We start from the raw sequence: 230,686 nt of genomic DNA, 5'->3' as shown, positions 1-230,686 counted from the left end.
CATGGCAATGAGTTTCCGTTCGGCCAGGGAGTCAATGGCCTTGGCCGTTGACTCCAGGGTGGCAACGGTGTCCGGATCGCCCAGGCAGATACGCGTCAGCATTTTTCCGCCATCCGCTCCGAGCGCTTCCAAGGCAGCCGCGGTGTGCCCCGTAAAACGGTCATCAAATTCATTGACCAGCCCAGCGAGGCCACCGCGGTTCATGGAACCGAAGACGAGCTTGCCTTCCAGCGCACCCAGCAGCAGCAGGTCATCCATGATGTCCGGCGAGGCCAGGATGCCATCAACGGCCGGGTTCGACAAAGCAATCTGCAAACGATCCAGCAGGTCCCTGCGATCGGCCATGGCCATCGGTTGTGAACCAACGGACAGCGCGCCGCGGGCCGGATGGTCCGCTGCGACAATAAAGTTCTGCGTACCGTGCTTCAGTCCTGGATGCCTGCGCCGGCTGGCGGCTGCCCGGGCTACCGCTTCTGGATCTTCCAGCCGGACACGACTCAAGTGCTCGTACCGGCGAGGGTCATCATTCAGGCTCATCGCGCTGCTCCTTCCGCGAGGGTGGACGCCGTCATTACTGCACCGGGCACGGACCTGCCACGCTCTGCCAGCAGCGAAGTGACCTCATCCGGCGTCGGCATTGCATCGGCACAGGAAAGTCGGGACGCCACGATCGCGCCGGAGGCGTTGGCGTAATCCAGTACTTCGGAGAGCGGCCAGCCCGACAACAGACCGTGACAGAAGGCGCCACCAAAGGAATCGCCGGCACCCAGGCCATTGACGGTTTCCACGGGCACCGGAGCGGACACCACGCGTTCGACACGGGTCTTGGCCATAACACCTTCGGGCCCGAGTTTTACGACGGCAATTTCGACGCCGGCAGCCAGCAGGCGGTCCGCCTGCTCATCAGGGGTCCCCTCCCCCACGGCAACGGCGCATTCCTTGTCGTTGCCGATCGCCACAGTCACGTGCGGGAGAACTTTCGCAACCTCTCTGCGGGCTTCCTCTTCGGAAGCCCAGAACATCGGACGGTAGTCCAGGTCCAGGATGGTGAATTGGCCTTCCTTGAGTCCGGTGCGGGGGCGGGCCTCGTGCGCTTCGATATGGGCGGTACGGCTAGGTTCCTGGCAGAGGCCGGTGACGGTGGACCAAAAGATCCCGGCGTCCCGGATGGCGTCAAGGTCGAGGTCTTCAGCCTTGATCTGCAGGTCTGGTGCGGTGGGAATACGGCCGTAGAAGTACAGAGGGAAGTCTTCCGGCGGCTTGATCGCGCAGAAGGTCACGGCCGTGGGGTACTCCTTAACCGGCGAGACGAAGGAATCGTCCACGTTGAACTTCTGCAGCTCCCGGTGGAGGTAGTTACCGAACGCGTCGTCACCAGTGCGGGTGATGACACCCGTGCGGCGACCATGACGTGCGGCAGCGACGGCCACGTTGGAGGGCGAACCTCCAAGGTATTTGCCGAAGGACGTCACGTCCTCCAGGTCCACCCCAATATCGTTCGGGTAGATATCAACGCTGATGCGCCCGATCGTAAGCAGTTCGTGGGTCACGATGATCGTTGACCTTTCTCTTGTGAACTCTGAACCTTTGAGCGCTGGGCCCCAATGCCTTGCCACCCCTCAGTGAGCGGGGCCACACACCTACTCTGCACCAGATTTAATGTCCTGTCAAAGGTTTGTACTGACATATTTACAACGAAACGTGATTACCCTGAAATACTGCCGAAGGGCACCTTCCGCTGCCCGCCTGCAGCGGCGACGCGGAGTCCTGCAGCGGAGTTTACTTTCGCGGAACCGCCAATTCGCCCGTCACATACTGGGCGCGGCCAAAACCAAAGGACCAGTCGCTTGCGGTGTTTTCGACATACCCAAGGAACACGTCTTCACCTGCGACCCCAACCTCACCCAGTCGGGCGGCAATGGCCGCGAACAAGGACTGCTTGGCGTCCCGGCTCCGCCCCTCCTGGGTGAATATCTGGATCATGACAACGTTCGAAGTCCGCTCAAAACCCAGCCCGGCATCCTGAGCGTAAATTTGGCCCTCGGAATGCTCCGTGACGATATGAAAGTAGTCGCGCTCAGGAATGCCATACTCAGCGAGGATCGCGTCATGGATGCTTCGGCTGATGGCGGCCAGCGCTTCCGGGCTCCTGCCAGCGTTTACGTCAATTCGAACCAGCGGCATCTTGACCCCCTATTAGTTTGTCCTGACATACTAACAAAATATGAATTGGGGATGCAAGGACGGGACGAGGAACGCTGGAATCAGGAGTACTGAAGGATCAAGGGATCCCTACAGGAGCCCGGCCTTGCCCACGCCGAGACTCTTGGCACATCGGTTTGACCCCGCCCGGATGCGGATGAGGTGACTTAACCAGCGAATGCCCCACCCCTAATGAAAGGGCGGGGCATTCTTCATCGGCTGCGGCGCTATTCGGTGGCCCGGTCCCCCTGATGCGCACCGGCGATGTTTACCAGCCACCCAATGCCGAACTTGTCGACGCACATTCCAAAGGTGTCGCCCCAAGGTGCCGTTTCCAGCGGCACGGTCACGGTACCGCCGTCCACCAGCTTGTCCCAGAAACCGCGGAGTTCACCTTCGTCCGTGGCTTCGCCGCTGAGCGAGACGGATATGTTGTCGCCGGGGTTGTACGGCATGCCGTTCGGGGTATCGGCAGCCATAAGGGTCAAACCACCCGGCGCTTCCAACATGGCATGCATGACCTTGCCGGCCTCCGCCGGGTCCTCACTCGCCTGGTAGTCGCCGAAAGTACTGATATTCAACTCGCCGCCGAAAACCGATTGATAGAAGGTGATGGCATCGCGGGCGTTGTCACGGAACGAGATGTAAGGGTTCAGACGGGTTGTCATTGGTCGGTCTCCTTCTGGTTGATTTTTGGTTGGTTACAGAGCAGCGTTCGTTACAGTGCGGCAATGCCGACTGCGCCAGGTGGCGCCCTTTCCGCAAGTCCTCACCCGCCGTCGTACGCCGTTCCCAGTTACGGTCCACCTCCTCCTGGGAATCGCAGTTCACCATCAAGGAGACGGCCTCATTGAATTTGTGGGCCGGTCCACCATTGAGGCCCATGAACTGCCGGCCATCAATCTCGAATTCAACGGTCAGGGCTTGGCCATCGGGCCCGGGCCTGATGCGTCCCATGGAGGATCCATCAAAAATCGATGTGTAGAACTCCGCCGCTTCGGCCGCTTGGCCGTCGAACCATAGGCAGGTGGAAATCTTCTGCATGAAGCACTCCTCAGCGATCCGGGGGAAGCCCTGCTCCCCAGACAGACGCTAGTCCTGTGAGTTGCTCCACACAACGCTCCACTCAAGCAAACGCGACTTCGCGTACGGGTGACACCCCGGATAGTGTCGTGGGCATGACTTCACCATCGCGGCTGTGGATCCCCATAGCCATCGCGGACGTACTGTTGATTCTTGTCTTCGCAGCCATCGGCAGGGACGCGCACGCCCGCGGAGACATAGTTTCCGGCGCCTTCATCACAGCCTGGCCCTTCCTGACCGGAGCAGCCCTTGCCTGGCTGGCTGCGCGCGCCTGGCGCACACCCCTGGCTGTATGGCCAACGGGCGTCCTTGTCTGGATCAGCGCAGTCCTGTTGGGAATGCTGCTCCGCGCTGTTACAGGCCAAACGGTGGTCCTGCCCTTCGTGATCGTCGCGTTCATCACCCTCGGAATTTTCCTGCTCGGCTACCGGGCCGTAACCGCACTCTGGCTGCGCATCTCCCGGAGGCGGCAACGCCGCGCTTGAACAGGACCTGTCCCCTTCCGATGCACTAGGCTGAAACAGTCCGCAATGATGCTTTTCCGGAAAGGCCCCACGTGATCACCGCTTTCGTCCTGATCAAGACAGATGCCTCACGCATCCCGGAGACCGCAGAGCAAATCTCTGCCATCCAGGGCATCAGTGAGGTCTATTCGGTCACGGGTGAATGGGATCTCATAGCGGTAGCCAGGGTGACAAAGCACGAAGAGTTGGCCGACGTCATCGCCGACAAGCTGTCAAAGGTGGGTTCCGTGGTTCATACCACCACCCACATTGCCTTCCGGGCCTATTCGCAGCACGACCTTGATGCGGCGTTCGCGCTCGGCTTCGAGTAATCGAATCCCTGCCCTAAAGATCGCTCCGACTGAGTTCGGTCCACTTCTCCAGGACGTCGGCAGCCTTTCCTGAGTCCACCGACTCGGCCGCGCGGGCGAATGCCGTGCGCATGCGCTCAGTCAGGGTTCCCTCAGCGTCCAGGTCATAGGACACCAGGCCTGCGGCTGCATTGAGGAGGACGGCATCCCGCACCGGGCCTGTCTTTCCGCCGAGGATGTCGCGGACGACTCCCGCGTTGGCTGCAGCGTCACCTCCACGGAGATCCGCCACCGTAGAAGGGCTGATTCCAAGTTCCGCCGGAGAAAATACCTGCTCGGCGACTGTGCCATTCCTGATTTCCCAGACTGTGGAGGGACCCGTAGGCGTGAGCTCGTCGAGCCCGTCGTCCCCACGGAACACCAGCCCACGGCTACCGCGGCGCGCAAGCACGCCGGCCACCAGCGGAGCCATACGGACATTGGCAACGCCCACAGCCGAGGCTTGTACGTGAGCCGGGTTGGTCAGGGGACCCAGGAAATTGAAGGCGGTGGGAACCGCTAATTCGCGGCGTGGCACAGCCGTATGCCGGAATGAAGGGTGGAAAACCTGTGCGAAGCAGAAGGTGATTCCTGCCTCTTCAGCATTCCTTGCCACTTGCTCGATCGATAGGTCCAGTCGAACGCCCAAGGCCTCCAACACGTCCGCCGAACCGGAAGTCGACGAAGCTGCCCTGTTGCCGTGCTTGACCACCTTGGCACCGGCGCCGGCAGCAACGAGCGCCGCCATGGTGGAGATATTCACGGTATTGAGCCGGTCTCCGCCTGTCCCTACGATGTCGAGCTTCTCGCCGGTGATCCCGATCGGGTTGGCGTGCTGGACCATGGCTTGGACCAGACCGGCCAGCTCTTCCACCGTTTCGCCCTTGGCCCGGAGGGCAACAAGGAACCCGGCAATCTGCGCAGGAGTCGCTTCGCCGGACATGATCGTGTTCATGGCCCACTCTGTGTTGCCCACTGCAAGGTCGTCGCCGTTGATCAGTGCTGAGATGAGCCCAGGCCAGGTATTGCTGGCTGAAGGTGCCGATGCCGGAGAAGTCACCCACTGATGCTATCGACCCTGCCACGCCGATGACCAATGTGAACGCGGCCGGGAACTTTTCCGCGCGATTTCGCGTCTTTGTAGAAAAAGTCTCCCGAATCGGTGGTTTGCATTGGGAACTCTGGACTTTTACAGACATAATGTCCTTGTGACATCTGCGACCCATGCCCCCAGTACCCCGGCGCACCCGACGCTGAACCGCCCCAATCTGGTTTCTGTTGGAACCGTTGTTTGGCTGTCCAGTGAGTTGATGTTCTTCGCCGGCCTCTTTGCCATGTACTTCACCCTGCGCTCCACATCCGGACTGATGTGGGCCGAGGAGACGGCCAAGCTCAACTTCCCGTTTGCGCTCGTCAACACGATCGTCCTTGTGGCAAGTTCGTTTACTTGCCAGATGGGCGTTTTTGCCGCCGAGCGGCTCGAACCGCGCCGTACAGGCCGCCCGCTCCAAATCACCCGCTGGGGCATGTCTGAATGGTTTGTCCTCACCTTCGTCATGGGTGCCTTCTTCGTAGCCGGACAGACCACGGAATACGCCATGCTCGTCTCCGAGCACGTGTCCCTGTCCTCCAACGCCTACGGCTCAGCCTTCTATATGACAACGGGCTTCCACGGCCTGCACGTCATTGGCGGCCTGATCGCCTTCCTGTTCATCATCGGCCGCGCTTTCGCAGCCAAGAAGTTCGGGCACTTTGAAGCGACGTCGGCGATCGTCACCTCGTACTACTGGCACTTTGTCGACGTTGTGTGGATCGGCCTCTTCCTGGTCATCTACGTCCTCAAGTAAGCCCGGCTTTGACTCTTTTTCTACAAGAGGCAGAATTTCAAGAAGCGGCTCGCGGAGCCGACGCAGGATCGAATAAAGGAACCACCACGTGAAGGCACTATCGCAGAAGCGACGTCACCCACTGGCAGCCATTGCGCTGCTGTTGATGGGCCTCCTCCTCACTGGTGGGCTGTACGCCGTTGCCACAACTGTCAACCAGGCCAAGGCCGACACCACCAGCTACAGCGCCAGTGACGTAGAAGAAGGCGGCAAGCTCTTTGCTGCCAACTGCGCCACCTGCCACGGCATGGGTGCGTCCGGAACCCAGGACGGCCCCTCGCTGGTCGGCGTGGGTGCTGCAGCTGTTGACTTCCAGGTTGGCACCGGACGTATGCCCATGCAGATGAGCGGACCGCAGGCCCAGCAGAAGCCCGCCCAGTTCAACGCAGAGCAGACCAAGCAGCTGTCCGCTTACGTTGCTTCCCTTGGAGCAGGCCCGGCCATTCCCGAGGAACACCTCCTCGACGGCAAGGGGGATGCCGCCAATGGTGGCGAACTCTTCCGCGTCAACTGCGCCATGTGCCACAACGCAGCCGCTGCCGGCGGTGCCCTGACCCGTGGCAAGTTTGCTCCTGCACTGGCCGGCGTCAGCGCAGAGCACATCTACGAGGCCATGGTGACCGGACCTCAGAACATGCCTGTGTTCAGTGATTCCAATGTCACTCCTGAAGACAAGCGCGACATCATTACCTTCCTGAAGACCATCGAAGCCAACGGTTCACCCGGTGGCGCGGACCTGGGTGCACTTGGCCCGGTGTCTGAAGGCCTCTTCGTCTGGGTTGCTGGTTTGGGTGTCATCATCGCATTCACCATCTGGTTGACGTCCCGCACGTCCTGATCCGGACACGACAAAACTTCTGCTGCACAGTCAGCAGTTTGAAACTGAAAATAACTCGGCCCCGGCCGAGACAACGAGAGAAGGATGAGGCGAATTATGGGCAACCATAGTGACGGCAGTCCGAACCACTCGGGCACCGTAGCTACGGCTGGTCAGAATGAGGTGGAGAAGTTCCAGGATCCTGGACTCCCTCCGCATCGTTTGCGCCTGGCTGACACGGACCCGGTAGCCGCAAAGCGAGCCGAGCGTCAGGTAGCCATTCTGTTTGGCACCTCCGTCATTGGCACGCTGGTCTTCCTGGTGGCGTACTTCGCCATCGACCTGGGCGACGACACCACCATTGCGACCATCCGTAACCAAAACCTCCTTCTGGGGCTAGGCACGGCCTTCGCAATGCTCGGTATCGGCACCGGTATCGTGCACTGGGCCAAGGCCCTGATGCCCGATCACGAAGTGTCTGAAGAGCGCCACGCCATCCGTACCGAAGAGGATCGCCAGGCAGCTGTTCGGATCGTCGACGACATCGTCGAAGAGACTGGCATCAAGCGCCGCCCGCTGATCCGCAACACCCTTCTTGGTGCGGTTGCGCTTGCCCCGCTGCCTGCTCTCGCCATCTTCGGCGACTTGGGCCCGCGTCCTGACGATGCCCTGGCACACACCATGTGGGCTCCTGAAGGCGGCAAGCTCAAGCGCCTGACCCGCGACCCCGATGGCACTCCCATCAAGGCCTCGGACGTCACCATTGGCTCTGCCTTCCACGTCATTCCCGAAGGTCTCAATGAGCTCCACGAGGGCAAGCTGAACGAAAAGGCGAAAGCCGTCGTCCTGCTCATGCGCCTGGACCCGAACTCACTGAACCCCTCAGAGGGCCGTGAAAACTGGAGCTACAACGGAATCGTTGCTTACTCCAAGATCTGCACGCACGTAGGCTGCCCTGTTGCTCTTTACGAGCAGCAGACGCACCACCTTCTGTGCCCGTGCCACCAGTCCACGTTTGACCTCACGCAGGAATGCAAGGTCATCTTTGGACCGGCCAGCCGTCCGCTCCCCCAGCTGCCTATTGCAGTTGACGCAGAGGGCTACCTCGTCGCCACCAGCGACTTCAGAGAACCTGTAGGACCGAGTTACTGGGAGCGTGACGAGCATGAGCGCCTCATCAACAGCTGAAGCCCCCTTCGTTCCGAAGACCAAGGTTGGTAGTTTCACCAACTTCGTTGACGAGCGCGTGGGTGGCTCCGGCATCCTGCGTGAGTTCGGCCGGAAGGTCTTCCCCGACCACTGGTCGTTCATGTTCGGTGAGGTGGCGCTGTACTCCTTCGTCATCCTGCTGATGTCAGGTACCTTCCTGACGTTCTTCTTCGATCCGTCCATGGCGGAGACCCACTACCAGGGTTCGTACACACCGCTGTACAACGTCGAAATGTCCGTGGCCTACAGCTCGTCGCTGAACATCTCCTTTGACGTTCGTGGCGGTCTGTTCATGCGCCAGGTACACCACTGGGCAGCTTTGCTCTTCGTGGCCTCCCTGGGCGTCCACATGCTGCGCGTCTTCTTCACCGGTGCTTTCCGCAAGCCCCGCGAAATGAACTGGGTGGTGGGCGGCGTGCTGCTCATCCTGGCGATGGCAGCCGGCTTCACCGGGTACTCACTCCCCGATGACCTGCTCTCCGGCAACGGCCTGCGCATCATCGATGGTGTTATCAAGTCCATCCCGGTGATCGGAACATACATCTCCTTCTTCCTCTTCGGTGGAGAATTCCCGGGTACGGCCATCATCGGCCGCCTGTATGTCCTGCACATCCTCCTGGTCCCCGCGCTCATCCTGCTGATGATCGTGATCCACCTCTTCATGGTGGTTGTGCACAAGCACACCCAGTACCCCGGCCCGGGCCGTAACGACGGCAACGTCGTCGGCTACCCCCTCGGCCCGGTTTACGCTGCAAAAGCCGGTGGATTCTTCTTCATCGTCTTCGGCGTCCTGGCACTCATGGCCGCAGCCTTCACGATCAACCCGATCTGGAACTATGGCCCGTATGACCCCTCCCCGGTTTCCGCTGGTACACAGCCTGACTGGTACATCGGGTTCGTGGACGGCGCGCTGCGCCTCATGCCGGGTGTCATCAATGACTTCCACTTCGAATGGGTCATCTTCGGACGCACTCTGACTCTGAACGTGCTGCTTCCGGCCTTGGTTCCTGCTGGAATCATCTTCACGGTCCTCTTCATGTACCCGTGGATCGAACGCTGGATCACCAAGGACAACCGCGAACACCACGTTCTCGACCGTCCCCGCAACGTGCCTACCCGCACAGCGATCGGTGTTGCCGGCTTTACCTGGTACTGCGTGATGTGGGCAGCCGCCGGTTCCGACCTCATCGCAACCCACTTCCACGTCTCCCTGAACGACGTGACCTATTGGCTGCGAACACTGTTCTTCATCGGCCCGGTCATCGCCTTCATCGTGACCAAGCGCATCGCACTCGCCCTCCAGCGCAAGGACCGCGAGATTGCCCTGCACGGCCGGGAAACTGGACGTATTGTCCGTCTCCCGCACGGTGAGTTCATCGAGGTCCACGCTCCGCTGGATGAATACAAGCGCTACAAGCTCGTTGGGTTCGAATCACCGGCTCCCCTGCCGGCCGAGCCGAACGAACACGGTGTTGTCACCAGCAAGGAAAAGCGCCGCGCGGCACTATCCAAGTGGTTCTTCGAGGACCGTGTTGCTCCGGCAACACCCGCCGAACTGGAAGCCGCCCACGCACATGGCCACCATGAAGCCATTGAAGCAGGCGAAGACCAGAAGAGCCTGAGCCACTAACGCTTGGAACTCACAAAGAAGTAGGGGCCCGGTCCATTGGACCGGGCCCCTTTTCTGTGCCATTGCTTTACCGGGCTGAACCTCTTCTGCCTGAACGCTCTGCGCCTTGGCTCTGCAACTGAATGCAGCAATACATGGACTCTGCACAGCCGTGCCTCTGCGCTGCCGGATTGCGTATGACATTGCGCCGGTCCCGGCGGGTGCTAGGGCTGAGTGCGGTAACCCGATGAGTAGTTGCGGGTAGGCCTCACACCTGGGCGTTGCAGGGGGACCCAGAGCTTATAGCGGTCAGCCCGGTAGTAAGAAACGGAGTAGTCCACCATCGCGCGTGCTACGAAAGCGTGGCGCTGAATCTTAAGCAAAGGGGCACCGACATCCACGTTGAGAAGCCGGGCTGTGGAGGGCGACGCTGCCGTCGCCTCGATCATGTCCTCGCCCCACTCCATTACCAAGCCAAAGCGTTCGCTCAGCACGTTGTACAGGGACGTGGGCGGCGCTTCATCCAAAAGGCCCGGGACGCGGTGGGCCGGTATGAAGTTCTCATCCACGCTCATGGGCTCATTGTCAGCTAGCAGCAGCCGCCTGAACCGGACTAAAGGTGTGCCTTCCTCGAGTTGGAGCTCCCGGGCCAGGAATGCACTGGCTGAGATCTGTTCGAAGCTGAGTACCTTTGCGGCCGGGACCATACCGCGGCGTTGCATCTCTTCGCTATAGGACGTCAGTTTCACTTGAAGGTCCAGCTTGGGCTTCCTCACGAAAGTCCCCAGACCTACAACACGCTCAATGACCTCCTCACCAACCAAGGCGTCAATGGCCTGACGCACCGTCATCCGGGCCAGACCGAAGCGGTCTGACAGGTCCCGCTCCGAGGGAAGCGCAGAGCCTGGCGGGCAGGATTGGGCAATAAAGGCCCGCAGGATCTCCCGGAGTTGTACGTAAATCGGTGTGCCACTGGTGCGGTCGATCTCGCCCGCGATGCTTGCAGCCTCAGGCACCGCGGCGGTCCAGCAATTGAGTCATGCTTCAAGGATAATTCAGAGGCGCTTCAGGTCTAGACCACTTGCGGTTCATGTGCAGCGTCGGGCCCAGGGAGCTACGCTTGTATGGACAATTTTCCGACGGATGATCCGTCGACTACCAAGGGAGCTGGGTTGCCGGAGCAGAAAGCTATTGTTGCCGCGGAAATCGGGTTGCACGCACGTGCGGCAGCTGTGTTCGTCCGTGCCGTCACTGACACTGGCCTGCCGGTGACCATACGCAAGCAGGACGGTCAACCTGTTGATGCACGCTCACTGCTGGAAGTGATGACGGAGGACTTCGGACACGGCTGCGAAGTACTTCTGGAAGTGGCTCCAGACGCGCTGATGAGCGGACACACCGTTCCCGAAGTTGAGAGTGCCTTGGTCGCTCTTTCGGCCGTCCTTGGGGCCACAGTGGCGCGCTGAGCCCTTACTCAGGAAAAACGAGCGGGCCCCACCTTCCGGTGGGGCCCGCTTTGTGTGCTCGGAACTAGCTGTTAGTGCGCGTGGTCGCCGCGGCTGTATTCAAAGACCCAGCCAACCAGTGCCACGAGGGCGAGGCCGCCGGCGACGTATGTCACCCAGAAGCCAATGGCCAGGCCAAGGAATCCACCTGCACAAGCGAGACCCAGAACCAGCGGCCACCAGCTCCAAGGGCTGAAGTGCCCCTGCTCGCCGGCGCCTTCGTGGATCTCGGCGTCTGGACGGTCCTCGGGACGAAGACCAATCCGCTTACCGGTGAAACCAAGATATGCACCGATCATGCCCGCCAGGCCACCGACAAGGAGGATGCCTAGGACACCAACCCACTCGGACCATTCAGTCAGGAATCCGTAGGCAATGGCCACGGGGACGAAGAAGAAGACTCCGGCTCCAAAGAGCCACGATTCGATTTTCACTTACTGACGTCCTTCTGGTCGGCATTACCCAAAACAGCTGCTGCAGGCGACGGGGCCTCGGCAGTGTGGACCTGTGCCAACTCAGGGTGGTGCAGGTCCAGCGCCGGGCGCTCCGAACGGATACGCGGCAAGGAAGTGAAGTTGTGACGCGGCGGCGGGCAGGACGTTGCCCACTCCAGCGAAGCGCCGAAGCCCCACGGGTCATCCACTTCTACCTTCTTGTTGCTGCGCCACGTGATGTAGACGTTCCAGAAGAACGGCAGGAGCGAAGCGCCCAGGACGAAGGAGGAGATGGTGGAGAACTGGTTCATCCACGTGAAGTTATCCTGCGGCATGTAGTCGGCGTAACGACGCGGCATACCCTCAACACCCAACCAGTGCTGGATCAGGAAGGTGCCGTGGAAGCCGAGGAACAGGAGCCAGAAGTGAATCTTGCCAAGGCGCTCGTTGAGCATCTTGCCTGTCCACTTGGGCCACCAGAAGTAGAACCCAGCGAACATGGCGAACACGACTGTACCGAACACCACATAGTGGAAGTGAGCCACCACGAAGTAGGAGTCGGAAACGTGGAAGTCAAGCGGCGGCGAGGCCAGGATGATGCCGGTGAGACCACCGAAGAGGAAGGTCACCAGGAAGCCGATGCTCCAAAGCATGGGCGTTTCAAACGTAATGGAGCCTTGCCACAAAGTACCGATCCAGTTGAAGAACTTCACGCCGGTGGGCACTGCGATCAACATGGTCATGAAGGCGAAGAACGGCAGCAGCACCGAACCAGTCACGTACATGTGGTGTGCCCACACTGTGACGGACAGCGCCGCAATGGCGATGGTTGCGTAGACAAGACCCTTGTAGCCGAAGATCGGCTTGCGGCTGAAGACCGGGAAGATCTCCGAAACGATGCCGAAGAACGGCAGCGCGATGATGTACACCTCGGGGTGCCCGAAGAACCAGAACAGGTGCTGCCACAGGACCGCACCGCCGTTCTCGGGGTCGAAGATGTGGGCACCAAAGCGTCGGTCGGCGCCAAGGGCGAACAAGGCAGCTGCCAGCGGCGGGAAGGCCATCAGGACCAGGATTGCCGTGACCAGCGTGTTCCAGGTGAAGATCGGCATACGCCACATGGTCATGCCCGGTGCACGCATGCAGATGATGGTGGTGATGAAGTTGACGGCACCAAGGATGGTTCCGAACCCGGAAAGGGCCAGGCCGAAGACCCAGAGGTCCCCACCCACACCGGGGCTGAAGGTGGTATTCGACAGCGGCGCATAAGCGAACCAGCCGAAGGAAGCAGCTCCCTGGGGAGTGATGAAGCCGGAGACGGCGATGGTCGAACCGAAGAGGAAGAACCAGAAAGCCAGGGCATTCAGACGCGGGAACGCGACATCGGGGGCACCGATCTGCAACGGCATGATGACGTTCGCGAAGCCGGCAAACAGCGGCGTTGCAAACATCAGGAGCATCACGGTGCCGTGCATCGTGAACATCTGGTTGTACTGCTCTTTGGTCTGCAGGATCTGCATACCGGGTTCGAACAGTTCAGCGCGGATCAGCAACGCCATGACGCCACCGAGGCAGAAGAACACGAAGGACGCGATCAAGTACATGTACCCGATGGTCTTGTGGTCGGTGGAGGTAATCCAGTTGACGACGATGCGCCCCTTGGACTTAGGAACTACGGGGGCTTCTAGGACCCCCGGTGCGGATTGAGTGTACGTAGCCACGTCGCTCCCCTTACTTGGTTTCGTTCAGGTTCGGGTTGCGGTCGTATTCCGCACCGAGGAGGCCCGTGTTGCCTTCCTGGCGAAGCTTGTCCATGTGGGCCTGGAACTCAGACTCGGAGACAACCTTGACGCGGAAGAGCATTTCGGAGTGGTATTCACCGCAGAGTTCGGCACACTTACCATCGAAGGTGCCCTCCTTTGTGGGGGTGAACCTGATGTAGTTCGTCTTGCCGGGGATCATGTCGCGCTTCTGGAGGAAGGCGGGAACCCAGAATGAGTGGATGACGTCGCGGGAGTTCAGCTCCAGGTCCACGGACTTGCCAACCGGCAAGTACAGGGTGGGGAGCAGCTCCTTGTTGACCTCATTGCCGGTCAGGTGGGCCTGAACGCCGGCTTCGTGGAGGTCTTCATTGATGACCTCACCCTTTTTGTAGTTGAAGTCCCAGGCCCACTGCTTGCCGCGGACGTCAACAACGACGTCGGCCGGCTGCGAGCGGTCATCGATCGCACGCTGGTCCTGGTCGGTGAAGTAGAAGAACACCAGCACCATGAAGAGCGGAATGGTCAAGTAGAAAACCTCAAGCGGCAGGTTGTAGCTGAGCTGCTTGGGGAATCCCGTGGTGCCCTTGCGGCGACGGTAAGCGATGATGCACCAGACCAGCAGGCCCCACGTGATGATACCGACTGCCAAGGCGGCGATCCATGAGTTGACCCAGAGGTCCATGATCCGGTCAGTGTGGTTGGTCGTGCCGCGCTCTGTAGGCAGCCAACCCTTCTCTACCTCTGGTGAACATCCGGTCAAAACCAACGCGCCGGCTAGTGCCAAGCCAGTGATCGATGTGATCTTTTTGCGTCGGCTGCCGGTTCGGTTCTGCGAACTCACAGACGGCCCTTCCTCTTGTTGCTGTCTCCCGGCAGGCCGAAGGCTCACCGGGCACACTAAAAGTTTTACTACCCGATGTAGAGCTTACCGCTATCAAGCGGTTTTCGCGCACATGTCAGCGCCGTGGCTCCGAATGGTTTTAAACCCACCCGAAGTGGCGCCGACATGCGGCGATGGCTCACATCAGTGGAACGAATCGCCGCAGGCGCAAGACCCGCCGGCATTCGGGTTGTCGATGGTGAAGCCCTGCTTCGAAATGGTGTCCTCGAAGTCGATGCTGGCACCGCTGAGGTACGGAACGCTCATCTTGTCGACGACGACTTCAACGCCGTCGTAGTCCCGTACAGCATCCCCATCAAGCAGTCGCTCGTCGAAGTAGAGCTGGTAGATCAGTCCGGAGCAACCTCCAGGCTGGACTGCAACGCGCAGCCGAAGGTCGGTGCGCCCTTCCTGTTCCAGAAGGCTGCGGACCTTGCCTGCGGCGACGTCGGTCAGATTGACCTCGTGCGTGGCCAGCTCGTCGTTGGCGACGAGCTGTTCTCCGGTGCTGTTTTCGTTGGTTGCAGTGCTCATTGGCCTACCTTCTTATGAAGCTCCTGGCGGCGGCGCCGGAACGCTGCCTGCCCTTACCCAAATTACCTACGGGTTATACCTAATGCTACGTCGCGCAGACGCTTAGCTATAACTCCTGACGTAACCACAGACAGCATTTGGTTGTTCCCGGCGCGCCGCCAAGGACTTCACTGTCACTAGCCCTTGAGTCCTTCAGCATTCAGTTTGGTGAGCATCAGGGCCTCAGCCAGCACGGCATGCCGGAAGTCGCCGATGTGCAGGGATTCGTTGGCACTGTGAGCACGGGAATCAGGGTCTTCCACTCCCGTCACAAGGATTTGCACGTCCGGATACACATCCATGAGGTCCGCAATGAAGGGAATGGAACCGCCAATTCCCATTTCAACGGGTTGCACACCCCACGATTCGCCCAGCGCCCAAAGGGCTACCCTTGCAGCTGCTGAGGATGTATCGGTGGAAAAGGCGTTGCCGCGCTCCCCCGGCGTAAACGTCACTTTGGCGCCAAAGGGTGCATGGGATTCGACGTGGGCCTTTAGGGCATCCATCGCGGACCCGGGGTCCTGGCCTGGGGCCAACCGCATGCTGAACTTGGCCCGAGCGGCCGGAATCAGCGTGTTGGAGGCAATATCGACGGATGGGACATCCATACCGATGATGGACAGCGCGGGCTTGGTCCAGAGTCGGGAGGCGATGGTCCCGCTGCCGGCGAGCTTCACGCCGTCGAGCACTGAAGCATCAGTGCGGTAGTCCTCTTCGGCAAGGTCCACGGCCACGTCGTCGCGGGCCACCAGGCCCGCAACCGCGACGTTGCCGTCGTCGTCGTGCAGGGTGGCGATGAGCCGTGAAAGGAGGGTGGGGGCATCCAGCACAGGACCGCCAAACATGCCTGAGTGGACTGCATGGTCAAGGACACGTACCTCGAAGGTCCCGTCCACGAGTCCCCGAAGGCTGGTGGTCAGGGCCGGAACGCCGACTTTCCAGTTGCTGGAATCAGCTACAACAATGACGTCAGCCCGCAGGAGCTCCTGGTGTTCCTCCAGGAAAGTCCGGAACGTGGGCGAGCCTGCCTCTTCCTCCCCTTCGAAGAAGAAAGTCACGCCGAGTCCGAACTCGTCACCCAGAACCTGGGTCACGGCGCTGTAGGCGGCCAGGTGCGCCATGATTCCTGCTTTATCGTCGGCCGCACCGCGGCCGTACAGGCGGCCCTCGCGCTCCTCAGCCACAAAGGGCTCGGAGTTCCAGAGGCTCCGGTCCCCCGGCGGCTGAACATCGTGGTGGGCGTAGAGCAGGATGGTCGGCTTGCCGTCCGCGGCAGGACGGCGCGCGACGACGGCAGGGCCACCGGGGGTACCGTCGGCTTTGTCGCACCGCAATATCCGGACGTCTTCCATGCCCGCGGCCTTGACCAAGGCAGCGACTGCATCGGCGCTGCGGTCCAGTTCGTTGGGGTCGAAACTTGCCCACGCAATGCCCGGAATGCTGACGAGTTCCTTGAGGGAGGCCAGGGTGGTGTCGAAGGAATCGTTGACTGCTCCGGACAGTTCCTCCACTGGAGTAGTGCCGGCGTGTCCTTGCTTGTTCTGCGGGATCTCCGCATGTGCTGAAGTCATGGCCACACTTTACCGCCGGGATTTGGGCGTCCACAGCAGGCGCGGCCACCCGTCGTCGGCCCCAGGCGCCGGTCCACGTAACCTGCGCCACCTCCGCGAGGGGTATTCTGTAGGGGTGTTCGGACGCAAAAAGGAAGAGCCCAGCGCTCAATCAGTAGTAGACCAGGCCTACGCCACCGCCACGGAGCCCGGTGCCGGAAAGGGCACCCCCACTCCCAAGCGGAAAGACCAGGAAGCAGCCCGCAAGCGCCCACTGGTTCCCAATGACCGCAAAGCCTCCAAGGCTGCGGAACGGGTCGCCATCCAGGATCAGCGGCAGAAAATGCGGCAGGCGTTGGATACAGGTGACGAAAGATTCCTGCCCCTTCGCGACAAGGGTCCACAGAAGCGCTACACGCGTGACTACGTGGACGCACGGTTCAGCTTGGGCGAATACCTCATGTTCGGCGCCTTGCTGTTCGTGGTGATCTCCCTGATCATTCCGCCCACCAGCGCCGGCATCAGCTACGTCCTCATTGGATTCTGGGTCATGTTCCTTGCGGTTTTCGTGGATGTCTTTATCCTGTCCCGCAAGCTCAGGAAGCGCCTCACCGAGAAATTCGGCGAAGTGGAACGCGGCTCGATCTGGTACGGCTGCATGCGCGCTCTTCAGTTCCGTAAGCTCCGCCTGCCCAAGCCGCAGGTAAAGCGCGGACAGTACCCGGCCTAAGCGCCCCCGCCCCTTCGCCAACAGGAAGACCCCGGACCATTGGTCCGGGGTCTTCCTTGTAGGCGCCTGGTAGACAGGACGGCGGGGCCTAACGCGCCTTCTTACGGATCTTCACGAGCCCCCTGTTGATACTGGAAGCCCAGAAGGGACCCTCGTAGAGGAACGCTGTATAGCCCTGGACCAGTGTTGCGCCGGCTTCCAGTCGCTCTTGAACGTCCGAGGCAGTCTCCACTCCTCCGACCGCGATGAGCACGAGCTGGTCACCCACGGCGTCCTTAAGCCTCCGCAGTACTTCAAGCGACCGCGGCTTGAGGGGTGCTCCCGACAAACCACCGGCACCCAACGACTCCACCTTGGTGGCGTCCGAAACGAGCCCCTCCCGGGAAATGGTGGTGTTGGTGGCGATGATGCCGTCCAGCTTCAGGTCCAGCGCCAGCCGGGCGACGTCGTCGATGTCGTCGTTGGACAGGTCAGGCGCAATCTTGACCAGCAGCGGAATATGCCGTCCGGCGGCTTCATCGGCGGCGTCGCCTACTGCCCGCAACAGCGGCCTCAGGGTTTCCACGTTCTGCAACAAACGAAGGCCCGGCGTGTTGGGAGAGCTGACATTGACCACCAGGTAGTCTGCCGCAGGGGCCAGGCTGCGTGCACTAACGAGGTAATCCTCAGTGGCATCCTCGAGTTCAACCACTTTGGTCTTGCCGATGTTGACGCCGATGACGGGTCGGACGTCCGGGTGCTTCCTTTGCAGAGCAGCCCGCGCAGATTTGAGCCGTGGCGCAACGGCGGCTGCGCCGTCGTTGTTGAATCCCATCCGGTTAACCACCGCACGGTCCTCAATCAGGCGGAACAACCGGGGCTTCTCATTACCTGGCTGCGCCTGGCCGGTGATGGTACCCACCTCCACATGGCCAAAACCGAGTTCGGCCAGGGCTTCTATGCCGTGGCCTTCCTTGTCGAAGCCTGCCGCCAGGCCGAACGGCGATGGGAAGGTCAGGCCCAACGCTTCAGTCCGGAGCGAAGCGTCAGGGGCTGTCAGCCGGGCCAGGATCCGGCCGGCGCCCGAACGATGTGCCGCCCGGATCCCCTGGAAGCCGATCTTGTGTGCCTTTTCGGCATCCATCCAGGAGAAGGCCAGCTTGAAGAATGTGGGGTAAACACGCATGGTCCTAGTTTTCCGGTTTACGGACGACTCGCCAAACCCGTGACCGCTGATGCCGCTGGCATGTACGCATCCCCCGGACGCACAGTGACGCAGATCATGGAAGTCATTCGATTTTCTTTGCTCACCGGCCGCCGGGCGGGACGCCGCCGCCAGTGTCTAAGCTAAAGCCATGGAGTGGACGGCTGACATCCTGGGTACAGACTTCCAATCCTGTGGCGTTGATGCCACAGGACCTGACGGCGTGACCCGCCACGCCACCCTGATCCGCCATCAGGCAGAGCAAAGCGATACCGGGGGTGCTCCGAGGCGCTACGGCGCTGTCCTGTTTCTGCACGGGTGGAGCGACTACTTCTTCAATACCGAACTTGCCAGGTTCTGGGCCGGGCAGGGCTACGATTTCTACGCCCTGGATATGCACAACCACGGGCGAAGCCTGAAGACGGACATGCCGGGTGGCTACGTGGCAAACCTGATGGACTACGACGCCGAGATTGACCAGGCACTAGGTATCATCCGGGATCACACAGCCTCGTCACCGGAGGGCAGCGTGACTCTGATGGGCCACTCGACCGGCGGGTTGGTGGCCGCATTGTGGGCGAGCCGCCACCCGGAATCAATCCAATTCCTGATTCTCGACAGCCCGTGGTTGGAAATGCACGGCAGTTCATTGGTACGGCGGGCTGCGCATGCCATGGTGGCTCCCATCGCAAAGTTCAGGCCTGAAACCGTCCTGAAGCTGCCGGAGCGCGGTTTCTACTTCCGCAGCATCAGCAGTACCGCGGAGGGTGAATGGGCGCTGGACGAAAATTATCGTCCACCGCTGGCCTTCCCGGTCCGGGCCGGGTGGCTCAGCGCCGTATTTGCCGGGCATTCCCAGGTTGCCCGGGGGTTGAACCTTGATATGCCTGTCCTCGTGCTGACGTCTTCGGCCAGCGCCAATGGCATGGTGTGGCAGGAGTCAATGCGCCGTTCGGATGCCGTGCTGGATGTTGGAGTTATTGCGCTCAGAGCCATGGCACTGGGCCGGAGCGTCACTCTGGAACGCATCGACGGCGGCCTCCACGACGTCTTCCTGTCCGCACCTGCAGTGCGGAAAGATGCCTATGCGCGGCTTGCGCGGTGGATCAGGGGGTTCATGCAGAACGATGTGCCGGCAGAGCGGCAGGAGGGGGACCAATGAACACCACAGAGGCGTCTACAACCAGGTGGCGACGCGACTTCCTGGGCCATGGCTACGAATGCATGGACCTGCCGCTCAAGCCTGACGAGGAAGGTCCTGTCCATGCCACTCTCATCCGGTACGCTCCACCTGCGCCGCAAGCCACCCAGAACGGCATCCTTGACTTCCTGTCGTCCTTCACCAAGAGAAGCCGCCGGGCAGCCCCGGCCGATCCAGGTGGGGCGCCAAGGGTTGTTCTCTACCTGCATGGATGGGCCGACTACTTCCTGCAAACCGAATTGGCTGAGTACCTCACAGCGTCGGGTTTTCACTTCTACGCAGTGGACCTCCGGAAATTCGGCCGCAGCCTGCTGCCTGGACAGACGCCCGGCTACATTACCGACCTTAACGCCTACGACGAGGACCTGGCAGCAGCGCTGGTGGAGATTGAACGGGACGTAGCTGCACGGACTGGAGACACCACCGCGCCAACCATCCACATGCTGGCCCATTCCTTGGGAGGCTTGATCGGGGCCCTCTGGGCCGATCGCAACCCGGGCCGGTTGGGCACCTTGATCCTGAACTCCCCTTGGCTGGAGCTTCAGGGCAGCAGCCTGGTCCGCAGCATCGCCATGCACCTGGTGGAACCCTTTGCGCGTACGGACCCCAAGCGCCCCTTCCGCTTTCCTGAGATGCCCGCCTACTGGGAGAGCGTCAGCAATGAAGCACATGGTGAGTGGATACTGGATCCCCTGTGGCGTCCGCGGACCTCGTTTCCTATCCGCGCAGGGTGGACCAAAGCCGTTCTGGCTGGGCACGCTGCAGTGGAACGAAAGCTCACCATCGATGCACCCGTCCTGGTCCTGCTCTCCGGAAGGACAAGGATCCAAGCGGAGTGGACAGCTGACCTGATGCGGGCCGATGCGGTCATCGACGTAGAGGAAACCTCGCGGAGGGCCCTCGGACTTGCCCGCCGCACCGCCGTCTTCCGGTACCCAGGTGCCCTTCATGACGTTTTTCTCTCACGGCGCACCGTCCGTCAGCAGGCATACCGCGATGTGGCTGTATGGCTCGCCGCGTACCCCTACTAATGTAGCCGGGGTGTGCTATTTTCCGGCGGGCGCCGCGTCCACGGCTCCTCCGTAGCGCCTGTCGCGCTTGGCATAAATCTCGACGGCGTCCCACAGCGTCCGTCTGTCGACATCAGGCCAGAGCGTGTCCATGAAGACGAACTCCGCATATGCAGACTGCCACAGCAGGAAATTGGAGAGCCGCTGCTCCCCCGAACTACGAAGAAAAAGGTCCACATCCGGGAGGTCGGGCTCGTCCAGGTATTTCTGGATGGTCTTTTCGGACACCGATCCGGGCTTCAAACGCCCTTCTGCGACATCGTGGGCAATGGCAGAGACTGCGTCGGCGATCTCGGCGCGGCCGCCGTAGTTAACACACATGGTCAACGTGCACGTGTCGTTGGCCTTCGTGTATTCCTCGGCTTCTTCAAGTTCCTTAATGACAGAGCCCCAAAGCCTCGGGCGCCTTCCTGCCCATCGGATGCGGACGCCCCACTCGTCAAGCTGGTTCCGCTGGCGTCGTAGTACATCCTTGTTAAATCCCATAAGGAAGCGGATTTCTTCGGGCGATCGCCGCCAGTTCTCCGTTGAAAAGGCGTACACGCTGACGTACTTGATTCCCAGTTCGATCGCCCCTGCCATCACATCCAGCAAGGCAGGCTCACCGGCCTTGTGACCCTCAATGCGGGGAAGTCCACGCTGGTTTGCCCAACGCCCGTTGCCGTCCATGACGATTGCCACGTGCTGCGGTATGAGTTCACTGGGAATACCAGGCGGCACTGCGCCGGAGGGGTGCCCGTACGGCGCTATGACCGGTGCCGTCCTGGCCATTGTTGTCTTGCTCTTCTTACCAAGTGCCACTGTCAGCTTCGCTCCACGTGTTTGAGTGATTTCAGCGCCCGTTCCAAATGCCATTGCAGATACGTGGCAACCAGTCCTGCGGCTTCACGCCGATGCCGCGGGTCCGACGCATCCGCCACGCCCCAGTTGCCTGTCAGCAATGCACCGAGCAACACCACTGTCTCTGCGGCCGGAGCCGGTGAACCGGGAGGGCGGCAGTCGCTGCACACCATGCCGCCAACGGGAGCGGCAAAGGCCGTGTGGGGCCCCGGGCGGCCACACCGGGCGCAATCGGTGAAACTCGGCGCCCAACCTCCCGTGGCCAAAGCCCGCAGCAAATAGGAGTCCAGGATAAGTTCGGGTGGATGGTCTGAACGGCTTAAGGCCGCCAAGGCCCCCACCAACAGGTTGTATTGGGCGGTCCCCGACTCGGTATCGGCATCCGTGAGTTTTTCGGCGGTCTCCGTCATGGCGGCAGCCACGGTAAACCTGCCATAGTCTGCGGCGATACTGCTTCCATAGGCGCCCTTGGCCACAGCCTGCGTCACAATGTCCAGCGTCCGTCCGGAGACAAGCTGCAAATCCGCCACCATGAATGGCTCCAGACGAGCGCCGAAACGGCTGCTGGTCCTGCGCACACCTTTGGCGACGGCGCGAACTTGGCCATGATGCTTGGTCAAGAGAGTGATGATGCGATCCGCTTCGCCCAGCTTGTGGGTGCGGAGCACCACGGCATCGTCCCTGTAGGACCGTGCTGCAAACGACGGATTGGCCACAACTAATCTTCGCACTATGACTGGACCGCACGGCGACCGCCGGACCGTGTGGTGACGGTATTTCCCGTCACCACACGATGGATACCTTAGGCCCGGGCGTCCCGCACGGCACGGTTCACGGCCGAAATCAGGGCCTTGAGGGATGACGTTGTGGTGCTGGGGTCAATGCCCACGCCCCACAGGACCCGCTCGCCGACGGCACATTCAACGTAGGCTGCAGCGCTGGCGCTGCCGCCCTCGGACAGGGCATGTTCGCTGTAGTCAAGCACACGGACGTCAACGCCGTCGTGGTGCAGGATGTCCAACAGAGCAGCGATCGGACCGTTGCCGTGCCCGGTTCGCCGAACCTCCACGCCGTCGATCCGCAGGTTGGCGTTCATGGTCATGGCGCCGGACTCGTCGGTCTCCGTGCTTACACTGCCCAGGGCGTAGCGACCCCACTGTGCCTGCTCTTCATCGGACGGCAGATACTCGTCCTGGAAGACCTGCCACAGCTGTGCACCGCTGACCTCGCCGCCCACAGCATCGGTGCGACGCTGGATAACTCCGGAAAACTCAATCTGCGCCCGGCGCGGCAGGTCCAAATTGTGCTCGTTCTTCAGCAGGTAGGCAACCCCACCCTTGCCTGATTGCGAGTTGACCCGGATTACGGCTTCATAGCTGCGGCCGAGGTCCTTTGGATCGACGGGCAGGTATGGAACCTGCCAGGTGAAGTCGTCCACTGAGGTGCCGGCCGCAGCAGCATCCTTCTCCAGGGCTTCGAAACCCTTCTTGATGGCGTCCTGGTGCGAACCGGAAAACGCCGTGAAAACGAGGTCGCCACCGTACGGCGAACGCTCCGGTACCGGCAACTGGTTGCAATACTCCACCGTGCGGCGTACTTCATCGATGTCGGAGAAGTCGATCATGGGGTCCACTCCCTGAACGAACATGTTCAACCCCAGCGTTACGAGGTCCACGTTGCCGGTGCGCTCACCGTTGCCGAACAGGCAGCCTTCAATCCGATCAGCACCGGCCAGATAGCCGAGTTCCGCAGCTGCCACGCCTGTACCGCGGTCGTTGTGTGGGTGCAGGGAAATGATGATGCCCTCACGGGGGTGCAGGTTACGGTGCATCCACTCGATGGAGTCGGCATACACGTTCGGGGTTGCCATCTCCACAGTGGCCGGCAGGTTGATGATGACCTGGTTATCGGCAGATGCCTCGAAGACGTCGGCAATGGCGTTGCAAACGCGGGCAGCGTACTCGAGCTCGGTTCCCGTGAAGGACTCCGGCGAGTACTCGTACGTGATGTGTGTATCTTCGAGTGTCTCTTCGTACTTCTTGCACAAGCGGGCACCCTGCAACGCTATATCCAGGATTCCGTCTTCATCCTGGTTGAAGACAACACGCCTCTGCAGCACAGAGGTGGAGTTATACAGGTGGACGATCGCCTGCTTGGCACCCACCAGGGACTCGTAGGTCCTCTCGATCAGGTGCTCACGTGCCTGGGTCAGGACCTGGATGCTGACGTCATCAGGGATGTGGCCACCCTCAATGAGCTGGCGGACGAAGTCGAAGTCGGTCTGCGACGCCGAAGGGAATCCCACTTCGATTTCCTTGTACCCCATCTTCACGAGCAGCTGGAACATCTTCAGCTTGCGTGCCGGGCTCATGGGGTCGATCAGGGCTTGGTTGCCATCGCGCAGGTCGACCGCGCACCAACGCGGGGCCTTGGTGATGACCTTGTCCGGCCACGTGCGGTCAGGAACCTCTACGGTGATCTGGTCCTGGAACGGCAGGTAGCGGTGAATCGGCATACCGGAGGGCTTTTGTGCATTACGCATGACGTGTGGCCTTTTCTCTAAGAACTAAATGAAAGCTTAGCCGGACACAACGGAACTCCGCGGCGAGGATGGCCCAGCTTCAGATAGCTTTCAGGCCTCGCCGCGGCAGCTAAGAAGAAGCATCGCCGTACGCACAAAATCACAGTAACACGATGCGTATGATGACAGTGCAACACCTCATGCAACGTCCACTATGCAGACGCAGCGACGGTGGCAACGCCGGCTGCTGCGTCCACACAAGGAGCCACAGTGCCACAGTCGGGGATCACTCTTTCGAACATCGATCACAGCGTCCGGCCCCAGGACGACCTCTACCAACACGTCAACGGCGCGTGGCTCAACAGCACAACCATCCCAGATGACAGGCCGCTGGAAGGCACGTTCACCGCTTTGCGGGACGGAGCCGAGTTGGCCGTCAAGGCGATCATCGAAGAAGCTGCAGGCAAAGGCGAGTCGGCAACTGGCGTCGAGCAGCAGGTGGGTGGACTCTACGCGAGCTTCATGGACGAGGCAGCAGCAGAGGCCAAAGGCGCGGACCCCATCCGTAGCCGGCTCGAGAAAGTCCACTCGGTGGGATCAACCCAGCAGCTGGCTGCCCTGATCGGCCGCCTGTTCCGGTCAGACGTCTCCGGGCTCTTCTCCATCTACCCGGCCCCTGATGCCGGCAACCCCGAGCGCATCCTCCTGTACATCGGGCAGGGCGGACTTGGACTACCGGACGAGTCCTACTACCGGGAAGAAAAGTTCGCCGGAATCGTGACGGCTTACAGCGAGTACGTTGCCAAGATGCTCGCCCTCGCCGGCATCCAGGACGCCGAAGCAGCGTCAGCGCGCATCGTTGCCCTCGAGACTGCCTTGGCTGCACACCATTGGGACAACGTCACGCTGCGGAATCCCCAGAAAACCTACAACCTCAAGACGGCAGAAGAAGCATCGGAGCTGTTCCCCCTGCTGGAGACATGGTTCCAGGCCGCCCGTGTCGACGCAGCCAAGCGAAACGAGATCGTTGTCAGCACCCCGGACTTCTTCGCCGGCGCAGCAGGCTTGCTGGAGTCCGAGCCCTTGGAAACGTGGAAGGAATGGCTGACGCTGAGGGTGCTGAGTTCGGCTGCCCCATACCTCTCGTCCGAATTCGTGAACACCAACTTCGAGTTCTATGGCACCACACTCAGCGGCACGCCCCAGAACAAGGAACGCTGGAAGCGTGGAGTTGCCGTTGTCGAAGCTGCGCTTGGCGAAGCCGTCGGGCAGATATATGTGGAGCGGCACTTTCCCGCCGGCCACAAAGCAAGGATGGAGACGCTTGTTGCCAATCTGATCGAGGCTTACCGTGACAGCATCTCCTCCCTGGCATGGATGGGTGAGGAAACCAAGAAGGAGGCCCTCAAGAAGCTGGAGGCCTTCCGCCCGAAGATTGGCTTCCCGGAGAAATGGATCGACTACTCCGCCCTGGTCATCGATCCCTCGGACCTGTTGGGAAACGTGGAGCGCGCACATGACGCTGACGTCGACCGTCACCTGGACGAAATCGGAAAGCCCGTTGACCTCAACAAGTGGCTGATGACACCGCAGACGGTCAATGCCTACTACCACCCCATGCTGAATGAGATCGTCTTCCCGGCCGCAATTCTCCAGCCGCCGTTCTTCACTGCAGATGCTGATGACGCTGTGAATTATGGCGGAATCGGTGCCGTCATTGGCCACGAGATCGGTCACGGCTTCGACGACCAAGGATCGCAGTTCGACGGAAGCGGGGCACTGCGCAACTGGTGGACTGAAGAGGACCGGGCCGCGTTCGAAGCTCTCACGGCCAAATTGGTGGCACAATATGACGCCCTCTCCCCCTACGCTGCGCCAGAGCACAAGGTCAACGGAAAGCTCACCCTCGGCGAGAACATCGGCGACCTCGGCGGCCTGACCATTGCCTACAAGGCCTACCTCCTCAGTCTGGACGGCAAAGAGCCTGAGGAGATCGACGGCTTCACTGGCCAGCAACGCTTCTTTATGTCGTGGGCAGCAGGCTGGCGCCAGGTGATCCGCCGTGAAGAGGCGATCCGAAGGCTGGCCACCGATCCGCACTCCCCCAACGAGTTCCGCACCAACGCCATCGCCCGTAACCTCGATGCGTTCCATGAAGCATTTGGTGTCGTCGCAACAGATGGCATGTGGTTGGAATCCGGAGACCGCGTCAGCATCTGGTAGAACCGGAAAGACGAGGCCGGGTCAGTTCGTGAAGAACTGGCCCGGCCTCTTCTGTGCATGGCTGCCCCGCAGCCCGCTACTGGTCGATGTACTGACTATTGGTCTATGTACAGCGGGTTCACTTGTTGGCAGACGGCATCGCTGGCGGTCTGGTTGACGACATCCGATGGCACAGAGGTTGCTCCGTAGGTAGTGCCGGTGCCGAAGTCAGTACCAACATAGAGCTGAACCCCCGCCACGCCGGGAGCCCCCTGCACTTGGGCCGCCGGAATACCGTAGAGCGCAGCCACGTCTGCAGCGACGTCGGCGAATCCGGCCCCGTAGTAAATCACGGTCTGGTCGACAGGATTCGCCAAGTAGGAAACGGCCTGGGTGAAGCCACCGCTTGTCAGAACCGACATGATCTCCTGGGCACGCACGGCTACTCCGCTGCCGTTGGCCACCGCCACCGGCTGGATCGCTTTGTCATAGGCGGGGACCGCGGGAGTCGATGCTGTGGGCTGGGGTGCTGGAGTTTCCGTGGCAGCGGGCGACGACGTGGCGCCGGGTGTGGTCAGGTCAAGGTCGGCACGCAAAGCTGAAAAGAGTTGGGATGATTGCGGTTCCACAAGCTCCAGCCTGTTCGGATCAACAGCTGCTGCCTGGGTTGGGACGGCCACGAACGCAACCTTGGAAACATCAATGTCCTTCAATCGCCCACCGATGGTCAACAGCGATGGAACGGATGCCAGGCCCTCATCGACGGTGAGGTTCTGGGTGACGACGTCGGCGATCTGCAGGAGCCTCTGCGGGTTACCCAACGTTCCTTCGTCTTTGAGCTTCCTGGTCAAGGAAGAGAGGAAAGCCTGCTGTCCCTTGATGCGACCGAGGTCGCCTCCATCGCCGAAAGCATGGCGGGTCCGCAGGAAGGCCAAAGCTTGTTCGCCTTCGACCAGGGAATCACCCTTGGGCAGGCGCAGGCGGGAGTCCGGGTCAAAGACGGGATCGCTGACACAGACGTTCACGCCGCCAATGGCGTGGGACAACTCCTTGACGGCGTTGAAGTCCGCCATCATGAAGTGGTCGATTTCCAAGCCGGTCAACTTGTTCACTGTGTCAACAGCGCAGCCGATACCCGCCTCAGCCATGGCCTCGTTGATCATCACACCGCTGCGGGCGGGGAACGTCTGGTTGTTGGTCCGATCAGTGCATTGCGGCACGTCCACCAGCAGGTCACGAGGGAAGCTCATGACGCTGACGCGCTTGTTGTCTGCTGAGATATCCAGCAACATCATGACGTCTGAATGACCGTAGCCGGTGGAGTCTTCCGTGCTTCCATACTCTGAGTTTTTCCCGTCACGAGTGTCAGAACCAAGAATAAGGATTTGCAGGCGGTCCGATTTGTCATTGGCCAGGGTTTCACCGCTGTCACGGGTCTCCCCTGCACTCAACGGAGCCTTGGTGATGTTGCTCTGCAGCCGGATGAACCAAAACGCAGCAAAGGCCACGCCTGCTACCAGGGCAACGGAGACCACGCCGGTGACTATCTTCAACCACAGCGGAAGCCCTTTGCGCGCCTTCATATGGCGGGGAGTGCCCTCGGCATCCTCACCGTGGCGGGCCGCAACGGGGTCAGCGGTGCCGGTGCCCTGCGGGCGGGCGTCACGACGTCGCACTATTCGGTTTACCTTTCCTCAAACACGTGGATTCCCGCCATCATAGTTGCCGATTCTGGGAAGTTCCTTATCGAGCCTCTACGATGCCGGGACGTGTCTTGCCCGCTAGAACCCTAGTTTGACCAGTTGCTTGGGATCCCGCTGCCAGTCCTTGGCCACCTTAACATGCAGATCCAGATAGATTCGGGTGCCCAGAAGGGTCTCAATGCCCTTGCGTGCGTTGGTACCGACTTCACGCAGCCGGCTTCCACCCTTGCCGATGATGATGGCCTTCTGTGAGGGTCGCTCGACATAAAGGTTGACCCGAACGTCCAGGAGCGGGTTGTCCTCGGTTCGACCTTCACGGGGAACGATTTCTTCCACCACCACGGCCAGCGAGTGGGGAAGTTCGTCGCGGACACCTTCCAGGGCAGCCTCTCGAATAAGTTCCGCAATCATGACGGCCTCGGGCTCGTCCGTCAGTTCACCGTCGGGGTACAGCGGAGGCGAAGACGGCATGTGGCTGATCAATACATCCGCGACAGTGGAGACCTGGAACCCGTCGGCCGCCGAGACGGGAACGATGTCGGCCCAACCTTGCTCTCCCAGGACATCCCGTCCCAAAGCAGCAACAGCGAGCAATTGTTCGGTCAAGGCCTGGCGGTCAACAAGATCGGTTTTGGTGACGAGGGCAACGATCGGCTTCCTCCCCACGGCCGCCAGCTGAGCTGCGATGTACTTGTCGCCGGGGCCGATCTTCTCGTTCGCCGGCAGACAGAATCCAATGGCATCCACTTCGGCCAAGGTGTCGGCCACGAGATCATTGAGCCGCTTACCCAGCAGCGTGCGCGGCCTGTGCAGGCCAGGGGTGTCTACCAGGATCAGCTGCGCATCCTCGCGGTGGACAATACCGCGGATGGTGTGCCGCGTGGTCTGCGGCTTTGCCGAGGTGATGGCCACCTTCTGGCCAACCAAGGCATTGGTCAGTGTCGATTTGCCGGCGTTGGGCCGGCCCACCAGCACAGAGAAGCCTGCGTGGAAGCCACCGAAGTCATTATCGGCATCGAATTTCTTATTTTGCTTGCTCACGTGGAACTCCCTGTTGCGTTGAGTCGGCGTCATCGAGTAGGTCTTCAAAGTCAGTGTCTTCCTTTGGCATGGCTGCCGCAATGATGTGGCTGACCCTGTTTCGGCGACCCTCAAGCCTATCCGCCCTGAGTGATATTCCATCCACATCAACTGAGCTGCCGACAATCGGGACCTGCCCCAAGGCCTTGGCGAGGAGGCCGCCTACGGTGTCCACTTCGTCGTCCTCGAGGTCAATGTCGAACAGTTCACCGAGGTCGTCGATACTCATGCGGGCGCTGACCCGGAACGTACCGTCGCCGAGGTCCACTGCTTCTTCTGCGGCGGCATCGTATTCATCCACGATTTCGCCCACGATTTCCTCGATGAGATCCTCAAGTGTCACTAGTCCGGCGGTACCGCCGTACTCATCGATCACGATCGCCACGTGGGTGGATTCCTGCTGCAGTTCCCTGAGAAGGTCACTCACGAGCTTGGATTCAGGAACGTAGCGGACATCCCGGGCCAGGGAGTCGACGTCGTGTGCCTGCAGTCCGGGTTCGCCTCGATGCATGGCCGCGGCGACGTCCTTCAAATAGAGGATTCCACGGATCTGGTCAGTATTCTCACCGATGACCGGAATCCTGGAATAGCCTGAGCGCAAGAAGAGGCCCATGGCTGTCTCTAGGTCCGATCCGGTGCCGATGCTGACAATGTCTGTGCGGGGAACCATGACCGAACGGACCAACGTGTCGCCGAAGTCGAAGACCGAATGGATGAGTTCAGCCTCGTTGTCCTCGATCATGTCCGATTCGGCGGCGCGGTCCACGAATTCGCGGAACTCTTCTTCGCTGACGAACGCGTCATCACCGCTGGGGGCGCCAGGAGCCACGGCCTGGCCCAGGGCCACGAGCCACCCGGGAATGGGGCCGAGAATCCAGCAGAGGAAGCGGATCAGCGGAGCCGTGAAGCGAACAACGGGGCCGGAATGCGCCCTCCCGAGCTGCCTCGGCGACACCCCCACCAGCACGAAACCGATGACGGCCATGATGCCTGTAGCAGCAAGCCCGGCAAGCCAGACATTGTCGAGCAAACTGTGCAGCACTACCGCCACAGCCACCGCAGCGGCCATCTCGAACCACACACGCCAGAAACGCAGGGCTCGCATGTGGGCAATGGGAGCTTTGAGGATCCCGCTCAGGGCCTTGCCCTTGCTGCGGACAATTGATTGTTCGGCCTCATGCCGGGGCAGGAAATTGAACGCGGCCTCAGCAGCCGTCAATAAGGCGACAAAGCTGAGGAAAACCAGCGCCATGCCAACCAGGATGATCCAGGTCACTGCATGGTCTCCATGGGGGCATCCTTGCCCAGGAATTCAGACAGCAGTTCGCGCTGCAAACCGAACATCTCTTCTTTTTCCTCGGGATCGGCGTGGTCGAATCCCAGAAGGTGGAGGATGCCATGGGTTGTCAGGAGCAGCATCTCATCCTGGGTGGGGTGACCGGCGTTGCGGGCCTGCACTTCGGCCACCTGGGGGCAGATTGCGATGTCGCCCAGCATTCCCTGCGGGGTTGGCTTATCAGGGGTGCCTGGAGTGAGCTCGTCCATGGGCACAGACAGGACGTCAGTGGCCCCCGGCTCATCCATCAGTTCGATATGGAGCTTCTCCATGGCGGCTTCATCCACCAGGAGAATGGAAAGCTCCGCCTGCGGATGGATGTAGAGCCTTTCGAAAATGAAGCGGGACAACGTCACCAGCTGGGCTTCGTCCACCGTCACGCCGGACTCATTGTTGACTTCAATACTCATTGACGTTCTCCACGTTTGTAATGTGTGCCTGACGCGTCCTTGCGGTGCGCGTCATCCCAGGTGCTGTAGGCGGATACGATGTCGGCCACCAGGCGATGCCTAACGACGTCGGCCGCCTCAAGAATGGAGAAATTGACGTCGTTTATGCCGGTCAGGATCTCCCGGACGATCCGAAGGCCTGACGTTGCGCCCAGCGGAAGGTCGATCTGGGTGACGTCGCCGGTGACCACCATTTTTGAACCGAAGCCGAGGCGGGTCAGGAACATCTTCATCTGTTCCGGTGTGGTGTTCTGCGCTTCATCGAGGATGATGAAGGCGTCATTGAGCGTACGTCCGCGCATGTATGCCAACGGTGCCACCTCAATGGTGCCTGCAGCCATCAGCCGTGGGATGGATTCCGGATCCATCATGTCGTGAAGGGCGTCATACAGCGGGCGAAGGTACGGATCGATCTTGTCGCTCAATGTACCGGGCAGGAAACCGAGCCGCTCCCCGGCCTCCACTGCAGGCCGCGTCAGGATTATTCTGCTGACTTCCTTCATCTGCAGTGCCTGCACGGCCTTGGCCATGGCCAGGTATGTCTTTCCCGTACCAGCTGGTCCGATACCGAAAATCACCGTGTTTGCGTCGATGGCATCCACGTAGTTCTTCTGGTTCAGTGTCTTTGGGCGGATGGTCTTGCCGCGGCTGGAAAGGATGTTGTGGGTCAGCACATCAGCCGGGTTCTGTACCGACTGGGCCCTCAGCAGGGACACCAGCTGCTGAAGGATGTCCGGGCTCACCACAGTCCCTTTCGCCACAAGCCCACGGACTTCCTCCAGGAGGCGCATGACGCGGGGAATGACGGTGGAGGGGCCGGTCATGGAGAGCTCGTTGCCGCGGACATGGAAGCTGACATCCTGGAATTGTTCCTCGATGTACCTTAGGGCTTCGTCATGGCTGCCCAGCGAGTGAACCATCTGGTCGGAATTGTCGAAGGTGACGACTTCCGTGCGCGTGCCCGGTAAAGTGTGCGGGAACTCGTTAGGCGGCTGGTTGCCGTTTCCGGTCCTGAGCCGCCCGTTCAAAGATTCACTCATAGTGCTGGCCCTCAGGCCTTTTCTCCTCCGGTTGGTCTGCAATAACGCCATCGATTCGACATTCGCTGCGGGCTTTCACTGCCCGCGTTGATGCCGGAATGTCTCCAATCCTACGCCAGCCCGGCCCGCGATGAACCTCCCCCGGAAGCCTCATTCGGCACCCCGGGGCTGATGCGGACGTTTTGTCTCAACTCGGCATCAAGCCGGTATCAATCATGTTTCAGTTGGCGGCCTCCTCCGGAAACCCGGCCGACCGCCGTCGACGATGTGCCAAGCTGGCATAGCGGGTGAAAACATAACCCCGCACCCCAGCCGACGAATGGCTGCCGAACCATGCAGGGCAGGACAGGAAACCCATCAGGAAAACAGCCAGCAACGATCATGGCGCGAACAAGCGGACCAAGTCCGCTGTTGCCGTGCCGGCGATGCTCGCTGTCCTCCTCCTGACCGGTTGCATCGCCAACGGCGGCGGCACCCAGGCTGCCTCCACCCCGCCGCCTCTGACCGTCCAGGAAGCCCCGGCCAGCAACGCCCCGCTGGAAACCACCCAGGCCTCCACCAAGATCCCGGTCTACTGGATTGGGCGGAGCAAGGAAGAGATCTACCTCTACCGCGAATTCAGAGACATCTCCGGCGACGGAAATCCCGTGACCACCGCCCTGAGAATCATGATGGCGGAAAAGCCGTTGGATCATGACTTCTTCACGCCCTGGCAGGAACCCGCCAACCTGGCCACGTCCATTTCGGGCAAAAACGTCATTACAGTCGATATTTCCCGCGATGCTTTCAACTCAAACCTGGACGCCGGCATGGCGCAGCGGGCAGTGCAGCAACTCGTCTACACGGCGACGGCCGCAGCCTCGTCTTCAGGGCTCATCAATTCAGGGCAGCAGATTCAAGTGGTCATCCTGGTTGATGGCCATAAGGACTACATGGCGTTCGGACAAGTGCAGCTGGGTGAGCCGATGACGCGCGACGCCTCCTTGGTTGCCCCGCTCTGGATCATCGATCCGCAGGAAGAGACCACCCTGCCCACAGGACTGGTCAAGTTCAACGGGCGGAGCACGGACAGCTCCAAGCCCATCGCCTGGCAGGTACTGCAGGACAACGGCAAGGGCGAAAAGACCAGCCTTCTCACCGGCCAAACGCAAGCCACCGGCGAACCCGGGCAGTATGGGTTGTTCACTTTTGGCGCTACGTTGAAAGCCGGCCAGTACGAGGTACGTGTCTCCCAGGTGGACAGCGCCGGAAATACCATCGCGACGAGCACCGACACGCGGCTGTTCAGGGTCGGGTAGCGGTTCACGGTCGAGTAGCTGCCCCGGGCCGGTTGCGGACTAAGGCCGCCAGGCTACACCGCTACCAGCGGCCCAGGATGTCGCTCGCAAGAACGACGGCGGCCGGTCCCGCCGTCGACGACCTCAAGACATGATGCCCCAAAAGTGCCGTCACGGCGCCGGCATCACTGAGCCGCGTTACCTCGCGGGGGGAGATCCCGCCCTCGGGCCCCACAATCAGCAGCACCTCGCGGGGTGCGGTGGAATTGGTTGCCGCCACCTCTTCAAGGACGGTCCGCAAAGGATACTTGGCGTCTTCATGCAGGATGATGGCAAGGTCAGCCTGGGCAACGGCTTTCGCGAGGGACCCGGTGTCCACCATAGTCCGCACCTCGGGGATCCATGCCCGCCGGGCCTGCTTGGCGGCAGCGGTAACCACTGACTCCCACTTCGCATGGGCCTTTGCGGCGCGATCGCCCTTCCAGCGGACAATCGAACGCTCCGACTGCCACGGAAGCACAGCGTCGATTCCGAGTTCCGTGGCCGTCTCGATGGCAAGTTCGTCGCGATCACCTTTAGCCAAGGCCTGGACCAGCACCAGCCGGACGTCCGGCTGCTCTTCCAAGACCACGTCGGAGGCGATGACGGTGAGGCTGGCGGGCCCGGCTTCTGCGACCGTGCCAGTCAACCGCGCGCCGGCACCATCGGCTATGTCAACGGGCTCTCCCACCTCAAGCCGCTTGACCGTAACCGCGTGCCGCGCTTCTGAACCTTCCAGCACGAACCTGGCGCCGGGGCTGACATCGCTAAGGCTGCCGGTCGAGGTGAAGAAAACGGGGTTGCTCACCGCTACAGGTTACCGAGCTTGTCCCGAAGCTTGGCGAACATTCCGCCGCTGGCCACGAGCTTTCCTTCGGTGAACTGCTCCCCGCGAAGCTTGGCGAGCTGCTGCAGCAATTCCTCCTGCGCAGGATCCAGCTTGCTTGGCGTTTCAACGTGGAGGTGTACCTTGAGGTCCCCACGGCCATAACCACGCAGGTGCGTGACGCCCAGCCCCCGAAGGGTGATGATCTCGCCTGACTGGGTTCCGGCCTTCACATCAATGTCCTGTGCGCCGTCGAAAGTATCCAGCTGCAGCTCCGTACCCAGCGCCGCGGCTGTCATGGGCACGCTGAGGGTGGCGTGGAGGTCGTCGCCTTCGCGCATGAACATGGAATCGTTGTTGACACGGATCTCCACGTAGAGGTCGCCGGACGGGCCTCCTGCTGGGCCTGCTTCGCCCTGACCGGACAACTGGATGCGCGTACCGGTGGCAACACCGGCAGGAACCTTGATGGTCAGGGAACGGCGGCTGCGGATGCGGCCTTGGCCGTTGCACTCATTGCAGGGGTCCTTGATGACCGTGCCGAAGCCCTCACAGGAACCGCAAGGGGCAGCGGTCATGACTTGGCCAAGAATGGACCGTACAGCGCGCTGGACCTGGCCGCTGCCGCCACAGATGTCACAACGTTCCGGGTGGGTGCCCGGGCGGCAGCAGCTGCCGTCACAGGTGGGGCAGGTCACGGCGGTATCCACTTCGAGCTTCTTGTTGACACCGAAAACGGCGTCCTTCAGGTCAATGCGGACACTGATGAGCGCGTCCTGGCCGCGTCGGACACGGGAGGCCGGGCCGCCATGACCACCCCCACCACCAAAGAAGGTGTCGAAGATGTCCTGGAACGCAAAGCCCTGGCCGGAATATCCACCGCCAAACCCGTTGTCCGTTCCATTCTCGTTGCCGGTGGCATCGTAGACGCGGCGCTTCTGGGGATCGGACAGCACCTCATAAGCATGGGTCACGGCTTTAAACTGCTCCGCGACGTCCTCCCCTGGGTTTACGTCCGGGTGGAGTTTCCGCGCCAACTTGCGGTACGCCTTTTTGATCTCTTCCCCGGTGGCTTCCGGCGAGACTCCCAAAACGTCATAGTGGCTGCTCAAAGTCGGTATCTCTTCCTTGTTGTACTGCGGATGTTTCTTCGGGCCGGCGTTCAGCCGCCGAGAATGCGTGAAAGGTAACGGGCCACGGCCCGGACGGCGGCCATGGTAGTTGGATAATCCATGCGGGTTGGCCCCAGGATCCCTACCTTGGCGCCGGAGCCGTAGCCGGTGGCTACGACGGAAGCTTCGGCCAATCCGTCATAGGGATTTTCCCGGCCGATGCTCACGGTGACGCCTCGGGGGTCGTCCCCCATGTCTGACAACAACCGGAGCATGACAACTTGTTCCTCAAGGGCTTCCAGCACCGGACCGATGCTCAAGGGGAAGTCCACGTTGGATCTGGCGAGGTTGGCAGTACCCGCCATCAGGATGCGTTCTTCGCGGCTGTTGTCGCTCAAGGCCTGCAGTCCGTTGGCCAAGGTTTGGGCCAGTCCCCGAAGCTCCGGCGGACACAGGGCAATCACCGACGGAAGCACCTGCGGCAACAGGGCCAGTTGCGTCCCTGCGATGCTGCTCAGGAACCGGGACCTCAATTGCATCAAAGCGTCGTCGCCCACGTTCGAACCAGCGTCGATGACCTTCTGGCCGACGCTGCCGGTATCGGCAATCAGCACCACCAACACCTGTTGAGGCGCCAACAGGACGAACTCAACATGCCGTACCAGGGCGCGGTTGGAGTGCGGATACTGCACGACGGCGACCTGGTTGGTCAGTTGCGACAGGAGCCTTACGGTGCGCTCCAGAATGTCGTCTACCTCATCAGGGCCTTCAAGCAACGAATGGATGGCCCGCCGCTCGGCGGCCGAAAGGGGCTTGACCTGGGAGATGCGGTCGACGAACAGGCGGTAGCCCTTGTCGGTGGGAATGCGGCCGGCACTGGTGTGGGGCGCTGCAATGAGGCCTTCCTCTTCCAGAACGGCCATGTCGTTACGGATGGTGGCGCTTGAAACACCGAGATGGTGCCGTTCAACAAGGGCCTTCGAACCGACAGGCTCGCGTGAATGCACGTAATCTTCAACGATGGCACGCAGCACTTCCAACTTGCGTGGCTCACTCATTGCTCCACCTCCTGACGACTGCCGTGGTCTCCGGGACCGGGTCCGCTTAGCACTCAACATGCCCAAGTGCTAACCAGTCTAGTATGAGCCAACCCGTTGCTAGCATTGAACTTTCCTTTCCCAACCCAGCACAAAAGGTAGGAACTCCTTGGCTTTCGACACGTGGGGTCCGCAGGATCTGTCAGCTCCTGCCAAACGGCAACTACCGGAGGTTGCCGTCCAACGGGGGATGATCCTCGAAGATGTCCAATCTGGCTGGGTGGGCGAAGTCACCCGGGTTGAGAAAACCGGTGGCATGCACATCGTGTCCCTGGAGGACAGGCGGGGGAAGACGAAGTCGTTTCAACTCGGATTTGGCTTCCTGCTCGAGGGGCAGCCCATCCGCTTGATGCCCCCGGCTCCCCGACAATCGACGCCGGCCGTTCAGGCCGGGCGCACAGCGTCGGGTTCGGTGAAGGTTGAAGGACAACGCGCCCAGGTGGCCAAAGCCAGCCGCATTTGGGTGGAAGGAAAACACGACGCCGAACTCGTCGAAAAGGTCTGGGGCGACGATCTCCGCGTCGAGGGCATTGTGGTGGAGCCCCTGCATGGAGTCGATGACCTCAAGTCGGCAATCTCCGCCTTCAACCCCGGTCCCGGCCGGCGCCTCGGCATCCTGGTGGACCACCTCGTGGCCGGCTCCAAAGAGTCGCGCATCGCAGCTGAAGCCATGACTGTGCCTGGCGCCGCGGGAAACGTCCTGATTGTCGGCCACCCCTACATCGATGTCTGGCAGGCCATCAGGCCCAAAGTTCTGGGAATTGAGGCTTGGCCGTCCGTACCCCGCGGCACCGACTGGAAGACCGGGATCCTCACCGCCTTCGGGTGGCCTCACGAGACCGCTGAGGATATAGGACTGGGCTGGCAGCGTCTTCTTGGAGCGGTTCGCAGCTACGCAGACCTCGAGGCCTCGCTGCTGGGCCGCGTGGAGGAAGTCATCGATTTCCTCACAGTTCCCTGACCTTTGGCCCCAAAGCAGCAGCAACTGACGTGTCATCGTGGCGCTTGTCCCGGGAAGCCTGCCGGGGCCGGTATTCTGGGACAGCAACACCGCACCATCTTTACAGCAAAGGGAACACACCGTGGCAGAGAACGCTCCTGAAGAACCGGGCAGCGCCGCAGGCCAGCCCCAGTACCATGGCGCGCCTGCAAATGCGCTGCCACTGACCGCCAGCGAGGACAGGCAGTGGGCTACCTTGGCACACTTTGGCGGCATTCTCGGATGCCTGCCATCTCTCCTGATCTACTTGATCTTCCGTGACCGCGGACCGTTCACGGCACAGGAATCCAAGGAAGCGTTGAACTTCACGCTGCCTCCCACCATCGCTGCCGTTCTGGCCAACATCCTGGTGCTGTTGCCAGTAGTAGGCAACATCTTTGCCGTGATCGCCACTGGCATCTGGGTAGCCCTGACCTGCTTCTCCGTCTCGGCCGGAATCCGTGTCAACCACGGCCAGCCGCACCGCTACAAGCTCAACCTGCGCTGGATCAAGTAACCCTCCCCCAGCCATCAACCGGGCTGGGAATTAGTCGGGAAGAATTTTCCGGACTACGGCGTCAGCCAGCAGCCGGCCCTTCAGCGTAAGGGTCAACCGGCCTTTGAACGCTTGCACAGGATCAACCAGTTCGTCGGCGATCAGCCCTGCCATTGCATGGCGGCCGACCGCGTCCAAGGCATCCACTTCAAGCCCCGTACCGAGTCGTGCTTCCAGCATGATGCGTTCGACTTCCCGGGTTTCGGCGTCGAGGGTTTCCCGGCCTGCCGCCGGTGAGCTTCCCGCACCCAAGCGACCTGCGTATGCTGTGGGGTGCTTAACGTTCCACCACCGGACACCCCCTACGTGGGAGTGCGCACCGGGGCCGATGCCCCACCAGTCGTCGCCGCGCCAGTAGGCCAGATTGTGCCGGCACGCTTGATCGGGTGTGCGGGACCAGTTGCTGACCTCGTACCAGTTCAAACCAGCGGCAGAGATCAACGAATCAGCCAATTCGTATTTGGCCGCATGATCGTCGTCGTCAATTCCGGGCACTTCGCCGCGGCGGATCTGGGCCGCCAACTTTGTGCCATCCTCCACGATCAATGCGTAGGCGCTGATGTGGTCAGGCTCGTAGGACAATGCCGTCTCAAGGGACAACCGCCAGTCCGCCATGGACTCCCCCGGCGTACCGTAAATAAGGTCCAGGCTCACCGCGAGTCCGGCCTCACGGGCCCACTGGACCACGAGCGGCACGCGACTGGGGGTATGGGTCCGGTCAAGGACCTTCAACACGTGGGGCACAGCTGACTGCATGCCAAACGAGACCCTGGTGAATCCGGCATCGGCCAGCACCTTCAGGGACTCAGGGGTTACGGAATCCGGATTGGCTTCGGTGGTTACCTCGGCACCGGGCTCAAGCCCCCAATGGTCGACGGCGGCCCGCAGGATTCGTGCCAGGTCTTCCGCGGGGAGGAGCGTGGGCGTACCGCCTCCAAAGAAGACTGTACTCAGCCGCCGCCGGGGCAGCCCTGAGGCATCCAGTGCCAGAGCCGCGAAGTCGAGTTCGGACACCGCGGTTGTGGCGTAGGCGTCCTGGGAGGCCCCGCCGCCAAGCTCGGTGGCCGTATAGGTATTGAAGTCACAGTAGCCGCAGCGAACGGCGCAAAAAGGGATATGGACGTAGAGCCCGAAGTTGCGGTGCTCCACGCCATCCAGCACCTGCGGGGGAAGTACTCCGTCCGCAGGTGCCGGATCGCCCAAAGGTAGGACGCTGGGCATCTACTTCTTGGCCTTGTCCTTGGACTCGTCGGTGGTCAGGGCTGCGATGAATGCTTCCTGGGGAACCTCCACGCGACCCACCATCTTCATGCGCTTCTTGCCTTCCTTCTGCTTTTCCAGCAGTTTGCGCTTGCGTGTGATGTCACCGCCGTAGCACTTGGCAAGAACGTCCTTGCGGATGGCCCGGATGCTCTCGCGGGCAATGATGCGCGATCCGATGGCTGCCTGGATGGGCACCTCGAACTGCTGCCTCGGGATGAGCTCACGGAGCTTGCCGGTCATCATGACACCGTAGGCATAGGCCTTGTCGCGGTGGGTGATGGCACTGAAGGCATCCACTTGTTCACCCTGCAGCAGGATGTCCACCTTGACGAGGTCCGCAACCTGTTCGCCGTCGGCTTTCCAATCCAGCGACGCGTAGCCACGGGTTTTGGACTTCAGGAGGTCGAAGAAGTCGAACACGATCTCGGCCAGCGGAATCCAGTAGCGGAGTTCCACACGGTCCTCGGAGAGGTAATCCATGCCGCGCATTTGGCCGCGGCGGCTCTGGCAGAGTTCCATGATGGAACCAACAAACTCGTTGGGAGCCAGGATGGTGGCGGAAACCATCGGCTCGCGGACCTCGGAGATCTTGCCCGTGGGGTACTCGCTGGGGTTGGTGACGTGGATGACCTTCTTGTCCTCCAGTGTCACCTCGTATTCCACGTTGGGAGCCGTGGAGATGAGGTCCAGGTTGTACTCACGTTCAAGGCGCTCACGGGTTATTTCCAGGTGCAGCAAACCGAGGAACCCAACGCGGAAACCGAAGCCCAGTGCCGCGGACGTCTCGGGCTCGTAAACCAGTGCGGCGTCGTTAAGCATCAGCTTTTCGAGGGCGTCGCGGAGGACAGGGTAGTCCGTTCCGTCCAGCGGGTAGAGACCAGAGAAGACCATCGGCTTGGCGTCGGCGTAGCCGCTGAGCGACTCCGAGGCAGGCTTGGCCAGGTTGGTGACGGTATCGCCAACCTTCGACTGACGGACGTCCTTCACGCCGGTGATCAGGTATCCCACCTCGCCGACGCCCAGGCCCTTGGATGGCGTGGGCTCCGGCGAGCTGACACCAATCTCCAGGAGCTCGTGCGTAGCCCGCGTGGACATCATCTGAATGCGTTCGCGGGGGTGGAGCATGCCGTCCACCACACGGACGTAAGTAACTACGCCGCGGTACGTGTCATAGACGGAGTCGAAAATCATGGCGCGGGCCGGCGCATTGGGATCGCCAACGGGTGCAGGAAGATCGCGGACAATTTTGTCCAACAGCGCCTCAACACCCACGCCCGTTTTGCCGGAGACCTTGAGGACGTCCTCGGGGTCACCGCCGATGAGGTTGGCAAGCTCTGCCGCGTACTTCTCAGGCTGGGCAGCCGGAAGATCGATCTTGTTCAGCACAGGAATGATGGTGAGGTTGTTCTCCATTGCCAGATACAGGTTGGCAAGGGTTTGGGCCTCGATGCCCTGGGCTGCATCCACCAGCAGTACTGCGCCTTCACAAGCGGCGAGCGAACGGGAAACCTCATAGGTGAAGTCGACGTGGCCGGGAGTATCGATCATGTTCAGTGCGTAGCTGTTGCCATCAAGTTCCCACGGCATGCGCACAGCCTGGGACTTAATGGTGATGCCGCGCTCACGTTCGATATCCATACGGTCCAGATACTGGGCCTTCATGTCGCGTTGCTTAACGACGCCGGTGTACTGCAGCATGCGGTCGGCCAGGGTGGACTTACCGTGGTCAATGTGGGCAATGATGCAGAAGTTCCGGATGATGGCCGGATCTGTTGCGGCGGGCACCGGTGCGGTGCGGGCCATGGGAGACACGCAGGATCCTTACTGTCGACACTCACACGGCAATTCCAGAAACCGGGCATAGCCCAGCCGGAACACGCCGCGCATCTGATCCTCTAGTCTCCCATGAACCTGCGCTTCGCCGTACATTGCCTGCCCAGGCATCAGCTCCACGCAGCTGTAGCGTTGTCACATGGCATTCGACTTGCGCCCCTTGGGCGAACTCATCCTGCGATCATTCAAGGCTCTCGGTGGCAACAGCACTAAAGCAGCCACACCGGCAGGTGCCCGCAGGACGCAAACCCGGCAGTCCGGCGTCGTACGTCAGCCAGGTGCTTACCCGGGCGATTTTCGCGGTTCGATCAAGGTCAGCTACTCCCCCAAGCCCGATGGTCGGCCGGATCCCGGCGAGATTGTCTGGAGCTGGGTGCCCTACGAAGAGGACCACACACAAGGCAAGGACCGGCCCGTGCTTGTGGTGGGTCGGGACCGCGAATGGCTTTTGGGCCTCATGTTGACCTCCAAAGACCATGATTACGGCGCGCGGGCGGACGACTACGTTGACATAGGAACCGGCCCCTGGGATCGGCAAGGCAGGCCCAGCGAAATCAACGTTGGGCGCATTATCCGGCTGGATCCCGACGCGATCCGGCGTGAAGGTGCCATCCTGGGCAAGCCGCAATTCCGGGAGGTAGCCCGGGCCCTCCAAGCACGGCAATAGTCGGAGTGAGCGCCCAGTTCTGTGTGGGCCCCGAGTTTCTGCTATCCTTTATAGCTGTGTGTCCGTGCAGGTCGACGGCCACTCATGGTTGGCTGCCATAGGCATCCCCACGCCGCTCAGTCGATGGCCAACCTGAAAACCCTCTAGACCATTTCCGCATTAAAAAGAGAGTTCATACGTGGCTAATATCAAGTCCCAGAAGAAGCGCATCCTCACCAACGAGAAGGCTCGCCTGCGTAACAACGCAGTCAAGTCCGAGCTGAAGACGGCCATCCGCGCCGTCAACACCGCCGTTGAGTCTGCTGACAAGGATGCTGCTGGAACTGCACTTGTTGCTGCCAGCCGCAAGCTGGACAAGGCTGTCAGCAAGGGCGTTATTCACAAGAACAACGCTGCAAACCGCAAGTCGGCGATCTCCAAGAAGGTCAACGCACTCTAAGGTTTTTCCAGTTCGACTGAGCTGATCAAAAGGCCGGCACCCGTTGGGTGCCGGCCTTTGGGTTTAAGCGGCTGTTGCGGCGCCGATCGGCATCAGCGGCGACTGGCTGACGTGGCAATGACGGTAACGGCATGCTCCACGGCGTAGACCGGGTCCCGCGACTCACCCTTCACTTGGGCGTCGGCCTCTGCGATGACCTGGATGGAGCGGATCAGGCCTTCAGGGGTCCAGCGCCGGACATCCCGCTGGGCCTGCTCAACGAGCCACGGCTGCATTCCCAGGTTCTTGGCAATGGTGGCCGGAGAACCATTGGCTCCGGCAACTTTGGCCAAGGTCCGCAGCTTGGCCGCCAGTGCCGCGACCAGGGGAACAGGATCAACGCCGGTGGCCAGGGCGTGCCTCAGGGTGGACAGGGCCACCGGACCGTTGCCGGCCATTGCAGCATCCGCCACCTTGAAAGCCGTAGCTTCGACCCGGCCCCCGTAGTAGCGCTCCACGGTTTCCGCTGTGACGGCAGTAGTGGCATCAGCGATCAGCTGGTTGCACGCTGCCGCAAGTTCGGAAAGGTTCGCGCCCACCGCGTTCACCAGTGCCTGGACAGCTTCGCCCTCAATGCGGCGACCACTGGCCCTGAACTCGGAGACGACAAACGCGGTCTTGTCGGAGTCCTTCTTCAACGGTTGGCAATCAATGACCGGCCAGCCCGCGGACTTCACGGCATCGAGCAGCTTCTTGCCACGAACTCCCCCGGCATGCCGAAGGACAAGGACAACGTCCTGATCCGGATGCTGGAGGTATGCCAAACCGTCGGCCAGGAAAGCATCATTCATGGCTTCAAGGCCTTCAACTTCAATGAGCTTGCCCTCGCCGAAGAGGGACGGCGTGACGGTCATCGCCAAGGATCCGGCCTCGTAGGCGCCCGCGTTGAGTCGGCTGAGCTCGACATCCGGTGTAGCAGTTCGCACCTGGGTCCGGATGCCGTCCAAGGCCCGGATACCGAGATATTCTTCGGGTCCCATGATGAGGACGACGGCGGCCGGTGCCGCATCCCGCCAACTGACGGTGTTAGCCGCGACGCTCTTGGCCCGGGTGTTTTGGGCAGCAGCCACAGTTGGGTTCCTTCCGGACGTTTCTTTGCAGGACTCAAGTCTGCCATGTCTGCGCGACACACAGCGTTCCAAGAGCACCATCACAACACCGTGCAGTCCCATGATGTGACGCATCACATGCGCAGGATGCAGCGCCATCCAGACGGCCAGCAACGTCACCAAGGATGAGAGCACCATAGCCACTATTCCAACCGGCCCCTCGGCCCACGGCAAAGCAGCTCCTGGCAGGCCGGCAAACAGCCGCGCCACGGCCGCAACCAACCCAGCACAGGTCCCGGAGACAGCGATGGGCACCACCGCGAGCCAGGGAAGAAGCGTGGCCAAAGGTACGGCAATCGTGCCGAAAATCGTCACTGGAGCCACCAACGGGCCTGCTACCACGTTGGCAATGAACGCGAACGATGTGAACTGTGGCTGAAGTGCCACGATCACCGGGCCACACAGCAGTTGGGCAGACAACGGCACCGCAATTCCGGCAGCCAACCACCGTGGCACCCAGGAAGGGATCCACGACGCAATACGGGTGGCAAGCAGCACAATCCCGAGCGTAGCCAGAACCGACAAGAGAAACCCCACGCTGACCGCCATGGCCGGGTCCAGTAAAAGCAGAATCGTCGTGGCGAGGCAAAGAAAAGTCAAGGACCGGCCCCGCAATCCGCCCGTCAGGGCAGCCAAACCCACAGCCCCCATGACCGCAGCCCGCAAGACACTCGGATCCGGCCCAACCATCATGACGAACGACAACAGACCGCACGCAGCGAACGCCCCGGCGGCCGGGCGTACCAGCCGGAAGCAACGCGCCAGCAGAATGAAGCCACCCAGGATCAAGCTGCAGTTGGCTCCCGAAACGGCAGTTAAATGCGTCATGCCCGTGGTCTTCATTGCGGTTTCCAGGCTTTCCGGCAGCGCACTGGTGTCGCCTGTCACCATCCCCGGAAGCAGCCCGGCCGCGTCCGGAGGCAGCCACTCAGCAGCCGACACGAACGTTTTCCGTATGTCGGCCGCAGTTTGTCGGACATCGAACCCGGTCCCCGTAACGATGGGATCAGAGGAGGCGCTCAGAAGCGCAGATTCAGATTGCCCATCCCGTACCTGTTTCAGCGTTCCGGTTGTTCTAACGCTCTGCCCCGCACGCACCTTCTGCCAACCAGCGCCACCCGTCACCACGATGTCAGCAATTCCACGCACCTCGCTTCCCTTGGACGTGAGGTCAATCAGGCTCGCATCAACAATCCATCTCTCGTCACCTAAATGCCCCGGTGAACGCGCGGGCGTCGGACTGCCCGTGACGAGGATATGGATGACAACTCCCTCATCAGCGGCAAGCGCTTGGGCCAGGGGCCCATTCTCACGGTTTCCGGCAGTGACAGCGCAGTGAACCGCAACAACGGCCCCCAGGACACAAGCGAGGGCGAGGGTCGCGAACAGTGTCCTGGCCCTCACTCCGGAGGGCCTCTGGCTCCGCCCCACAACAAGGAACACCGTGCCCACCAAGCCCAGCGCGCCCGCCAACAGAGCAGACCAGACCGCGTCAATGAAGCCACCCACCAACGCTGCGGACCACGTCACCATCACAACAGGAACGAGCCTCAGGTCCAGGCGCTTTGCCGTTTCCGGACCGCCCAGGGACTCAGCCATCCTGCACCGTCACCAGGTCCTTCAGGGACTCCATGAGCTTGGGTCCGATTCCGTCAATGGCGTCCAGTTCATCCACCGACGCGAAGGGTCCATGCTCTTTCCTCCAGTCGAGAATGCGCTGGGCAGTTACGGGCCCCACACGAGGCAAAGTCCCTAGCTCTTCCAAAGAAGCTGTGTTGATATTGACCTTCGTTGCACCTCCACGCGAGTTGCCGGCAGCACCACTGCCGGCAAGCGCGGACGGGGCGGGCTGCGCTGCCTGTCCCACGACCGGAACGAGGATTTTGACGCCGTCACTGAGCACCTCGGCAAGGTTCAGCCCACCGAGTTCAGCATTCGGCGCTGCACCCCCGGCCGCATCAATGGCCTGAAAGACGCGGCTGCCAAGCGGCAGTGAAACGACACCGGGCTTCTGTACAGCCCCCGCTACATGGACAAGCAGGCTCCCTTCAACCTGGGTGCCCGCCGGAGCCGGCGGGCTTGGCGAATCCGAAACAACGGGACCACCCGATGCCGCAGGATCCAACGGTTCCGACGTTGGCTGGTCCAGTGACGACTGCACCAAGTGCCAGGCAATAAGAGCTGCCGCTACGACGGCGATGAGTACTGCTACCCGCCAAGGAGTCCGCCACCGAAGCCGGGCACTGCGAACGCAGGCGCCGGCCATTTCGCCGCCGGCTGCATCAGGAGTGTCTTGCGCTGGCAACTCCAACAGCGGAGAAGCCAGGGTTTCTCCGGCCAATCGGGCGGCAAAGCGGTCCCGGACTGCCTGCGCTGCGGCATCAGGGGACGCATCCCGGCTCAGGCGTGGCATACACCGAGCCTAGGGCTGCCGGCACGGAAACGACGGAGACAGGGCACCCTATGTGGATAAGACGACCAGGGTCAGTCCGTTGGCGTGCTGCTCTCCCCCACAATGACAGCCAGAACCCCCAGGCCGGCATGAGCCGCCAGAACGGCAGGCAAGGCACTGATTTGGGGCGGCGGGCAGTCGGGGCATTTCTCGTTCAGCCGGGCGGCCAGTGCTTCGGCCTCCATCTGGTTGCCAAAGTGGTGAACTGCCAAGCGTTGCTGTCCGGCCGGGCGGGAAGCAACATCCGCTGCAACGATCTCCTCCAAGCGAGCCACGGCGCGCACGGCGGACCTGACCTTTTCCAGCGGAACGATCTTGCCGCCGTCGACGGCCAGGATGGGCTTGATGGCGAGGACTGTACCCAGCAGGGACGCTGCGGCGCCGATTCGCCCACCACGGCGCAACTGTTCCAGGCTGGGCACGTAGAAGTAGACCTTGGTGCGCTCCATGCGCCGCTCGGCGAAACCACGGACTTCTGCAGCCTCTTGCCCATCGGCAGCGGCAACCACCGCACTTTGGACCCCCATGCCCTGCGCCATGCCCACCGTACGTGAGTCCACCACTTCCACGGGAATGCTGACGCGGGCTGCAGCCAGCCGGGCAGCATCGGCGGTTCCGGAGAGCTCGGATGAAATGTGGATGGACACCACTGACTCGAAACCGCGACGCTGGGCAGCGAGGTAGGCCTGCTCAAATTGCCCAGGCGACGGCCGGGACGTTTTCACCGAGGCACCCGAGGCGAGGGCCAGCGACAACGTTTGGGTGATGTCGTCTTCGCCTTCGCCGTAAATTTCGTTCCCCACCATGACAGGCATGGGGACAACAGCAAGACGTCCGTCGGCGGTAAAGGCCGAGACCCAGTCCGTGGGAAGTGCGGCCGCCGAGTCAGTGACGACGGCTGTCTTGACGACGGCGGCCAACGGTACGTCATCTGCTGGGACCGGCGCAGTGGGCTGCCTAAGGCGCGCCACTCTTTCCTTGAGCCATATCCATGCGGGTGGTTCTCGCTCAGGCACGCAACCTCCAAAGATGATGGCCGGCCGCCGGCAGACTGCCGGCGGCCGCATTGTCCCTGCTAGGCGGGAACGATGTTCACCAGTTTAGGTGCCCGGACGATCACGGTCCGGATGCCGCGACCGTCCATGGCACGCTGGACGTTTTCCGAAGCCAGGGCAAGTTCCCGCAAGGCGTCCTCAGTGATGTTCGGCGACACTTCCAAACGATCGCGAACCTTGCCCTGCACCTGAACCACTGCGGTGACAGTGTCCTGCACCAGCAATGCTTCGTCATGCTTCGGCCAGCCTGCATTAGCTACGGAGGCAGGGTGGCCCAGCGTGTTCCACAGGTCCTCGGCTGTGTACGGAGCAAACAGGCTCAGGATGACAGCAACGGCTTCCACCGCTTCGCGTACGGCGGGATCCGCGGCACCTGCGCCGGAATCAATGGTCTTGCGGGTCGCGTTGACCAACTCCATCAGGCGGGCCACCACGACGTTGAACTTGTTATTGTCCAACAGTTCCGCGGCGTCGGCGATGGTCTTGTGCGTGACAGTGCGCAGGGCGCGGTCGCCAGCAGCCGGATCCACGCCCGGCTCGCTGCTGACGTCCTGGCCAAGCCGCCAGGCCCGGGCCAGGAACTTGGCAGAACCCGACGGCGAAACGTCCGCCCAGTCGACGTCGTCTTCCGGTGGGGAGGCAAAAACCATGGTGAGTCGCACGGCGTCGACGCCAAACTTGTCCAACTGCTCGCCGAGGTCCACACCGTTGCCGAGGGACTTGCTCATGGCCTTGCCGCCGTTGAGCACTTGGCCTTGGTTAAGAAGCGCTGAGAACGGTTCGTTGGCTTCGATCAGTCCAATGTCCTTGATGACCTTGGTGAAGAAGCGCGCGTACAGCAGGTGCAGGATGGCGTGCTCAACGCCACCTACGTACTGTCCAACTGGCATCCAGTTGTTGATCTTCTCAGGATCGAACGGGCCCTCGGTGTAGTCCGGCGACACGAAGCGAAGGAAGTACCAGGACGAGTCCACGAACGTGTCCATGGTGTCGGTATCCCGCTGTGCGGCCCGTCCACAGTTGGGGCACTCAACATTGACCCACTCAACAGCGGCGGCCAACGGGGATGTCCCCTTCGGCGACAATGCCTCACCACGCAGGTTATCGGGCAACCTGACCGGCAACTGGTCATCGGGAACGGGCACTTCTCCACATTCACCGCAGTGGATGATGGGGATGGGGGTACCCCAGAAACGCTGGCGGCTCAGCAGCCAGTCACGCAGCCGGAAGTTGACGAATTTCTCGCCGGTTCCCAGCTTCTCGAGGATCTCGATCGCGGCCGGAATTCCCTCGGACTTGGACAAACCGTCCAAGTCGCCGGAGTTCTTCAGTGTGCCTTCGCCGGCAGTGGCTACACCAGTCTCTGCGGGGTCTTCGGCGCCTGTTTCCAACACTGCCCGCACGGGCAGGTTGAAGGCCTTGGCGAAGTCGAGGTCGCGCTGGTCATGCGCAGGCACGGCCATGATGGCACCCGTGCCGTAGTCGGCCAGCACGTAGTCAGCGGCCCACACCGGGAGTTTCTCGCCGTTGAGCGGGTTGATGGCGTAACGGCCGGTGAAGACGCCGGTCTTCTCGCGTTCGGTGGACTGGCGCTCAATTTCGGAGAGCGCCTTGACCTTCTCGCGGTACGCCATGAGTTCGTCATGCTGTTCCGGAGTCACCAGGTCCAGCGCCAGATGCGCATCTGCTGCAACAACGAAGAACGTTGCGCCGTAAAGAGTGTCAGGACGGGTGGTGAACACTGTGACTTCGCGCTCGGCACGCTCTTCCGTGGCTTCGATGACGAACCGCACGTGCGCGCCTTCAGAGCGGCCGATCCAGTTGCGTTGCATGGCCAGAACACGCTCGGGCCAGTGGCCTTGCAGCTGCTCCATGTCCTCCAGCAAGCGGTCTGCGTAGTCGGTGATCTTGAAGTACCACTGATTCAGCGACTTCTTGGTGACGGGCGTGCCGCAGCGTTCACAGGCGCCGTTGACAACCTGTTCGTTCGCCAGGACTGTGAGGTCCTTGGGGCACCAGTTGACCGGCGAATCCTTGCGGTAGGCCAGGCCGCGCTCGTAGAAGCGCTTGAACAGCCACTGGGTCCACCGGTAATACTCGGGATCCGAGGTGTGGATGCGCCGGGACCAGTCGGCGGAGATGGCGTATCGCTTGAACGACGCCGCCTGGGTGTCAATGTTCGCGTAGGTCCACTCGCTGGGGTGCGCGTTGCGCTTGATTGCAGCGTTCTCAGCGGGGAGGCCAAAAGAGTCCCAACCGATGGGGTGCAGGACGTCGAAGCCCTTCTGGCGCAGGTAGCGCGCCACCACGTCGCCCATCGCAAATGCTTCAGCGTGGCCCATGTGAAGGTCGCCGGAAGGGTAGGGGAACATGTCCAGCACGTAGCGGCGTTCCCGCGAACCGTCGTCGGCAGGTGTGAAGACTTTGAGGTCTTCCCAGACTTGCGGCCACTTGGCTTCCATCGCAGCGAAGCTGTAGACGCCCTCTTCAGGCGCTTCAGCTGCGGCTGTCTGTGCTGTTCCGGTCTCTGTCTCCGGCTGAACGCTCACTGCTGCCCTCTTCTGTTCTTCGATGGCGGTTTTGCCTCCTGCTGCGGTCCCGGATAACCCCGGACACACAAAAGCCCCTCAACAATGGAGGGGCGGCCGCACGGCTAATATAAGCCGGGCGGCTAGCTAAGCAGAAGGATCGCACGCATACCAATACCTTACCCCACCAAACCCGTGGGCTGGGTGCATGACGTCGGTACGCCGAAGAGGTTCCGGGGACTCCGCGCCATGGTGTGGTGGGCACCGCGAAGCGGGCGGGCGGGAGTCCCCGGAACCTCTGTCGAGGTCAGACTACTTAACGTCCTCGTCGACCCAGTCCATGGACTTTGTTACAGCCTTCTTCCAGAGCCGCAGCTGACGCTCCTGCTCTTCTGCCGGCAACTGCGGTTCCCAGCGCTTGTCTTCGTTCCAGTTGGCGCTGAGCTCGCCCAGGTCCTTCCAGAATCCGACAGCCAGGCCCGCCGCGTAGGCAGCGCCGAGGGCCGTGGTTTCCACCACCTTGGGACGGACCACCGGTACGCCCAGGATGTCTGCCTGGAACTGCATGAGTGCCTCGTTGGCGACCATTCCGCCGTCGACCTTCAGCTCGGTGAGGGGAACACCCGAGTCCGCGTTGACGGCGTCCAGTACCTCGCGTGTCTGGAAGGCAGTTGCTTCCAGCGCGGCGCGGGCAATGTGGCCCTTGTTGGCGAAACGTGTCAGGCCGACGATGGCGCCGCGGGCGTCCGCACGCCAGTACGGTGCGAACAGTCCGGAGAAGGCGGGGACGATGTAGACGCCACCGTTGTCCTTAACTCCCGCAGCCAGCTCCTCAACTTCCGGAGCGGAACTGATCATGCCCAGGTTGTCGCGGAGCCACTGGATCAAGGAACCGGTGACCGCGATGGAACCTTCCAGGGCGTAGTGCGGCTTGGCATCGCCCAGCTTGTATCCCAGCGTGGTGAGGAGGCCGTTCTTGGAGTGAACAATTTCCTCGCCGGTGTTGAAGATCAGGAAGCAGCCTGTGCCGTAGGTGTTTTTCGCTTCGCCGGCCTGGAAGGCTGCCTGGCCGAAAGTGGCTGCCTGCTGGTCGCCCAGGATGCCTGCCACCGGAGTTTCGCGAAGGAGCTGCGAGGTGTGGACCTGGCCGTAGACCTCGGAGGAGGACTTGATGGCCGGCATCATGGAGGCCGGAACGCCAAAGATGTCCAGGATTTCCTGGTCCCATTGGAGCGTCTCAAGGTCCATGAACAGGGTGCGTGAGGCGTTGGTAACGTCAGTAACGTGCACTCCCCCGTCCACGCCGCCGGTCAGGTTCCACAGAACCCAGGCGTCGGTGTTGCCGAACAGGAGGTCGCCGGCTTCCGCACGTTCGCGGGCGCCGTCGACGTTGTCCAGGATCCATTTGATCTTGGTGCCGGAGAAGTAGGTGGCCAGTGGCAGGCCCACCTTCTGCTTGAAGCGTTCGAGCCCGCCGTCCTGGGCCAACTGGTCCACGATCGGCTGGGTACGGGTGTCCTGCCAGACAATGGCGTTGTAAACCGCTTCGCCCGTGTTCTTGTCCCAGACGACCGCAGTTTCACGCTGGTTGGTGATTCCGACGGCGGCGATGTCGTGCCGTGTCAGGTTCGCCTTGGACAGGGCAGAGGCAATGACTTCCCGGGTGTTGTTCCAGATTTCGGCGGGGTTGTGCTCAACCCAGCCAGCCTGCGGGAAAATCTGCTCGTGTTCCATCTGGCCGGTGGAAACGATGTTGCCGGAGTGGTCGAACACGATGGCGCGGGAGCTTGTGGTGCCCTGGTCAATGGCGATGACGTATTGATTCATGGTGACGTCCTTGTCTTAGTGTTGGTCGTTGCTTGTTACTCAGAAGTGATTGAGAGTGTGTGCGGTTGAGTACGGGCAGGATCAGCCAGCGATCGCAGGCATGATGTCGGGAACCCACAGGGCTACGACGCCTGCAAGCGCGCCGCCGACCAGCGGTCCAACAATGGGGATCCAGGAATAGGCCCAGTCGCTGCTGCCCTTGCCCTTGATGGGAAGGAGAGCGTGCGCGATGCGGGGGCCGAGGTCACGTGCAGGGTTGATGGCGTAGCCGGTGGGGCCACCCAGGGAAACGCCGATACCAACAACGAGCAGTGCCACGGCCAGCGGGCCGAGTCCTGAGGGGGTGCCGCCGAAGGTCAGGATGACGAAGACCAGGACGAACGTGCCGATGATCTCGGTGACGAGGTTCCACGGGGTGGAACGGATGGCGGGACCGGTGGAGAAAGTACCCAGCTTGTTGGCTGCCAGGGGTTCTTCATCGAAGTGCTGCTTGTACGCGAGCCAGCAGACAACCGCACCCAGGAAGGCGCCCAGCAGTTCACCGCCGAAGTAGGTCAGGGTGGACGCGAAGGTGACGGCTACGTCCGGGGCATACTCTGCCTTGCCGTTGACCAGCAGGCCCAACGTCACGGCCGGGTTCAGGTGCGCACCGGACTTTGCAGCCACGAAAACGCCCGCGAAGACCGCAATACCCCAGCCCCACGTCACCATCAAGAATCCAGCGTTGTTGCCCTTGGTGCCCTTGAGCGCAACGTTTGCCACGACGCCGCAACCCAACAGGGTCAGCATCATGGTTCCGAATACTTCGGAAAGGAAAACAATTCCAAGAGACATCTTTGACTCCTCATTTTTCTGTTATCAGCCCCCTCGCGGGTGAAGAGGCCGTTTGGGACGGTTCCGCTCTCCGGAACCGTCCCGGTGTGGTGGTCCCCTGTCGGGCCCACCTACCCCATTCCGCCCCTGCCGCACGTTGGGACGGTCAAGCTGTTTTCCGCTGCTTGGGCTCAGGCTACGAGACTGTGCACGTCAACCTTGTGGAACCGCTGCAGTACTTCCTGGGCGTGGCGGATTTCTGCTTCGCGGGCAGCAGCATCCCACCCGAGCGGCCCTGCCAATGCAGCGGCGATCTCATTGAGCAACTCACCGGTCACCAGGCCGCGGAACGCCAGGGATGTCCTGCGGATGAGGACATCCACCAGGTGCCCGATCTGCTCGTGCTCGGCCATGAATGCCAACTCACGGACGCTGAGTTCACGCGTGGACCGCAGCGGCTGGTCATGCCCCGCATTGAGATACGCGATCACCGCGTCGGCCCGCGTACCGTACCGGGTCAGCAGCCCGGCAACCCGATCAGCGTCCAGGCCCGGACCCATGTGCTTCTTGATCCATTCCTGTTCGCCCTGTTCAGTGGCAGGGAAGCCGGCACCGCCGCCGATGGCGAGCTTCGCCGTCGAGACTTTGCGTTCCATGCCGAGTTCACGCAGGACGTCGTTGGTCATGTGCTCGGCCAAGGCGCGGAACGTTGTCCACTTGCCGCCTACCAAGCTGAGTACGACGGCGGCCTTACCGCCTGGCGTGGCTACCGCATCATCGCCTGTGCGGACGCTGCGCTCGATCCGGTAGTCCCTGGAGACGAAGCCCGGCTGGGTTTCATCGTGGCGGGGCAACGGACGGACGCCGGCGAAGCTGTAGACGATCTGGTCCCGCTCCACCTTGATGGTGGGGAACACGTGACCTACCAGGTCGAAGAAGTAGTCGATCTCCTCTTCTGTGCACACTGCGTCTTCGGACATGTCCGCGTCGACGTCGGTGGTACCCACCAGGACACGGTCACCCATCGGGTAGATGAGGACGATGCGGCCGTCGGTGTGTTCGAAGAAGATCTCCCTGCCATTGCAGGCGGCAAGAAGTTCCGGGTGGTCAAGGACAATGTGGGAGCCCTTGGTTCCGCCCATGAACTTGCTGACAGCACCCATGGCCTGGTTGGTGAGATCCACCCACGCGCCAGTGGTGTTGACGATGACGTCTGCCTGGAATTCGAATTCCTTGCCGGTCAGTTCATCGCGGAGGAGAACCCCGTCCGCGCCCATGGAAACGAGTGAGACGTAGTTGCTGGCACGGGCGCTTCCACCGGGAAGTCCGCCGCCAAAGCCTGCCTTCTCGCCATCCTGGAGGACATCGAGGGTCAGGCGCTCGGGGTTGTGCACCGAGGCATCAAAGTAGGTTGCCGCGTACTTGATCCCCGAGTGCAGCTTGGGAAGCTCGGCCAGGGCCCTGGTCCTTCCACGGAACTGGTGGCGGGGCACGCTTCCGCCGTCACGGGAGAAGAAGTCGTACATGCTCAGGCCAACCTTGATGAGGAATGCGCCGCGTTCCTTTGGCTTGCCCTGCTTGTGCGTGAGGAAACGCATGGGTGCGGAGAGGATCCCGGAGAAGGTGCTGAAGATGGGAATGGTGGTCTGCAGCGGCTTGACGTAGTGCGGTGCGATGCGCAGGAGCCGGTTACGCTCAACCACGGATTCCTGGACGAGGCGGAACTCGCCGTTTTCGAGGTAGCGAATGCCTCCGTGGATCATGTGCGAGGAAGCACCACTGGCACCTTGGCAGTAGTCGCCGCGCTCAACAAGTGCCACATCCACACCCTGCAGGGCCAGGTCGCGGAACGTTCCTACGCCGTTGATGCCGCCACCGATGATAAGTACCTTGGCCGAGGGCCGCTCCTGCAGTGCAACGACGGAGTCGCGCTGTGTGTGCTGTGAGGTACCGGAAATCCTGTTGTGTCCCAAAACTGCTCCCTTGGGCTTGGTTCGTGCGCCGCGCCACTCGCTGCTGCACCGTTCACCACTAATCTTGCGAAGGTGGAAAATGGAGTCAAGCTATATGCACAAACGTGCAGGAAGGAAATGAGATGGCACGATCACGTCACTCGGATGCGCTCCGGGCTGCACAGATGTATTACCTCCAGGACCTGACCATGGACGCAATCGCCCGGGAGCTGAGAACGTCCCGATCCACGGTGTCCCGGCTGCTGTCCTCCGCACGCGAAACCGGCCTGGTACAGGTCCAGATCAGAAGCCCGTTTGATACCGGCCCCGAACTGGAAAGCCAGATCCGGAACCAATATGGGGTGGACGTCCACGTCGTTCCCGTGTTGGACACGCTCAACGAGGCAGAGACCCTGGACCGCGTAGCCATGCAGGCTGCCCGCACCATTGGGCCGCTGGTCGATTCGAACGCCATCATCGGAGTTGCCTGGGGCGCTACCCTCAGCGCCGTCAGCCGTCACCTCACCCGCAAGGTCACCCATGACAGCATCGTGGTCCAGCTGAACGGTGCCGGAAACATGCAAACCACCGGCATAACCTACGCCAGCGACATCATGCGCCGCTTCGGCAGCGCCTACGGTGCAAGGGTTGAACAGTTCCCTGTTCCGGCCTTCTTTGATCATGCATCCACCAAGACGGCCATGTGGAATGAGCGCAGCGTTCAACGCATCCTTGATCTGCAGGCACGCATGAGTATCGCCATCTTCGGCGTCGGCTCGGTGGATTCTGACTATCCCAGCCACGTCTATGCCGGCGGTTACCTCGATGAACACGACCTCACCATGCTGGCCGCCGATGACGTGGTGGGCGACGTCGCCACCGTCTTCTTCAGGAGTGACGGGTCCTCGGACGGCATCACCCTCAATGCAAGGTCCACGGGACCCAGCCATGAGCAACTGCGGCAGGTACGGCGCCGGATTTGCGTGGTCTCAGGCGCATCTAAAATCAACGGGCTCCAAGGGGCCCTGGCCGCCGGATTGGCCACGGACCTGATTTTGGACGAAGCATCGGCGCGGAGACTTGTCAGTTTCAATGGCCACTCCTGAAGCATTCGTGCAAGGAATGGGTAGAGTCTTTGCTATGAGATCCCCTGCCCGGCAGACATTGAACAATGGCGTACAAATGGAACGCCTGGGCTTTGGACTCTACAAAGTTCCCCCGCAAGACGCTGAAGCCTTGGTGTCCACGGCGTTGGGTGAAGGCTACCGCCGTTTTGATACAGCCGCGATGTATGGAAACGAGCTAGGTCTTGGCCGTGCGTTGGGTGGCGCCGTAGGGGATGCCGCGGAAGCCAACAGGGCTACAGGCGGATCGGGCGAGTCGGTCCATGCTTTGGCGCGCGAGGACCTGTTTGTGACCACGAAGGTCTGGAACGATGACCATGGATACGATGCCACGCTCCGCGCTTTCGACACCTCCATGGCAAACCTTGGCCTCGACTACGTGGATCTCTACCTTATCCACTGGCCCTGTCCCGGACGGGGACTGTTGGTGGAGACGTGGAAAGCCATGGAGACCTTGTACAGGGAAGGCAAAGTCCGGGCTATTGGTGTTTCCAACTTCCAGCCCGGCCACCTTGACGATCTGATGCAGAAGGCGGAAGTAGTCCCGGCCGTCAACCAAATCGAACTGCACCCCTGGTTGCAGCAGACCAGGCTGCGCACCTTGCACGAACAACTTGATATACGCACTGAGGCGTGGAGCCCCCTGGGCAGAGGGCAGGTGCTGGCAGATCCTGCCATCGTCCGGCTGGCCGGGAAATACGGCAGGACTCCTGCACAGGTTATTCTCCGCTGGCATCTTCAGCTGGGGAACCTGGTCATTCCGAAAGCAAGCTCTGCAGGCCGTATCAAAGAGAACTTCGCCGTTTTCGATTTCGACCTCGACGCCGCGGACATGGACGGCATCGCAGGACTTGAGCGGCACCATCGAACCGGGTCGCACCCGGATAACGTGAATTAGGAACAGCTGCATGGAAAAAGTGGACACCGCGAACTCTCCCGAAGGAACGCAGGCTCCCGGCAAGTTCTTCAGTGGAGCCCTTCCAGGGCGGACTGTAGCTTCGGACATTGATATTGACGGAAGCAACGTAGCGTATTGGACGTACGAGCCGGTCACCGTCACCCCCAAAACCCGTACCATCCTGGTAATCCACGGATTCCGGGGAGACCACCACGGGTTGCTCCGGGTGGCCGACCAACTCCCGGAAATGCGGATCATCATGCCGGACCTGCCGGCGTTCGGAAGCTCAGAGCCGTTCGTCGATGGTGAACACAGCGTTGAACGCTACGGAAAGTTCATCTCCAGCTTCATGTCCGCGCTGGACCTTGGGCCCAGGACCGTGCTGCTGGGCCATTCCTTCGGATCAATTGTCGCCAGCCACTTTGCCGCTGCGAATCCGGGAGCCGTCTACCCTCTGATCCTGATTAACCCGATCGCTGCGCCGGCTTTGGAGGGCCCCAAGGGCATCATGACAAAGCTCGCGGTGCTGTATTACCAGGTGTCCGCCACACTTCCCCGGCCGCTCGGGCTGGCGGTCCTTCGCAATCGGATGATCGTCCGCATCATGAGCATCACCATGGCCAAAACCAAGGACAAGGAATTGCGCCGCTTCATCCACGGCCAGCACGACGCCTACTTCAGCGCCTTCGCCAACAGGAAAAGCCTGCTGGAATCCTTCAAGGCGTCGGTTTCCGGAAACGTCTCCGACGTCGCAGAAAAGCTCCGTCTCCCCGTCCTCCTGGTGGCGGGGGAAAAAGACGAGATCGCTACACTCCCCAACCAGCACAAACTCATGGAGCGCCTTCCTGACGCAACGCTGGAAGTCATTCCCGGCGTCGGGCACTTAATCCACTATGAGACGCCGGTCCCGGCGGCAGAAGCCATCCGCACCTTCCTGGAGGAACATCCCGCGTGAAAATTGTCATCGATGCCCGCTTTACCAGAACGGACCACCACGATGGCATCAGCCGCTATGGTTCAAGCCTCATAGCAGCCACATCCAAGATCGCGGATGTCACCATGCTGATCTGCGACAAGCGCCAACTGGCGCTGTTACCGGATGTTCCCTACGTCATGGTCAACAGTCCCCTGTCGCCGCTGGAGCTGTTCGTGGCCCGCAAGGTCAACCCCCTGAATGCTGATGTTGTGGTGTGTCCCATGCAAACCATGGGAACCTTGGGGCGGCGGTACGGACTGGTGCTCACCCTCCATGACCTCATCTACTACGAGCACCCGACTCCCCCGGGCTTCCTCCCACCACCGGTCCGGGTGCTCTGGAGGCTCTACCATAAGGCCTTCTGGCCCCAGCGGCTCCTACTGAACCGGGCGGACATTGTTGCCACGATCAGCCGTACCACGGAGGCACTCATGGCCAAGTACGCGCTCACCAAACGGCCGGTGCGGATTGTGGGAAATGCCCCCCAACCCGGGCAAATACCCCGGGACCCCGCAACCGGCGCGGACAGGACGCTGCTCTATATGGGTTCTTTCATGCCCTACAAGAACGTGGAAACCATGATCCGCGGAATGGCCGGATTACCCGACTACACCCTGCACCTACTCAGCCGGATCACACCGCAGCGCAAGTCTGAACTCGAAGCTTTGATCCCCCAGGGCGCCAGGGTGGAGTTCCATAACGGTGTCACCGACGCCGAGTACGACGAACTCCTGCTGCGGGCAACTGCGCTGATCAGCCTTTCCCGCGCTGAGGGATACGGGTTGCCGCTGGTTGAGGCCATGGCCCTTGGCACGCCGGTGATCGCCAGCGACATCCCTATCTTCCGTGAAGTGGGTGGCGACGCTGTAAGCTACGTCAACCCGGAGTCGCCTTCGGAGTTCGCACATGCTGTGACCGGCCTGGGCAACGACGAGCTGTGGCAGCAGCGCTCCCGGAGGTCCGTAGAGCGGGCATCGGAATTCAACTGGGACGAATCGGCACGGCAACTGCTGGCCGCAGCTGAGGAAGTGGTTGCCCTGCGGAAGCGCGGGTCCTAGTCTCCTGCCTTAGAGGACGTCCACACCATCCAGGCGAAGCTGTACCGGACCTGACGTGCGCTTGGCGGCGCTGGCCGCCTTGACGGCCCGGAGAGCACGGGTGACTTCCGCGGCCTCGCCATAGGGAATGAAATACAGGGTCCGGACGTCACCGTCTGCCTCATTTTCAGCGCGTGGGGAGGCCCCTGAATTGAGCTGCACAGGGGCAGGACCGGCCTTGCGGAGTCTGGTGCCCGAGGCAGACGTGGCGGTGGCTTCAAATGCATCCGCGAAATGACCGACGTCGGCCCTTGTCCCGGTCACCGAGGCCACCCTGACAGCCGGGGGTAACTGAAGTTCCTTCCGCAGTGCCAGTTCGCGTGACGCGTATCCCGACGCGTCCCACCGCAACAGTGCCCCTGTCGCCGCAGTATCGTCCGCGGTAATTACCACGAGCCCACCTTGGCTGGCCGGCTTCACGAGGGAGGCAGCATTGAACCATCGGCGAACGGTATCCTCCGCCGCCCGCAGGTTCTCCCGCCGGAGCAGCGAGTTGCCATCCAGCAGCAGGGCTGCAGCATAGCCGTTGTGCGCTACCGGCTCCGCTCCCACAGTGGCCACGACCAGGGCAGGTGAGTCCGGCACTGTTGCCTTGATGTGCTCGCCGGAGGACGTCACCACGGCTTTGCCCGGGAAGGCCCGCCCCAGTTCCTCGGCTGTCCGCATCACACCCGCAGCTCCCCTGCGCAGCCGGGTTCCGTTGCAGTGCGTGCAACGCCACTGGGGAGCCGGCGTGGAGCACCACCTGCATGCAGGTGTGGCAGTGCCGCTGGATACCGCCAACGGGCCTTGACAGGCATTGCAGCGAGCCAGTTCCCTGCAGGTCTCACAGACCAGGGAGGGAGCATATCCGGCACGTGCAACCTGGACCAGGACCGGGCCACGTTCCAGTCCATCCTTGGCCGCGCGCCAGGCCGCACCGGGCAAACGGGCGATCCGCGCCAACGGATCCCGTTCCTGCTCGAAGCTGTCAGCGGTGTTCAGGACCCGCGGGACCGTGGAGCGGACGACGGTTCGGGGCGCTTCAATCGCTACCGCCCACTGCATCTCAACGAGGCGCTGGAGTTCTGTGCTGCGGCTGTGGGAGGCCATTAAGCACGCCGCGTTCTCCTGCTCAGCCCGGAGCAGCAGGACCTCCCGGGTGTGCGCGTATGGAGCCCGTTGTTCAATGTGGAGATCGTCACCGTCATCCCAGCACACCACCAGGCCCAGATCCCGAACGGGTGCATAGGCCGCTGACCGTGTGCCGATAGCAACCCCGGCGGAGCCGCTGAGCAAGCGTAGGAAACTCCTATAGCGGGGTGTCTGTCCGTCATCTGCGGTCAGCCGCGCAATGTCAGTAGATGGCAGGACCTTAGCCAGCGCTTCCTCGAGTTGTTCAAGATCGCGGTAGTCCGGCACCACAACCACGGCGCCGCGTCCCGAGGACCTGACCGTGGCAACAGCTGAAGCAACCAGGGCGGGCCACCCGCTGGGACCGAACCCCTGAAGGGCCGTAAGGACAGCCTTGGGAGAACCGCCGCTGGCAAGATGCTGTAGATACGCTGCCCCGTTGGAGTACAAACCCCAGGCGTGGGCGTCCGTCAACGGTTTGAGCTCTTCGACGCCGGAGTCCAGTTCTCCCGCCAGCAGTTCCTTCTCCACCTTGGCAACCCTTGGCGGGACGGCGGTCCTCAGGACGTCACTCAACGTTCCGGCGTATCTGGCTGCGACGATGCCGGCCAGTTCAGTGACCGCCGGGGTCAGGACAGCAACAGGTGATACCACTTTGTGCAGGGTGCTGAGCGGCGCCGCAGCATCGGAGTCTGCGCGCCGTTCAATGACGTAGCCGTTGAGTTCCTGACCATTGAACTTGACCTTCACCCGGACGCCGGGCACAGCGACCTCGGCGAGCCCGGCTGGAACACTGTAATCGAAGGGCCGGTCCAGGTGGGGCAGGGAGGACTCCAGAACCACGCGGGCAACGGGGTCCGTTTCTGCCAGCGGCGGGCCGTTGATGGGCAGGCGCTCCGGAAACCCCTGCAGCAGCGAGGGTTGAAGCAGCGACGGCTGGGCCTCGTGTCCTGCCATGCACTTTCACCTCCAACTCTCAGCGGAAAACAACCACGCATTCTTAACCCGGAATGCCCGCAGCAGGATTGACCCGCTGCGGGCATCTCACTGGCACCAGCCAATCACGGGCCACCGACAAAGTAGTAACCCCGGATGGCACCGGCAAAATCGACAAAGCGATCAGGCGTTGAAATATTCCTTCAGGTCAGCCACCCGGTCCAGACGCTCCCACGTGAAGTCCGGTTCGTCGCGGCCGAAGTGGCCGTGGGCTGCCGTCTTGGCGTAGATGGGCCGCTTGAGGTCCAGTGCATCGATGATGGCCCGTGGGCGCAGGTCAAAGAGTTCGTCGATGGCTTCGCTGATGCGGGCCGGGTCCACGGTCTCCGTGCCGAAGGTTTCAACATAGGTCCCGACAGGGCGGGCCTGCCCAATGGCGTAAGCAATCTGGATTTCGGCCCGCTTGGCGAGTCCGGCGGCCACCACGTTCTTGGCAACCCACCGCATGGCGTAAGCAGCAGAACGGTCAACCTTGGACGGGTCCTTGCCGGAGAAAGCGCCACCGCCGTGTCGGGAGAACCCACCGTAGGTGTCCACAATGATCTTGCGTCCGGTGAGGCCTGCATCGCCTACCGGGCCGCCGATGACGAAGGCACCGGCAGGGTTCAGGATATTCGCCGTGCGCGAGAGGTCCAGGCTTGACGCCGCAAGGACGGGGTCGATGACGTAGCTGGCGAGATCAGCCCGGAGCTGCTCGAGGCTTGCTTCCTCGGCGTGCTGGCTGGAGATCACCACGGTTTCAACGGAAACCGGGCGATCGCCGTCGTACCCTACGGTGACCTGCGTCTTGCCGTCCGGGCGGAGATAAGCCAATTCGCCGTTCTTGCGGACTTCAGTGAGCCGTTCGGACAAGCGGTGGGCGAGCCAGATGGGCGTGGGCATGTAGGAGGCTGTTTCATCACTGGCGTAGCCGAACATGATGCCTTGGTCGCCAGCGCCCTGGAGATCGTAGTCGTCCTCCTGGCGGCCTTCGCGGGCCTCAAGGGAGTTGAACACCCCGCCGGCAATGTCGTTGGACTGCTGGCCGATGGACACGGAGACACCACAACGGGCGCCGTCGAAGCCGTTGGCGGAAGAGTCGTATCCAATGCCGAGGATGGTCTCACGGACTATCTGCGGGATCTCTACGTAAGCGTCAGTAGTGACCTCACCAGCCACGTGCACCAGGCCGGTGGTGGCCATGGTTTCAACGGCCACGCGGGACTCAGGATCAGCGGCCAGGAGCGCATCAAGGATGGCATCGCTGATTTGGTCGCAGATTTTGTCCGGGTGCCCTTCGGTGACCGACTCGGAAGTGAAGAGCCGGAGCTTGGACGGGGTGCCATGGTGTTCATGGTGCAGCGGTAAAGTCACTCGACCACCTTACTGGGTTGCGGGACGGCGGCATCGGCCGTGTGTCCCTATGCTAAGAATTCGGGTGTGGGCTCAGTTACAACGCCGGGAAGACCCGTGTGAGCTCAGCGCCCACCCGATCAACCACTGCAGCGGCGACATCGACCTTGGAACCGGCGGCCGACTGCGGTTCGGCTCCGTGACCGGAGAGAATCACCACGGAATTGTCATCCTGGCCGAACACTCGCCCAATGCCCACCTGATTAACTACCAGGAGGTCGCAGCCCTTGCGCTTGAGCTTGGCCGTTGCGTGTTCCAGGACGTCACCCTGGGCGTCGCCTGTTTCGGCTGCGAAACCGACAATCAGTTGCCGGCCGCCCTCGGCGTTACGGCGTTCCACGAGTTCATGCAGGATGTCAGGGTTGCGGATCAACCGCACCACGGGCGCATCCTCGCCGTCGACCTTTTTGATCTTTGTGTCCGAGACATCGGCCGGGCGGAAATCCGCCACAGCGGCGGCCATGATGACGACGTCGGAATCCACTGCCGCTTTCAGCGCGGCCTCGCGCAGTTCCAATGCCGACTCAACGCGGACGAGCTCGACGCCGGCAGGCGGCTCGACGTCCATATGCGCGGCAACGAATCGTACAGTTGCCCCGCTGGCCAAGGCTGCGGCAGCCAGGGCGGCACCCTGCTTGCCGGACGAGCGGTTGCCCAGGAAGCGGACCGGGTCCAGCGCCTCCCTGGTGCCTCCGGCTGAGATCGTTACGATCCGGCCTGCCAACGGCTGCTCCGCGGCGGGCGAAGCCTTGGCGCCGTCTGCCACCTCAGTCAAAGCCATCGCCGCCGTAAAGATCGCTTCCGGCTCAGGCAGGCGACCAGGGCCCGAGTCGGACCCGGTGAGCCGACCAGAGGCTGGCTCGAGCACTGTCACACCGCGGCTGCGCAACGTCTCTACGTTCGCCTGGGTTGCGGCGTGCTGCCACATCTCCGTGTGCATGGCCGGAGCGAAGAGCACCGGACCGTGGGCCATGAGCAGCGTATTGGTCAGGAGGTCGCCCGCTTGTCCTGTTGCAGCCTTGGCAAGAAGGTCCGCAGTTGCGGGCGCAACCACGATCAGGTCGGCTTCATGGCCCAAGCGCACATGGTTGACCTTCTCGACGTCGTCGAAGACACTGTTGCTCACGGGGTTGCCCGAGAGGGCCTCCCACGTAGCGACGCCAACAAATCGCGTGGCTGCTTCCGTAGGAATGACCGTGACCTTGTGGCCGGCTTCAGTAAAAAGCCGGAGGAGCGATGCAACCTTGTAGGCTGCAATCCCTCCCCCGACTCCGAGGACTATGCGCACGTGACCTCCGTCAACAGGCAGTCTGTACTTATTCTGCGGGCTCGATCGGCGTAGAAACCAAAAGGCCTTCGTTGATCTCGCGCAGGGCGATGGACAGCGACTTCTCGTTCAGCTTGGTATCAACCAGCGGGCCAACGTACTCAAACAGGCCCTCGTGGAGCTGGGCGTAGTAGGCGTTGATCTGGCGCGCACGCTTGGCGCCGAAGATGACCAGGCCGTACTTGGAATCAGCAGCCTCAAGCAGCGAATCGATCGGCGGGTTGATGATGCCTTCAAGGTTCGTGGACACGAATTCTCCAAATTTTAGCGGGCCAACAAATGCAAGCGCTTAGCGCTGGTGCGGGGTAAGCCCCATGAGTGAAACAAGCTCGTCCGCTGCCCGGCGAACGTCGTCATTGATGACGGTGTGGTCAAACTCCGGTTCAGCAGCAAGTTCCAGTTTAGCGGTTTCCAGCCTGCGCTGCTGTTCCTCGGGAGTTTCCGTGCCGCGGCCCACCAGGCGGCGGACCATTTCGTCCCACGTGGGTGGCGCCAGGAACACAAAATTCGCGTCCGGAACAGCCTCCTTGACCTGGCGTGCACCCTGGAGGTCAATCTCCAGAAGGACGGACTTACCTTCGGCGATGGCAGCGTTGACAGTGCTGCGGAGCGTCCCGTAGCGGTTCTGTCCATGCACCACAGCCCACTCCAGCAATTCACCGTCCGCCACCAGGGAGTCAAACTCCTCGGCGGACTTGAAGAAGTAGTGAACGCCATCCTGTTCACCCGGACGCGCGGCCCGGGTGGTTGCCGAGACCGAGAGCCAGACCTCCGGATAGTTGTCCCTGATGTAGGTGGATACGGTTCCCTTGCCAACGGCAGTGGGGCCTGCAAGGACAGTCAGTCCGGGTTTCTTGCTCACGGATTCCTTCGGGGAGATGCGTCAAACGCTTTGCTGGGTATCCATAAAATCTACCAGCGCCCGGGCCTGGTGAATTCCCAAGCCCCTGATGCGCCGGGATCCGGCGATGCCGATCTCCGCCATAATCCCGGCCGCCCTGACCGGGCCAATGCCCGGCAGGGCCTCCAGGAGTTCCACCACACGCATGCGCGCAATCGCCTCGTCCGTTGCCCCGGAAGAGATCAGCTCCGCAACACTGACCTCGCCGCGCTTGAGCCGTTCCTTGGCGGCGGCACGGACTGCCCTCGCTTTGGCGGCCTTCTCCAGCGCATCGGAACGCTCCTGTGGTGTCAGCTCTTTAAGGCCCACTGCCAAACCCCTATCAGATCGCGATTGTGACCCAGATCACGCGGACTGATCCTGAACCTACCGGCAGGGGCGCTGTTGCGCAATGCGGCCAGGCAACTTACTCCGACCGAAGCCCGCCCAACGTCTCTTCGGTTGCGGCACGAAGGCCCGCCACGGAGGGACCTGCGGCCAGGATGCCCCGGCTGGAGGTAGCCAGGACCGAAGGATAGGCAGCACCGAACGTCGCACGAAGGTCAGCAGGGGTTGCACCCTGGGCGCCGAGCCCCGGTGCGAGGATCGCGCCGCGGACCTGGCCCAGATCGATGTCCAGGTCCTCGAGCGCCGACCCAATGGTGGCGCCCACCACCAAACCAACGGAACCAAGGGTCCCCTCGTACCGCTGGTTCTCGGCTGCAGCAGCGGCCACGATCCTGCGCGCCACCGAATCGTCGCCACCAACGTGCTGGACCGACTTCCCTTCCGGGTTCGATGTCAGTGCAAGCACGAACACTCCCCTGCCATACTGTGCAGCCAGGTCCAGCGCCGGACGCAGTGATTCAAAGCCAAGGTACGGACTCAGGGTCACGGAGTCAGCGGCCAAGGACGAACCATCACGCAACCATGCGTCGGCATACGCCGCCATGGTGGACCCGATGTCGCCACGCTTGGCGTCGGCGATGCTGAGCACGCCCGCTTCCGAGGAAGCGGCAAGCGTGCGCTCCAGGACGGCCATGCCGGCGGAGCCGTGACGCTCGTAGAGTGCCACCTGCGGCTTGACCGCGGCAGCGAGGGAAGCGACCGCCTCCACCACTGTCAGCGAGAAGCGTTCCAGGCCGGCGGCGTCGTCGTTCAATCCCCATTCAGCCAAAAGCTGCGGGTGAGGATCGATCCCTACACAGAGCGGACCGCGCGCGGCCATGGCCGCAGCCAGCCGGGAGCCAAAGGACTCCCGGGCCAGCTGCTGCCCTTGCTGTGGTGCAGCAGCCTCAGGCATTGGCTGCTTCCACCGCTGCTGCCAGGTTGGCCGCGTGCTCCTGCAAGCTGGTCACGGACCACTCGTAGGTACGCAGGGCCTCGATGGCCTGCACAGCCGCGTTGAATTCGGCGACGGTGGTGATGCAGGGAATACCGATGGACGTTGCTGCGGCGCGGAGTTCGTAGCCGTCGCTGCGGGCTTCGCCACCGGACGGGGTGTTGAAGACCATATCGATCTCGCCAGCGATGACGAGGTCAGCAATGGTTCCTTCACCTTCAGCGCTGCTGCCCTCGGCCACCTTGCGGACCGGAGTCGCCTGGATGCCGTTACGGCGCAGGACGTCCGCCGTGCCACCGGTGGAGACGATCTCGAAGCCGAGGTCCGAGAGGCGCTTGACGCCCATGATGACCGAGCGCTTATCGCGGTTGGCCACGGAAACGAAGATCTTACCCTCGGTGGGCAGTGCGTTGTTGGCAGCGGCCTGGCTCTTGGCGAAAGCGGTGTCGAAGTGTTTGTCGATACCCATGACTTCACCCGTGGAGCGCATTTCCGGGCCCAGCAGGGAGTCAACTACCTTGCCTTCAGGGGTGCGGAACCGGCTGAACGGAAGCACGGCTTCCTTGACGGCAACCGGAGCGTCCAGAGGCAGCGTGGAACCATCACCGGTTTCCGGCAGCATCTTGTAGGCGCCGCGGAGCTGGTTGATGGTGACACCGGTGCCAATGAGGGCTGCTGCCTTGGCCATCTGCACGCCCGTTGCCTTGGAGACAAACGGAACCGTGCGCGAGGCGCGCGGGTTGGCTTCAAGGACGTACAGGACGTCCGAGGCCAGGGCGAACTGGATGTTGATGAGGCCACGAACGCCCACGCCCTCCGCGATGGCACGGGTAGCAGTGCGTACACGCTCGATCACGTTGTTGCCCAGGGTGATCGGAGGAAGCACGCAGGCGGAGTCACCGGAGTGGATACCGGCTTCTTCGATGTGTTCCATGATGCCGCCGAGGTACATGTCGGTGCCGTCGAAGAGAGCATCGACGTCGATTTCGACGGCGTCCTCGAGGAAGCGGTCGATCAGCACCGGATGGTCCGGGGTGATCTCCGTAGCGTTGGCAATGTAGCGCGAGAGGTTGGCTTCGTCATAGACGATTTCCATGCCGCGGCCGCCAAGGACGTACGACGGACGGACCAGCACCGGGTAGCCGATTTCGTCGGCGATCTTCTTGGCGTCCTCGAAGGACACCGCGGTGCCGTTCTTCGGGGAGGTCAGGCCTGCTTCGTCCAGCACGCGGGCGAAAGCACCACGGTGTTCGGCGAGGTCGATCGCTTCCGGCGAGGTACCGAGGATGGGCACGCCGGCGTCGGCGAGCTGCTGTGCCAGCTTCAGAGGGGTTTGTCCACCGAGCTGCACGAAGACGCCCATAACGCCGCCAGTGCGTTCCTCGGCCGCGATGACCTCCAGGACGTCTTCAAGGGTCAGCGGTTCAAAGTAGAGGCGCGTGGAGACGTCGTAGTCCGTGGACACAGTCTCAGGGTTGCAGTTGACCATCACGGTCTCATAGCCGGCCTTGCGCAGCGCCATGGAGGCGTGGACGCAGGAGTAGTCGAACTCGATGCCCTGCCCGATGCGGTTAGGGCCGGAGCCAAGGATGATGACGGAAGGCTTGGCGTGCAGGCCTACCTCGTCCTCTTCGTCATAAGAGGAGTAGTGGTACGGGGTGTAGGCAGCGAACTCAGCGGCACAAGTATCCACCGTCTTGTACACCGGACGAATGCCCAGGGCCTGGCGGACTCCGCGGACCACGGCCTCATTGTTGTGCGTCAGGGCACCGATTTGCTCGTCGGAGAAACCGTGGCGCTTGGCATTGCGCAGCATTTCCTCCGTGAGCACGCCGGCCTTGCGGATCTCCTGGGCTGTCTCGTTGAGCAGCTGCAGCTGGTCAAGGAACCAGGGGTCGATCTTGGTTGCTTCGAAGACGTCCTCGACGCTGGCCCCGCCCAGGAGAGCGCGCTGCACCTGGTGCAGGCGGTCCGTGGTGGGACGCTTGGCCTTCTCGATCAGCTCAGCGACCTCGTATTCCGGCACGGAGCTGAAGTCCAGCTGGGAACCCTTCTGCTCAAGCGAGCGGAGGGCCTTTTGCAGGGCTTCGGTGAAGTTGCGGCCCATGGCCATGGCTTCACCGACGGACTTCATGGTGGTGGTCAGCGTGTTGTCGGCTGCCGGGAATTTCTCGAAAGCGAAACGCGGGACCTTGACCACTACGTAGTCCAGGGTCGGCTCGAAGGAGGCCGGGGTCTTCTGGGTGATGTCGTTGGGGATCTCATCCAGTGTGTATCCGAGGGACAGCTTGGTGGCGATCTTGGCGATGGCGAAGCCAGTGGCCTTGGACGCCAGCGCGGACGAACGGGAGACGCGCGGGTTCATCTCGATAACCACTACACGGCCCGTAGCGGGGTCGATGGCGAACTGGATGTTGCAGCCACCGGTGTCCACGCCAACCTCGCGGATGACGGCGATGGAAACGTCGCGCAGCTTCTGGTACTCGCGGTCCGTGAGGGTCAGCGCCGGCGCAACAGTGATGGAGTCACCGGTGTGGACGCCTACGGGATCGAAGTTCTCGATGGAGCACACAACAACGACGTTGTCGTTCTTGTCGCGCATCATCTCGAGCTCGTATTCCTTCCAGCCGAGGATGCTCTCTTCGAGCAGGACCTCGGTGGTGGGGCTGTACTGAAGGCCTTGGCCCACGATGCGGCGAAGGTCGTCTTCGTTGTACGCCAGGCCCGATCCCAGTCCACCCATGGTGAAGGACGGACGAACCACCATCGGGTAGCCAAGGTCTTCGGCAGCGGCGAAAGCCTCTTCCATGGTGTGGATAATGTGGCTGCGTGCGGATTCTGCACCGCAGCGCTCCACGACTCCCTTGAATTTCTCGCGGTCTTCGCCAAGCTCGATGGCGGCAATGTTCGCGCCAATGAGTTCCACGTTGTACTTCTCCAGCACACCGTTCTTGTCCAGGGCGATGGCCGTATTCAAAGCCGTCTGGCCACCCAGGGTGGGCAGGATGGCGTCCGGGCGCTCCTTGGCGATGATCTTCTCCACCACCTCAGGGGTGATGGGCTCAACGTAGGTGGCATCGGCGAACTCGGGGTCCGTCATGATGGTGGCCGGGTTGGAGTTCACGAGGATGACCCGCAGGCCCTCCTCTTTGAGGACGCGCAGGGCCTGGGTGCCGGAGTAGTCGAACTCGGCCGCCTGGCCGATGACGATCGGGCCCGAACCAATGACAAGGACGCTCTTGAGATCTGTACGTTTGGGCATTACTTCTTGTCCTCAGTCTTGGATTCGGTGGAGTTTTCGTCGGTGACCTTGGACTTGGTGTCGGCCATGAGGTCGATGAAGCGGTCGAAGAGGTAGGCGGCATCGTGCGGACCTGCGGCGGCCTCGGGGTGGTACTGGACCGAGAACGCAGGGATGTCGAGGCAGGCGAGTCCCTCTACGACGTCGTCGTTCAACGAGACGTGGCTGACTTCCACGCGTCCGTAGCGCTCTTCCGGAGCCACGGTGGAACCGTTCAGCGGGGCGTCAACGGCAAAGCCGTGGTTCTGCGAGGTGATTTCCACCTTGCCTGTGCGGCGGTCCATGACGGGCTGGTTGATGCCGCGGTGGCCATAGCGGAGCTTGTAGGTGCCGAACCCAAGGGCGCGGCCCAGGATCTGGTTGCCGAAGCAGATGCCGAAGTACGGCAGTTTCTCGTCCAGTACCGAACGCAGCAGCGAAACCTGGTGCTCAGCAGTGGCGGGGTCGCCGGGTCCGTTGGACATGAAGAAGCCATCCGGATTGACAGCGTTGACGTCCTCGAGCGTGGACGTGGCAGGCAGGACGTGCACGCGGACGCCGCGCTCTGCGAAGCGCACCGGAGTCATTGCCTTGATGCCGAGGTCAACGGCCGCGATGGAGAAGCGCGGTTCGCCTTCCCAACCGTGGTCCTTGGGTTCCACCACATAGGCTTCGTCGATGGAGACTTCCTCAGCCAGCGCTGCGCCTTCCATGGGCGCACTGGCCAGGACTGCGTCCAGCAGTTCCTTGTCGGTGGCCTTTGCGGCTTCGCCCGAGAAGATGCCTGCACGCATGGTTTTGTGCTCCCGGAGGTGTCGGGTGATGGCACGGGTGTCTACGCCTTGGATGCCAACGACGCCTTGTTCCACCAGTTCGTCATCGAGGCTTCGTTCCGAACGCCAGTTAGAGGGGCGCCGTGCGGCGTCGCGTACGACGTACCCTGCCACCCAGATTCGGCGGGACTCAGCGTCTTCGCTGTTGACGCCGGTGTTACCGATGTGCGGCGCAGTCTGCACTACCAGCTGGCGCGCGTAGGAGGGGTCCGTGATGGTCTCCTGGTAACCGGTCATGCCGGTGGCGAACACCGCTTCACCGAGCGCAGTTCCCTGCGCGCCGTAGCTGCGGCCGCGGAACATGCGGCCGTCTTCGAGCACCAGCACTGCTGCTGAGGGGGTGGGTGTGGTGGCTGCTTTACTATCCGTCACTTTATTACTTTCCACTATCGGCATCTGCCTGAGGGGCTGCGGAGATCAATTCCTGGAGGGCTTCGAGGAGGAGCTGCTTATCTGCTGCGTGCCTGGACCGGAATCCGGTATCCAGTTCCCGGCCACCGAGTTTCCAGCTGATGACCAGGAGCCCGTCTTTCTCGACGAACTTTCCTGCCATACCACTGGACTCACGGCTGTCGGCCAGCGAGGAGCGGGGGATGAAGACCGGAGCGGCACCGGAGCGGTCGAACAGCACCCCTTCGGCGTGAATGCTCAGCTCCGCGTTGGTCCGGATACCCAGGCCCTGAACCGCAATCCGGTCCAGCCAGTCGCCCGCCGTGGTGGTGGCAACGTACTGGCCATCTGCGACGACGGTGGCCGGCGTCAGCTGCTCCGGCACCGCGGGAAGGCGTTCGACGTCGGCTTGTCGCCTCAGCCTGTTACGCCACCCCAGCCAGATCAGCGCCAGGACGACGACGATCAACGGCACCGTGATGAGCACGGTCAGTGTCTGGTTATCCATTAATTGCTGCTGACTTCCGGGTACCGGTACGGCGTGTTGAGCTGGCCGTCGAGGACCGTGGGATGGCCTTTGAAGAAGGTTGCCACCACGGAACCGGGCAGCTCCTTGCCCTTGAACGGTGAGTTGCGGCCCATGGTTGCCATTTTATGGGGGTCAACGGTCCATCGCGCAGCCGGGTCCACCAGGATGACGTTGGCCGGCTCGCCAACCTCCAGCGGACGGCCCTGGTCAGCGACACGGCCGATGACCGCCGGAGTGAAGGACGTCACCCTGGCGAAGTCGGCCCAGGACATCAGGCCGGTCTCGATCATGGTCTCCTGAACCACCGACAATGCTGTCTCCAGTCCGGTCATGCCCATTGCAGCCTGGGCCCACTCACATTCCTTATGTTCGCTGGGATGCGGGGCGTGGTCGGTGCCCACGACGTCGATGGTGCCGTCTGCCAAGCCTTCACGCAAGGCTTGCACATCAGCATCGGTACGCAGCGGCGGGTTGACCTTGTAGACGGGGTCATAGCTGCGAACCAGTTCATCGGTCAGGAGCAGGTGGTGGGGCGTGACCTCGGCCGTGACATTGATTCCCCGAGCCTTTGCCCAGCGTACGATTTCCACAGATCCCGCGGTGGAGACGTGGCAGACGTGGAGGCGGGACCCAACATGCTGGGCCAGCAGGACATCGCGGGCGATGATGCTCTCTTCGGCGACGGCCGGCCAGCCGGTCAGCCCAAGGACCGCTGAGACGGCGCCTTCGTTCATCTGTGCCCCGGCTGTAAGGCGCGGTTCCTGCGCGTGCTGGGCCACCACGCCGTCGAACGCTTTCACGTACTCCAGGGCGCGGCGCATCAGGACAGGATCGTGGACGCAGATGCCGTCGTCGGAGAACATGCGGACCTGGGCGCGGGAATCGGCCATAGCCCCAAGCTCGGCGAGCCGCTCGCCGGCCAGACCCACGGTGACTGCTCCTACGGGACGAACGTCCACCCAACCCGAGGCGCGGCCCAGGCTGTGGACCTGCTCCACGACGCCCGCAGTGTCAGCCACCGGGTTGCTGTTGGCCATCGCGTGTACGGCGGTGAAACCGCCCAAGGCTGCGGCACGGGTACCGGTTTCCACCGTTTCGGCGTCTTCGCGCCCGGGTTCGCGCAGGTGGGTGTGCACGTCAACCATGCCGGGCAGGGCGATGAGGCCCGCAGCGTCAATCACCGTAGCGCCGTCAGCGGCAAGTTCCTTGCCACGTGCTTCGATCATGCCATCGCGGATCAGCAGGTCTTCAGCTTCGCCACCGAGGATGGCGGCCCCACGAATCAGGTAGGTGTTCTCGGCCATCAGTTGGTCTCCTTGCTGGGCTGGCTTAAGGTGTGGGCGGCTTCGCGGGAGTCTCCGGAGAGCAGCAGGTAGAGGGCGGCCATGCGGACCGACACACCGTTGCGCACCTGGGCAAGCACGGTGGAACGCGGCGAATCCGCGGCAGCGGAGGATATTTCCAAGCCCCGGTTCATGGGACCGGGGTGCATGATGATGGTGTCCTTCATGCCAAGGTCATCGAGCGCACGGAGCCTTGCGTCGTCGAAACCCCAGCGACGCGAGTACTCCCGGGTAGAAGGGAAGAACGACGCGTTCATGCGCTCACCCTGGACGCGCAACATCATCATGGCGTCGATGCCGGCTTCCAGCGTCTCGTCCAGGTTGTAACTGACTTTGCAAGGCCAGTGCTCGACGCCGATGGGCAGCAGCGTGGGCGGCGCCACCAGCGTGACTTCGGCGCCGAGGGTCTTCAACAACCAGACGTTGGACCGGGCAACGCGCGAGTGCAGGACATCGCCGGCGATCGCTACCCGCATGCCTTTAAGGTCAGCGCCGGTGGATTCGCTGCCGTTGACCTTGGACCAGTGCCGCCGCATGGTGAACGCATCCAGGAGCGCCTGCGTCGGATGTTCGTGGGTGCCGTCACCAGCGTTGATAACGGCGGCGTCGATCCAGTCCGTCGCAGCGAGGCGATGGGGTGCCCCGGAGGCCCAGTGGCGGATGACCACCGCGTCAGCGCCCATGGCGGCCAGCGTCTGCGCGGTGTCCTTGAGCGACTCGCCCTTGGACACCGAGGAACCCTTGGCGGCGAAGTTGATGACGTCAGCGGACAGGCGTTTGGCTGCGGCCTCGAAGGAGATGCGGGTGCGGGTGGAGTCTTCGAAGAAGAGGTTCACCACTGTCCGGCCGCGCAACGCCGGTAATTTCTTCACTTCACGCTCACCAACGGCGGACATCTCTTCTGCCGTGTCAAGGATTCGGATGGCGTTGAAAGCACTCAGGTTCTCGGTGGAAAGGAGGTGCCTCACTTGCCGGCCTCGATAACTACCTCGTTGACGGGCACACCGTCAACGGAGTCGGTTTCCTCGAGGTGGACACGGACCTTTTCAGTAGAGGAGGTAGGCAGGTTCTTGCCCACGTGGTCCGCGCGGATGGGGAGCTCCCGGTGGCCCCTGTCCACCAGAACGGCCAAGCGGACAATGCGAGGACGGCCAAGGTCCACCAGCGCGTCCAGTGCGGCACGGATGGTACGGCCCGAGTACAGGACGTCGTCGATCAGGACAACCACCTTGTTGTCGATCCCTGACAACGGCAGGCGTGTGTGGCGCGGGGGGCGGGTGGGCTGGTGGGAGAGATCGTCACGGAACATGGTGACATCCAATTGGCCGACAATCGTTTCGGCGTTCACCGAGGGGTCGGCAGCTGCGATCTTTTGGGCGAGTCGTACGGCCAAGGGATAGCCACGGCTGGGAATGCCTAACAGGACCAGGTCCTGGGAGCCCTTATTGGCTTCGAGGATCTCGTGGGCGATACGAGTGAGCGCACGATCAATGTCAGCCTGGTTGAGAACAACCCGCGACGGCACGTGCGCTGAAGTGACTTCAGTCATCGCTCGTCTCCCCTTTCCCCGCCTCACGGGACGGAATTAAAAAAGGAATATTTGCTTTTCAAAACTACCACAGCGACCCTTTGCCGCCTCACCCCCTGACGAACCCAGGGGTGAGTTTAAGCTCACACTACGTGCTGTGGAATAGGCTCTTGCCCATGACCATGAACCACCACGGCCAACCCGGCGGGCAGCCATATCCGCGACCCTACCTGGAACCCGGCGCCAACCCCACGTGGATCGGGCGGGTGCAGCCGGGAAACTACCAACCGGCTCCAGGGAATCCTGCCTCGCTGCCCCGGCAAACATGGGCCACACCACAGGCACCTCGCAGCCGCCGGTCGTTGGGCACGCTCCCCCTGGTCATTGTTGGTGGGGTCCTTGCCCTTGCCAGCTTGATGTTGGTGCTGCCGTTCCTGCTGGGCAATACCGGGGTGACAGGCTTCGTGATCGGCTTCATTGCTTCGTTGATTCCGCTGTCCGTGGTGCTGCTGACCGTACGCCTCATCGATCGCTGGGAGCCGGAACCAAAGAGGCTGCTGTGGTTTGCCTTCACTTGGGGTGCTGCGGTGTCCATTGCCGGGACGCTGCTCATCCAGCCCCTTTTTGCCCTGGCCGCACCCACCAGCAGCGAAGAAGCTTTCACATACTTCATGGCAACAGTCCAGGCACCCATCGTCGAGGAATTCACCAAGTCGCTTGGGTTGCTGGTCTTGATCCTGGCCGCACGGAAGTACTTTGACGGACCAGTGGACGGAGTCGTCTTCGCCTTCACCATTGCCGCCGGCTTCGCGTTCACGGAGAACATCCTCTACTTTGGCCGCGAAATTGCCTCCTCTACCGATCCCGGGACGGACTTGGTCCGTATATTCATCCTCCGCGGCGTCATGTCACCCTTCGCCCACGCCGTGTTCACCGGCACCACCGGCCTGATCATGGGCTTTGCTGCGCGGAGGTGGCACAGCGGCTATGCCATCCTGGGATTCTTTATAGGTTTGCTGCCCGCGATGTTCCTGCACAACCGCTGGAACAGCATGGGCCAGAACTTCCTGGTGGAGTACTTCGTGGTCCAGGTGCCCATCTTCCTGGTGGCAGCAGTGGGCATCATCCTGCTTAGGGTCGCTGAAGGAAAACTCACGCGCCAACGCCTCCTTGAGTACGCCCGTGCCGGCTGGTTCACCCCGGCCGAGGTGGAAATGCTTGCCACTTCACGCGGCAGGCGGCAAGCAATGCGCTGGGCATCCTCACGCGGCCGTGGGAACCAGATGAAATCCTTCATCAAGGGAGCCACGGCCTTGGCGTTCACCAGGCAACGGATACTCAGCGGGCGGGACGTCCACGTTCATCAGCAGGACGAGTTGGAGCATCTCCGCAGCATCCCCGCCCTGCGGGCCGCAGTTCTCCAATAGCGGCAAAAAGGACCCGCTCCCACAGTTTCCTGTGAAGCGGGTCCTTTGAATTCAGACCTGGCGGGTACCTAAGCGAGAAGTGACGGCTTCAGCTTCTGGAGCCGGCCGAGGAGTCCATTGATAAACGCCGGGGACTCGTCCGTGGACATCGTCTTGGCGAGGGCCACGGCTTCGCTGACAGCCACGCCATCCGGAACCTCGTCATTGTAGAGAAGTTCCCACGCGCCGATCCGCAGAATGATACGGTCCACGGACGGCATCCGCTCCAGCGTCCAGCCCTGGGCGTACGTCGCCAGGAACTCGTCGATGGTTGCCTGCATGGAGACAACGCCCTCGACGATTTCCACCGTGTAGGGGTTGATGACCAAGTCAGTCTTCTCCCGGCGCGCCGTCATGGCGTCGAAAGCCGAGACGGAGCGCTGCTCCGCCTCGAAAAGTACTTCAAGAGCCCTGCTACGGGCTTTACCGCGTGCGCTCACTAGTCGTTGACCCGGCCCAAGTAGCTACCATCGCGGGTGTCGACCTTGACTTTGGTGCCCTGCTCGACGAACAGCGGAACCTGGATCTCGTAGCCGGTTTCAACGGTGGCCGGCTTGGTGCCTGCCGAGGAGCGGTCGCCCTGGAGGCCCGGCTCCGTGTAGGTGATTTCGAGGACAACGCTCGGGGGCAGTTCAATGTACAGCGGGGTGCCCTCATGAATGGCAATGTTGACCATCTGGTTTTCGAGCATGAAGTTGGTGGCGTCACCAACCGTTGCACCGGAGACGGTGATCTGGTCGTAGTCCTGGGTGTCCATGAAAACGAAGTCTTCGCCATCCTGGTACAGGTACTGGTAGTCCCGGCGGTCAACCGTAGCGGTTTCGATCTTCAGACCGGCGTTGAAGGTCTTGTCGACCACCTTGCCGGACATGACGTTGCGCATCTTGGTGCGGACAAAAGCGCCGCCCTTGCCCGGCTTGACGTGCTGGAACTCGATAATGTTCCAGAGCTGGCCCTCGAGCTTCAGTACGGTCCCGTTCTTGATGTCGTTTGTGGTTGCCACTCGTATCCTCTGGTTATCGCACTGGTTCTAGCTGCCAGCTATCTATGCCAAGCAGGCGTACCAATCGGCCCGCCAGCGCGTATTTATCAAAAATCCAAGAACCATTCTACCGGCAAATACGCCGGGGGCTTGCGGGGCATGTTCCCACGTGCGTCAGGAAGCCAGTTCCAGCACATTCCGGGCCCTCTGGAGGGCGACGGCGGAGGAATAGATCAGCGCGGCATCAGCAGCCATGGCGACGCGAAGGTCCAAGGCTTTGGCGAACTCCTCGGATGCAGCCAAGGCGTTCCCGCTGACGAAGTATGCCCGTCCCAGGTACTGGTGGACGATCGCTTCCTTCGAGCTGCCCTGGACGTCCTGCAGGAGGTGGCGGAATAACTGTATGGCACGGTCCAACCGGTTGGTGGCGCGGTGGACTTCCGCTTCGAAGATCCTGAGTCTGAACGACTCCGGATCCTTGTAGCGGGCTTCGGCCAAAAGTTCGGCTGCCTCATTGGGCTGGTTTTCCAACAGCAAGGCCATGATGCGGTCAGCGGGATCATCGGAGGCGGCAAGAGCCGTCTCCATGACTTCTTCGTTGACAATCACGGGCAGGAGGGTATCGGGGTTCGTTCTAACGCCCGGGAAGCCGGCTGTTGGCCAGTCGCTGACGCCTTCCCGCACGGCGACACTCATGATGCGATTTCCTGGTAGGCAGCAAACAGGAGGGAGGTATCGGGAACGTCCAGGATGCCAGGCTTGGCAACGCCGTCAAGGACGACAAACCGCAGAAGGTCGCCACGTGACTTCTTGTCCCTGCGCATGCCATCCAGCAAACCCTGCCAGCGGTCACGCCGGTAGGTAATGGGCAATCCCAGGCTTTCCAGGATGGTGCGGTGACGGTCTGCATCGGCATCCGACAACCGCCCCACGCTGCGCGACAACTCGGCAGCGAACATCATGCCCACTGAGACAGCTGCACCGTGGCGCCAGGAGTAGCGCTCCACGAGTTCAATGGCGTGTCCCAGCGTGTGTCCATAGTTCAGGATTTCGCGCAGGCCGGATTCCTTGAGGTCTTGTGAAACGACATCTGCCTTAACCGTGATGGCCCGCTCGATGAGTTCGCGGACTACGTCCGAGGACGGGTCCATCACTGCGCCCGTGTTCTTCTCGATCAGGTCCAGGATGGCGGGGTCAGCAATGAACCCACACTTGATGACCTCGGCCATGCCGGAGATGAGCTCGTTTTTGGGCAGCGTCTGAAGCGTGTCGAGGTCTGCCAGGACGGCAGCCGGCGGGTGGAAGGATCCCACAAGGTTCTTGCCCTCGGCGGTGTTGATGCCGGTCTTACCGCCCACTGAAGCATCTACCATGCCCAGCAGACTGGTGGGCATATGGATGACCTTGACGCCACGAAGCCATGTGGCTGCCACGAAGCCGGCCAGGTCCGTCACAGCGCCACCGCCGACCGCCACGATGGCGTCAGAGCGGGTGAAGTCGTTTTGGCCCAGCACCTGCCAACAGAAAGCAGCAACCTGGATGTGCTTTCCTTCTTCAGCGTCAGGGATCTCGGCAGTCAGCGCAGTGAAACCGGCTGATTCCAGCTCGTCGCGGACCGTGTCCCCCGTCAAGCGGAGGGCCCGGGGATGAATGACCAGGACACGCCGGACACGCTCCCCCAGCTTTTCCGGAAGGGTCCCCAAGAGTCCGCGCCCCACTACGACCTCGTAGTTTTCATTGGCGGACTGGCCAGTCACCTTGATGACAGTTGCTTCGTTACTCACTTTTCAACTTCCTCTTTCAAGGCTGCATACTGGCGCAGCCGCTCCTCCAACAGGAGGCCGATTTCCGTCACGGATCCTGAACGGACGTCCATGACGATGTCCGCGAGACGCTCGTAGACAGGACGCCTCGTAGCGAACAATGCTTCCCACCGGGTCATCGCATCACCTTTCAGCAATGGCCTGCCCGTGTTGCGCGCGATCCGATCGGCAACGGTCGCCGCGTCACATTCGAGGTATACCACCGTGCACTCTCCCAGCAGTTGCTGGGTTCCGGAGTCCAGGACCGCTCCCCCGCCCAAGGAAATGATGGCAGGTTGAACCTTGGCATTCTCGATGGACTTCGCCACTGCCCGGGCTTCAATTTCCCGGAAGGCGTGCTCTCCGCGCCCCGCGAAAATATCCGCGATACTGCCGTGGGCAGACACCACCACAGCGTCGGTGTCCACGAACGGGAGCCCCAACTGCTGGGCCAACTGCTGGCCAATGGCCGACTTTCCAACAGCCATGGGGCCCACCAGCACAACGGGACGACCGGTGCAGCCGTCCAGGATCGGGCGAACCACTACCGGCCGACCGAGTCCAGGGTGGCCGGGATGCTGTCGAGGTAGCTCTGCAGGTTGCGCTGTGTTTCGGCCACTGAGTCGCCGCCGAATTTCTCTGCGACGGCCTCGGCCAGGACCAGTGCAACCATTGCTTCGGCGACAACACCGGCCGCGGGCACCGCACAGACGTCTGAACGCTGGTGATGGGCTTTGGCGGGTTCGCCTGTGCTGACATCGATGGTGCGCAGGGCACGGGGAACGGTAGCAATCGGCTTCATGGCCGCACGCACACGCAAGACCTCGCCAATGCTCATGCCGCCCTCAATACCGCCAGCGCGGTTCGTCTGCCGAACAATTCTTCCGTCAGCGTCCTTCAGGATTTCATCGTGCGCAGCGGAACCACGGCGCGCAGCAGTAAGGAAGCCGTCACCGACCTCCACTCCCTTGATGGCCTGAATGCCCATCAGCGCAGCAGCCAGGCGGGAATCAAGGCGGCGGTCCCAGTGCACGTAGCTGCCCAGTCCCGGCGGGACTCCGTACGCCAGGACCTCAACAACGCCGCCAAGGGTTTCGCCTTCCTTGTGGGCAGCATCCACTTCAGCGACCATGGCGTCGGAGGTCTGACGGTCAAAGCAGCGCAGGGGGTCGGCGTCGAGCGCCAGGACATCCTTGGGCAGCGGCAGAGGGCGGCCCTCTGGAACAGTCACGCTGGCAATGGAAACAGTGTGGCTCACCAATTCAACGCCCAGCTGCTTGAGGAACTGCGCGGCAACGGTGCCAAGGGCCACGCGGGTGGCGGTTTCCCGGGCACTGGCACGTTCAAGCACAGGACGGGCTTCGTCGAAGCCGTATTTCTGCATGCCTGTGAAATCTGCATGTCCCGGACGCGGCCGCGTCAGGGGTGCGTTGCGGGCTTGATCAGCCAGGACCTCGGGATCCACGGGGTCAGCAGACATAATCTGCTCCCACTTGGGCCACTCGGTGTTGCCCACCTGGATGGCTACGGGGCCGCCCTGCGTCAAGCCATGACGAACGCCACCCATGATGGTGACCTCGTCTTGCTCGAACTTCATGCGGGCACCACGTCCATAGCCGAGGCGGCGACGCGCCAGGGCGTCACGGATCTGCGCGCTGGTGAGTTCAACACCGGCGGGCACGCCTTCAACAATTCCGATCAGGGCCGGACCATGGGATTCACCGGCAGTCAACCAACGCAACATATAACCAATCCTGCCATGTAAGGCTTCTAGAACACTCGCCGGGGAAGCCCGACTGAGTCGCACATCACATCTATGACGGCGGCATCCACGTCACAGCCGCTGAAGCGCCTGATCTGCTCGGCCGCCTGGTACATCAGCATCTCAAGGCCCGGGACTACGGCGCCTCCGTGACCATGCCACGCCTCAGCAAGGCGGCTGGGCCAGGGATCGTAGGCAACATCTAGCAGCACACCGGCCCCTGTTCCCGGCAACGCCGCCAACTCATCCGCCAAGGAATCGGCGGCACGCGGCGGGAATGTGGAGATCACCAGGTCGGTGCCCGCCACAGCGGTGGCTGCTTCAGTCAACGGTCTGACACGGAGGGAAATTCCGACGGCGGCTGCAGCGGCTTCCGCCTCACCGGCACGCCCTGCATCACGGACGAAGACATCCACGTGGCTGCCACCAAGTTCCTTGACAGCCGCAACGGCCGCAGCGGAGGTACCGCCGCCACCCAGGATGGCCGCGTGGGGCGTGGAAGCAACCCCGGCATACCGGACCGCCTCAACTATCCCGGCGACATCGGTGTTGTATCCAACGCGTCGCACCGCCCCGCCGTCGTGTTCAAAGACCACGGTGTTGATGACTCCCAACTGGGCGCCCGCGCCCCGGACCTCGTCAACCTCCTTGACCATGGCCGACTTCAACGGCATGGTCACTGAGAGCCCGCACCAGGAGTCATCGCCGAAGAGTGAGCCCATGAACGCTGGAAGGCCGTCCACGGTGACATCGATTGCGGAGTATTCGATGTCAACGCCCAGTTTGGCGTAGGCAGCAGTATGCAGGGCCGGTGACTTCGAATGCGAGATCGGATGCCCCAGGACTGCGGCACGACGACTCACACACACCGTCCCGGATTGGCCTGGCACCACGCGTTGTACTGCTCAACGTAGACGTTGTGCTCAGCCAGCGTCTTGGAGAACTTGGTTTCTTTGCTGTCCAGGTTGATGGTGACCCAGTACATGTAGTCGTTCTGGGTGGGTTTGGCCGCAGCATCAATGGCAGTCTTGCCCGGTGAGCCGATGGGTCCAGCCGGCAACCCAACATTGGCGTACGTGTTGTACGTATTGGACTTATCGGCCTTTTCTTCCTCCGTGAGATGGAAGGATTTCTTGCCGAGTCCGTAGGTCACCGTGGCGTCAGACTGGATCAGGCCGCTGGTTTCCACATTGTTTGGCTTGAGCCTGTTGTAGATGGCGCCGGCCACGTTTCCATAGTCCGCTTGACCGCCTTCTGCCTGCACAATACTGGCGATGGTCACGGTGTCGTACTGCTTGCCCGGTTCCGTGATTCCCTGGGACTTGAGCTCATCCAGCGTGGTAGTGGCCAACTTTTGGATGATGTCCTTGGCCGGCGTGCCGAGCGGAAAGCGGTACTCCCCCGGGGCCAGGAAGCCTTCGAGGCTCTTGGCCTTGGCCGGAATGCCGAACTGTGCCGGGGCCTGGTTGAGCGCGTTGAGTTCCTGCATGGAGATACCCGAGCCCTTGGAAATGGCTTCCAGCGACTCATTGATGCGAAGGCCCGCACTGAGGGCGAAGTACATCACCTTGGATGCGTCCTTGTTGACCAGGACATCCACGGCGTCGGAATTCTTCATCTCGGTACGGAAGGTGAACTCGCCCGGGGACAATTCACCGCCGTCATTGAGGAATTCCTTAACGAAGGCATCGGCGTCAGCCACCACTTTGTTCTCGACGAGTGCTACGGCCACAGCTTTCGGTCCGGAACCTTCGGGCACGGTGATATTGACCGAGCCTGTACCTGGGCCCGGATAGTCAGTGACCTTGTCCATGCCCAGCAAGGGCTTGAGGAACTGGGCCCCGATGGCTATGGCGGCAACGAAGACACCCAGCGTGATCATCAGGGCAAGGACACGACGACGGCGGCGGGCCTTCTTGACCGCTGCCTTGGCGGAAGCCGTCTGCTCCACAGGCGCGATGAGGTCGTGGTGGTGCTCTTCATGGTGAAGACCATCGACGAAGTGTTCACCATGGTGAAGCCCATCCGCGTGGTGCTCTTCATGGTGAAGACCATCCGCGTGGTGCTCTTCATGTAGATCGGCGTGGGGCCCATGCCCGGCCACGTCGTGCGTGTTGTCAAAATCCGCATGCCCGGGGTGGTGATGTCCTTCCACCTCGTGGGCTTCTGCGCCGTCCAGGTGATTCCCGCCATGATCCGGTTCAGCTGAGTGTGCGTCCCCCGGAGTCTCAACGGACGGCAATTCGTCATTGGACGTCTGGGGTGGCTCGTCAACATGAACCGGCGCTGAAGACACCGGTTGCGCGGCGGGAATGGGAGGAGTAGCAGGTTTTGACACGGGAACGGGTGGAGCAGCCGGCACAGGCGGCGCAACCGGCGCGTGGGGCACTGCGGGAACAGGACTGGGCAGTTCAGGCTCACGGTCTGCGGAAGCAGCGGCTTCCCCGGGGGTCGCTTCGGGAACGGGTACGACGTTTTGGTTCTGCGTGGCGAGGAATCGTTCCCGCGCCCGCAGCTCTTTGCGGGTCAGCGGCATACCGCCGCCGGCGGTACCGCTGGAGGGGTCGTTGTTGACCGGGCTCACAGTTGCAGTCCCCTCGTAGAAGAATCGGGTTCACTGCCGGAGGCAGCCCGCAGCGTTGGGGCACTGCTGGACTTATCGGATTGCGCCGGTGCCTGCACTCGGCGGCCAACGTCCGTTCCTCTGGCTTTTTGCATGTCAATTGCGTGCTGCAGTATTCCAGCAGCGGCAACCTGATCAACCACTTTACGGTGGTTCCTGCTGCTCATGCCAGCTTGGTGCAGGTTGCGGTGTGCCGTCACGGTCGAAAGCCGCTCGTCAACAAGGCTCACGGGGATATCCAAACCGGCCCGCACCAGCTCGTTGGCGACGAGCTCGGCGTACGCGGTGGCCATGTCTGCAGAGGCACGTTCCTCACCCTTCATGGTGCGCGGAAGGCCCACAAAGATCTGCACTGCAGGCAGTTCAGCCGCGTGCTTGACCAGCAAGCGGACGTCGGAGTTCTTCTTGGTGTCGCGTGCAAGAGTTTTGAAGGGTGTGGCCAGAATTCCGTCGGGATCGCAGATGGACACGCCCACCCGGACGGTGCCGACGTCTACCCCCAGCTTGATGCCCCGGGGGTAGACGTTGTCGTTAGTACTTGCAGCCACCGTCAGCGCTTGGCTATCGCATCCACCACCGCTGTGAGGGCCTCAGAGACCTTCCCAGCGTCGGCGCCGCCGCCTTGGGCGACGTCGTCCTTGCCGCCACCGCCACCGCCCAGGATGCCGGCAGCCAGGCGAACCAGCGCACCGGCCTTCACGCCGGCTTCGCGGGCGGCCTCGTTGGTGGCAATGAGGATCACCGGGCGGTCATTGCTGACGCCGGCAACAGCTACCGTGGCAGCCTCCGAGCCGAGGCGGCTTCGGAGGTCCAAGGCGAGGTTACGGAGATCGTCGGCTCCGCCGACCTGACCGGCGTCGTGGGCTACTACGCGCACACCCGCAGCGTCCCTTGCAGTGCCCACCAGGTTTGCGGCAGCAGCGGCCAGCTGCTCCTTGCGGAGGCGGTCGAGTTCCTTCTCCGTTGCCTTCAGCTTGCTCAGCGTGCTGGAAATGCGGTCGGCAAGTTGCCCGGAGGGAACCTTCAGGAGTTCTGTGAGCTCATTCACCAAGGCCCGCTCGGCGGCCAGGTGACGGAATGCGTCCAGGCCGACGAAGGCTTCCACGCGGCGGTTTCCGGAGCCAACGGACTGCTCTCCCAGCAGCGAAAGGCTACCGATGAGGGAGGTGTTGGACACGTGCGTGCCACCACACAGTTCGCGGGACCACGCGCCGTCGATCTCCACGACCCGCACTTCGCTGCCGTAGTTTTCGCCGAACAGTGCCATGGCACCAAGCGCTTTGGCTTCAGCAAGCCCCATCACCTTGGTGTCTACCCGGAAATTGTTCCGAATGGCGATGTTGGAGACCTCTTCGATTTCGGACCGCGTCGCGGTGCTCAGACCCTCACCCCAGGCGAAGTCGAAACGCAGGTAGCCCGCTTTGTTGTAGGAACCGCGCTGGGTAGCTTCAGGGCCCAGGATTTGATGCAGGGCGGCGTGCACGATGTGCGTGCCGGTGTGGGCTTGCTCGGCTGCGTGGCGACGTTCGCGGTCGACGGCGGCGCGCACCAACGCATCGGAGGCAATCTCGCCTTCGCGGACAATCGCCTTGTGCACGCTCAAGCCCTTGATGGGCCGCTGAACGTCCAGGACCTCCACCACGAAGCCATCGCCGGTGATGAGGCCGGTGTCAGCGGACTGGCCACCGGCTTCGGCGTAGAACGGGGTTTCGTTGAGGACCAGCTCAATCTCGTCGCCGGTGGAGGCATGCCCCACAGCACGGCCACCGCTGACAATGCCGCGGACCGTGGATTCGCCCTCAAGTTCGTCATAGCCCGTGAAGACGGTCTCGCCCTTGCCCAGGAGTTCCTGGTAGGCGCTGAGGTCCGCGTGGCCACCCTTCTTACCCTTGGCATCAGCCTGCGCACGTTGGCGCTGCTCGAGCATGAGTGAGCGGAAACCTGCTTCGTCCACCTTGAGGCCGGCCTCTTCTGCCATTTCCAGCGTCAGGTCGATCGGGAAGCCATAGGTGTCGTGCAGGGCAAAGGCGTCGGCACCCGAAAGGGGAATACCGGCGGCCTTGGACTCAGCTACTGCATCTTCCAGGCGGGCCGTGCCGGAAGCAATAGTGCGCAGGAACGCCTTTTCTTCGGCGTAGGCAATACGGCTGATTCGGGCAAAGTCGGTTTCCACCACGGGGTAGACGCCCTTCATGGCGTCACGGGAAGCGGGAAGAAGGTCCGGCAGGCAGGCCCTTTCGACGCCGAGCAGCCGCATGGCGCGGACTGCGCGTCGAATGAGGCGCCGCAGCACATAGCCACGGCCTTCGTTTGACGGCGAAACACCATCAGCAATCAGCATCAGGGCGGAACGAATGTGGTCGCCCACGACGCGCATGCGGACATCGTCCGTGTGGTGCGGGTCCTCCGGGGACTCCGCCGAGGTGTATTCACGGCCGGACAGTTCGGCTGCCTTGTCGATGACCGGGCGGACCTGGTCGGTTTCGTACATGTTCTCGACGCCCTGGAGGATCATCGCGAGACGCTCCATGCCCAGGCCGGTGTCGATGTTCTTCTGCGGGAGCTCTCCCACGATGTCGAAGTCAACCTTGGAACGGACATTCTCGATCTGGTACTGCATGAACACGAGGTTCCAGATCTCGATGTACCGGGTCTCATCGGCCAGCGGGCCGCCTTCGATGCCGTAGGCGGGGCCGCGATCGTAGTAGATCTCCGAGCAGGGACCGGCAGGGCCCGGCTGGCCGGTGGACCAGTAGTTGTCGGCTTTGCCCATGCGCTGGATGCGTTCAGCGGGGATACCGGTGTTCTTGAGCCAGAGTTCCTTGGCTTCGTCGTCTTCTTCGTAGACGGTCACCCAGAGGCGCTCGGCGGGAAGCCCGTAGCCGCCGTCGTCAACGCTTGTGGTGAGCAGCTCGAAAGCGAACTTGATGGCGTCTTCCTTGAAGTAGTCGCCAAAGGAGAAGTTGCCGCACATTTGGAAGAACGTCCCGTGGCGGGCCGTCTTTCCCACTTCCTCGATGTCTCCGGTGCGGATGCATTTCTGGACGCTCGTGGCACGGCTGTACGGGGGTTCTTCGCGCGCAGTCAGGTACGGAATGAACGGCACCATTCCGGCGACGGTGAAGAGAAGGGACGGGTCGCTGGAAACGAGCGACGCGGAGGGAACGGCGGTGTGGCCCTTGCTGACAAAAAAGTCCACCCAGCGTTTGGTGATCTCCTGCGACTTCATTAGCTGATTACTTACCCTTCTCAAATCCACTGCACGTCATGTGCGCGGTACCGGCTGGTGCCGTTCCGCAGTTTTCCATTCTGCCCTGTTGCGGGCGTGGGAGCGAACCGCTCCGCTATCGGCGGCCGGCTCCGGCGTCGTCAATACCCAACGCCGCCCTAAGGTCCTCTTCCCGTTGGTGCATGCCTGTCCGGACCGCGTCGGCGAAATCGAACAAGCCGTCAGCCATCCGGCCCACGGCACGGTTCAAGCCATCAGGACCGATGTTCGCCTGGGCCTCAGTGATCTTTCGGAAGGCAATGACGCCGATGGCGACGCCGATGCCCATCCACACAATTCTTTTCATGGGTTTCTCTTTTCCCTATATCTACGACCGCGGAGGTCAGCGGCTGCGGCGGCCGGAGGAAGGGCCGCGACGTCCGGCGAAAGCCGAGCGCACGCCATAGCTGAACGCAGCCACCTTGATCAAGGGAGAGCCCACCGTGGCCGCCACCAGCGAGGACAACGCGGAGATGTTGGCCGAGGCGTCGGAGACGTTGGAGGCGATCCCGTCAACCTTCTTCAGCTGCTGGTTGGTGGTGGAAACCGTAGCGGTCACTTCATCCATCAAGGGCGTTGCGCCGTCACTGATGGACCGGATGGAGGTCCGGACCTCGTCGAACACGCCACCCAGCTTCAAGATTGGCACAGCCAACAACAACACAAGGAGCGCGAAGACTCCTGCTGCGATGAGGCCGGCGATGTCGCCACCAGACATAGAACTCTTCTCCTAGGGTTGTTGCATTGCCCTGCACCAGCCGTCGAACGGCTTTGGACAAGGCCTCCCCAGTACCTTACCCACTTTGGACCGGTACCTTACATACAAAGAAGCCCGCGGCATGTGCCACGGGCTTCTTTGTATGCGCTGCTTGAATTTAGCGAGCGTAGAATTCGACGACGAGCTGCTCTTCGCAGATCACGGGGACCTCAGAGCGCTTGGGGCGACGAACCAGGCGTGCCTGCAGGGCGTCGATCTTGACGTCCAGGTATGCCGGCACGTTGTTCAGAACGTGTGCGCCTGCAGCTGCCACCTGGAACGGGGGCATGACCTCGGAGCGGCTGTGAACGTGGATGAGCTGGCCTTCACCAACGCGGAAGGACGGGCGGTCCACGCGGATGCCGTCAACCATGATGTGGCGGTGCACAACCAGCTGGCGGGCCTGTGCGATGGTGCGGGCGAAGCCTGCACGGAGCACGAGGGCGTCCAGACGCATTTCGAGCAGCTCAACCAGGTTTTCACCGGTCAGGCCCTTGGTGCGGCGTGCTTCTTCGAAGGCACGGGTCATCTGGGCTTCGCGGATGCCGTACTGGGCGCGCAGACGCTGCTTTTCGCGCAGACGTACGGCGTAGTCGGAGTCCTGCTTCTTGCGGGCACGGCCATGCTCACCGGGGCCGTACGGGCGGCGCTCCATGTACTTGGCGGCCTTGGGGGTCAGAGCGATGCCGAGTGCACGCGAAAGGCGTGCGGTACGGCGAGCACGAGTGTTGTTAGCCACTTGTGTCCTTCCAATTACTGCGGTGTGTCAGTGTTACTGGCCTCCATCAGGGAGAGCATCGGCCAACCGCTGCCTCTTGCTACTAGCCCGGGCGCACAGCACTGTTGAAGGAATCTTCAGTGGGATTGTGCGTCGGGCCATGCCAGACAAGGATCAATCGTACCATGCACAACGTGGTTGACGCCCTGTGGCCCTTCGAGTGGGACGGGTGCCATTGCCTACTCCCCGCGCACTATCTTGCGGAGCCGTTCCAGCCTGGCGGCAATGTCCCGTTCGGCACCGTTATTGGTGGGCTGGTAGTAGTCCTTCCCCACCAAATCGTCGGGCGGGTATTGCTGGGTTGCCACACCGTGCGGTTCGTCGTGGGCGTACTTGTAGCTCTTGCCATGCCCCAATTGCTTTGCACCGGGGTAGTGCGCATCCCGCAAGTGCATGGGAATGCCGCCGCCAAACCCTGCCCTGACATCGGCCACCGCTTTGTTCAAGCCCATGTACGCGGCATTGGATTTAGGCGCGGTAGCCAAATGGACCACAGCTTCGGCGAGGACGATCCGCCCCTCCGGCATGCCGATCAACTGCACCGCCTGGGCCGCCGCCACTGCCGTCTGCAGCGCCGTGGGATCGGCCATTCCAATGTCTTCAGCGGCGGAAATCACGATGCGTCGTGCAACGAACCGTGGATCTTCGCCCGCTTCAAGCATGCGGGCCAGGTAATGCAGGGCGGCATCGACATCCGAGCCACGGATGGATTTGATGAAAGCACTGGCGACGTCGTAATGCTGGTCCCCGGCACGGTCATAGCGAACCGCCGCGGCGTCCAAGGCACGCTCGGTATGCCGCAGTTCCACCAGCACCGGAGCGTCAGGGGAGCCGTCGTAGGCGAGGCCCGGTTCGCCGTCGTCGTTGGTTGCTTCAGCGTCGACGGATTCTCCAGCGTCGCGGTCATCCCCCGGCACGGCACTGGTACCGTCCGGTTCGGAAGGCCCGACGGCGGTACTGTCACCGAACGCGACCCCGGCAGCGGCTTCCAGCGCGGTCAACGCCCTGCGGGCATCGCCGCCGGAGAGGCGCACCAAGTGGTCCAGCGCCTCCGGGCTGAGCTCCACGCGTCCGGCAAGGCCGCGGGCATCGGCGACGGCCCGTTGCAGCAGTCCCCCAATGTCGTCATCGGTGAGCGGCTTCAGCGTCAGCAGCAGCGACCTCGACAACAGGGGCGACACCACTGAGAATGATGGGTTTTCCGTGGTGGCGGCGACGAGCACCACCCAGCGGTTCTCGACACCCGGTAGCAGGGCGTCCTGCTGGGCTTTGTTAAAGCGATGGATTTCGTCCAGGAAGAGGACGGTGGTTTTCTTATAGAGATCGCGGGCCGTCAAGGCCTCATCCATGACGCGCCGGACATCTTTGACGCCTGCGGTGATCGCAGACAATTCCACGAACTTCCTTCCGGGACCCCGCGCGATCACATGGGCCAGCGTGGTTTTGCCCGTTCCTGGAGGCCCCCAAAGGATCACAGAGCTCGGTCCGGCGGGACCGGCAGCTTCGGCCCCGGCTGCCAACTGCCGCAGCGGTGAACCATGACCCAACAGGTGCTGCTGCCCCACGACGTCGTCCAAAGTGCGGGGGCGCATCCGCACTGCCAAGGGACTACGCTGAGACGCCATCCAGTGTGCGTCGGAAGGCCCCCCGTGGGAATGCGGCGTGGCCGGCAGTTCCTCCGACTCGTCGTCGTTGTCAGCACCGGCACCAAAGAGATCTTCCACATGGATAGGCTACTCATAGTTCCAGCAAAGGAGACATCAGCCATGGACCGCCGAGCATCTGCCCCGCGCCACCAGGCCATCCGGACCGCCCTGGTGTCCGCCACCAGGTTGCAGGGTTGGGTGGAACGGTTCGCGGCCAGCCACGGTCCCGTGGTGGAAGACCTCGACGACGGCGGCCTCCTCCTGCGCGCAGCCGACGGAGCCACCGCGCTGCTGAGGGCGCCATGGCCGTCGGACGGACGCCCAGGCCGAGGGGGCAGCGAACTCCACCGCCTCGCCTCGCTGGCCGCCCAGGAGCGGGGGCTGGGCCTGGTGCTGGTCCGGCGCGGCGGTTATGCCGTGGCCTCGGCCAGCGGCACCACTATCCTCGCCTCGAAGAGCGGCAACCGCTTCATCGATGCCAGATCCACGGCGGAACATGCGGCCAGGATCTTCACGGGGCACCGGATGGAGTACATCGTTCCCGGCGGAGACAGGGCCTTAGTGGATCAGGTCCTTGCGCAGCCGGTCCTCAAGGCGTACACAAGCCGCGCACGGCTGGCATTCCTGGACATCCAGGAGATCAAATCCGCGGCCCTGCAAAAAGCGGCAGCAGACGCCTGCTCGATCCGGATCACGGTGACCGATCCGGATCCGGCGGGTTAGCAGCCTCCAAGGGCACGTTTCAGGGGCGCCTGCCGGTACTCGTAGCTGCCGTTGTCCATGAATCCAGCCTGTGTGTACAGCGACTGTGCCCCGTGGTTGGCGGCCGTGACCAAAAGCCAGACCCCCTTCAGATCCCGCCCAGCGCCGGCATGCAGCAACGCGGCCAGTACCTGGGCGGCGTATCCGCGCCGGCGGTGCCCGGCAGAGGTCGCCATGCCGTAGATACCGCCCCAGCCATCAACCAGGGCGAGGCGCCCGACGGCGGCGGGGACGCCGTCGTCGTCCCTCACCATGGCGTACAGCGCCGGGCAGGCGGTGAGGATCCTGTGGGCGACGGACACTTCGGCCTCACCGCCGCGGCCATCGACGGACCACCAGAGACGGAGCCATTCCTCAGAAGGCAGTTCGAGCATCTCCACCTTCGGCGGACAGGGCGGCACGTCGTCCAGGCTGCGGAGCATGATCTTCGTTTCGGACTGCCGGGTGAAGCGCCGGCGGTCCAGGACATCGTTGAGGGCCGCGCTGCGGCAGTCATCGAACACTTGGAAAATCAACGGCAGGCGGCGGCGCCTGTACCACTCCGAGGCGGCGTTGACGGATCGCTCAAGGTCAGCGGCAGACTCCAGGCCTGTGGCTACTGCATGACCGTCCGCACTATATGCCGGATTGGCCGGCCACACAGAATTAGCCCGCTGTGTCACCCCGTTCGAAGCACGGAGCACCCACTTCATTGCGCCTTCGCCAACAAGGTCTTCACGCTCAAGGGCCGGCCAGGCCTTGTCCATGAGCGTTTCCAGGAAAGTTTGCTCCAGCATCCAGCAGCACCTTTCGTTGAGGGAGTCTTCGGGTGAAACGCCAAAGGCCCCCCACCGGAGTGGAGAGCCTTTGGTGACCGTTTAGACGGTGGTGGTTTCCGGCTTGGCTGCAGGTTTGGCTTCGGGCTTGAAGTCGACGCCTGCTTCCTTGCGCTGCTGCGGGGTGATCGGTGCAGGAGCGGCCGTCAGGGGATCATAGCCGTTGCCCGACTTCGGGAACGCAATGACGTCGCGGATGGACTCCACACCGGCGAGCAAGGCCACAACGCGGTCCCAGCCGAGGGCCATTCCGCCGTGCGGAGGGGCGCCGTACTTGAAACCTTCCAGCAGGAAGCCGAACTTGGTTTCGGCGTCTTCCTTGTCCAGCCCCATGAGCTGGAAGACCCGTTCCTGTACTTCGCGCTGGTGGATACGGATGGAACCGCCACCGATCTCGTTGCCGTTGCAGACGATGTCATAGGCGTACGACAGTGCGGATTCAGGGTCTTGATCGAAGGTGTCCAGGAACTCCGGCTTGGGCGAGGTGAACGCGTGGTGCACTGCCGTCCACTGTCCTCCACCCACAGCTACGTCACCGGAAGCGACGGCCGCGGCGGCGGGCTCGAACATGGGAGCATCGACGATCCAGACAAACGCCCAGTCGTTGGGGTCGATCAGGCCGGTACGGTGACCGATTTCAACGCGGGCAGCACCCAGCAGGGCGCGTGCCGCCGACTTCTCACCGGCGGCGAAGAAGATGCAGTCACCAGGCTTGGCGCCCACGGCGTCCGCCAGTCCGGCCCGCTCGCCTTCCGTGAGGTTCTTGGCAACGGGGCCAGCGAGCTCGCCGTCCTCCTTGAAGAGCACGTAGGCAAGGCCCTTGTGTCCGCGCTGCTTGGCGAATTCCTGCCAGCCGTCCAGCGTACGGCGGGGCTGCGAAGCTCCGCCGGGCATGACCACTGCGCCGACGTACGGTGCCTTGAACACGCCGAAGTTGGTGTCCTTAAAGAAGTCCGTAAGCTCAGTCAGCTCCACGCCGAAGCGCAGGTCCGGCTTGTCCGAGCCATACTTGGCCATGGCATCCAGGTACGTCATGCGGCGGATCGGGGTGGGGATCTCGACGTCGATGAGCTGCCACAGCGCCTTGACGATTGCCTCGCCCAGCTCAATGACATCGTCCTGGTCCACGAAACTGGCTTCGATGTCGAGCTGGGTGAACTCCGGCTGGCGGTCCGCACGGAAGTCCTCGTCACGGTAGCAGCGGGCAATCTGGTAGTACTTCTCAAAGCCGCCCACCTGGAGCAGCTGCTTGAAAAGCTGCGGCGACTGCGGCAGGGCATACCAGGAACCCGGCGCCAAGCGTGCCGGGACAACGAAGTCGCGGGCGCCTTCCGGCGTCGAACGCGTCAGCGTGGGCGTCTCAATTTCGACGTAGCCGCGCTGGTGCAGCAGCTCGCGGGCCACACGGTTGGCCTCCGAACGCAGGCGCATGTTGCGGGCGGGGCCGGGACGGCGAAGGTCCAGGTAACGGTGCTTAAGGCGTGCTTCCTCGCCAACTTCAACGTGTTCGTCGATCTGGAACGGAAGCGGCTCAGAGGTGTTGAGGATGACCACCTTGTCGGCGATCACCTCGATGTCACCCGTCGCCAGAGCCGGGTTTTCGTTGCCTTCGGGACGCTTGTTGACGGTACCCGTCACCTGCAGGACGTACTCGTTCCGCAGGCCATGGAAGACCTCTTCCTCACGGACTACCACCTGGGCGACACCGGACGCGTCACGCAGGTCAACGAATGCAACGCCACCGTGATCACGGCGGCGGCCCACCCAGCCGGCCAGGGTAACGGTTTGTCCAATGTGCTCGGAGCGAAGTGATCCGAGGTCATGTGTGCGCAGCACAGCATTCCTTTCAGCATGAAATTTATAGGGACCGCTGCAATGGCGGTCCCGTCCGAGTTTACCCGCCCCGGCCGCGGCTCCCGCCAAGTAGCGGAACAAGCGATGCCTGTATCAGGCGGTGGTGACGCGGACGTACAAGTCCTCTTCCGACGGCGTCCATTCTGCGGGGTCGGCGTCAACCTGCTCACCGGTGCGGATGTCCTTGACCTGGTGCTTGCCGTCGTCGTCGGTAAACCACACGAACGGGATTCCGCGCCGGTCGGCGAACTTGATCTGTTTGCCGAACTTCTCGGCCTTCGCAGCAACTTCGGTCGCGATGCCCCTCCCCCGCAGTTGTGCCGCGATATCCTGCGCCGCAGACCAGCTGTCGTCCGTATTCAAGGCAACCAGGACCGCTGTAGGGACCGAGCGCGATGCCGTCGCCAGTTCCTGGCTGAGGATGCGCGATACGAGCCGCGTCACACCGATGGAAAGGCCGACTCCGGGGAACTTGCGGTTGCCCTTGCTGGCCAGGGCGTCATAGCGGCCACCGGAGCAAATGGAACCGAGCTGTTCGTGGCCCACCAACACGGTTTCGACGACAGTTCCGGTGTAGTAATCCAAGCCGCGGGCGATGCTCAAATCGGCAACCACCTTGCCCGGGGCACGCTGCACGGCCGCTTGGATGACCTGCTCCAGCTCGTTGAGCCCTTCCTCCAGGAGCTCATCGGTGACGCCCAAAGCGCGTACCTGCTGGACGAAGGAGGTGTCTTCAGTGCGGATACTTGCCAGTTCCAGGGCCAGTCCGGCTTGCTCGTCCGTGGCACCGAGCTCGCTCTTCAACAGCTCGGCCACCCTCCCAGCGCCGATCTTTTCCAGTTTGTCGATGCTGCGCAGGACCCCGGCAGTGTCCGTCAGGCCGATGCCGCGATAGAAACCCTCGGCCAGCTTCCGGTTGTTGATCCGGAGCCGGAAATCAGGAATCGGCAACGCGCTCAGTGCCTCGGCAATGACCAGGGCAATCTCGACGTCGTAGCGGAACGGAAGCTCGCCGTCGCCCACCACATCGATGTCCGCCTGGGTGAACTCACGGGCGCGGCCTTCCTGCGGCCGCTCGCCACGCCAGACCTTCTGGATCTGGTAGCGGCGGAACGGGAATGCCAGGTACCCGGCGTTCTCCACCACGTAACGGGCGAAGGGAACAGTCAGGTCGAAGTGCAGTGCCAAGGCGTTGGGATCCGCTTTATCTGACTTCGCAGCCTCACCCTCGTCATCCTGGAGCCGGCTCAGCCCGTAAACCTCTTTGTCGATCTCGCCTTTGCGGAGCAGCTGCCCCACAGTTTCCACTGCCCTGGTCTCGATGGACGAAAACCCGTGCAACTCGAACGTCTTGCGGAGCGTATCCAGCACATGGAGCTCCACCAACCGCTCCTGGGGAAGCCACTCGGGGAATCCGGACAGGGAGGCGGTACGTGCCATGGTGGAAATGTCTCCTCGAAGAAAGCTGACGCTGTTACAGGACCCACAGCTTTAAAACGCCCGTACGGCGTTTACAGGGCGGGCGTCCAGCCGGTCATGCATAAACTATGTGCGGCAGCCAGTTTATGCTTTCCGCGCGTGCACATCTAATGCAGCATGCCCGGGTTCCTGTCGGCGGCCCCGGAAGTGGACACAATCAGGAGGACTCTTGGCAACAAGGTCGCGGGATGACCGCGAAGCGAAACGTCGCATCAGGCAGATGGAAGCCAAGCGTGCCCTGCGGCAGGAACAGGGCAAGCGGCGCAAACGCGACAACACCATCGCCATCGGCGCGGGTACAGCGGCAGTGATCCTCGCCGTCGTGCTTCAACTGACCGTCTTCAGCTCCAACCCCACCGAGGCTGAGTTCGCTGCTGCAGAAGCGGGCCTTAGTTCTCCGTCCGCTTCCCCGTCTGCGTCTGCGTCCAACAGTCCGGACGTTCCCAGCCCGGACACGGCCGCTGGAAAAACGTTCACCGGCGAGCTCGCGCTGAACAGCGGAGTGGTGGGCGTTGAGCTGAACGGAACGGCTGCACCCCAGGCCGCGGCAGTGTTAAAGTCGCTCAGCGACTCCAGCTACTACAACGGCAAGTTCTGCCACCGCCTGACGACCTCGGAAACCTTCGGGCTGCTGCAGTGCGGCGCCCCCTCCGAAGACGGCGCGGACGACCCCAACTACCGCTGGGGTCCGTTGGAAAACACGCCCGCAGACAACAAGTACCCCGCGGGGACAATTGCAGTGGCCCGCAGCGGGAACAATGCCTACGGCAACGGACACCAGTTCTTCATCGTCTACAGGGACACCACCATTCCAGCTGACACGGCCGGTGGATACACCGTAGTGGGCAAGGTGACCAGCGGGTTGGACGTGGTCACCAACATCGCCGCCGCAGGACTGAAAACCGGCGAAAGCACCAGTGACGGCGCCCCTGTGGCACCTGTCACGATAGACTCGTTTTCTCTGAAGTAACCAACTCCAGGCCCCGGCCCGGGGTGCATTACCTGAGCAGTCCCTCCAAGCGAAAGACTTTTAGCGGTGACAGACAGTCAGAAATCCGACGAAACAGCAGTAGTGGCCAACGAAGAAGAAGCCGTCGAGGCGACCAGCCCCGACAATGTGGAAACCTCAGTGGCGCCGGCAGCTGCACAAGAACCAGCGCCTGTTGATCAGGCAGCAGCCGGGACCGGGACAGCAGCCGGGGACAACCCGGCACCTGCCGGGACGCCCGAGGCACAAGCAGCCGCAAGTGAGCCGGCCGCACCGCGACCTGCCCCGTCAGCGGCCCCGACCCCTGCAGCTCTTGCGGCCCGCCCCAAGGCTCCTGCCGCCGTCGTTCCCGCTGCCCCGGCCGTGTCCGCCGCATCGCTCGCCGAGGCAGCCAAGTGGGGCCGTGCCGAAGGTGACGGCCACGTGTTCCTGACGCTGGATGGTGAGGAGATCGCCGTCGGCCAGTACCCAGGTGTCAGTCCCGACGAAGCCCTGGGGTACTTCGCCCGGAAGTTCGACGACATTATTGCCCAGGTTGTCCTGCTGGAACACCGTGTCGAATCCAAGGCCCCGGCCACGGACATGCAGAAGACTGTCACTCATCTCCGCGAACAACTTGCAGAGCGCACCATGGTGGGCGATATCCGGTCCGCTGAAGCACGCCTGGATGCCCTTTCCACCCAGATCGTGGAGCTGGAGAAGTCAGAGAAGGCAGCACACGAGGCTGTGCGGGCCGGCGAACTCGCTGCACGTGAAGCGATAGTGTCCGAAGCCGAATCCATTGCCGGGCAGGATCCTGCCCAGATTCAATGGAAGACCTCCAGCGCCCGCATGAACGAATTGTTTGAAACCTGGAAGGCGGCGCAGAAGAGCGGCGTACGTTTGGGTCGAAGCAACGAGGACGCATTGTGGAAGCGGTTCCGTTCGGCGCGCACCGTTTTTGACCGTCACCGCCGCGCCTACTTCTCTCAACTTGACAGCAACAATTCCGCGGCGAAGTCAGCCAAGGAAGCGCTGATCGCCGAGGCCGAGGCCCTCTCCTCTTCCACCGACTGGGGATTCGCCGCAGGTGAATACCGCAGGCTGATGGACCAGTGGAAGGCCACCCCCCGGGCGAGCCGCAAGGATGACGACGCACTGTGGGGCCGGTTCCGCGCCGCCCAGGATGTCTTCTTCAGCAACCGCCAGGCAGCCAACGACCAGATCGACCAGGAGTACACCGCCAACCTGGTGGTTAAGGAGCAGCTCGTAGCCGAAGCGCAGGCCCTGCTTCCCATCAAGGACCTCAACGCGGCCAAGAAGGCCCTCCAGTCCATCAGGGATCGATGGGAAGATGCCGGCAAGGTTCCCCGTGGGGACATGGGACGCATCGAGGCCGGACTCCGCAAGGTTGAAGACGCCGTCAAGGAAGCCGAAGAAGAGAAATGGCGCCGGAGCAACCCGGAGACCAAGGCACGCACCAACAGCGCCCTCTCGCAACTCGAAGCTGCCATCGCCGGCCTCAAGGATGACCTTGAGAAGGCTGAAAAGGCAGGCGACCAGCGCCGTATCAAGACTGCCCGGGAGGCTTTGGAGGCCCGCCAGGCGTGGCTGGACCAGATTCAGCGCTCTGCAAGCGATCTCGCTTAGCGCTCCTGGCTTTGGCAGTACCGCAGGCTCCGTTCCGGTTATCCACATAACCGGAACGGAGCCTGTACTGGTTGCGCGGCCGCGCGGAATGATCAGTGGATGGACCCCGCTGTCGCCGCCCCGCACTTATCGGAGCCGGCCATCCCAGAGCTTTACTCCCCCCACCGGATCTTCACATGGAACGAACTCCAAAGCATGGCCTTCGACGGCATCCTGCTGCCGCTCTACGGGAAGAGTTACGCCTCGCCGGGCACCGCGATCACCCATCGCCTCCGGGCACGCGCAGCAGCCCTCACAGTTCCGGAACGGATCCGGACCAAAGTAGTAGCCGGCCGCCTCACGGCCGCGTGGATCTACGGGTGTGCGAACCCTCCGGAGCGCCTGTCACTCCTGGTTGATGCGAAGCACCGCATTTCAAGTCTCCGCGGAAGCACTGCCTGCAGCCTCCATGAGGTGCGGCTGGGTCAGATGGACGTCGTAAGTCTTGGCGGGATGCTGGTGAGCAGCCCGCTCCGCACCGCAGCGGACATTGCCTTGCACGTGGAAAGTGACCGCGCCTTGCCTGCCTTGAGGCGCCTCCTGGCCAAGGAAGATTTGGGAATCCGCTTGAGACTCCTCACGCTGGCCGTGGAGGCAGCACCGCGCGTTCCCCACAAGCGGCGTGCGCTGGCCACCCTTGCACACCTTGCCGCCGTCTAGCTGCGCCGCCTGTTACCCGTGGTGCGGTAGACATCGAAGACGCCATCAATACGGCGCACGGCATTCAGGACGTGGTGCAAGTATTTGGGGTCGCCCATTTCGAAAGCGAACTTTGAGATGGCAACCCTGTCGCTCGAGGTGTGCACCGAGGCAGCGAGGATATTCACGTGGTTTTCGGACAAAATCCGCGTCACGTCGGACAACAAGGATTTACGGTCCAATGCCTCCACTTGGATTTCCACCAGGAAGACGCTCGACTGTGTGGGGGCCCATTCCACTTCCACGATTCTGTCCGGCTGGTCCCTGAGTCCCGAAACGTTGGTGCAATCGGTCCGGTGGACTGAGACACCCGAGCCGCGGGTGACGAATCCCAGGATGGGGTCCGGCGGAACCGGTGTGCAACAACGGGCCAGTTTGACCCAGACGTCGCCCACACCGCGGACGATGACTCCGGAGTCCGAGAATTTGGATTTTGCAACCTGCGTCGGAATGCTGACTTCGTCGAGGTCTTCATCCGGAGTCTCGTGGCCTCCCAAGTGCTCGACGAGTTTTTCCATCACGGACTGGGCGGAGGTATGTCCATCACCGACGCCTGCGTAGAGACCGGAAATATCCACGTAGTGGAAGTCTTCGGCCACCGCAGACAAGGCATCGTGCGTCATCAGGCGCTGCAACGGCAGGTTCTGCTTCCGCATGGCCCGCGTCAGCATGTCCTTGCCGCGATCGATTGCCTCTTCGCGGCGTTCCTTGGTGAACCACTGACGGATCTTGTTACGTGCACGTGCCGACTTGACGAAGTGTTGCCAGTCTTGGCTGGGACCGGCTCCTTCAGCTTTGGACGTGAAGATCTCCACCCAGTCGCCATGGTTCAGCTCGCTGTTGAGCGGGACCAATTTGCCGTTGACGCGGGCACCGATGGTCCTGTGGCCGACCTCCGTGTGGACGGCGTAGGCAAAATCGACGGGAGTCGATCCCGCGGGCAGAGCCATGACCTCACCCTTTGGGGTGAAGACGAAAACTTCGCGTGCATTTATCTCATAACGCAGGGAGTCCAGGAACTCGCCGGGGTCCGACGTTTCCTGCTGCCAGTCCACCAAGGACCTCAACCAGCCCATGTCCCCATCGCGCGGGCTGCCGGGGCCCTGCGCCGTGCGGTTTGGCTGGTCCTTGTATTTCCAGTGCGCTGCCACACCGTACTCGGCCCGGCGATGCATCTCATGGGTTCGGATTTGGATCTCCACGGGCTTGCCGCCCGGGCCGATGACCGTGGTGTGCAGCGACTGGTACATGTTGAACTTGGGCATGGCGATGTAGTCCTTGAACCGCCCCGGAAGGGGATTCCATCGCGAATGCAAGGTACCCAGGGCTGCGTAACAGTCCCGGACCGAGTCCACCAGGACGCGCACGCCCATGAGGTCGTTGATGTCGTCGAAGTCCTTATCCCGGACGATCATCTTCTGGTAAATGGAATAGTAGTGCTTGGGACGCCCGGTAATGGTCGCCTTGATCCTGGCTGTGCGCAGATCATCTGCTATCTGGTTGCGAATGACACTGAGGCTCTTTTCGCGCTCCGGCGTGCGGTCCCCCACCATGCGCACGATTTCCTCATACACCTTGGGGTACAGGGCAGCGAAGGACAGGTCTTCGAGCTCCCACTTGATGGTGTTCATGCCCAGGCGGTGAGCCAATGGGGCAAAGATCTCCAGCGTTTCGCGAGCCTTGCGGGAGGAGGACTCAGCGGAGACAAAGCGCCACGTTCGGGCGTTATGCAAGCGGTCGGCCAACTTGATCATCAGGACCCTAATGTCCTTGGCCATGGCCACAACCATCTTGCGGACGGTCTCTGATTGCGCGGCTTCGCCAAAGCTGACCTTGTCCAGCTTGGTCACGCCGTCCACCAGCATGGCAACCTCGGGACCAAAATCGCGCGTCAGGTCAGCGAGTGTGTAGGGGGTGTCCTCCACGGTGTCGTGAAGCAACGCCGCTGCCAGAGTGGTGCCTGTCATTCCGAGTTCAGCCAGGATAGTGGCCACGGCCACCGGGTGGGTGATGTAGGGATCACCACTCTTGCGTTTCTGGCCCTGGTGGCTTCGCTCCGCAACGGCGAAGGCCCGCTGGATCAGGTCAAAGTCCTCTTTGGGGTTGTTGGCCCGTACTGTCCGCAGCAAAGGTTCGAGGATCGGAGAGTACGGAGCCACACCACGCCCGGTCAGACGGGCCAGACGGGAACGTGTACGCTCCCGACGCCCCGGGAAGGTTGGACGCGCGCCAGGGGTATCCACCGGAACAGCTCCCGCAGTCCGTCCAGCCATGCTTGTTGCTGGAACCGCCACAGCATTGTGGCCGTCTTCCCCGCCCGCCGGTGGTGCCGACGTCGCACGTTCTTCCACAGAAGTACCCCTCACAACCGAATAATTCTCTAAGTCTATTCCCGTAAGTGAATGCTTCTGCAAATGGGCAGCACATGACGCACGGGACGGGCAAGTCAAAAAGCCGGTCCCCGCGAAAGTGCGGGGGCCGGCTCTTTGGTCAAACAGAGGCGTTGCGACGGGTCTAGACGGTGACGTCGGCCCGGCGGTGGGCTACCTTCTTGGCCTGCTTTACGAGTTCCGGTTCACCTTGGCGCAGCCAGGCGTACAGGGGCGCAGCAATGAAGATGGTGGCTGCCGTACCGATGAGGATGCCGACGAACAACGCCAGCGAGAGGTCACGCAGCGTGCCCGCACCCAGCAGACCGGCTCCGATGAAGAGGATAGCTGCCACCGGGAGCACGGCCACCATCATGGTATTGATGGAGCGGACCAGTGTTTGGTTGACGGCCAGGTTGACCTCTTCGGCGAACGTACGGCGGGTGGAAGTGGAGATATCGGCCGTGTTCTCGCGGATCTTGTCGAAGACCACCACGGTGTCGTAGAGCGAGTAGCTCAGGACCGTCAGGAAGCCGATGATGGCCGACGGCGTCACCTCGAAGTCGCTCAAGGCGTAGACACCCGCTGTGGTGAACATCGTGACAAGCATGCCCACGAGAGCCGACAAAGACATCTTCCAGGTTCTGAAGTACAGCGCCATCAGGACGGCAGCCAAACCTACAAAGACCACCAGGCCGATGAGTGCCTGCCTGGTGACATCCTGTCCCCAGGTGGGGCCAACAAAGTTGGACGTCACTTCATTCTCGGTAACGCCATAGGCGCTGGTAAGGCCATCCTTGATGCGGTTGGTCTCATCATCAGTGAGCTGGTCGGTTTGGATCCGCATGGTGTTGCCCGCGACGTTTGCCACGCGGGGGATGGCGCCGGGTACGACGTCGTGCACAGCCTTTTCGCCGAGGCTGGCGTCCGTGGTGCTCACGTTGGAGACGGTGAACTCCGAGCCGCCCCGGAATTCGATGCCAAGGTTGAAACCACCCTTGGCCACCGGAATGAGGATGGACAGGGCCACCGCGACGGCCGCAATGATGAACCAGATCTTCTTCGAATTGACGAAGTTGTACGAGCGCTTGCCCGTGTACAGCTCATGGCCGAAGGTTGCGAAGCTCGTAGTCATTACTTCTCCTCCTTGGTTGCCTTGGAGGAACCAGTCAACTGGCCCTTCTCGGCAAGGCGCCGTTCGGCGATGGTCATGCGACGTTCAGCTTCGGCCACTGCCCCGGTGTTCCGCGCACGAACAGCCGTGGGCTTCTCATCAGGTGTACGGAGCCGTCCCGCGCCACGGTACAAGGGCACTGCGCCAAGACGGTCCGGGGAAAGGCCTGAGAATCGGTGACCTTCCCCGAAGAACTTGGTGCGTGCCAGAACCTGCAGCATGGGGTGGGTAAACATGAACACCACCAAGAGGTCGGCAAGGGCTGTCAGGCCCAAAGTGAAGGCGAAGCCACGCACGTTGCCGACAGCCACGAAGTAAAGCACCAGGGCAGCAAGGAGGTTGACTGCCTTGGAGGCAAGGACAGTTCGCTTGGCCCGCTTCCATCCGTTTTCGACGGCTGATACCAGTCCGCGGCCTTCGCGCAGTTCATCGCGGATGCGCTCGAAGTAGACGATGAACGAGTCAGCGGTCTGGCCGATAGCCACGATCAAACCAGCCACGCCGGCGAGGGAGAGTCGATAGTTCTCGGTCCACCCGAGGATCGCGATGGCCAGATAGGTCAAGACTCCGGCCACCACCAAGGAGGCGATGGTGACAAGGCCAAGGGCCCTGTATTGGAAGAGGGAATAGACCACCACCAGCAGCAAGCCGATCATGCCGGCCAACAACCCGAGCCGGAGCTGGTCGCCACCCAGGGTGGCCGAAATCTGCTCTTGTGACTGGATCTCGAAGCTGATGGGCAAGGCACCGTAACGGAGCTGATCGGACAGCGCTTTGGCGGTTGCCTGCGTGAAGTCACCTGTGATCTGCGGGCGTCCGTCCGTGATCACTGCCAGGGAACGCGGAGCGGAAATGACTTTGTCATCCAGGACAATGGCGAACTGGGACTTTGGATCGTCAGTTCCTTGCGCCTGGGCCGCCACATAGTACTGGTTGAGCCGCTCGGTGACGGCCTTGAACTTCTCGGTGGCATCCCCGTTGAAGACGATGTTCACGCCCCAGGAGTTGGTGACCGAGCCCTGGGCGCCCTGGACCTGGGAGAAGGTTGAGTCGCTGATGTCCTGGCCCCGGACTTCTACCGGTCCAAGGATGTACTTGAGAGCCGGCGTCGTGGCCGTGGCAGCTTCGCAGGTTACGAGGGGCTTGGCCGGATCGGAGCGTTCACGCCGTTCAGTCGAAGGATTGACGCAGTCAAGTGCTTCGAATTCCTTCTGGACTTCCGGGGTGATCCAGTTGACATCACTCGCGTTGGCCGGGGCCGCCGTCGGCTTGTTCAGCTGGTCATCCGGCGTGCGTGATTCCACAGGAACGGCCGCGGGATCGCCATAGGTAATGACAGGCCGGAAGTTCATGTCGGCCGAAGCCTGGATCAAGTCGCGGGTTTCCTTGGAAGGTGTGCCCGGGAGGCTGACCACCACATTGCGGCCGGACTGGGTGCTGATCTCGGCTTCAGCAACGCCAGAGCCATCAACTCGCTGACGGATGATGGCAACTGCCTGGTTGAGCTGTTCTTCGTTGATCTCGCTGGATCCGTCAACCCTGGGCGCCAGGATCATCTGGGTACCGCCCTCAAGGTCCAAGGCAAGCTTGGGCGCCCAGCTGGCATTACCAGTCAAAACTCCGCCACCCAGGACAGCGGTGAGTACAACGAATATTGCTCCAAGCCAGGTCAGCACCCTGCGGGCTGAATTTTTGGGGCCGGTCCGTGCCATTATCGATCTTCCTGTTATCGCCGGACAGCCGCCGGCCAACGCTTGTGAGCGTCTGCCGGCGGCTCTCAGCTGCCGTAGAAGTTGCCTTGCGCGGGGGTGCCGCGCCTGACGATCCTAGTTGTCCTTCTTGTCCTCTTTGTTGAGGCGCGCGATGGTTTCTTCGGGCGTCTCAACTGCGGCAGGAGCCTCAGCATCTGCGGTAGTCAGGGAAGAAGCGTCGTCCGGCACAACCGGGGCTTCCTCAGCGGGCGCTTCGACTACCTTGGTGACGGCCTGGCGGTGAACCGTGGCCTCGTTACCCGGGGAAAGTTCGATGACAACCTTGTTCTCGGCTTCGTCGATGGAGACGATGCGGCCAAAGAGACCGAAGCTGGTCATGACGTCGACGCCGGGAGCGAACTTGGACTGCATTTCAGCCTGCTGCTGCTGGGTCTTCTTGTTGCGGCGGAACATCATGAAGACAAAGAGTCCAAGCATGACGAACAGCAAAATGGTCATTGGATCCACAGGGAAGTTCCGTTCTGTACTTACGTTTTGGTTCACGGCAACGTCCCTGGCAGATCCGCGAGGCGGCTGCATGGATCAAGGACTCGAACGTGCCGAGCGTCATACCAGTCTAGAGGGAAAAGCTGAACACGGCGTGTTAACCGATGGTATCTACGCTTTCGGCGTGGTTTTCATCCTCACCGAAGAGTGCCAGGGCTTCCTGGCCAAAGACTCCGGCCGGCACGGCGTAACCGAGGTGTGTCCACGCTGAAGCCATGGCGATACGGCCACGCGGCGTGCGGCCGAGCAGTCCTTCACGCACCAAAAACGGCTCGGCAACGGTCTCCACCGTCTCCGGCTCCTCTCCCACGGCAATCGCCAGGGTGGACAATCCCACAGGACCGCCATTGAACTTGGTGATGAGCGCTTCCAGCACGGAGCGGTCCAGCCGATCCAGTCCCCGCGCATCCACTTCATACATGTCCAAAGCCGCTGAAGCCGACCGGGCGTCAATCTGGTCAATGCCGTGGACCAGGGCCCAGTCACGGACCCGGCGGAGGAGACGGTTGGCAATTCGTGGGGTACCACGCGATCGGCCGGCGATCTCCGTAAACCCAGCCGAGTTCACCTTCAGGTCCAGCAGGCCTGCAGATCGACGAAGGACAAGCTCGAGTTCAGCCACCGAGTAAAACTCGAGGTGACCTGTGAAGCCGAAGCGATCACGCAACGGACCCGGCAGGAGGCCGGCACGGGTGGTGGCTCCTACCAGCGTAAACGGGGGCAACTCCAAGGGAATGGCCGTAGCACCGGCTCCCTTGCCCACCACAATGTCCACCCGGAAGTCTTCCATGGCCATATAGAGCATTTCCTCTGCCGGCCTGGACATCCTGTGGATTTCATCCAGGAACAGGACCTCCCCTTCGGACAGGGAGGAGAGGATGGCGGCGAGGTCTCCGGCGTGCTGGATGGCGGGACCACTGCTGATACGCAGTGGCGCGTTCATTTCCGCCGCAATGATCATGGCCAGAGTTGTCTTGCCCAGGCCTGGTGGGCCGGACATCAAAACGTGGTCGGCACTGCGTCCGCGCATCTTTGAGGCCTCAAGGACCAAAGCCAGTTGCTTACGGACGCGATGCTGGCCGACGAAATCATGCAGGTTCTTAGGGCGGAGTGCGGCCTCAATGACCCGCTCTTCCGGCTCCTCTCCCCCATTGACGAGTGACTGCTCAGCCACGGCTGCCTACGCGGTTGCCGGCGCGTGCGCCGTCCTGGCCCAGCCACCGCAGTGTGGCGCGGAGGATCTGGGCCACGTTGCCGGCCTCCACCAGCTCCGGGGAGTCGGCCATGGCTTTGTCGATGCTGCCCGTAGCGTCCTTCTCGGACCACCCCAGGCTGGTCATGGCAGCGACCACCTGAGGTTTCCACTCGGCGCTGGTGGCAGCCTGGGCAGCAGTGGCTGCGGAGCCGGTGCCATGCGGAACCAGTTTTCCCGCGAGTTCCAGGACGATCCGGCCAGCGACCTTGGGCCCAATTCCGGGGACCTTGGTGAAAGCCTTGCCATCACCGGTGTGCGCTGCCACGCGGATTGCTTCAGGCTCGTGCACAGCCAGGACGGCCAGTGCCAGCCTCGGCCCCACTCCGCTGACGCTGAGCAAGACGTCGAAGACTTCACGTTCGTCGTCATCCGCGAAACCAAACAACGTGAGGGAATCTTCACGGACGATCATGGACGTAAAGAGCTTGGCTTCGGTTCCGACTTTGAGGTGGCTCAGGGTTTGGGGGGTGGCGAAGACGCTCATACCCGCCCCGTTGAGGTCAATGACGGCGGTGGACAAACCCACGTGGGCTACGGTTCCACGGAGAAAACTGATCAAGACCCGGCTCCTGAATGATTACGGCCCAAGCGGACTATCCGAACATATCTACGAATACCCTAGCAAGGTCGGTGGGGAATCACCGTGCGCGGCGCGCTTTGGCTTCGGCGTCGGCCCAGGCCTTCTGCGCCGGAGTCAGCGAACCGGCACCGGAAGACGCACCCGTTGTGCCCATTCCGCTGCCCGCCCGCCAGGCATGGGTCAGCGCCAGGGCCAGGGCGTCTGCGGCGTCGGCCGGCTTGGGTGGAGCATCCAGGCGCAGGATCTTGGTCACGAGTTTGGTGACAGCATCTTTGTTGGCCGTGCCGCTTCCGGTCACTGCGGCTTTGACCTCAGAGGGAGTGTGCAGGGCCACCGGAATGCCACGGCGGGCTGCCGCAGCGATCACCACGCCGGAGGCCTGGGCGACACCCATCACCGTGCTGACGTTCAGCTGGGAGAAAACGCGTTCGACGGCGACGACATCCGGCTCGTGCCGGTCCAGCCATTCATCAATCGCCTCAGCGATCACCAGCAGGCGCTTGTCCAAGGTCTGGTCAGCGGAGGTTCCCACCACTCCGACGGCCACCATGGTGGCCCTGCGGTTCCGCTCAATATCCACTACGCCGATGCCGCAACGGGTAAGGCCCGGATCGACTCCCAATACGCGAAGAGTCAACTCCGGGCCTTCCTTGTTGAAATCAACATTGGTTGCTGCCCCGCCTAGTCGGCGTCGAGGGCAGCCTGCACTTCCTCGCTGAAGTCCGCGTTGCTGTAGACGTTTTGGACATCGTCCAGGTCTTCCAGTGCATCGACGAGCTTCATGAACTTCCTGGCACCATCGACATCGAGTTCCACCTGCATGGACGGAACAAATTCGGCCTCATCAGTTTCGTAGTCGATGCCGGCGTCCTTAAGGGCGTCGCGGATGGCCTGGAGGTCAGAGGGTTCGGAATGGATTTCCCAGTTCTCGCCGCTGTCCTTCACTTCCTCAGCTCCAGCTTCCAGGACAGCCATGAGGATGTCGTCTTCGCTGAGGCCGTTCTTCGGCAGGACCACAACACCCTTACGGGCAAAGAGGTAGCTGACCGAACCGGGGTCGGCAATGGTGCCGCCGTTGCGCGAAATGGCGAGGCGGACTTCCGAGGCTGCCCGGTTCTTGTTGTCGGTCAGACATTCGATCAGCAGGGCAGAACCCTGCGGGCCGCGTGCCTCGTACATGATTTCCGTGTAGTCGACTACCTCACCGGTGAGGCCGGCACCACGCTTGATGGCGCGGTCGATGTTGTCGTTGGGTACCGACGTCTTCTTGGCCTTGGTGACAGCCAACTCCAGGCCGGGGTTGCCGGCGAGGTCCGGACCGCCCATACGGGCAGCAACTTCAATGTTCTTGATCAGTTTTGCGAACGACTTTGCACGCCTGCCGTCAATAATGGCTTTCTTGTGCTTGGTGGTCGCCCATTTGGAGTGGCCTGACATGCTTTACGCTTCTCCTCTGATCATTCGAATAAAGAGTTCATGCACGCGCTTCTCCCCAGTCACTTCCGGGTGGAAGGAGGTGGCCAGCAGGTGGCCGGAGCGCACTGCAACAATTCTAGCCACTCCGTGCAAAGTAGCTGTGTGGCTGGCGTGGTCAGGATCCACCTGCGCCAGGATTTCAACGTCCGGTCCTACGCGCTCCACCCAGGGACCGCGAATGAAGACAGCGTGAACGGGGTCCACGCCGGACTCCCCGGCACTGAAGTCCAGGCCCTTGAAATCGAGATCCGTTTCGAAGGATTCACGCTGGCGCCCAAAAGCGTTGCGGCGCACAGTGATGTCCAGGCCGCCGAAAGTCTGCTGGGGGTTCCCATTAAGGTCCTTGGCCGGATCGGCGATCTCATCGGCCAGCAGGATCATTCCGGCGCAGGAGCCGTAGACGGGAAGGCCGTCGGCAATGCGCTTTTGAATCGGATCGCGCAGTTCGAAAATCCGCGACAATTTGTCGATGGTGGTGGATTCGCCGCCGGGGATGATCAGGCCGTCAACATCGTCCAGCTCGGACGGCCGGCGGATGCCCACGCCGGTGGCTCCAGCGGCCTCCACAGCGTGGATATGCTCGCGGAAGTCGCCCTGGAGTGCCAGAACGCCGATCCTGAGTCCTGAACCCACGCGCGATGAAGCGTCGGAAAGGGGGTTGGTCATTGATCCATCATAGTGGGCTGCGCCTGCCGCGGCGTCTTCTGCGACCAGCGGGGACTCCCCTCAGTCCGGGTTCCATGCCCTGACTGGGATATATTACAGAGCATGCTTTCCTTCAGCGTCCCCCTCGGCAAGCTGGTCCGCACACTGTCCCGGCTTCGGGGCGGAGGATCAGCTTTTCCCGGCCTGGTGGTTGAGAAAATCGACCCCGGCTTCATGCAGCGAACGCTGGCCTCACTCCCCCACGGAGTGGCCGTGGTCAGTGGCACCAACGGCAAGACCACCACCACCAAGATGGTGGTGGAACTCCTCGAAAGCCAAGGCCTGAAGGTCTTCACCAACCGCTCCGGCAGCAACTTCACCCGCGGCGTGGCGGCCTCCCTCCTCGGTGAAGTTGACTGGCGCGGACGGCTAGATGCCGACATCGCCATCCTGGAACTCGACGAGGCCCATGCCGTGCACTTCGTCAACAAGGTCGAGCCCCGGTTCAGCCTCCTGCTCAATGTCCTGCGCGACCAATTGGATCGCTTTGGCGAAATCGACAAAACTGCCCGCTTACTGGAGCACATCGCCTCCAGAACCACGGATACCGTGGTCCTGAACCGTGAAGATCCCCGAGTGGCCCGGATCTCTAAGATCCTTCACGACGTTGATGCACTTCACCACCCCACCGTCCGGTACTTCGGCCTCGACGAATCCCTTCGCAGCACTTTCCCGAACGACGACGAAATGCGGACCACCGGCTCCGGGCCGTCGCCGTCCGGAACTCCGGTGGCCGCGGCGGAAGGTGAACATGTAGAACTGCCGGCCGCCGACGTCGTACTTCGCCGGGTAGGCGCGCAGGACGCCGATTTCGAGTTCGACGGCAAAACGGTCAGTACTGCCATGAAGTTGCGTGGGGTCTACAACATCTTCAACGCAGCTGCCGCCTTGTCGCTGGCGCGCGCGGTCCTCGGCACCGGCCCCGTGGACACCCCCAAACTTGTCAAGGCCCTGGGCGAAGTAGCTCCCGCCTTTGGTCGCGGCGAAAGCCTCACCGTGGATGGTCAACCCCTCGAACTTGTCCTGGTGAAAAACCCCAGTGGATTCCGGCTCGGACTCAAGTCCTTCCCTGCCGGTGGGTATGCCACCATGATTGCCATTAATGACAACTACGCAGACGGCAGGGACATGTCCTGGCTCTGGGACGTGGAGTTCGAGTCATTGCGCGAGGATGGCGTGGAAGTCCTCACCGGCGTCCGCGCCTACGACATGGCGCTGCGGCTGCAGTACGACGAAGTGCCCTTCGGCGTGGTGGAACCGGACATCACTGCCGCTCTGCGCGCCTTCATCAACGGCTCCCGCGGCAAACCCAAGCGAATTTTCTGCACGTACACCTCCATGCTCGCGATCCGTCGCGAACTCGCCAAAATCACCATAGTTGAGGTGGTCTCATGACCTCGGAAGTACAGCCAAGCAAGGGGACCCTGCGCGTTCTCCAGCTATATCCCCGCGAGATGAACATTTATGGCGATTGGGGCAACGCCCTGGTCCTCCAGCAGCGCATCAAGTGGCACGGCTACACACCGGAGTTGCTCGAATACAACGTGGGTGACGAGTTCCCCGAGGACATTGACATTGTGGTCGGTGGAGGCGGACAGGACAGCGGACAGGTGGTCATCCAGGACGACCTCCAGGATCGCGCGGAACAGCTCCGGAAACTGGCGGATGGGGGCGCCCCCATGCTGGTGATCTGCGGTCTCTACCAGCTTTTCGGCAAGTTCTTCAAGACCAGCGCTGGACCCATCATTCCCGGAATCGGCATCCTCGACGTCGAAACCCACGGCACGGATGAGCGGCTCATTGGAAACGTGATCATGAAGTCCACCGAGTTCGGGGACATTCTGGGCTACGAGAACCACAGCGGACAGACCACCTTGGGTCCCGGCGTCGAACCTCTTGGTACCGTCACCAAAGGTGCGGGTAACAACAGCAAGGACGGGCACGAAGGTGCGCGCTACAACAATGTGGTGGCCAGTTACCTGCATGGCTCATTGCTGCCGAAGAACCCCGCGATAGCCGATTTCCTCATCCGAACGGCGGCCGAGCGCAAGTACGGCACCTTCGTACCGGGGACGCCCGACGACGACTACGCCCGCCTCGCGCGCGAACACGCCGCGCGCCGGCCGCGGTAGGCGCTACTTCTCCTTGGTGATCAGCAGTTCATGCGCGCCGGCCGTCGCTGCGCCCATGGACTCAACCACTTCTTTGGTTCGTTGGTAAGTGGCAGCGTCGGCTGCCGGTGATGCGCAGACTCCCTGTGGAGCGTCGCTGGCAACCGAGCACCACCGATAGGGATCGCGGACAATCACCGACGGCGCCCAGGCAAGGTCCGAAGCAGTCCAGGCACCCGCGGCGTTCTGGCTGAACTGGGCCCTCACCAGCAGTCCTTCGTTGTTGACTACGTACCAGGGCGACAGCTCCGTGACACCGTTGCCCAGTCCGTACACAATCCACGTGCCCTTGTAATTCTCGATCGGCAGCACAGAGTGGGTGTGGTGCCCGTAGATCATGGTGAACTGGCCGCTGTCCACCAACGCGTGCGCAACATCCTGCTGCTGGGCGTTGGCTTCGCTGGCATATTCGTCGCCTGCGTGCATCACTCCCAGGACGATGTCCGCTCCCAACGCCCTAGCTTGGGTTGCCTTGGCGATCATGGCGGCAGGATCAAGCTCGTCCACCAGCCACGGGTACTCGGGGATCTGGCCGTTGTGGCCGTAGGTACCGATGATGACAGCCACCTTGGCAGCCTCCGTTTGGAGCATCAGGATTTCCTTGGACTCCGCTTCCGTCCGGTAGGAACCTGTGTGCTTGAGTCCGGCTGCGTCCAGGGCATCGAGCGTCCGCAGTAGCCCGTCGGTCCCGCGGTCAATGGTGTGGTTGCTCGCCGTGGTGCAGGCCTGGTAACCAACGTCCTTGGAGGCGGTGATGATCTGCGGCGGAACATTGAAGGACGGATAGGCCGAGAAGGGCCCTTCGGGCGTCGCCACCGGTGTTTCCTGATGACAGATGGCGAGGTCGCTGTTGCGGATATAGCGTCGCTGTCCTTCAAGGAGGGGGACGAACGTGTACCCGGGGAGGCCGGCCGCCGCGGCGTCGGCCCTTGCCTGTTGCCACAACTGGGTGTGGACCAGCATGTCGCCGGTCACGGTGATGGAGGTGCATCGAAGTCCGGGGCAGGCCGGACCTTTGCCGGGAGTGGGGTTCGGCGCCGGGGTGCGGGTTGGCGTTGGTGACTCCGACGCGGGAGCAGAGGCCGCGGCGCTGCGGTTCTGGTTATCAGTTTCGGCAACGACGCCACAGGCGCCCAGTGACAATGCAGCCAACGCAGTGATTGTCACCAGTATGGCCCGCGTATGACGGATCCGTCCTGCTGCAGATGTGATGTTCCCCATGGTTTTCATCCTACGGCGGAAGGGCTGCACGCCCGGGCGCGCCGCCCTTGAGGACACGATTCTTACGTGAAAGAGTCACTTCATGACCAACCCCCTCCTGAGCCCCAGCCCCCTCCCGTATGGACTTCCTGCGTTCGCCGACCTCACCCCTGGGCACTATGCCGAGGCTGTCGATACCGGTTTGGCCGAGCACCTGCAGGACATCCAAGCCATCACGGACAACCCCGAACCGGCAACGTTCCAGAATACGGCCGTAGCCATGGAACGCTCCGGGCGCCTTCTGGACAGGGCGGCTGCAGCGTTCTTCACCGTGGTTTCGGCCGATGCCTCTGATGACATCAAGGCCTTGGAGACAGAATTGTCACCCAGGTTTTCAGCGCACCAGGACGCCGTGTACATGAACCGCGCCCTGTATGAACGGTTTGCCGCGATCGACGTCTCCGAACTTGACCCTGAATCCTCGCGCCTGGTGGAGGAATACCTGAAGGAGTTCCGGCAGTCCGGGATCCAGCTTGATGCCGCTGGACAACAACGCCTGCGGGATGTCAACGCAGAACTCTCGCGGTTGGGAACCGAATTCGGACAGCGGGTCAAGGACGGCATGAAGTCCGCTGCGCTCTTGCTCGACGACGCAGGAGACCTGGCCGGGCTGCCCGCCGAAGACGTCACGGGGGCCAGCGAGGCAGCAAAAGCTGCCGGGCACGAAGGAAAGTACCTGCTGACACTCATTCAGCCCAGCAACCAGCCCGCTATCGCGTCGCTGGAGAACCGGACCATCCGGCGTCGTTTGTATGAAGCGTCCCTGGCACGCGGCATCAGCGGTGGGACCATGGACGTGCGGGACCTCGTGTCAGCTACTGTCCGGTTGCGCGCGGAGAAGGCCCGCCTTCTGGGTTTCGCGAACTATGCCGAGCTTGTGGTGGACCAGCAGACCGCACCAAACTTCGGCGATGTGGAGGCCATGCTTGGCCGACTGGCCCCTGCCGGCGTCCGCAACGCCCAGTCCGAGGCCGAGGCCTTGGCCGCTTCGGCCGGGCATGACCTGGAGCCGTGGGACTGGGCCTACTACTCCTCCAGGGTCCGTAAGGAGAAATACGAGGTGGACGAGCAAGCGCTGCGTCCCTACTTCAGCTTGGACAGCGTCCTCTCAGACGGCGTCTTCCATGCTGCCACCCAGTTATACGGCATCACTTTCCACGAGCGGTCCGACCTTGATGGCTACCACCCGGAGGTACGCATCTGGGAAGTGCGCGACGAGGACGGCCACGGAATCGGACTGTTCCTGGGCGACTACTACACCCGTGCTTCAAAGCGTGGTGGCGCGTGGATGAATTCTCTGGTGGAACAGTCCAGCCTGCTGGGAACAAAGCCCGTGGTGATCAACAACCTCAACATCACCAAACCTGCCCCCGGCGAGCCCACGCTGTTGACCCTCGACGAGGTCCGCACCGTATTCCATGAGTTCGGCCATGCACTGCACGGGCTCTTTTCCGAGGTCACGTACCCGCGCTTCTCCGGCACATCCGTTCCCCGGGACTTTGTGGAGTACCCGTCGCAGGTCAACGAAATGTGGATCATGTGGCCCGAAGTCCTGGCCAACTACGCCCGTCATTACTCCACTGGGGAACCCCTCCCCCAGGCCACCGTGGACAAACTCAATGAATCACTGCTGTGGGGCGAAGGATTCGCCACCACCGAGTACCTTGCAGCTGCCCTGTTGGACCTGGCCTGGCATGTGCTGGGTGAAGCGGACGTTCCAGAGGACGTCATTGCGTTCGAAGCCAAGGCCCTTGCCGGCGCCGGAATTGCCCACCCGCTGATTCCACCGCGGTACCGGACGGGATACTTCCAGCACATCTTTGCCGGCGCGGGCTACGCCGCCGGCTACTACTCCTACATTTGGAGCGAAGTACTGGATGCGGACACCGTGGAATGGTTCAAGGAGAACGGCGGCCTGACAAGGGCCAACGGCGCCCACTTCCGATCCGAGCTCCTCTCACGGGGCAACAGCCGTGATTCTTTGGAGTCCTTCCGGACGTTCCGGGGCCGCGACGCAGAGCTGGAACCGCTGTTGAGGCGCCGCGGACTGGAATAGAAACGACGGCGGCCGGTCACCTCGGAAGGTGACCGGCCGCCGTTCGGTTAACTCTTACCAGCCGCGTTCTGCGAGGCGGTGGGGCTGGGGGATGTCGTCCACGTTGATGCCCACCATGGCTTCGCCCAGGCCGCGGGAGACCTTGGCGATGACATCGGGGTCATCATGGAACGTGGTGGCCTTCACGACGGCGGCGGCGCGCTCTGCCGGGTTGCCGGACTTGAAGATTCCCGAACCGACGAACACGCCGTCAGCGCCGAGCTGCATCATCATCGCAGCATCAGCCGGGGTGGCGATGCCACCGGCGGTGAACAGCACCACGGGGAGCTTGCCGGTCGCGGCGACTTCCTTGACCAGCTCATACGGGGCCTGCAATTCCTTGGCCGCAACGTAGAGCTCGTCCTCGGGAAGGGCGGCGAGCTTGGCGATCTCGGAGCGGATCTTGCGCATGTGGCCGGTGGCGTTGGAGACATCGCCGGTGCCGGCCTCGCCCTTGGAACGGATCATCGCCGCGCCCTCGTTGATGCGGCGCAGCGCCTCACCGAGGTTGGTGGCACCGCACACGAAGGGAACGGTGAAGTTCCACTTATCGATGTGGTTGATGTAGTCGGCCGGGGTCAGGACCTCGGACTCGTCGATGTAGTCCACACCGAGGGACTGCAGGACCTGGGCTTCAACGAAGTGGCCGATGCGGGCCTTGGCCATGACCGGGATGGACACGGCCGCGATGATCGCATCGATCATGTCCGGATCGGACATGCGGGACACGCCACCCTGGGCACGGATGTCGGCCGGGACGCGCTCGAGCGCCATAACGGCGACGGCACCGGCGTCTTCGGCGATGCGGGCCTGCTCGACGTTAACGACGTCCATAATGACGCCGCCCTTGAGCATCTCCGCCATGCCCCGCTTAACGCGGCTGCTGCCCGTGACGCTGTTCGCGGACGAACCGGCTTCGTTGCTTACATCTGGTGTAGACACAAAAACCCCTATGGGTAGATAAACGACCTTTTTGCCGGAGGCACGCGCAGCCACACGACCGCAATCAGCGCACACCGGGTTTTCAGGTCAAGGTGACCAAGTACTAGTAATAGTAGTCGCACGTTCCATGGTGGGAGTACATTCATTACCGCTTCGACGGGCAACAAAGGACGCTGTGGTAGGTCAGGTGCACAACCCGCGGGGGACGACTTTGGTCTTATGCCAGTTCCCTGCGGACAGGCCGCTTGTTAGCCGCTAGCCCGCAGCAGCCCCGTCGGCCTCGGCCATGGCCTGCCGGCGCACTGTGGACATACGCTGGATGATGGTAACCACGCTGGCCAGTGCCAGCAGGATCAAGGTCCCGAACAGCACTACGGGCGGTAGCCCCAATCCGGTCAGGCCGGTGATGAGCAGAACGGACGCCAAACGCTCGGCCCGTTCGGCGATGCCCACGCTGGCCTGGTACCCCAGGGACTCCGCCTTTGCCCTGGCATAGGAGACAACCATGCCCAGGACAAGGCAGACGACGGCGGCAGTTCCGATCGCGGGATCCTCACCATGGGTGAAGAACCAAATGGTGATGCCGGCAAAGATCGCGCCGTCAGCCAAACGGTCCAGGGTGGAATCCAGGAAATTGCCCCAGCCGCCACTCCTGCCTTGGAGCCGTGCCATGATGCCATCAACGACGTCGGAGAAGGCGAAGAATGCCACCACCACAGAGCCCCACCACAGGTGACCGAGCGGATAAAGCACCAAGCCACCCAGGATCACGCCTGCCGTACCTGCCATGGTCACCGCGTCAGGGGAAACCCCGATCTTGAGGAGCCAACGGGCAAGTGGTGTGAAAAGTGATGTGAAAAAGCCGCGCGCATGCCTATTCAGCATTCGACTCCCCCGGCCAGGCTTCGGCCACGAGCTTGCGGACTTCGTCCAATGTCTGCGTGATGGCCTTGGTCTGGGCGATGATCGGGAAGAAGTTGCCATCCCCGCCCCAGCGCGGGACTACGTGCTGGTGAAGATGTGCGGCGATTCCCGCGCCGCCGGTAACGCCTTGGTTCATGCCCAGGTTGAAGCCACTGGGGTTGGATACCTTCCTCAAGACCCGCATGGCGGTCTGTGTGAGTTCGGCGAACTCGGCAGTCTCTTCCACGGTGATGTCCGTGTAATCGGGCACGTGGCGGTAGGGACAAATCAACAGGTGCCCTGGGTTGTACGGGAAAAGATTGAGGACCACATAGCAGGTCCTCCCCCGGTACACGATCAGGGATTCCTCGTCCGATCGCGTGGGTCCCACACAGAACGGGCAGTCGTCCTTGTTCTTGAATTGATCCTGCCCGCCCTTGATGTAGGCCATGCGGTGCGGAGTCCACAGGCGCTGGAATGCGTCCGGCACGCCCGCCAGTCCGAAATCATCGGTTACGTCGGCGTCGCCCGGAATCCCAGCTGCCGCGCCTGTGTTCTCCTGCACCGTCTCTGCGTCCGTTCCGTCAGCTCTCGCGGTTCTTGACGGCGTCCACAATCCTGCGGACCGCCTCGGCCACGGGCACGCCGTTGTCCTGGCTGCCGTCACGGAAGCGGAATGAGACTGCGCCCGCCTCGGCATCCTCACCTCCGGCAATCAGGACGAAGGGAATCTTGTCTTTGCTGGCCGTGCGGATCTTCTTGGGGAAGCGGTCCGAGGAGATGTCCACTTCGGCCCGGATACCGGCTGCCTTGAGCTGGCCCACGACGTCGAACATGTAGTCGTTGAATGTCTCGGCCACCGGGATGCCTACCACCTGGACGGGAGCGAGCCAGGCCGGGAAAGCACCGGCGTAGTGCTCGGTGAGGACGCCCATGAAGCGTTCCACGGATCCGAACAGTGCGCGGTGGATCATGACCGGGCGCTGTCGGGTTCCGTCCGCAGCCTGGTACTCGAGCTCGAAACGCTCGGGCAGGTTGAAGTCCAGCTGGATGGTGGACATCTGCCAGGTCCTGCCGAGGGCATCCTTCGCCTGGACGGAGATCTTGGGACCGTAGAAGGCTGCTCCACCCGGATCCGGCACCAGTTCCAAACCGGAGGCAGCGGCAACCTCGGACAACGTGCGGGTGGCTTCCTCCCAAGCAGCGTCGTCACCAACGAACTTTTCTTCGTTCTTGGTGGAGAGCTCCAAATAGAAGTCGTCCAGGCCGTAGTCCTTGAGGAGGCCCAGGACAAAGTTCAGCGTAGTGGTGAGCTCGTCCTTCATCTGCTCGCGGGTGCAGTAGATGTGGGCGTCGTCCTGTGTCATGCCACGGACGCGCGTCAGGCCGTGCACAACGCCGGACTTTTCGTAGCGGTACACCGATCCGAATTCGAACAGGCGCAGGGGAAGTTCGCGGTAGGACCGGCCGCGGGAGCGGAAGATCAGGTTGTGCATGGGGCAGTTCATCGGCTTCAGGTAGTAATCCTGGGCCGGCTTGCGAACGGTGCCGTCTTCGTTGAATTCGGCGTCCACCTGCATGGCCGGGAACATGCCGTCCTTGTACCAGTCAAGGTGTCCGGAAACCTCGTAGAGGTGTCCCTTGGTGATGTGCGGTGTGTAGACGAACTCGTAGCCGGCATCCACATGGCGCTGGCGGGAGTAGTCCTCCATGGCCTTGCGGATGATGCCGCCCTTGGGGTGGAACACCGGAAGACCGGATCCCAGCTCGTCGGGGAAGGAGAAGAGGTCAAGTTCCACGCCAAGCTTGCGGTGGTCGCGTCGTTCGGCTTCGGCAATCCGCTCCTGGTAGGCCTTGAGGGCTTCCTTGGTGGGCCAGGCGGTTCCGTAGATGCGCTGGAGCTGCTGGTTGTTCTGGTTGCCCAGCCAGTAGGCAGCAGAAGAACGCGTCAGCGCGAAGGCGTTGGAGATGATTTTGGTGTTCTGCAGGTGGGGACCGCGGCAAAGGTCGCACCAAATGCTCTCGCCACTCTTACGGTCCACATTGTCGTAAATGGTGATGTCGCCGGCGCCGACCTCAACGTTGACGCCTTCAGCCGCGTCGCTTGCGTCGTTCTTCTTGCCCAAAAGCTCCAGTTTGTAGGGCTCGTTGGCCATCGCTTGGCGGGCTTCTTCTTCAGTGACCACACGGCGGACGAACTTCTGGTTCTGGTTGATGATCTTCTGCATCATCTTTTCCAGGGTCCGCAGGTCCTCCGGTGTGAACGGCTCAGCGACGTCGAAGTCGAAGTAGAAGCCGTCAGTGATGTACGGGCCGATGCCGAGCTTGGCGTCGGGGCGCAACTGCTGCACGGCCTGTGCCATGACGTGGGCGGTGGAATGGCGGAGGACGTTGAGTCCATCAGGGGAATCGATGGTGACGCCTTCGACGTCTGCGCCCTCGGCGAGGACCTGGTCAAGGTCCTTCAAGACCCCATTGACTCGGGCTACAACGACGTCGCGGCGCTCGAAGAAGAGTTCCGCGCCGGTAGTCCCTTCCGTCACCTTGGTCTCCTCGCCATCGACGATGAGGGTGATCTGTTGGGCATCTGACACGGGTGTCTCCTATTCATGGTTGAGGCTTCATAGCTTGTGGCGTACGGGGACCACAGCCAGCCACCGTCAATCGTATCTGCTTCCTCTGGGGCGGCCAAAGCAGCGCGCCGATGCCTGAAGCGGTGGCCTGTTCAGCTTCCCAAACCCGTGATGGCAAGGTTCCTGGAGATGCCATGAAGGGCACCTCGATGGGTGGATTCATCAGGTGGCTCGCCCCCGGCAGGCAGGAACTCTTTAAATGGCAATGTTTCAGGCCGGCTCAGGTCCCAGGCTTTTGTGGCGCTGAGGCTGATTCCTTTGGGACCTGTCCGCCTGGTGGTTCCACGGATCAGCAGCAACCGGGTCCCAAACAGCAGGGGTCCGGATTCTTCCTGGGCTTCATGGAAGAAAACCGAATCCACACAACCAGTGCCGTCATCGATGCTGATGAAGACCACGCGCCGGCCCCCGCGCATGGGCGGGGTCTGGGTTGCGATCCTTACCCCTGCCACCAGCACTTCAGTGCCGTTGCGAAGACTGAGGAGCTTATCTGCGGTAGTGACACCCAGCTTGTCCAACAAGGGCCGGTGGCTGTCCATGAGGTGCTCGCTGACATCGACGGCCATCAGGTCAAGCTCTGCCCTGACGTTTTCCACCATGGAGGGTTCGGGAAGTTCAGGCGTCAGGTTCCTCAACTCAACATCACCCAAGGCAAAGGACAGCTGCCCCTCCATGACGTCGGTGGCTTTTTTGGTGGGACTGCTTTGGAGTGCCTGTAAGTGTTGCACAAGGTCTGCCCGGTTGGCCTTCCCACCGGAATCCTGGTGGAGGGCATCAAATGCGCCAAGTTGGGCAAGCCTCTTGATGTTGGGCTTGCTCACCCTCGCCCGGGCCCGCAGGTCTGCCAGGGAATCATAGGGCTGGCCTGCCACGATCCTTTTCAGCTCAGCCCCTGACAGCCCATATATTCCCGAAAGGCTCAGGCGGATGCCAAGTTTGCCTTGATGGGGACCGTCCTGGATCTTTTCCACCCGGTATTCTGCATGGCTGCGGTTGATGTCCAAAGGCAGGATGGGGATGCCCAGCCTGCGTGCTTCGGCCACAAGGAGTCGCTTGGGATACATCCCGGGATCGTGTTCCCACAACCCTGCAAGGAAGGCCTCAGGGTGATGGGTCTTGAGCCAGGCCGACTGGTAGGTGGGCACGGCAAAGGCAGCACCGTGTGCTTTGCAAAAGCCAAAACTGCCGAAGGCTTTCAGGGTTCCCCAGACTTTGTCCACCACCTCTGGCGTGTAGTTCTTGATGGCTTCCCGGCGGAAGTAGCTCTCCACTCCAGGCTCATGTACTTCATCTCCCAAAGCCCTGCGGAATTCATCTGCCCTTGCCAGTCCGCATCCGGTCATGACATCAAACGTCTTCAGGATCTGCTCATGGAACACGGTGACCCCATGGGTTTCCTGCAAAACCGGCTTCAGGTCCCCATGAGGATAGATCTCCGGAGCAAACCCGTGCCTGTGCTCAAGGAAGGGCCGAACCATATCGGATTTCATGGGCCCGGGCCTGAAGAGCGAGATATCGATGATGAGGTCGTTGAATTCCCGGGGCGCCATTTTTCCAATGAGCTCCCGCTGTCCCGGGGACTCAATCTGGAAACAACCCAGCGTGTGGGTGCTGCGGATCAGCTCATAGGTGGGTTCGTCGTCGAAGGGAACAGCATTGAGATCGATCCTGCCATCGGCGGCGATATAGTCCGGACCTGTTCCTCCAGGTTCCACAGGGTGCCCTCCTGCGGCCACTACTTCAGCTTTGGAGGGATGAAGGCGAATGACTTCCCGGACAGCAAAAGCCATGGCACTTTGCATGCGCACGCCCAGGACATCGAGCTTGAGCATTCCCATGGGATCCATATCGTGCTTGTCGAACTGGCTCATGGGCAATCCCAATCCGCTGGGCTGCACGGGGGTGCGGTCCAGGAGGGTCGCATCTCCCAAAATCACTCCACAAGGATGCATGGAGATATGCCGTGGCAGGCGGTCCAACCTTTCGGTAAGGTCCACCAAGAGATCCAGCTGCTGGTTTTCTTCCAGGCCTCCTTGCTCAACCCGGCCTGCAAAAGAGCGCAGTTCCGGCTTCTCAACCAGTGCTTCACGGAATTTGCGGGCTGAAAATCTCCACAACTGTTTGGCAATTTCACCGATTTCGCCATCGTCCATTCCCAGCGCCAGGCCTGCGTCCCGGACAGCTCCCCTTGCCCTGTATCCGTTCTGCATGCTCATGAGGGTGACGCGCTCGGCTCCGAAGCGGTCAAAAATCTTCCGATAGACGTTGTGTCTTTCTGCGCTTTCAACATCCAGATCAATGTCGGGGAGGGTTGACCTGCGGCCTGACAGGAATCGTTCAAAAATGAGGTCGTGGCGGATCGGGTCCACTTGGCTGATATCGATCAGGTAGTTGACCAGGCTGGACGCACCGGATCCCCTCGCGGCAACCCTGACGCCCATATCAAGGATCATCCTGGATACTTCGGCGACAGTGAGGAAGTAGGGGGCAAAGCCCAGCCGGGCGATGATTCCGAGTTCATGCTCCAACCGCGAGCGCAGCTGCTTTTCTGCTTCTCCTGCGATGCCCGGGAACCTTCTGGTGATGCCGGACTGGCAGCGCTGGGTGAGTTCCACCATTGGGTCGTTGTCGATGCCGATGATGGAGGCTTCGGGAACCACGGGCTTCTTCCACCCCATGTCCAGGATGGGGTTGATGCGGCATTTGTCGGCGAGCGCTTCGGTGTTGGTGAGCAGTTTGTGAAGGTCCGCCTTTCCCTGACCTGCCGCGGCCATGATTTCTTTGCCGAGTTGGTGCATATGGTGTGCGTTTTTCAGCCAGCCCTGGCCTGTTGGTTGGAGCATGGGCGCGGCCGAGAGTTCGGGGAGGGATTTGAGGGTGCGGGCGGAGTCCAGGACGTCCGCGGTAGCGGCGCCGTCCTGGGCACAGTAGCGAACGGCGTTGCTGAGGACGGCTGGGATGTTGTATTCGAGTGCGAGCTTGAGCATGCGCACGGCTTGTGCGGTGCTGAGCGGTTCTCCAGGGGCGCTGAGGTGGGTGACTACTTCGGTGACGATGGTGCCGGGCGGCATGGCGTCGATCCATTGTTTGAAGAGCGTTCTTGGCCGCAGGTATTTTCGGCCTCCCATGGCCTGTCCAACATCTGAGTCAGGTCCGATCATGACTGTCAGCACGGGTTTGAGGGTGTGGGGGTCCAGTGTCCTTGAGGCCAGCTCGGCACGGGTGACTGCGGCGGGGATCGCTCCCCCGGCCTTACCAGAGGTGCGTGCGTGGGCGTCGGAGATGAGGCGGCAGAGTGCCCGGTAGCCGGCGCCGTTGTTATTGCCGTGGGCGAGGACGACGACGCGGCCCGCGACTTGGGTGCGGTGGTCGCCGTCGTCGTCGAATACAGCCAGGTCCACACCGACGATGGGATCAATGCCGGCGTCCATGCAGGCTTTGAGGTGTTTGATGGTGCCGTACAGGCCGTCACGGTCTGTGCAGGCGAGCGCTGTGGCTCCGTCTGCTGCGGCTGTTTGGGCGAGTTCGTCGGGCCAGGAGACGCCATAGTGCGCGCTGAAGGCCGTGGAGACGTGCAAGTGGGTGAAGCTCAAGGGTTCACGCTGCTTCGTCAGGCTCTACGGCCCGCGCCGGCGCAGCGTCGTGGATGCGCAGGAGCCGCCATCGTCCGCTGCTGACATGGCGGACAAGGTCAAGGGTGATGGGATCAGCAGCTGGGGCATCTGCATCTAAGGGTTGGAGTTGGACGCGCCATATTTCGTGGTCCACCAGTCCTGCTCCGGTTCCCAGGGGGGCGCGGCTTTCTTCAAGCCACCATTGGCGCCGCTCGTACCACCGGACAGGGTCATTGGAGACTGAGTAGCTCGTCCCTTTCCAGTGGACGGTGCGTGGCTGGCCTGTTTCCGTGCAACCGACCTCCACGGACTCGCTGAACAGCCCCATATCCTCACCTCGTTTGCGCCGGATTTTTACATTCGAATGTATGTTCGAATAAATCCAGTTTACGCCGGGGTCAGGACAAAACCTACTTCGAAGTTCCAGCCTTCTCCCTGGACCGCGCTACCCACTTGCCTGCCTGTTTCAACAGGGCATCACGCCAGGGCTGCATTCCCTGTGCGAGGGCTACGCCTCCCATCATTGACGATGCCAGGCGAAGTTGCTGGGTTCGCAGTATCCGCTTTCTGCCATAAGTGGCGAGAGCTTCCTTCAATGGCATTTCGTTGAGGAGTTTGCCCAGGGTCACGGCATCGATCAATGCTTCGCAGGCGCCCCGTCCCAGGTTGGGCGTCATGGCGTGAGCGGCATCTCCGAGCAACACCACGTTGCCCCGCGCGTAACGTCCCAGGAGTGGCGTGGTCCAAATCCGTTGGGCCAGGGAATTTTCCGGCGTCGCCAAGGAAAGGACCTTTCCCACTGCAGGCGAGTAGTGGGCATACCGGCTTCGTGTCAGTTCAAGAGCCTGGGCAACGTCCACTTTCTCCGGGCCGAGGTCCGAACGGAAGGAGGCGTACCAGTTGGTTCCGCTGCCGGTGGGTGCCAATCCAAAAATCTCTCCGCATCCCCAGTACTCGCCAATATCTTCTGTGGACGGAGTTGCTGGAATGACTCCACGGACAGCGATGAACGGTGTGGGCCTGGCGGCGCTGCGCGATCCCCAGGAAGCCTGCCGGACCACACTGTTGACCCCATCCGCCCCCACAGTCAGCCATGCGTCACCCGGGAGTCGGTCCACGCGCCCAGTTACCCGGCGGACGGCTTCCGGGACGGCAGAGTCCAGCAGCCTCAACAATTCCGGCCGTGACACCCCAAGGAGCCCCTCCCCTTCCATGGACAGCATGGGCTCACCTGAGGGGCTGCGGAGCGCTCCGGTCTTGATGATGGCTCCCCTGCTGCGGGCTGCACCCAATATCCCCAGCTCGGACAAGGCCTCCTGGGCTTCCCTCCACATGGCCAGGGTTGTTCCTACCGCAGGCAGTTCCGGACGTTGCTCGTACACCGTGACATCGAACCGGCCGGGGTCCAGCCGTGCTGCGAGCGCCAGCCCGGCAATTCCGCCGCCAATGATGTCCACTTTTTCCATGGCCACACTGTACTACTACATTTGTAGTAGCGATAGGGTTTGCGGCTAGACTTTCGCCATGCCGGACCGCCGAACAGAACTTGCCGACGCCGCCCTCGCCGTCGTGGCGGCGAAAGGCCTCAAAGGACTTACCCACCGTGCTGTCGATGCCCAAGCCGGCGTGGCCGTCGGAACCACCTCAAACTATTTCCGCAACCGCGCCGCGCTGGTCAGTGCCGCCGTCGACCGCGTCGAAGAGCGGGACACCCTCCTGCTCCAGCAGGGTGGATGGGAGACCCCGACGTCGGTGGCGGCCTTGGCGGAACAACTCACCGGCGCCCTCATGGGACTGGCGTTGGAAAATGCAGACCTCACCCGTGCCAGATTCGCTTTTGCCCTGGACCAGCCCGAGGTCGTAGCGGCCGGCCACGAGCGGATGCTCGCCGGACTGACCCACATCCTGGGCTTTCTGAACGTGCCGGACGCCAGGGCACGGGCCGAGTCGGTAGCCGACTACGGCGATGGCCTTGCCATGCACCTTCTGACCGCCCGCAAAGGCCAGGACATTGACAGGGCATCGGTGGCACGGAACATCCAGCGCCTGCTGGAGGGATGAAAGTCAAGGGGTGGACGGCAGCGGGTCCACAGAGCAGGATTGTGGCATGAGTACCAATGACGCACTCCTGAAGCAGGTCAACATCACGGCATCGGACGACAACCTGGTGGCAAGGTTTGAAATCGATGGGAACATACCAGGCTCCGGCGCTTACGTCGTGGGCCTTGTTGCCGCCAGTGAGGATTACTCCTCACAGCGTAGGCTCGGCATCGAATTCATGAACGGAGAGGCGATCTCCTTCTACTCCTTCAATCACTCCCTCAGCGCCGAGGAAAACTACGACATCAAGGGCGTAGAGCACTCCGGAAACGTCATCACCGGAAACTTCCCGATGTCGGCCATCCACGGGCTCAGCAAAGGCCATGTGATGACTGGCTTCAGCGAAGCGGACGGCCGCGACTTCCAGTCCGGGGTCCCGGTAACAGAAGCACTCTGACGTCAGAAGAGGCCTTCCACCGGCTCAATGAGCTCCGGTGAATTATTGCGGACGTTCCCCACGGCACTGCCGACAGGATCCAACGTCCATCCGGAGGCGGCGTCGTGCGCCTTGGAACGGACCATCTCCACCAGCTCCGCAGCATTCTTCTCCCGCGGATCCAACCAGGCTTCCATGGTCTCCGTGTCCATGGGCAGCGGAACCCGGTCGTGGAGGGCAGTGAGCTCGTCAAACACCGAAGCGCTGCGACGCGTCCGGGCAGATTCAGCAGTGGGGGTGTCCGCCGTCAGGATGGACATGGACAGCAGCCAGCGACCCGGATCATCATCAGCCGCCGACTGGTCCCGCCACCACTCATACAACCCGGCAAAGACCAGGCCCTGGCCATCCCCCGGGTGTACGTAATAAGGCTGCTTGTTCTTCCCCTCGCCCTTTTTCCACTCGTAATAGCCATCGGCCGGAACTGCGCAACGCCGGGCAACAGCAGCCTTCTTGAAAGAAGGCTTCTCCAAAAGGGTCTCGCTGCGGGCATTGATCAACCGGGCTCCCCCCTTGGGATCCTTGGCCCACGATGGCACCAGGCCCCACTTGGCAACATGGAGCTGCCGCTTCAGGTTGTCATCGACCAGCCGCTCCAACACGATCGGAACAGCGTCGGTGGGAGCCACGTTCCACGACTTTTCAAGGGCGATCTCGTTCTCCAGCTCGGCGTCGAAATCGGCAAGCAGGTCCCCCACCGCACGGGCCATTACATAACGTCCACACATGCCAACAGTCTGCCCTCTCCTCCCACATCGCACCAGCGCACGCGTGTGACGTAACCCGGCTTCCCGGCCACACGGGAATTATCAGGGGGCGGGTTACCGTTGATAACAACGAATTACCCGGCAAACCACCACTATTGAGGAGAGCTCTGTGGACTTCACTCCCGACTCCGGCACCATCACCATGTTCTCGACCACCTGGTGCGGTTACTGTAACCGCCTGAAGAAGCAGCTGGACGCCAAGGGCATCGGCTACACCGAGATCAACATCGAAGAAGTGGATGGCACTGCCGAACTCGTCGAGCAGCTCAACGGAGGCAACCGCACCGTCCCCACCGTCCTCTTCCCGGACGGAACCGCGGCAACCAACCCCTCCGCTTCCGAGGTTGAGAAGCGCCTGGTCGCCGTGTAACCGCTGGCTCCATGCGTAACCGCTGCAGGGCCCGCACGGAACAATCCACACGCTGTCTGCCACCTGTGATAGACAGATTGGGAATCCGTAGCGGCCCTGTTGCACTTAAGGGCCCCGCTCTCCGCGAGTCCGAAAGGAACATCTCCATGGTCCACGCAGTCAAAGGTGTCGTCGTCCGCTCCAAAGGCGCACCCGCAACCCTGGAAACCATCTTGGTTCCCGAGCCCGGTCCCGGCGAAGCTCTGGTGGACATCCTCACCAGCGGCGTCTGCCACACCGACCTCCACTACAAACTCGGTGGCATCAGCGACGACTTCCCGTTCCTGCTCGGCCACGAAGCCACCGGCGTAGTCAGCGCAGTAGGCCCCGACGTCACCCACGTAGCCCCCGGCGACCGCGTGGTCCTCAACTGGCGTGCAGTCTGCGGCAACTGCCGGGCCTGCAACCGCGGCCAGGCCCAGTACTGCTTCAACACCCATAACGCCACCCAGAAAATGACCCTCGAAGACGGCACGGAACTCTCACCGGCCTTGGGCATCGGTGCGTTCATTGAAAAGACCTTGGTCGCTGCCGGTCAGTGCACCAAAGTAGATCCCGACGCCGATGCCGCCGCCGTCGGGCTGCTCGGCTGCGGCGTCATGGCAGGTTTGGGCGCTGCACTCAACACCGGCGGCGTCAAGCGCGGCGACTCGGTTGCCGTCATTGGCTGCGGCGGAGTGGGCGTAGCAGCCATCGCAGGTGCCGCGCTCGCAGGCGCCACCACCATCATCGCCGTCGACATCGACGCCAAGAAGCTCGAGCGCGCCAAGGACCTCGGCGCAACCCACACGGTGGATTCCTCCAAGGGTGACCCCGTCGAGGAAGTCCGTGCCCTGACGGGAGGCTTCGGCGCAGACGTGGTGATTGACGCCGTCGGACGTCCTGAAACCTACAAGCAGGCCTTCTACGCCCGTGACCTCGCAGGAACCGTAGTCCTGGTAGGTGTCCCCACACCGGAGATGACCCTGGAACTGCCGCTTCTGGACGTGTTCGGCCGCGGCGGTTCACTCAAATCATCCTGGTACGGCGACTGCCTTCCCTCCCGGGACTTCCCCATGCTGGTGGACCTCTACAAGCAGGGCAAGCTGGACCTCGATGCCTTCGTCACCGAACGCATCACCATCGACCAAGTGGAAGAAGCATTCGACAAAATGCACCACGGCGCCGTCCTCCGATCGGTGGTTGAACTATGAGCACCCTCACCATTGACCACGTGGTCACCTCAGGCACGTTCTCGCTCGACGGCGGCACCTGGGACGTCGACAACAACGTCTGGATTGTCGGGGACGACTCCGAATGCCTCGTCATCGACCCCGCCCACAACCCTGGCGCCATCCTGCAGGCAGTCAACGGCCGCACCGTCAAAGCCATCCTGCTGACCCACGGCCACGACGACCACATCCGCTCGGCAGGTGAATTTGCGGAACTCGCCAAAGCACCCATCCACCTGCACCAGGACGACTGGATGCTGTGGCGGGCAGTGTTCCCGGACGTTGACCCCGACGTCGCAATTGCGGACGGCGACCAGTTCACCGTTGCCGGAGCCAGCTTGACGGCCGTCCACACGCCCGGGCACTCGCCGGGATCCGTTTCCTTCCACTTGCCCAGCGAAGGGACACTCTTCAGCGGAGATACGCTCTTCCAGGGCGGCCCCGGTGCGACGGGACGCTCCTACAGCGACTTCCCCACCATCATCGAGTCCATCCGGACCAAACTGCTCAGCTTGCCGGAAGAGACTGTGGTCCGCACCGGGCACGGGGACTCCACCACCATCGGAGCGGAAAAACCGCACCTGGACGAATGGATCGCCCGGGGCCACTGACGCACGGGAGTTACCTTCCGGGGCCTGGAAATCAGGGGCTTGCGTCCCTAGCCCACCAGGCTCCGGAAGTCGCCGTCGACGACGTCCGCGTACCCGCGGTAGGCCTCGATGACGGCATCCTCCACGGTCTTGACATCCAGGTGGGGCAGCAGGTCGTTGGCGGCGCCGGCGGTTGCAGGATCCCAGTCAAGGCCCAACTCGGCGTAGCTGGCCGTCAAGACGTCACGGATCGGCTTGGAGTCTTCCACCACAATCACGGAGCTGAAGAGCCAGCCACCGGAGACTACCCGCTGGGCGGTGCCGATCAGTTTGATGCTGTGGGCGGGAAAGTCAGGGTCCTCGCCGTGGACGCTGAACTCACCAGGGCAGTACTCCCCGGGGATCTCGCCGACGGCAGCGTGGACACCGACGCTGCGAAGCGCGCCTGCCAGCAACTCACCGAACTCCGAAAACCGGGCCTTGGCACGCACGATCGCGTCCGGATGCGGCTCAATGTGGTCAATGACCAACGTCCCCTGGTGATAGGCAGCCGCGCGTCCCCCGGCTTTCCGGATCAGGGGTTCGAAACCCAGCTTCCTGCACGCTTCCGCCGCCCCGGGAAAGCCAGGGAGGTTCGCATCCCGCTGTCCGAACGCCACAGTTGGCTGCGGACGGTACAGGCGAAGCGAGGGGCCCAACTGCCCGCTGCGGGCTCGCTGCAAAAGCTCCAAAGCAAAATCGAGGTCTTTTGCAGCACCCATGGATTCCTGCTGGCGGTAAGCAGTGAGCTGCGCCGTGGCTGCTTCGGCCCGCATCAGCTCTTCCTCAACGTCAGGATCTGTTCGGCCCTGCCGAACGGCCCGTTGATGTCGTGGAGGACCGTGGAAGTCAGGCCAATGCCGTCGGCTCCGAACGAGACCTTGTTGTCCAGGCCCAGCCATTCACCGGACGGCGCCCGGTACATGTGGATCTGGAGGTCAACGTTGGGAAAAATGTAGCTGTTTTCCCCCGGATGGACCCTGGCAGCGATGCCATTGGCGGTGTCCACCAGACCCATCAACCGTGCAAGATCGGAGCTGTCGTCGTGATCGGTCAGAGGATGCGAGGTGCGGATCCACACCTTGCCTGATCCAGGCCGGTGGCCCTCCGCCAAACGCATTTCCAGGGAACGGATGTAGCCACCAGGCCACACGCTTGCACCCTCCCACGGCTTGCATTCGTCGGGGGCCGGCATGGGCTCGTCCTCAACAGCTGCTACGGCACTGGTATCGCTGGTCACCATGCGCCACGCAGCGGCACGAATGGCTACACGGCCTCCAGCTGAGAGCTCGGCTTGTATGAGCTCGATGGTCCGGCCCGGGCGCAGCGTTGAGGTGGTGACCTGGAACTCGCCGCCGGGAATCAGCCCCAGGATTTCGTAACTGATCCTCGCCATGCGGACATCGTCCCGGGGCTCATGCCTTGCAAGGGCATCAGCCATGATGCCCGACGCCGGGGCCATATGCTGCTCATGCGGATTCCACGCACCTTGGGCATGGATAGTGGACCTGTAACGGCCCTGGCCCAACGATTCGTAGTAGAAATCGCCATCCGCCAGTTCCGGTAATGCAGTAGTCAACCCGAGCCTTTCGCCGATCCAGCAGTAGAACTCAGACCACTGTATCCGCTGATTTAGCCGCAGAACGACGCTTGCGGACCACCACTACCCAGACGATGACGACGGTCAAGGCCACAACCCCCAGCCCGGCTCCCACGGGCGATGCCGCCGCAACTGCAAGCCATGCCTCCAGGGCTGCCAGCCCGATGGTGGCATAAAGCAGCGCCCACACGAGCGAACCGGCAATCGCAGCGGGCAGGTATCTGCGAAGCGGCATTCGGGCAGCACCTGCTGCAAGGTTGATGGCCGTCTGCAGGCCGATGGTCAGGAAGGAAAGTACGACGGCGTACGGTCCCCACCGCTGGATGAGGACTTGGGCACGGGCTGCTTTGGGACGCTCCAAGGATCTACCGAAGCGGGTATGGGCGAAACCGGCCACGGCACCCCGTCCGATCCAGTACGTGACGTTGACCCGGATCATGACAATCGCAAAGAGCGCCGCGAGGGCGACGCCGAAGGGCAAGCTCATGATCTGATCCACTCGACTTAGGCTACCCTAAGCAGCGGTTCATTGAGGATTCGATCCGGCGGCCCGGGCGAAGGAAACCCTAGGATGAGTCCATGGATCTCCGCGATGCCGCCCAAGAGCTGTATGCCGTGCCGCCCCGAGACTTCACTACTGAACGAACCACCTTGGCCCGCAAAGCCAAGGATGACGGTGACAAGGACTTGGCCAAGGAGATCGCCGGCCTGCCCAAGCCCACCGGCGGCGCCTGGGCCATCAACATGCTGTCCGTTCACAAGCCTGAGGTGATTGACGGCGTCGTGCGTTTTGGCGTTGCGCTCAGAACCGCCCAGGAGGAGGGAGACGCGGAAGCGTTTCGTGAGCTCGGACAGCAGCGGCAGGGGCACCTGACTTCGGCCGTGCATGCCGCAAAGGATCTTGCCACCGAGCTGGGGACGCCCCTCAGTGCTGCGGCAGCAGCCGACGTGGAACAAACGCTGCGGGCCGCCATGGCCGACGCCGGCGCGGCCGCCGTCGTCGGCACAGGCCGGCTGGTGAGGGGGCTCAGCGGCAGCGGCTTTGAGGCAGTGGACCTCACAGGTGCGGTGGCTGCGGCCGCACCCGGGGACCTTATTGTCCCCGAACAGGAGGTCGCCGCGAAGCCGGCGCCAAAGAAGGAGGCTGCGTCCCGAACCAAAGAGGCGTCTCTCCCCAAAGCCGCGGCACCGAAGAAAAAGCCACCGGAAGAAGAGGCTACGTCGTTGGCGGATCGCCGGGCCGCCAAGCAACGGGCAGCGTTGAAGGTAGCTCAAGAAGAGTTCGATGCCGCAGACCAGGAGGCCTCGGAGGCCGAAGCGACGGCATCCTCAGCCTGGGATGTCGTCAACGAACTCTCAGCACGCCGAACACGCCTGAAGTCCGACATTGAGGACGCCAAAAAACGCCTGTCCTCGCTGGAAGCGGAACTTATTGGCCTGACCAGGGACACTGAGGCGGCGGAATCCCTGAAGAAACGTTCAGTCAGGGAGGCTGCCCAAAAACGACGCGCTGCAGACCAAGCCCAGCGGCGCGTGGACCGGCTGGGCTAGTTCTCTTTCCTGCCGACGGACTTTTCCAGGGGACGGGTGGCGGGCCCCTCCAAGTACTTGCCCTCTGGTGTGAAGCGGGAGCCGTGAAGCGGACAATCCCAGGACTTCTCGGCGTCGTTCCAGCTCAGGAGGCCGCCCAGGTGCGTGCACGTGGCGGAGACCTTGCAGACCTTCCCTTCCACAGTTGACACGGCCGCTGGCTCACCCTTGTACAACCCGACGACGCCTGTCCCCTCCGGTGGGCGGGTTTCGTCGGTGATCTCGGGGTTCTTCCTGACCTTGGCTGTGTCCTCGATCATCCGCCGGGCAACGTCCGCATTGTGACGGACACCTTCAACCGCGCCTTTCGGCGAGGTGACGCGATGATGGATGACGGTTGCCCAATCGGACTGGCCTCCCAGAATGTCCGAGGTGATGGACCGTGCTGCCGCCACCCCGTTGCTCATCCCCCATTTGTTATAGCCCGTGCCAAAAAAGATCCGTCCGTGTCCGCGGGGAAGTTTGCCAAAGAAGGGCATGAGATTGGTGGCCCGGTAGTCCTGGGCAGACCACGTATGTGTGACTTCAGCGCCAGGGTAGTGCTTTGTTGCCCATCCGAGCAGGTCATCCACGTGCGACTGCGGCGACGCGGCCCGGCCACCCGCATGCCCGTAGCCGCCCACCAGGAGCAATTCGCCCTCGGGAGTGGGTTGAGTGCGTTGGGACCGGGTGGGTGAATCGATGGACAGATACATGCCCTGAGGTATGTCGCCCGGTACCTTCAGCGCCGCTGCATAGGACCGGTTAGGCTCAAGCTTGGCAAAGTACAGGCCACGATCCAGGATCGGAGTCCCCGTAGCCAGCACCACGGTGTCCGCTGTGAAGGTGCCCTTGGGCGTGAAGACTTCCACGGGCTGCTTCGAGCCTACGTTCTGCACTTGCATGTCCTCAACGATCATGCCGCCATGCCCGCGGAGGTCCCTGGCGAGGGTTTCCAGCACGTCCATGGGGTTGATCTGGACTTGGTTCTCGAGCTCCAGCGCCTCCACTACGGGGAACGGCAGGCCGGCATCACGGCTGAAGTGGACGTCCAAACCTAAGTCCCGTGAAACCGCAGCCTCCTTGCGAAGCCGCTGGCCGCCGTCGTCCGTGGTTGCGAACGTCACCGCAGTGCGGCGCTGGAACGGAGTGCCCTGCTGCTCCATGTACTGCGCGAGCCAGGCCTGACCGGACTTGTTGGCCTCCACGTAGGCCTGCACCACCCTCAGTGAGTACTGGCTCCGCAGGGCGGACAGCACACCGCCTTGCAAGAGGCTCAGTTTCCCGGTGGTGTTGCCGGTGGTCACGGCACCCAGCGTTCTGGCCTCGAAGACCACCACACGCTGGCCTGACCGGGACAACAGCAAGGCCGTCACCATTCCAGTGAGCCCGGCGCCCACCACTATGGTGTCGAAGTGCTTTTCCTCAGGGATGTGGTCGGAGGTGAAGCGCATCTCCCGGTCCAACCAGAGCGATTTCATCGATCAGCCTGCCTCTCACCTCAATGGCATGTGGTGAGGGAAACGCTAGGCGGGTCGCTGGTGCTTATCAAGGGGTGGCGGTGCCTGCCGCCAAAGCCGCGGCGTGCCGAAGCCCGGGGTCCGGATCTCCAGCCCAACGCTCCAGGACGCGTTCGGCACGTTCCTTGGCGAGTCCCTCCAGCCGTGCCACCAACGGGCGGACAACATCCCTGGCAAGGGGATCCACCAGTTCCCGGGTCCCGGCTTGCCTGATGAAACCTTCAATACGGGTGAGATCGGTGTTGACCAGCACGCCTACCTTGGTCTGCAGCAGGACCACTGCGGCGAGGCGCCGTTCAAAGACCGGTTCCGCGTAGAGCTCCGAACTCAAGGCAGTGACGTCGTCATGGTTGAGATTCTTATACCGCTTCAGCGCATCCCGGACCGTTCCCCGCACCGCGCCCACGGACGCGCCATACACCTTCAGGGTCCCGCCCAGACGTTCACTGGCCTCCGCAGCTTTCTCCCACGTGGATTCCATCTGCAGGGTGTGGTCCATGAATTCACCGGCTTCGCTCACCCCACTATTTTGTCAGTGCCTCCCCCTAGCGTGATGACAACAGCAACCGACAGGAGCACCATGCCGTCCCAAGAGCTCGCCACCGAAGCATCTTTTCCGGGTGTCCCCGCTGCTTCGTCCATGCCCGACTGGTATCCCACTTTGCTTCACACTGTGGCCCAAGAGGTCCGCGTTGGCAGGACCAGGGCGGTGGCAGCGGCCAACAGCGAGTTATTGAATTCCTATTGGAGCATCGGCCGGCAGCTCGCCGAACGTGAGTCCGAGCAGGGCTGGGGCGCCAAAGTAGTGACCCGGTTGTCTGCCGACATCAGGACCAGGTTCCCGGAAGCGAAAGGCTTCTCCCCCAGGAACCTTCGGTACATGAAGAGCTTCGCCCTGGCTTGGCCTGACTTCCCAATGTTGCAAGCGCCGCTTGCAACATTGCCCTGGTATCACCAGATCGCACTGCTGGAAAAGCTCGACGACGCCGCCACGCGCCTTTGGTACGCAGCGGCGGCTGCCCAACACGGCTGGTCACGCAACGTTTTGACCCACCAGATCTCAACGCGCTTGCACGAGCGAACGGGGCAGGCCATCACCAACTTTGCCTCCACGATGATCCCTGCAGACTCGGACCTCGCACAGCAGGCAACGAAAGACCCGTACGTTTTTGACTTTTTGTCCATGACTGACCGGCACACCGAACGGGACCTGGAGCTGCAGTTGGTGAAACATGTGGAGAAGTTCCTGTTGGAGCTGGGCCAAGGCTTCGCTTTCGTTGGTGAGCAGGTGCGCTTGGAGATCGCCGGAGACGAGTTCTTTGCGGACCTCCTCTTCTATCACCTGAAGTTGCGCTGCTACATGGTGATCGAACTCAAGGCTGTGAAGTTTGAACCGGGGTTCCTTGGGCAACTGGGTATGTACATGGCAGCAGTGGACGACCTCATGGCGCACCCCGACGACAAACCGACTATCGGATTACTGCTGTGCAAGGAGAAAAACAGCGTGGTGGCCGAGTACGCATTGCGTGGGTTCAACGCTCCCGTGGGCATTGCGGAGTGGAAGACATCCCTCGCGGACTCACTCCCCGACGAGTTGGTGGCGAGCTTGCCGAGCATCGAAACCCTGGAGGCCGAGCTGGCGAGTGAGGCGGCGCGGTTGCAGGGGTGAGTTCCCGCGTGCCGGGGCCTAGACGTTGTCCTTGAACCACGCCAAGGTGTCGTTCCATGCTGCTGTAGCTTGGGCCTCCACATAGCGCTCACCGGTGTCGTTGTGGAACGCATGGTCTACTCCGGGGTAGACCTTGAGTTGGTGCTTGACCGTCGTGGCGTCCAAGGCTTCCTGGAGTTGGGGCATAGCGCCGGTGATGCGGGCGTCATTCTCGGCGTAGACACCAAAGACCGCCGGTTTGATGGTGGGAACCTTGGTCAGGTCCGGTGCCGGACCGTAGAACGCGGAGGTGGCTTTGAGACCTTGGATCTCGGTGCTCGCCTGCCACGTGATGCCGCCGCCGAAGCAGAAGCCAATCATGGCGATCCGGCCCTCTTCGACGAAGTCCTGGCCGTTGAGATAGTCGAAGGCGGCTTTGAAGTCGGCCACGTGTCTCTGCGCACCAGCCTGCGTGAGCGCGCCGGGAACGGCGTCGGGATCCATGGTCGACGTGCCGCCCTCCCTGCTGAGGAGGTCCAGGGCCAGCGCTACGTAGCCTTCCTTGGCGAAGCGACGGGCAACGTCCTGGATATGCGGGGTGAGGCCGCGGTTTTCGTGGCAGATCAAGACTCCAGGACCTCTTTGGCTCCCCTCCGGCCGGGCCAGGTAGCCGCTGATTTCGGTCCCGTTGGAGTCGAACTTCACTGTCGCCGTTGCCAGTCCCGCAGCACCTTCCGGAACGGACAGTGGGCTCTTGGCATTGGGGACGGCGGTGGTGGAACCTCCCGTTGATGTGGCCGACGAGGTAGGCGTTGGTGTTGGCATAGGGTCCGTGGTTCGGGGTACCTCGTCCGGAGTACAGCCAACCAGGGTCATGGCCGCCGCAGCCGCAGTCATGCTTCCCATGATGAACGCCACCCGCCTGGTGAAGGTCTTGTGCGACATGTCCCCCGAGCGATAGTCATCATAGAACTCTTCGATCAAGTACTTTTCGAACTTCTCCAGCTGCACCATGGCGATCCTCCCGGCGATGTCGAATATCTTCCCCTGACGAGAAGACGCGAACAAGGGCGGGATGGTTCAGCCACAGTCTTGCCGGAACCATCTCCAATAATGTCGGTGCCTCCTGGGAGAGTTGGGGCATGGAGCAGATCCGGGAAGGGCAGGCGGAGACGGCGGGGGTGTCTGCTGTGCCGCTTCTTGCTGTTTCCCGGGGCGTGGGCCGGTCTGGGAGTTCAGTTCGGCCCGGCAGTTCGGTTCGGCCTGGTTCAGTTCAGTCCGGCACTGTCAGCGGCGATTTGATTAGTCAGTTGAGGGTGTTGGAGGAGATGAAGTCGGCTATCTCCGGTTTGCAGGCGCAGATTGCTGTGGCGTTTGATTTGGCGCAGCGGGCTGAGCAGGCCGGGGCTGGGGTGCCCGCGGCGGAGCGTGGCAAGGGCGTGGGGGCGCAGGTGGCGTTGGCGCGGCGGGAATCCCCCAACCGGGGAGCGAGGTTGTTGGGCTTGGCGAAGGCCTTGGTGATGGAGATGCCGCGCACTCTGGCGGCGCTGAGCAAGGGCCAGTTGAATGAGTGGCGGGCGACGCTGCTGGTGAAGGAAACAGCGTGTTTGTCGGTGGAGGACCGGGCTGCGGTGGATGCCGAACTTGCCCCTGATACCGGGACTTTCGAGGGTTTCGGTGACCGGGCCCTGGTCGCTGCGGTGAAAGCGGCCGCGTACCGTCGTGATCCACGGTCGGTGGCGCAACGGGCCAGCCACGCCGCGACGGAACGGTCGGTGAGTCTGCGCCCGGCGCCGGACACCATGACTTATCTGACCGCGCTGCTGCCGGTCGCCCAAGGGGTGGCCGCCTATGCGGCGTTGACCCGGGCCGCTGATGCGGCCCGTTCCAGTGGGGATCCCCGGGGCCGCGGGCAGGTCATGGCCGACACCCTGGCCGAACGCCTCACCGGCACACCCGGCGGGGTCGCCGGTGTTGAACTCCAGCTCGTCATGACCGACCGGACCCTGTTCCAAGGCGACAGTGAACCGGCCAGGCTCCACGGCTACGGCATCGTCCCCGCGGAGTGGGCCCGAACCCTGATCGGCGTAGAAGAACCCCTCGCCGGGGCCGGGACCAAAGCACGGGCCGACGAAGAGCAGGACTTCGCGGTCTGGGTCCGGCGGCTCTACACCGCGCCCGGGAGCGGGGAACTGCTGGCCATGGACTCCACAGCACGCCTCTTCCCACCCCGACACCGGCGATTCATCCAAGCCCGGGACCACACCTGCCGGACCCCGTACTGCGACGCGCCCATCCGGCACATCGACCACATCGTGCCCTGGCACTCCGGCGGAACCACCACCCTCGCCAACGGCGCAGGGCTTTGCGAAGCGTGCAACCACACCAAAGAAAACCCCGGCTGGACCGCCACAGCCCTGCCCGCAGCCACCCACACCCTGCACATCACCACACCCACCGGACACACCTACCACTCCAAAGCCCCACCACTCCCCGGACACCGACCCACCAGAACATGATGCAGACACAAGAAAGGCGGACAGCGATTGCTCGCTGCCCGCCCTCAATAAAAACAACTGCTGCTTAGAACTCCCAGTCCTCATCCTCCGTGTTGACTGCCTTGCCAATCACGTAGGAGGAGCCGGAGCCGGAGAAGAAGTCGTGGTTCTCGTCAGCGTTCGGGGACAGGGCCGACAGGATGGCCGGGTTCACGTCGGTAACGGACGCCGGGAACATGGCCTCGTAGCCGAGGTTCATGAGCGCCTTGTTGGCGTTGTAGTGCAGGAACTTCTTGACGTCTTCGGCCAGGCCGACTCCGTCATAGAGGTCGTGGGTGTACTGGACTTCGTTTTCGTACAGCTCGAAGAGCAGCTCGAAGGTGTAATCCTTGATTTCCTGCTTGCGGGCCTCGGAAACCTTCTCCAGACCCTTCTGGAACTTGTAGCCGATGTAGTAGCCATGCACGGCCTCGTCACGGATGATGAGGCGGATGAGGTCGGCCGTGTTCGTGAGCTTGGCGCGCGAGGACCAGTACATGGGCAGGTAGAAGCCCGAGTAGAACAGGAAGCTCTCCAGCAGCGTGGAGGCAACCTTGCGCTTCAGGGGATCGTCGCCCTGGTAGTAATCCATCACGATCTGGGCTTTCTTCTGCAGGTTCTCGTTTTCGAGGGACCAGCGGAAAGCGTCGTCAATCTCCTTGGTGGAGCACAGGGTGGAGAAGATGGACGAGTAGGACTTGGCGTGCACCGACTCCATGAAGGCAATGTTGGTGTACACAGCCTCTTCGTGCGGGGTGATCGCATCCGGGATCAGCGAAACGGCGCCGACCGTGCCCTGGATGGTGTCCAGCAGGGTGAGGCCGGTGAAAACGCGCATGGTGAGCTGCTGCTCATCCGGCGTCAGGGTGTGCCACGACTGGACGTCGTTGGACAGCGGCACCTTCTCCGGGAGCCAGAAGTTGTTGACCAGCCGGTTCCAGACTTCCACGTCCTTATCGTCCTGGATCTTGTTCCAGTTGATGGCCTCGACGTGTGTCAGCAGCTTGACCTTTTCGGTCATTTCATCCCCTTAAAGCGATGGTTTTCTTGAGATAAGCCTACGACGGCGGGTGGAAACCCGCCGTCGTGCTCTTTAGTTTTGAGTGCAGCCAGAGCCGCAATTAATCAACCGATAAGATTGATTACAGCATGCAGCTGACGCAGCCTTCCACCTCCGTGCCCTCCAGCGCGAGCTGGCGGAGACGGATGTAGTAGAGGGTCTTGATGCCCTTGCGCCATGCGTAGATCTGCGCCTTGTTGATGTCGCGCGTGGTGGCGGTGTCCTTGAAGAACAGCGTCAGGGACAGGCCCTGGTCCACGTGCTGCGTGGCAGCGGCGTAGGTGTCGATGATCTTCTCGTAGCCGATTTCGTAGGCATCCTGGTAGTACTCCAGGTTGTCGTTGGTCAGGTACGGAGCCGGGTAGTAGACGCGGCCGATCTTGCCTTCCTTGCGGATTTCAATCTTGGCGGCCACCGGGTGGATGGAGGACGTGGAGTTGTTGATGTAGCTGATGGATCCTGTAGGCGGCACGGCCTGCAGGTTCTGGTTGTAGATACCGTGCTCCATGACGGAAGCCTTCAGCTCGCGCCAGTCATCCTGGGTGGGGATGTGGTGGCCGGCGAAGAGCTCCTTGACTCGGTCCGTTTCCGGAACCCATGCCTGCTCGGTGTACTTGTCGAAGAACTCACCTGATGCGTAGGTGGACTTCTCGAAGCCGCCGAACTTCTGGCCGGTCTCGATGGCGAGGCGGTTGGAGGCGCGCAGAGCGTGGAACAGCACCGTGTAGAAGTAGATGTTGGTGAAGTCCAGGCCCTCTTCGGAACCGTAGTGGACGTGCTCGCGGGCCAGGTAACCGTGCAGGTTCATCTGGCCAAGGCCAATCGCGTGGCTCTGGGCGTTGCCCTGTGCGATCGACGGTACCGAGTTGATGTACGACATGTCCGACACAGCGCTGAGGGCGCGGATGGACGTCTCGATGGAGAGCCCGAAGTCCGGCGAATCCATGGTCTTGGCGATGTTCATGGAACCGAGGTTGCAGGAAATGTCCTTGCCTACGGTCTCGTAGCTGAGGTCCTCGGCGTAGATGGACGGCGAGGAAACCTGGAGGATCTCCGAGCAGAGGTTGCTCATGGTGATCTTGCCGTCGATCGGGTTGGCCCGGTTCACGGTGTCCTCGAACATGATGTACGGGTAACCGGACTCGAACTGGATCTCCGCGAGGGTCTGGAAGAACTCGCGGGCACTGATCTTGGTCTTCTTGATCCTAGAATCGTCAACCATCTCGTAGTACTTCTCGGTCACCGAAATATCGGAGAACGGGACACCGTAGACCTTCTCGACGTCGTACGGGGAGAAGAGGTACATGTCCTCGTTCTTCTTGGCGAGCTCGAACGTGATGTCCGGAACCACAACACCCAAGGAGAGCGTCTTGATACGGATCTTCTCGTCAGCGTTCTCACGCTTGGTGTCCAGGAAGCGGTGGATGTCCGGGTGGTGGGCGTGCAGGTACACGGCACCGGCACCCTGGCGGGCACCGAGCTGGTTGGCGTAGGAGAAGCTGTCTTCAAGAAGCTTCATCACGGGGATGACGCCGGAGGACTGGTTTTCGATCTGCTTGATCGGGGCACCGTGCTCACGGATGTTGGTGAGCGAAAGAGCCACACCGCCGCCACGCTTGGAGAGCTGGAGCGCGGAGTTGATGGCGCGGGCGATCGACTCCATGTTGTCTTCGATGCGGAGCAGGAAGCAGGAGACGAGCTCGCCGCGCTGAGCCTTGCCGGCATTGAGGAACGTAGGGGTAGCCGGCTGGAAGCGGCCATCGATGATCTCATCGACGAGGCGGTTGGCCAGGTCTTCGTCGCCGCGTGCCAGGTGCAGGGCAACCATGCAGACGCGGTCTTCGTAACGCTCCAGGAAACGCTTGCCGTCAAAAGTCTTCAGCGTGTAGGACGTGTAGAACTTGAAGGCACCGAGGAAGGTCTCGAAGCGGAACTTCTTCTTGTACGCGCGGTTGAAGAGGTCGCGGATGAAGTTCATCGTGTACTGGTCGAGGGTCTCGCGCTCGTAGTACTGGTTCTTCACCAGGTAATCGAGCTTCTCTTCCAGGTCGTGGAAGAACACCGTGTTGTTGTTCACGTGCTGCAGGAAGTACTGGTGCGCAGCTTCACGGTCAGCTTCGAACTGGATCTCGCCGTTGGGGCCATACAGGTTCAGCATGGCGTTGAGCTCGTGATAACCCAAGCCCTTGAAAGCCTCAGGCAGCGGCTTCTTGACCGTGTCCACAGCGCCCCCGGTTACTTCTGTTTCTGCGACAGTTGTGTCCAAAACTTTTCCAGCCCTTCGTTGACCCGCTGAACGTCTTCCGGCGTCCCCATGAGTTCAAATTTATAAAGATGCGGCACCTTGCACTTGACGGAGATGATGTCCCCCGCCGCGCAGTAGTTGTCCGCGAAATTGGTGTTCCCTGCTCCGATAACACCCCGGATCAGTTCCCTGTTCCCGGGATCGTTGAGAAATCTGATGACTTGCTTCGGCACGGAACCTTCGCCGTTTGTTCCGCCGTAAGTGGGCAGTACGAGGACGAAGGGCTCGAGGGCTCGAAGCGGGGCATCCTGGGCGTATAGCGGGATGCGCGCTGCATCCATACCCAGTTTCTGGACGAATCGTTTGGTGTTCTCGGAGGTCGAGGAAAAGTAGATGAGGTGACTCCTCGTGGTCACAGCTTCCGCAGCATCGCGTACGGGTGCCGCTGCCAGCGGTGCCATGGGAGTCACCTCGACTACATAGGAATTCTTAGTGTGCTGTAGTGGCGAAGTTTGAATGAAACTTAGGCCACGGAGGAAACGGCCTGGGCCAGTTCCTCGATTTTGTCCGGGCGGAAACCAGACCAGTGGTCCTGCTCGGTAACGACAACCGGAGCCTGCATGTAACCCAGTGCCTTGAGGCGCTCGAGGGCCTCGGCATCCTGGGAGATGTCGACACTCTGGTAGGCAATGCCCTTCTTGTCGAGTGCCCGGTAGGTTGCGTTGCACTGAACACAGGCCGGCTTGGTGTAAACCGTTACGGTCATGATCCCTGTCCCCTTAGTTGAAGTCTGTCGCTCTTCGTATCTGGCGGGCTCAACCGGAACTAGCTACTGAATCCGATACCGGCCCGCGGGCTGCCGTGACAGCCAACACGCTCTGATTTTGTCTTGTGCTGGTTTCCCGCTCAATCCGTAAATCGATACTACATGTAGTGCAAGCGTCGAACTGGAACCCCAAGATGATGTATTACAAGTATGTCATTCAATCCACCGCTCGTCCACAGGCGAGGGCCCTCAAAATGTCCGTGATTCCGCCAAATTGAGAGATGTCATCCACACCCTGTGGACTACTTAGCCACATTTAATCTCCAGCGTGTCGCCGGGATACGGCGTGTCGTGACACTTTGAAAATGTGGCGTGGCGAACAGCTAAAATCTGCTGATGGTCAATCTCCTCCACCTCCGGACGCTCATGGAAGTAACCCGTTTGGGTTCCTTCGCTGCTGCCGCCGCCCAGCTTGGCTACACAGCCTCGGCAGTCTCCCAACAGATGGCCGCGCTGGAACGCGATACCGGCGTCGAGCTTTTCCAACGGTCCGCGCGGAGCGTTGTTCCCACCGAAGCAGCCGTGACCATGACCCGGCACGCATCGAAGGTGCTGACCGACGTCGAAGCCCTCATGGCTGCGGCTTCACGAACCAACGACTCCCCCGCCCAGGAACTGAGGCTTGGCATCTTCCCCAGCCTTGCCACCTACGTGTTGCCGGAGATCCTCCGGAACGATCGGTGGAACGGGTTGGGCATTGAGCTCCGTGTTTCCGTGGCGGAACCCGCCCAAACCATCCAGGGCCTGCGCAGCGGCGGCGAACTGGATGTGGCGCTGGTCTACCAGGTGGGACAGTCCGGACTGGCCTGGCCGCACTCCCTGGAACGGCAGTGGATCGGGGACGACGACTTCCGGGTGGTGCTGCCGGCGTCCTGGAAGATCCGGGAGGACGCCGAGATAGAGGCCGCGCATCTGTCCGACATGCCGTGGATCGTTCACCACCCCGGCACCAGCGACGCCCTGGTGATTGAGCGCCTGTTCGCCAGCTGCAACCTCCACCCGCGGGTGGTGGCCTACAGCGACGACTTCCACGCCAGCCTGGAGATGACCGCTGCTGGCCTGGGTGCCTCGCTGGTACCCGAGCTGGCGCTCCGGAACCGGCCATCCGGCGTCGTGGTCCTTGACGTCCCGGACATTCGGCTGGCGCGTAACGTCTTCGCACTGCTCATCAATGAAAAGCGGACGGCGCAAGTGCAGTTGTTCACACAACTGCTGGCCGACACCCTCCGGGAGACGTCGGGCAAGAGCGGACTTCACCCCCTGAAAACCGCGCCTGTCAAGGGTCCGCAACGGCGCCGGTGAAATATCCCCAAGTGCTGGAACCCGCCGGTTGATGGGGTTAGATTGATCACATGGGCAAGGTAGCGAGCAAACATTTTGGGGAGATCGAGCTCAACCACGGGCGTGAACATTGCTTCGTCGCGAGACACGAACTTGGCGGCAACCAGTTGGAGCTGGACCTCAACGTCACCGCGCACGACCACTTCGATGAGGCCGCCATGCGCAAGGTGGACTATAGGTTGCGCTTCCTGCCCGAACTCGTGGACCAGGTCAGGGAAATGATTGCCGACGAGCTTGACCAGGACGGCACCAATCCCCAACAGTTCCTGCATTTCCATAGCTCACAGCTCAAGGACGAGCAGCTGGAGTCGGTCTTCGGCGTCCGGGACAAGGGCCAACTGACCAATGATGTGTTCCTGAAGGCCCTCAAACTCGGCCACGTGGCCATCTACCCCGGACAGCCGGAGCGGTATTTTGTCCTGGACTTCACCCTCGGATCTCATTTCACGGACGAGCTCCTGGTAGTCGCGGCCGACGAAGACGGCGTGGTGGATGACGAAATCCTTTGGGAGTAGCAAGCAAGGCTTAACAACGCACGACGGCGGCCGGTCACCTTGTGGTGACCGGCCGCCGTCGTTGTTGTCCGACGTGAGTCCAAGGATTTGTGAACTTTGTTCGCCGACAGGTTCACCATGGCCTGTCAACGCGCGGTCCATCATCGGGACTGCGCAGGTATTCTCCGCGTTCCTGCCCCTCCGAGCGTTCCCGTTGGGCTCGTTGCGCGCTCTCCTCCAACTGTTTGAGCTGTTCCTGTGGAGGCGTGGACGGGGATTCCCTGGAAGGCCGCTGCGCCGTGCCGCTTTGCGTCTTTCCTTCGGCGATTTTGTTCGTGAGCCGGTCCTCCGCCGCGTCAAGGGCTGCGCCCTCCCCTGCGGCGTTGGCGGGACCAACACGATGGCATTGCGGCGGTGATGCTTCCGCCACAGCAAGTCCTTCCGCTAACAGTTGGGCCGCAGCGTCACCGGCCCCTGCCGCGTCACCCAATTTCTCGATGCTCAGGACAAGGTTGACCCGGACTTTGCACTCGTCATCACCGGGGCCGAGCCGCAGAGCTGCCTCGAAGCCTTCCCGTGCAGCAGCGAAGTCACCCGCCAGCACCTGCGCGTCCCCGGAGGCGAACGATGCCTTGTGCGGCTCCACGAAGTTGACTATATGGAGCCAGGAAGCAGCCCGGGCCACGTCATTTCCCTGACCGGCAGCGTAGGACTCCGCGGCTGCACCACCCAGGACGCCCACGCTGAGGAGTTTCGCGGCAACGGCGAGCGCCAGCAGGGCCGGTGGCGCGGACCACAGCGCAAGCCGGAGTCTCCGTCGTCGTGCGTTGTGGGTCATGGGGTACGCTCCTTTGCTGCTGCAGGCCGGAGGTTCAGGAGTGCGGCGAGGTGGCGCAGTGGTTCGTGCAGTGCCAGCAGGAAGGCAGCCAGGGCGAGCAGCCAGTAGAGCTCAATGCGTCCGGGGGTGTCCGCGTCGCTGATGCTGAGGGCACCTGGCTGGGCCTTGGCAAGCATGTCAGACGGCGGCTCTGTCCCGGTCCGGTGTGCATAGGGGAGGCGGAGTTGGCCGGCGATAATGCGGAGTTGTTCTTCGTCGATGCGTGAAACGGCGTCCTGCGTGGTATCGGAGCTGCGGTCTTTGAGGTAGCCGGCGTCAGCATCAGGGGTTTCCTTCATGCGTCCGCCCTGAGATGTGCCGTATCCAAGGACTGCTCCCCCTGCTACATTGGCGGCATCCATGGCCGACGGCTGCTCGGTGCTGGTGTTTTCGCCATCGCCGGCGTAGAAGACCAGCGCGGGCCGGCCCGGGTGTTGCTCCTTGGCTGCAGCAAGCCGCTCTTTGAGTAGCTGCGCTGCACCGGTGACGCTGCTGCCCTTGGCGTATCGTGCGTTTTGGGGTTGCAGCGTGGTCATTGCGGTCTGCAGCGCGGTGGCGTCACGGGTGAGCGGCATGCGGACGGTGGCCTTGTTGTCGAACGTGATCAGGGAGAATTTGGCACCGGCGAGCTCCTTGGCTATCGCCATGACATCGCGTTGGGCTCCCATCAGTCGGGTATTGGAGCCGCTGTAGTCTTCGGCTGCCATGCTGGTGCTGGTGTCCACAACGAAAAAGACGTCCATCTCCGCGGTGGCGGTGTTGGCCTGTCCACCGGGCCAGCCCGGCCGGAACATGGCGAGGAGCAGAAGCACGACGGCGGCGCCTCGCAACGCTGCTGGCCTCCCGTTCCGTGTCACGGCCGGCACAGTGAACACCAGCACGGCGCCGAGGGCCAGGAGCAGCGGGGGCCACGGAATGATCGGGGCGAAGGTCATGGTTCCAGCCTCCAGCCGAGTACCAGCATGCCCGTTCCGGCAACCAGGGCAATCCCGAGCGGCCAGGCGGGAGCATCGGCTGCCAGCGCCTGAGGAGCTGCACGGTAGCTGGTGGCTTCTGTTTGCTGCACTTTCCCCACGATGCCCGGCACGGCCTCAGCGCCGTCCACGGTGTAGTAGGCGCCCTCGGTACGCTCAGCGGCAGCCCTGAGTTGGGCACCGGGTTCATCAGGTTGGTTTCCGTAGTCCATGTCGCTGGGGTTCAGTGCGTACACTTTAACTTTTTTGTCGGCGGCCAGTGCTGCTGCTTCCTCCAGGCTGAAGATCGGCTCGCCGGAGAGGAAGTTATCAGTGGCCAGCACCACGGACCGCGAGCGCTGGGCATCGGCGGCGCCTGCGTCATCGGGAAAGCTCTGCACGCAGGATGCCAAGCCGTCACCGATCAGTGAGGAGCCTGCGCCGTTCCAGGTGCCATCGAAGAAGGATCCTGCCCCGCTGTCCAAGGCTTCCTTGGCTTCGGCGAGCTGTTCGGCGGCGTAGTCGTAGTCGTCCGTGAGGGGAAAGAGTTGCACGCTGCTGCTGTCGAAGATGACCATGCCAATCCTCTCGCCGTCGAATTCCTTGGCGAGTTCCTGGAACACGGTGGTTATGGCGGCGTCGGTGCTGGTCATGGATCCGGACACGTCCAGGCAGAGCACGATGTCCCTGTTCCGGACTTCCGGTCGCTCCGTGGTGCGCAGGATGGGCCTGGCGGCGGCTGTAGCGGTGGCGGCGAGGAACACGGCGCCCAGCATGACTGCCACCATCAGCCGCAGGCGGTACCTGCGTAGTGCGTGTTGGTACTCCGGCAAGTCGGTGAGGCGGTCACCGTGCGCGATGGCCCGGGTCTGTGGAGGACGACGGCGGCGGTACTGCCAGGCGCTGATGGCCACCGCTGCTGCGGCAAGGGGAAGGATCCACCAGTAGCTCAGTTCCATCCGATCACCACCTGTCGCGCAGCCTCCGCTGAGTGCCCCACGGGGTGGACTGGCACACGGGAGAATTCGTTGGGGTAGATACCAGCGATTCCTTCAGCCAGGCTCTCGAGTCCTTGGCGGCGGAGATCTTCCAGCGTCATGGACGTAACCGGTAGCCCCGTGGCTGCCCCGGCGAACTCCCGCACGAGGAAGCTGAGTCTTTGGTGGGCGTCGCGCACCGGTATCCGTCCGGCGTCGGCGTCTTCCGCTGTTGCGTTGATTGCCGTCAGGCAGGCGGACCGGAGTGCGTCCAGGTTCTGCTGTGGCGCTCCTTGTCCGGCTGGTTGTTTCCGGCCGGCGGGCCGGAAGATCCAGGCGTACCAGCCAACCACCACCAGGACTATCAGGAGGCCGGCCCAGAGCCATTGCGGCTGATACTGCAGCGGCGCGTAGAAGCCGGGATCATCCTGCACGGTGGCCACCCCCAGCGGCACCCTTGGCAGTTGGCGCACCCGAACGGTGCTTCTCAAGGAGAGCAAAGACGGCAGGCAGGACGTCCGCGCTGCCTGAGGTTTGTTCCTCGGCTATGCCCAGGCGGCGGAAGACGGAGCTGCGGTGTTCTCCGCGTTCCAGCATGGCAGCTTCATAAGCCGCCCGGACCTTGCTGTCGGCGGCCAGCTGCGCTGGAATTCCCTGCCCCGTGCCCACATCCTTACTGTTCGTGGCACCTTTGTCTGCCACCGGTGCAAGGTTCACGTCCCGAATGGTGAGCCACAGGACTTCGTGCCTGGCTCGAAGCCTGCGCATCAGGCCCTCAGTGCGGGCATCGGGCATGAACTCGTCCGCGACGACAACAACAAGCAGGCGCCCCCTCAGGTATCTCAGGACGTAGTCCAGCTGCTCCGCGAGGGAACTGACCGGCCCGTTCAGGGCGACGCTCGCATCAACCTCCTGCAGCAACCGTTCCAGGTGCTCTTCGCCGCTGCGGGGCGGGACATATCGGGTTGTAGTCTCGTTGCCGTGCAGGAGGCCGACGTCGTCACCGTGGCGGCACGCCAGATATCCCAGGACTCCGGCTGCCTGCACAGCAATGTCCTTCTTAGATTCACCAGACAACGCCTGGGCAGCCATGGTCCGTCCGGTATCCACCAGCAACAGCACTGAGTGCCGCCGAACTGCCACATAACGCTTGACCAAGGGCGATCCGTGCCGTGCCGTGGCTTTCCAATCGATATCCCTGACTTCGTCCCCGGGAACGTAGGCCCGCAGCTCATCGAAGTCCAGGCTGCGGCCTTTGAAGACGGAGCCGTATTCGCCGTCGAGCAGGGTAAGGGTCCTCCGGTGGGCGAAGATGAACATCTTCGACTTAACCCGGCGAAGCAGGCTCGGCACGTCTAGTCCCCGCTACGGTGTCTGGACAGACGCCACGACGGCATCAATGACGGTTTCCACCGGGACGCCTTCAACCACAGCATCGAACCCGAGAATGATACGGTGCCGCAGGATCCGGTGGGCAAGGCTCTTGACGTCCTCGGGAATTACGTGGTCCCGGCCGTTCAACAAGGCCAGGGCCCTGGCTGCCTGGCTGAAGGCGATGCTGGCCCTGGGACTGGCACCGAACTCCACCAAGTTGGCAAGCCGGGGTTCCAGATATTGGGAAGCATTTCGGGTGACGTAGGCAAGGCCCACGATGTACCTGACGATGGCGGGGTCGATATACACCCGTCGCACCAGCTCCTGGACCTGGACCACGGCGTCCAGTGAGGCAGCAGCCGGCGGTTTCTGGTCGGCATCGAACACACCGGCATCAATCCGGCGAATGACTTCGGCTTCCTCGGCCGGGCTGGGGTAGTCCAGGACGTCCTTGAGCATGAAGCGGTCCATCTGGGCTTCGGGGAGCCGGTACGTCCCTTCCTGCTCGATCGGGTTCTGTGTAGCCAGCACCAGGAACGGCTGCGGCAAAGGGTAGGACTCGCCACCGATGGAGGTCTGCCGTTCCTGCATGGCCTCCAGCATGGCGCTCTGGGTCTTGGCGCTGGATCTGTTGATCTCATCAAGCAGCACGATGTTGGCATGGACCGGCCCCAACTGGGTGACGAATGTTCCCTTGGCAGCATCGAAAATCTGTGTGCCTGCGATGTCGCTGGGCAACAGGTCCGGAGTGCACTGGATACGGCGGAACTCCGCACTGACCGATTCCGCGATGGCCTGGGCCGCCGTGGTCTTGGCAAGGCCCGGCACACTTTCAAGCAGCACGTGTCCGCCCGTCAACAACCCGATGACCAAGGTCTCGCGAAGCCTCGCCTGGCCCACCACTTTGTTCTCAAAACTCCGGATGATGCTGCCCACGAGTTGTTGGGCACGGGCCATGTCCGGTGCATCGATTCCGGCCGTGGCTGTGGTCTGTTGCACTCGTGGTCCCCTCGCTGGCGTCTGACGTTTCCCGGCAGGCAGCCGGCAACAAAGCCGGGCATCAGTACTACCGCCTGCATGGGCCACTCTATCCAAGCCTGACCTGTTCAGGGCCGCAATGGGGACCCCTCCCCATGCAGCCCTCCGAGGTCTATCCTTTTGCCATGCATCAGCTACCAGCCGCCTACCAGAAGTACCTCGCCGCCCAGGACCAGCACGTCATCGACGCCGTTCGGCCCGTCCTCCTGCAATCAGCCGCCGACCAACGCCACGGGGTCAGGATCACCTTCAACCGGGGACCAACCGGCCACCAAGCCCACCTGGACGAATCCATCCCCTACGGCGAGATCATCGAAGACATCGATTGAGCGCCGGCTAACCCTTCATAGCTCCAGCTAGCCCTTCATAGCTCCAGACAGGGCAAAAGAGTTCCCCATGCCCCGGGACACCAACGCGTACAGCACGAGCACCGGGACCGAGTACAGGATGGAGAACGCAGCCAGCTGGCCGTAGGCGATCGCTCCGTGCTGGCCGAAGAAGCTGAAGATCGACACCGCCGCCGGTTGCTTGCCCGGTGACAACAACAGCATGAAGGGAACAAAGAAGTTTCCCCACGCCTGGATGAAGACGAAGATGAACACCACACCCAGCCCCGGCCTCATCAGCGGCAGGACGATGGTACGCAACGCCGCCATGGCTGACGCCCCGTCCATCCAGGCCGCCTCCTCCAGTTCCAAAGGAACCGAGTCCATGAAGTTCTTGGTCATCCAGATCGCCATGGGCAAAGTAGTGGTCGCCATGAAGAAAATAGTGGCTGCCATGGAATCCAACAGGTGCAATTGGACGAACAACCCATACACGGGCACCATAATGGCCGTCACCGGCAGCGAGGTGCCGAACAGCACCGTGTACATGAACGGCTTGTTGAACCGGGACTGATATCTGGACAACGGATAAGCGGCCAACACAGCAGCAAGAAGGTTCACCACAGCCGTACCGGCAGACAACCACAAGCTGTTGGCCAACGGCTGAAACAGCAACTCAGGAGTCAGCACCGCACTGAAGTTGGCGGTCGACGGCGCCGATGGCACCTTGGTCTGGTATCCCGCCTGGGGATCGACGGCGGCCAGCAGCAACCACAATAACGGCACCACAAAGCAGACCCCGATCACAGCCAAGGCGATATCCGCACCCAACCTGGCCCTGGAACGGGAGGCGCCACCCGTCGTCGTGCCTGGTGCCTTCTCCCGCGCTCGCAGTCCCTTGGCGGTCACGGGCGACGCTCCCTCAGGAGCCGAACGTAGACGGCACCGAACACCATGCCCAACAGGATCAGGACCGACGCCACAGCTGTTCCATAGCCGATGTCGCCAAACTTGAACGCCTCCTGGTACGCCAGGACAGGCAAAGTGGTGCTGGCGTTGGCCGGACCGCCGGCCGTCATCACCCAGATAAGGGTGAAGACGGCCAGTGTCTGGAGCGTAATCAACATCAGATTGGTGGTGATACTGCTCCGGATCAAAGGCAGGGTAATGAAAGTGAGCCTCTGCCACCCCCGGGCGCCGTCCATGAGCGCGGCCTCGGAAATATCCCGGGGTACGTCGGCCAAAGCCGCCCGGTACACCAGCATGGAGAAAGCGGTGCCGCGCCAGGTGTTGGCCAGGATGATCGCCACAAGGGGGAACGAATACAGCCAGTCCACGCCGTCGACACCGACGATGCCGGCCAGTTGGTTCAGAGTTCCGTCCCGGTTGAAGTAGGCATACGCGGTCAACGCGGCCACAATTTCCGGGAGCACCCAGGCCGCAACAACTGCCGTTCCCACTACCGAAGAGACCACCGTCCGTGAACGCGTCATCAGCAGCGCAATCAGCAGGCCCAGCACATTCTGCCCCACCACCGCCGACGCCACGACAAAGACAACGGTCAGCCAGGCCGACAGCGGAAACGAGTCATCGCTGAACATCCGGGCGTAGTTGTCGGCGCCCACCCACTGCGGGTCCTGCGCTGCCTTGCCCGTCAACGCAGCGTTGGTGAAGGAAGCGTAAAACGACCAAGCCACCGGGGCCACAAGGAAAAGCAGGAGCAGCAGAATCGACGGAACTACCGGCAGGAGCCGCAGGACGCGGCGGATGGTCATTTCTCCAGGACCTTGTCCTCACCCACAAGCTTCCGGACGGTGGCATCGTATTCTGCTGCGGCGTCCTCGGGGCTTTGCTTGCCAGTTATCACTGACTCCGTGGCGACTTGGACGGCGGTGGAAATCTTCGGATAGTCAGCAGTGGCGGGGCGGTAATGCGTTACGGCCACCAGGTCTGAGACATCCTTGACGAACGGGTTGGCTGCCAAATAGTCCGCTTCCGCGGCGACATCGGTCCGGACGGCAATCTGCGAATTGTTGATGTCGTACGCCAACGCGTTCTTCTTGTTCAGTGCAGTGGTGAGGAACTGGAAGGCAAGGTCAGGGTTCTTGCTCTTCGCACCCACCGCAAGCGTCCAGCCGCCGGACATACTGACACCTCCGGGCTCCTGGCCATTCCTGGTGGGGAACATCGTGACGCCCATGTCCTGCTCATATCCTGCCCACTCGTACGCCCCACCCTTTTGCCAGAACGACGGCGTGTAGGAACCTTCTACGGTGGCCGCCAGTTTGCCTTGGGGGAACCACTCGCCAAAGACCTTCTTCCAGACGTTGGCATCCAAGGCCTCGGCGGGGCTCACTGCGAGTTTTTCGTCGTAGAGGGTCTTCAAGAACGCCAGAGAGTCAGTGAATCCCTGGGAACCGACCACCCACTTCTTGGCGTTCTCGTCATACAACGTACTGTCTGTCCCGTAGAGGAGTTCATAGAAGCCCTGCATGACTGTGCCCTCGCCGGTCCCCTTGCCTGCGTACATGTTGAAGGCGATCACGTTGGGATCGGATGCCTTCACGGCGCGGGCCGTGGTCAGGATGTCATCCCAGGTCTTTGGCTGCCAGGGCAAGGAAATGCCCGCCTTTTGAAGGACTGCCTTGTTGTACCAGATAGCTCTGGTGTCTGTCCCGAGCGGAACCGCATAAATGCTGCCGTCATCTGCCCGGCCCGCCGCCTTGGCTGCTTCGTTGAACAGGGGCCAGTCGTCCCACTTTTCAAGGTAGCCATCAAGCTTAAGGAGGTAACCGGCGTCGACGTCCGACCGGACCTTGAAGGTGTCCTCGTAAAAGACATCCGGCGCCGTGTCCGGCGAACGCTGGGCCAGGGCAAGCTTGGTTCCGTAGTCGTCATCATTGGCCTGGATGGGCTGAAGCTCAACGGCAACCCCGGAGTTGGCTGCCTCGAACTCCTTCTTGGCGTCCTGCATGACTGCGTCGAGGGCAGTAAAGGCATCCGTTTTCTGATAAACGATCTTCAGCGTTTTGTTCCCGGCCGCGTCAGGCGTAGGCGAACAGGAGCTGGCCGCCACAAGCACGGCGGCAGCTGAAGCGATGGCGGCAAACTTCCCCGCTAGGTGCTTGATGCCAGCTAACTTCATTGGGCGGCCCATGGTGCTCCAATCCGTCAAACGTCGTGCTGATTCAGCCTTCGAGAAGGAGCCGCTGGGCCCGCGGTGCCAGCATGTGCTCCAGGACGAGACATGCGGCACCGATTGCGCCGACGTCCTCGCCGACTCCAGTGCCTACAACTTCGAGGTCATGAATCATTCGGGCAGCATTGTTACTGTCCAGCAGCTCCGGAACCCGTGCCAGGAAGTAGGGCGACATACGGCCCCAGAAGGGACCACCGAAAACCACGCGCTCCACATCCAGGGTGTTGGTCACTACGGACACGGCACGAGCCACGAGGGTGGCCGACTTGTCCAGAATGGCAATGGCTTTTTGGTTTCCGGCGTCGGCTTGGTCGCACAGTGCTGCAAAACGTTCCTGGACCTCGGGGCCGTCTGCCCCCTCACGGTGACCGTCCAAGACACCGGCTGCTTCGGCCTCGGCCACCAGGACCTGAGGAATGCAGGAGGACTTAACGCATCCGTGCAGTCCGCAATCACACAGAGGTCCGGAAGGGTCAACCACGATGTGGCCGATCTCGCCGGCGTTGCCGGAGGTTCCACGCACTACTTCATCGTTGAGCACGATTCCGCAACCGATGCCGGTACCCATGTACATGAAAACAAAGCTTCCAGCACCGCTCGCGCCACCTGCCCAGGTCTCGGCAACAGCTGCGCTGGTCACGTCCTTGTCAACCAGGGTCTCCAGCCCAGTGGCTTCGCTCAAGGCCTCGCGGATACGCACCCGGTTCCACCTGGTCAGCAGGGGCGGCTCCACTACAGAGCCTTCGTCCAAATCAATAGGCCCAGGCACGGCAACGCCAAGACCAGCGATCTTGGATGCGTCCACGCCCGACTCTTCGACCAGGACCTTGATTTGCGCGGCGATGCTGGTGATCACGTCGGCAGGGTCCCCGCCAGGGGTGGACATCCGGGAATGCCTGACGACATCGCCCAGCAGGTCCAGAACGACAAAAGTGATAACGGCCGGGTCCAGATGGACGCCGACGGCATACATCCCAGCCGGGTTCAACCGCAGAATGGTCCGCGGCTTGCCCGGCCCCGATCCTTCCTTGCCGGCCTCGACGATCAGCTTTTGATCCAGCAGGCGCCGGGAAATATTGGAAATGGTTTGGGGGGAAAGTCCAACAATCTGTGCCAGCTCCACGCGGCTGAGTCCCTGTGCTGACCGCCGGATCGCCTCCAGGATGACGGTCAGATTGAAGTCCCCCATACGGGGTAGATTCGTTCCGCGCCTCGGTGTCGGCTGCCGGATCTCAGTCACTGATGCCCCTCGTCATTCGGAAAAACTTCGTCGAATTTAGTCTCTGTCTGCATCGTACGATACCCACAGCCCTACAGGTACGAGCACACGCTGGCGACGAAGTCAGGGGTTGGTAACGATGCCACTGAATTGTATGCGACAGCCTATGGAACCGTGCCTTGATGACGGTGCCCTCAAGATTTGAGGCTGCGTGTCACCGTGAACTTAGGGTTGCGGCCTTCCTCCGACGTAGGCCCAATAAGCCGTTCCAGCGCACCCCGGTACTGCAAATGACTGTTGTAGACGGTCCACAACTCACCACCTGGCGCCAGTATCCGTCCGGCGGCTTGGAACATCTTCAGCGCAGCGCCTGCATGGACGCTGGCCCCCACATGAAACGGCGGATTCAGCAGGATGAGGTCCGCACTGCCGGGTGCAAGCGTGGACATCGCGTCATCATGAAGGACGGCCACCCGATCCCCCACCCCATTGGCCTCCGCGGTACCCCGGGCCGAGGCAACAGCAGCAGCAGATTGGTCCGTTGCCACCACGTTTGCCTCATCATGGCGTCGTGCATACATGGTGGCCAGGATCCCCGTGCCACATCCCAGGTCCACCACGCGGCGGGCAGCCGGCATCCGGTCCAGGAAGGTCAGCAGGTAACGCGTCCCGATATCCAGGCGGGCTCCGGAGAAGACGGCGCCATGTGCGCAGACCGTAATTCCCAATTCCTGCAATGGTTCAACAACGGGGAACGGTGGCGTCTCCGGAACCTGTTGGGGATCTCCGGCAATGAGTACCCTGGACTTCTGCCGGGCAAGTTGTGGTTGGACAGAGGAGAAGTACTTCTCCAGGACTGAATTCATGCCCTTGGACATGTGCTTGACGCGGCCGCCTGCCAACATCACCGTATCCGGCGCTGCGAACCGGGCAACGGCGTCGGCAATTTCCTCCAACTCAGCCAGCGACTTCGGCAATTGAACAAGTACCAGCCCCGCATTGCCGAGCAGCTCCGGGCCCAAGCCATGCTGCGTGAAACGGTCCTCGAGATTTGCTGTGGTTGCGTTGCGCTCCAACGCGAGCCGCCCCGTGACAAGGTCTTGGTGAACACGGACATGCCCGACGCCGAGTCCCACCAGCGCGCCCAGCGTCAGGGCACCGTAGCGGTCGCCAATCACCACAACCCCGGTGTCCTGGCCCACCATCTTTGCCGCTGTTTCCAGCAGAATCCGGTCCGTGGCGTCGTAGGCCTGCAAATTCTCCGCTTCGACGTCCGGAAGCCTGCTCAAGGAGCCAAACAGGGCTTCCAGTTCCAATGTCGTCACGATGGAGGTTCTCACTTTCGTTGCGTTTTTGACTCGACTTTGTCAGTGCTTGGGAGGAACCTGAGAGTGCAGCACGTCAACACCTGGTTGTCCCCGTCAGTTCGGTAAACCCATCACAGAGGCAGCCAGCACTGGAACCGGTGACCAAGGAGCCAGGCACCGGGACCATCCGTCATCCGGCTCCCTCTCCCCTGCGAGAAGCCATGAGTGTCAATGTTGTCACGAACCTGGAAGTAAAGTCCCACAACTCTCCCGACGAAACGCGCCGCCCGGAAAAGACCGTTCTGGACCTCGTCACCGTAGGAGAGTACACAATCGGCCGTATGACCTTTGAGCCCGGTTGGACCTGGGCTGACTGCATCAAACCTGTAGTCGGCACCGACTCCTGCCAGTTGAGCCACGTTGGATTCTGCGTTTCCGGCAAGCTGGACGTTGAAACCGACGACGGCGGCCAGATCAGTATCGCTGCCGGCGACTCCTACACGATCCCGCCGGGCCACAACGCCCACGTGGTAGGCGACGAACCGTTCCAAGGTGTCGAGTTCGTCAGCGGCGCCGAGTTTGCCCGCCCCCCTGGATAAGGCGATTCGGCTTTCAGTACATACAAAAAGACCCCGCTCAAGATGAGCGGGGTCTTTTTCCGAAGTGGAGCTGAGGGGACTCGAACCCCTGACCCCCTGCATGCCATGCAGGTGCGCTACCAGCTGCGCCACAGCCCCGGATTTGTTGACTTTCCGGTGAAGTATTTCTCTTCCCGTCGAAGCAACTCGTCAATACTAACCACAATCCATCGAGAAGCGAAATCGGTCGACCGTGAACTGCGTCACTCCAAGCTCCGCTTATTCACGGAACCCGGCAGCCGAGGCGCGCTGGACGAAATCCGCCGCGCCTCCCCCCAAACCGGCTGCCTGGAAGCGTACTGTCATCCAGCCCCTCCCCATGAAGTCTAAGATCGATAGTTCCAGAAACCAAACCGTTCAGTCGGTTTAATTGACCTACCCGGCTTTGCCCGGTGATAGCGTTATGGGGTCCCGGGGGCGCCACTGCCAGCGTCCGTGACTTCCGGCCCCACCACATCGCTCGAAAGGTCACCCACTACCTATGCAGCAACGTGCGCAGGACACCCGACTGGCAGTCATTGAAGGCGCAGCCCGCGTCTTCGCTGAGATTGGCTACGGAAACGCCAGCCTGGCTGACATCACCAAGCGCGCGGGAGTGACCAAAGGCGCACTCTATTTTCACTTCACGTCCAAGCGGGAGCTTGCCCTAGCGGTCATCACGGAACAGCACGCCATGGTGCAATCCGCGGGCTCAGACATCGTCGCCTCCAACCGGCCCGCACTCGAGAAGCTCATCGGACTCTGCCGGATGTTCGGCCAGCAACTGTTGGACGAACCGATAGTCCAAGGTGGCATCCGGCTCACGTTCGAAGCCTCCGCATTCCAAGCCGACGTCTCCGGCCCGTACCTGGACTGGATCAACACCGCCCACCAGTTATTGGCTCAAGCCCAGACGGAGGGGGATGTCCGCGCCGATCTGGATGTCGCCGCGTTCGCCCGGTACCTGATTGCATCCTTCACCGGAGTTCAGATGGTTTCCGAGGTCCTCACCGTGCGGGAGGATGTCATGGCCAGGATCGAACAAATGTGGGAATTCATGCTGCCGGCCCTGACATCAGGCGCCAGCGCCTCACCGCACAGTCCATGACTCGCTGATGACCCCACTGCGTGAACCCGGTTACAGCCAGTGGACCAGTTGACTCCAGGTATAAGAAAAGGTCCTGCCTTCCTTGAGGAAAGCAGGACCCTTGATGGTGGAGCTGAGGGGACTCGAACCCCTGACCCCCTGCATGCCATGCAGGTGCGCTACCAGCTGCGCCACAGCCCCATATTCTTGCTGCTTCACGTTCAGCATTTCAGCCATCCGCGCCGAAGCAACTCAAATATCTTAGAACAGCGTTTCCGAAAATTCCAAATCGGGCATATTCGGTTTGCTGTTACTTCCTAGTGCTCTGAGTCCTCCGCGGAAACAGCCTTGGCGGAGGCATCGTCACCGAGCTCCAGGTCCACCACGGGGCAGTCCTTCCACAGGCGCTCCAGTGCATAGAACACGCGATCTTCGGCATGCTGGACGTGGATCACGATGTCCGCATAATCCAGCAGAACCCAGCGGCCTTCGGAGCGGCCCTCTCGACGCACGGGACGTAGATCCTGCTTGAGCAGTTCTTCCTCAATGCCATCGACGATTGCGTTTACCTGGCGCTCCGTGGGAGCAGAGGCAATCAGGAAGATGTCGGTGAGCGCCAACCGCTCGCTGACATCAAGCGCAACGATGTCTTCGGCGAGCTTATCGGCCGCTGCACGCGCGGCGTGACGGGCGAGGGTGACGGATTGTTCATGTGCAGACACGGGGACTCCTTGTTGTGGCCTGTGGCCTTGGTTTGGCGTTTGCCGAGATACAGCGGAACTAGCCGCTGGTGATCATGATGATGCCGACGATGAGGGCAACCAAGCCCAAAGCCAGGACACCGTACTGCAGCAGCCTGCTGCGCTGCGCCCTGGCCAGTCCAGCAGTATTGACGTCCAACGGATCAAGGCCGTAAGCCGTACTGGCAGAAACGGGGGGCCGCTGCGTCTCTTCGCTGCGATCCACGGGTGCTGCAGGCTTCTTCCTGGCTGACCTGGCAACAGCTTCCGCCCGGGCGAGAACCCCCGCGCGGCCCCGGGAGCCTGGCTTTTTGACCTGTGACGGGTCATCCAAAGTGGGACCTGCCGAAGTGATCAACGGCACGAACGTGGTGCTGGGACGCTTCATGACCGGACGGTCAACACCAGGAACCTTGACGAACTCCAACGGAGTCACCATGGCCAGGTTGTTGGCCGTGGAAGGACCTGATGTGGCCGCCGAAGATTTTGCCTGCTCGACCTTGGTCTGCTCAGCCTTGTTCTGCTCGGCGAGCTTCTGCTTGGCTGCAGCGCGTTTGTTCAACACCGCCGCACGTTCGGCCAAGGCAATTTGCTCCGCCAATACCGCTGGATCAACAGCCAACGGATCCTGCTCGGCAATGTGTTCCAACTTGGACGTCTGGTTTTGAACCTGCGCCGCGATCAACTCACGCACAGCAAGCGCCTGCTCAACAGACATTCCGGACTCCGTGGCGGCATCCGGAACTTTGTCCGTGGACGTGGTCTTGCCTGCGGGAGTTTTATTGTCCCCCGGTGTGTTCTTGTCCTTGCCGATGGCGTTGCCGGCCCCGGCTTTGGCAATCTCCGGCTTTGCCGCTTCCTGCGTGGAACCCGGCGCTGGAACGATCGGGTTCATTGAGGTGGCAACTTCGGCCTGGAGCTGCTGAAGTCGAAGCTGGCGCCGCGTGGGAGGCCCACCTCCGGAGAGCTGTTCTTCCTTGTCCGCGAGTTCCTTGATGGTCCGCAGGGCTGCACGGTCACGTGCCCGGACCTGCGAGGATCGCTCTTGCGCCGCGGTTCCTACAGCATCCACCGGCCCATCAGCGGCACGGCGGTTACGGGCGGCCGGACGGTCAGACCCAGAGGGGCGGTCAGCGCCACCAGCGTCAATTGTTGCGGGGGCCTTGGAATCCACGTCGGCCTTTGCCGGCGCCTTTGGCTCCGCGGTTGGTTTCGGCTGCGCCTTCGGCTCCGCAGTGGCGTCTGCCTGCGCAGTGACGTCCGGCTGCGCAGTGGTGGCCGACGGCGCAGTGGCGGCCGACTGTTCTTCCCGGGCGCGGCGAAGCTCACGCCTGCTGCGGATGGGTCGCTGTTCCTGGCTGCTCATTCAAAACTCATTCAGTACGTGCTTGGTCGTCTGATCCGGACAGTACGGGTGCCAGCTCCCCTGCCACGGGCTGGGGCGCGTACAGACCATATTTCGCGATGTATTGCACCACTCCGTCCGGCACCAAGTACCAGACGGGATTGCCGGCGCCCACGCGGATCCGGCAATCCGTGGAGGAGATCGCCATGGCTGGAACTTCGAGCAAACTGACATCATCAGTCCGTCCGAGGTCGTTCAGTTCATGTCCGGGACGGGTCACCCCGACGAAGTGCGCCAGCGACCACAACTCGTCCACATCTTTCCAAGACAGGATCTGGGCCAAGGCATCCGCACCGGTGATGAAGAACAGGTCCGCGTCAGGACGCTGGGCCCGCAAATCACGAAGGGTGTCTATGGTGAACGTCGGGCCGGGGCGGTCAACGTCCACCCGGCTGACAGTGAACCGGGGGTTGGATGCCGTGGCAATCACTGTCATCAGGTACCGGTGCTCCGGCTCGCTGACAAGTTTGTGCGACTTCTGCCACGGTTGCCCCGTCGGCACGAAAACCACTTCGTCGAGTCCGAACTTGGCTGCTACTTCACTGGCAGCCACAAGGTGGCCGTGATGGATAGGATCGAATGTTCCACCCATCACGCCCAGCCGAAGCCTGCGCCCCGACTCCCCACGTGGTGTTGCGGCAATAATGTTAGTGGCCCTGCCCATGGGTGTGCTTGTTCGGGTGCTGGCGGTGCGGATCAGCGTGCTCTTCAACAGCCTCGTGGCGGTTGCCCAGGTTGGTGTAGGACAGGGTGACGAACAGGAGGACCAGCATCAGGGCAAACATCACGATGCCGAAGACCCACGGCTCTGCCCACAGGGGTGCGAGTTCCTCGTGGCCGCCGCCTTCAGTCTGGGCGGCAATGGACGTGGCGATCTGCTGAAACAGCATCTTCTCCCCTAGTTGGTTCTCAAATGTTTGCACGGCGGGGCATCCCGACGTTCCGGACTTCTGTTCTATGTTACAGCGTTGCTAGCTGCGGACTTGGCCTTCGCCCTGGACGATCCACTTGGTGGTGGTCAGCTCAGTAAGGCCCATGGGACCCCGGGCGTGCAGCTTTTGCGTCGAAATGCCCACCTCGGCGCCGAGGCCAAGTTCGCCGCCGTCGGTAAACCGCGTGGAGGCATTGACGATCACGGCAGCGGAATCAATCTCTGCGATGAACTTCTCGGCGTTGGCCAGGTTGTTGGTGAGGATCGCTTCAGTGTGTCCCGTTGTCCACGTGCGGATGTGGTTGACGGCCTCATCCAAGCTGTCCACCATGGCCACGGCGAGGTCAAGGTCCATGTATTCAGTGGCCCAATCGTCGTCGTCAGCGGGAACGGTTTCAATCTCCGGGCCCAGGGCAGCGGCGATCCTCTCGTCCACATGGAGCGTCACCCCTTGTGCCCGCAATGCCTTGGCAACAGCAGGAAGTACCGTTGCGCCCGAGTGCACCAGCAGGGTCTCCACGGTGTTGCAAACGCTGGGACGCTGCGTTTTGGCATTGAGGAGAATTTCCACGGCCATTTCTTCGTTCGCCGACTCGTCGATGAAGATATGGACGTTGCCTTCACCAGTTTCAATAACGGGCACGGCAGAGTTGGTGACCACTGTCTGGATGAGGTCCCGCCCGCCCCGCGGAATAAGGACGTCCACGCGTCCGCGGGCACGCATCAGCACGTTGGCACCTTCGCGGCCGTACTGGTCCACGGTCTGGACGGCATCGGCCGGCAGGCCCACCGAGTCCAGTGCTTCCCGAAGGATTCGTACTAAAGCCTCATTGGTATTCGCAGCAGCTGACCCGCCACGAAGAATCACGGCGTTGCCGCTCTTCAGGGCCAAGCCGGCGATATCCACGGTCACGTTCGGCCGAGCCTCGTAAATGGCGGCCACAACGCCCATGGGTACGTTGACTTGCCGCAGACGCAGGCCGTTGGGGAGCGTCTGCCCGCGGACTACGTTGCCCACGGGATCCGGCAGGCCCGCCAGGTTCTCCAAGGCCGCGACCAAGCCGTCGATCCGGGCAGGAGTCAGCGTGAGGCGATCCAGGAGTGCTGGGGTTGTGCCATTGGCACGGCCTGCGGCAACATCCTTGGCGTTGGCCTCCAAAACATGCTTCCGGTTCTCCACCAAGGCTGTTCCAATGGCACGGAGCGCACGATCCTTCCAAGCACGGTTCGCCTGGCCCATACGGCGTGCAGCCTTGCGGGAACGGTCGGCAATGGCATGAACGGCGGCCTGGACATCCTCCGGGGAGAGCGGAACGCCGCCTGCCGCAGGGTTCTCCGGCGTTTGTCCGGCAACACCGGAAACGTCGGAGATCACAGGGGCATCAGGGGTCAGCGCTTCAGTCATGCTCCAAGTTTAGATGAGCGGGGCGTCCGCAGGAGCACCAGATCATCAACATGAACAACTTCGCGGTCGTAACCCCGGCCCATCGCCTGGCCGAGCTCCTGGGTAGTGCGGCCCAGCATGCGCGGAAGTTCCTCCGAGGAATAGTTCACCAGTCCACGCGCCAGCACGGTTCCGTCATGGGCAACCATCTCCACGGGATCGCCGGCTTCGAAATCACCGCTGACCTCCGAAATGCCCGCGGGAAGGAGTGACCTGTGCCGTTCGCGGACTGCTTTAACAGCGCCGTCGTCGAGCATTAACCGTCCCTGAACGGTCGCCAGGTGCGCCAGCCACAGGAGGCGGACCGGCTTGCGGTTGCCATTGACGGAGAACCAGGTCCCCACGTCCTCCCCCGCCAAGGCGGCGGCGGCGTTGGCCGTGGACGTTACCAAAGCGTGGATACCGGAGCCGGCAGCGATCGACGCCGCCTCAACCTTGGTCATCATTCCACCGGTTCCGACGCCGGCCTTGCCGGCCTTGCCGATGGTGACGTCCTCAAGGTCCTGAGGACCCTGAACCAACGGAATACGCTTGGCGCCCTGGGAGGGCGGTCCGTCATAGAGGGCGTCGACGTCGGACAGCAGTACCAGCGCATCCGCGCGGACCAGGTGGGCCACCAAAGCGGCCAGTCGGTCGTTGTCGCCGAAACGGATCTCGTGCGTGGCCACGGTGTCGTTCTCGTTGACCACGGGGACCACTCCAAGGTTGAGCAGACGGTCCAAGGCCCTGAAAGCGTTGGTGTGCTGCGTGCGGCGCATGAGGTCATCCGCGGTCAGCAGCACTTGGCTGACGGTGACGCCGTGGGCGCTGAACGCCTGCGTATAGCGGGCCATGAGCAGTCCCTGGCCTACACTCGCGGCAGCCTGCTGCGTGGCCAGATCCTTGGGCCGTTTGGCTAGCCCCAAGGGAGCCAGGCCGGCAGCGATAGCCCCCGAGGAGACCAGAATGATCTCGGTGCCGGCATTGCGCTTGTCCGCCAGGGCGTCCACCAGTCCCGCAAGGGATTTCTCGGAGATACCGCCCTGAATGCTGGTCAAGGAGGAGGACCCCACCTTGACCACAATCCGCTTGGCGGTGGCGAGGGCCTGGCGTTCCAGGCCTTCGGCCGTGGCCGGAACGTCGACGGTCCTAGTCGTCATCACCGGCGTCCAGGGTGCTCTCCCTCATGGTCTGCGCGCGGCGGCCACTGACGGATTCAGTCCAGATGCCGGCCTTGCGCTCTGCTTCAAGTTCTGCACGGGCTGCTGCCTTGGCTTCGCGGCGCTCAATCTGCTCATCGCGCTTCTGCGAACGCGTAGGACGGTCGCCGATGTCCGCAACGCGGATGTCGGTGCCGCGGGGGGTTGCAAGGAGTTCGGCACCGGCCATCATGGTGGGCTCCCAGTCGAACACCACGCCATCGTCTTCACCGATAACCACGGTGTCGCCAGGCTTGGCGCCAACCTTGAAAAGCTCAGTTTCCACGCCCAGCTTGGCCAGACGGTCGGCAAGATAGCCGATCGCTTCCTCGTTGGTGAAGTCGGTCTGCTTGACCCAGCGCACAGGCTTTTCGCCCAGAACACGGAACAGCGGCTCGAGGTTCTTTTCTTCGCGGCGGATCTTGAAACCGGACTCGTTGACCGCACGGGGCCGAAGGACGGGTGGCGCAACCTTGGGAGGTGCGACTGCCACGGCGTCGCGCGCAGCCTTGACGATCTCCGCCATGGCAAAACCGAGTTGGCGCAGGCCCTCGTGGCTGGTTGCCGAGACTTCGAACACGCGGTAACCGCGCGCTTCCAGGTCCGGACGAACGAACTCAGCCATGTCCTTGCCATCGGGCAGGTCAACTTTGTTGAGGACAACCAGTTTGGGGCGCTCGTTCAGAGGAACAACTTCGCCGTCAACACCGGCGTAACTCATGTCAACCGCGTACTTCTCCAGCTCGGCCTCAATGATGGCGAGATCGGACAGAGGATCGCGGTCAGACTCCAGAGTTCCGCAGTCGAGGACGTGCACCAAAGCCGCACACCGCTCAACGTGCCGCAGGAAGTTGTGCCCGAGTCCCTTGCCTTCGCTGGCACCCTCGATCAAACCGGGGACATCGGCAATGGTAAAGCGGACTTCGCCCGCCTGGACCACGCCAAGGTTGGGAATCAGGGTGGTGAAGGGGTAATCGGCGATCTTTGGCCTGGCAGCAGACATGGCTGCGATCAGGCTGGACTTGCCGGCCGAGGGGAAGCCAACCAGCGCGATGTCAGCAATGGACTTCAGTTCCAGGACGATGTCGCTGGATTCGCCTTCGATGCCCAGCAGGGCGAAGCCGGGCGCTCGGCGCTTCTGGGAGGAAAGGGAAGCATTGCCCAGGCCGCCTTGGCCGCCGGCAGCTGCGACGTATTCAGTGCCCTCACCCACGAGGTCAGCCAGGACTTCGCCGTCCTTGGTCTTGATGACGGTGCCGTCGGGGACCGGAAGAATCAAGGTCTCGCCGTTCTTGCCGCCGCGCCAGTCACCCATGCCCGGGCCACCATTGGTGGCGTGGCGGTGGGGTGCATGGTGGTAGTCCAGCAGGGTGGTGGTCTGTGCGGACACCCGTAGGATGACATCGCCGCCATTGCCGCCGTTGCCTCCGTCGGGGCCACCGAGCGGCTTGAACTTCTCCCGCTTTACAGAGACACAGCCGTGGCCGCCGGTTCCGCCGGATACGTGCAGGACTACCCGGTCTACAAAGCTCGCCACGTGGATCTCCTCAGTTGCTGTCTTACTTACAGCGTTTGTTGCTGTTGCCAGCGCTGTTGCAAAACCAGTGCGCTAAAGCGCCCTAGTCGATTGTAATGCGGTTAAAAGAACGGTGGAGCGGGCCGTTTGGCCCGCTCCACCGGTTCAGAACTTGTTGTTACTCTGCAGCTGCAGCAGCAACGATGTTCACTACGCGACGTCCGCGGCGAGTACCAAACTCAACCGAGCCGGCCTGCAGGGCGAACAGGGTGTCGTCGCCACCGCGACCCACGCCTGCACCGGGGTGGAAGTGCGTGCCACGCTGGCGAACGATGATTTCGCCTGCGGAGACTACCTGACCACCGAAGCGCTTGACGCCCAGGTACTGTGCGTTGGAGTCACGACCGTTGCGAGTGGAACTCGCGCCTTTTTTGTGTGCCATGTGAAATGCCTGCCTCTAAATTTCTGGGGAAACTGAAAAACCTGAACAGCGGGTAACGAAAGTTACGCGATGCTGGTGATCTTGATCTTGGTCAGTTCCTGACGGTGACCCTGACGCTTCCGGTAGCCGGTCTTGTTCTTGAACTTCTGGATGACGATCTTCGGACCACGGAGGTCCTCGAGGATCTCAGCCGTAACCTTGACGTTGGCCAGTTCCGCAGCTGCGGAGGTGACCTTCTCGCCGTCAACCAGGAGCAAGGCGGGCAGCTCAAGCGTGCTGCCGGCTCCACCGGGGACGCGGTTAAGCGTTACGTAGTCTCCAACGGAAACTTTTTCTTGGCGGCCGCCTGCGCGGACAATCGCGTACACCACTTGGGTACTCACTTCTCTCGACGTTTATAACTAAATTTGCGTGCGGAACCTGGAACCGAAATCAGGCTTGGTTCGCGCTGTGCCTCAACGCCGTGGACTTCTGATCGAAGTCCGCGAGTCATCCCTTGAACAATTCCAAGGGGCATAACCCAAGTGTTGGCGTAAGCACCGAAGATCAAGATTACGCTAGTTTGACCCTCGGCTGCAAATGAGGCCGGGTCCGGAGGCTACCACGTGACTTACGTCACCAGTTGTAACGGACTCTCCCGGCACCGTGCCCATACAGCCTACAGGGTTTGGGGCGATTAACGTGATTTGACCCGCGACGCGCTGGGGCTCTTTGAAGCTCGGGGATAAAAAGCCCGGACAGGAACGGTCAGGCGAACAGCCGCGGAGCGTCGAAGAACGCAGTTTCGTAGCGGCAGGACTGGGCAAAAGCCTCCACCATTGACGCCCGCTCCCCCTCGGAAGCTGCCGCCGCTGCTGCGTCCGTGAAATTGATCGCATGCCTGGTGGCTTCAGCAAACTCTTCATCGGCGTAGGTCCTGAGCCAGTCCGCGTAGGGATGCGCTGCCGGAGATCCCGCCTCCACGAACGATGCATGGAGCTGCTGGCCCACTTCTGCGTAAAGCCAGTAGCACGGCAGGATGGCCGCCAGCAGCACGGAGTAGCTGCCCGTGGCCGAGGATGCCAACAAGTGGTCCACGTAGGACTTCGTGACGGGTCCGGTCACCGGGGAAGCCTCTCGGGTGCTGAGCCAGTTCCTGTGCAGTTCCGATTCGACCTCAAGGCACTGCTGTGACGCTTTCGCCCAGAACAGTTGTTCCTCCTCCGTGGGGGCAAGGGCGCCCGCGCGCGCCAGGGCCCTGGAGTACCCGTTAAGGTAGATGGCGTCCTGCGCGAGGTAGTAGCTGAAGGCTGCTTCAGGGAGGTCGCCCGATTGCAGGCCGTCAATAAAGCTGAGCTTGTAGATTGCCTCAAGCTCCGGAGCGGCTTCCTTCCACAGCGCCGCGGCGAATTGCCCCGGCCTCAGGACCTGATGGTGGTGGAAATGGTTGACCGGCCCATTTCCCTGGCCTACGTCGAGGCTGTCCGCATGCAGCAACGCCTGGAGCAACCACGGCTTGACCTCACGCAGGGAAGCTTCCCAATCGCCTGTGCGGGCCTGGACAGTGGCCAGTGCCGACGACAACGAACAGCCCGTGCCGTGGCTGTTCTTCGTTTCCACGCGGGGTCCGGCTACCTCAATGACGTCCTGCCGAAGAAGGCCGCTGGTGTTGACCAGGGCATCCGGGCATTCCACACCTGCCAGGTGTCCGCCCTTCACCAGGACCGTGGTGCCGCACTCGGCAGCCAGCCGCTTGCCCTGGTTCAGCGCCGAATCCCAGTCAGCAGCTTCAGGCTCCCCCAACAGCATCGCGAGCTCCGGGAGGTTCGGGGTAATAAGATCCGCCAACGGCAGGAGAGCACGCAGGGCTTGCTCGGCAGACCCACGCAGGAGGCGGTCACCGCTGGTGGCCACCATCACCGGGTCAAGGACCACGACGGCGGGACGCACCGCCTCGAGCCAGCCGCGGACCTCATCGATCACCGCAGCGTCACCCAGCATGCCGATCTTGACGGCATCGATGGCGATGTCCGTGCTGACGGCTTCCAATTGCTGTCGCAGGAACTCCACCGGAGGAACATGGAGGGCACTGACACCCAGCGTGTTTTGCGCGGTCAACGCCGTAATCGCCGCCATACCGTAGCCGCCCTGCGCGGCAATGCTCTTCAGGTCCGCCTGGATACCGGCACCGCCGGAGGGGTCGGAGCCCGCGATACTCAGTACGCGAGGCGTTTCACGGCCCCAAACAACCAAAGGGTACACAGGAGAATACGACGATGAGGTCATGGGGACATCCCTTCGCCGGTGCTAACCGGACAGGTTCAACGGGTCTGGATCTCAGCCTGGCCCAATGCCCGGCACCCCGTGTCAGTCCCCCAGCCTAGCCGGGACGCAGCAGGGCCCGTAAACTGCGCTACGCAGAAGACCGGTTATGACCGCTGTGAGCAGACAGCAAAGGGCCCCCCATTACCCGCTTATGGCGGGTACTGGGGGCCCTTGCGGATCAGATGCTAGAGCTCCGAAGCGGGAACGCCAACCCCAAGGATGATGGGTTCCTCGGAGGCTACCTTCTTGGCAGGCTCCGCCGGCGCTTTGGCCTCGTGCGCCGTTCCACGCGCTGCCGTAGCAGTTACCTCGTGGTGCTCAACACTGGTCTCGTTGGCTGCACCCTGCGCACGGCTCGCACTGCGGTTGCGACGCCCTCGGCGGGACTTCGACGCCGCAGCAGCTTCAGGGTCCTCATCTGCAAAACCTGCCGCGGCGGCTTCCGGCGCGGCGGCTGTCTTGGAAGGAACCACTGTTTCGGGTTTTGCCTCGGGTGCTGCGCCAAGGTGGGAGAACGCTTCGGCCAGGAGATCCAGGCTCATGGCAGGCTTGGCTGCAGGCGGCTCCTCGTGGTGTTCCCCGATTGGCAGGGCCACCTCTTCCCCGCCGAAGCGCAGAACCGGAGTGGACCGTGCTTCACGAACCGGTGCTTCCCGGTCTGATTCGCGGTCGGCGTGCTCTCCCGCCCCGGACTGTGATGCAGCAGGCGCCTGGTGCTGGCCGGCCGCCCGCGCCTCCTCTTCTGCACGGTGAACTTCGTCATCATGGAGGTGGGCAGCGTGGGCGGCAGCAGCGATCGTCGCAAGTGCAGCCCGGGTTGCCTCCGCCTTGGCCTGCTTGGCTGGATCCTGCGGCTCTGTGGCAGCAGGAGGTGCGGCAGGGGCAGAAGCAGTGGTGTGGACCGGCGCAGGAGCCTCGGTGACAGACTGTCCGCCACCCTTGCCACGGCGGCGCTTGCGTTCCGTTCGGGCTGTGGGTTGCTGCGCCTCAGTGTGGGGGCGGTGGTGCTCGGCAGCCACAACGTTGGCGCGGCGGTGCTCCACGGGTTCATCGTGGGTGACCACGCCGCGGCCGGCACAGTGCTCGCACTGCTCACCGAAGACCTCAAGGAGTCCGGTACCCATGCGCTTGCGGGTCATCTGGACAAGGCCCAGTGACGTCACTTCAGCCACTTGGTGCTTGGTACGGTCGCGACCAAGGCACTCAACCATGCGGCGGAGGACGAGGTCGCGGTTGGACTCAAGGACCATGTCGATGAAGTCGATGACAATGATGCCGCCGATGTCACGCAGGCGAAGCTGGCGAACAACTTCCTCGGCAGCTTCGAGGTTGTTCTTGGTGACGGTTTCTTCAAGGTTTCCACCGCTGCCGGTGAACTTACCGGTATTGACGTCCACCACGGTCATGGCTTCGGTGCGGTCGATGACCAGCGAACCACCGGACGGGAGGAAGACCTTGCGTTCCAGCGCCTTGTGGATCTGCTCGTCGATACGCCAGGCACCAAAGATGTCCTGGTCCTTGGTCCACTTCTCGAGGCGGCCCACAAGGTCGGGGGCAACGTAGGTGACGTAGGCCTCAATGGTGTCCCAGGCCTCGTCGCCTGAAACGATCAGTTTGGAGAAGTCTTCATTGAAGACGTCACGGACCACTTTGATGGTCAGGTCCGGTTCGCCGTAGAGGAGTTCCGGCGCCAGGACCTTGGTGGAGGAGGCCTGGCCTTCGATGCCTTCCCATTGGGCGCGCAGGCGGTTGATGTCATGCGTCAGTTCTTCTTCCGACGCACCTTCAGCAGCCGTACGGACAATGACGCCTGCGTTTTCCGGCAAACGATCCTTCAGGATGCGCTTGAGGCGGTTGCGTTCGACGTCGGGCAGCTTGCGTGAAATACCGGTCATGGAACCACCGGGCACGTACACCAGGTAGCGGCCGGGCAGGGAGATCTGGCTGGTCAGGCGGGCACCCTTGTGGCCTACGGGGTCTTTGGTGACCTGGACAAGGACGGAATCGCCGGACTTGAGCGCATTCTCGATCCGACGCGGCTGGCCCTCGAGGTTGACCGCGTCCCAGTTGACTTCACCGGCGTACAACACGGCGTTGCGGCCTCGTCCGATGTCCACGAAGGCAGCTTCCATGGACGGCAGGACGTTCTGGACCTTGCCCAGGTAGACGTTGCCGATCAGGGAGTCCTGCTGGGTCTTGGAGACGAAGTGCTCGGCAAGCACGCCGTCTTCCAGGACGCCGATCTGAATTCTGTCGTCGCGCTGGCGGACAATCATCTGGCGGTCCACTGATTCGCGGCGGGCCAGGAATTCAGCCTCGGTGATGACCTGGCGGCGGCGTCCGGTCTCGCGGGATTCACGGCGGCGCTGCTTCTTGGCTTCAAGCCTGGTGGAGCCCTTGACGCTGGTCACGCGATTGGAGGGAGCAGTTTCCGTGATGGGGCGGGGAGCACGGACACGGGTGACTGTGTTGGGCGGATCATCGTCCGAGCCGCCGGTCAGTTCAAGGTCCTGGTCGCCACGGCGGCGACGACGACGCCGACGCGAGGTCACTCCTTCGTCGGAGGCTTCAGCGGCAGGGATTTCCTCGTCGTCAGACTCGGCGCCCTCTCCGGCTTCGCTTTCTTCGCGTTCGGTTCCGCGGCGGCCGCGGCGACCACGGCTCCGGCGGCGGCGACGACTACCGGCATCTTCCAGCTCATCCTCGGCACCGGCCTCAGATTCTTCCTCGGGCTCATCTTCCTTCGCCTCCACCGCGACAACGCGGGGAACAGTGGTGAGGTCCGGAGCCTGGAAAATCATGGACGTGATGGAAACCGGCTCCAGGAAAAGCGAAGCAGATCCTGCAGCGGCGGCTTCCTCCTCTTCGGGGGTTGCCTCAACAGGAGCCGCATCAATGGTTGGTGCTTCAGCGGCAGGCGACGATTGCTGGGAGGCGGCGTCCGGCGTCGTGGTTTCAACTGTGGTTTCCGCAGCAACAGTTGCTTCGTCGGCGGCAGGCGCCTCTGCTTCAACCTTGGGCTTGGCAGTACGACGACGGCGGACCGGCTTTTCGGGGGCAGGCTCGGCGACGGCTTCGGGCTGGGTCTCTACAGCGGCTTCCGGCGCGGCAGCGACGTCCTCACCCAAACCGGGCAGTGGCTCAGCGGGTTCTGCTTTCTTGCGTGAGCGGGTACGTCGTACCGGCGCAGCGGGGGCATCCGTTGCTTCAGGGGCCTCCGTCGATTCAACGACAGGCGCTGCTGCAACCTGTGCCTCGGCGTCAGCTGCAACTTTGGGCGCAGCCTTGCGCCGGGTCCGGGTGGCTTTCTTTGGCGCTTCCGCAGTTTCCGCGGGAGCTGCCTCGTTATTAACGGCTACAACCTGGTCATTATCCATATGTGGCAACACTCCTGCCCCAGCGACACCGCCACATCCGGCGCCCAGTGGGGCAAATATTGTCAAAACCCGCAGGCGTTGACAGAAGTCGGTAGTATGCTTTCCGGTTCGCACCATCATTGGGGTGCGGCAGCCCTGGAAAGCCGGCGCCATTGTTCTGAAACCCGTTGTTCTGCTGCCACAACCAGGTGCCGTCCATTGTCATGGCGGGCCCACCAAGGATCACGTGATCCAGGCGTGCCCAGCTCATACTGGCGGTCTTGGGAACAAAGTCACCGGACCGGATTCCGAATGTGGATCGGGTTCCGGCCATGTTCATTCTCTCACACCCGTTCACCTTCCCACGGTAGGCCGCTGTGTCGCAGCTCCCAGGGAACGGACACCACCCTGAAGCTTGGGGGCACCGTCCAGCCTCCGGAGTTAGAATCCTCCCAAGAGCCCATACCGGCGTGGCCGGACCATACATTGAAAAGGACCAGATCCGCGATGCCGAGCACAGCCAGGGGAAACCTGGCCAATCAATCCACCAACTCCGTGGAGGATTTCTCCACGCAGGCAGGTCCACACCAGGATTCACTCCCCCGGACTGTCCGTGACAAACCCTTTGCCTGGCTGCTGTTGATCACCGGCGTGATCGGATGGGTGGCGTCCGGAGCCTTGGTACTGGAGAAGCTTGAAGTTCTCAAGGACCCCAACCACGTGACCGTCTGCGATGTGAATCCCTGGGTTTCCTGCGGCGCGGTCATGCAGACACCACAGAGTTCCGTGTTCGGGTTCCCCAACATGTTCATCGGCATTGTCGCCTTTGCCGTCATCATCACCACGGCGATGGGCATCCTCGCGGGGGCCAAGTTCTCACGAGGCTACTGGTTGGGGCTCCAGGCAGGCGTTACCTTCGGCTTCGCCTTCGTGGTCTGGCTGTGGTCGCAGGCCCTCTACGCGATCCACGTGCTCTGCCCGTTCTGCATGGTGGTGTGGGCGGCCATGATCCCGTTGTTTGTCTGGGTAACCATCCGCAATGTCACCCATGGAGTCATCAAGGCGCCACCGGCCTTGGCAAAGCTGCTGGGAGAGTCCGGCTGGATCATTGTGGCGCTCCTGTACGTTGCCGTCACCGCTACCATCTTCTTCTCGTTCATCCACATCTTCGTGGGGTCCTCCGCATAGGAAAAACCCACGCGAGGTGACAGAAAAGGCCAATGTTCGTGATGAACATTGGCCTTTTCTGTATTTCGGTGAGGCGTGACTAGCCTGCGAACCAGATTTTGATTTCGCGCTCGGCCGAGTCAACGGAATCCGAGCCGTGAACAAGGTTCTGCTGGACTGCCAGGCCCCAGTCGCGGCCGAAGTCACCACGAATGGTGCCCGGTGCCGCCGTGGTGGGATCCGTGGTTCCAGCCAGCGAGCGGAAGCCTTCAATGACACGGTGGCCCTCGAAGACCGCCGCGATGACCGGTCCGCTCAGCATGAATTCAACCAGTGGCTCGTAGAACGGCTTGCCCACGTGCTCCTCATAGTGCTGCTCCAGCAGCTCGCGGGATGCGTTGACCTTCTTCAGTTCCGCCAGGGTGTAACCCTTGGCTTCGATCCGGGCGAGGATGGTTCCGCCCAGGTTGCGGGCGACGCCGTCGGGCTTGACCAGGACGAGGGTCCGTTCAATGCTCACAGTTGCTCCAATGTGGTTGGTCGGTGGTTTTCCCAGCCAGTTTACGGGGTTTGCGGGTCTGCTTCGTCACCGTGGGCAGCATCCCATTCGGCCTGTTCACGGTCCCGCTGGGCTACTTCACGGTCAATCCTCATGCCGGCCCTGATCCCGTACCACCAGCAGATGGCGAACAGGATGCCCACAATGAACATTGTTGGCTCTGCAAAGCCCGTCAGGATCAACACCAGCTGCAGCGCCCAGCCAACGGCGATCCCCCAAGGCTTGGACAACACAGCGCAGGCGAGGACCAGCACCACGCTCAAGGCGATGCCCACGCCCAGGATGATGCCGGGGGCTACCTCCCCGCGCCTCAAGCCGAAGACCGCCAGCGTGCCGAAGAACGCGACGAAGGCTTCGAGGAGGAGCACGGTGGATGCGAACATCACTTTGGTGGAGCGGCGCTTCCTGGGCATGCCGGGGCGCCATTCACGCTGCGCCTTGGTCATTTTTGCCATGTTTAGGCACCGGCCTTTCCGAGCAGGATCCTGGCCTCGGCCACCACGGTGATGGAGCCGGTCACCAGGACGCCGCCTGCGAGGTCGTCGTTGGATTCCGCACGCTCCACGGCCCATTCAAGGGCGTCATCGAGCTTTTCAGCAATGTGGATGTTGTCCTCGCCGAAGCCAAGGTCGACGGCGAGTTCGGCCAGTTCCGCTGCGGGAACGGCACGCGCCGAGTTGGATTGCGTGAAGCAGAATTCTCCGGCAAGTCCACCGAGGGAATCCCTGAGGGTCTTCAGGATTTCCTCCGCGTCTTTCTCGCGCAGGACTCCTACCACCACTACGAGCTTGCTGAAACTGAAGGCCTCCTGGATGGCCTCAGCTGAGACGCGGATGCCATCCGGATTGTGCGCAGCGTCAACCACCACGGTAGGCGCCGTGCGGACAACCTCCAGCCGCCCTGGCGACGTCACGTTGCCGAACGCTTCCGTCAGCACCTCTGCATCGAGTTCCTTCTCTCCCCCGCCGAAGAAGGCTTCCAGTGCTGCAACGGCGACGGCAGCATTTTCAGCCTGGTGGGCCCCATGGAGCGGAAGCAGCAGGTCCTCATAGCGGCCGGCCAATCCCTGGATGGTGAGCACCTGGCCACCCACGGCCACTGCGCGGGACTCAACACCAAATTCAACGCCCTCGAACCGGAACGGCACGTCCACTTCGCGGGCTTTCTCCAACAGGACCTGCGCGGCGTCCACCGGCTGGGCGGCGCTGACCAGGAACCCGCCTGGTTTGATGATGCCGGCCTTCTCATAAGCGATGTCCTCGGTGGTGTCGCCCAGGAGATCCGTGTGGTCCAAAGAGATCGGCGTGATGACCGAGACTTGACCGTCGCCCACGTTGGTGGCGTCGGTGATGCCGCCCAACCCGACTTCGATCACGGCAACATCAACCGGCTGGTCCGCGAAAACAGCAAAGCCCAGAATGGTGAGGCACTCAAAGTACGTCAGGCGCGGCTCGTTGCCGGCCTCGAGCTCGCTGTCCACGATTTCCAAGTACGGGCGGATTTCGTCCCAGATTCGCACGAAAGTCGCGTCGGGCACAGGTTCGCCGTCGATGCTGATGCGCTCAGTGACCTTGGACAAGTGCGGGCTGGTGTACCGGCCCGTGCTCAGTCCGTGGGCACGGAGTCCGGCCTCGATCATGCGGGCCGTTGACGTTTTGCCGTTGGTACCGGTGATATGAATGATCGGGTACGCCTTGTTCGGCTCCCCCAGCACGTCCATGGCACGGAACAAGGGGGCCAGGCGCGGTTCCATCTTGTTTTCCGGAGCACGGCCCAGAAGTTCGGCGTAGACGCTTTCTACTGAGAATTCGTCAGTCATGGTCAGGCTCCTGCCTTGGTGACCGTGACCTGCGGTTCGTCGACGCCGGCCAGCAGAACCTCCAACTCAAGGGTCAGCGTTTCTGTCTTGACGAGCTCCGCGTTGGCTTCCAGGGCGTCGACGACGTCCTGCGCGGCCTCCACAGAGGTGCGGATGCGGTCGCTCACGTTGAATCCAGCGTCCTTGCGGGCCTGCTGGATGGTGCGGACCATGTCCCGGGCCAGCCCTTCTGCGGCAAGCTCCGGGGTGACCTCGGTGTTCAGGACCACAAAGCCACCGCCAGGAAGTACGGCTACTGCCGAGCTGCCGCCGTCGGCCGCTTCCGCAACCACAGTCTCCAGCGTGTATTCGTGCGGCTCGAGCTCGAGGCCACCGGCAACCACAACACCGGCATCATCGACAGACCAATCGCCGGACTTGGATCCCTTGATGGCCTGCTGGACGTTCTTGCCCAGGCGCGGTCCCGCAGCCCGGGCGTTGACCACCAGTTTCTGCTCGATACCGAATTCCTCAGGCGAGGCAGTAGCGGCGTCCAGCAGACGAACCGAGCGCAGGTTCAGTTCATCAGCGACGACGGCGGCAAAGCCTTCCAGCGCGTCTGCTCCAGGTGCCACAACAGTCAGTTCCTGCAAGGGCAGGCGGACGCGCAGGTTAGCGCCCTTGCGCAGGCTGGAACCGGTGGAGCAGATCTGCTGCACGCGATCCATGGCCTCCACCAGCCCAGCGTTGGCAGGGAACAAGGACGCGTCCGGCCAGTCAGCCAGGTGCACCGAGCGGCCACCCGTGAGACCACGCCAGATCTCCTCGGATACCAGCGGCAACAACGATGCCGACACCCTGCATACGGCTTCCAAAGCCGTGTAGAGCGCGTCAAAGGCGTCAACATTCTCGTCGAAGAAACGCTGGCGGCTGCGGCGGACGTACCAGTTAGTCAACATGTCCAGATAACTGCGCAGTTCATCGCAGGCACCGGAGATGTCATAGCTGTCCAGGCTGGCAGTGACGTTCCGGACCAGGTCCCCGGTGTTAGCCAGGAGGTACTGATCGAGTGTGTCGGCATAGCCGTCGTAACGCAGCTTCGCTTCGTAGCCCGCACCGCCATTGGCGGCATTGGTGTACAGCGTGAAGAAGCTGTAGACGTTCCACAGCGGCAGGATGACCTGACGGACGCCATCGCGGATACCTTGCTCGGTCACCACGAGGTTCCCACCGCGAAGGATGGGGCTGGACATGAGGAACCAGCGCATGGCGTCGGAACCGTCGCGGTCCAGGACCTCGGACACATCCGGGTAGTTGCGCAGGCTCTTGGACATCTTCTGGCCGTCGGAGCCCAGTACGATGCCGTGGCTGATCACATTGCGGAAGGCCGGGCGATCAAACAGCGCGGTGGACAGGATATGCAGCATGTAGAACCAGCCGCGTGTCTGTCCGATGTACTCCACGATGAAGTCCGCCGGGTTGTGGGTGTCGAACCATTCCTCGTTTTGGAATGGGTAGTGCACCTGTCCGTACGGCATGGACCCGGAATCGAACCAGACGTCCAGGACGTCCTCGACTCGGCGCATGGTGGATTTCCCCGTGGGGTCGTCCGGGTTGGGACGGGTCAGTTCATCGATGAACGGACGGTGCAGGTCCACTTGGCCTTGGTTGTTGACCGGGAGGCGGCCGAAGTCGGCCTCCATTTCCGCCAGCGAACCGTAGACGTCGGTGCGCGGGTACTCGGGATCATCCGACTGCCACACGGGGATGGGTGAGCCCCAATAGCGGTTGCGGCTGATGGACCAGTCGCGGGCGTTGTCCAGCCATTTGCCGAACTGGCCGTCCTTGACGTTGCCCGGGATCCAGTTGATCTCCTGGTTCAGCTCGGACATGCGGTCTTTGAACTTGGTGACCTCCACGTACCAGGATGACACTGCGCGGTAGATCAGGGGGTTCCGGCAACGCCAGCAGTGCGGGTAGCTGTGCTCGTAGCTTGCCTGGCGGACCAACCGGCCATCGGCGCGGAGCACCTGGGTGATGGGCTTGTTGGCGTCGAAAACCTGCAGGCCAACGATCGAGGCCAGCTCGCCATGGGCAAACAGCGGCAGGAACTTGGCGCCTTCATCCACGGAGAGGACTACAGGGATACCGGCGTCTTCACAGACCTTCTGGTCATCCTCACCATAGGCCGGAGCCTGGTGGACGATGCCCGTACCGTCGGTGGTGGTGACGTAGTCCGCCACCAGGAATCGCCAGGCATTCTGCGTCCCGTACTTCTCAGTATCCGCAAAGTCGTTCCACAACGGCTCATACTCAAGGCCTGCCAGCTCGGCGCCTGTGTGGGTGGAGACAACGGCGGCAGTTGCGGCAGCGACGCCGTCGGCACCGTCACCGTACCCCAGGTCCTTGGCGTAGGACCCCACAAGGTCAGCAGCGAGCAGGAAGCTGCCGGTGACCGGGGCTTCAGCGGAAGCCGCCTTCACACCGTTCGGTCCTGCGGGCAGGACGGCGTAGGAGATGTCAGGTCCGACGGCGAGCGCCAGGTTGGTGGGCAGCGTCCAGGGCGTGGTGGTCCATGCGAGTGCCTGGACACCTGCAAGGTCTTGAGAGAGACCGGTGTCGCCTGCCTTGATGGGGAACGTGACCGTCACCGTCTGGTCCTGGCGGTTCTTGTAGACGTCGTCGTCCATGCGGAGTTCGTGGTTGGACAGAGGGGTCTCGTCCTTCCAGCAGTATGGGAGGACACGGTAACCGTTGTAGGTCAGGCCCTTTTCATGCAGCTGCTTGAAGGCCCAGAGCACCGACTCCATGTATTCGACGTTGAGGGTCTTGTAGTCGTTCTCGAAGTCCACCCAGCGGGCCTGGCGGGTGACGTAGGCCTTCCACTCGTTGGCGTACTTCATCACGGAGGCGCGGCAGGCGTCGTTGAATTTATCGATGCCCATGGCTTCGATCTGTGTCTTGTCCGTCATGCCGAGCTGCTTCATGGCCTCGAGCTCTGCCGGGAGGCCGTGCGTGTCCCAGCCGAAGCGACGCTCTACGCGCTTACCGCGCTGGGTCTGGTAGCGGCCTACGAGGTCTTTGGCGTAGCCCGTGAGCAGGTGGCCGTAGTGCGGGAGGCCGTTGGCGAAGGGAGGGCCATCGTAGAAGACGAATTCGTTGCTGCCGTCCTTACCCGCATCACGTTGGTCGATGCTGGCTTGGAAGGTGCCGTCTTCGTCCCAGTATTTGAGGATGCGCTCTTCGATTTCCGGGAACTTCACGGAAGCGGACACGCCGTGCGTGCCGGACGAAGACGCTGAGGCCTTGGGGTAGTGGGTCATCTCATATCCTGTGATAGCTGGTTGACTGTCAGGATGCGAGGACGGCGTCTGTGCTGCCTGTCGGCTGCGCAGGTACCGCGGTACCACCTCACTTACCGGAACGGATATTCCGGCCTCTCATTACTGCTGTGACGGGCTTACCCGTCCGGTTCTACTGGGCGCCTGCCACCTTTGCAGGTGGTCAGAGCTGTTCTTCCGGAAGCTCACCGGTGATGGCCGGGTCAAAGCTGCTCCCCCAAGTCTAGCGGCAGCCTGGCGCCTCCCTCTACCCGGAGTTCATCCCAAGGATGGAGCCCGGTGGCGCCGCTGAAACATAGACTCATCCCCATGATGCTTCCTGCTCCTGCACTTCAGGAAAGCCGCCCCCGGCAGTCCGTGTCCATCGCGTGGTCGGTACTGGGCCTGGTGATGTCGCTGCCGGTAGCGGGGCTGTCGATTTTCCGTGCCATCCCTGCTGAATGGCCCCTCGTTGTGGTGCAGTTGCTGTCCTTCACACCCTGGATGGTGCTGCCCGCGGCGCTTGCGCTGGTGCTTGCTGTGGTGGGGCGGCGGTGGTGGGTCATCCTCACGACGGCGGCGCTGTTGGCGGTTCAACTCTTCTGGCTGTTCCCTTTGGACAGCGGAAAAGCGGAAGCACTGCCGGCAGGGACGGCCACGGCTTCGCTGAAGGTGATGAGCCTCAACTCCGAGTATGGCGAGGCGGACGCGGCGACCATTGTGAGGCTGGTCCGCGGGAAGGGTGTCCAGTTGCTGACGATCCAGGAACACACCCAACGGCTTGAAGACGCCCTCCGCTCAGCGGGCCTGGAGCACGTGCTGCCGAATCTCCTCAGCCAACCCAATGACGACGCGTCCGGTGGCGCTGTGTACTCCGTGTTCCCGCTGGAGGCCGTGGGGCTGCTCCCTGACACCCCGTTCCGGATGGACGTGACCCGGGTACAGGTCACGGATGCCGGTGCTGGTTCCACGGCGGCGCTGAACCTCACCAACGTCCATACCCTTCCACCGGTTGATGAGCGGATCGGGCAGTGGCGCAGCGATCTGGACAAGCTGTCCCGGCAGGCTTCCCGGCCCGGGAACCATCTGTTGGTGGGCGACTACAACGCAACGTACGATCACGCCGAGTTCCGTTCGTTGCTCGATAACGCCTTGGGTGGTCAGCAAACGGGCACGAAGCTCATCGACGTCGGCATTGCTTCCGGTGGGCGGTTCTCCCCGACGTGGCCCATGGAGGGACAGCCGCTGCCGGGCATTGTCATCGACCACATGGTCACCTCGCCCCGGATCAGCAGCAGCGGCTACGCGGTCCTCCACGTTCCGGGCACCGACCACGCCGCCATCCTGGCAACGCTCAGCATTCCGGCCGGTTAACTTTCCCTGCGGATCAGCTTGTGGTTGGCTGCCTGCGCCACAGGACGAACGACGATCTGGTCAAGGTTGATGTGGTGCGGCAACGATACTGAATACGCCACTACGCCTGCAACGTCCCCGGCGGTCAGCGGCTTGTCCACACCGGCATAAACCTTGGCGGCCGCGTCTTTGTCGCCCAGCCGGTTGAGCGCGAATTCCTCCGTGTACACCAGCCCTGGAGCCACCTCGATGACCCGGATGTTGTTGCCCACCTCTTCCAGGCGCAAGGCGTTGGTCATGGCGTGCTGGGCAAACTTGGCGGCGTTGTAGCCGGCACCGCCCTCATACGCCGACAGGCCGGCAGTGGAGGTCAGGTTCAGGACCGTACCTTCGCCGTTGTCCCGCAACATGGGCAGGAACGCCCGGGTGATCTTCATGGTCCCCAAAACGTTGACCTGGTACATCCATTCCCAATCCTCCGTGTCGGCGTTGGCGATGGTGTCCGCGCCGCGTGCACCGCCGGCGATGTTGATGAGGGTGTCAGCACCTCCGGCCGTGGTCACGGCCTCCAGCAAGGCGGCGACGTCGTCGTCGTTGGTGATGTCAGCGGTGAACGGCACAGCACCGATTTCAGCGCCCAGGGCCTCGAGCCTTTCGGCCCTGCGCGCCACTGCGAATACCGTCCAGCCCGTGGAAGCCAGGGCCCTCACGGTGGCTTCACCGATGCCGGTGCTTGCACCGGTCACCACGGCCGTCCTGTTCGTGCCGGAATTCTGTCCTGAGGGGGTGCTGTGCGCTGCCGAAGTCATGGCACCACCTTATCCGGGGGTGCACAGTCATTCCCCGGCGGGCTGTAACGCCAGGCCATGAAACAATTGATCCATGGCTGAATCAACGCAGGGTACAGACACGCCCGCCACCAACCCCATCAACGTTCCCGACAAGCCGGCCCTTGAAGGCCTTGAGGCTGCCTTGACGCAGCGCTGGCTGGCTGAAGGAACCTACAAGTTCAACCCGGACACCACCCGGGAGCAGGTCTACTCGATCGACACTCCCCCGCCCACGGCATCCGGCTCGCTTCACGTGGGCCACATGTTCTCCTTCACCCAGACTGACGTCCAGGCCCGGTACATGCGAATGACCGGGAAAAACGTCTTTTACCCCATGGGCTGGGACGACAACGGCTTGCCCACCGAGCGCCGCGTCCAGAACTACTATGGTGTGCGTTGCGATCCCGCCATCCCCTATCAGGCCGACTACACGCCGCCCGCGCAGCCGGCCAAGAACCAGCGCGACTTCGACGTCGTCTCGCGCCAGAACTTCATCGAACTGTGCGAGGAACTCGCCGTTGAGGACGAGAAGGTCTTCGAGAACCTGTTCCAGACCCTGGGCCTGTCCGTGGACTGGGACCTGACGTATCGCACCATTGACGACACTTCACGTGCGGTGTCCCAGCGAGCCTTCCTCGCGAACCTCTCTGCCGGTGACGCCTACATGGCCGAAGCTCCCACGCTTTGGGATGTGACGTTCCGCACGGCTGTTGCACAGGCCGAACTTGAGGACCGCGAAGTTGCCGGCGCGTACTACCGCTACCCGTTCTTCACTGAAGACGGCGAAAAGATCTTCATCGAGACCACCCGCCCGGAACTGCTGGCTGCCTGCGCGGCCCTGGTGGCAAACCCCGACGACGAACGGTACCAGCCGCTGTTTGGCAAGACCGTGAAGTCCCCGCTGTTCGACGTCGAGCTTGAGGTCAAGGCCCACCCCCTCGCCAAGGCGGATAAGGGCTCCGGCATTGCCATGGTGTGTACTTTCGGCGACCTCACCGACGTCACCTGGTGGCGCGAACTGCAGTTGCCCACGCGTGCCATCATGGGCCGCGACGGCCGCATCATTGCCGACATCCCGGAATGGATCACCACCGAGGCAGGCAAGGAAGCCTACGCTGCGATCGCGGGCAAGACCGCTTTTTCCGCCAAGGAAGCCGTAGTTGAACTGCTCAAGGCAGCGGACCTGCTGGACGGCGAACCGAAGAAGATCACCCACCCGGTGAACTTCTTCGAAAAGGGTGACAAGCCCCTCGAGGTTGTTACGTCACGTCAGTGGTACATCCGCAATGGTGGCCGCGATGAGGAACGCCGCGAACGCCTGATCGGTCGAGGCCAGGAAATCACCTTCCACCCGGCCTTCATGCGCTCCCGCTACGAGAACTGGATCGCCGGCCTGAACGGTGACTGGCTGGTTTCCCGCCAGCGCTTCTTTGGCGTGCCCATCCCCGTCTGGTACCCGCTGGATGCCCAGGGCAACCCGGATTACGACAACCCCATCCTGCCCTCGGACGATCTTCTGCCCGTGGATCCCGCTGCGGACGCTGCTCCCGGCTTCGACGAGGCGCAGCGTGACCAGGCCAACGGATTCACAGGTGACGCCGACGTCCTGGATACCTGGGCCACGTCCTCGCTCACCCCGCAGATTGTGGGCGGCTGGAGCCGTGACGAGGACCTGTTTTCCAAGGTCTACCCCTTCGACCTCCGTCCGCAGGGCCACGACATCATCCGCACTTGGCTGTTCTCGTCGGCCGTTCGCGCTGATGCCCTGCAGAAGAATGCCCCGTGGAAGCATGCGGCCATCTCCGGCTGGATCCTGGACCCGGACCGCAAGAAGATGTCCAAGTCCAAGGGCAACGTTGTGGTGCCCACGGATGTGCTCAACGAGTACGGTTCCGACGCCGTCCGTTACTGGGCCGCCTCTGCCAAGCTTGGCGCGGACACTGCCTACGAAATTGCGCAGATGAAGATCGGGCGTCGCCTGGCCATCAAGCTGCTGAACGCCTCCAAGTTCGTGCTCAACCTTGGTGCCACCGAGAACTCCGTGGTCTCCGGTGACCTCTTGGTGCTGACCAACCCGCTGGACCGTGCGCTGCTCGCGCAACTGTCCGACGTCGTTGCCCAGTCCACCAAGGCGTTTGAGAACTACGACTACGCCCGCGCGCTCCAGATCACCGAGTCCTTCTTCTGGCAGTTCACGGACGACTACGTAGAGCTCATCAAGGACCGCGCCTATGGTGCCGCCGGCGAGACTGAGCAGGCCTCGGTCCTTGCTGCGCTGGCGACAACGCTGGACTCACTCCTGCGTCTCTTCGCACCGTTCCTGCCCTTCGCTACCGAAGAGGTCTGGGGCTGGTGGCGCGCAGGGTCCGTCCACCGCGCAGAGTGGCCCGCTGCCTTGGAAGTCACCGACGGCGACACCACCATGCTGGGCACAGTGGGGATCGCTCTCAGCGGCATCCGCAAAGCGAAGTCCGAGGCAAAGGTCAAGCAGCGCACAGAGGTGGTCTCTGCCTCGATCACGGCCTCAGAGGTTCTGGTGGCCCAACTGAAGGCCGGCCTGGGCGACTTGAAGGCAGCCGCCAACGCACAGGAAATCACGCTCCAGTCCGGTGAAGGCGAACTGACCGTCAGCGACGTTGTCCTGGCGCCTGCCGAGGAGACGTCCGCGTCCCAGTCGTAGTCCCGGAAGTCACTGCGCCCATTGATTCAGGGCAAAGGGGAAGCCCCATCAGCGTTTTGCCGTTGGTGGGGCTTCGACTTTTCGGCTGTCTGGTGATGTCTTGACAGTCTGGCGGAATCCTAGGAATTTCAGGTCTTCCTACCTCATCACTGGTAGCCTGCTTCCAACTTTGCCAAAGGCTGCGTTGGTTGCAATCACTGAATCTTTGGTTTCCGTGTCCCTCTTCTTTCGAAGTGGGTAAGAACCATTGTTGTCCCGCTGAATGCAATGCACAAGACCCTTGGAAGAACTACAAACCTGTAGTTCTCCTGCGCTCCGGGGGCTACCTGTGGCAGAGTATTGAGCATGCCGGAACTCCCCGAAGTGCACGGCCTGTGCATGTATCTGGACACTCAACTCAGTGGAGCCGTGCTCAACGAGGTCCGCATCAACTCCTTCTCCGCACTGAAGACTGCTGATCCTCCGTATAGCGTCCTGGAAGGCAGAACCGTTCAGGGTGTACAACGCCTCGGTAAATTCGTGTGCGTTGATGTTGACGGCCTGTACTTTGTCTTCCATCTGGCCAAGGCCGGTTGGGTCCGCTACACCGAGCACCCTTCGTCGGCCGGACTGCGGATGGGCAAAAGCAACATCTCTGCAAGGCTCCTACTACACCGTCCTGCCGACGAAGCCCACATCGGCGTGGACCTCACGGAAGCCGGAACCAAGAAAAGCCTGGCCATCTATGTGGTGCGGGATCCCCAGGACGTGCCGGGAATCGCCACCTTGGGACCGGAGCCCCTCAGTCCCGACTTCGACCGTGCCGCGTTGGCGTCGATCCTTGGATCCAGTTCCCAACAGATCAAGGGCTTGCTTCGGAGCCAGGGCGTCATTGCCGGCATAGGAAACGCGTACAGTGACGAAATCCTGCACGCGGCAAAAATCTCTCCTTTCGCGAGTGCCAAGTCCCTGGACCAGGCCACAGTGGCGCGGCTCTACGAGGCCATGCAGGAGATTCTGGTGGGGGCCGTGAACGCAGCCGCCGGCAAGCCGTCCAGCGAACTCAAGGACACCAAACGCAGCAACTTCCGAGTGCACGCACGGACCGGCCTTCCTTGTCCCGTGTGCGGGGACATAGTAAGGGAGGTGTCCTTTGCGGACACCTCCCTGCAATACTGTGCCACCTGCCAGACCAACGGAAAGATCCTTGCTGACCGGCGGACATCCCGGTTCCTGAAGTAACCTGCTGCTTGAGGTTGGAAAGCCTCTTGGGTTCGGGAAACTAGTTGAATTCGGGGCTTTCGCTGCGGCTGCGCTTCAACTCGAAGAAGTGTGGGAAGCCAGCCAAGGTCACCGTGGCGTCCCAGATTTTCCCTGCTTCTTCACCGCGGGGGATACGTGTCAGTACGGGACCGAAGAAGGCAGTTCCATTAAAGGCGACTACGGGAGTTCCTACATCCTGACCTACCAATGAGATCCCGGCTTCGTGGCTTGAGCGCAGTTGGGCATCGTACTCGTCCGAGTCAGCGAAGCGTGCCAGGTCAGCCGGCAGGCCTACCTCGGCAAGGGCCTTCTGGATGACCGATGCCCGGTCCTTGTTGCCCTCGTGGTGGATCTGCTCTCCCATGGCGTCATACAGCGGCTTGACGTAGTTCGCGCCGTGAAGTTCCTGGGCGGCGATGATCACGCGTACAGGACCCCAGCTGTCGTCCATCATTGCCCTGTAATCGGCAGGAAGGTCCCTGCCCTCGTTGAGGACGGAGAGGCTCATCACGTGCCATTCAGTCTGGATGCCACGTACCTCCTCAACCTCACCAATCCAGCGCGACGTGATCCAGGCAAACGGGCAAACAGGATCAAACCAAAAATCGGCTTTGTTGACGGTCTGTTCGGGCGTGGACTTTTCGGGCATAGGGAACTCCTCGGAAAAGGTGGGATACGTGTCGTGGCAAGCGGTCCAACGGAACCGCTCCTTGCCTAGGCCAACAGGCTGCTAGGCCGACTTATTCCGGCGCTTGGCCACCACGTCATGGGCAATCATGGTGGGCTGGGCTTTCTTCAAAACAACATCAGCTGTGATGACCACCGTGGCTATATCGTCCCTGCTGGGGAGATCGAACATGACGGGCAGCAACACTTCTTCCATGATGGCCCGGAGTCCACGGGCACCAGTGCCGCGTTCGAGCGCTTGATCCGCGATGGAGTCCAGTGCGTCGTCTTCGAACTGCAAATCCACGCCGTCCAGCTGGAACATCTTCTGGTACTGCTTCACCAGCGCGTTCTTGGGGGTGGACAGAATCTGGATGAGGGCGGGCCGGTCCAGGTTGGAGACAGTGGTGATCACCGGGAGCCGGCCAATGAACTCCGGAATGAGGCCGAACTTCAGCAGGTCCTCCGGCATCACTTCGCCGTAGCTGTCCACGTTGTCCCGGGCCTCGTTCAGGGGTGAACCAAAGCCGATGCCCTTACGCCCGGACCGTGAACCAATAATGTCCTCAAGGCCCGCAAAAGCGCCGGCCACGATGAAGAGCACGTTGGTGGTGTCGATCTGGATGAATTCCTGGTGCGGGTGTTTGCGGCCGCCCTGAGGGGGCACGGATGCAACGGTTCCCTCAAGAATCTTCAAGAGCGCCTGCTGCACACCTTCACCGGATACGTCACGGGTGATCGAAGGATTCTCACTCTTACGCGAGATCTTATCGATCTCGTCAATGTAGATGATGCCTTGCTCGGCCTTCTTCACGTCATAGTCCGCGGCCTGGATGAGCTTAAGCAGGATGTTCTCCACATCCTCGCCCACGTAGCCGGCCTCCGTCAGTGCAGTCGCATCGGCTACGGCAAAGGGAACATTGAGTCGACGGGCCAAGGTCTGGGCGAGATAGGTCTTGCCACAACCGGTGGGGCCGATCAGGAGGATGTTGGACTTTGCGATCTCCACGTCCTCGTGGTGCGATCCCTCACCGAGGCTGCCGGTCTTGGGTGCATGGCCGGCCTGGATCCGCTTGTAGTGGTTGTAGACAGCCACTGCCAGCGACCGCTTGGCCGGTTCCTGGCCAATGACGTATTCCTGCAGGAAGTCGAAGATCTCACGGGGCTTGGGCAGTTCGAAACTGCCGAGATCGGAAACTTCAGCGAGTTCCTCTTCAATGATCTCGTTGCACAGCTCGATGCACTCATCGCAGATGTAGACACCGGGCCCGGCTATCAGCTTCCGTACCTGCTTTTGGCTCTTTCCGCAGAAAGAACACTTCAGCAGATCCGTGCTCTCGCCAATCCGAGCCATGTGGGAATCCCTTCGTTGCATGCGGGTGATGCGGCTCCGCGCCGTACTCAAGTGTGCGGCCGAGCCGCGGTTGGCACCACCGTGACAAGATCCACTCTAGGTCACAATGAGCTGCTTGGGTGGAAACAGAACGCCGGTGCGGTCCATATTTCGTGAACCGCACCGGCGTCGAATTCCGTGTGCTACCGGGTGATTGCCTGTGGCTTGATCTTCCGGGAGTCAAGAACCTGATCGATCAGGCCGTAGCTCAAGGCATCAGCAGCCGTGAGGATCTTGTCACGCTCGATGTCGTTGTTGACTTGCTCGGACGTACGGCCGGAGTGGTGTGCCAGCGTGTCCTCAAGCCAGGTACGCATGCGCATGACTTCCGCAGCCTGGATTTCGAGGTCCGAGGCCTGCCCACCCTGGCCACCGGAGAGAGCCGGCTGGTGGATCAGGACACGTGCGTTCGGAAGTGCCAGTCGCTTACCCGGCGTACCGGCAGCGAGCAGGACTGCAGCTGCACTGGCAGCCTGGCCCAGGCAAACCGTCTGGATCTCCGGACGGATGTACTGCATGGTGTCGTAGATGGCCGTCATGGCAGTGAACGAACCACCCGGCGAGTTGATGTACAAGGTGATGTCGCGGTCCGGGTCCGTTGACTCCAGGACCAGCAACTGGGCCATGATGTCATCGGCGGAGGCGTCGTCAACCTGGACACCGAGGAAGATGATCCGGTCCTCGAACAGCTTGGTGTACGGGTCCTGGCGCTTGAAGCCGTAGGGCGTGCGCTCCTCGAACTGGGGCAGGACGTAACGGCTGGACGGGAGATTACCGGCAGACCATCCGAAGTTGTAATTCATGTTCTTTACTCCTGGGGTTTCAGTGGTTCTTTGTGCCGGTTAGTTTTCGGAGTTCGGCTCTGCGCCCGACTGGTTGGCCGTTCCGCCACCACCGGCAACAGAACCGGCGTGCGCCGAGATCTTGTCGAAGAAGCCATATTCCAACGCCTCGGCAGCCGTAAACCACTTGTCGCGGTCATTGTCCTTGAGGATGGTCTCTACGGACTGACCGGTCTGTTCGGCCGTAAGTTCCGCCATGACCTTTTTCATGTGCAGGATCAGTTCAGCCTGGATCTTGATGTCCGAGGCCGTGCCGCCGATACCGCCGGAAGGCTGGTGCATCAGGATGCGGGCGTTGGGCGTGGCGTAACGCTTGCCCTTGGTGCCGGACGACAGGAGGAACTGGCCCATGGAGGCGGCCAAGCCCGTTGCGACGGTGACGACATCGTTTGGAATGAACTGCATGGTGTCGTAGATGGCCATGCCGGCCGTCACGGACCCACCCGGGGAGTTGATGTACAAGTAGATGTCCTTCTCCGGGTCTTCGGCCGAGAGGAGGAGGAGCTGGGAGCAGATGGCGTTGGCATTCTCGTCACGGACTTCAGAGCCGAGCCAGATAATGCGCTCTTTCAGCAGGCGGTTGTAGATGTAGTTGTCCTGGGCTGCGGGATCGACAGTTGCCATCCGGGGAGCCTCTGATTGCTGTGACATAAGTACTTACCTCTCGCTGGTGCCAGTGACCTCACTGAACTTCACTACTTGGACACTAACCGTTTTCCGTGGTGATTTGTTCGCCGGAATCGCGCTGTTCGCTGACGGCGCACGTCTGCGTGCAGCACCAATGTCCAGCCTTAAAGCAAACCGGCCCCGGATCAGAAGATCCGGGGCCGGTTGAAGTCGTTGACTAGAACTTCACTGCTGCGGGGTCGTCGCTTGCTGCAGCGTCGGCCTCGTCAGTTGCCTCTACAGCGGCGGCCTCTTCGGCTGCTGCTTCACCGGCAGGACGAACGAAGTCGGTGAGGTCAACCTTGTTGCCCTCGGAGTCGACAACCTCTGCCTGGCCCAGCACAACTGCCAGCGCCTTGCGGCGTCGGACCTCGGAAACCATCATGGGAACCTGGCCGCTCTGATCAATGATCTGGGCGAACTGGTTGGGGTCCATGCCGTACTGGCTTGCGGTGGTGACGATGTAGTCGATCAGCTCGTTCTGGCTGACATCCACTTCTTCCTTGTCCGCGATGGCGTCAAGGATGATCTCGTTCTGGAACGCACGCTCGGTGTTGGCCTTGACCTCGGCGCGGTGTTCCTCGGTGTCGTGGTCACCTTCGCCGTGGGCGTTCTCCGGGTTGAAGTGCGCTTCGATCTGCTCTTCGACCACGGAATCCGGAACCGGAACCTCTACGAGCTCAACGAGCTTGTCCAGGACCTTGTCGCGTGCCTCAACGCCCTGCTCCACAACCTTGGAGTCGGAAGCCTGCTTGGCGAGGTCCTCGCGGAGCTCGGCAAGGGTGTCGAACTCGGAGGCAAGCTGTGCAAAGTCATCGTTGGCCTCGGGGAGCTCGCGCTCCTTGACGGCCTTGACAACAACCTTCACCTGAGCGGACTCACCGGCGTGGTCGCCGCCCACCAGCGTGGTGTCGAAGATTGCCTCTTCGTCGGCTGAAAGGCCGGTCACGGCTTCGTCGAGGCCTTCGAGCATGGTGCCCGCGCCAACCTGGTAGGACAGGCCTGCCGCGGAATCGATCTCTTTGCCGTCAATGGTGGCGGTGATGTCGATGGTCAGGAAGTCATCGTTCTTGGCGGGGCGCTCAACGGACTTCAGCGTGCCGAAACGGCCACGCAGTTCGTCAAGGGACTTCTCGACGTCAGCTTCGGAGGATTCAGCGGCAGCCACCTCGACCTTGATGCCGGCGTAGTCCGGCAGCTCGATCTCGGGACGGACATCGATTTCCACCTGGAACTTGAGTTCGCCGTCGGTGGAGGTAGGGTCAGGAACCTCGGTGATTTCAACCTCGGGACGGCTCAGGGGGCGAACGCCCGTTTCCTGAACTGCAGCCTGGTACCAGCCATTGAGGCCATCGTTGATGGCCGTCTCCAGGACGTAGCCGCGGCCAACGCGCTGGTCGATCAGCTTGGTGGGAACTTTGCCCTTGCGGAATCCGGGAACCTGGATCTGCGAAGCAACGGTCTTGTACGCGGCATCGATGCTCGGCTTCAGTTCCTCAAAGGGAACCTCAACGTTGAGCTTGACCCGCGTTGCGGTGAGGTTCTCGACAGCGCTCTTCACAGTCTAAGTACTCCTGATTTTGTGGGTATGGGGTTCTGTCGCGTCCCTGAGGCGGACACAAACACAGAGTCGGGGTGACAGGATTTGAACCTGCGACTTCCTGCTCCCAAAGCAGGCGCTCTAGCCAAGCTGAGCTACACCCCGAACGCACAGGACAGTCTACGGGCAAGCGAGCCAGGAATGCACATTTGACACCGACGCCGGAATTAGGTTTAGTTGTACCCGGCTTGAACAGCCACCGGGAAGATGTCCTGAAAAGGAGATCCGTCCTGGGGACGTAGCTTAATGGTAAAGCCTCAGTCTTCCAAACTGATTACGCGGGTTCGATTCCCGTCGTCCCCTCCAATGGGAAAACGCCCCGATCCTCGGATCGGGGCGTTTTTTGTTGCTGCTACACCTGGCAGCCCGGACACCAATACAGCTTGCGCGCACCAATTTCCGTCATGCCCACCGACGTCCCGCAGGCCCGGCAGGGCAAGCCGTCCCGCTTGTAGACAAAGTGGGCGTCGGCGTCGGGCGCTATTTCTGCCCCACCCGACCACAGCGTGGAGGGTGTCGTCACAATCCGTCCGTCACGAACGCCGTCAGACATGGTGTCCACAGTGTCATCCCAGAGACGGCCGGCCGTTTCCTCGTCAATGCCGCTGCCCGGCGTCCAGGGATCGACGGCCTGCCGGAACAGCACTTCCGCTCGATAAATATTGCCGACGCCAGCCAAGACGGACTGATCCATCAGCAACAGGGCCACCGCCGTTTTCCGGCGGCGCAGGCGCCGGATGAATTCCTCGCGGTCGCCAGGGCGGTTGTGCAGTGGGTCCGGGCCCAGCCGGTCCATGACAACCGCAACTTCCGCCGACGTAATGGCTGCACACGTAGTGGCGCCACGGAGGTCGGCCCAGCCGTGGTCCGAGACCAGGCGGACACGGACGGCGCCCACCGGCGGAGGCGGGCCGCTGTAGACCGCTTCGTGGGAGGCCTTTTCGTTCAAGGCCGGCCCTGTTTCCCGCTCACCGATGCGTCGTGGCGCACCGATGCTGGAGGCGCCGGTGAAAGAACTGTCCCCGCCGAAGTTCCACGCCCCGTACAGGCCCAGATGGACGTGGAGGTAGAGATCGTGGTCAAACCTGAGGAACAACTGCTTCCCGTGGGCCATCGACTCAACCATGGTGTGCCCGCTCAGCACCTGCGCGCCGTGGGTGAACCGGCCCTGCGGGCTGGAAACGTCCAGGCGGCGGCCGCCAAAAACATCCTGGAATTGGCGGGCCAGCCTATGGACCGAATGCCCCTCAGGCACTACTCGACGATTTCGCCGGTGGTTTCGTACACCGCAATTTTCCCGATGCGGCGAACATGGCGCTCATCGTTGCTGAACGGTTCCTCCAGGAATGCCTCAATGAGCTCGGTAGCTTCTTCAACCGAGTGCTGGCGGCCTCCAACAGCGACGACGTTGGCGTCGTTGTGCTCCCGGGCCAGCTTTGCGGTGGAAAGGTTCCAGGCAAGCGCAGCGCGGACACCCTTGACCTTGTTGGCAGCAATTTGCTCACCATTTCCCGAACCACCCAGGACGATTCCCAGAGCGTGGATGCCGGCTTTCTGGTCCGCCACGACAGCTGCGCCGGCGTTGATGCAGAAAGAGGGGTAGTCGTCCAGGGCGTCGTACTCCTTGGGTCCGTGATCCACCACTTCATAGCCCTTGGCCGTGAGGTGGCTGACCAAGTGGGCACTCAGTTCCATGCCGGCGTGGTCAGTAGCGATGTGGACGCGGGGTGTAGTCACAGGAAGTCCGTTCTTTCTGGCGCGCGGGGACGGCGTCTGGCCGTGCGCGGCGGTGAGGGATGCGCTACCTAGGGTACCGCTACCGGGGTTGTTGGGACTGTCCATCATCCCGGGCCCGGTGGGCCGCCCGGTTGAGTATCCCCGCCAGCTTGTCAGCTGAGGCCTGGGAGCCGGCACTGAGAGCCACCCGTCCCCCGTTAAGTTTCCTTACGACGACGGCAGGCCCGCTGCTGACAAGCATTGCAGTGGCGTCATCGTGATGCCGCCAACCCCACCCCCCATAATCAGCCGCTTTAACGTCCGCCGGAGCCGCCCCGGCGATCTCGACGGCGGGGACGGTCAAGACGCGCACGATGCCACCGGCGAACACCTGCAGGCCTCCCCTGTCCGCCCGCACGCGGGCAAACAGGAAGCCGGCGCCTACCAAAGCAGCCACAGCCACCAAGGCGCCGAGCCAAGGGACGGCGACCGCAATCAAGGCCGCCGGAAAAACGGCGGAGACAATGATCATGATGAAAACGGAGCTCCGGGCATGCACCCACAGGCGAAGGGTGTCGCGGGCCAGGTCCGGGTCCTCAAGCAGGGTCAGTTCCTCTTGGAGGGCAACGTCATCCTCGCGGGTCCAGCGCGGGTCCGGCTTGAAGGCGAACATCATGACGACGCCCAGGGCCACCGCGGCGCCACTGCCCATGGCCAGCACGATCGGGTCCACATGGGACTCGCGCGCGTCCCCCAGCCCGGACTGTCCCACCAGTCCGGCCGCCACCACCGTGGTGATGAAGAGGCTCACTGTCAGGCCCAGGCCCATCATGACGCGCCTCATGACAACAGGCCTGGTAATGGTCACCGCTTGGAGGAATACAGCCCATCCGCAGAAGGTGATGAGGGCTGCGCCGCCGGTCACGTAGGCGCCGAACGGCGCGAACGAGCTACCGCCGTCGGCGTTCCACATGACGGCAACGGGGTTGGGAAGATCGTTGCGCAGCATTTGGGCGCACACCACGAAACCGACGGCGAGGAGCAACGGAAAGGCGACCGCAAACCTCAGTGCGCGGAAGTCGAGAATGTCCCGGAACGATCCCATAATCCAACGCTACTCCGTGGGGCGACACTGTGGTGTTCCCTCCTTGCCTTCGGGCCGTGGAGTGAAAGAATGGCTTCACACCAGCGTCCGGCCGCGAGTGGCCGGGCATCCCATAATCTTCCGGAGGCACCACTTGCCAGGCCTGAACCTCACGCGCGACGAAGCCGCGATCCGCGCCCAACTGCTCAATGTCGAGTCGTACAACGTCACTTTGGACCTGACCAAAGGCCCCGAAGTCTTCGGTTCCACCACTGTGGTGAAGTTCTCCGCGGCGCCGGGATCCACCACCTTCATTGATGCCATCACCCAGGCCGTCCACAGCGTGACCTTGAACGGAACCGATCTGGACCCCGCGGAAGTTTCGGACGGTATCCGCATCCACCTCCCGGACCTCGCCGCTGACAACGAGCTCGTGGTGGTCGCAGACGCTCCCTACATGAACACGGGCGAGGGTCTGCACCGTTTCGTTGACCCCGTGGACGGCGAGGTGTACCTCTACACGCAGTTCGAGGTTCCGGACTCCCGGCGTATGTTCGCCGTCTTTGAGCAGCCCGACCTGAAAGCAACCTTCACTTTTAACGTCACAGCGCCGTCGCATTGGGATGTCATCTCCAACTCCCCCACGCCGGTTCCCGTTGAAGCTCCTGCCGGAGAAGACGGCGGCGCCCGGTCCGTGTGGGCATTCGCGCCTACTCCCCGCCTGTCCTCGTACGTCACCGCGTTGATCGCCGGACCGTATCAGTCGGTCCGTTCCGAAGTCACCAGCGCCGACGGGCTGGTTGTGCCGCTGGGAGTCTTTGCCCGCAAGTCGCTGATGCAGTACCTCGATGCGGACAACATCTTCACCCTGACCCGTCAAGGATTTGAGTTCTTCGAAGCACAGTTCGGCTGCCCCTACCCGTTTGAAAAGTACGATCAGTTGTTCGTCCCCGAGTTCAACGCCGGGGCCATGGAAAATGCCGGCGCCGTGACCATCCTGGAGGGCTACGTATTCCGTGGAAAGGTCACCGGCGCCCAGGTCGAACGGCGTGCCATCACCGTGCTGCACGAACTGGCCCACATGTGGTTCGGGGACCTGGTGACCATGCGGTGGTGGAACGACCTCTGGCTCAACGAGTCCTTCGCCGAATACATGTCGCACCTGGCCGCTGTGGAAAACACGGAATTCGACCGCGCCTGGACCACTTTCGCCTCGGTGGAAAAGTCCTGGGCGTACAAGCAGGACCAACTGCCCACCACCCACCCGATCTTCGCGGAAATCAACAACCTCGAAGACGTGGAGGTGAACTTCGATGGCATCACCTATGCCAAGGGGGCTTCCGTTCTCCGGCAGTTGGTGGCCTGGGTAGGTCCGGAGCAGTTCATGGCCGGCGTCCGCAGCTACTTCGCCAAGCACGCCTGGAAGAACACTGAGCTCGCCGATCTCCTGGTGGAGCTTGAGGCGGCCAGCGGCCGCGACCTGGAAGGGTGGGGCAAGCTCTGGCTTGAAACTTCAGGCGTCAACACCCTTGCTCCCGAGGTCAGCGTTGACGCTGACGGCATCATCACCGGATTCGCGATTCTGCAGACCGCGATCGACGAACAGCCAACCCTCCGTCCGCACCGCCTCGCGGTTGGCTTCTACTCGCTCTCCGGTGAGGGCAAGCTGGAACGCTCCCACCGGGAGGAGCTTGATGTCGATGGCCCCCGCACGGAGGTCCCTGCCTTGACGGGCAAGGCACGTCCGGACCTGATACTGCTCAATGACGACGACCTCGCCTACGCCAAGGTCCGCCTCGATCCGCACTCCCTTGCCACTGCCACGGCCCACCTGAAGGACTTCTCGGCCAGCCTGCCGCGCACCCTGGTGTGGGGCTCAGCCTGGGACGCGGCGCGCGACGGCGAAACCCCGGCCCGTGGTTACGTGGACCTGGTCCTTGCCAACATTGCCCATGAAACGGATTCCTCGGTCATTCTGGTCCAGCTTCGCCAGCTGGCCACCACCCTGACCTATTACGTGGCCGCCGAGCACAAAACCGAGACCACCGTCGACGCCGCAGAAAAGCTTTGGGCGCTTGCCTCCTCGGTGGAAGCGGGCTCGGATGCCCAGCTGCAGTTCGCCAAGTCCTTTGCCCAACTCGCGCGCAGCGGGGGCCAGCTGGACCGCATCCAGGCGCTGCTTGACGGAACCGAAACACTGGAGGGCCTCACGGTGGACCAGGACATGCGCTGGGAGCTCCTGACCGCACTGGTGGCAGGCGGGCGCCAAGGCCAGGAACGCATTGACGCCGAACTGGCCCGCGACAACACCTCCAACGGTCAAAATGCAGCCGCCCAAGCGAAGGCAGCCATCCCCACTGCTGAAGCCAAAGCTGCAGCGTGGGACGCGATCGTTGTCACCGGAGAACTCTCCAACGCGCTGCAGGCGTCAGCGGTGGCCGGGTTCATGCGGGTCCCGACCACTGATTTGCTGGAGCCCTACGCCGAAAAGTACTTTGACGCCGTGCCTGGAATCGTCAAGGAGCGCACTCACGCCCTGGCGCAGCAGATCGTGGTGGGACTCTACCCCGCGCAGCTCACGACGCAGGCAACGGTGGACCGTACGGACGAGTTCCTGGCGGCGCTTCCGGAGGACAGCGCGGCCCTTCGCCGGATGATGCTGGAGAACCGTGACGGCGTGGCCCGTGCCCTCCGCGCACGGGCTGCCGACGTCTAGGCCCGGCACCTGACGAGGTCACTGCGGACAGTCGATGCCTGCTGGCTAGACTGTCCGCATGGGCCTCAACGAACACCATTACGCTCTGACAGTCCGCTGGACCGGAAACCTGGGTGAGGGCACGGCCGGCTACCGGGCCTATTCACGGGACCACGACGTGGAGATCCCGGGTCTGCCCACCCTTCAGGGCTCCGCTGATCCCACCTTCCATGGGGACCGTTCACGCTACAACCCGGAGCAACTGCTGCTCGCTGCCCTCTCGCAGTGCCACATGCTGTCTTTTCTCCATGTGGCCGTCAAGCACGGGGTGGTGGTCACCGGCTACGAGGACAATGCCGAGGGCCTGATGAAGCTCAACCGGGACGGCAGCGGTCAATTCGAAAGCGTCACGCTCAAACCCCACGTCACCATTGCCGATGCCAGCCATTCCGAGTTGATGCCCCAACTGCACCATGAAGCCAACCAGGTCTGCTTCATCGCCCGCAGCGTCAACTTCCCCGTCCTCCACGAACCACGCACGACGCCGGCAGCAGCCTAGGTCTGTTGGGCCCGGCATAGTGCCACGAGACGTCGTTCGGTTTCGCGGCTGAGCCCGGCTTTGCGTTCCCTGGCCAATCCCCGGCTCCTTTCATCCTCGAGCGTGGCCGCCAACGTCTCCTGCCAGGGCCGCAGGACCATTCCGCGCTCACGTGCAGCTTTGTTGGACCGGGCCTGGAAGCCACCATGGTCCGCCGGCAACCACAAGGGAAGCGAGTCCGGTCCTGCCCAGTAGTCGACGCCGTGCTCAAGGAGCCACCCTTCGCCAGCCCGGACAACGTCCTGCACGGCTCCATCCCGGGTTCCGGTTCCGGCCGCCCGCTGGGACTCGGCAAGGAAGTCCTCAAACCGCACGACGTCGCCCAACGCGTTGTAGGTACCGGTCAGTCCTCCACCGGCGGATTGCAGGATCCACGCGGCAAGATCCCGGACGTCAATGATCTGTGTTGCGGCATCCGGGATGTCAGGAACCAGCACCGGGTCAGTGTCAGCAGCGAATCGGGCGGGCCAGTATCCGTACCTGTCAGTGCCGTCCCCCGGGCCACTGATGAGACCCGCCCGCACGATGTGTGCCTTCTCCCCCACCACAGCCAGAGTCATCTGCTCAATAGCCGATTTGGATTCGCCGTAAGTCTCCGGGGTACCGGCCTGTCCCGCCGGCAGCGGCTCAAGCAGCTCCGCGCCCTCATCCGCGCCGGGTATCGAATGGTCTGCATAAACAGAGCAACTCGACACAAACGTCCAGTGCGCGGCGGCGGCTCCCAGCACGTCCAACGCCTCGCCCGCCTGCACGGGATCCCGCGATACCTCCACCACCGCGTCCCATCCGCCGTCGAGTTCAGCATAGGCCGCCGCGCCCAAGGCGCGGTCCCCCCTGACCCAGGTGGCGCCGTCGGGCGGGGTTGTTGAGGTGCCACGGGCAAAGCAGGTGACGTCATGTCCGGCGGCAACAGCCTGCCGGGCGGTTTCTGCGGACAGGAAGGCGGTACCGCCAAGGACCAGGATGCGCATACGGTCACGCTACGGCGCTAGGGTTGTAGGTGGACAGAGTGTTCCGCGCCCGGCGAACACGGGCCGACGACAAGGAGAAATTCACCCTTGACCTCCATCCCCTTGGCAGAAATTGTCACTTTGGAACCCGAAAAGATCGACCTCGTTTCAATCCTCATCACTGTAGGCGTGGGCCTGGGTGTGTGGATCGTTGCGCGGTTCATTATCTTGCGCATCACCCGGCGGGTTTCCGCCGGAAGTTCCTTCTTCAAGAAAGCGCACTTCAAGTGGGTGCAACCAGCCATCCGCGCACTCGACCACGAGCGCCGCTCACAGCGCGCCGAGACAATCGGCACCCTGCTGACGAGCCTGGTAAGCGTTGTGGTGGTGGTGATCGTGATCATCTACGTCCTCAAATACATGAACGTGGACGTCGCGCCGCTGCTGACCAGCGTGGGCATCCTGGGTGTCGCCATCGGCTTCGGCGCCCAGCAACTGATCCGTGATTTCCTCGCTGGAATCTTCATCACCATCGAAGACCAATACGGAATCGGCGATGTCATTGTCACCAGCGAGGTGATTGGTACCGTTGAATCCGTGGGCCTGCGCATCACCCGGGTCCGCGCTGAAGACGGAGCCATCTGGTATCTGCGCAACGGCGAAATCCTCCGCGTGGGCAACCGCTCGCAGGGTGACTACGTCCCGCTGGAAACACCGGACACCACCATTGAGCCCGGCGCTGCAGCAACTGCGCCCGTCACAGCAGGCGCACCCCGCGTCACCAAAGCCGAGGAGAAGTCCAATGAGTAGCACAGCAGGCGGGCAACCCCCGGCACCGCAATCAGGCCCCCGACGCCAGCTGATGCAGAATGATCCCTTCAGCCAGCCCGCTTACACGGACAGTTTCTACGCTGCAGTGGGCGGTCACGAGACATTCGTCAAGCTCATCGACGTCTTCTACGACGGCGTTGCCACGGATCCTTTGCTTCGGCCCATGTACCCGGAGGAGGACCTGGGGCCGGCAAAGCGGCGCTTCCTGATGTTCCTGGAGCAATACTGGGGCGGTCCCACCACCTACGGAGAAGAGCGCGGCCATCCCCGGCTGCGCATGCGCCACATGCCGTTCCGGGTAACCCCCGAGGCCAAGGACCGCTGGCTGTTCCACATGCGCACGGCTGTGGACTCCCTGGAGCTCTCCCCGCTGCACGAGGGCACCCTGTGGGACTACATGGAACGGGCTGCGCTGACCATGGTCAACAGCCCTTCGTCCGGAGCCTGACCCTAGAAGCCGAGCCCCAGGCCTGCGCCTGTGCGCACCAGCACATGGCCGCGGGGGCCGCTCAAGCGGAACCAGCGGCCATTGCGGAAGACCTTCTGCTCGGCGTCCCCCAGGAAACCCAAGGCGAAAGCAGCGAAGGCCGCCCCGGCAGGAAGGTCGCCCGTATCTGGAAGCTCACGGCCCCATATTGCCGCCCTGGCGCTGTTGACCACTGCAGCACCTGCCAAAGCCGGAATGACACCGGCCACCTCGGCTATGCCGGCCTCGGCCGCCGACCTGAGGTCGGCGTCGAGTATTGATCCCTGCACTTCCCAGCCGGAGCGCGGCGCGCCAACGCCTGCCCAGGACTCGGAAACGGTCGACGGAGGTATGGGCAGCTCCACGTCGTCGGCACCCGATCGGGCCAACCGGTCCATAACGGACGCAAGCGTCACCGTCACATCGGCCTGGGCCGGCTCAGCCAGGGCCATGGTCCGCAGGCCGAGGATGGTGGGAGTGGACTCCCCCAGGATGCGCGGCCGCAAGACGCACACGTACGCGGCCAGGACACTGCCCGCGGCCTGGAGGCGGATGGCGCCGTCGTCGATGCTCTTGGCCCGCGTCACAAAGGTTTTCAAGTCAGTGAGGTCGCGGGGATCGGCGAAGCGGAAGGACTGGGTCAAGACGTCTGTCACATCATCGACTCTACCGGCATGTCCCCGGTTGAGAGGGGTCGGGGCGGCGTCTAAAGTCGAACCATGACTGAGACGAATGCTGGCCTTGAAGTGGAAGCACCCGCAGAAGACCCCATGGATGTGCTGATCGGCCTGCTGGACCTTGGTGACTTTGACGGAGCCCGGACCAACGAGGACATCTTCCTTGGCCCATCACAGAAACAGCCCCGGCACAGGGTTTTTGGTGGCCAGGTCTTGGCGCAGTCGATGATGGCCGGCATGCGAACAGTGGAACCGGACAGGGTGGCACACTCCATGCACGGCTACTTCCTGCGGCCGGGGGACGCCAACAAGCCCATCACTTTCGGTGTCGAGAGGTTGCGGGACGGACGTTCATTCTCCGCCCGACGCGTTCACGCATACCAGGACGGCGTGCCGATTCTCTCGATGATCGCGTCATTCCAGGTGGAGGACACCGGCCTGGACCACCAGGCCACCATGCCCGAAGGCATCCCCGACCCAGAGTCCCTGCCCAGCACTGCGGAGCTGTTGTCGCAGTTCGACCACCCGATGGCGCGGCACATGTCATCTGAACGTCCGTTCGACGTCCGCCACATCGACCCGGCGCTCTATGTGTCCCCACCCACCCAGCACGTGGCAAGCAACGCCGTGTGGATGAAAACCATGGGGCCGTTGCCCGATGATCCCAACCTGCACCGTGCCGCCCTGGCCTACGCCAGCGACTACACGCTGTTGGAGCCCATTCTCCGCGCACACGGCCTCGCATGGATGACGCCGGGAATGAGTGTCGCCAGCCTCGACCACGCCATGTGGTGGCACCGCCCCGTGCGGGTGGACGAGTGGATGCTTTACGTCCAGGAGTCCCCAAGCGCCCAAGGCGCCCGAGGACTCGCTACGGGCCGCATCTTTAACCGCGACGGACTGCATGTTGCCACCGTGGCCCAAGAGGGTATGGTGCGGATCCCGTAGGCTTTCGAGGCGCTGTGTGACGGCGAGGAGTTAAAGCAGAAAGGCCGGTCCCTTGCGGGACCGGCCTTTCTGCTTGTGTGCCTGGAATTCCTAGTCGCGGGTCAGGCGGCGGTGCGTGACGCGGTGCGGCTTGGCAGCATCGGGGCCGAGGCGCTCCACCTTGTTCTCTTCGTAGGAGTCGAAGTTTCCCTCGAACCAGTACCACTTGGACGGGTTCTCGTCGTCACCTTCGTAAGCGAGGATGTGGGTCGCTACCCTGTCGAGGAACCAGCGATCGTGCGAAACCACCACTGCGCAGCCCGGGAATTCCAGGAGGGCGTTTTCGAGGCTGCTCAGGGTTTCGACGTCGAGGTCGTTAGTGGGTTCGTCAAGGAGCAAAAGGTTGCCGCCCTGCTTGAGGGTCAGCGCCAGGTTGAGGCGGTTGCGCTCACCACCGGAGAGGACACCGGCCTTCTTCTGCTGGTCCGGGCCCTTGAAGCCGAATGCCGAAACGTAGGCACGCGAAGGCATTTCGACCTGACCGACCTGAAGGAAGTCGTGGCCCTCCGAGACAACTTCCCAGAGGGATTTGTTGGGATCGATGCCGCCACGGGACTGGTCCACGTAGGAGATCTTCACGGACTCGCCGATCTTGAGCTCACCATCGTCCAAGGGCTCCATGCCGACGATCGTCTTGAACAGCGTGGACTTACCCACACCGTTGGGTCCGATGACGCCAACGATGCCGTTGCGGGGCAGCGAGAAGGAAAGGCCATCGATCAGGACGCGGTCGTCGAAGCCCTTCTTCAGGTTCTTGGCCTCGATGACCAGGGAACCCAGGCGCGGTCCCGGCGGGATCTGGATCTCTTCGAAGTCCAGCTTGCGGGTGCGATCGGCCTCTGCAGCCATTTCCTCGTAGCGGGCAAGACGGGCCTTGGACTTGGTCTGGCGGCCCTTGGCGTTGGAGCGCACCCACTCAAGTTCCTCGGTAAGGCGCTTGGACAGCTTGGCGTCCTTCTTGCCTTGGACCTCCAGGCGGGCCTTCTTCTTCTCCAGGTAGGTGGAGTAGTTGCCCTCATACGGGTAGAGGTGGCCGCGGTCAACTTCTGCGATCCACTCGGCCACATGGTCCAGGAAGTAACGGTCGTGGGTCACGGCAAGGACAGCACCGGGGTACTGGGAGAGGTGCTGTTCGAGCCACAGCACGCTCTCGGCGTCCAAGTGGTTGGTGGGCTCATCGAGGAGCAGCAGATCAGGCTTCTGGAGAAGAAGCTTGCACAGGGCCACGCGGCGGCGCTCACCACCGGAGAGGACAGTGACGTCGGAATCAGCCGGCGGGCAACGCAAGGCGTCCATAGCCTGTTCCAGCTGGGAATCGATGTCCCAGGCGTCGGCAGCGTCAATGGCTTCCTGCAGCTTGCCCATTTCATCCAGGAGCGTCTCGTAATCCGCGTCCGGGTTGGCCATTTCTTCGGAGATCTCGTTGAAACGCTGGATCTTGCCGTAGATCTCGCCTACACCTTCTTGGACATTGCCCAAGACGGTCTTTTCCTCGTTCAGCGGCGGTTCCTGCAGGAGGATGCCCACGGTGTAACCGGGGCTCAGGCGGGCCTCGCCGTTTGAAGGGGTGTCCAGTCCGGCCATGATCTTCAGGATGGTGGACTTACCAGCACCGTTCGGTCCCACGACGCCGATCTTCGCGCCAGGGTAGAACGACATGCTGACATCGTCCAGAATAAGTTTGTCGCCAACGGCTTTGCGAGCCTTGGTCATCGTGTAAATGAATTCCGCCATGCCCTTAAATCTAATGGCTCGGCCTGCTTAACTCACATTCGCGCCCCGAAGAGCCGCTAGCGGGCGTCTCCCACGAAACATTTACCGGTAGCCAGCACGGGCAGTACGGTCACCAGGACACCACCGTCACGGATTTGCCCCACGATGCAGCTCTCCCCGGTCAAAGCCGCTGCCTCCAGGGCATCGACGTCAAGGCCCGTGGGCGTCCGGCTGGCAGAGACTTCCACGTTGGCCTTCGGAATCCCGACCGAGACCAAGGCCGAGCGGAGCGCTTCCTGGTCCGGCTTAGGGTTGCCGGCCACGAGGTTTTTCAGCGTAGTTTCGACGGTTGCCGACGTGGCAGCGACGGCGGGATCCACCGGAGCTGTGACTTGGGCAGAGGTGGAGGGGGCCGGGACGGTCCCTGGTTGCGCCGTGGACCCCGTGCTTGAAGTGCAACCAGTCAGCGCAATTGTTACCGCTACCGTCAGCGACAATGCTGCACCGCGGATTTTCGCTGCCCCCGTTGACCTGCCACCCGGCGTCGTTCCCCTGCTCATCACTTAGACATTGTGCCATTCACACGGGGTGTTCACCGGCAGGGTTCGGCTGAAGGGATTTTGGTAACCCGGCCGAGGAATGGCGCGAACCACCATGAGCGGAAGGCCCGTGATGCCGTTGCATCGAAGTTCTTGAAGCGAGGCGATAAAGGAACATCCCCCTTGGAAGCTTGTCCAAGGGGGATGCGGTGGTGCCCCAGGAGGGAATCGAACCCCCGACCGGCGGATTAGAAGGCCGCTGCTCTATCCCCTGAGCTACTGGGGCGCACTGACGCCGTCACCACCATGGGCGGCTGGCGCCACAAAGAGTTTACAGTGCCATCGGCGGGTAGCCCGCCATCTCATCGCCAGCGGCCTCCATTCCTCCACAAGGGCCCGTTTGCCAGGGTTATGCACATAGGCCCCCGCGGCACTGCCTTCGACGGCTTCACTGGATGAAGCTGAAAGAGCCGGACAGGCACTCCCTACATCCAAAAGGACCACCAATGAATGACATCATCACCGTCCGGGGCTTCGTGGCCTCGGAGGTTAAGACTTCCACCACCACACGGGGAACGGCCACAGCGTCGTTCCGCCTGGGAACCACTGAGCGCCGTTACGACCGGTCGAGCAACACGTGGGTTGACGGCAACACCAATTGGTATACGGTGCAATCGTTCCGATACCTTGCCGGACACGTTGGGTGCAGCGTCAAAAAGGGGCAGCGTGTGCTGGTCATGGGAAGGCTCCGGTTGAGGCAATGGGAACATGAAGGCCGCGTCTACCATGTAGCGGAAATCGACGCCGAATCCGTGGGACACGACCTCATGTGGGGCTCCGCCAACTTCACCCGCATGAACGGCACCTCGGGACCGGCAGACTCCGCCGCTGCAGACACTGTGCCCTCGGACGAGGCTTTGTCCAGCCCCACCCCGGGTGGGCCCGGGAGCAGCGGCGAGTGGCACACTGAGGATGCCGAACAAGCTCCTCCGGAGGACGAGTCAGCAGCAGCCGGGATGGATGATCCCGATGGAACGGGGCCATTGATGGTGAACACCTCGACAGGAGAGCTGGTGGGTGCTGGCGCTTGAACCTCGAGCCTGGTGCCCGTAACCCGCCATTCCAGCCGCGACGGTGGGGCCTATTCTGGGTCCATGGCACAGCACGAGGATGCACTCAGGCTAGAGACGGCACCTGCGTCGTGGGCAGCAGTTGAGGAGCTGTTCGGGACCAAGGGCGAACCATCCCGGTGTTGGTGCCGGTGGTTCGCCCTTGCCGGCAAGGAATGGGACACCACCTCGCCGGATGATCGAAAGGAAATGCTGAAGTCAGCGTTCAGCACTGGACCGGCTCCGGGAGTCATGGCCTTCAGGGACGGCAATCCAGTTGGTTGGTGTGCTGTTGAACCCCGGACAAACTACCTGCGGCTGAAGCGGTCCCCGGTCCTGAGGGCAGAACCATCTACTGCCGCTGACCACACCAGCATTTGGGCCATCAGTTGTTTCGTGGTGGCCCCAAGGCATCGCCGCACAGGGGTGGCCTCCGCGCTCCTGAACGCCGCCTTGGAGCACGCGTTCAACAACGGCGCGGAAGTCGTGGAGGCCTACCCCGTCGACACAGGGCTCAGGACCAAGGCGACCTCAGCGGAGCTGTACCACGGCACTCTGTCACTTTTTCGGGCTGCCGGTTTCAGCCTGGTCTCCGAATCCGTGCCAGGTCGTCCCGTGGTACGGCTTACCAATGGCCACGAGGTGCCCTGAAGCATGCCTGATTCAAGGCGTGACCTGATTCAAGGCAGTGTCAGGATCATCGGGCCGTCCGCCGTGATGGCAACCGTGTGCTCGCTGTGGGCTGCCCTGCGTCCGTTTGCCGAACGCAGGGTCCACTCGTCCTCATCGTGGTAGTAATCGTCCTTCCCTCCAAGAATCAACATGGGCTCGATGGCAATGACCAGGCCCTCCTCCAGCTTCATTCCCCGCCCGGGACGCCCGATGTTGGGAACAGGGGGTTCGGCATGCATGGTCCGGCCGATGCCATGTCCGCCGTGATCGGCCAGCAGGCCGTAACCTGCGCGTCTGGCTTCACCACCAATGGCGTAGGCAAGATCACCCATTTTGTTGCCCACGCGTGCTGCTTCTATTCCCCGCGCCAGCGCGGCATCCGTTGCATCTATGAGTTCCTGGTCCAAGGGGTCGCCCTCCCCCACAATGAAGCTGATGGCAGCGTCTCCGCACCAACCCTCCAGGAAGGCGCCGCAGTCAACGCTGAGCAGATCGCCGTCCTCAAGCGCATAGCCGTTAGGGATACCGTGCACTACGGCGTCGTTGACACTGGCGCAGATCACGCCGGGAAAGGGCACTGAAGCCCAGCGGGGGTGGTAGTCGAGGAAGGCGGGCCTGGCGCCGGCGTCGGACATCACTGCCGCCGCTACGTCGTCAAGTTCCTTGAGGGAAACGCCCACGGCAGCGTGCTCCTTCACAGCCCGTAGAGCGTTGGCCACCACCCTGCCGGCCTCACGCATCAACGTGATCTGCTGGGGAGTTTTCAGCATTGACATCAAAGGTCCTCCGTTGCTGGGCGTGCCCTCAGGGGCTGGTTGTGCGGCCAGAAGCTGCCACTCTGCCCACTCTACGACCCCCTTGAAATGTCTGGGAGGGTCTCCGGCCAGTGGCAGGAGATCCCGCAGCTGTACATCGGTCCTACAGTGGACGCATGACCAAGGAACTAGTGGACTCGATCCGATCCTCGCTCCGCTCGTCCGGGGACGCTGAACGGGCGCTTGGTTCCCAAAAGTACATGAAGTCGGATATGCCCTCGCTCGGGGTCAGGGTTCCGGAAGTGCGGAGCATCGTCAAAGCAGCAGCAAGAGAGTTTCCTGTCTCAACCCCTGAGGAGCTGCGGCAGGGGGTTCTCTTGTTGTGGCGCGATGCCGAGGCACGCGAAGAGCGGTACGCAGCCATAGACCTGACGGGCCAGCGGATGGTGAAGGAAGACCTGGACATGCTGCCCGTGTACGAGGAAATTATCCGGACAGGAGCCTGGTGGGACCTGGTGGATGGAGTTTCGCCCCGGATTTGCGCGCTGTTGCTCGCACACAAGTCAACAATGACCCCTTTGCTGCTTCGCTGGGCCGAGGACAACGACATGTGGATCCGTCGGGCTGCAATTACTGCCCAGCTGGGGGCAAAGTCCATGACCGATCACGGATTGCTGGCCGCGGTCATCGAACCCAACATGCACAGCAGGGAGTTCTTCATCCGCAAGGCCATCGGCTGGGCACTGCGCGAATACAGCAAGTCAGATCCCGAATGGGTCCGAGCCTTTGCCGCAGATAACGCGTCATCGCTGAGTCCCTTGTCCCTGCGTGAGGGGACACGGCTTTTGTCGTCCGGCTGATGGGGCTTAGATGATCGGACGGAGGCCTGGCTCGTCGTGTTTGCGGAACAAGCTCTTGGTCTTCGGGTCCACGAAGATCAGGTACACGGCGAAGAGCAAGGCAATGATGGCCGCTGCATTCCGGGCCAACGTCAAAGCCAGGCCCAGGTCTTCGCTCTGGAGGTACGGGAAGACGTCCAGTTGGTCCGAGATCGCGTAGACCATGAAGAACGAGACCACGAAATAGACGGCTTTGACTTGCCAGTCATTGCGGATACCGGTCACGGCAAAGAGCGGAATCAGCCAGACCACGTACCAGGACTGGATCATCGGCGCCAGAATGACGATAGCTGCAAATGCCAGTGTGAGCCGGCGCATCAGGCGGTCGTAGTCGCCGCGGAAGACCTGCCAGGCGATGGCGCCCACCATGAGCACCTTGCCGGCGTCGTAAACCCACTTGGCCATGCCCCAGCCGTCCAGTCCAAAGACGTTGAAGATGGACGCCACCACCAAGCCGATCAGGCCTATGGGCGCGTACCAGATCCAGACACTGCCTGGAGCCGACAGGCCATTGATCCAACCAAATCCGAAGCCATTAACCATGCTCATGGCATACAGCAATCCGAAGCTCAGCCCCGCGGTCAGGAACCAGAAGACGAATTTCCGCGGCCAGGAAGCCCCCTTGCCGGCCCACAAGAGCCCAATAAAGGGAAGGAACACCACCGTAATAGGCTTCACGGAGATGGAGAGGGTGACCAGTACCAAGCCCAGGATCACGCGACGTGTTGCGCAGTAGTAGAGACCTGCAAGGGCCAGCCCGATCATGAGTGCGTCGTTGTGGACGCTGGCAATGAAGTTGGTCAGGAAGAGCGGATTTGCGGCTGTCAGCCACAGCGCCCGGTGCGGATTCACTCCGTGAAGTTCCGCCAGCTTGGGTACATAGATAATGCAGAGGACGATTCCCACAAGGGCAACCAACCGGAACAACATGATGCTTGCTTCAGGTTGGACATTGGTCACCCAGACGACGAACTGCTCGATCCACAGGAACAATTGCCCGTACGGCACCGGCGCTTCGGTCCACATCTTGTCCGCACCCAGTTGGAAGTAATTGGGCAGCGCGGAAATCCCATTCTCGTAGGGATTGATGCCTTCGACCATCAGGCGGCCCTGACCGATGTATGCGTAAACGTCCCTGCTGAAGAGGGGAACGGTGAACATCATGGGCAATCCCCACGCAGCCACGGCCTGAAGCGTTGCTTTCCGCGCCTCCAGCCCCCAGACCCGGACGCGTTGCCCCAATCGCAGCCAGGCCCGGACCAGCAGCATTCCGCCAACGGCCAAAAGGACAATCGACAGGGCGACTCCAACGCCTTCGGTGCGCATCCAGATGAAGAGCGGCAACCGCCGGAGTTCGGAGACCGGAGCGAGCCAGCCCACCCCCAAGGACCCGAAGACCATGAACATGGAGCCGATGAAACCGGCAATCAGCGGCGAACGGGCATTATCAACCTCGCTGGCCGCAGCATCTGCCGTCGGCGCTGCTGTCCCTGCCTTCTGGGCGGCGGGTACTGGCACCGTCATGTGGTCGTCATCCAATCGTTCGCCCGGTACATTCGGGAGAAATTCTGCGTCTTTGGGACTTTCCACGGCAGGAAGAAAAAGACACTGCCGCGCTCAAAAATCGTACCATCAGAGCACTTCGAAGCGGCTGAAGGATAGGCTGGGCGCGTGCCTATTACTAATGAACGCATCGTCTGGATCGACTGCGAAATGACCGGCCTGGACCTGAATAACGACGCCCTGATCGAGGTCGCGGCGCTGGTGACGGATTCCGAGCTCAACATCCTCGGCGACGGCGTCGACGTCGTCATCAAGCCGGACGATGCCGCGCTGGAACAAATGAATGATTTCGTACGGGACATGCATACCCGCTCCAAGCTCCTTGACGAACTCCCCCATGGGAAGACCATGGCCGAGGCCGAAGCCCAGGTCCTTGAATACATCGAGAAGTGGGTTCCGGACCCCCGCAAGGCGCCTTTGGGCGGGAACTCCGTGGGAACAGACCGCATGTTCCTGGCCAGGGACATGCCAAACATCGTGGAGCACCTCCATTACCGCGTGATCGATGTCAGCACCATCAAGGAGCTCTCGCGGCGCTGGTTCCCGCGCGCCTACTTCCAGTCGCCCGCCAAGCACGGCGGACACCGCGCCCTCGGTGATATTAAGGACTCCATCGACGAACTTCGCTACTACCGCCAGGCCGTCTTCGTGCCCGCCCCCGGACCGGACACTGCCACGGCACAGCGCATCTCCAGGGATGTCATGGCCACTGCGGAGACCTTGGGATCCACCGAAACCGTGTGATCTGCACCATTTTTCAAGGTTTTTTCGCCAAAACCGGCAAAAGTGGACTTTGCACCCCAAAACAGCAGGTAAGCTATTTGTCGTTGCCTTGAAGGAAAGCCGGTCAAACGGTTCAGCCCCAAAAGGCACGTGGTGGGCTTAGCTCAGTTGGCAGAGCGCCTGGTTGTGGTCCAGGAGGTCGCGGGTTCAACCCCCGTAGCTCACCCCACCGAGATTGGCTGCAGAGCCGGTTTCCACAAAGGCCGCACCGGTTATCCGGTGCGGCCTTTGCTTTTAAGCCATGAAGCGGACCTGCGCCGCTCCGGACTTCAGCGATCAACAAAAGGAAGAACTGACATGACCGTCCTGCCAGTCACCATTTGGGGCGAACCTGTTTTGCATCGCCGGGCCAGCGAAGTGGAGGTTTTCGACGACCAACTCCGCGGGCTGATCGCGGATATGTTCGAGACCAACGACGCCGCCAACGGTGTGGGGCTCGCTGCCCCGCAGATCGGTGTGGGCAAGCGCCTTTTCGTGTACAAGTACGCCAACGATGACGATGTTCCGGAACAGGGCGTGGTGGTCAACCCGGTACTGACTCTCTCCAAAGTCTCGGGAGCTCTTCCGGATCCTGACGAGCATGTTGAGGGTTGCTTGTCCTTCCCGGGTGAGTACTACCCTTTGCAACGTGCTGAATGGACGCGCGTCCAGGGCTTCGACGGTGACGGCAACCCTGTGGACTTTGAAGCGACCGGCTGGTTTGCCCGGATTCTGCAGCACGAGTTCGACCATCTGGACGGCAAGCTGTACGTTAACCGGCTGGTGGACAGGTACGCAAAGAAGGCCCTCAAGCAAGCGAAGAAGCACGGCTGGGGCGTGCCAGGCCTGACGTGGATGCCCGGCGTCGATCCCGATCCTTTTGGACACTGAGCCATGACCCCGACCCCGCACACTGGACTCTTCGAACTCCTGGACATCAGCGGCGACGACGCGGAGGAGTGCACCGCCCTTCTCGCAACTCCGCCCGGCGAAGCGGTGCTGCGCGCCATGGCTGCCATGGACGAGCGGCTGGGTTCCTTTCCACTGGACAGCATCCAGGAAGACAACCCCGACGAATCGGTCTGGATCGAAGCACTGCTCCGCTTCTCCCCCACCGTCCACGCTTATCACCTGAAGCTCGGTATCAGTCCCGAAGTCTCTGCGGCATCGCTGGCTGACATGGGACTGCAGCTCAGGATCAACCGGCGGGTCCATGGCCGGTTCGGCCTCGATACCTGGGGCTGGATGACCTTGCACATGGCAGGGAACCTGTTCAGGCTGGGCCGCCTGCAGTTCCATCTGGTCCGCAGCCCGGAGGAAACCGCTCAAGCCGGTACCCCCGCGGCTGACGGTCACTGGGTACTCGGCGTCCACATTCCAGAAGATGGCGGGCTGTCCCCCGCCTCGGTGGATGCCAGCTTGTCCGAGGCCCGCCTGTTCTTCCCCCGATACTTCCCTGATAAGCCAGCAGCCGTTGCCACGTGCGATTCGTGGATGCTGGACCCCTATCTTGCGGACCACCTGCCTGAGAGCAACATTGCCTCGTTTGCCCGGCGCTTCACGCTGGACCGTTGTTCTGAAGCCCCTACCGACGCCGTGTATTTCACCTTCCGGCAGCGCGGGCTCCAGGACCTGGACAAGCTTCCCCGGGAGACGTCACTTCAGCGGGTGGTCTTGGAGAGAATCGACGACGGCGGCACCTGGCAGCTGGGGCACGGTCACCTCGAGCTGTAGATGGTCTGTTGCTCCGGACAGGAGGAGAGGACGCCCTTCATGGCGTCCTTTTCCGCCTGTGTTACCCAGAGCTTGTACGCGGCCTTCACGGAAATTTGCCGGGCGACGTAGTGGCAGCGGAAGTTCTTGTTGGCCGGCAGCCACGTCGCAGCGTCACCCGCCCCTTTTTTGACGTTCGCAGGACCGTCGGCCGCAATCAGGTTCAAAGGATCGTTGGCGAAAGTCTGCCGCTGCTGAACGGTCAGCTGTTGTGCCCCTTTTTGCCATGCGTCCGCCAAGGCAACCACATGGTCGATTTGGACGGCCGCACTTGTTTCCTGCCCCCGCCTGAAAACCACCTGTGCCCCGGTGTAAGGTTCGTGGAAACTGCCACCGGCCACCTTGCAGGAAGATCCTTCTGTGAACTCGACAGCGGAAAGGTCACGCCGGAGGATGTCGTTCCTGGTGTCGCACCCGTTACGGTCGGCATCGGCCCAGGCCTGTCCGAAGGCCGCCCGGTCATAGTCTGATTTGGGGGCCCTGCCCTTGACCGGCAGCCGGTCCAAGGCATCGGCGGCCTTCTCGGCAGTCACCGGGGCGGCGCCGCGCACGGGTTTCATCCAGAGGGGGTTGTAAACGGGCGCTTCGTTGGGTCCTGCTACCCACGGATCTGCGGCGGAGAATTGGCCCGCGGTGAAAAACCAGGAAAGCGCCGCCACGATGGTTGCGGCAGCCAAGGCGAGAATCGTCCATGCTTGCCGGGATCTGCGGCGGGCGCGTTTGTAGGCAGACCAGGTGATACTCAAGGGACTCCGTCCAGTGGGGGCAGGCATGTCCTACGAGCGTAGGACAAGGCCCCGACAGAAAGAGCCGGTATCCACAGTGTGTAGGAGAAGTCACACCGTGGGGGCGGATCTCCGGGTGAGAATGGCAACCCGATTCGGGACCACTTTTCGATGTAATCGCAATTTGAACGGATCCCACTGGCAGCTGCAAGGATTGGCGGCCTCACGGCAGGTAACCCTGTCAGAGGCCTTGCACGACCGAGCTGACCCACCCAATCCTCAGACATTCCACCGCTGAGCACTAGCGACGACCATGCCCAACCAACGCAGTGAACACTCACGCCTTCACGATGCCGGATCACGGCATCCAACCCGATATGTCCGTCATTACTGGGCGAAGGCTTCGTGCCCGTCAGAGCGGTGGGATTAGAGGGTCATGCCCTTCCCGAGGATCTGCACGTAGGGAGAGTTGCAAAAGCCGGGACTTACGTTCTCAAATCGGCTCTCACTATTTGCGGACAAGTTTCGCGGTCTCATATATGCTTCGACCAAGTTCAGTTTGGGGGGCCAATGAAGATCCGCAAAACGCTTGGTTGCTTCTGTTTTATTACTTTTTTGGGGCTGACGATTTCCTCGTGTGCGTCGTCGCCGGGAGGTTCAAGTCCGGGCGTAACTTCGCCGGCTAGCTCCGCTGAGTGTGCCCAGTTCTTGGCCGAGGCGCCCTGCGGGAAGTACACCAGCATTGATGGATCCGCAGACGGCACTCCGCTCCCGTGGTTATCTTCAGGCGAAGTGACAGCCCAGCTGGAAAAACGCGGTGGAGAAACATACTTGACGACGGTGATGCCGTGCGGGCCTCTGGATGGGCCCGTCACGATCACTGGCACCACCATGCGGCTGACTGGGCAGCAGGCCCTCGGCGCGGATGGCTGCATAGAGTCTGCCGGCGAACAACGGACATGGATTCTCGAGCTCATGCAGGGCAGCGTGGAGTTGGCGTACGCGGACGGCATCCTGACCTGGACGCGCGGTCAAGACTCCATCTCCTTCTCCACTTCCTGACCCAAGCTCGCAGCAAGTCACTGCATCAAAGGAATTCTTATCCGCTTCATCATTTAGGGGGACAACCTGGCACGAAAATTTGTGTACGTCGCTGCATCGACCTTCCTTATTTTGGCTGGTTTGGCTAGCCCCGCAACAGCGGCTTCAGACCCACCCGAAACCCCCTCAGGTGGGAGTGCCATAGACAAGTACGTGCAAAGCATCGGTACGGAGTTCCTGGAGAATCAGAAGAAGCTCTCTGACTTCAAATACTGGATTACTCAGCTTCGAGGAATATACGAGGCGGGCTACGTCGAACAGGTCAATGATGCCGCGACATTATCAACGAAAGTCCTGTGGAAAGGCCCCTCCGATCTTCGGGACACTGTCGCTTCTGAGGGCAAAGCCCGCGGAATCACAGTCACGTTTGCGGAGAGACCATACTCCGTCGCCGAAATCGATGCCGCCGTGAACCTGCTCCTGGCGCAAAAACCGTCATTCGAGGCCCTGGGATTCAAAGTTGAAAGTGTTGGCGGTATTCGAGATGACGACGGCCAGATCGAGATCGAAGGCCACGCACTCACGAGTCCGGCATTGAAACTGGCCGCTGACCAGCGGGCAGCCGTGGAAACCTCGGCGCAGGCTATCGCTAAAGTGCCGGTAAGAGTCATCGATGGCGTCCGGGTCGCCGCCGCGACCCGGATGAACGATACAAGTCCGTTCAATTCCGGCGCTTATATGCTCCACTCCACCGCTTACAACGGCTGTTCCACTGGCTTTGCGTTGGCCTACTCCAGGGATGCAACGTACACCAACACGGCCCGCCATTGCCGGAGCGGATATTGGAACGCGCGTGACAATTCCAACACGTCCTTGGGGTTGCAATGGCGGGACTCACCTGATGGCCAAGCAGTACTGCTCTCCGAGCGCGGCAGCAAGTGGATGTTCGATGGGGCATGGAACAACAGCGCGGGATATTCCAAGGCTGTGTCTGGTTACCATGACGTCTCCCTCGGTGATCGTGTCTGCACCAGTGGAGGAAATTCCGGGGTTCATTGCAATATCGGTATCTCCAAAATGGGACACAAGTGGAACGACGGCTACGGCGAAGCTTCCCAGATTGAAGGATTCATGCAGACGGCCGGAGCTATCTCTGCAATCGAAGGTGACAGCGGCGGACCGGTCCTCGTCCCATATGGCAACGGCACCGTCGGCGCTGCGGGAATGATCCAGGCCATTGTCTGGCCATGGACAAGCGGAGCCGGCTGCGGCAGCGTCCGCGACGGCGGAGGCAATCTATGCAGCGGCACTGTGTGGTTTACTTCCACCCGGACCATAGCCAGCAGCCTGGGGATGATCCTCGTAACCTGGTAACAGCTTTCCCGGCGCTGATCCTTGGCGCTGCTACTAGGTTGGTAGGGAATCTGACGCGGTCGGGTCTTCCGCACAGCGGCGACTCCCGATAATCACTGAACGTCATGGGAAGGGATTGGTCTGTCGCCCCAAACTGACGCCGAAATGCTAAACGCGCATTCCTGTTCCGTTTGCACGATTTGAGTCGGGCCCACATCTAGCTGGCGGTTTGCTGGGCCAGGGTGTGGGCGAGGCGGTAGGAGTCAGTTCCCGTTTCGATGATGGTCCCGTTGAACGTAAGCCGGTCGACGATGGCGGCGCAGAGGCGCGGGTCGGTGAAGGTTTTCGTCCATCCGGAGAAGGATTCGTTGGTGGCGATCGCGACGGATGCCTTTTCTTCGCGTTCAGTAAGGACTTGGAACAGAAGCTCGGCGCCGCGCTTGTCGAGTTCCATATAACCCAGCTCGTCAATGCAAAGAAGGTCCACGCGGCCGTAGCGGGCGATGGTTTTGGCCAAGGCCTTTTCGTTTTCGGCTTCTACGAGCTCGTTCACGAGCCGGGTCGCGAGGGTGTACTTGACCCGGAAGCCTTTCTCCGCAGCGGCCGTGCCTAGCCCGATGAGCAGATGGGATTTTCCGGTTCCTGAGTCGCCGATGAGACACAGCGGCGAGCCTTTGCGGATCCAGTCCCCTTTAGCCAGCGTGTGGATTGTTGCTTCATTGATGTTCGGGTTAGCGTCGAAATCAAAGTCCCCAAGCCACTTATCCCTAGGGAGCCAACGGATTTCACCCTTCGGATCGAGGAACGACGGTCCCGGTCATCACACTCGGCCAAGAGGAGTTCGGCCAGGAAGCCCTGATAACTCAGCTGCTCTTTACCAGCCACAGATAAGGCTTCGTCCAGGACGGCCCTGATCGTGGGTAGCCGCAGCCGCCTGCATGCCTGGTCCACGGCCGCAACGGCGGCTTGTTCGGTCAAACCCCGGCGCCTACGCAGGGTTTGGGACACAACAACTGGCGGGGTTGGGCTCATGAGATCTGCTCCTTGGTTGTGGTGACGACGCCGGGTTCGGTGGCATGAGTGGTGCGTTTAGCCAGCAGCTGGTCATAGCCGGCAACGGTTGGGGCCGGGCGCCTATCCGGCGGCAGACCGGCGATCACGGCCGCCGGATCGGCTAGGCGGCGCTGGGTGAGACTAACAATGCGGTGCTCGACAATTCCTTCTTTCGCGCCGGAATCGCATTCGGGCGGAACCCACCCCGGGGTGTTCCGTTCGGCGGCTACCCGTCTGGCTTCGACTGCGACGACGTCGGCGCTGACCGCACCGACTGTCAGGGCTGCGGTGATCCCGGCGATGACATCGGAGGCGTTCATGACCCGGTGCAGGAGCAGCACATCAATGAGTTCCAGGATTGCCTTGGTATCTCCATCGGTTTTTCGGGCGGCGGCCCAGAACGCGTCGTGGGCGGGCGTGAACGCCCCGGACTGGCGGGCTTGGGCCAAGGCCGTGGATCCAGGGAGCGCGCCGGGCTTTATACGGAGTACTTCAAGATAGTGGTCCAGCTGCACGCATTGGCGGCCTCTGCCGACCGTTCGAGGATGCGACGCGATCAGGGTCCGGCCGTCAAAGATCTTCACCTGCGTCGCTTGCAGGGAGACTCGTACTTTGCGGTTGATGAACCGTGCGGGGACGGAGTACTTCATCGATCGGACGGTGACCAGTGAGGACCGATCAACCCTGGGAGTTAGGACCAGGCCCGGATCAAAGGTTTCCGAGGGCACAGGCGAAAGCAGGGGTTGTTCGACGGCGAAGTCCTGCCCGATGGTTCGCAGGCGTTGGGAGATCCTGCGGGCGTCTTCTTCCTCGTCCCAGACCCGGAGTTTGTCGTTGAGCTCGGCGAGGGTCTTCACGACCGGGACCGGGGTTAGGAAGTTCCTGCGGAATCTGCCTATTTCGCCTTCAATTCCGCCCTTTTTATGGGCGCCGCCTATGCCTGGTTCGCAGTAAAAGGCATCGAAACCAAAATGCGATTTGAACAACACCCAACGCTCGTTCTCCACCCGCTGCCGGCCAGCACCGTAGACGACCTTCGTCACCGCTGAGGTGAGGTTGTCGTAACGGATATGGCGGGCAGGGACACCACCAATGGTGTTGAACGCTTCGATATGGCCTTCCAGGAAAGCTTCCTGGGCGCAGGTCGGGTAAATCCGATGAACGGACTTCCCAGAGTGGCTGAGTCGGAAAGCAAACATGTAGCAACGGGTCCGGACCCCGTCCAGATCCACCCACACATCCCCGAAGTCCACCTCCGCCTCCGCGCCCGGAGCGTGTTCCTGCGGCACGAAAGCCTCCACCGGGGCGTTTCCGGACTCAACCGCGATCGAAGCCCGCCGGGATTTGACGTATTGACGGACCGATGAATACGAAATGACCGCCTGGTGTTCATCAACCAGACGGTCAAAAACCCGTTGCGCAGTATGGCGTTGTTTTCGTGGAGCGTCCAGATCAGCAAGCAGCATCGCGTCAATGGCCGGCTTCAAAGGACCCAGTTTCGGGGCCCGACGTGTTGGTGGCTTCCGTTCAGGCGGTTCCGCGGCCGACAGCGCCTGACGGACCGTTCGTCTCGAGACGTTGTGCACCTTGGCCAGAGCCCGGATCGACAAACCCCGGACCCTGGCATCCCGGCGGATCCTCGCGAACAGCTCCACTCTCAACTCCATCACTGCCTTCCACTGTTGGAAAAGCACTCTGACGGAACCAACGGTGGGGTGGGCTCAAACGAAACTGCGATTCATCAACCGGCGAGCCGTAAAACCGCGCGAAGTGGGCTCAAGTCAAACTGCAAAACCGGTCTCCACTCAAACTGCCATAATCATCCGGGTTTATTGCTCGCGCAGCACGCGTTGGAGGTCCTCGGTGGCCAGCGCGAGGAGTCCGCGCAATTGCTCCACCCGCTGGTCCGGGACGTCGCCGGAGGCGTTGGCTGCGACAGCCTGATCCAGGAGTTTTTGGGCTTGTTTGTGATTCGCGCGGGCTACGTCCAGCGCATGTTCCAGTGCTGTCTCGTGCTCCAAAGTTGATTCATTTTCCATGAACCCATTTTGGTCAGGTTTCCCGGCTGATACCAGTGATTCAGCCGGGAAACCCGCGAATACTTCCGGGTACTAGGCGCCGGCCGTTTCCAGAACGGCGATGGGAGCCACGACGTCGCGGGCAGGGAACGACGGCGGGTTGACGCCGGCCATTTCCTCCATGACACGGACAACCTGGCATGAGTAACCGAACTCGTTGTCGTACCAAACGTAAAGTACAAGATTCTTGTCATTGGAGATCGTTGCCAGGCCGTCGACGATGCCTGCACGGCGCGAGCCAACGAAGTCCGTGGAGACAACATCGGGAGAATCGATGTAGTCGATCTGCTTCCGAAGATCGGAGTGCAAGGACATTTCGCGGAGGAAGTCATTGACTTCGTCCCGGGTGGTGCCCTTTTCCAGATTCAGGTTGAGAATGGCCATGGAAACATCCGGCGTGGGAACGCGGATGGCATTGCCGGTCAACTTGCCCTGAAGTTCCGGGAGGGCCTTGGCTACGGCCTTGGCGGCCCCGGTTTCGGTGATGACCATGTTCAGCGCGGCTGAACGTCCGCGGCGATCGCCCTTGTGGAAGTTGTCAATCAGGTTCTGGTCGTTCGTGAACGAGTGCACTGTTTCCACGTGGCCGTGGATGATGCCGAACTTGTCGTTGATGGCCTTGAGCACCGGGGTGATGGCGTTGGTGGTGCAGGAAGCAGCAGTGACGATCTTGTCATCGTCCGAGATGTCCTTGTGGTTGATGCCGTGGACGATGTTCTTGAGGTCGCCCTTGCCCGGGGCGGTGAGCAGGACGCGGGCAGCACCCTTGCTCTGCAGGTGCTGGGAGAGGCCTTCGGCATCGCGCCAGCGCCCCGTGTTGTCTACCACCAGGGCGTCCTTGATTCCGTAGGCGGTGTAGTCCACCGTGGCAGGGTTGTCCGAGTAAATGACCTGGACCTGCACGCCGTTGGCGGTGATGGTGTTGGCTTCCTCGTCCACGCGAATGGTGCCCTCGAAGGAACCGTGAACGGAGTCGCGGCGCAGAAGGCTGGCGCGCTTTACAAGATCGTTTTCGGCACCCTTGCGCACTACGATCGCGCGGAGTCGCAGGCCGTGTCCGCCGCCCGCCTTTTCGATGAGGATGCGGGCCAGGAGACGGCCGATACGGCCAAAGCCGTAAAGCACGACGTCGGTGCTGGTCCGGTCGTCAGCGCCGCGCTTGCCCACGATCTCGGCAAGCTCAGCGCGCAGGTACTCATCCAAGGAGGCGCCATTGCCTTCAGCCCGGAACTTTTCGGTCAGGCGCGCGATGTCAATGGCTGCTGCGCCGAGTTCCAGCTCCGACAGGGCGTTCAGCAAGGGTGCGGTCTCTTCGAGCAGGAGCTCGTGGTTGCTCATCCGGCGGGCAAATCGGTGCGCCTTGAGGATGTTCATGGTGGACTTGTTGATCAGGCTGCGGCCATGGATGCTGGTGACCACGTTGTTTTCCCGGTACAGCCGGCCGATCACCGGAATCATGGCCTCGGCGAGAGCCTCCCGGCCCATCCACTTATCAAGACAAGAATCTGACGTCTGGCTCACAGAACTACCTTCCTTGGGTCAACCACATACGTCCTCGTATGCAGATGGCAGCGGCCGCCCGGAGTAGTCCTGCGGCACATGCGCCGGCGGGCTTCGGTCCACCCACAGCGCCTTGAACGAGAGCAAAGAAAATCCGCCGGCTGCGAACGCAGTCCCGGCGGCAGAACATCTACGTTCACAAACCATTCTACGGCGGAAGGAGGGGGCGTAGTCCGCCCAGCGGCGTGAAATCACTCACACGGCGGGTTCTCGCCAGTCATAAATGGATGGGTCGACCGATACGCCGGGTTCTGTCATCCCCTTCCGTTACCGGAAAGAGAGTGGCGGCCATCCATCTACGAACGCCGTTGCCGACGCCCTCCAGCAGCCTACCCGGACACTCGGGCGAGCAGCCCTCAAACGTGTCCTGTCTGGCCTTGCTCCGGGTGGGGTTTACCTAGCCTCCCCGGTCACCCAGGGAGCTGGTGGTCTCTTACACCACCGTTTCACCCTTACCTGCTGCTCCGCGATGAAAATCATCACGCAGCGCAGGCGGTCTTTTCTCTGTGGCACTGGCCTGCGGGTTACCCCGAGTGGGCGTTACCCACCACCCTGCTCTACGGAGCCCGGACGTTCCTCGAGCCACTTTCGTGACGCGCGACCGCCTGGTCGACCCATCCGCCGTCCAGTCTACCGGCGTTGGGACCCGCCAAAGTCCCCGGTAATATCGACGGGTGCTGATTCTGCTGCCGCCTTCCGAAGGCAAGACCCCCGCCCCCAAAGGTCCCGTCATCGAGTGGGAGTCGCTGAGCTTTCCCGAGCTGAATCCCTACCGGGCAAAAGTGCTCGAGGCCCTGGGCACAGTGAGCGCACACGAGGATGCACTTTCACTGCTGGGCGTCGGCGCCTCGTTGCGGGGCGACATCGAACGTAACACCCGGCTCCATACCGAACCGGCAGCGCCTGCGCACCAGGTGTATTCGGGGGTTCTCTATGACGCCCTGGGCTATAACAGCATGACGCCGGCCCAGCGCCGTAAGGCCACTGAGTCCATTCTGGTGGTTTCCGCCCTCTGGGGCGCCATCGGCTTTGGCGACCACGTGCCCGCCTACCGGCTGTCCATGGGGACTGCACTGCCCGACGTCGGACGCCTCGCCTCCTACTGGAAGCCGCAGCTTAACGCCGCCCTCGCCTCACGTGCCGAAGGAGAACTCCTGGTGGATTGCCGCTCCAGCACCTATGCCGCTGCTTGGGCTCCCCCGGCGGCGCAGACCGTCAACGTTAATGTGTTCAATGAAGCCAATGGCAAGCGCACAGTGGTGAGCCATTTCGCCAAACACACCCGCGGCGAACTGGCGCGACACTTGCTGACCCGGCGTGGCAAGGCTCCGGCAACCCCGGACCAGCTCCTGAAGGCTGCCGGAGAAGCCTGGACTGCAGAACTCGTAGAAGGCACTGCCCGGAAGCCCCACGCGCTCAACATCATCCTGTCCAGCTGAGTTCAGGCCGGGAAGAGTGAGACCCGGTCAGTTCCAGTCGGCCGAACGGACCAGGATGACCCCGGAGTCCGGGCAGAAAACAATATCGTCCTCTGCCGCAGCCTTGACCTCGGCGAGGTCGCCAGGGCTGAGCATCATGCCCGAGCCTTCGGATTTGCCGTGGAACAGCCGGGCGGCGCCGACCCCGCGCTTGGCAATGGTCTTCTCGTAAACCGCCAGCAATCCGGCGTCCAGGGTGTCGGCGAACGCTGCCCGCTGTCCCCGAACCACAGTTTCTTCGGCGGCAATCTCGGCTATGGCTTCATCCAGTTCAGCACGGATGCTGCCGAATGAGCCCTGGATGTCGTCAACGATCGACTGCTGTGCGGCCTGACGCTCGCGCAGAGTATCCAAGCGCTCCAGGATTTCGAGCTCCACGTCTTCAAGGTCAGAGCGGCGCTTGCTCAGTGAGGCAATGTCGCTTTGGAGCGCCACCAGATCCTTGGACAGGCCGGTGCCGCTGTTGAGCCGGGTCTCGTCACGTTCAATCCGGGTGGCTACCTGCTCCACGTCGGCTTCCGCCCGGCGAAGTTCGGCCTCGGCGTCATGGACGGCAACTTTGGCTGCTCCGAGTTCGCCGTTGGCCACGTTCAGCGCATCCGTGAGGTCCGTGATCCGGGGATCTGTCTCCAGGACTTTCCGGCGGCCGGCCAGTGACTTCAGCTTGGCATCCAGCCCCTGCAGTTCAAGCAATTTCAATTGTTCTGCCGGTGCTGCTTTCGCCACGCTTACCTCCGCTTATCGCTGCCGGGCCTGGAGATCAGTTCCGGCCGGACTTGCCCCATTCTGTTGAGGCTGTCCGTATCCTTCTAGACTCTAGTCCCCGCCGGGAGTGAGTATGAAGTCCCAGGGATCACTGTTGGTGCTGCTGACACGGATCTCGACGTCGTAGCCTTGGTCCGCGAGCACGTTGCCCAGCGCTTCTGCGGCGGCAGGCAGCCACAGCCACTCGCTGGCAAAGTGTGAAACGTCGATCAGGTACGGCCGGCCATTGCTTGCACCCTCACGGGCTTCCGAGGCCGGGTGGTGGCGCATGTCTGCGGTCACGTATACGTCGGCATGGCTGGCACGAACGGCGTCGAACAAGCTGTCGCCGGCGCCACCGCAGACGGCAACCCGCCGCACCAGCCCGTCCTTGTCTCCGGCGACGCGGACGCCGCCGGCCACTGCAGGCAGCATTTCGAAGACCCTCGCCGCGAAATCACCGAGCGTGATGAGTTCCGGAAGGTCACCCACGCGGCCGATGCCCTCTTCAGGCAAGCCGTTGGCAGCCGGAGTCAGCGGCTCCACGTTTTCCAGTCCGAAGGCGTCGGCCAGGACGTCCGACACTCCCCCGACTGCGGAGTCGCCGTTGGTATGGACGGTCAGAAGGCCCGTTCCGGCCTCGATCAACCGGTGCACCGCCATGCCCTTGGCAGAGGTGGCGGCCACGGAGTTCACCCCTCTAAGGAGCAAAGGGTGGTGAGTGATCAGCAGACCGGCGCCCCACTCAATGGCTTCGTCAATGACAGCCAACGTGGGGTCTACGGCAAAGAGGACCTTGGTCACCGGGACGTTGGGGCGTCCCACAACCAAGCCAACTTCGTCCCATTCCTCGGCCAGTGACTCGGGCCAGAGCTCTTCAACAGCAAGCAACACCTGGCCAAGCGTGGGATCTCCGCCGGCGTCAACTGTTTCGTCCTCTTCAACTGTTTGGTCATCATCGACCGAATCCGCATCAGAAATACCGGTGTTTACTGCTTCCATGCTCCTATTCTTCCCTACTTCTTCCCTGCCACGGCGGATATGGCAGTTCCGCCACCCGAAGACCTGCCGGGTGCCGTAATTCTCCCGTAAGGTGAAGCGGGAATCATCAAGCCCTCCGATCCATTGAAGAGAACATGAAAACTTTCGTACTTGGCGGTGGCTGCTTTTGGTGCCTGGACGCCGTTTACCAGAAAACCCGCGGTGTCAGCTCGGTTGTTTCGGGCTACACGGGCGGCCACGTCCGCGATCCCGACTATTACCAGGTCTGCTCAGGTACTACGGGCCATGCCGAAGTGGTGGCAGTAACCTTCGACGAAACCGTGGTCCCCGAGGAGGTCATTCTGGACATGTTCTTTGCCCTGCACGACCCCACCACGCTGAACCGGCAAGGCTATGACGTGGGTACCCAGTACAGGTCGTCGATGTTCTACACCACCACGGAAGAGAAAGTGCTGTTCGAGGAAGCCATCGAGCGCGCCCAGGCACTCTGGCCGGATCCAATTGTGACGGAGGTCAGCCGTCTGCCTGAGTTCCACGAGGCCGAGGAAGTCCACCAGAATTACTACGCCAAATTCCCCTACCAGGGATACTGCCAGGTGATTATTAACCCGAAGCTGGCCAAGGCCCGGAAATATTACTCTGCATGGCTTACTGCTTAGCGGTGTTTCGATCCGGCTGGTTAGGCTGACCTCAGCATTCCCTCTTCAGAGATAGGCGTAATTTTCATGGCTAGGATCTACGACGACGTCACGCAACTGGTCGGCCGCACACCGCTGGTCCGCTTGAACCGGCTTACCGAAGGCCTTGACGCCACGGTTGCCGTCAAACTTGAGTTCTACAACCCGGCCAACAGCGTCAAGGACCGCATCGGTGTGGCCATCATTGACGCTGCCGAGAAGTCCGGCGCCTTGAAGCCCGGCGGAACCATCGTCGAAGGTACCTCCGGCAACACCGGCATCGCTCTTGCCTTGGTGGGCGCAGCTCGCGGCTACAAGGTCATCCTGACCATGCCGGAGACCATGTCCACCGAGCGCCGCGTCATGCTGCGCGCCTACGGCGCCGAAATCGTCCTCACGCCCGGATCCGAAGGCATGCGCGGCGCGGTGGAGAAGGCCCAGGAAATCGTCGCCAACACGGAGAACTCCATTTGGGCGCAGCAGTTCGCCAATGAGGCCAACCCGGCGATCCACCGCACCACCACTGCCGAGGAAGTCTGGGAAGACACCGACGGTGAAGTGGACATCTTTGTTGCAGGCGTGGGCACCGGAGGCACCATCACCGGCGTCGGGCAGGTCCTCAAGGAACGCAAGCCGGGCGTGCAGATCGTAGCTATCGAACCCAAGGACTCCGCGATCCTGAACGGTGGCGCTCCGGGTCCCCACAAGATCCAGGGAATCGGCGCCAACTTTGTTCCGGAAATCCTGGACACCAACGTTTACGACGAAGTCCTGGACGCCACGCTGGAAGATTCCGTTCGTGTTGCCCGTGAACTCGGCGCCCGTGAAGGCATCCTCGGTGGCATCTCCTCCGGTGCCATCGTGTGGGGTGCCCTTGAGCTGGCCAAGCGTCCCGAGAACGCCGGCAAGTTGATTGTTGCTGTCGTCTGCGACTTTGGAGAGCGTTACATCTCCACAGTGCTGTTCGACGACATCCGGGGCTGAGACACCGCCCGCAATCCTTCATTTCCTGTAGAAAGGTCTTTGTGAGCTTCTTCGCAAGGCTTAAGGAAGACCTCGATGCCGCCCGGTCACACGACCCGGCGGCTCGAGGCTCTTTCGAGAACTTTTTCGCATATTCCGGCCTGCACGCCATATGGGCCCACCGAGTGACGCACCGCCTGTGGCAGAATCCGGCGTTCCGTTTTCCGGCGCGCCTGATCTCCCAGCTGGCCAGGTTCCTGACGGGCATCGAGATCCATCCTGGTGCCACCATTGGCCGCCGGTTCTTCATCGACCACGGAATGGGCGTCGTGATCGGAGAAACCGCCGAAATCGGCGAGGACGTGATGATCTATCACGGCGTAACACTCGGCGGACGTTCGCTGGCCAAGGTCAAGCGGCACCCCACCATCGGCGATCGCGTCACCATTGGCGCAGGCGCAAAAGTCCTGGGTCCCATCACCATCGGTGCCGGCAGCGCAATCGGTGCCAACGCCGTGGTGGTCAAGGACGCACCACCGGAATCCATCATCACGGGCATTCCTGCCACTTGGCGGCACCGCGACGCGAAGTCCGAAACAAAACCCGCCGTGGATCCCGCGGAGTACTACATCGAATACCGGATCTAGCCCGCCAGCCTTCTGTAGAAATTCCAGAAGACAGCATCGAACGCACGGTCAGGAAGAATCCTTCGCATCGCCAGGACGCTCCAGGCTCCCCTTCCCACCGGGTAGCGGGTCCTGGGGCGTTTTGCCGTCGCGGCTCGAACGATGGCGTTGGCAACAACCCGTGACGGGGTCGACAACACGTGGCCCTCTCCTGATGTTGACGCCAAAGCAGCAGCCACCACATGCGCCTGCTGCTGATAAGGCCCGTCTCCGGACATAGCCAGCAAGCTCTCTCCCGCAATGGTGCCCCATTCACTGTTGGTCCCTGAAGGTTCGATGATCACGACGTCGATGCCGTGCGGCTTCAGTTCCAGGCGCAGGGCATCGCTCATACCTTCGACGGCGAATTTGGTTCCGTGGTACCAGGCGCCCAATGGCTCGTAGATTTTTCCGCCTATGGACGTGACATTGATGATCCTGCCGGAGCCGGCGGCCCGCATCCCTGGGATCACGAGCTGGGTCATCCTGGCCAGGCCCATGACGTTGACGTCGAATTGACGCCTGCCCTCGGCCAACGGTACTTCCTCGAGGGATCCGTAGGAGCCATAACCTGCGTTGTTGACCAGCACATCGATGTGCCCGTGGGCCGCTTCCACCAGCGCCACCGCCGACGCCATGGATTCCTCCGAGGTGACATCCAAGGACATGACCGTGATGCCGTGGGGTTTCAGTGGTTCCATCTTCTCCACGCGGCGCGCGCCGGCGTAGACCGTGAACCCGGCCGCCCTCAGGGCGACGGCTGTGTCAAAGCCAATTCCTGTGGAGGCCCCGGTGACCATCGCAATACGGGATGCCATGGCGATTCTCCTTCTTTCGCGTACGGCAAAGGCCGGCCCTCCCCAGCTTAACGGGGATGGACCGGCCTTTGACGGGACGGTGATGCTAGTGGGTGTCGACCGCCGAGATCTCGGACTTGTCTTCGCCCCACAGTGTGTGGAACGTACCGTCGGTGTCCACACGGCCGTAGGTGTGTGCTCCGAAGAGGTCGCGCTGGCCCTGGATCAGTGCAGCGGCCACGCGCTTGCGGCGCAGGCCATCGTAGTAGGCCAGCGAGGAGGAGAACACCGGTACCGGGATGCCCAACTGGACTGCGGTAGCTACCACACGGCGCCACGCCGGGAGTGCCTCGGCGATGGCCTTGGTGAACGCCGGGGCGAACAGCAGGTTGGCGGGCTTCTCTTCTGCGGCGTAGGCCTTGGTGATGTCCTTGAGCAGTTCTGCACGGATGATGCAGCCTGCACGCCAAAGCGAAGCAATCTCATCCAGCTTGAGGTCCCAGCCGTACTCCTTGGCTGCTGAAGTCAGCATGTCAAGGCCCTGGGCGTAGGAGACCAGCTTGGAGGCGTACAGTGCCTGACGGACGTCCTCGACGAAGGTCTCGGGGATTTCCACGGAGGCCTCTTCACCGGCGAGCAGTTCCTGGCCAAGCTTGCGCTGCTCGGTCTGGGAGGACAATGCGCGGGCGAAGACGGACTCGGCGATGCCGGAGACCGGGGAGCCGAGTTCCAGGGCGGAGATGACCGTCCAGCGGCCCGTGCCCTTCTGGCCTGCAGCATCGACGACGACGTCCACGAACGGCTTGCCCGTCTTGGCGTCAACGTGTCCCAGGACCTCAGCGGAAATTTCGATCAGGAAGGAGGACAGATCGCCCTTGTTCCATTCTGCGAAGATCTTGGACTGCTCGGCGGGCTCGATGCCTGCACCGGAGCGGAGGAGGTCGAATGCTTCACCGATGACCTGCATGTCGGCGTATTCAATGCCGTTGTGGACCATCTTGACGAAGTGGCCGGCGCCGTCGGTGCCGATCCAGGCGCAGCAAGGTTCGCCGTCGACCTTGGCGGAAATCTTCTCCAGCAGCGGGCCGAGGGCGTCGTAGGACTCGCGGGAGCCGCCGGGCATGATGGACGGGCCGTTCAGGGCGCCTTCTTCGCCACCGGATACACCGACGCCGACGAAGTGGAGGTCCTTCTTTGCCAGCGCGGCTTCGCGGCGGCGGGTGTCCTCATAGTGCGAGTTGCCGGCGTCGATGATGATGTCACCGGCTTCGAGCAGGGGCTCGAGCTGCTCGATCACGTTGTCAACGGGAGCGCCTGCCTTGACCATGATGAGGACGCGACGGGGCTTTTCGAGGGAATCGACGAGTTCCTGCAGCGTTTCCGTGCGGATGAAGTCGCCGTCCGTGCCGTGCTTTTCGAGCAGGGCGTCAGTCTTTTCCACGGAGCGGTTGTGGAGAGCCACGGTGAAGCCGTTGCGGGCGAGGTTGCGGGCCAGGTTGGCGCCCATCACCGCAAGGCCGGTGACACCGATGTGTGCTGACATCAAAACTCCAATTCGTTCGTTACAAACAGTCCTGCCGTGCCCCCCTGGGGGCACGCAGGAAGCGATTTCAAAACCAGGGGCTGTAATAAACCATACGTATTAAAACCTTGGGCGGGAAAGCGGCGCCCACGTTGTGGAAGCTCCCCGCGTCATAAACAGTCTATGATGAGCGCCCGGATCCATCCGTGCATGCGACGCCGGGTCCTGCACGCAGGCGACCCGTGCCCCACTATGCTTACCTCTATGTCAACCAGCCTCCACCACCGCGCCGTTGAGCATTTGGGAACCCGGATTGTGGGGGGCGCCCTGCCAACCGGGCATGTGATGTTGGCAGAGCACTTGGAAGACGAACTCAAGGTGTCCCGCTCGGTGGTCCGGGAGGCTGTGCGCGTCCTACAGTCGCTGGGCCTCGTGGAGACCATCAAGCGAGTAGGCATCCGGGTCCTTCCTGCGCACCGGTGGAATCCTTTCGATCCTTTGGTGATTCGTTGGCGGCTGGCAGGCGAAGGGCGTGGCGCCCAGTTGCGGTCGCTCGCAGAGCTGCGTTCCGCCGTCGAGCCCGTTGCTGCAGAACTTGCCGCAGGCAATGCACCGGAAAGCCTCCGCCAAGAGCTGGTGGGTATTTCTTTGGCCATGAAGGAAGCCGGCGACGCCGGCGATATGGCCAGGTTCCTGGACCTCGACATCCGCTTCCACGCCTTGGTGCTGTCCGGCTCAGGCAATGAAATGTTCGCCAACCTCATTGGCCAGGTCACCGAGACACTCACCGGACGGACGGTGCACGGACTCATGCCTGAACACCCCCAGAAACAAGCATTGCAGTGGCACATGGACGTCGCCCATGCGATCGACGCCGGCGACGGTTCCCTGGCGCGGGACGCGGCAGCGAAGATCATGCGGCAGACCATCGCGGAGCTGGCACCCAGCTGGGATGACCAGCCCCGCGTCTTCGTCCCTGTGTCCAAGAACTAGCCGGCAGCTATCCGAAGTTCAGCAGGACCTTGCCGGACTCGGCGGAGTTCTTGGCTACCTCAAAGGCTTCCAGTCCATGGGCGAGGTCGAATTCGTGCGTCACCACAGGGTCCACAAACAACGACCCATCGGCCAAAGCAGCCATAACATCATCGACTTCGTCATTGAAGCGGAACGAGCCGAGCAGTTCCAGCTCGCGGGTGATTGCCAGGGAGATGAACACCGGTTGAGGTCCTGACGGCAGCAGGCCAACCATCACTACCTTGCCGCCGCGCGTGGCTCCCTTGATGGCCGAGGCCAGTCCGTAGTGGCTTCCCGAGGATTCAATGACGACGTCGGCGTCCACTGCCGCTATGGCCTCCGCTTCATCGCCCTTGAGGACTTCGTCCGCGCCAACAGCACGGGCGATTTCCAACGGCTTGTCATGCATGTCGACGGCGACGATCCTGGCCGCGCCGGCACGCTTGAGGACCGCGACGGCAAGGGCGCCGATCGGGCCGCTGCCGATCACCATGGCCGTCTTTCCCTTGACGTCGCCCGCGCGGGCCACCGCGTGCCATGCAACACTGGCAGGTTCCACGAGCGCAGCGGTGCGAAGGTCCAGGTTTTCCGGCAGCGGGCGGAGCATCCTGGAGGGCAGGTTGGCGTAGCGGCTGAACGCGCCGTCCGTATGCGGATACCGGGCAGCACTGCCCAAGTACGTGCAGCCCGGAGAGAGGTTGGGCCGGTCTTCCGGATACCTGACATCCCCAGGGGCCGGCGTCGCTGGATGTACGGCCACCGGCGTTCCCACGCCAGGGCCGGAACCATTGGCTGCCTGCTGGACCACCACTCCCACAATCTCGTGCCCGAGGACCATGGGCTCTTTGAGGATCGACGCCCCTGCCGCACCATGCAACCAGTAATGAAGATCTGAACCGCAAATCCCGCCGTAGGCAATCTCCACGATCGCTTCCCCGGCAGCCGGTGCGGTCAGTGGGATGTCTTCGATCCGGAGATCGTCCTTGCCATAGGCCACCACAGCGGGGCCGGAAGCCGGAAGAATGATGCCCATCAGACCACCACCGTCATTCCGCCGTCGACGAAGATCGTCTGGCCGTTAACGAAGTTGGACGCCTGGGAGGCAAGCCACACAGTGGGCCCGGCAAGGTCGGCTACAGTCCCCCACCGGTTGGCCGGAGTGCGGCCCAGTATCCAGGAGTTGAAGTCGGAGTCATCCACCAGGTTCTGCGTCATTTCCGTGTGGATGTACCCCGGCGCGATGCCGTTGATCTGCAAACCGGACGCGGCCCACTCAGCAGTCATGGCGCGGGTCAGGTTCCGGAGGCCGCCCTTGGCAGCCACATACGGTGCGATGGTTGGCCGGGCAAGGTCCGTCTGGACCGAACAGATATTGATGATCTTCCCTTGTCCCCGGGGGATCATGTGCCGTGCGGCTTCCCTGCCTACCAGGAATGCACTGGTCAGGTCCGTGGTGATCACCCGGTCCCAGTCCTTGACGTCCAGGTCCAGCATGGGAACGCGGTGTTGGATCCCGGCGTTGTTCACCAGGATCTCCAGTGGGCCAACGTTCTCCTCCACCCAGACAACTCCCGCAGCAGCGGACGCAGCGTCCGTGACGTCGAAGGCGCGGCTGTGCACCCGGGCCGCCGGAAAATCCACCGCCATGGCTTGATGGGCCGCTTCAAGCCGCTCCCGATTGATGCCATTGAGCACAACAGTAGCGCCGGCATCGGCCAGGCCCCTGGCCAACGCGTTACCAATCCCCCTGCTCGAACCAGTGACCAAGGCAACCCGCCCTGTCAGATCAAAAAGTCCACTCATGGTTTGTTCTTCATTCCTTCTGTGGTTGCGCCGGTTCAGTTGGTGTTCGCCGACGCTGCGTGCGCCCGGCTCAGGTTTGCGATGGTTTGGCGGACCACGGCGAGGTCCTGGTCGCCGAGGCCCTGGCGTTTGAGTTCTGCGTAGAGTTCAATCGCGGCTGAAGCCATGGGAACGGCGGAACCAACGGCTTCCGCGCTGGACACCACGAAGCCAAGGTCCTTGTGCATGAACTTGGCCGGACCGGTAGGTGCGTAGTCCTTGGCGGCTAGTCGTGGACCAACGATGTCCAGAACCCGGCTTCCCGCCAGCCCGCCGGACAGGACGTCAAAGAGGGCTCCCACTTCCATACCGGACCGTTCGGCGAGTTCGGCGGCTTCGGCGAGCGCCGCCGTCGTGGTTCCGACAATCAGTTGGTTGCACGCCTTGGCGAGGGACCCTGCTCCCAGTGGTCCCATCCGACGAACGGTGGTCCCCATGGCGCCCAGCAGTGGTTGCAGCGTTTCGAAATCGGATTCGGTGGCTCCAACCATGATGGCCAGTGTCCCGTTTTGCGCGCCGGCTGTGCCTCCACTGACCGGCGCGTCCACCACCACTGCGTTACCACTGCTTGCCTCATGAACTGTGTTACCGAATTGCTGTACCGCTGTTGGCGAGACACTGCTCATAATCACGACGGCGGTGCCTGGCTTTGGCGGTCGGTTCCGCCATGACGCAAGCAGGTCCTCGGCGGCGCCTTCAATGAACGGCAGGTCCGGGAGCATGAAGATGATGGCGTCCTCGTCACGGAGTTCCGCGACGCTTGCTGCGCGATGGACGCCGGACAGGCTGTCAAAGGCGGCATCGGATCGGTTCCAGCCCGTGACGGACCAGCCGGCTTTGGCGATATTGGCGGCCATGGGTGCGCCCATGAGTCCCAGGCCCACGAAGCCCACTCGCTGACTGATCATGGCAGGTAACACCTCACTTCTTTGTGGTCATCTTCAGGAATACTGTTCAATATCCTAGCCGCCATTCAGTATGATGAACACTATGACGACTGATGAACTGACCATCGCCATCGCTGTGCCGCTCGAAGCAGAGCACGTAGAGCTGATCCGCGCTGTAGATCCCTCCGTAACAGTTCTCTACGAACCGGATCTGCTGCCCCCCGAGCGGTTCCCCGCCGATCACGCAGGCGACCCCGGCTTCAAGCGGACGCCCGAGCAGGAGGAGCGCTACTGGTCGCTGCTGAACCGGGCGCAGGTTCTCTACGGCTTCCCCAATGAAAGCCCCGCCGGACTGGCACGCGTCGCGGCCAGCAACCCACACCTGCAGTGGATCCACGCCATGGCCGCCGGCGCAGGCGGAGCGGTTAAAGCCTCAGGTCTGGACACCGAGTCCCTGCAGAAGTTCCGCGTCACCACATCCGCAGGCGTCCACGCGCTACCACTGGCAGAGTTCTCCGCGTTCGGCATCCTCAACGGATTCAAGCGCAGCGCAGAGATGGCACAAGACCAAGCCGCCAAGTTCTGGCCCGAGCTCCGCACTCCCACCAAATTGGCCAACGGCTCCAAGGTGGTCATTGCCGGTCTCGGCGAGATCGGCATGGAGACGGCACGCATCGCACGCGCCCTGGGCATGAAAGTCAGCGGAACCAAGCGCAACGTCGAAGCCATCGACGGAATAGAGGAGGTCACCGGCAACGACGGACTCCCTGGACTGCTGGCAGACGCTGACGCAGTGGTCAACACCCTTCCCGGTACTCCTTACACGGAGAAGCTGTTCAACAGGGACATTTTCGCCGCCATGAAGCCCGGCACCGTCTTCGTTAACGTAGGCCGCGGAACAGTGGTGGATGAGGACGCGTTGCTCGAAGCACTCGACAACGGTCAGGTCTCCTACGCTTGCCTTGATGTCTTCGCCGTGGAGCCGCTCCCCCAGGACAGCCCCCTGTGGAGCCATCCCCGGGTACTGGTGTCTCCGCACACCTCCGCCCTGAGCTCTGCGGAGAACCGCCTCATCGCCGAACGGTTCTGCAGCAACCTTCGCACGTTCCTGGCCGGCGGCGAACTGCCCCACCTGGTGGATCCCGTCCACTTCTACTAGGCCTTAATTCTCCATCTGCGGTTCGTGCAGGGCGCGGCCAGGGACTGCCCCCCGGCCGCGCCCTTGTTTTGCCGTCGAACAGCAGTAGAGTCGCCGCATGAGGTCAGCTGAAGGCTCCCACCGGACCACCGTGCGCTTGTTTCCGGACTACGGAGATACGGTGCTGTGGCTGGATGTCCCCATCAGTTATGAGGTCACCGGCCTTACGGAAAGCCTGGTGCATGAGCTGCAGGACTGGGAACAGTTCTACTACGAGTCATTGACACGTGATTTCACCTGGAAGTCAGCGGACAGCGCAGTCAGATACGCCTCTGAAGGTCATCGCCTGGCACAGCGCGTGGCGGACGAACTCGGCGACGGCTATGAAATCGTGTTCAGATCCTATGGTGAAAACGCCCAAACACACCGGTTCCGGGGCACCAGGGTCCCCAACCCGCAGGCAGTTGCTGCCTTCGATGCCCTTGTAGCTGCGGCGCACGCAGAAAAAGACAGAATCGCGCTTGCTTTAGCCGACGCCCCTCCCGGAACAGGCACAGGATGGTTCGCCTCTGCTCCTGGGTCTGGCAGCATTTTCAAGCCGACGCAAGCGAAACAGGTATAGTACGGCAAGCGCCGGCTCCCGACGCAAACGCCGTGTGGCACCCTCCACCTGGAGGGTGCCACACGGCGTTTGTGATGCCGGGACGCTACTTGGCGTCTTCGGTGCTGACCAGGTCTCGGCCCGCCGTCTCCGGAGTGAAGAAGGTGGTGACGAAGGAGATGAGCGCCAGGACCAGGGAGTAGATGGCCAGCACCCACCACGAGTGGTCGGTGGCCGCCAGCATGAGCGCACCCAGCAGGGGTGCGAGCCCGCCGGCCAGGACGGCTGAGATTTCCCGGCTCATGGCCACGCCGGTAAAGCGGTACTGGGAGCCGAACAGTTCAGGCAGCAGCGGGCACTGGGGGCCAAGCATCGACTGGACGCCGATGGCGATGCCCACTGACATGACAACCCACACCAGAGTGACGTTGCCCAAGGTGACCAGGTAGAAGGCAGGGATCGCAATGATGGCTTGGAACAAGGCGCCGTAGCGGTACACCGGAACGCGGCCGAACTTATCGGACAGCGCGCCGAACGTCACCACCAGGACGGCAGCGAAACCTGCGGCGATCAGCAAGCCCACGGGACCGATCGAATTGTTCCCGGCGAAAACGCCTGCCGGCATGCTCATGAACGACACCAACAGGGCCGAGTAGATGGACGAGTTACCGTTTTCGCCCATACGGAGCCCAATGCCCAAGAGCACATTCTTCTTGGAGTGCTTCCACAGCGCACTGATGGGGTTCTTGACCACATTCTTGTGCTTCTCCAACTCCTGGAAGGCAGGCGTTTCCTTGAGCTTGAGCCGAATGAAGATGGCCACTGCGATCAGGATGAAGCTGGCCAAGAACGGAACGCGCCACAGCCAGCCCTGCAGGACGGCCTTGTCAGCCATGGCAATCACAGCAAAGGTTCCCGCGCCGAGGAGGGTGCCCAGTTGTATGCCCACGAAAGGCAATGATGCGAAGAAACCACGACGACGGCGCGGAGCTACTTCGGAGATCAGCGTGGTGGCACCGGCCTGTTCTGCTCCGGCGCCGAGGCCCTGGATAATCCGCAAGGTCACCAGCAGGACCGCCCCGAGCATTCCGGCCTGTTCGAAGGTCGGAAGCAACCCAATGGCGAAGCTTGCCGTGCCCATCAAGGCAATGGTCAGGATCAGGACCATCTTCCGGCCAAACCTGTCGCCGATGTAGCCAAAGATCAAACCACCGAAAGGTCGCGCCGCGAATCCAACGCCATACGTGGCGAAGGAGGCGATCAGGGCACCCTCCGGCCCCAGGGGAGAAAAGAACAATGGGCCAAAGATCAGCGCGGAAGCCAATCCGTAGATGTAGAAATCGTAGTACTCCAAGGCTGAGCCAACTGAGCTGGCCAAGGTCGCCCTGCGCAGCTGTTCCGGCTCAACAACAGCATCATCAGCATCAGCTGCGAGCCGTGCATTAGTACGAGTTATCACAAGCACTCCCTCAAAATCACCCCAGGCCCCCGTTGGCCCGGCGAGATAGCGATGGCATCACCGCCAAGATCACTATGATGAACAGCGTACAGCTTGTTGAACTCGCTGCCAAGGTTGTAATCAGATTTATTTAGAGAGTTCCCGAGAGTTACGGAGATTAGCCCATCGGGTTCCCGAGTGATCGCGCCAACTCCTTGAGCTCCTTGACCATCAAGGCTCCCTGCTCCTCGGAGTAGGTGGCCTTCAGCGCAGTCACCGAAAGTCCCAAACTGGGACCGTGTGCTCCATGGGTAGGCACAGGCACGGCGAGGCAGACCACACCCACCGTCGACTCCTCATCTTCGAAGGCGAACCCCTGCTTCCGGATGGCTGCAATTTGGGACTTGAGCTCCTCAGCGGTGCGAAGTGAGTTGGCAGTCATGACCGGAAGTTCCATGCCATCAGGGAACATTGACTCAATGTCATGATCATGCAGTTGCGCCAGCAGGGCTTTGCCAACGCTGCATAGGGAGACCGGCATCTTGTCGCCAATATTGGAGGTCAGCCTCACCGCAGGATGCCCCTCATAGCGGGCCAGATAGATGACGTGGTCGCCGTCGAGCATGGCGATGCGTACCGTCTCACCAGAGAGGGTAGGCGCTTGCTCGCAATACTTGTAGAACTCCTGCACCTCATCGAGTCGGCTCAGGTAGGCGGCGCCGAGCTCCACCAGTTTCCGCCCCAAGGCAAAGTCCGCGCCCTGCCTGGTAATAAGGCGTGCTTCTTCGAGCGCCAGCAAGAGATTGGACGTGGACGATTTGGGGATGCCAAGTTCCCGGGAAAGATCACTCAGTGTCAGCCGACCCGACGGAGATCCTGCCAGCGCCTCAAGAACCGCTGCTGCGCGGGTCACGGCAGGCGCAGGCGACGAAGCGCCCAGCCCCTCGGAACGGGTGGTGCGGGAATCGGCCATGATTCTCCTTCGTCAGAACTCTCATCGCGTTCATTCAGCTGAACACTTCCCATCATAGTGTCACCCCGCTGCCACCATGAGGCATGACCCCAGCGGATCTTCGACACGTTCCGGCCGTTTTGGCATGCCCGGCTTTCCAAACCCAAGAGTTCTCTGTATATTCATCTTCGAGCTCTCCACCGCGGCATCCCCCAATAGTCGCGGTGGAGAGCTCATCCATTTCGCGTGACACCTAGGCCGCGGCCATTTCTTCGCCCCTGAGGCACCAACCTCCTCCGGCACCGTCCCGCACCAGCTCCCACGTAGCAATGCCGGACCGGAGATTGTTTCCCAATCGAACCTGGACCTGCCAGATCTCCACGTCTACTCGGCCTTGCCCCCTCGGCATTCGCCGTGACTGCTCCCACCATGGGACGCGCTCAAACCAGCGCACAGGCTCTACTACGATCCGCCATTCCCGATCGCCTCTTACGACCACCGCTGGCGTGCCCTGCGTGCTGCTGCGGATATATACGTGCTCCATGGGAAGAACCCTAGAAGCGGGCCCTGACATTAAAGGCATGTAAAGAACGCGGCCTTTGAACGAAAAAACCCCGCCACTGCCAGCCAAAAGGCTTGGAGTGACGGGGTTTTGATCGGTGGGTCCTACCGGGATCGAACCGATGACATCCACGGTGTAAACGTGGCGCTCTACCAGCTGAGCTAAAGACCCATGGTGCGGTTTCAGTGCCTCAGCGCTTCAACCAACGAACAATGACTCTACATGATCAATCGGGAGAAACACCAATCGGGGTCATCGCACGTGGAATATCCGGCAAGTTCCGTGCCAAATAGTCCAAGGCGCCGCTGACTCCGAGCTCGAGTTTCAGGGTGGCATAGCTGTCACCCCGGGTAGTTCCCCGATTAATAATGACGACCGGCTTTTCGGCCTTGGCGGCGTGGCGCACGAAGCGCAGCCCGCTCTGCACCGTCAGGGACGAGCCTGCTACGAGGAGTGCCTCCGCTTGATCAACCATGGCGTAGGCGCGCTCAACGCGGTCCTTGGGAACGTTCTCGCCGAAATAGACGAAGTCGGGCTTAAGCGTCCCTCCGCACCTGGGACAAACCGCCATGACGAATGAGGTAATGAGCTCCGGATCCTCAACCGTTGCGTCAGCATCCGGAGCCATTTCCACCAGCCCGGACTCCAAGGCGGCATCAAGGAATCCCGGATTGATCTCCTCAAGGATCGCCGCAATGAGCCGTCTGCTGAAAATATGGCCGCTCTCAAGGCAGACCACCTGGTCAAAGCGTCCGTGCAAATCGACCACGTTGACGCTGCCGGCGTCCTCGTGGAGCCTGTCCACGTTCTGGGTGATGAGGCCTGACAGGAGACCCCTGCGCTCCATCAGCGCGACCGCGGCGTGTCCGGCGTTGGGGTCGGCATGCCTCAAGTGGGACCATCCAAGATGGTTCCGGGCCCAATAGCGCCTGCGGTTGGCCTCGCTGCCGATGAACTCCTGAAAGGTCATGGGATTCCGGGGTGCAGCCCCTGGCCCTCGATAGTCCGGAATACCGGAATCGGTACTGAGCCCGGCGCCGGTCAGCACAGCCAGACGCTTTCCGCCCATGACCCCTACAGCCTGCCTGACGGAGTAAAGCTCCTCAGGATCAAGCACCGCCGCCGGCGCAGGTGCCATGCTGGCAAAACCAGTCATGCCCACGCCGGGCCGGCCGTCACTCATGCTTGCTGCTGACCGAGCGCCGAGAGCGCGAGGCGGTATTCAGCCAAGTTTCTCGCTTGTCCACGTGGATTGACCACGACGTACCGGATGATCCCCGCGGCGTCGATGATGAACGTTCCCCGGAGGGCCATGCCGCTGACGTCGTCGAAAACCCCGTAGGACTTTGCTACCGCACCATGGGGCCAAAAATCGGCCAGCAGGTCAAAGCCATAGCTTTCCTGTTGCGCGTAAGCGCGCAGAGTGAATTTACTGTCCACGGAGACCGCGAGTACCACCGCGTTCGAATTCTCGAACGCCGCAATGTTGTCGCGAATCTCACAAAGTTCACCGGTGCAGATCCCGGAGAACGCGAAGGGGTAGAACACCACAACTACGTTGCGGCCCCGGTAATCCGACAAGCGGACAGGCTCGCCAAACTGGTTTACGAGCTCAAAGTCCGGCGCAGCTTGTCCCGGCTGCGGAACGACCGCAGGAGCCGGCGCCAGTCGGACATCCGTCACTTGTTCTTCTTCGGCACCAGTCGGGTGGCACTCCAGTCTTTCGACACACCGGCAGAGGTGGTGAGGTGCAACCCGGATGTGGGGGCCGCATCCTGGATATCAGCCGGAGAAACATAGTTGTCACGGCCGGACTTAGGGGTCAGCACCCAGACAACTCCGCCTTCCTTCAGCGTGGTAAGCGAATCCATGAGGGCATCAACAAGATCACCGTCGCCATCCCGCCACCAAAAGACAACGGCATCTACTACGTCGTGGTCGTCTTCATCCAACAGCTCAGAGCCCGTCACATCTTCAACGTCATCACGCAAGTCGAAGTCGACGTCGTCGTCGTAGCCGCGCTCCTGAATCAGATCCCCATCTTTGAAACCCATTCGTTCCGCCACATTTACCGATGTGGCGGCGTCGGCCTCGCTCACGTTTCCTCCTTTTGAAGTGACTTCCATTACTAACAGCCAACACCCTTTGGGCGTGTGCTTCAAGCCATTGTCCCTGCCACGGGCCACATTCCGCATTCCCCGGGGTGTTTCGGGGCTGTGACCGTCACGTGCTTTCCGTCACGCAGGCCGGCGGGGTGTGACATACAACGCGCTTCAGGGCCCGCGGCTACGCATCCCAGCGCAGTGAAAGCTAGAGTGGCCATGAGCGCTCTGGCTGCAGGGCGATCGCCCCGCAGAATTCTACTGGGCAGCCAAGCGCTCACAAGACCTGCCCGGCGCATCGGACCGGGCTGTTGAAACCGAAATGTCGCACACGACGCGTTCACGACGGGCAGTTACCCTGCCAGACCTGAGGCGCCGATGCATGCGCCTAAAGGAAGGTTGGACGTGGCTGCAGGAGAAGAGACCTCACACATCCTCAGCGGGTTGACTGCCCAGCTGCCTGATCGTGATCCGGAAGAGACCGCGGAGTG

General features: G+C 62.0%; 213 protein-coding genes, 7 tRNA genes, 1 other RNA gene, 2 pseudogenes and 1 riboswitch (1 of these 224 cut by a window edge). Of the genes and pseudogenes, 67 read left to right on the top strand and 156 right to left on the bottom strand.

What is annotated here, in order from left to right:
* From ABIE35_RS06440 to ABIE35_RS06420, 5 genes are all read right to left on the bottom strand, one after another.
* Positions 1–537, bottom strand: partial view of a Cgl0159 family (beta/alpha)8-fold protein gene (locus tag ABIE35_RS06440; protein ID WP_354513359.1) — the 5' portion only. 426 nt of this gene lie to the left of the window's left edge; only the first 537 of its 963 coding nucleotides appear in the window; the start codon lies at positions 535–537; its stop codon lies off the left edge, out of view.
* Positions 534–1,550 (bottom strand): 5-dehydro-2-deoxygluconokinase, encoded by a 1,017-nt coding sequence (gene iolC, locus ABIE35_RS06435; RefSeq protein ID WP_354513357.1) that lies wholly within the window; start codon positions 1,548–1,550, stop codon positions 534–536. Before iolC ends, ABIE35_RS06440 begins: the two co-directional genes overlap by 4 nt.
* 229 nt (positions 1,551–1,779) lie before the next feature.
* Positions 1,780–2,184: a tautomerase family protein gene (locus ABIE35_RS06430; protein ID WP_354513356.1), complete on the bottom strand. Its 405-nt coding sequence runs from the start codon at positions 2,182–2,184 to the stop codon at positions 1,780–1,782.
* A gap of 245 nt (positions 2,185–2,429) precedes the next feature.
* On the bottom strand, positions 2,430–2,870 hold the full coding sequence (locus ABIE35_RS06425; RefSeq protein ID WP_354513354.1) for a VOC family protein: 441 nt from the start codon (positions 2,868–2,870) through the stop codon (positions 2,430–2,432).
* A complete protein-coding gene (locus ABIE35_RS06420) occupies positions 2,833–3,246 on the bottom strand; it encodes a VOC family protein (RefSeq protein WP_354513352.1) in 414 nt (137 codons plus the stop codon). Before ABIE35_RS06420 ends, ABIE35_RS06425 begins: the two co-directional genes overlap by 38 nt.
* Before the next feature lie 134 nt (positions 3,247–3,380).
* Between ABIE35_RS06420 and ABIE35_RS06415 the strand changes: the two genes are divergently transcribed.
* Positions 3,381–3,770, top strand: a complete 390-nt coding sequence (locus ABIE35_RS06415; protein ID WP_354513350.1) for a DUF3054 domain-containing protein — start codon at positions 3,381–3,383, stop codon at positions 3,768–3,770.
* Between the two features lie 71 nt (positions 3,771–3,841).
* Complete coding sequence (locus tag ABIE35_RS06410) at positions 3,842–4,120, top strand: Lrp/AsnC family transcriptional regulator (protein ID WP_026540747.1); 279 nt, start codon at positions 3,842–3,844, stop codon at positions 4,118–4,120.
* A 13-nt stretch (positions 4,121–4,133) separates the two neighbouring features.
* On the opposite strand, the gene trpD is transcribed toward ABIE35_RS06410, so the two are convergent.
* On the bottom strand, positions 4,134–5,198 hold the full coding sequence (trpD, locus tag ABIE35_RS06405; RefSeq protein ID WP_354513347.1) for an anthranilate phosphoribosyltransferase: 1,065 nt from the start codon (positions 5,196–5,198) through the stop codon (positions 4,134–4,136).
* A 148-nt stretch (positions 5,199–5,346) separates the two neighbouring features.
* Between trpD and ctaE the strand changes: the two genes are divergently transcribed.
* From ctaE to qcrB, 4 genes are all read left to right on the top strand, one after another.
* A complete protein-coding gene (gene ctaE / locus ABIE35_RS06400; protein WP_354513345.1) occupies positions 5,347–5,985 on the top strand; it encodes an aa3-type cytochrome oxidase subunit III in 639 nt (212 codons plus the stop codon).
* An 88-nt stretch (positions 5,986–6,073) separates the two neighbouring features.
* On the top strand, positions 6,074–6,862 hold the full coding sequence (gene qcrC / locus ABIE35_RS06395; protein WP_089595179.1) for a cytochrome bc1 complex diheme cytochrome c subunit: 789 nt from the start codon (positions 6,074–6,076) through the stop codon (positions 6,860–6,862).
* A 96-nt stretch (positions 6,863–6,958) separates the two neighbouring features.
* On the top strand, positions 6,959–8,029 hold the full coding sequence (qcrA, locus tag ABIE35_RS06390) for a cytochrome bc1 complex Rieske iron-sulfur subunit (RefSeq protein ID WP_354513343.1): 1,071 nt from the start codon (positions 6,959–6,961) through the stop codon (positions 8,027–8,029).
* The gene (gene qcrB, locus ABIE35_RS06385; RefSeq protein ID WP_089595181.1) at positions 8,007–9,680 is read left to right on the top strand and encodes a cytochrome bc1 complex cytochrome b subunit; all 1,674 of its coding nucleotides are present in this window, start codon (positions 8,007–8,009) and stop codon (positions 9,678–9,680) included. Before qcrA ends, qcrB begins: the two co-directional genes overlap by 23 nt.
* A gap of 203 nt (positions 9,681–9,883) precedes the next feature.
* On the opposite strand, the gene ABIE35_RS06380 is transcribed toward qcrB, so the two are convergent.
* Positions 9,884–10,675 carry a GntR family transcriptional regulator gene (locus ABIE35_RS06380; RefSeq protein WP_354513341.1) on the bottom strand — a complete coding sequence of 264 codons (792 nt, stop codon included), beginning with the start codon at positions 10,673–10,675 and terminating at the stop codon, positions 9,884–9,886.
* 156 nt (positions 10,676–10,831) lie between these two features.
* Here ABIE35_RS06380 and ABIE35_RS06375 point away from each other — a divergent pair, with 156 nt between their 5' ends.
* The gene (locus ABIE35_RS06375) at positions 10,832–11,125 is read left to right on the top strand and encodes an HPr family phosphocarrier protein (RefSeq protein WP_354513834.1); all 294 of its coding nucleotides are present in this window, start codon (positions 10,832–10,834) and stop codon (positions 11,123–11,125) included.
* 71 nt (positions 11,126–11,196) lie between these two features.
* Here ABIE35_RS06375 and ABIE35_RS06370 read toward each other — a convergent pair whose 3' ends face one another.
* From ABIE35_RS06370 to ABIE35_RS06350, 5 genes are all read right to left on the bottom strand, one after another.
* Positions 11,197–11,598 carry a cytochrome c oxidase subunit 4 gene (locus ABIE35_RS06370; protein WP_089595184.1) on the bottom strand — a complete coding sequence of 134 codons (402 nt, stop codon included), beginning with the start codon at positions 11,596–11,598 and terminating at the stop codon, positions 11,197–11,199.
* Positions 11,595–13,319, bottom strand: a complete 1,725-nt coding sequence (gene ctaD / locus ABIE35_RS06365) for an aa3-type cytochrome oxidase subunit I (protein ID WP_089595185.1) — start codon at positions 13,317–13,319, stop codon at positions 11,595–11,597. The genes ABIE35_RS06370 and ctaD overlap by 4 nt, the downstream gene beginning before the upstream one ends.
* Before the next feature lie 10 nt (positions 13,320–13,329).
* Positions 13,330–14,202 (bottom strand): aa3-type cytochrome oxidase subunit II, encoded by an 873-nt coding sequence (gene ctaC, locus ABIE35_RS06360; RefSeq protein ID WP_354226874.1) that lies wholly within the window; start codon positions 14,200–14,202, stop codon positions 13,330–13,332.
* A 183-nt stretch (positions 14,203–14,385) separates the two neighbouring features.
* Positions 14,386–14,775: a HesB/IscA family protein gene (locus tag ABIE35_RS06355; protein ID WP_026540757.1), complete on the bottom strand. Its 390-nt coding sequence runs from the start codon at positions 14,773–14,775 to the stop codon at positions 14,386–14,388.
* A 176-nt stretch (positions 14,776–14,951) separates the two neighbouring features.
* Positions 14,952–16,385 (bottom strand): dipeptidase, encoded by a 1,434-nt coding sequence (locus tag ABIE35_RS06350; protein WP_354513338.1) that lies wholly within the window; start codon positions 16,383–16,385, stop codon positions 14,952–14,954.
* A 115-nt stretch (positions 16,386–16,500) separates the two neighbouring features.
* Between ABIE35_RS06350 and ABIE35_RS06345 the strand changes: the two genes are divergently transcribed.
* Positions 16,501–17,094, top strand: a complete 594-nt coding sequence (locus ABIE35_RS06345; protein ID WP_354513832.1) for a DUF3043 domain-containing protein — start codon at positions 16,501–16,503, stop codon at positions 17,092–17,094.
* An 88-nt stretch (positions 17,095–17,182) separates the two neighbouring features.
* On the opposite strand, the gene ABIE35_RS06340 is transcribed toward ABIE35_RS06345, so the two are convergent.
* Complete coding sequence (locus tag ABIE35_RS06340; protein WP_354513336.1) at positions 17,183–18,259, bottom strand: quinone-dependent dihydroorotate dehydrogenase; 1,077 nt, start codon at positions 18,257–18,259, stop codon at positions 17,183–17,185.
* Between the two features lie 169 nt (positions 18,260–18,428).
* Here ABIE35_RS06340 and ABIE35_RS06335 point away from each other — a divergent pair, with 169 nt between their 5' ends.
* Positions 18,429–19,439: an alpha/beta hydrolase gene (locus ABIE35_RS06335; RefSeq protein ID WP_354513334.1), complete on the top strand. Its 1,011-nt coding sequence runs from the start codon at positions 18,429–18,431 to the stop codon at positions 19,437–19,439.
* On the top strand, positions 19,436–20,509 hold the full coding sequence (locus ABIE35_RS06330; RefSeq protein ID WP_354513332.1) for an alpha/beta hydrolase: 1,074 nt from the start codon (positions 19,436–19,438) through the stop codon (positions 20,507–20,509). The genes ABIE35_RS06335 and ABIE35_RS06330 overlap by 4 nt, the downstream gene beginning before the upstream one ends.
* Before the next feature lie 15 nt (positions 20,510–20,524).
* Here the strand turns inward: ABIE35_RS06330 and ABIE35_RS06325 are convergent, their stop codons facing one another.
* The 3 genes from ABIE35_RS06325 to leuA all read right to left on the bottom strand — a co-directional run bounded on the left by ABIE35_RS06325 (position 20,525) and on the right by leuA (position 23,930).
* On the bottom strand, positions 20,525–21,349 hold the full coding sequence (locus tag ABIE35_RS06325; protein ID WP_354513330.1) for an isoprenyl transferase: 825 nt from the start codon (positions 21,347–21,349) through the stop codon (positions 20,525–20,527).
* A 2-nt stretch (positions 21,350–21,351) separates the two neighbouring features.
* Entirely contained in the window at positions 21,352–22,104 is a 753-nt protein-coding gene (gene recO, locus ABIE35_RS06320; RefSeq protein WP_354226887.1) for a DNA repair protein RecO, read from the bottom strand.
* Between the two features lie 86 nt (positions 22,105–22,190).
* Positions 22,191–23,930 carry a 2-isopropylmalate synthase gene (gene leuA / locus ABIE35_RS06315; RefSeq protein ID WP_089595194.1) on the bottom strand — a complete coding sequence of 580 codons (1,740 nt, stop codon included), beginning with the start codon at positions 23,928–23,930 and terminating at the stop codon, positions 22,191–22,193.
* A 249-nt stretch (positions 23,931–24,179) separates the two neighbouring features.
* Between leuA and ABIE35_RS06310 the strand changes: the two genes are divergently transcribed.
* A complete protein-coding gene (locus tag ABIE35_RS06310) occupies positions 24,180–26,132 on the top strand; it encodes a M13 family metallopeptidase (RefSeq protein WP_354513327.1) in 1,953 nt (650 codons plus the stop codon).
* A gap of 95 nt (positions 26,133–26,227) precedes the next feature.
* Here the strand turns inward: ABIE35_RS06310 and ABIE35_RS06305 are convergent, their stop codons facing one another.
* The 5 genes from ABIE35_RS06305 to ABIE35_RS06285 form a co-directional block, all read right to left on the bottom strand.
* On the bottom strand, positions 26,228–27,787 hold the full coding sequence (locus tag ABIE35_RS06305; RefSeq protein WP_354513325.1) for an LCP family protein: 1,560 nt from the start codon (positions 27,785–27,787) through the stop codon (positions 26,228–26,230).
* A 105-nt stretch (positions 27,788–27,892) separates the two neighbouring features.
* A complete protein-coding gene (era, locus tag ABIE35_RS06300) occupies positions 27,893–28,855 on the bottom strand; it encodes a GTPase Era (RefSeq protein WP_207593633.1) in 963 nt (320 codons plus the stop codon).
* Positions 28,839–30,170: a hemolysin family protein gene (locus tag ABIE35_RS06295; protein ID WP_354513323.1), complete on the bottom strand. Its 1,332-nt coding sequence runs from the start codon at positions 30,168–30,170 to the stop codon at positions 28,839–28,841. Before ABIE35_RS06295 ends, era begins: the two co-directional genes overlap by 17 nt.
* Positions 30,167–30,640, bottom strand: a complete 474-nt coding sequence (ybeY, locus tag ABIE35_RS06290) for an rRNA maturation RNase YbeY (RefSeq protein ID WP_354513321.1) — start codon at positions 30,638–30,640, stop codon at positions 30,167–30,169. Before ybeY ends, ABIE35_RS06295 begins: the two co-directional genes overlap by 4 nt.
* Positions 30,637–31,719 carry a PhoH family protein gene (locus ABIE35_RS06285; RefSeq protein WP_207593636.1) on the bottom strand — a complete coding sequence of 361 codons (1,083 nt, stop codon included), beginning with the start codon at positions 31,717–31,719 and terminating at the stop codon, positions 30,637–30,639. Before ABIE35_RS06285 ends, ybeY begins: the two co-directional genes overlap by 4 nt.
* Before the next feature lie 425 nt (positions 31,720–32,144).
* Here ABIE35_RS06285 and ABIE35_RS06280 point away from each other — a divergent pair, with 425 nt between their 5' ends.
* Complete coding sequence (locus ABIE35_RS06280; protein WP_354513319.1) at positions 32,145–33,017, top strand: GerMN domain-containing protein; 873 nt, start codon at positions 32,145–32,147, stop codon at positions 33,015–33,017.
* 61 nt (positions 33,018–33,078) lie between these two features.
* Here ABIE35_RS06280 and ABIE35_RS06275 read toward each other — a convergent pair whose 3' ends face one another.
* From ABIE35_RS06275 to hrcA, 3 genes are read right to left on the bottom strand one after another with little or no spacing between them, the layout of a single operon-like run.
* Positions 33,079–33,843 carry a 16S rRNA (uracil(1498)-N(3))-methyltransferase gene (locus ABIE35_RS06275; RefSeq protein WP_354513317.1) on the bottom strand — a complete coding sequence of 255 codons (765 nt, stop codon included), beginning with the start codon at positions 33,841–33,843 and terminating at the stop codon, positions 33,079–33,081.
* 2 nt (positions 33,844–33,845) lie between these two features.
* Positions 33,846–34,973 (bottom strand): molecular chaperone DnaJ, encoded by a 1,128-nt coding sequence (gene dnaJ, locus ABIE35_RS06270; RefSeq protein WP_207593638.1) that lies wholly within the window; start codon positions 34,971–34,973, stop codon positions 33,846–33,848.
* 50 nt (positions 34,974–35,023) lie between these two features.
* The gene (hrcA, locus tag ABIE35_RS06265) at positions 35,024–36,031 is read right to left on the bottom strand and encodes a heat-inducible transcriptional repressor HrcA (RefSeq protein ID WP_354513315.1); all 1,008 of its coding nucleotides are present in this window, start codon (positions 36,029–36,031) and stop codon (positions 35,024–35,026) included.
* A 148-nt stretch (positions 36,032–36,179) separates the two neighbouring features.
* Here hrcA and ABIE35_RS06260 point away from each other — a divergent pair, with 148 nt between their 5' ends.
* Positions 36,180–37,031, top strand: a complete 852-nt coding sequence (locus ABIE35_RS06260) for a DUF3097 domain-containing protein (protein WP_354513313.1) — start codon at positions 36,180–36,182, stop codon at positions 37,029–37,031.
* Positions 37,032–37,152: 121 nt separating this feature from the next.
* Positions 37,153–37,566, top strand: a complete 414-nt coding sequence (locus ABIE35_RS06255; protein ID WP_159699313.1) for a DUF4870 domain-containing protein — start codon at positions 37,153–37,155, stop codon at positions 37,564–37,566.
* Between the two features lie 30 nt (positions 37,567–37,596).
* Here the strand turns inward: ABIE35_RS06255 and hemW are convergent, their stop codons facing one another.
* Both hemW and lepA read right to left on the bottom strand, forming a co-directional pair.
* Positions 37,597–38,826, bottom strand: a complete 1,230-nt coding sequence (gene hemW, locus ABIE35_RS06250; protein ID WP_354513311.1) for a radical SAM family heme chaperone HemW — start codon at positions 38,824–38,826, stop codon at positions 37,597–37,599.
* Positions 38,827–40,680 carry a translation elongation factor 4 gene (gene lepA, locus ABIE35_RS06245; RefSeq protein ID WP_011774924.1) on the bottom strand — a complete coding sequence of 618 codons (1,854 nt, stop codon included), beginning with the start codon at positions 40,678–40,680 and terminating at the stop codon, positions 38,827–38,829.
* 160 nt (positions 40,681–40,840) lie between these two features.
* Here lepA and ABIE35_RS06240 point away from each other — a divergent pair, with 160 nt between their 5' ends.
* Both ABIE35_RS06240 and rpsT read left to right on the top strand, forming a co-directional pair.
* Positions 40,841–41,368, top strand: a complete 528-nt coding sequence (locus ABIE35_RS06240) for a type II toxin-antitoxin system PemK/MazF family toxin (protein ID WP_354513309.1) — start codon at positions 40,841–40,843, stop codon at positions 41,366–41,368.
* Between the two features lie 178 nt (positions 41,369–41,546).
* The gene (gene rpsT / locus ABIE35_RS06235; RefSeq protein WP_011774926.1) at positions 41,547–41,807 is read left to right on the top strand and encodes a 30S ribosomal protein S20; all 261 of its coding nucleotides are present in this window, start codon (positions 41,547–41,549) and stop codon (positions 41,805–41,807) included.
* A gap of 92 nt (positions 41,808–41,899) precedes the next feature.
* Here rpsT and holA read toward each other — a convergent pair whose 3' ends face one another.
* The 8 genes and pseudogenes from holA to ABIE35_RS06195 form a co-directional block, all read right to left on the bottom strand.
* Positions 41,900–42,916: a DNA polymerase III subunit delta gene (gene holA / locus ABIE35_RS06230; protein ID WP_354513830.1), complete on the bottom strand. Its 1,017-nt coding sequence runs from the start codon at positions 42,914–42,916 to the stop codon at positions 41,900–41,902.
* A gap of 195 nt (positions 42,917–43,111) precedes the next feature.
* A pseudogene (locus ABIE35_RS06225) lies at positions 43,112–43,798 on the bottom strand (ComEC/Rec2 family competence protein); the annotation flags it as partial.
* A gap of 748 nt (positions 43,799–44,546) precedes the next feature.
* Entirely contained in the window at positions 44,547–45,368 is an 822-nt protein-coding gene (locus tag ABIE35_RS06220; RefSeq protein WP_354513306.1) for a helix-hairpin-helix domain-containing protein, read from the bottom strand.
* 71 nt (positions 45,369–45,439) lie between these two features.
* On the bottom strand, positions 45,440–46,474 hold the full coding sequence (locus ABIE35_RS06215; protein ID WP_354513304.1) for a DegV family protein: 1,035 nt from the start codon (positions 46,472–46,474) through the stop codon (positions 45,440–45,442).
* A gap of 8 nt (positions 46,475–46,482) precedes the next feature.
* Complete coding sequence (gene leuS, locus ABIE35_RS06210) at positions 46,483–49,011, bottom strand: leucine--tRNA ligase (RefSeq protein WP_354513302.1); 2,529 nt, start codon at positions 49,009–49,011, stop codon at positions 46,483–46,485.
* Positions 49,012–49,302: 291 nt separating this feature from the next.
* Complete coding sequence (glpK, locus tag ABIE35_RS06205; protein WP_354513300.1) at positions 49,303–50,817, bottom strand: glycerol kinase GlpK; 1,515 nt, start codon at positions 50,815–50,817, stop codon at positions 49,303–49,305.
* A gap of 81 nt (positions 50,818–50,898) precedes the next feature.
* Positions 50,899–51,651: an MIP/aquaporin family protein gene (locus tag ABIE35_RS06200; protein WP_354513298.1), complete on the bottom strand. Its 753-nt coding sequence runs from the start codon at positions 51,649–51,651 to the stop codon at positions 50,899–50,901.
* Between the two features lie 170 nt (positions 51,652–51,821).
* On the bottom strand, positions 51,822–53,603 hold the full coding sequence (locus ABIE35_RS06195) for a glycerol-3-phosphate dehydrogenase/oxidase (protein ID WP_354513296.1): 1,782 nt from the start codon (positions 53,601–53,603) through the stop codon (positions 51,822–51,824).
* A gap of 122 nt (positions 53,604–53,725) precedes the next feature.
* Between ABIE35_RS06195 and ABIE35_RS06190 the strand changes: the two genes are divergently transcribed.
* From ABIE35_RS06190 to ABIE35_RS06175, 4 genes are read left to right on the top strand one after another with little or no spacing between them, the layout of a single operon-like run.
* A complete protein-coding gene (locus tag ABIE35_RS06190; protein ID WP_172323254.1) occupies positions 53,726–54,688 on the top strand; it encodes a sugar-binding transcriptional regulator in 963 nt (320 codons plus the stop codon).
* Between the two features lie 34 nt (positions 54,689–54,722).
* A complete protein-coding gene (locus ABIE35_RS06185) occupies positions 54,723–55,604 on the top strand; it encodes an aldo/keto reductase (RefSeq protein ID WP_354513294.1) in 882 nt (293 codons plus the stop codon).
* Positions 55,605–55,614: 10 nt separating this feature from the next.
* Complete coding sequence (locus tag ABIE35_RS06180) at positions 55,615–56,559, top strand: alpha/beta fold hydrolase (RefSeq protein WP_354513292.1); 945 nt, start codon at positions 55,615–55,617, stop codon at positions 56,557–56,559.
* On the top strand, positions 56,556–57,638 hold the full coding sequence (locus tag ABIE35_RS06175) for a glycosyltransferase family 4 protein (RefSeq protein ID WP_354513291.1): 1,083 nt from the start codon (positions 56,556–56,558) through the stop codon (positions 57,636–57,638). Before ABIE35_RS06180 ends, ABIE35_RS06175 begins: the two co-directional genes overlap by 4 nt.
* A gap of 9 nt (positions 57,639–57,647) precedes the next feature.
* On the opposite strand, the gene ABIE35_RS06170 is transcribed toward ABIE35_RS06175, so the two are convergent.
* The 13 genes from ABIE35_RS06170 to pyrR all read right to left on the bottom strand — a co-directional run bounded on the left by ABIE35_RS06170 (position 57,648) and on the right by pyrR (position 72,651).
* Positions 57,648–59,747, bottom strand: coding sequence for a primosomal protein N' (locus ABIE35_RS06170; RefSeq protein ID WP_354513289.1), 2,100 nt, complete (start codon positions 59,745–59,747; stop codon positions 57,648–57,650).
* 162 nt (positions 59,748–59,909) lie between these two features.
* Positions 59,910–61,139: a methionine adenosyltransferase gene (gene metK / locus ABIE35_RS06165; RefSeq protein WP_311212937.1), complete on the bottom strand. Its 1,230-nt coding sequence runs from the start codon at positions 61,137–61,139 to the stop codon at positions 59,910–59,912.
* A 76-nt stretch (positions 61,140–61,215) separates the two neighbouring features.
* Positions 61,216–62,466, bottom strand: coding sequence for a bifunctional phosphopantothenoylcysteine decarboxylase/phosphopantothenate--cysteine ligase CoaBC (coaBC, locus tag ABIE35_RS06160; RefSeq protein ID WP_354513287.1), 1,251 nt, complete (start codon positions 62,464–62,466; stop codon positions 61,216–61,218).
* A gap of 28 nt (positions 62,467–62,494) precedes the next feature.
* The gene (gene rpoZ, locus ABIE35_RS06155; protein ID WP_017197559.1) at positions 62,495–62,755 is read right to left on the bottom strand and encodes a DNA-directed RNA polymerase subunit omega; all 261 of its coding nucleotides are present in this window, start codon (positions 62,753–62,755) and stop codon (positions 62,495–62,497) included.
* A 39-nt stretch (positions 62,756–62,794) separates the two neighbouring features.
* Positions 62,795–63,367 (bottom strand): guanylate kinase, encoded by a 573-nt coding sequence (gene gmk / locus ABIE35_RS06150; RefSeq protein ID WP_026540798.1) that lies wholly within the window; start codon positions 63,365–63,367, stop codon positions 62,795–62,797.
* 21 nt (positions 63,368–63,388) lie between these two features.
* Positions 63,389–63,715, bottom strand: coding sequence for an integration host factor, actinobacterial type (mihF, locus tag ABIE35_RS06145; protein WP_207593660.1), 327 nt, complete (start codon positions 63,713–63,715; stop codon positions 63,389–63,391).
* 97 nt (positions 63,716–63,812) lie between these two features.
* Complete coding sequence (gene pyrF / locus ABIE35_RS06140) at positions 63,813–64,688, bottom strand: orotidine-5'-phosphate decarboxylase (RefSeq protein ID WP_354513284.1); 876 nt, start codon at positions 64,686–64,688, stop codon at positions 63,813–63,815.
* A complete protein-coding gene (carB, locus tag ABIE35_RS06135) occupies positions 64,681–67,989 on the bottom strand; it encodes a carbamoyl-phosphate synthase large subunit (RefSeq protein WP_354513282.1) in 3,309 nt (1,102 codons plus the stop codon). The genes pyrF and carB overlap by 8 nt, the downstream gene beginning before the upstream one ends.
* Entirely contained in the window at positions 67,989–69,236 is a 1,248-nt protein-coding gene (carA, locus tag ABIE35_RS06130; RefSeq protein WP_354513280.1) for a glutamine-hydrolyzing carbamoyl-phosphate synthase small subunit, read from the bottom strand. The genes carB and carA overlap by 1 nt, the downstream gene beginning before the upstream one ends.
* Positions 69,217–69,738 carry a PH-like domain-containing protein gene (locus ABIE35_RS06125; RefSeq protein ID WP_354513278.1) on the bottom strand — a complete coding sequence of 174 codons (522 nt, stop codon included), beginning with the start codon at positions 69,736–69,738 and terminating at the stop codon, positions 69,217–69,219. Before ABIE35_RS06125 ends, carA begins: the two co-directional genes overlap by 20 nt.
* The gene (locus ABIE35_RS06120; protein ID WP_354513276.1) at positions 69,738–71,063 is read right to left on the bottom strand and encodes a dihydroorotase; all 1,326 of its coding nucleotides are present in this window, start codon (positions 71,061–71,063) and stop codon (positions 69,738–69,740) included. The genes ABIE35_RS06125 and ABIE35_RS06120 overlap by 1 nt, the downstream gene beginning before the upstream one ends.
* A complete protein-coding gene (locus ABIE35_RS06115) occupies positions 71,063–72,070 on the bottom strand; it encodes an aspartate carbamoyltransferase catalytic subunit (RefSeq protein WP_354513274.1) in 1,008 nt (335 codons plus the stop codon). Before ABIE35_RS06115 ends, ABIE35_RS06120 begins: the two co-directional genes overlap by 1 nt.
* On the bottom strand, positions 72,067–72,651 hold the full coding sequence (gene pyrR / locus ABIE35_RS06110) for a bifunctional pyr operon transcriptional regulator/uracil phosphoribosyltransferase PyrR (protein ID WP_354513272.1): 585 nt from the start codon (positions 72,649–72,651) through the stop codon (positions 72,067–72,069). The genes ABIE35_RS06115 and pyrR overlap by 4 nt, the downstream gene beginning before the upstream one ends.
* A 110-nt stretch (positions 72,652–72,761) precedes the next feature.
* Between pyrR and ABIE35_RS06105 the strand changes: the two genes are divergently transcribed.
* Positions 72,762–74,057 (top strand): PrsW family intramembrane metalloprotease, encoded by a 1,296-nt coding sequence (locus ABIE35_RS06105; RefSeq protein ID WP_354513270.1) that lies wholly within the window; start codon positions 72,762–72,764, stop codon positions 74,055–74,057.
* Between the two features lie 68 nt (positions 74,058–74,125).
* On the opposite strand, the gene nusB is transcribed toward ABIE35_RS06105, so the two are convergent.
* From nusB to ABIE35_RS06035, 14 genes are all read right to left on the bottom strand, one after another.
* The gene (nusB, locus tag ABIE35_RS06100; RefSeq protein WP_089595229.1) at positions 74,126–74,536 is read right to left on the bottom strand and encodes a transcription antitermination factor NusB; all 411 of its coding nucleotides are present in this window, start codon (positions 74,534–74,536) and stop codon (positions 74,126–74,128) included.
* Complete coding sequence (efp, locus tag ABIE35_RS06095) at positions 74,536–75,099, bottom strand: elongation factor P (RefSeq protein WP_011774957.1); 564 nt, start codon at positions 75,097–75,099, stop codon at positions 74,536–74,538. Before efp ends, nusB begins: the two co-directional genes overlap by 1 nt.
* 153 nt (positions 75,100–75,252) lie before the next feature.
* Complete coding sequence (locus ABIE35_RS06090; RefSeq protein ID WP_089595231.1) at positions 75,253–75,774, bottom strand: tetratricopeptide repeat protein; 522 nt, start codon at positions 75,772–75,774, stop codon at positions 75,253–75,255.
* Positions 75,771–76,862, bottom strand: a complete 1,092-nt coding sequence (aroB, locus tag ABIE35_RS06085) for a 3-dehydroquinate synthase (protein ID WP_354513267.1) — start codon at positions 76,860–76,862, stop codon at positions 75,771–75,773. Before aroB ends, ABIE35_RS06090 begins: the two co-directional genes overlap by 4 nt.
* Positions 76,859–77,425, bottom strand: a complete 567-nt coding sequence (locus tag ABIE35_RS06080; RefSeq protein WP_502921365.1) for a shikimate kinase — start codon at positions 77,423–77,425, stop codon at positions 76,859–76,861. Before ABIE35_RS06080 ends, aroB begins: the two co-directional genes overlap by 4 nt.
* Positions 77,425–78,624, bottom strand: a complete 1,200-nt coding sequence (gene aroC, locus ABIE35_RS06075) for a chorismate synthase (RefSeq protein ID WP_354513263.1) — start codon at positions 78,622–78,624, stop codon at positions 77,425–77,427. Before aroC ends, ABIE35_RS06080 begins: the two co-directional genes overlap by 1 nt.
* A gap of 26 nt (positions 78,625–78,650) precedes the next feature.
* Positions 78,651–79,505: a shikimate dehydrogenase gene (locus ABIE35_RS06070; protein WP_354513261.1), complete on the bottom strand. Its 855-nt coding sequence runs from the start codon at positions 79,503–79,505 to the stop codon at positions 78,651–78,653.
* On the bottom strand, positions 79,502–81,226 hold the full coding sequence (mltG, locus tag ABIE35_RS06065; protein ID WP_354513259.1) for an endolytic transglycosylase MltG: 1,725 nt from the start codon (positions 81,224–81,226) through the stop codon (positions 79,502–79,504). Before mltG ends, ABIE35_RS06070 begins: the two co-directional genes overlap by 4 nt.
* A complete protein-coding gene (gene ruvX / locus ABIE35_RS06060) occupies positions 81,223–81,813 on the bottom strand; it encodes a Holliday junction resolvase RuvX (RefSeq protein ID WP_354513258.1) in 591 nt (196 codons plus the stop codon). Before ruvX ends, mltG begins: the two co-directional genes overlap by 4 nt.
* A 2-nt stretch (positions 81,814–81,815) precedes the next feature.
* Positions 81,816–84,494, bottom strand: a complete 2,679-nt coding sequence (gene alaS / locus ABIE35_RS06055; protein ID WP_354513256.1) for an alanine--tRNA ligase — start codon at positions 84,492–84,494, stop codon at positions 81,816–81,818.
* 115 nt (positions 84,495–84,609) lie between these two features.
* A complete protein-coding gene (locus ABIE35_RS06050; RefSeq protein WP_026540817.1) occupies positions 84,610–84,840 on the bottom strand; it encodes a hypothetical protein in 231 nt (76 codons plus the stop codon).
* Between the two features lie 36 nt (positions 84,841–84,876).
* Complete coding sequence (locus ABIE35_RS06045; RefSeq protein WP_089595238.1) at positions 84,877–85,251, bottom strand: DUF948 domain-containing protein; 375 nt, start codon at positions 85,249–85,251, stop codon at positions 84,877–84,879.
* A gap of 157 nt (positions 85,252–85,408) precedes the next feature.
* Positions 85,409–86,029 (bottom strand): 30S ribosomal protein S4, encoded by a 621-nt coding sequence (rpsD, locus tag ABIE35_RS06040; RefSeq protein ID WP_011774968.1) that lies wholly within the window; start codon positions 86,027–86,029, stop codon positions 85,409–85,411.
* Positions 86,030–86,247: 218 nt separating this feature from the next.
* Positions 86,248–87,792 (bottom strand): replication-associated recombination protein A, encoded by a 1,545-nt coding sequence (locus ABIE35_RS06035; protein ID WP_354513254.1) that lies wholly within the window; start codon positions 87,790–87,792, stop codon positions 86,248–86,250.
* Positions 87,793–87,834: 42 nt separating this feature from the next.
* On the opposite strand from ABIE35_RS06035, the gene ABIE35_RS06030 reads away from it, so the two are divergent.
* The gene (locus ABIE35_RS06030; RefSeq protein ID WP_354513252.1) at positions 87,835–88,437 is read left to right on the top strand and encodes a Vms1/Ankzf1 family peptidyl-tRNA hydrolase; all 603 of its coding nucleotides are present in this window, start codon (positions 87,835–87,837) and stop codon (positions 88,435–88,437) included.
* On the opposite strand, the gene ABIE35_RS06025 is transcribed toward ABIE35_RS06030, so the two are convergent.
* The 3 genes from ABIE35_RS06025 to hisS all read right to left on the bottom strand — a co-directional run bounded on the left by ABIE35_RS06025 (position 88,434) and on the right by hisS (position 92,585).
* On the bottom strand, positions 88,434–89,252 hold the full coding sequence (locus tag ABIE35_RS06025) for a GNAT family N-acetyltransferase (protein WP_354513250.1): 819 nt from the start codon (positions 89,250–89,252) through the stop codon (positions 88,434–88,436). The genes ABIE35_RS06030 and ABIE35_RS06025 overlap by 4 nt on opposite strands.
* Before the next feature lie 81 nt (positions 89,253–89,333).
* Complete coding sequence (gene aspS, locus ABIE35_RS06020) at positions 89,334–91,127, bottom strand: aspartate--tRNA ligase (protein WP_354513248.1); 1,794 nt, start codon at positions 91,125–91,127, stop codon at positions 89,334–89,336.
* A 111-nt stretch (positions 91,128–91,238) separates the two neighbouring features.
* Positions 91,239–92,585 carry a histidine--tRNA ligase gene (gene hisS / locus ABIE35_RS06015; protein ID WP_354513246.1) on the bottom strand — a complete coding sequence of 449 codons (1,347 nt, stop codon included), beginning with the start codon at positions 92,583–92,585 and terminating at the stop codon, positions 91,239–91,241.
* A 208-nt stretch (positions 92,586–92,793) separates the two neighbouring features.
* Here hisS and ABIE35_RS06010 point away from each other — a divergent pair, with 208 nt between their 5' ends.
* From ABIE35_RS06010 to ABIE35_RS06000, 3 genes are all read left to right on the top strand, one after another.
* A complete protein-coding gene (locus ABIE35_RS06010) occupies positions 92,794–93,594 on the top strand; it encodes a peptidylprolyl isomerase (protein ID WP_354513244.1) in 801 nt (266 codons plus the stop codon).
* 66 nt (positions 93,595–93,660) lie between these two features.
* On the top strand, positions 93,661–95,241 hold the full coding sequence (locus ABIE35_RS06005; protein ID WP_354513242.1) for a DUF349 domain-containing protein: 1,581 nt from the start codon (positions 93,661–93,663) through the stop codon (positions 95,239–95,241).
* A gap of 99 nt (positions 95,242–95,340) precedes the next feature.
* A complete protein-coding gene (locus ABIE35_RS06000; protein WP_354513240.1) occupies positions 95,341–95,940 on the top strand; it encodes a hypothetical protein in 600 nt (199 codons plus the stop codon).
* On the opposite strand, the gene ABIE35_RS05995 is transcribed toward ABIE35_RS06000, so the two are convergent.
* The 9 genes from ABIE35_RS05995 to pdxT form a co-directional block, all read right to left on the bottom strand.
* Positions 95,937–98,330, bottom strand: a complete 2,394-nt coding sequence (locus tag ABIE35_RS05995) for a RelA/SpoT family protein (RefSeq protein ID WP_207593686.1) — start codon at positions 98,328–98,330, stop codon at positions 95,937–95,939. The two genes, ABIE35_RS06000 and ABIE35_RS05995, sit on opposite strands and share 4 nt — an antisense overlap.
* 163 nt (positions 98,331–98,493) lie before the next feature.
* Positions 98,494–99,483 (bottom strand): protein translocase subunit SecF, encoded by a 990-nt coding sequence (gene secF / locus ABIE35_RS05990; RefSeq protein WP_354513238.1) that lies wholly within the window; start codon positions 99,481–99,483, stop codon positions 98,494–98,496.
* Entirely contained in the window at positions 99,483–101,234 is a 1,752-nt protein-coding gene (gene secD / locus ABIE35_RS05985) for a protein translocase subunit SecD (RefSeq protein WP_354513236.1), read from the bottom strand. Before secD ends, secF begins: the two co-directional genes overlap by 1 nt.
* Positions 101,235–101,348: 114 nt before the next feature.
* On the bottom strand, positions 101,349–101,732 hold the full coding sequence (gene yajC / locus ABIE35_RS05980; RefSeq protein WP_198318222.1) for a preprotein translocase subunit YajC: 384 nt from the start codon (positions 101,730–101,732) through the stop codon (positions 101,349–101,351).
* Positions 101,733–101,877: 145 nt separating this feature from the next.
* Positions 101,878–102,954, bottom strand: a complete 1,077-nt coding sequence (gene ruvB / locus ABIE35_RS05975; protein ID WP_354226999.1) for a Holliday junction branch migration DNA helicase RuvB — start codon at positions 102,952–102,954, stop codon at positions 101,878–101,880.
* Entirely contained in the window at positions 102,947–103,594 is a 648-nt protein-coding gene (gene ruvA / locus ABIE35_RS05970; RefSeq protein ID WP_354513232.1) for a Holliday junction branch migration protein RuvA, read from the bottom strand. Before ruvA ends, ruvB begins: the two co-directional genes overlap by 8 nt.
* Before the next feature lie 79 nt (positions 103,595–103,673).
* On the bottom strand, positions 103,674–104,252 hold the full coding sequence (ruvC, locus tag ABIE35_RS05965) for a crossover junction endodeoxyribonuclease RuvC (protein WP_354513230.1): 579 nt from the start codon (positions 104,250–104,252) through the stop codon (positions 103,674–103,676).
* Between the two features lie 44 nt (positions 104,253–104,296).
* A complete protein-coding gene (locus ABIE35_RS05960; RefSeq protein ID WP_089595251.1) occupies positions 104,297–105,052 on the bottom strand; it encodes a YebC/PmpR family DNA-binding transcriptional regulator in 756 nt (251 codons plus the stop codon).
* Positions 105,053–105,055: 3 nt separating this feature from the next.
* Complete coding sequence (gene pdxT, locus ABIE35_RS05955) at positions 105,056–105,757, bottom strand: pyridoxal 5'-phosphate synthase glutaminase subunit PdxT (protein ID WP_354513228.1); 702 nt, start codon at positions 105,755–105,757, stop codon at positions 105,056–105,058.
* 102 nt (positions 105,758–105,859) lie between these two features.
* On the opposite strand from pdxT, the gene ABIE35_RS05950 reads away from it, so the two are divergent.
* Positions 105,860–107,191, top strand: a complete 1,332-nt coding sequence (locus ABIE35_RS05950) for a MurT ligase domain-containing protein (RefSeq protein ID WP_354513226.1) — start codon at positions 105,860–105,862, stop codon at positions 107,189–107,191.
* A complete protein-coding gene (locus tag ABIE35_RS05945) occupies positions 107,188–107,928 on the top strand; it encodes a type 1 glutamine amidotransferase (RefSeq protein ID WP_354513225.1) in 741 nt (246 codons plus the stop codon). The genes ABIE35_RS05950 and ABIE35_RS05945 overlap by 4 nt, the downstream gene beginning before the upstream one ends.
* Positions 107,929–107,931: 3 nt before the next feature.
* Here the strand turns inward: ABIE35_RS05945 and ABIE35_RS05940 are convergent, their stop codons facing one another.
* Entirely contained in the window at positions 107,932–109,188 is a 1,257-nt protein-coding gene (locus tag ABIE35_RS05940) for a CapA family protein (RefSeq protein ID WP_502921364.1), read from the bottom strand.
* An 82-nt stretch (positions 109,189–109,270) separates the two neighbouring features.
* Here ABIE35_RS05940 and ABIE35_RS05935 point away from each other — a divergent pair, with 82 nt between their 5' ends.
* Positions 109,271–111,283 carry a M3 family metallopeptidase gene (locus tag ABIE35_RS05935; RefSeq protein WP_354513221.1) on the top strand — a complete coding sequence of 671 codons (2,013 nt, stop codon included), beginning with the start codon at positions 109,271–109,273 and terminating at the stop codon, positions 111,281–111,283.
* 54 nt (positions 111,284–111,337) lie between these two features.
* Here ABIE35_RS05935 and pdxS read toward each other — a convergent pair whose 3' ends face one another.
* From pdxS to ABIE35_RS05900, 7 genes are all read right to left on the bottom strand, one after another.
* Entirely contained in the window at positions 111,338–112,264 is a 927-nt protein-coding gene (gene pdxS, locus ABIE35_RS05930) for a pyridoxal 5'-phosphate synthase lyase subunit PdxS (RefSeq protein WP_017197521.1), read from the bottom strand.
* 255 nt (positions 112,265–112,519) lie between these two features.
* The gene (gene pgsA, locus ABIE35_RS05925) at positions 112,520–113,149 is read right to left on the bottom strand and encodes a phosphatidylinositol phosphate synthase (RefSeq protein ID WP_354513219.1); all 630 of its coding nucleotides are present in this window, start codon (positions 113,147–113,149) and stop codon (positions 112,520–112,522) included.
* Positions 113,139–113,732: an HIT family protein gene (locus ABIE35_RS05920; RefSeq protein ID WP_089595256.1), complete on the bottom strand. Its 594-nt coding sequence runs from the start codon at positions 113,730–113,732 to the stop codon at positions 113,139–113,141. The genes pgsA and ABIE35_RS05920 overlap by 11 nt, the downstream gene beginning before the upstream one ends.
* Positions 113,733–113,751: 19 nt before the next feature.
* Complete coding sequence (thrS, locus tag ABIE35_RS05915) at positions 113,752–115,761, bottom strand: threonine--tRNA ligase (protein ID WP_354513217.1); 2,010 nt, start codon at positions 115,759–115,761, stop codon at positions 113,752–113,754.
* Positions 115,762–115,892: 131 nt separating this feature from the next.
* Complete coding sequence (locus ABIE35_RS05910; protein ID WP_354513215.1) at positions 115,893–119,393, bottom strand: DNA polymerase III subunit alpha; 3,501 nt, start codon at positions 119,391–119,393, stop codon at positions 115,893–115,895.
* A gap of 4 nt (positions 119,394–119,397) precedes the next feature.
* Positions 119,398–119,742 (bottom strand): DUF6504 family protein, encoded by a 345-nt coding sequence (locus tag ABIE35_RS05905; RefSeq protein ID WP_354513213.1) that lies wholly within the window; start codon positions 119,740–119,742, stop codon positions 119,398–119,400.
* 82 nt (positions 119,743–119,824) lie between these two features.
* The gene (locus tag ABIE35_RS05900; RefSeq protein ID WP_354513211.1) at positions 119,825–120,886 is read right to left on the bottom strand and encodes an FAD-dependent monooxygenase; all 1,062 of its coding nucleotides are present in this window, start codon (positions 120,884–120,886) and stop codon (positions 119,825–119,827) included.
* Positions 120,887–120,938: 52 nt separating this feature from the next.
* Between ABIE35_RS05900 and ABIE35_RS05895 the strand changes: the two genes are divergently transcribed.
* Positions 120,939–121,475 carry a TetR/AcrR family transcriptional regulator gene (locus tag ABIE35_RS05895; RefSeq protein WP_354513209.1) on the top strand — a complete coding sequence of 179 codons (537 nt, stop codon included), beginning with the start codon at positions 120,939–120,941 and terminating at the stop codon, positions 121,473–121,475.
* Between the two features lie 46 nt (positions 121,476–121,521).
* Positions 121,522–121,911, top strand: a complete 390-nt coding sequence (locus tag ABIE35_RS05890; protein WP_089595262.1) for a hypothetical protein — start codon at positions 121,522–121,524, stop codon at positions 121,909–121,911.
* A 2-nt stretch (positions 121,912–121,913) separates the two neighbouring features.
* On the opposite strand, the gene ABIE35_RS05885 is transcribed toward ABIE35_RS05890, so the two are convergent.
* The gene (locus tag ABIE35_RS05885; RefSeq protein ID WP_354513828.1) at positions 121,914–122,660 is read right to left on the bottom strand and encodes an SOS response-associated peptidase; all 747 of its coding nucleotides are present in this window, start codon (positions 122,658–122,660) and stop codon (positions 121,914–121,916) included.
* 166 nt (positions 122,661–122,826) lie between these two features.
* Here ABIE35_RS05885 and ABIE35_RS05880 point away from each other — a divergent pair, with 166 nt between their 5' ends.
* From ABIE35_RS05880 to ABIE35_RS05870, 3 genes are all read left to right on the top strand, one after another.
* Positions 122,827–123,087: a mycoredoxin gene (locus ABIE35_RS05880; protein ID WP_091467878.1), complete on the top strand. Its 261-nt coding sequence runs from the start codon at positions 122,827–122,829 to the stop codon at positions 123,085–123,087.
* Positions 123,088–123,233: 146 nt separating this feature from the next.
* Positions 123,234–124,319, top strand: a complete 1,086-nt coding sequence (locus tag ABIE35_RS05875; RefSeq protein WP_354513206.1) for an S-(hydroxymethyl)mycothiol dehydrogenase — start codon at positions 123,234–123,236, stop codon at positions 124,317–124,319.
* The gene (locus ABIE35_RS05870; protein ID WP_354513204.1) at positions 124,316–124,948 is read left to right on the top strand and encodes an MBL fold metallo-hydrolase; all 633 of its coding nucleotides are present in this window, start codon (positions 124,316–124,318) and stop codon (positions 124,946–124,948) included. Before ABIE35_RS05875 ends, ABIE35_RS05870 begins: the two co-directional genes overlap by 4 nt.
* A 47-nt stretch (positions 124,949–124,995) precedes the next feature.
* On the opposite strand, the gene ABIE35_RS05865 is transcribed toward ABIE35_RS05870, so the two are convergent.
* From ABIE35_RS05865 to ABIE35_RS05855, 3 genes are read right to left on the bottom strand one after another with little or no spacing between them, the layout of a single operon-like run.
* Entirely contained in the window at positions 124,996–125,742 is a 747-nt protein-coding gene (locus ABIE35_RS05865; protein WP_354513202.1) for a lipoate--protein ligase family protein, read from the bottom strand.
* Positions 125,742–126,545 carry a thioesterase family protein gene (locus ABIE35_RS05860; protein ID WP_354513200.1) on the bottom strand — a complete coding sequence of 268 codons (804 nt, stop codon included), beginning with the start codon at positions 126,543–126,545 and terminating at the stop codon, positions 125,742–125,744. Before ABIE35_RS05860 ends, ABIE35_RS05865 begins: the two co-directional genes overlap by 1 nt.
* A gap of 31 nt (positions 126,546–126,576) precedes the next feature.
* Positions 126,577–127,065 carry a DedA family protein gene (locus ABIE35_RS05855; protein ID WP_354513198.1) on the bottom strand — a complete coding sequence of 163 codons (489 nt, stop codon included), beginning with the start codon at positions 127,063–127,065 and terminating at the stop codon, positions 126,577–126,579.
* A gap of 80 nt (positions 127,066–127,145) precedes the next feature.
* On the opposite strand from ABIE35_RS05855, the gene ABIE35_RS05850 reads away from it, so the two are divergent.
* The gene (locus ABIE35_RS05850; RefSeq protein ID WP_354513196.1) at positions 127,146–128,117 is read left to right on the top strand and encodes a hypothetical protein; all 972 of its coding nucleotides are present in this window, start codon (positions 127,146–127,148) and stop codon (positions 128,115–128,117) included.
* Here ABIE35_RS05850 and ABIE35_RS05845 read toward each other — a convergent pair.
* Positions 128,114–129,616: an FAD-dependent oxidoreductase gene (locus tag ABIE35_RS05845; protein WP_354513194.1), complete on the bottom strand. Its 1,503-nt coding sequence runs from the start codon at positions 129,614–129,616 to the stop codon at positions 128,114–128,116. The genes ABIE35_RS05850 and ABIE35_RS05845 overlap by 4 nt on opposite strands.
* Before the next feature lie 67 nt (positions 129,617–129,683).
* Complete coding sequence (locus tag ABIE35_RS05840) at positions 129,684–130,175, bottom strand: DNA alkylation repair protein (RefSeq protein WP_354513192.1); 492 nt, start codon at positions 130,173–130,175, stop codon at positions 129,684–129,686.
* Positions 130,176–130,235: 60 nt separating this feature from the next.
* On the opposite strand from ABIE35_RS05840, the gene ABIE35_RS05835 reads away from it, so the two are divergent.
* Entirely contained in the window at positions 130,236–131,324 is a 1,089-nt protein-coding gene (locus tag ABIE35_RS05835) for a PDDEXK nuclease domain-containing protein (RefSeq protein ID WP_354513190.1), read from the top strand.
* A gap of 18 nt (positions 131,325–131,342) precedes the next feature.
* On the opposite strand, the gene ABIE35_RS05830 is transcribed toward ABIE35_RS05835, so the two are convergent.
* Positions 131,343–132,317, bottom strand: a complete 975-nt coding sequence (locus tag ABIE35_RS05830) for a dienelactone hydrolase family protein (RefSeq protein WP_354513188.1) — start codon at positions 132,315–132,317, stop codon at positions 131,343–131,345.
* A gap of 128 nt (positions 132,318–132,445) precedes the next feature.
* Between ABIE35_RS05830 and ABIE35_RS05825 the strand changes: the two genes are divergently transcribed.
* The gene (locus ABIE35_RS05825) at positions 132,446–133,822 is read left to right on the top strand and encodes an HNH endonuclease (RefSeq protein WP_354513186.1); all 1,377 of its coding nucleotides are present in this window, start codon (positions 132,446–132,448) and stop codon (positions 133,820–133,822) included.
* A 64-nt stretch (positions 133,823–133,886) separates the two neighbouring features.
* Here the strand turns inward: ABIE35_RS05825 and nrdF are convergent, their stop codons facing one another.
* The 4 genes from nrdF to nrdH all read right to left on the bottom strand — a co-directional run bounded on the left by nrdF (position 133,887) and on the right by nrdH (position 137,911).
* Positions 133,887–134,861 (bottom strand): class 1b ribonucleoside-diphosphate reductase subunit beta, encoded by a 975-nt coding sequence (gene nrdF / locus ABIE35_RS05820; protein ID WP_011775019.1) that lies wholly within the window; start codon positions 134,859–134,861, stop codon positions 133,887–133,889.
* 121 nt (positions 134,862–134,982) lie between these two features.
* Entirely contained in the window at positions 134,983–137,124 is a 2,142-nt protein-coding gene (gene nrdE / locus ABIE35_RS05815) for a class 1b ribonucleoside-diphosphate reductase subunit alpha (protein ID WP_354513826.1), read from the bottom strand.
* Between the two features lie 11 nt (positions 137,125–137,135).
* Entirely contained in the window at positions 137,136–137,606 is a 471-nt protein-coding gene (nrdI, locus tag ABIE35_RS05810) for a class Ib ribonucleoside-diphosphate reductase assembly flavoprotein NrdI (RefSeq protein WP_354513184.1), read from the bottom strand.
* Between the two features lie 62 nt (positions 137,607–137,668).
* Positions 137,669–137,911, bottom strand: coding sequence for a glutaredoxin-like protein NrdH (gene nrdH / locus ABIE35_RS05805; RefSeq protein WP_011775022.1), 243 nt, complete (start codon positions 137,909–137,911; stop codon positions 137,669–137,671).
* Between the two features lie 396 nt (positions 137,912–138,307).
* Here nrdH and ABIE35_RS05800 point away from each other — a divergent pair, with 396 nt between their 5' ends.
* Together ABIE35_RS05800 and ABIE35_RS05795 are read left to right on the top strand one after the other, a co-directional pair.
* On the top strand, positions 138,308–139,273 hold the full coding sequence (locus ABIE35_RS05800) for a LysR family transcriptional regulator (protein WP_354513182.1): 966 nt from the start codon (positions 138,308–138,310) through the stop codon (positions 139,271–139,273).
* Positions 139,274–139,323: 50 nt separating this feature from the next.
* A complete protein-coding gene (locus tag ABIE35_RS05795) occupies positions 139,324–139,827 on the top strand; it encodes a DUF2004 domain-containing protein (RefSeq protein ID WP_354513180.1) in 504 nt (167 codons plus the stop codon).
* 112 nt (positions 139,828–139,939) lie between these two features.
* Here ABIE35_RS05795 and ABIE35_RS05790 read toward each other — a convergent pair whose 3' ends face one another.
* The 6 genes from ABIE35_RS05790 to ABIE35_RS05765 are packed head-to-tail and all read right to left on the bottom strand — an operon-like array spanning position 139,940 to position 144,986.
* Positions 139,940–140,644, bottom strand: a complete 705-nt coding sequence (locus tag ABIE35_RS05790) for a hypothetical protein (protein WP_354513178.1) — start codon at positions 140,642–140,644, stop codon at positions 139,940–139,942.
* Positions 140,641–141,618 carry a vWA domain-containing protein gene (locus ABIE35_RS05785; RefSeq protein ID WP_354513176.1) on the bottom strand — a complete coding sequence of 326 codons (978 nt, stop codon included), beginning with the start codon at positions 141,616–141,618 and terminating at the stop codon, positions 140,641–140,643. Before ABIE35_RS05785 ends, ABIE35_RS05790 begins: the two co-directional genes overlap by 4 nt.
* Entirely contained in the window at positions 141,615–142,595 is a 981-nt protein-coding gene (locus tag ABIE35_RS05780) for a vWA domain-containing protein (RefSeq protein WP_354513174.1), read from the bottom strand. Before ABIE35_RS05780 ends, ABIE35_RS05785 begins: the two co-directional genes overlap by 4 nt.
* Complete coding sequence (locus ABIE35_RS05775) at positions 142,586–143,056, bottom strand: hypothetical protein (protein WP_354513172.1); 471 nt, start codon at positions 143,054–143,056, stop codon at positions 142,586–142,588. Before ABIE35_RS05775 ends, ABIE35_RS05780 begins: the two co-directional genes overlap by 10 nt.
* Positions 143,037–143,966: a DUF58 domain-containing protein gene (locus tag ABIE35_RS05770; RefSeq protein ID WP_354513170.1), complete on the bottom strand. Its 930-nt coding sequence runs from the start codon at positions 143,964–143,966 to the stop codon at positions 143,037–143,039. The genes ABIE35_RS05775 and ABIE35_RS05770 overlap by 20 nt, the downstream gene beginning before the upstream one ends.
* A 12-nt stretch (positions 143,967–143,978) precedes the next feature.
* A complete protein-coding gene (locus ABIE35_RS05765; RefSeq protein ID WP_354513168.1) occupies positions 143,979–144,986 on the bottom strand; it encodes an AAA family ATPase in 1,008 nt (335 codons plus the stop codon).
* A 134-nt stretch (positions 144,987–145,120) separates the two neighbouring features.
* On the opposite strand from ABIE35_RS05765, the gene ABIE35_RS05760 reads away from it, so the two are divergent.
* Positions 145,121–145,354 carry a hypothetical protein gene (locus ABIE35_RS05760; RefSeq protein ID WP_354513166.1) on the top strand — a complete coding sequence of 78 codons (234 nt, stop codon included), beginning with the start codon at positions 145,121–145,123 and terminating at the stop codon, positions 145,352–145,354.
* Positions 145,355–145,381: 27 nt separating this feature from the next.
* Here ABIE35_RS05760 and ABIE35_RS05755 read toward each other — a convergent pair whose 3' ends face one another.
* From ABIE35_RS05755 to ABIE35_RS05735, 5 genes are all read right to left on the bottom strand, one after another.
* A complete protein-coding gene (locus tag ABIE35_RS05755) occupies positions 145,382–146,260 on the bottom strand; it encodes a carbohydrate ABC transporter permease (protein ID WP_502921363.1) in 879 nt (292 codons plus the stop codon).
* Positions 146,257–147,126, bottom strand: coding sequence for a carbohydrate ABC transporter permease (locus tag ABIE35_RS05750; protein ID WP_354513164.1), 870 nt, complete (start codon positions 147,124–147,126; stop codon positions 146,257–146,259). The genes ABIE35_RS05755 and ABIE35_RS05750 overlap by 4 nt, the downstream gene beginning before the upstream one ends.
* Positions 147,123–148,496 (bottom strand): extracellular solute-binding protein, encoded by a 1,374-nt coding sequence (locus ABIE35_RS05745; protein WP_354513162.1) that lies wholly within the window; start codon positions 148,494–148,496, stop codon positions 147,123–147,125. The genes ABIE35_RS05750 and ABIE35_RS05745 overlap by 4 nt, the downstream gene beginning before the upstream one ends.
* A gap of 43 nt (positions 148,497–148,539) precedes the next feature.
* On the bottom strand, positions 148,540–149,739 hold the full coding sequence (locus tag ABIE35_RS05740) for an ROK family protein (protein WP_354513160.1): 1,200 nt from the start codon (positions 149,737–149,739) through the stop codon (positions 148,540–148,542).
* Between the two features lie 224 nt (positions 149,740–149,963).
* Positions 149,964–151,094, bottom strand: a complete 1,131-nt coding sequence (locus ABIE35_RS05735; protein WP_354513158.1) for a class I SAM-dependent methyltransferase — start codon at positions 151,092–151,094, stop codon at positions 149,964–149,966.
* Positions 151,095–151,297: 203 nt separating this feature from the next.
* Here ABIE35_RS05735 and ABIE35_RS05730 point away from each other — a divergent pair, with 203 nt between their 5' ends.
* On the top strand, positions 151,298–151,675 hold the full coding sequence (locus tag ABIE35_RS05730) for a cupin domain-containing protein (RefSeq protein WP_354513156.1): 378 nt from the start codon (positions 151,298–151,300) through the stop codon (positions 151,673–151,675).
* A gap of 65 nt (positions 151,676–151,740) precedes the next feature.
* Here ABIE35_RS05730 and ABIE35_RS05725 read toward each other — a convergent pair.
* A tRNA-Ala gene (locus ABIE35_RS05725) sits at positions 151,741–151,813 on the bottom strand.
* Positions 151,814–152,195: 382 nt separating this feature from the next.
* Between ABIE35_RS05725 and ABIE35_RS05720 the strand changes: the two genes are divergently transcribed.
* Positions 152,196–152,801 carry a ScbR family autoregulator-binding transcription factor gene (locus ABIE35_RS05720; protein ID WP_354513154.1) on the top strand — a complete coding sequence of 202 codons (606 nt, stop codon included), beginning with the start codon at positions 152,196–152,198 and terminating at the stop codon, positions 152,799–152,801.
* A gap of 104 nt (positions 152,802–152,905) precedes the next feature.
* Here the strand turns inward: ABIE35_RS05720 and ABIE35_RS05715 are convergent.
* The 12 genes from ABIE35_RS05715 to ABIE35_RS05660 all read right to left on the bottom strand — a co-directional run bounded on the left by ABIE35_RS05715 (position 152,906) and on the right by ABIE35_RS05660 (position 166,117).
* Positions 152,906–152,981: transfer RNA gene (locus ABIE35_RS05715), tRNA-Ala, on the bottom strand.
* 116 nt (positions 152,982–153,097) lie between these two features.
* Positions 153,098–153,502: a ribosome silencing factor gene (rsfS, locus tag ABIE35_RS05710; protein WP_354513152.1), complete on the bottom strand. Its 405-nt coding sequence runs from the start codon at positions 153,500–153,502 to the stop codon at positions 153,098–153,100.
* 58 nt (positions 153,503–153,560) lie between these two features.
* The gene (locus tag ABIE35_RS05705; protein WP_354513150.1) at positions 153,561–154,886 is read right to left on the bottom strand and encodes a hypothetical protein; all 1,326 of its coding nucleotides are present in this window, start codon (positions 154,884–154,886) and stop codon (positions 153,561–153,563) included.
* Positions 154,887–154,893: 7 nt separating this feature from the next.
* Positions 154,894–155,589, bottom strand: coding sequence for a nicotinate-nucleotide adenylyltransferase (nadD, locus tag ABIE35_RS05700; protein ID WP_354513148.1), 696 nt, complete (start codon positions 155,587–155,589; stop codon positions 154,894–154,896).
* A complete protein-coding gene (locus ABIE35_RS05695) occupies positions 155,573–155,815 on the bottom strand; it encodes a hypothetical protein (protein WP_089595294.1) in 243 nt (80 codons plus the stop codon). Before ABIE35_RS05695 ends, nadD begins: the two co-directional genes overlap by 17 nt.
* A gap of 81 nt (positions 155,816–155,896) precedes the next feature.
* The gene (locus ABIE35_RS05690) at positions 155,897–157,261 is read right to left on the bottom strand and encodes a glutamate-5-semialdehyde dehydrogenase (RefSeq protein ID WP_354513146.1); all 1,365 of its coding nucleotides are present in this window, start codon (positions 157,259–157,261) and stop codon (positions 155,897–155,899) included.
* Positions 157,258–158,439, bottom strand: a complete 1,182-nt coding sequence (proB, locus tag ABIE35_RS05685) for a glutamate 5-kinase (RefSeq protein ID WP_354513144.1) — start codon at positions 158,437–158,439, stop codon at positions 157,258–157,260. Before proB ends, ABIE35_RS05690 begins: the two co-directional genes overlap by 4 nt.
* Positions 158,429–160,015, bottom strand: coding sequence for a GTPase ObgE (gene obgE, locus ABIE35_RS05680; protein WP_354513142.1), 1,587 nt, complete (start codon positions 160,013–160,015; stop codon positions 158,429–158,431). The genes proB and obgE overlap by 11 nt, the downstream gene beginning before the upstream one ends.
* 157 nt (positions 160,016–160,172) lie before the next feature.
* Positions 160,173–160,436, bottom strand: coding sequence for a 50S ribosomal protein L27 (rpmA, locus tag ABIE35_RS05675; RefSeq protein WP_024816903.1), 264 nt, complete (start codon positions 160,434–160,436; stop codon positions 160,173–160,175).
* 62 nt (positions 160,437–160,498) lie between these two features.
* Positions 160,499–160,807 (bottom strand): 50S ribosomal protein L21, encoded by a 309-nt coding sequence (rplU, locus tag ABIE35_RS05670; RefSeq protein WP_024816904.1) that lies wholly within the window; start codon positions 160,805–160,807, stop codon positions 160,499–160,501.
* A gap of 376 nt (positions 160,808–161,183) precedes the next feature.
* A complete protein-coding gene (thiD, locus tag ABIE35_RS05665) occupies positions 161,184–162,701 on the bottom strand; it encodes a bifunctional hydroxymethylpyrimidine kinase/phosphomethylpyrimidine kinase (protein WP_354513139.1) in 1,518 nt (505 codons plus the stop codon).
* Positions 162,692–162,790: riboswitch (TPP riboswitch) on the bottom strand. Its footprint overlaps the gene before it by 10 nt.
* Positions 162,791–162,925: 135 nt before the next feature.
* Positions 162,926–166,117 (bottom strand): Rne/Rng family ribonuclease, encoded by a 3,192-nt coding sequence (locus ABIE35_RS05660; RefSeq protein ID WP_354513137.1) that lies wholly within the window; start codon positions 166,115–166,117, stop codon positions 162,926–162,928.
* A 486-nt stretch (positions 166,118–166,603) separates the two neighbouring features.
* On the opposite strand from ABIE35_RS05660, the gene ABIE35_RS05655 reads away from it, so the two are divergent.
* The gene (locus ABIE35_RS05655) at positions 166,604–167,284 is read left to right on the top strand and encodes a vitamin K epoxide reductase family protein (protein ID WP_354513135.1); all 681 of its coding nucleotides are present in this window, start codon (positions 166,604–166,606) and stop codon (positions 167,282–167,284) included.
* A gap of 79 nt (positions 167,285–167,363) precedes the next feature.
* Here ABIE35_RS05655 and ndk read toward each other — a convergent pair whose 3' ends face one another.
* From ndk to ileS, 4 genes are read right to left on the bottom strand one after another with little or no spacing between them, the layout of a single operon-like run.
* Entirely contained in the window at positions 167,364–167,783 is a 420-nt protein-coding gene (ndk, locus tag ABIE35_RS05650) for a nucleoside-diphosphate kinase (RefSeq protein ID WP_089595301.1), read from the bottom strand.
* Positions 167,784–167,824: 41 nt separating this feature from the next.
* Positions 167,825–168,277: a DUF4233 domain-containing protein gene (locus ABIE35_RS05645; RefSeq protein WP_354513133.1), complete on the bottom strand. Its 453-nt coding sequence runs from the start codon at positions 168,275–168,277 to the stop codon at positions 167,825–167,827.
* A 2-nt stretch (positions 168,278–168,279) separates the two neighbouring features.
* Entirely contained in the window at positions 168,280–169,641 is a 1,362-nt protein-coding gene (locus tag ABIE35_RS05640; RefSeq protein ID WP_354513131.1) for a bifunctional folylpolyglutamate synthase/dihydrofolate synthase, read from the bottom strand.
* A 2-nt stretch (positions 169,642–169,643) separates the two neighbouring features.
* Positions 169,644–172,943: an isoleucine--tRNA ligase gene (gene ileS / locus ABIE35_RS05635; RefSeq protein WP_354513129.1), complete on the bottom strand. Its 3,300-nt coding sequence runs from the start codon at positions 172,941–172,943 to the stop codon at positions 169,644–169,646.
* 327 nt (positions 172,944–173,270) lie between these two features.
* On the opposite strand from ileS, the gene ABIE35_RS05630 reads away from it, so the two are divergent.
* On the top strand, positions 173,271–174,314 hold the full coding sequence (locus tag ABIE35_RS05630; protein ID WP_354513127.1) for an endonuclease/exonuclease/phosphatase family protein: 1,044 nt from the start codon (positions 173,271–173,273) through the stop codon (positions 174,312–174,314).
* Here ABIE35_RS05630 and ABIE35_RS05625 read toward each other — a convergent pair.
* Positions 174,311–175,102, bottom strand: coding sequence for an SDR family oxidoreductase (locus ABIE35_RS05625; protein WP_354513125.1), 792 nt, complete (start codon positions 175,100–175,102; stop codon positions 174,311–174,313). The genes ABIE35_RS05630 and ABIE35_RS05625 overlap by 4 nt on opposite strands.
* Positions 175,103–175,175: 73 nt before the next feature.
* On the opposite strand from ABIE35_RS05625, the gene valS reads away from it, so the two are divergent.
* The gene (gene valS / locus ABIE35_RS05620; RefSeq protein ID WP_354513123.1) at positions 175,176–177,803 is read left to right on the top strand and encodes a valine--tRNA ligase; all 2,628 of its coding nucleotides are present in this window, start codon (positions 175,176–175,178) and stop codon (positions 177,801–177,803) included.
* A 345-nt stretch (positions 177,804–178,148) separates the two neighbouring features.
* A complete protein-coding gene (locus tag ABIE35_RS05615) occupies positions 178,149–179,024 on the top strand; it encodes an Fpg/Nei family DNA glycosylase (protein ID WP_354513121.1) in 876 nt (291 codons plus the stop codon).
* 40 nt (positions 179,025–179,064) lie between these two features.
* Here the strand turns inward: ABIE35_RS05615 and ABIE35_RS05610 are convergent, their stop codons facing one another.
* From ABIE35_RS05610 to ABIE35_RS05585, 6 genes are all read right to left on the bottom strand, one after another.
* The gene (locus ABIE35_RS05610) at positions 179,065–179,694 is read right to left on the bottom strand and encodes a mycothiol-dependent nitroreductase Rv2466c family protein (RefSeq protein ID WP_354513119.1); all 630 of its coding nucleotides are present in this window, start codon (positions 179,692–179,694) and stop codon (positions 179,065–179,067) included.
* Positions 179,695–179,775: 81 nt separating this feature from the next.
* Positions 179,776–181,065 (bottom strand): ATP-dependent Clp protease ATP-binding subunit ClpX, encoded by a 1,290-nt coding sequence (gene clpX / locus ABIE35_RS05605; protein ID WP_207593743.1) that lies wholly within the window; start codon positions 181,063–181,065, stop codon positions 179,776–179,778.
* 182 nt (positions 181,066–181,247) lie between these two features.
* A complete protein-coding gene (locus ABIE35_RS05600) occupies positions 181,248–181,907 on the bottom strand; it encodes an ATP-dependent Clp protease proteolytic subunit (protein WP_024816918.1) in 660 nt (219 codons plus the stop codon).
* Positions 181,908–181,946: 39 nt separating this feature from the next.
* Positions 181,947–182,570 (bottom strand): ATP-dependent Clp protease proteolytic subunit, encoded by a 624-nt coding sequence (locus ABIE35_RS05595; protein ID WP_278251958.1) that lies wholly within the window; start codon positions 182,568–182,570, stop codon positions 181,947–181,949.
* 220 nt (positions 182,571–182,790) lie between these two features.
* Positions 182,791–184,173 carry a trigger factor gene (gene tig / locus ABIE35_RS05590; protein ID WP_207593745.1) on the bottom strand — a complete coding sequence of 461 codons (1,383 nt, stop codon included), beginning with the start codon at positions 184,171–184,173 and terminating at the stop codon, positions 182,791–182,793.
* Between the two features lie 69 nt (positions 184,174–184,242).
* A tRNA-Pro gene (locus ABIE35_RS05585) sits at positions 184,243–184,317 on the bottom strand.
* A gap of 127 nt (positions 184,318–184,444) precedes the next feature.
* Here ABIE35_RS05585 and ABIE35_RS05580 point away from each other — a divergent pair.
* Positions 184,445–184,518: transfer RNA gene (locus ABIE35_RS05580), tRNA-Gly, on the top strand.
* A 46-nt stretch (positions 184,519–184,564) separates the two neighbouring features.
* Here the strand turns inward: ABIE35_RS05580 and ABIE35_RS05575 are convergent.
* From ABIE35_RS05575 to ABIE35_RS05565, 3 genes are all read right to left on the bottom strand, one after another.
* Positions 184,565–185,467, bottom strand: coding sequence for an Fpg/Nei family DNA glycosylase (locus ABIE35_RS05575; protein ID WP_354513116.1), 903 nt, complete (start codon positions 185,465–185,467; stop codon positions 184,565–184,567).
* Positions 185,467–185,949 carry a ribose-5-phosphate isomerase gene (locus ABIE35_RS05570; protein WP_354513114.1) on the bottom strand — a complete coding sequence of 161 codons (483 nt, stop codon included), beginning with the start codon at positions 185,947–185,949 and terminating at the stop codon, positions 185,467–185,469. Before ABIE35_RS05570 ends, ABIE35_RS05575 begins: the two co-directional genes overlap by 1 nt.
* A 79-nt stretch (positions 185,950–186,028) precedes the next feature.
* Positions 186,029–187,033: a hypothetical protein gene (locus ABIE35_RS05565; RefSeq protein ID WP_354513112.1), complete on the bottom strand. Its 1,005-nt coding sequence runs from the start codon at positions 187,031–187,033 to the stop codon at positions 186,029–186,031.
* A gap of 133 nt (positions 187,034–187,166) precedes the next feature.
* Between ABIE35_RS05565 and pepN the strand changes: the two genes are divergently transcribed.
* Both pepN and ABIE35_RS05555 read left to right on the top strand, forming a co-directional pair.
* The gene (pepN, locus tag ABIE35_RS05560) at positions 187,167–189,728 is read left to right on the top strand and encodes an aminopeptidase N (RefSeq protein WP_354513110.1); all 2,562 of its coding nucleotides are present in this window, start codon (positions 187,167–187,169) and stop codon (positions 189,726–189,728) included.
* A gap of 58 nt (positions 189,729–189,786) precedes the next feature.
* Positions 189,787–190,266 (top strand): OsmC family protein, encoded by a 480-nt coding sequence (locus tag ABIE35_RS05555; protein ID WP_207593749.1) that lies wholly within the window; start codon positions 189,787–189,789, stop codon positions 190,264–190,266.
* On the opposite strand, the gene ABIE35_RS05550 is transcribed toward ABIE35_RS05555, so the two are convergent.
* Entirely contained in the window at positions 190,263–191,276 is a 1,014-nt protein-coding gene (locus tag ABIE35_RS05550; protein ID WP_354513109.1) for an NAD-dependent epimerase/dehydratase family protein, read from the bottom strand. The genes ABIE35_RS05555 and ABIE35_RS05550 overlap by 4 nt on opposite strands.
* 87 nt (positions 191,277–191,363) lie before the next feature.
* Between ABIE35_RS05550 and ABIE35_RS05545 the strand changes: the two genes are divergently transcribed.
* Both ABIE35_RS05545 and ABIE35_RS05540 read left to right on the top strand, forming a co-directional pair.
* The gene (locus ABIE35_RS05545) at positions 191,364–192,065 is read left to right on the top strand and encodes a mechanosensitive ion channel family protein (RefSeq protein WP_207593751.1); all 702 of its coding nucleotides are present in this window, start codon (positions 191,364–191,366) and stop codon (positions 192,063–192,065) included.
* Entirely contained in the window at positions 192,058–192,534 is a 477-nt protein-coding gene (locus ABIE35_RS05540; RefSeq protein WP_354513107.1) for a globin, read from the top strand. Before ABIE35_RS05545 ends, ABIE35_RS05540 begins: the two co-directional genes overlap by 8 nt.
* Positions 192,535–192,536: 2 nt before the next feature.
* On the opposite strand, the gene ABIE35_RS05535 is transcribed toward ABIE35_RS05540, so the two are convergent.
* Entirely contained in the window at positions 192,537–193,208 is a 672-nt protein-coding gene (locus tag ABIE35_RS05535) for a DUF8185 domain-containing protein (protein WP_354513105.1), read from the bottom strand.
* Positions 193,209–193,271: 63 nt separating this feature from the next.
* On the opposite strand from ABIE35_RS05535, the gene ABIE35_RS05530 reads away from it, so the two are divergent.
* Positions 193,272–194,177 carry an acyl-CoA thioesterase gene (locus ABIE35_RS05530; protein WP_311213035.1) on the top strand — a complete coding sequence of 302 codons (906 nt, stop codon included), beginning with the start codon at positions 193,272–193,274 and terminating at the stop codon, positions 194,175–194,177.
* 90 nt (positions 194,178–194,267) lie between these two features.
* Here the strand turns inward: ABIE35_RS05530 and ettA are convergent, their stop codons facing one another.
* From ettA to ABIE35_RS05515, 3 genes are all read right to left on the bottom strand, one after another.
* Positions 194,268–195,950 (bottom strand): energy-dependent translational throttle protein EttA, encoded by a 1,683-nt coding sequence (gene ettA / locus ABIE35_RS05525; RefSeq protein WP_207593754.1) that lies wholly within the window; start codon positions 195,948–195,950, stop codon positions 194,268–194,270.
* A gap of 56 nt (positions 195,951–196,006) precedes the next feature.
* Entirely contained in the window at positions 196,007–196,489 is a 483-nt protein-coding gene (locus tag ABIE35_RS05520) for a DUF6993 domain-containing protein (RefSeq protein WP_354513102.1), read from the bottom strand.
* Between the two features lie 189 nt (positions 196,490–196,678).
* Positions 196,679–196,754, bottom strand: a tRNA-Arg gene (locus ABIE35_RS05515).
* Between the two features lie 220 nt (positions 196,755–196,974).
* Between ABIE35_RS05515 and ABIE35_RS05510 the strand changes: the two genes are divergently transcribed.
* Positions 196,975–197,559 carry a single-stranded DNA-binding protein gene (locus tag ABIE35_RS05510; protein WP_354513100.1) on the top strand — a complete coding sequence of 195 codons (585 nt, stop codon included), beginning with the start codon at positions 196,975–196,977 and terminating at the stop codon, positions 197,557–197,559.
* 63 nt (positions 197,560–197,622) lie between these two features.
* A complete protein-coding gene (locus ABIE35_RS05505; protein ID WP_354513098.1) occupies positions 197,623–198,228 on the top strand; it encodes a GNAT family N-acetyltransferase in 606 nt (201 codons plus the stop codon).
* A gap of 29 nt (positions 198,229–198,257) precedes the next feature.
* Here the strand turns inward: ABIE35_RS05505 and map are convergent, their stop codons facing one another.
* Positions 198,258–199,025, bottom strand: coding sequence for a type I methionyl aminopeptidase (map, locus tag ABIE35_RS05500; protein WP_354513096.1), 768 nt, complete (start codon positions 199,023–199,025; stop codon positions 198,258–198,260).
* Positions 199,026–199,180: 155 nt separating this feature from the next.
* Between map and ABIE35_RS05495 the strand changes: the two genes are divergently transcribed.
* Positions 199,181–199,864, top strand: a complete 684-nt coding sequence (locus tag ABIE35_RS05495; protein ID WP_354513094.1) for a DNA alkylation repair protein — start codon at positions 199,181–199,183, stop codon at positions 199,862–199,864.
* Between the two features lie 6 nt (positions 199,865–199,870).
* Here the strand turns inward: ABIE35_RS05495 and mptB are convergent, their stop codons facing one another.
* Entirely contained in the window at positions 199,871–201,427 is a 1,557-nt protein-coding gene (gene mptB, locus ABIE35_RS05490; protein ID WP_198318224.1) for a polyprenol phosphomannose-dependent alpha 1,6 mannosyltransferase MptB, read from the bottom strand.
* A gap of 147 nt (positions 201,428–201,574) precedes the next feature.
* Between mptB and orn the strand changes: the two genes are divergently transcribed.
* The 4 genes from orn to ABIE35_RS05470 all read left to right on the top strand — a co-directional run bounded on the left by orn (position 201,575) and on the right by ABIE35_RS05470 (position 203,962).
* Positions 201,575–202,210: an oligoribonuclease gene (gene orn / locus ABIE35_RS05485; protein WP_354513092.1), complete on the top strand. Its 636-nt coding sequence runs from the start codon at positions 201,575–201,577 to the stop codon at positions 202,208–202,210.
* Between the two features lie 132 nt (positions 202,211–202,342).
* Positions 202,343–202,418, top strand: a tRNA-His gene (locus tag ABIE35_RS05480).
* A 128-nt stretch (positions 202,419–202,546) separates the two neighbouring features.
* Complete coding sequence (gene def, locus ABIE35_RS05475) at positions 202,547–203,119, top strand: peptide deformylase (RefSeq protein ID WP_089595328.1); 573 nt, start codon at positions 202,547–202,549, stop codon at positions 203,117–203,119.
* A gap of 3 nt (positions 203,120–203,122) precedes the next feature.
* Positions 203,123–203,962 carry an acyltransferase domain-containing protein gene (locus ABIE35_RS05470; protein WP_354513090.1) on the top strand — a complete coding sequence of 280 codons (840 nt, stop codon included), beginning with the start codon at positions 203,123–203,125 and terminating at the stop codon, positions 203,960–203,962.
* Here ABIE35_RS05470 and ABIE35_RS05465 read toward each other — a convergent pair.
* Complete coding sequence (locus tag ABIE35_RS05465) at positions 203,947–204,747, bottom strand: HNH endonuclease family protein (protein WP_354513822.1); 801 nt, start codon at positions 204,745–204,747, stop codon at positions 203,947–203,949. The genes ABIE35_RS05470 and ABIE35_RS05465 overlap by 16 nt on opposite strands.
* Positions 204,748–205,518: 771 nt before the next feature.
* On the opposite strand from ABIE35_RS05465, the gene ABIE35_RS05460 reads away from it, so the two are divergent.
* Positions 205,519–205,788, top strand: a complete 270-nt coding sequence (locus ABIE35_RS05460; RefSeq protein WP_354513088.1) for a hypothetical protein — start codon at positions 205,519–205,521, stop codon at positions 205,786–205,788.
* 192 nt (positions 205,789–205,980) lie between these two features.
* On the top strand, positions 205,981–207,141 hold the full coding sequence (locus tag ABIE35_RS05455; protein ID WP_354513086.1) for a hypothetical protein: 1,161 nt from the start codon (positions 205,981–205,983) through the stop codon (positions 207,139–207,141).
* 196 nt (positions 207,142–207,337) lie between these two features.
* On the opposite strand, the pseudogene istB reads toward ABIE35_RS05455, so the two are convergent.
* The 5 genes and pseudogenes from istB to rnpB form a co-directional block, all read right to left on the bottom strand.
* Positions 207,338–208,152 (bottom strand): annotated as a pseudogene (istB, locus tag ABIE35_RS05450) (IS21-like element helper ATPase IstB).
* The gene (gene istA, locus ABIE35_RS05445) at positions 208,149–209,840 is read right to left on the bottom strand and encodes an IS21 family transposase (RefSeq protein ID WP_354513084.1); all 1,692 of its coding nucleotides are present in this window, start codon (positions 209,838–209,840) and stop codon (positions 208,149–208,151) included. The pseudogene istB and the gene istA overlap by 4 nt, the downstream one beginning before the upstream one ends.
* A 162-nt stretch (positions 209,841–210,002) precedes the next feature.
* The gene (locus ABIE35_RS05440; protein WP_354227167.1) at positions 210,003–210,212 is read right to left on the bottom strand and encodes a hypothetical protein; all 210 of its coding nucleotides are present in this window, start codon (positions 210,210–210,212) and stop codon (positions 210,003–210,005) included.
* 72 nt (positions 210,213–210,284) lie between these two features.
* On the bottom strand, positions 210,285–211,772 hold the full coding sequence (locus tag ABIE35_RS05435; RefSeq protein ID WP_207593765.1) for a glyceraldehyde-3-phosphate dehydrogenase: 1,488 nt from the start codon (positions 211,770–211,772) through the stop codon (positions 210,285–210,287).
* 263 nt (positions 211,773–212,035) lie between these two features.
* An RNA gene (rnpB, locus tag ABIE35_RS05430) (RNase P RNA component class A) lies at positions 212,036–212,428 on the bottom strand.
* A gap of 57 nt (positions 212,429–212,485) precedes the next feature.
* Here rnpB and ABIE35_RS05425 point away from each other — a divergent pair.
* On the top strand, positions 212,486–213,250 hold the full coding sequence (locus tag ABIE35_RS05425) for a YaaA family protein (protein ID WP_354513081.1): 765 nt from the start codon (positions 212,486–212,488) through the stop codon (positions 213,248–213,250).
* Between the two features lie 27 nt (positions 213,251–213,277).
* On the opposite strand, the gene ABIE35_RS05420 is transcribed toward ABIE35_RS05425, so the two are convergent.
* Together ABIE35_RS05420 and ABIE35_RS05415 are read right to left on the bottom strand one after the other, a co-directional pair.
* Positions 213,278–214,015, bottom strand: coding sequence for a zinc ribbon domain-containing protein (locus ABIE35_RS05420; protein ID WP_354513079.1), 738 nt, complete (start codon positions 214,013–214,015; stop codon positions 213,278–213,280).
* A gap of 90 nt (positions 214,016–214,105) precedes the next feature.
* Entirely contained in the window at positions 214,106–215,035 is a 930-nt protein-coding gene (locus ABIE35_RS05415; RefSeq protein WP_354513077.1) for a Nif3-like dinuclear metal center hexameric protein, read from the bottom strand.
* A gap of 134 nt (positions 215,036–215,169) precedes the next feature.
* Between ABIE35_RS05415 and msrA the strand changes: the two genes are divergently transcribed.
* The 3 genes from msrA to epsC all read left to right on the top strand — a co-directional run bounded on the left by msrA (position 215,170) and on the right by epsC (position 217,322).
* Positions 215,170–215,694 (top strand): peptide-methionine (S)-S-oxide reductase MsrA, encoded by a 525-nt coding sequence (msrA, locus tag ABIE35_RS05410; RefSeq protein WP_354513075.1) that lies wholly within the window; start codon positions 215,170–215,172, stop codon positions 215,692–215,694.
* 66 nt (positions 215,695–215,760) lie between these two features.
* Entirely contained in the window at positions 215,761–216,696 is a 936-nt protein-coding gene (cysK, locus tag ABIE35_RS05405) for a cysteine synthase A (RefSeq protein ID WP_017200618.1), read from the top strand.
* A 41-nt stretch (positions 216,697–216,737) separates the two neighbouring features.
* A complete protein-coding gene (gene epsC / locus ABIE35_RS05400) occupies positions 216,738–217,322 on the top strand; it encodes a serine O-acetyltransferase EpsC (protein WP_354513072.1) in 585 nt (194 codons plus the stop codon).
* Here epsC and ABIE35_RS05395 read toward each other — a convergent pair.
* Together ABIE35_RS05395 and gnd are read right to left on the bottom strand one after the other, a co-directional pair.
* A complete protein-coding gene (locus tag ABIE35_RS05395; RefSeq protein ID WP_354513070.1) occupies positions 217,319–218,158 on the bottom strand; it encodes an oxidoreductase in 840 nt (279 codons plus the stop codon). The two genes, epsC and ABIE35_RS05395, sit on opposite strands and share 4 nt — an antisense overlap.
* An 85-nt stretch (positions 218,159–218,243) precedes the next feature.
* Positions 218,244–219,680 (bottom strand): NADP-dependent phosphogluconate dehydrogenase, encoded by a 1,437-nt coding sequence (gene gnd, locus ABIE35_RS05390; protein ID WP_354513068.1) that lies wholly within the window; start codon positions 219,678–219,680, stop codon positions 218,244–218,246.
* Positions 219,681–219,923: 243 nt separating this feature from the next.
* Here gnd and ABIE35_RS05385 point away from each other — a divergent pair, with 243 nt between their 5' ends.
* Positions 219,924–220,652, top strand: a complete 729-nt coding sequence (locus tag ABIE35_RS05385; RefSeq protein WP_089595337.1) for a FadR/GntR family transcriptional regulator — start codon at positions 219,924–219,926, stop codon at positions 220,650–220,652.
* 7 nt (positions 220,653–220,659) lie between these two features.
* On the opposite strand, the gene ABIE35_RS05380 is transcribed toward ABIE35_RS05385, so the two are convergent.
* The 3 genes from ABIE35_RS05380 to ABIE35_RS05370 are packed head-to-tail and all read right to left on the bottom strand — an operon-like array spanning position 220,660 to position 223,423.
* On the bottom strand, positions 220,660–221,706 hold the full coding sequence (locus ABIE35_RS05380; RefSeq protein WP_354513065.1) for an L-idonate 5-dehydrogenase: 1,047 nt from the start codon (positions 221,704–221,706) through the stop codon (positions 220,660–220,662).
* Positions 221,706–222,476 (bottom strand): SDR family oxidoreductase, encoded by a 771-nt coding sequence (locus tag ABIE35_RS05375; RefSeq protein ID WP_354513063.1) that lies wholly within the window; start codon positions 222,474–222,476, stop codon positions 221,706–221,708. The genes ABIE35_RS05380 and ABIE35_RS05375 overlap by 1 nt, the downstream gene beginning before the upstream one ends.
* A 35-nt stretch (positions 222,477–222,511) precedes the next feature.
* The gene (locus ABIE35_RS05370; protein ID WP_354513061.1) at positions 222,512–223,423 is read right to left on the bottom strand and encodes an NAD(P)-dependent oxidoreductase; all 912 of its coding nucleotides are present in this window, start codon (positions 223,421–223,423) and stop codon (positions 222,512–222,514) included.
* 70 nt (positions 223,424–223,493) lie between these two features.
* Between ABIE35_RS05370 and ABIE35_RS05365 the strand changes: the two genes are divergently transcribed.
* Both ABIE35_RS05365 and ABIE35_RS05360 read left to right on the top strand, forming a co-directional pair.
* Positions 223,494–224,561: a D-2-hydroxyacid dehydrogenase gene (locus ABIE35_RS05365; RefSeq protein WP_354513059.1), complete on the top strand. Its 1,068-nt coding sequence runs from the start codon at positions 223,494–223,496 to the stop codon at positions 224,559–224,561.
* A 97-nt stretch (positions 224,562–224,658) separates the two neighbouring features.
* Positions 224,659–225,162: an immunity protein CdiI family protein gene (locus ABIE35_RS05360; protein WP_354513057.1), complete on the top strand. Its 504-nt coding sequence runs from the start codon at positions 224,659–224,661 to the stop codon at positions 225,160–225,162.
* An 85-nt stretch (positions 225,163–225,247) separates the two neighbouring features.
* Here ABIE35_RS05360 and ABIE35_RS05355 read toward each other — a convergent pair whose 3' ends face one another.
* The 6 genes from ABIE35_RS05355 to ABIE35_RS05330 all read right to left on the bottom strand — a co-directional run bounded on the left by ABIE35_RS05355 (position 225,248) and on the right by ABIE35_RS05330 (position 230,192).
* A complete protein-coding gene (locus tag ABIE35_RS05355) occupies positions 225,248–226,606 on the bottom strand; it encodes an MFS transporter (RefSeq protein WP_354513055.1) in 1,359 nt (452 codons plus the stop codon).
* Between the two features lie 151 nt (positions 226,607–226,757).
* Entirely contained in the window at positions 226,758–227,552 is a 795-nt protein-coding gene (locus ABIE35_RS05350; protein WP_089595344.1) for an IclR family transcriptional regulator, read from the bottom strand.
* A gap of 639 nt (positions 227,553–228,191) precedes the next feature.
* A tRNA-Val gene (locus tag ABIE35_RS05345) sits at positions 228,192–228,264 on the bottom strand.
* Between the two features lie 55 nt (positions 228,265–228,319).
* The gene (locus tag ABIE35_RS05340) at positions 228,320–229,276 is read right to left on the bottom strand and encodes an NAD-dependent protein deacetylase (RefSeq protein ID WP_354513053.1); all 957 of its coding nucleotides are present in this window, start codon (positions 229,274–229,276) and stop codon (positions 228,320–228,322) included.
* Complete coding sequence (locus ABIE35_RS05335; protein WP_354513051.1) at positions 229,273–229,776, bottom strand: peroxiredoxin; 504 nt, start codon at positions 229,774–229,776, stop codon at positions 229,273–229,275. Before ABIE35_RS05335 ends, ABIE35_RS05340 begins: the two co-directional genes overlap by 4 nt.
* Positions 229,773–230,192, bottom strand: coding sequence for a DUF3052 domain-containing protein (locus ABIE35_RS05330; protein ID WP_089595414.1), 420 nt, complete (start codon positions 230,190–230,192; stop codon positions 229,773–229,775). The genes ABIE35_RS05335 and ABIE35_RS05330 overlap by 4 nt, the downstream gene beginning before the upstream one ends.
* Positions 230,193–230,686 lie beyond the last annotated feature (494 nt).

Origin of the sequence: Paenarthrobacter sp. 4246 (assembly GCF_040546855.1) — a bacterium.
GTDB lineage: Bacteria > Actinomycetota > Actinomycetes > Actinomycetales > Micrococcaceae > Arthrobacter.
This window is presented reverse-complemented; position numbering and strand designations above follow the sequence as displayed.

Excerpts from the sequence above, each read along its gene's own strand:
- ABIE35_RS06170 (WP_354513289.1), bottom strand. The coding sequence starts at position 59,747 with ATGGCAGGACACGAGGCCCAGCCGTCGCTGCTTCAACCCTCGCTGCTG.
- ABIE35_RS05795 (WP_354513180.1), top strand. The coding sequence starts at position 139,324 with ATGGGCAAGGTAGCGAGCAAACATTTTGGGGAGATCGAGCTCAACCAC.
- ABIE35_RS05720 (WP_354513154.1), top strand. The coding sequence starts at position 152,196 with ATGCAGCAACGTGCGCAGGACACCCGACTGGCAGTCATTGAAGGCGCA.
- ABIE35_RS06240 (WP_354513309.1), top strand. The coding sequence starts at position 40,841 with ATGGCATTCGACTTGCGCCCCTTGGGCGAACTCATCCTGCGATCATTC.
- pyrF (WP_354513284.1), bottom strand. The coding sequence starts at position 64,688 with ATGCCTGAGGCTGCTGCACCACAGCAAGGGCAGCAGCTGGCCCGGGAG.
- ABIE35_RS05845 (WP_354513194.1), bottom strand. The coding sequence starts at position 129,616 with ATGAAATCGCTCTGGTTGGACCGGGAGATGCGCTTCACCTCCGACCAC.
- ABIE35_RS05690 (WP_354513146.1), bottom strand. The coding sequence starts at position 157,261 with ATGACTGAAGCGCTGACCCCTGATGCCCCTGTGATCTCCGACGTTTCC.
- ABIE35_RS05600 (WP_024816918.1), bottom strand. The coding sequence starts at position 181,907 with ATGAATTACAACTTCGGATGGTCTGCCGGTAATCTCCCGTCCAGCCGT.
- rpmA (WP_024816903.1), bottom strand. The coding sequence starts at position 160,436 with ATGGCACACAAAAAAGGCGCGAGTTCCACTCGCAACGGTCGTGACTCC.
- ABIE35_RS05415 (WP_354513077.1), bottom strand. The coding sequence starts at position 215,035 with ATGGAAGCAGTAAACACCGGTATTTCTGATGCGGATTCGGTCGATGAT.
- ileS (WP_354513129.1), bottom strand. The coding sequence starts at position 172,943 with ATGACCCACTACCCCAAGGCCTCAGCGTCTTCGTCCGGCACGCACGGC.
- ABIE35_RS05905 (WP_354513213.1), bottom strand. The coding sequence starts at position 119,742 with ATGGGGCTGTTCAGCGAGTCCGTGGAGGTCGGTTGCACGGAAACAGGC.
- ABIE35_RS06050 (WP_026540817.1), bottom strand. The coding sequence starts at position 84,840 with ATGAAAAGAATTGTGTGGATGGGCATCGGCGTCGCCATCGGCGTCATT.
- ABIE35_RS06285 (WP_207593636.1), bottom strand. The coding sequence starts at position 31,719 with ATGAGTGAATCTTTGAACGGGCGGCTCAGGACCGGAAACGGCAACCAG.
- ABIE35_RS05745 (WP_354513162.1), bottom strand. The coding sequence starts at position 148,496 with ATGAAGTTAGCTGGCATCAAGCACCTAGCGGGGAAGTTTGCCGCCATC.
- ABIE35_RS05610 (WP_354513119.1), bottom strand. The coding sequence starts at position 179,694 with ATGCCCGAAAAGTCCACGCCCGAACAGACCGTCAACAAAGCCGATTTT.
- ABIE35_RS06335 (WP_354513334.1), top strand. The coding sequence starts at position 18,429 with ATGGAGTGGACGGCTGACATCCTGGGTACAGACTTCCAATCCTGTGGC.
- map (WP_354513096.1), bottom strand. The coding sequence starts at position 199,025 with ATGTCAATGCTGAAAACTCCCCAGCAGATCACGTTGATGCGTGAGGCC.
- ABIE35_RS05825 (WP_354513186.1), top strand. The coding sequence starts at position 132,446 with ATGGAGCAGATCCGGGAAGGGCAGGCGGAGACGGCGGGGGTGTCTGCT.
- qcrB (WP_089595181.1), top strand. The coding sequence starts at position 8,007 with ATGAGCGCCTCATCAACAGCTGAAGCCCCCTTCGTTCCGAAGACCAAG.
- ABIE35_RS05705 (WP_354513150.1), bottom strand. The coding sequence starts at position 154,886 with ATGAGCAGCCAGGAACAGCGACCCATCCGCAGCAGGCGTGAGCTTCGC.
- ABIE35_RS06185 (WP_354513294.1), top strand. The coding sequence starts at position 54,723 with ATGAGATCCCCTGCCCGGCAGACATTGAACAATGGCGTACAAATGGAA.
- pyrR (WP_354513272.1), bottom strand. The coding sequence starts at position 72,651 with ATGACTGAAGTCACTTCAGCGCACGTGCCGTCGCGGGTTGTTCTCAAC.
- ABIE35_RS05640 (WP_354513131.1), bottom strand. The coding sequence starts at position 169,641 with ATGACTGACGAATTCTCAGTAGAAAGCGTCTACGCCGAACTTCTGGGC.
- ABIE35_RS05470 (WP_354513090.1), top strand. The coding sequence starts at position 203,123 with ATGACCCCGACCCCGCACACTGGACTCTTCGAACTCCTGGACATCAGC.
- thiD (WP_354513139.1), bottom strand. The coding sequence starts at position 162,701 with ATGACCTCATCGTCGTATTCTCCTGTGTACCCTTTGGTTGTTTGGGGC.
- hemW (WP_354513311.1), bottom strand. The coding sequence starts at position 38,826 with ATGCCCAGCGTCCTACCTTTGGGCGATCCGGCACCTGCGGACGGAGTA.
- ABIE35_RS06415 (WP_354513350.1), top strand. The coding sequence starts at position 3,381 with ATGACTTCACCATCGCGGCTGTGGATCCCCATAGCCATCGCGGACGTA.
- clpX (WP_207593743.1), bottom strand. The coding sequence starts at position 181,065 with ATGGCTCGGATTGGCGAGAGCACGGATCTGCTGAAGTGTTCTTTCTGC.
- ABIE35_RS05495 (WP_354513094.1), top strand. The coding sequence starts at position 199,181 with ATGACCAAGGAACTAGTGGACTCGATCCGATCCTCGCTCCGCTCGTCC.
- ABIE35_RS05835 (WP_354513190.1), top strand. The coding sequence starts at position 130,236 with ATGCCGTCCCAAGAGCTCGCCACCGAAGCATCTTTTCCGGGTGTCCCC.
- ABIE35_RS06045 (WP_089595238.1), bottom strand. The coding sequence starts at position 85,251 with ATGTCTGGTGGCGACATCGCCGGCCTCATCGCAGCAGGAGTCTTCGCG.
- proB (WP_354513144.1), bottom strand. The coding sequence starts at position 158,439 with ATGACGACTAGGACCGTCGACGTTCCGGCCACGGCCGAAGGCCTGGAA.
- ABIE35_RS05505 (WP_354513098.1), top strand. The coding sequence starts at position 197,623 with ATGGCACAGCACGAGGATGCACTCAGGCTAGAGACGGCACCTGCGTCG.
- ABIE35_RS05370 (WP_354513061.1), bottom strand. The coding sequence starts at position 223,423 with ATGATCAGTCAGCGAGTGGGCTTCGTGGGCCTGGGACTCATGGGCGCA.
- ABIE35_RS06430 (WP_354513356.1), bottom strand. The coding sequence starts at position 2,184 with ATGCCGCTGGTTCGAATTGACGTAAACGCTGGCAGGAGCCCGGAAGCG.
- ABIE35_RS05395 (WP_354513070.1), bottom strand. The coding sequence starts at position 218,158 with ATGGCATCCCGTATTGCGATGGTCACCGGGGCCTCCACAGGAATTGGC.
- ABIE35_RS06090 (WP_089595231.1), bottom strand. The coding sequence starts at position 75,774 with ATGAGTGTCGCCGTGCGGGAAGGCGTCAGCGACTGGCCAACAGCCGGC.
- istA (WP_354513084.1), bottom strand. The coding sequence starts at position 209,840 with ATGGAGTTGAGAGTGGAGCTGTTCGCGAGGATCCGCCGGGATGCCAGG.
- gnd (WP_354513068.1), bottom strand. The coding sequence starts at position 219,680 with ATGTCAGCACACATCGGTGTCACCGGCCTTGCGGTGATGGGCGCCAAC.
- carA (WP_354513280.1), bottom strand. The coding sequence starts at position 69,236 with ATGCCGATAGTGGAAAGTAATAAAGTGACGGATAGTAAAGCAGCCACC.
- ABIE35_RS05865 (WP_354513202.1), bottom strand. The coding sequence starts at position 125,742 with ATGCGGGCCGAAGCAGCCACGGCGCAGCTCACTGCTTACCGCCAGCAG.
- ABIE35_RS06330 (WP_354513332.1), top strand. The coding sequence starts at position 19,436 with ATGAACACCACAGAGGCGTCTACAACCAGGTGGCGACGCGACTTCCTG.
- ABIE35_RS06030 (WP_354513252.1), top strand. The coding sequence starts at position 87,835 with ATGGACCGCCGAGCATCTGCCCCGCGCCACCAGGCCATCCGGACCGCC.
- leuA (WP_089595194.1), bottom strand. The coding sequence starts at position 23,930 with ATGCGTAATGCACAAAAGCCCTCCGGTATGCCGATTCACCGCTACCTG.
- pdxT (WP_354513228.1), bottom strand. The coding sequence starts at position 105,757 with ATGACCAACCCCCTTTCCGACGCTTCATCGCGCGTGGGTTCAGGACTC.
- ABIE35_RS05440 (WP_354227167.1), bottom strand. The coding sequence starts at position 210,212 with ATGGAAAATGAATCAACTTTGGAGCACGAGACAGCACTGGAACATGCG.
- ABIE35_RS06190 (WP_172323254.1), top strand. The coding sequence starts at position 53,726 with ATGGCACGATCACGTCACTCGGATGCGCTCCGGGCTGCACAGATGTAT.
- yajC (WP_198318222.1), bottom strand. The coding sequence starts at position 101,732 with ATGACCATTTTGCTGTTCGTCATGCTTGGACTCTTTGTCTTCATGATG.
- ABIE35_RS05960 (WP_089595251.1), bottom strand. The coding sequence starts at position 105,052 with ATGTCAGGCCACTCCAAATGGGCGACCACCAAGCACAAGAAAGCCATT.
- ABIE35_RS05945 (WP_354513225.1), top strand. The coding sequence starts at position 107,188 with ATGACCTCGGAAGTACAGCCAAGCAAGGGGACCCTGCGCGTTCTCCAG.
- ABIE35_RS05950 (WP_354513226.1), top strand. The coding sequence starts at position 105,860 with ATGCTTTCCTTCAGCGTCCCCCTCGGCAAGCTGGTCCGCACACTGTCC.
- mptB (WP_198318224.1), bottom strand. The coding sequence starts at position 201,427 with ATGACGGTGCCAGTACCCGCCGCCCAGAAGGCAGGGACAGCAGCGCCG.
- ABIE35_RS05540 (WP_354513107.1), top strand. The coding sequence starts at position 192,058 with ATGAGTAGCACAGCAGGCGGGCAACCCCCGGCACCGCAATCAGGCCCC.
- ABIE35_RS05830 (WP_354513188.1), bottom strand. The coding sequence starts at position 132,317 with ATGGTGCAGCTGGAGAAGTTCGAAAAGTACTTGATCGAAGAGTTCTAT.
- ABIE35_RS05550 (WP_354513109.1), bottom strand. The coding sequence starts at position 191,276 with ATGCGCATCCTGGTCCTTGGCGGTACCGCCTTCCTGTCCGCAGAAACC.
- ABIE35_RS05340 (WP_354513053.1), bottom strand. The coding sequence starts at position 229,276 with ATGAGTGACGGCCGGCCCGGCGTGGGCATGACTGGTTTTGCCAGCATG.
- ABIE35_RS05790 (WP_354513178.1), bottom strand. The coding sequence starts at position 140,644 with ATGACCCACAACGCACGACGACGGAGACTCCGGCTTGCGCTGTGGTCC.
- valS (WP_354513123.1), top strand. The coding sequence starts at position 175,176 with ATGGCTGAATCAACGCAGGGTACAGACACGCCCGCCACCAACCCCATC.
- ABIE35_RS05645 (WP_354513133.1), bottom strand. The coding sequence starts at position 168,277 with ATGGCAAAAATGACCAAGGCGCAGCGTGAATGGCGCCCCGGCATGCCC.
- def (WP_089595328.1), top strand. The coding sequence starts at position 202,547 with ATGACCGTCCTGCCAGTCACCATTTGGGGCGAACCTGTTTTGCATCGC.
- ABIE35_RS05530 (WP_311213035.1), top strand. The coding sequence starts at position 193,272 with ATGACTGAGACGAATGCTGGCCTTGAAGTGGAAGCACCCGCAGAAGAC.
- ABIE35_RS05555 (WP_207593749.1), top strand. The coding sequence starts at position 189,787 with ATGGGCCTCAACGAACACCATTACGCTCTGACAGTCCGCTGGACCGGA.
- pgsA (WP_354513219.1), bottom strand. The coding sequence starts at position 113,149 with ATGCTGAATAGGCATGCGCGCGGCTTTTTCACATCACTTTTCACACCA.
- ABIE35_RS06420 (WP_354513352.1), bottom strand. The coding sequence starts at position 3,246 with ATGCAGAAGATTTCCACCTGCCTATGGTTCGACGGCCAAGCGGCCGAA.
- ABIE35_RS06180 (WP_354513292.1), top strand. The coding sequence starts at position 55,615 with ATGGAAAAAGTGGACACCGCGAACTCTCCCGAAGGAACGCAGGCTCCC.
- ABIE35_RS05885 (WP_354513828.1), bottom strand. The coding sequence starts at position 122,660 with ATGGCCCGTGCGGTGGGGGACCTGCTTGCCGATTTCGACGCCGAGCTG.
- ybeY (WP_354513321.1), bottom strand. The coding sequence starts at position 30,640 with ATGAGTATTGAAGTCAACAATGAGTCCGGCGTGACGGTGGACGAAGCC.
- ettA (WP_207593754.1), bottom strand. The coding sequence starts at position 195,950 with ATGGCGGAATTCATTTACACGATGACCAAGGCTCGCAAAGCCGTTGGC.
- ABIE35_RS05870 (WP_354513204.1), top strand. The coding sequence starts at position 124,316 with ATGAGCACCCTCACCATTGACCACGTGGTCACCTCAGGCACGTTCTCG.
- ABIE35_RS06425 (WP_354513354.1), bottom strand. The coding sequence starts at position 2,870 with ATGACAACCCGTCTGAACCCTTACATCTCGTTCCGTGACAACGCCCGC.
- ABIE35_RS06000 (WP_354513240.1), top strand. The coding sequence starts at position 95,341 with ATGGACCCCGCTGTCGCCGCCCCGCACTTATCGGAGCCGGCCATCCCA.
- ABIE35_RS05385 (WP_089595337.1), top strand. The coding sequence starts at position 219,924 with ATGTCAACCAGCCTCCACCACCGCGCCGTTGAGCATTTGGGAACCCGG.
- aroC (WP_354513263.1), bottom strand. The coding sequence starts at position 78,624 with ATGTTGCGTTGGTTGACTGCCGGTGAATCCCATGGTCCGGCCCTGATC.
- ABIE35_RS05380 (WP_354513065.1), bottom strand. The coding sequence starts at position 221,706 with ATGGGCATCATTCTTCCGGCTTCCGGCCCCGCTGTGGTGGCCTATGGC.
- ABIE35_RS06025 (WP_354513250.1), bottom strand. The coding sequence starts at position 89,252 with ATGCTGGAGCAAACTTTCCTGGAAACGCTCATGGACAAGGCCTGGCCG.
- ABIE35_RS05695 (WP_089595294.1), bottom strand. The coding sequence starts at position 155,815 with ATGCTGTTTCAGCAGATCGCCACGTCCATTGCCGCCCAGACTGAAGGC.
- ABIE35_RS05625 (WP_354513125.1), bottom strand. The coding sequence starts at position 175,102 with ATGACTTCGGCAGCGCACAGCACCCCCTCAGGACAGAATTCCGGCACG.
- msrA (WP_354513075.1), top strand. The coding sequence starts at position 215,170 with ATGAAAACTTTCGTACTTGGCGGTGGCTGCTTTTGGTGCCTGGACGCC.
- ABIE35_RS05360 (WP_354513057.1), top strand. The coding sequence starts at position 224,659 with ATGAGGTCAGCTGAAGGCTCCCACCGGACCACCGTGCGCTTGTTTCCG.
- alaS (WP_354513256.1), bottom strand. The coding sequence starts at position 84,494 with ATGAAGTCGCAGGAGATCACCAAACGCTGGGTGGACTTTTTTGTCAGC.
- ABIE35_RS06340 (WP_354513336.1), bottom strand. The coding sequence starts at position 18,259 with ATGCGTGTTTACCCCACATTCTTCAAGCTGGCCTTCTCCTGGATGGAT.
- hrcA (WP_354513315.1), bottom strand. The coding sequence starts at position 36,031 with ATGAGTGAGCCACGCAAGTTGGAAGTGCTGCGTGCCATCGTTGAAGAT.
- ABIE35_RS06280 (WP_354513319.1), top strand. The coding sequence starts at position 32,145 with ATGCTCGCTGTCCTCCTCCTGACCGGTTGCATCGCCAACGGCGGCGGC.
- ABIE35_RS05660 (WP_354513137.1), bottom strand. The coding sequence starts at position 166,117 with ATGGATAATGACCAGGTTGTAGCCGTTAATAACGAGGCAGCTCCCGCG.
- ABIE35_RS05655 (WP_354513135.1), top strand. The coding sequence starts at position 166,604 with ATGCCGAGCACAGCCAGGGGAAACCTGGCCAATCAATCCACCAACTCC.
- ABIE35_RS05895 (WP_354513209.1), top strand. The coding sequence starts at position 120,939 with ATGCCGGACCGCCGAACAGAACTTGCCGACGCCGCCCTCGCCGTCGTG.
- ABIE35_RS05875 (WP_354513206.1), top strand. The coding sequence starts at position 123,234 with ATGGTCCACGCAGTCAAAGGTGTCGTCGTCCGCTCCAAAGGCGCACCC.
- ABIE35_RS05740 (WP_354513160.1), bottom strand. The coding sequence starts at position 149,739 with ATGGGGGACTTCAATCTGACCGTCATCCTGGAGGCGATCCGGCGGTCA.
- ABIE35_RS06220 (WP_354513306.1), bottom strand. The coding sequence starts at position 45,368 with ATGCCACGCCTGAGCCGGGATGCGTCCCCTGATGCCGCAGCGCAGGCA.
- ABIE35_RS05800 (WP_354513182.1), top strand. The coding sequence starts at position 138,308 with ATGGTCAATCTCCTCCACCTCCGGACGCTCATGGAAGTAACCCGTTTG.
- ABIE35_RS05615 (WP_354513121.1), top strand. The coding sequence starts at position 178,149 with ATGCCGGAACTCCCCGAAGTGCACGGCCTGTGCATGTATCTGGACACT.
- ABIE35_RS05780 (WP_354513174.1), bottom strand. The coding sequence starts at position 142,595 with ATGGAACTGAGCTACTGGTGGATCCTTCCCCTTGCCGCAGCAGCGGTG.
- ABIE35_RS05630 (WP_354513127.1), top strand. The coding sequence starts at position 173,271 with ATGATGCTTCCTGCTCCTGCACTTCAGGAAAGCCGCCCCCGGCAGTCC.
- cysK (WP_017200618.1), top strand. The coding sequence starts at position 215,761 with ATGGCTAGGATCTACGACGACGTCACGCAACTGGTCGGCCGCACACCG.
- ABIE35_RS06125 (WP_354513278.1), bottom strand. The coding sequence starts at position 69,738 with ATGGATAACCAGACACTGACCGTGCTCATCACGGTGCCGTTGATCGTC.
- ABIE35_RS06120 (WP_354513276.1), bottom strand. The coding sequence starts at position 71,063 with ATGGCCGAGAACACCTACCTGATTCGTGGGGCCGCCATCCTCGGTGGC.
- ABIE35_RS05375 (WP_354513063.1), bottom strand. The coding sequence starts at position 222,476 with ATGAGTGGACTTTTTGATCTGACAGGGCGGGTTGCCTTGGTCACTGGT.
- ABIE35_RS05940 (WP_502921364.1), bottom strand. The coding sequence starts at position 109,188 with ATGGGGAACATCACATCTGCAGCAGGACGGATCCGTCATACGCGGGCC.
- ABIE35_RS05510 (WP_354513100.1), top strand. The coding sequence starts at position 196,975 with ATGAATGACATCATCACCGTCCGGGGCTTCGTGGCCTCGGAGGTTAAG.
- ABIE35_RS05350 (WP_089595344.1), bottom strand. The coding sequence starts at position 227,552 with ATGGCCGATTCCCGCACCACCCGTTCCGAGGGGCTGGGCGCTTCGTCG.
- ABIE35_RS05850 (WP_354513196.1), top strand. The coding sequence starts at position 127,146 with ATGGATCTCCGCGATGCCGCCCAAGAGCTGTATGCCGTGCCGCCCCGA.
- ABIE35_RS05595 (WP_278251958.1), bottom strand. The coding sequence starts at position 182,570 with ATGGCAACTGTCGATCCCGCAGCCCAGGACAACTACATCTACAACCGC.
- qcrA (WP_354513343.1), top strand. The coding sequence starts at position 6,959 with ATGGGCAACCATAGTGACGGCAGTCCGAACCACTCGGGCACCGTAGCT.
- carB (WP_354513282.1), bottom strand. The coding sequence starts at position 67,989 with ATGCCCAAACGTACAGATCTCAAGAGCGTCCTTGTCATTGGTTCGGGC.
- ABIE35_RS05365 (WP_354513059.1), top strand. The coding sequence starts at position 223,494 with ATGATGAACACTATGACGACTGATGAACTGACCATCGCCATCGCTGTG.
- ABIE35_RS05785 (WP_354513176.1), bottom strand. The coding sequence starts at position 141,618 with ATGACCTTCGCCCCGATCATTCCGTGGCCCCCGCTGCTCCTGGCCCTC.
- ABIE35_RS05730 (WP_354513156.1), top strand. The coding sequence starts at position 151,298 with ATGAGTGTCAATGTTGTCACGAACCTGGAAGTAAAGTCCCACAACTCT.
- hisS (WP_354513246.1), bottom strand. The coding sequence starts at position 92,585 with ATGGCACGTACCGCCTCCCTGTCCGGATTCCCCGAGTGGCTTCCCCAG.
- ABIE35_RS05890 (WP_089595262.1), top strand. The coding sequence starts at position 121,522 with ATGAGTACCAATGACGCACTCCTGAAGCAGGTCAACATCACGGCATCG.
- glpK (WP_354513300.1), bottom strand. The coding sequence starts at position 50,817 with ATGAATCAATACGTCATCGCCATTGACCAGGGCACCACAAGCTCCCGC.
- nrdF (WP_011775019.1), bottom strand. The coding sequence starts at position 134,861 with ATGACCGAAAAGGTCAAGCTGCTGACACACGTCGAGGCCATCAACTGG.
- ABIE35_RS06215 (WP_354513304.1), bottom strand. The coding sequence starts at position 46,474 with ATGCGGCCGCCGGCAGTCTGCCGGCGGCCGGCCATCATCTTTGGAGGT.
- ABIE35_RS06350 (WP_354513338.1), bottom strand. The coding sequence starts at position 16,385 with ATGACTTCAGCACATGCGGAGATCCCGCAGAACAAGCAAGGACACGCC.
- ABIE35_RS05520 (WP_354513102.1), bottom strand. The coding sequence starts at position 196,489 with ATGAGCAGGGGAACGACGCCGGGTGGCAGGTCAACGGGGGCAGCGAAA.
- ABIE35_RS06355 (WP_026540757.1), bottom strand. The coding sequence starts at position 14,775 with ATGAGCACTGCAACCAACGAAAACAGCACCGGAGAACAGCTCGTCGCC.
- nrdI (WP_354513184.1), bottom strand. The coding sequence starts at position 137,606 with ATGGCACCGCTGGCAGCGGCACCCGTACGCGATGCTGCGGAAGCTGTG.
- ABIE35_RS05760 (WP_354513166.1), top strand. The coding sequence starts at position 145,121 with ATGCAGCCCTCCGAGGTCTATCCTTTTGCCATGCATCAGCTACCAGCC.
- ABIE35_RS05565 (WP_354513112.1), bottom strand. The coding sequence starts at position 187,033 with ATGGGATCGTTCCGGGACATTCTCGACTTCCGCGCACTGAGGTTTGCG.
- secD (WP_354513236.1), bottom strand. The coding sequence starts at position 101,234 with ATGGCACGGACCGGCCCCAAAAATTCAGCCCGCAGGGTGCTGACCTGG.
- nadD (WP_354513148.1), bottom strand. The coding sequence starts at position 155,589 with ATGGGCAGGGCCACTAACATTATTGCCGCAACACCACGTGGGGAGTCG.
- ABIE35_RS05935 (WP_354513221.1), top strand. The coding sequence starts at position 109,271 with ATGACCAACCCCCTCCTGAGCCCCAGCCCCCTCCCGTATGGACTTCCT.
- ABIE35_RS05750 (WP_354513164.1), bottom strand. The coding sequence starts at position 147,126 with ATGACCATCCGCCGCGTCCTGCGGCTCCTGCCGGTAGTTCCGTCGATT.
- secF (WP_354513238.1), bottom strand. The coding sequence starts at position 99,483 with ATGACTACGAGCTTCGCAACCTTCGGCCATGAGCTGTACACGGGCAAG.
- nrdH (WP_011775022.1), bottom strand. The coding sequence starts at position 137,911 with ATGACCGTAACGGTTTACACCAAGCCGGCCTGTGTTCAGTGCAACGCA.
- ABIE35_RS06200 (WP_354513298.1), bottom strand. The coding sequence starts at position 51,651 with ATGTCTCTTGGAATTGTTTTCCTTTCCGAAGTATTCGGAACCATGATG.